Consider the following 230,686-nt stretch of genomic DNA (forward strand, 5'->3'; position numbering starts at 1 on the left):
TCCACTCGGCTGGCGGCTGGTGAAGGCATCCGCGTGAATAGAGACAAACAGATCCGCGCGCTGCTTTTGCGCTTTTGCCACGCGGACCTTCAGCGGGATAAAGACATCTTCGTTACGCGTCATGTAGGCGCGCATATTGCCCTCTTTGTCGATCAAGGCCTTCAGACGACGGGCAATTTGCAGCACCACATCTTTTTCGCGGGTGCGATATTTCCCGACGGCGCCGGAATCTTCTCCGCCGTGGCCAGGATCGAGCATGATCACAATCGGGCGATCGCGCCCCGCCTTGCCCGGCTGTGGGCCACTTTGCGCTGGCGGAACCTGGCTGTCGAGATCGCCTTTGTTGTAATCCTCAAGTAATGCCAGGAGCGGATCCTGAATATCCGTCGCATTCGCCGGATAGAGATCCATCACCAGACGCTCCTTAAAGGCGGCTACAGGCGCAAGGGCAAAGAGCTGAGGTTTCACGTTCTGCTTCAGCTCAAACACCATGCGCACGGTTTGCGGATCGAACTGCCCGACGCGCGCCGATTTAATAAACGGATCGTCGCCACGGATCTGAGCTGCCATGCCTTTAAGCACGGAGTTGAGGTTCACACCTTCGAGATCAACCACCACACGTTCAGGATTGCTGAGGGCAAATTGCTTGTATTTCAGCACGCGATTGGACTCGACCGTCACGCGCGTATAGGTCGACGACGGCCAGACGCGCACCGCGACTACCTGGCTTGTGGCGGCAAGACCCACCTGGCTGACGCTAAGCAACCACATCGCCCCGGCCCCTTTTAACAGGCGGCGGCGGCTTATTGCTGAATTGGATCCCGACATGCTTCTCCCGAGCAAGAAATCTGATTGATGAACAAAACGCCCAAATTGACCGAAAACTTTAACGAATGACGCATAAACTGTCATCTATAAAAGGGTAAACAATCATACGTTAACGCACGGATTACTTATTATTTTCTGTGGGTCGCAGAAAATTTAGGCTTGCACACGCGGCCACAATCGAATAAAAATACAGAAATTACGAATAAACATTCACTAAGGGTTGTGTCATGGTTAAGGAACGTAGAACCGAACTGGTCCAGGGATTCCGCCATTCTGTTCCCTATATCAACACCCATCGGGGAAAAACGTTTGTCACCATGCTTGGCGGCGAAGCCATTGAGCATGAAAACTTTTCCAGCATCGTCAATGATATCGGCCTGCTGCACAGCCTCGGCATCCGTCTGGTGGTGGTGTATGGCGCACGTCCGCAAATTGAAGCCAACCTGGCCGCCCATCACCATGAGCCGATCTACCACAAACACACGCGCGTGACGGATGCGAAAACCCTCGAGCTGGTCAAACAGGCGGCGGGTCTGTTGCAGCTCGATATCACCGCCCGCCTGTCGATGAGTCTGAACAATACGCCGTTGCAGGGCGCGCACATCAACGTGGTGAGCGGCAACTTTATCATCGCTCAGCCGCTCGGCGTGGACGATGGCGTGGACTACTGCCACAGCGGCCGCATCCGCCGTATTGATGAAGAAGCCATTCACCGCCAGTTAGACAATGGCGCGATCGTTCTGATGGGCCCTGTTGCCGTCTCCGTAACGGGTGAAAGTTTTAATCTGACCTCAGAAGAGATTGCCACCCAGCTGGCCATCAAGCTGAAAGCGGAAAAAATGATCGGCTTTTGCTCCTCACAGGGTGTCGTGAACGATGAGGGCGTGATTGTGCCAGAACTTTTTCCGAATGAAGCCCAGGCGCGCGTCGAAGCGCTGGAAGCAGAAGGCGATTACTATTCCGGTACCGTGCGTTTTCTGCGCGGCGCCGTTAAAGCGTGCCGTAGCGGGGTGCGCCGCAGCCACCTGATCAGCTATCAGGAAGACGGCGCGCTGTTGCAGGAGCTGTTCTCCCGGGACGGGATCGGTACGCAGATCGTCATGGAGAGCGCCGAGCAGATCCGCCGTGCCACCATCAACGATATCGGCGGCATTCTGGAGCTGATCCGTCCGCTGGAACAACAGGGCATTCTGGTTCGCCGCTCCCGCGAACAGCTGGAGATGGAGATCGACAAGTTCACCATCATTCAGCGCGATAACCTGACCATAGCCTGTGCGGCGCTTTATCCGTTCCCGGAAGAGCAGATTGGCGAAATGGCGTGCGTCGCCGTGCATCCTGATTACCGTAGCTCCTCACGGGGGGAACTGCTGCTTGAACGCGTGGCGGCACAGGCGCGCCAGATGGGTCTGAGCAAGCTGTTCGTGCTTACCACGCGCAGCATTCACTGGTTCCAGGAGCGCGGCTTCACGCCGGTGGATATTGATTCCCTGCCGGAAAGTAAGAAAGAGATGTACAACTACCAGCGCCGCTCGAAGGTGTTAATGGCGGACCTGGGATAACAATCACCCTCTCCTGCTGGAGAGGGCGTTCACTCAGACAGATTCAAAAATCGCGCTTAATCCGCTTCTGCGCTCGGTACGGGTGGCAATCGCCTGACCCAGCACGCGCTCATCCGCATACAGCGACAGACGCTGGCGCGCACGGGTAATGGCGGTGTAGACCAGCTCGCGGGTCACTACCGGCGACAGCTGTGTCGGCAGGATCAGCGCCGCATGGTTGAACTCGGAGCCCTGAGATTTATGTACCGTCATCGCCCATGCCGTTTCATGCTCTGGCAGGCGGCTGGGCTGGACGGACTTCACGCTACCGTCCGGTAGCTGGAACCAGACGCGCAGACCGTTGCCGCGATCGAGCGCAATGCCGATATCCCCGTTGAACAGCCCCAGCGCACTGTCGTTGCGGGAGATCATCACTGGCCGGCCCTCATACCATCGCGAATGCAGCTGACGGTTAATTTTGCGCTTCTGCACCAGCAACTGCTCCAGCCTGTCGTTCAGGCCCGCGACGCCAAACGGCCCTTCCCGCAATGCGCACAGAAGCTGGTATTCGCCAAATGCGGCGATGACCTGCCCGGGCTGACTGCGCTGCTGCACGCAGCTCAGAAAATGCTGGTATCCCTGGAGAGCCTCCTCAAGCATAGCCTGATACTCTTCCCCGCTTTGCAGCGATTTCTTTTCAATGTCAGTGAAGGAACCGTCAAACACCGTGCGCGTGGCGTGCCTGTCGCCACGGTTGACCGCCGCAGCCAGCTGGCCGATGCCGGAGTCGCTACCGAAACGGTAGCTTCTTTGCAGCAGGCACAGGCTGTCACGCAGTGCGCCCGCGATCGGCGTGTGATCGGGTTCAAGCGAGCAACCGGTCAGACGGGCGAGCTCCTGCGCCCGCGCGGCGGTATAACCGTAACTGGCGTAGGTACAGATATCTCCCAGCACCGCCCCGGCTTCTACAGAGGCGAGCTGATCGCGATCGCCCAGGAAAACCACGCGCGCATGGGGTGGTAGCGCATCGATCAGGCGCGACATCATGGTCAGGTCGATCATGGAGGCTTCATCCACCACCAGCACGTCCAGATGCAGCGGATTGCCCGCATGGTAGCGCAGCCGCTGGCTACCCGGCTGCGCGCCGAGCAGACGGTGCAGAGTACTTGCTTCACCCGGGAAAAGCGCAAGCTGCTCCTGGGTGAGCGGCAGCCGTTGCATCGCCCCGCCCAGTGATTCGGTCAGACGCGCCGCGGCCTTCCCGGTGGGCGCCGCCAGACGAATACGGCATCGCTGCTCGCCTGAAAGCTCTATCAGAGCTGCCAGCAGCTTTGCGACGGTCGTTGTTTTCCCGGTTCCCGGGCCGCCGGATATCACCGAGATCCGCCGCGTCAGGGCGACGGCTGCCGCCACTTTCTGCCAGTCTGTGGCCTCACCGGAGTCAAACAGCCTGTCCAGCGTCTGGCGAAGCTGTGCTTCGTCGCAGGGAAGCGGCGCATTGGTCTCACTAAAGAAACGCGCTACCGTCAGTTCGTTTCGCCACAGGCGGTTCAGGTATAAGCGCTCCCCCGTCAGGATCAGCGGTGCCTGGTTGTCTCCCGGCCCGACGGCTGACGATTCACGCAAGATTTTCTGCCAGTCCACCTTATCTCCCAGCAGCGCAAAGCAGGACTGGAGGACAGGCGGCATTTTCTCGTCAACCACCAGACGCGAGAGCGGCAGACACACATGCCCCTCTCCGGCATCTTTACTCAACAGGGCAGCGGCAAGCATCACGGCGGGCTGGTCAGCGGCAATCATCATGGCAAACTGAACGTCCAGCTGACGCAGCATGCGTTGCTCTACCGCATCCAGCAATAAGTCCTGCATCGTCATGCCATCTCCTCCGTGTTTGCTGCAAACAGGTTATCCATTTTATTAATCAATTCCGCATCCGGACGAGTGCTGAAGATCCCGGAGCGCGGATCGGCAGCATCAACCCCGCGCAGGAACAGATAGATGACACCGCCAAAATGATCGTCGTAGCGATAATCCGCAATACGGTGGCGCAAATAGCGGTGCAGCGCCAGGGTATAGAGCTGATATTGCAGATCGTAGCGATGCATTTGCATGGCTGCCGCCATCGCCTGCTGGGTATAGGCTTCGCTGTTCTCGCCCAGCCAGTTCGATTTGTAATCCAGCAGGTAGTACCGTCCTTCGTGACGGAAGACCAGGTCGATAAACCCTTTCAGCATGCCCTGCACCTGACGGAAGTTCAGCGGCGGGCAACCGGCTGACAGCGGATCGTACTGACGGATGAGCGCATCGAGCGCGTCGGCCTTAAGCGGGCCTGCGACGGGCAGATAAAACTCCATCTCAACCTGCTTATTTTTGGCCGTTAACTGGCGAAGAGAGAAGCCCTGCGTCGTCAGCGGCGCCTGCAAAATGGCGTTGATCCAGTCAGTGAGAACGGGCTGCCAGTGCGCGTCATAGCCTCCGCTCTGCAACATCTTCAGCACCCACTCCTCACTGACAGGCTGGGTGAAATCAAGCTCTTCAAAGAGGCTGTGCAAAAAGGTGCCCGGCGACGCGCCGCGTGGGAACTGATGTGGAGTTAACGTCGGTTCAACCGGAACATCGCCCACCCCTGCGGCATCCACGTCCAGCTTCGGCATGAGATCCTGCGCAATACTTTGCCCGTGCTGTTGCAGGCCAGAATAGCTGGTGACGCGCCAGTCGTCGGCAAGCACCCGTGTGATCTGGCGCGCGTTAAGATCGGTCGCGGGCTCTTGCGCCATTTCCCAGCGGCTGTTGTCTGGCAGAGAAGGGATATGGAGGGCGATATCGTCTCCGCAAAGCGACTCAATACAGAGGCGCAACCCCGCCGCATCTTTCGGCTCACCACGCTGAACAAGCCGCCCTAAGGCGCTTAAATGGAAATCGCTCTCCCCTGTTTTCTCCCCGCGACGGCGGAAAACCGGCGCGACGCCCAGGCTGCAATGCCAGACAGAACGGGTCAGCGCCACGTAAAGCAGGCGCAAATCCTCCGCCAGACGCTCCGCTTCCGCCAGCTCAACGCTGGTTTCCGCCTTGCTGAGATCGAGCACCGCATCGAAAGTCTCGCGGTCATGATAATAGGCCTGATCCTGAACGCGGTAGTTCGCGATAAAGGGCAGCCAGACCAGCGGATACTCAAGACCTTTCGATTTGTGAATGGTGACGATTTGCACCAGATGCTTATCGCTCTCAAGACGCATCTGCTGGCTTGAGGCGTTACTGTTTGGATCCGCGATTTGCTGCGCCAGCCAGCGCACGAGGGCATGTTCACTTTCAAGCTGGGTGCCGGCTTCCTGCAACAGTTCGCTGATGTGTAAAATATCGGTAATACGCCTTTCACCGCCGGATGACGCCAGCATATTTTCGGCAATCTGACGCCGCGTCATCAATTCGCGCAGCATCGCCATGACGCCGCGTTTTTGCCAGCGTTCACGGTAATGGACAAACTCTTCCACCACTGTATCCCATGCGTTTTCGTCATGGTTGAGCTCATCAATATCGCGCGCGTTCAACCCCAGCATAGAGCTGGCCAGCGCGCTTCGAAGCGTATTTTCGCGCTCCGGGGCCAGCACCGCCTGAAGCAGCCAGAGCATTTCCTGGGCTTCCAGCGTGTCGAACACGCTGTCGCGGTTAGAAAGATACACTGACGGAATATCCAGCAACGTTAGCGCATCGCGGATTAACGCCGCTTCCTGACGACTGCGCACCAGCACGGTAATATCAGAGGCTTTAACAGGATTCGCCTGTTCCCCCTTCCACAGCAGCGCCTCGCCGCGCGCGCCTGCGCTCAGCCAGTCACGGATTTGCGCGGCGCAGTGCTGCGCCATCGCCGCCTGATAGTCGGCAACCCCATAGCCTTCCCCTTCCAGCAGCCAGAAGGTCATGGCGGGTTGCACCGCGCCACTGACTTCGAAGCGCAGGGATGCGTTTTTTGGGGCGGATTTCACTGGCAGGAAAGGGATTTCATTGAACATGAACGCCGTCTCCATACGGCTGAACAGCGCATTGACGCTCTCAACCATCCCCGGCGCGGAACGCCAGTTAGTGTCTAACGTGTAATGCGCGACAACCTCACTACGGGCTTTCATATAGGTGAAGATATCTGCCCCACGGAAGGCGTAAATCGCCTGTTTAGGGTCGCCAATCAACAACAGAGCAGTGTCGGGCTGCTGTCGCCAGATGCGGCGAAAAATGCGGTACTGCTGAGGGTCGGTGTCCTGAAATTCGTCAATCATCGCCACCGGAAAACGGGTACGGATCGCGCTGGCGAGCGCTTCACCATTCTCGCTGGACAGCGCCTCGTCCAGGCGGCTCAGCATGTCATCAAACCCCAGCTCACCCCGGCGACGTTTTTCGCGCGCGACGGCCTGGCGGATCTCCGTCATGGCGCGGGTGATCATCAGGTCATTGAGCGTTAATGGCTCCGCAAGCAGCGCATCAATCGCCACAAACAGGGGATGCTCAGGCACAATACCGTCGGCTTTGGTTCGCTCGGTCAAAAAGCGCTGCGAAAACTTTTCCAGTGCGTCCGGAAGCTGGTAGCCCCGCGTCTCCTCCTGGGCCCAGGCGCTGATCTTTTCGATCCACTTCCCCTGGTTCCCACGGTTGAACTTGCGTCTGTCGATGCCTGAGTTTTCGATGATTGCATCAATTTCACCGACCGACTCATTCCACTTCTGCTTAAGCGCCGCAATTTTGGCGACGATCTTTTCATGGCGCGAGGCCAGCGTTTCATCGGCAGGCGGCGGAGATTTAATGACCGGCGCTTCGCCTTGCAGGTAACGGTCGATGGCGCGAAGAAGCTCTTCCGGACCTTTCCACAGGGCGTGAACCGCTTCGGCAATGTCGCGCTGCAATGGATAACAGTGACGACGCCAGAAATCCGCACAGGCCTGATAGCGAAGCTCGGATTCATCTTCAATAAGCTGCTGCTCAAAGAGCATGCCGGATTCAAACGCATTCAGGCTCAGCATGCGCTGACAAAAACCGTGAATGGTGAAGACGGACGCTTCATCCATTTGCCGCTCGGCCAGCAGCAGCCATTGCGCAGCCTGTTGCTTATCCGCAATCTCGTCCAGCAGGCTCGCGTAGAGGGGGTTATCCGTCGTCTGACGCAAACAGGCGATGCGCAGCTCATGAATGTTGCTGCGAATACGGCCACGCAGCTCGGCAGTGGCCGCTTCGGTGAAGGTTACCACCAGCAGCTCTTCCACGCTTAACGGGCGCGAAAAAGCGGCGTTGCCGCCGAGCCCCAACAGCAAACGCAGATAGAGCGCGGCGATGGTATAGGTTTTTCCCGTTCCCGCTGAGGCTTCAATCAGTCGCTCACCCTGTAGAGGTAAACTTAGGGGATCAAGCGGCTCAGCGGTATGGGTCATTCTTTCTTACTCCAGGGCATAGTTTGTTGCAGCGCGCTGACGCTCTTCCAGACGGTCCACTCTTTTGATTTTACGTAGTCCGTTTTCCCGTTCTGGCTGCCAGAAACCTGAGACAGGATGGCCATACCCTGCGGTTTTACTACCGCCTGATGGAAGAAATCGGCAACCTTTTGTGGCGTCAGCTGTTTTATTTCGGCCACTATTTTATCACGCGAATCAAATTTCATATTACCGCGATCAAAATCTTTGCTCAGCTGCGAGGCCTCTTCACCCAGCGTCTGCGGCGGCTGCATCACCTGGGCGATAACCGCCTGCTGGATTTGGGCAAACTCTTCCGGCTTCATGGCGCGCAGTTTTGCTTCCGCCTGCGGGAAGAACGCCTGATAACGCTGCCACAGGTAAGCGGGTTGCTTGTCGCTGCTTTGCAGAAGGAAGCCCAGCCCCCACTGACGGCCCACATTCATAGAGAAAGCGAATACCGCATAGCCCAGCTGCTCTTCGGTGCGCAGCTGGTTGTAAAACCACGGCTGAATAATTTGACCGAGAACCGCACTCTGGGCAGAGCTGGTAAATTCGTCATAACCGACAGGGACAAACACCGCGGCCAGCGCGGAATCCGTGCTGCTTCCCGCTTTTTCGAAGATCACGTTCTGCTTTTTCTCTACCAGCACATCCTGGTTACGGCACCACTCATCGCCTTTTGAACCCAGTTGCGCACGGACGTTTTGCGCCAGCGTTTTAGCCTGATCTTCGCTCATATTCCCTACAACCAGGAACTCCGGACGGGTATTGGTTTTCAGCGCATCACGGTAAGCCAGCACCTCTTTTAAGGTGACTGAGGGCAATAACGCGCGGCGATCTTCGCGCTGGAAGTACGGAATTTGCGACAGCATCTGTGCTGGCATAATCGCCTGATCGTAGGCTTTACCCTTCTCGGCAGAATCCATCATCTGGGCATACCAGGACTTAGCCTGCTCGAGCTGTTCTTCCGTAGGCGTATAGCTGAAATAACCGTCCAGCAGCGCCTGGAACAGCTGCGGCAAACGCTGGGTATAGCCGTTGGCATTCACCATCAGGCCGTTATTGGCATTGGTGGAGAAACTGATACCACCAACGGCAGCCTGGTTGCTGAGCTGATCGAGAGCAATACCGGCCAGATAATCGTTAAGCGCAAACAGCACCTGGTTTCTGGCGCTGTCCATTGCTTTGGGGTTACGCAGCACCACGCTAACATCCGCTTTTGGCTCGTCGGCGAAATAGCGGCTTGGGGTGTAGACCACGCGCAGCGTCGGCTCATCAACAATCAGCTCCGGGTGCGGATACGCCTTTGCGGGTTTGATCAGCGAGAAATCGTCCGGGATGTAGGGGTTAAGCTCCGGTAACTTCAGCGCAATTTCCCCCGCCTTTTTCTGCCAGCCCGCGAAGGTCTGTTCGCTGATTTTTTCAACCTGATACGGGGCATCAACGAAATAGGCCATTTTGTTATGCGGTTCGTTCGGGCTGATATACCAGACGCGGGCATTCTGCGGAGTCATCATCGCCAGACGCGCTTTGAGCGCTCCAGCGTCATACTGGTCGGCAATATTTACCGCATCCAGCGTATGTTCCACCGGCACGCGGATCATGGTATCTGCCAGCCACTCAACGTAGTCCATATCACGCGTGATAGAGGGATAGCGGAAATCGAGATCCAGCACGTGCGCCAGCTCGTCAAAGTAGCGTTTATCGACCCCTTTGTCGCGCAGCAGAGAGAGGTAACTGAAAATGGCCGCAACGACGTCGTCCCGGTGAGCCAGCCCTTTATCGGTCAGCGTCGCGGAGATGGCCAGCACGCCGCTATTCCCATTTACAACGGGATCGGAGTCAGCGCGAATACCTTCCACCAGCCCCTGCTTTTGCAGCCAGTCGGAGAGGGTACCCGGGCTGCGGTTGCCGATAAGATACGTCACCAGCTCGTCGGTTTTGCTGCGGAACTGCGCCGTGTTGTTATCAATACGGAATTCAACGCGTAACACCTTGCGCGGCAAGGCCGGCACATAGTGAATAACAATGCCTTTTTGCGCGTCCGTGACAACCGGCACGTTAATCTGCGGCAGATCGATATTTTTATTTGGCACCCTGCCGTAGGTCTGCGCGGCCATGTTTGCCAGCGTCGGCAACGGTTTATTGCTGTAGATAACCGCTTTCATCAGATTGGCGGAATAGTATTTTTCACGAAACGCATGCAGCGCATCGAGCACCGGGCTACCGGGCTTGTCGCTCAGCGTTTCAAGGTTGCCGCCTGAGAAGCGCGAACCCGGGTGCGCCGGATTGATGGTTTCAGCGCTAACCTGCGCCATGCGCATACCGTCTCGCGTGCGCGCCATCGTCAGTTCGGCGTTCACGGCATTACGTTCACGGTCAGCGTATTTTTTATCCAGCAGCGGTGCGGCGATGGCATCCGCCAGACGGTCCACCGCCCCATCAAGCGCATCATTTTCCACTTCCAGGTAAAACGCGGTGCGATACGGCGCGGTACTGGCGTTGTGGCTGCCGCCATGCATTTTCAGAAATTCGGACAGGCTGTCAGGCTGTGGGTATTTTTTAGAGCCCATTAGCGTCATGTGCTCAAGGTAGTGAGCCAGTCCAGGATGGGCGTCAGGATCTTCCAGCGAACCCACCGGCACAACCAGCGCGGAGAGCGATTTCACCGCCTGAGGATCGGAAACCAGCAGCACGGTCATCCCGTTATCAAGACGAATCGCCTGATACTCACGGGTGTCCTTATCGCTCTTACGAATTGTTTCCTTGACAGGTTGCCAACCGGAATCGGCCTGAGTGACGGGAGCCCAAAGGGCGATAAACAAAACAAACGCTTTGAACAAGGTGCTGCCTGGCATTACGACCTCTTTATCACGGCTACATCATTAACAACGTGCGTGCTGGACACGCCAGCATCTCTTTCTTTGGGTACATCAGTCCGTGATAAGTGGTGCATCATAAATGAACACCTCATACTGCGCAATTTTTATACAGCACTCAGGACTGATTAAATTTGAACAACGGTAACAGGTAGCGTTGCGCCTCCTGGGTGATAATGTCGAAATATTCTGGCTCCAGCGTTCGCCATAAACGTTGATACCAGACATCGTCACCTTCGCCACGTACCATCATGTTCCCTTCGTAGGCCTGCAAAAACTTGCTGCGCGCTTTCTGGAGCGAAGCCTCATCCGTTAACATGGCATCATTCTGCGCGTCGTAACAGGCTTTTATCCACGCCCCCCCACTTTCAGGCAGCAAAAGCAGAGGTTTGTTCATGCCCTGACGGTAACCTTCAATATAAAGCGACAGATACGTCAACGCCTGCTCAGGCTCCATCGGCGGGAAACGCCATTCGCCGTCCTTACGTACAAACAACCGGCTTTCACCTTCGTGACCACTCGCACTGTAGACAAGATGTTCGAGCCAGAGTTGCAGGCCATGTGAAACGCTGAGCATGGATGGCCGCCAGCGCAGCAGCCCGTCAGACTGCACGTGCGTGAGCCAGCCGCTGAGGTGCATACCGTTACAATCGAGATCGATTTCAATGCTGCTCGCCGGCTGCCGACACGCGATAACGCGGTCAGCAAGCGCTCGCATCTCCTCGCACTGGGCATCCCAGACGATTTCGCCGAATGCACCATACGGAAGTAATCCCGACGCCCTGTAACGTCGGAACAGTTTACTGGCGTCTTCTTCGTCAACCAGCGCATTCAGAAGCTGGGAATTAAGCTTAAAACGCTCCAGCCCATCAAGAATAAACGGTTCCGCATCGGGGATTTCGCTCTCTTCAGAGCGGAAATTCACCTGCAAGCGTTGCTGGAAAAAAGCCCGGACCGGGTGCGCCCAAAAACGCTGTAGCTGCTCAAACGAGAGGGTATCTATGACGCGCGGCTCGAGCGTCTGAATAAAATCGGTTTGCGGCGTCCCCGCTTTCTTCGCGGCGGGAAGCCACTCGCGGGCGTAGCTTTGCAGTTCATCAGGAACGTAATTGACAGGATCAAACGGCATACGGCTATGGTGACAGGTGATATGCGCTATCACCCGACGTTCGCTTTCGTCGCAGTTGCAGGCTTCATCGCCCGGCAGATAGTGACTCTGTCCGATGTAATCCACCAGCTCCTGCACCAGCACAGACGGGAAACGCTCGCTGTTGTCCTGAATTGAACGACCGATATAGCTGATATACAGCCTGCTTTGCGCAGACATCAGCGCCTCAAGAAAGAGATAACGGTCATCATCGCGGCGGCTGCGGTCGCCCCGCTTCGGTTGTGCGCTCATGAGATCAAAACCCAGAGGTGGAAGCGCACGCGGATAAATACCGTCGTTCATGCCAAGCAGACAGACCACTTTGAACGGGATTGAACGCATTGGCATCAGGGTACAAATATTCACCGGCCCCGCAAGGAAGCGCTGGCTGATGCGCTCCTGATCGAGACGTTGCGTCAGCTCATCACGCAGAAGCGAAAGGGGAACGGCCTCGTGATAGTGCGAATCAACCCCCTCATCAACGATGGCCTGCCACTGCTTCTCAATAAGCGCCATAGCGGCTTCAGTTTCGCTATCCGGCAGGAAGAAATCATTCAGCATTTCACGGCAAACTGGCAGCCACTCTTCGAGCGGGCGGGGCTGCATCAACGCACGGCGCCAGCGGTTGAGCTGCATCAGCAACGAGGCTAAGTGACCAACCAGTTCTGCGATTAACCCACTGGACTCATCGTACGGCAGCACGTCATTCCATTCGCCGTGGATGCTCTCCATCGCATACCCCAGCAGCATACGCGTCAGGCCAAACTGCCAGGTATGCTGCCCGGTTGCAGGCAGTTCGAACTCCTGGACGTTATCATCGTCGATACCCCAGCGGACACCAGATTCGTTGACCCACTGGCGCAGATAGCGCAACCCCTCTTCGTTAATGTTGAAACGTGCGGCCAGAACAGGCACATCCAGCAGTGCCAGCACATCCTCAGAGATAAACCGGCTATCAGGCAGCGAAAGCAGGCTGATAAAGGCCTGTAGCGCCGGGTGTGACTGACGAGCGCGACGGTCAGAGATTGCGTAGGGCAGATAGCGGTCGCCCGTTGCGCTGCCAAATACCGCCTGAATAAACGGGCTGTAGCTGTCGATATCCGCCACCATCACCACGATATCGCGTGGTGTCAGGGTTGGATCGTCCTGTAACATGGCCAGCAGGCGGTCATGAAGAATTTCAACTTCACGCTGTGGGCTGTGGCAAACGTGGATCGCGATACTGCGATCGTCAGGATCCAGTTTTCGCTTCTTATCGCTTCGCGCAAACTCTTCGGCAGTGATCCCGGCAACGGCACGGTTTTCTAAATCCAGAATATCAAGCTGAATATTGTGCAGCAGGCTGTCCGGCGTAATATCCGCAAATGCATCCACATCCCCTTCTCCCGAAGAGGTGATATCTGAAAGCAGATAAATATAGTCGCGTCCGAGCTTGCCCCACGAGGCAAGCAGCGGGTTCGGCAGGTTCTGAATCCCCTCTTCATCAAAAAGCTGCGCCGCGTTTTCACTGTCTTTAAACAGCGGCACGGCGCGCTCTTCAAAGAGGCGTTTTCTCTGACGGGTAACCAGCCGTGAAAGCCAGCGCGGATCCTGAATATCCCCCCAATAGTGCCGACACGGGTTGGTAAAGAGGATATGGATATCAGTGTGCTTACCGAGCGCTTTTAGCGCGTTCAGGTAGACAGGCGGCAACGCGGAGATACCGCAAATGAACACGCGTGACGGCAAACGGGCTGGCCGTTCTGCGCTGTTCTCGAGTATTGAGATAAAGCGATCGTACAAGTTAGCACGGTGCCACTTAGGCTGACCGAGTTTTCCGGTATGCTCGACCAGCGCTTTCCAGAGCGGCGCCTGCCAGATTTGCGCTTCCGGTAACCCATCGACTAATTCTCCCGCTTCCCAGCGAATCAGCCATTCTGCACGGTAAACCAGATACTGGTCATAGAGGTCGGCAGTACGTGAGGCCAGCTGGAAAAGTTTACGCTTGTCGGTGTCGTCATTCAGATAGTGCCGCAGCATGGCAAACTCATCATGCGCCAGCATGTCCGGCAGCAGCGTCATCAGTTTCCAGGCCATACTTTGTTTGTTGAAGGCGCTCTGCTCAGGAATATCCGGCAGGACGCGAACAAACATCTCCCAGATAAAGCTCGCGGGCAGCGGAAAATCGATGTTGGCCGCAATGCCAAATTTCTGCGAAAGGGACATTTGCAGCCACTGCGCCATACCGGTGCTCTGCACCAGCACCATTTCTGGCTCAAACGGATCGTCAAGACGCTCTTGCTCAACGATATACTCCATCAGTGCTTCCAGCACATCCAGACGATTTGAGTGGTAAACCCTTAGCATAAACGCTCCCGACTAGCGGCTAACCGGGCAATGCAGACGCGTCAACGCGCCCTGCCGCCCCATAGGAGAAATAAGTGTGACCGTGATGCTGACACATCCGGACTGTGTTGTCTGCCCCCGACTGACCTGCCAGCCCGGCGGGAGCGTTAATGTTGAGATCTGCGACTGATTCCACGCATGATGCCATAGCTGACGATACTGGCTAAGCGCCGCATACCGGGCTGCCAGCGCGCGATGATAGCCGGATAACGCCATCACAACCACAACCAGCAACATCATTGCCAGCAAAACCTCAACCATGCTAAATCCTTTTTGTCTGCTCAGGGTAACTGACATAGCGTACTTTCCTTAAGGGGGCAGAAATCACTCCAGCCGTGGGCGGAAAAGCGTATCTGCCCCTCCGAGATGTCCCCGCCTCGCCATAGCAATAGATTGTCATTGCCGGCAATAAGCAACACACGCGCCCCAAACAGCCTTATACAGACCCGCAAACGTTGTGTCTGTTTGCACTGAACCTCTGGCTGTAAAACCCATTCCTGAACGCGCCCCCACTCCAGTGCAGATTGCACGGCAGCCTGCTGGCGAACAGACAAACTCTCGCCACTCACCAGCGTGCTAAAGGTTTGCAGCTGCTGATTTAATCCGGTGAGGATCAGCGTGCCGAGCACCAGCAACAGCAGGACCAGCGCCAGCGATGACATGCCCCGCTGACGATTCACAGATTAAACCCCGTTACGGTATGGCAAGCCGAAAAGGGTGCGGTCAGTTCACCTTTACGGCGGGCACGCAGCTCGATACTGATGACCGGCGCAAAGCCATCATGATCGGTTTTAGTGACCATAAATTGCTCTATCAGGACCCGATCCGGGTCGGTGAGCTTATCCCATCCCTTACCGTCACAGGATGTGGCGCCCCGTAGCGTTTCAAGCGATCCGGACTCAAGCCGGAATCCCGTACTGTCGTTTTCTGACGCGGTGCTATCCCACTGGCCGTTGCTGTTCGCATCCCATAGCACAATCGCACATCGTCCTTGCCTGCCGATGATCATCCCCTGCCCCTGGCAATGCCCTGCACAATATCCTGCCCTCTGAAACTGTTTACCGATCGCGAACAGACGTTGCCAGACCTCATCCTCCAGCTCCTGCTGTCCGGATTGCAGTAAAACACCCCGCTGTAGCCCCGGTAAAAAACGTGACGTGCTGAGTAACAGAATGCTGCTTATCGTCATCGCAATAAGCACTTCCAGCAGGGAAAACCCTTTTCGATTTACTGGCATGCACCTTCTCCTGCGGCATTACACAGCCTGATACGTCCGCCATTTGAGACAATAACCCACCACCCACCAGCGCGGCTCTGCACGCGGATATGTCCGGCCCATGCGGTATCCCTTAAACCGTAAAATCCCAGCGCAGGAGTTATGTCGCTTATCGTGACCTCGGGCCACATCGGCTTCATCACGAACGGTCCGCCGCTGTCACAACCGGTCACCGCTGAACTGGCCAGACACTCCTTTTCACCGTCGTTATGCAGCGCGATCCTGTGCTCGCTGTTGTGACGGTTGGCGTCATTGCGCAAAAACACCAGGTAATCCCGCACCTGGCAGGCGGTTTGCCAAAGCCGCTGCCGCTGCTGCCAGCGGTCCCAGCCATAGAGCCCTGTGGCGCTGAGGATCACTGTCAGCGAAACGGCGATAAGGGTTTCGATAAGCGTAAAGCCTTGTTCGTTTTTCATGGCAGGAGTGTGGTGGAATAGCAGAAACGGTGCGAGCGTCAAACCAGAACTTTACGAGCCGCTTTCCGGAGATTTTCACCCGTTGCAACGCGTTGCATCATCTCTGGAAACAGGCTCGAAAAACAAAACGGGCGTGAAAAAAAACCGGCGCTAAAGAGCACCGGTTGTGTCAGGATTTGCCGTATCAGATGGCGACAGGAGCTTTAATGCCGGGATGCGGGTCGTAACCCTCAATCTCGAAATCATCAAAACGGTAATCGAAGATCGATTCCGGTTTACGTTTGATCACCAGCTTCGGCAATGCACGCGGTTCGCGCGTCAGCTGGAGATGCGTCTGTTCCATATGATTGCTGTAGAGGTGGGTATCACCGCCCGTCCAGACAAAATCGCCCACTTCAAGATCGCACTGCTGCGCCATCATGTGCACCAACAGCGCGTAGCTGGCGATGTTAAACGGCAGGCCGAGGAATACGTCGCAGGAGCGTTGATAGAGCTGGCAGGAGAGCTTGCCGTCCGCCACGTAGAACTGGAAAAACGCGTGGCAAGGCGCGAGCGCCATTTTATCCAGTTCACCCACGTTCCAGGCAGAAACAATAATACGGCGCGAGTCCGGGTCATTTTTCAGCTGGTTCATGACGGTCGTGATCTGGTCAATATGGCGGCCGTCCGGGGTAGGCCACGCGCGCCATTGCTTGCCGTATACCGGGCCCAGGTCGCCGTTCTCATCTGCCCACTCGTCCCAGATGGAGACATTGTTTTCATGCAGATAAGCAACGTTGGTATCGCCTTGCAGGAACCAGAGCAGTTCATGAATGATCGAGCGCAGATGGCAGCGCTTCGTTGTCACCAGAGGAAAGCCTTCTTGCAGATTGAAGCGCATCTGGTGGCCAAAAATGGAGAGCGTACCGGTGCCGGTGCGGTCGTTTTTCGGCGTGCCCTCGTCGAGCACTTTTTTCATCAATTCAAGATACTGTTTCATGATTCCTCAGGAAAGTTGTTGCTGTGGACGACGACGATACGCCCAAATCATCATAATGGCACCCGCGACAATCATCGGGATGGAGAGGATCTGCCCCATGCTGATGTACTGTACCCATTCCCCGGTAAACTGCGCATCCGGCTGGCGGAAGAACTCGACGATGATACGAAACGCGCCGTAGCCAATCAGGAACAGACCAGAGACAGCCCCCATTGGGCGCGGTTTGCGGATATACAGATTCAGGATGATGAACAGCACCACGCCTTCCAGCGCCAGCTCATAGAGCTGTGACATATGGCGCGGCAGAACGCCGTAGGTATCGAAAATGGACTGCCACTCAGGATGCGAAGGCAGCAGCGCGATATCCTCCGCGCGGGAGCCCGGGAACAGCATGGTAAACGGCACGCTCGGATCGACACGCCCCCACAGTTCACCGTTGATGAAGTTGCCCAGACGCCCTGCGCCCAGCCCAAACGGGATTAACGGCGCAATAAAATCAGCCACCTGGAAGAAGTTCCGTTTGGTCCGTCTGGCGAAGATCACCATGACCAGGATCACACCAATCAACCCGCCGTGGAAAGACATGCCGCCGTCCCAGACGCGGAACAGATAGAGCGGGTCGTTCAGGAATACCGGGAAATTATAGAACAGGACATAACCGATGCGACCGCCCAGGAACACGCCGAGGAAGCCGGCATAAAGCAGGTTTTCCACTTCGTTCTTCGTCCAGCCGCTGCCCGGACGACTGGCGCGACGGCCAGCAAGCCACATGGCAAAGACGAAGCCCACCAGGTACATCAGACCGTACCAGTGCAGCGCTACAGGTCCTATTGAGAAAATAACCGGATCGAATTCCGGAAAATGCAGATAACCACTGTTCATCTGTCACCACAAGATGTTGTTATTCCGCTGAAAGTGGACAGCGGGTGAATTGCATTCCCGCCGTTGGCAGGTGCTCCAAAGTTGCGAATCATAGCATAAGGCAGGCGCGGAGGATGCGCCTGAGATGTAAAAGATGTGTATAGGGTTTCATGCGCGCTGTTCCCCCTCGCCCCATCCCTGTCCCTCAAGGGAGAGGGGGTCGTCGGAGCCGTCATTATTTTGTGGGGATCAGCGGCCGCCGCGGATCAAACCGCCCATGCCGCGTCGCTCCATAAACGCAGCCACCTGATGGCGCACTTCGGCTGCCAGCTGTGCTTCCAGGCTACGCGCGGCCAGTTCGCGCGCCTCATCTTGTTCGATGTGACGTAACAGGTATTTCACACGCGCAACGGAACGTCCGTTCATTGACAGGTGACGGAAACCGAGACCAATCAGGATCGCCACGCACATCGGATCGCCGGCCATTTCACCGCACAGGCGCAGGTCGATATTATGCTGCTCGGCTTCGCGGGCGATCATCGCCAGGGCACGAAGCATCGCCGGATGCAGGCTATCGTAGATGCTGGCAACGCGCGTATTGTTGCGATCGACCGCCAGAATGTATTGCGTTAAGTCGTTGGTGCCAACGGAGATAAAATCAACGCGGGTCGCCAGCTGCGGCAACATAAAGACCATCGAAGGCACTTCAAGCATCACGCCAATACGGGGTTTAGGGATCGCATAGCCGATCATCTCTTCCACTTCGCGCCCTGCACGTTCTATCAACCGCCGCGCTTCGTCGATCTCGTCAATACTGGTGACCATCGGCAGCAAAATGCTGAGATTCCCCGTGGCCGCGTTGGCACGCAGCATCGCACGAACCTGGATAAGGAAGATTTCCGGCTGATCGAGGGTTATGCGGATCCCACGCCAGCCGAGGCAGGGATTCTCTTCACTGATAGGCATATAGGGCAGTTGCTTATCCGCGCCGACGTCCAGGGTGCGCAACGTGACGGGTTTGTCGTTAAACATCTGCAACATGCCCTGATACTGCGCCACCTGCTCCTCTTCTGACGGGAAGCCGCTTTGCAGCATAAACGGTATTTCGGTGCGGTAGAGGCCGATGCCATCGATGCGGCTGCCGAGCTTCTCTTCATGCTCGGGGCTTAAGCCAGCATTGAGCATCACCTTCACCCGCTCACCGCTCTTGAGCTGCGCGGGCAGGTTGACGTCATCTTCCGCCAGCTTGCTTAATTCATTCTCTTCGCTGATAAGACGCTGGTACTCCTGAAGGAGAACCGGCTCAGGATCCACCAGCAACTCACCGCGATATCCGTCCACCACCAGCGTACGGCGATGCAGTACGGAGGGCTGAATATCCGCCCCCATCACGGTCGGAATACCGAGCGCGCGCACCATAATGGCGGCATGGGAGTTAGCTGCGCCATCGCGCACCACCACGCCCGCCAGCCTGTCCTGCGGTAATTCCGCCAGCGTCGTCGCCGAGAGTTCATCGGCCACCAGCACAAACCGGCTCGGCCAGGCATTCGCCCCCTGAATAGTATCATCAAGGTGGAACAGCAGACGTTGCCCAAGCGCGCGTAAATCGCCGGCGCGCTCTTTCAGATAACCGTCAGTCAGCACCGCAAACTGCTCGGCAAATTTTTCAATGACCTTTTTAACCGCCCACTCTGCCACCGAACCTTTATCGACCTCGGCAAATAACTCACGACGCAAACGCGCATCGGAAAGCAGGTGTGAGTAGAGATCGAAAATAGCCGCCGTCTCTTTTTGCGCGCCAGCGGCAAAGCGTTTGCTGTAGCGACGAAACTCATTCGCCGCTTCTTCCAGCGCAGCGGTAAGCCGTTCGCGCTCAAGCGCTTCATCCAGCGTAGAAGCTTCGTAGACCTGCTCCATCAGGGGGAGCGTGGCATCCATCCAGCCTTCGGCAATCGCGACGCCCGGCGAGGCCGGAAGCGCGCGGATGCGGGTATGACGATACTGCCCAAAAAGGGCTGCCAGCTGAGACTGGGAGAGGATCGCAGCCATCTGCGTTGCCAGCGTGACGAGGAAAGACTCCTCGCTTTCGTCGTACTGCCGCAACTCTCGTTGCTGGACAACAAGCACGCCAAGCAGTTGACGGCGCTGAATAATCGGCACGCCAAGGAAAGCGCGGAACCGCTCCTCTTTGACGGAAGGGATATATTTGAAGCTGGGGTGTTTTTGCGCGTCGGCAAGGTTGATTGGCTCCGCCAGTCGCCCGACCAGGCCAACAATACCTTCATCAAACGCGAGCGTGACGGTGCGTCCCCGTGGTTTTTTTAAACCGCGGGTTGCCATCAGGTAGTAGCAACGTCGGTCATGGTCGGCCAGGTAGACCGAACAGACCTCGGTTTCCATCGCAAGACAGATGTCCGTCACCAGAATATTCAGCGCCTCGTTGAGGCGAGGCGCACTGGCAACCTTTTCAACTATTTCTCGCAAGCGGGTGAGCATGATTTGCGTAGCTTAACCTCTTTTACGTCGCCAGGCAGGTGCGCTCTGTGGCTTCGGAGGCGTCTCCTGAAGCTGCATCACGACACTTGCGAACTCTTTCATCACCCTACGATATACATCGCGCTTAAATGACACGACCTGACGAACCGGATACCAGTAGCTTACCCAGCGCCAGCCATCAAACTCTGGCGTGCTGCTGGTTTGCATATTGATATCTGAATCGTTGCCCACCAACTGCAAAAGAAACCACTTCTGTTTCTGGCCGATACAAACCGGCTTTGTGTCCCAACGCACCAAACGTTTCGGTAACTTGTAACGCAACCAGTTGCGGGTCGAAGCCAGGATGCGAACATCTTTTCGGCTTAAACCAACCTCTTCAAACAGCTCCCGGTACATCGCTTGTTCTGGGGACTCTCCGGGATTGATCCCGCCTTGCGGGAACTGCCAGGAGTGCTGACCATATCGCCGGGCCCACATCACCTGGCCCTGACGATTACAAATTACTATTCCTACGTTTGGGCGGTAGCCATCGTCATCAATCACCGGACTACCCCAAACTAAATCTGATATATGAATGATTGTTTCACACTACAGGGAGGCGGTAAACCACTCTCTTACAGGCCTGCAACCTAATAACATTTGAATAACTCACAATTTAGGGAGGAGTTATAAACAGATACGGGCAACAGAGACCGTTTTTATTCACCTTTTCTGTGGATATAGTTGTGAAGAAGTGCGGAATTACCGATGAACAACCTTGTAACCCGACGAGTCGCCAAGTTACCCCGCTTAGAATAAATCATTTAAATTCATATGATTATATTGAAATTAAGGGTATCCAGGGCGATAAACGTGACGATCGTCACATCAAAGATCCTCCTGCTGATGAAAGATCGAACAGCGTCGGTTTTATCCACAGTTTGTGCCAATAAGTTAGGCACAATTTGTGTGAAAATTCGATTTTCATCGCACGTCAAGGCTGTAAATTGAAACAGTAGTGGCAGTTATTCCCAGTTATCCCATTTTTCTGTGGATAACATGGTGTAAGATCCTGTTTATTGTCAGTGACCAGAATTGCACAACCTGTTTTACAGCCGCCGCGCGACGGATTATATTCTAAAAAAGATGATATAAATCATCAACATGGAATAGGCACGCAGAAAAAGGTAAACTCTGTCCACAAGGGATAAAATATCAGCTCATTTTTTAATCAAAAGGTCGTTAGCATGCATTCTCTCGCCCCACTGCTCTCTCCTCCCGTCAGTGAAGCCCAGTTGCTCCAGCAGGCACAACGTCTGGCAGGCTATTCACTGGGCGAGCTGGCCGTGATGGCGGGGTTGACGATACCCAACGATCTGAAGCGTGATAAAGGCTGGATCGGCGTGTTGCTGGAGCGCTGGCTGGGCGCAAGCGCGGGCAGTAAACCCGAGCAAGATTTTGCGGCGCTGGGGGTGGAACTGAAGACGATCCCCATCGATAGCCAGGGGCGGCCGCTGGAAACCACCTTTGTCTGCGTTGCGCCGCTCACGGGTAACAGCGGAGTGACCTGGGAAACCAGCCATGTCAGGCATAAGCTGAAGCGGGTTTTGTGGGTACCCGTTGAGGGCGACAGGCAGATCCCGCTGGCTGAGCGTCGCGTTGGCGCCCCGCTGCTCTGGAGCCCGAATGATGAAGAGGAGAGACAGCTTTCCCAGGACTGGGAAGAGCTGATGGACATGATTGTGCTGGGACAGGTTGAGCGGATCACCGCCCGGCATGGCGAAGTGCTGCAACTTCGTCCCAAAGCCGCCAACAGCAAAGCGCTCACTGAAGCGGTAGGTGCGCAGGGCGAACCGATCCTGACGCTGCCGCGCGGTTTCTATCTTAAAAAGAATTTCACCGGGGCGCTGCTGGCACGCCACTTCCTGTTGAAAACATAGTTTTTTACCAATTTTGCGCTCCGGCTAACATATTCTCCTCCTTTTTAAGATTTCCCCCCTTTCACCTGTCGTAATATCAGGTTATTACTACACTATGATTTGATACGAGCCAGGTGAGGATGAGAACGATGAAAAAATGGGCAGTAATTATCTCAGCAGTCGGTTTAGCGTTTGCGGTATCGGGTTGCAGCAGCGACTATGTCATGTCAACGAAAGATGGTCGTATGATCCTGACCGATGGCAAACCCGAAGTCGACGACGATACCGGTCTGGTGAGTTACCGCGATCGCGAAGGCAATCAAATGCAGATTAATCGCGACGAAGTCTCCCAGATCATCGAGCGTTAAACAGATAAAGGTCAGTAGCTTGCTGGCCTTTTTGATTTTTTCCTTCCCCTTTTGCCTTCCCTCTGCCATGTTTATATTCCTTTGTCGGGAGGTTCCTGACGCAGTCTGTATGTCAAAAAAAGGAAACCGGCTATGCATTATCACCGTATCCCCCACAGCGCTCTGGAGATCAGCCAACTGGGGTTGGGCACCATGACATTTGGTGAACAAAACAGCGAAGCCGATGCCCATGCACAACTCGATTACGCCGTCAGCCAGGGCATTAACCTGATTGACGTTGCGGAGATGTACCCCGTTCCTCCCCGCCCGGAAACACAAGGTCTTACTGAAACGTATGTCGGCAACTGGCTGGCGAAACGCGGCAATCGCGAAAAGCTGGTCATCGCCTCCAAAGTCAGCGGCCCTTCCCGTAATAACGATGCCGGGATCCGCCCTAACCAGATCCTCGATCGCAAGAATATCCGTGCCGCGCTGGATGCCAGCCTTAAGCGCCTGCAAACCGACTATCTCGATCTTTATCAGGTGCACTGGCCGCAGCGTCCGACGAACTGCTTCGGTAAGCTTGGCTACACCTGGAACGAAAGTGCTCCGGCCGTTACCCTGCTGGAAACGCTGGAAGCGCTCACGGAGTGCCAGCGGGCGGGTAAGATCCGCTACATCGGCGTTTCCAACGAGACGGCGTTTGGCGTGATGCGCTATCTGCATCTGGCTGATAAACACGACCTGCCGCGCATAGTGACCATTCAGAACCCGTACAGCCTGCTGAACCGCAGTTATGAAGTAGGTCTGGCGGAGGTGACGCAGTACGAAGAGGTGGAGCTGCTCGCCTACTCTTGCCTGGGCTTCGGTACCCTGACGGGCAAATACCTGAACGGCGCGAAACCGGCTGGCGCGCGTAACACCCTTTTCAGCCGCTTCACCCGCTATAGCGGCGAGCAGACGCAAAAAGCCGTTGCGGCCTACGTGGATATCGCGAAACGCCACGGACTCGATCCGGCGCAGATGGCGCTGGCCTTCGTGCGTCGTCAGCCGTTTGTGGCGAGTACCCTGCTCGGCGCAACGACGATGGATCAGTTGAAAACCAATATTGAGAGTTTCCATCTGAACCTGAGTGAAGAGGTATTAGCGGAGATTGAAGCGGTGCATCAGGTTTATACCTACCCGGCACCGTAATAAAAGCAAAACGGCAACGTGCGTTGCCGTTTTTAGGGTTTTCACCCTCTCCCCGTGGGAGAGGGCCGGGGTGAGGGCATCAGGCCGCACAATTCAACGACGACGCTGCCAGACCCACAGCCCGCTAATCGCCAGCGCGAACAGCGCGCCGAATCCCACCCCGATTGCCACGACCGGCGCACCTGCTTTTACCGCCAGCGAGTAAATCCCCAGCATCAGTAACATCGCCATGTTTTCACCAAGATTTTGCACCGCAATGGCGTTACCCGCCCCAACGGTCTGCTTGCCGCGCTCCTGCAACAGCGCGTTTAGCGGCACCACAAAGAAACCGCCTAACATGCCGATCAGCAACAGCAGGGCATAGGCAGGCAATATGGCATATTGCAGGGAGAAGAACAGAACGCCGACGCCAATCAGGATCCCCGCAGGCATGCAGCGTGCGACGGTTTCCAGCGTCACCAGTTTTGCCGCAGCCCCGGCCCCGACAACAATCCCGACGGCGACCATTGCATTCAGGTAAGTCGGCGTGGCGTTGTCAGTAATACCCAGCGCCACCGGCACCCACAGCACCAGCAGGAAACGCAGCGTAACGCCGGCCCCCCAGAACATGCTGGTGCCCATCAGCGAGAAGCGTGTTTCACCGTTACGCCACAGTACGCGGCAGGCGTTGAAGAAGCTGCCGGTCATTGGCCCGAAGCGCCAGGATTGCCCCGGACGCGCCACGGCCAGTTTGGGGATAAACAGGTTGGCGATCACCGCGCCACCGTACATCAGGGCGCAGATGCCAAGCGCGGCGAGCACATGCCAGTCTGCCAGTACGCCACCCGCCACCGAACCCAGCAGAATAGCCGCAATGGTGGAGGACTCCATCAGGCCGTTGGCCTTCACCAGCTTATCACCGGTGGTGAGCTCACCCAGAATACCGTACTTCGCCGGGGAGTAGGCTGCCGCACCAATGCCCACCAGCGTGTAGCCGACAAACGGGTTGATACCAAAGCAGATACTTGCCGCGCCCAGAAGCTTAAGGCTGTTGGCAAACATCATGACCCGACCTTTCGGGAAGCTGTCCGCCACCTGGCCGACAAACGGCGCAAATACGATGTAAGCACCCACAAACACCATCTGTAGGATCGGCTGGCTCCAGTCGGGATAAAACTCAGCTTTCAGCAATGCCAGCGTGGCAAACAGCAACGCGTTATCGCCGAACGCGGAAAGAAACTGGGCGGCGATAACCGCCATCATGCCTTTCGACCAGATTGAAGTGTTAGTGTGCACTGACTCACGCATTTTGCTGTTCTGCCTCTTCAACCATGCCCTTCAGGGTCACGAAATCGGGTTTACCGCTGCCCAGCACCGGTAACTGTTTGAGGTAACGAATATCGCGGGGGACCGCCAGCTCAGGGATACCGTGTTCGCGTGCATACCTGAGCAGCGCGTCACGCTTCAGTTCACCGTCTGTCGTGAAGAGCACCAGCGCCTCGCCTTTACTGGCATCACTTTTCACCACGGTCGCATGCATTTTCTCCGCCGAGACGGCGGTCGCCAGCGTTTCGACCATTTCAAGAGAGACCATTTCCCCGGCGATTTTGGCGAAGCGTTTTGCACGTCCCTGGATCTGCACGAAGCCCTGATCGTCGAAGCGCACGATATCGCCCGTGTCGTACCAGCCCGTTTCAACCTCGCCATTGACGTTCTCGGCCGTCGGCGCCTCAAGCACGCCCGGGTTTTCCACACGCAGATAGCCGTTCATGACGTTCGGCCCTTTCAGCTGAAGACGTCCGCCGTCTTCAATACCCGGCACCGCCAGCAGACGTGCGTCCAGCCCCGGCAGAATGCGGCCAACCGTTCCCGGTTTTGCCGCCATCGGAACGTTGATGGAGACCACCGGCGCGCACTCCGTCACGCCATAGCCTTCCAGAATGCGCAGGCCAAACTTGTCCTGCCAGATCTGGCGCGTGCTGTCCTGGAGTTTTTCCGCGCCCGCCACCACGTAGCGTACGCGGAAGAAATCATACGGGTTGGCGAAGCGCGCGTAGTTACCGAGGAAGGTGGACGTCCCGAACAGCACCGTGCAGTTACGGTCATAAACCAGTTCCGGCACAATGCGGTAGTGCAGCGGGCTTGGGTAGAGGAACACCTCGGCACCGGTCAGCAGCGGCGTAAAGAGACCCACGGTCAGACCAAATGAGTGGAACAGCGGCAGCGCTGACATAAAGCGATCGTTGGCGGTAAAGTCAGCAATAGTTTTAATCTGTTCGACGTTCGCCAGAATGCTTTTGTGGCTGTGAACCACACCTTTCGGGTTACCTTCAGAGCCAGAGGTAAAGAGGATAATGGCATCATCCTCCGGCTGCTGCTTAACCTGCGCCAGACGCGGCATCAACAGGTGCGCGAAAATCCACAGCTTGTCGGCGGTCGTGACGTCTGCTTTCAGATCTTCCAGGAACACCCAGCGCACCTGCGTCAGCTGTTCCGGCAGGTGCCACAGCTTGCCTTTATCCAGGAACTGGCGGGAGGTAAAGATGGTGTTGATTTGTGCTGCGGTAATCGCGCTGGAGAGCCCTTTCACGCCCGCCGTGTAGTTCATCATCGCCGGAATGCGGCCCCGGGAGACGGCACCAAAGATTACCGCCGCGCTGATACCCGCGTTTGGCAGCATCAGGCCGATCTTTTCGCCCTGTTTGCTGTACTTTTCCAGAATACGCCCGACAAACAGCGTTTTGGTCAACAGCTTACGGTAGGTATCCGGCGTAAAATTGATGTCTTCGATGCAGTTTTTCTTCGCACCGTAGCGATACTGCGCCGACAGCAACGATTCATACAGCGTTTCGCGCGGGCGAACGGCCATGCGCGCTTCCATCATAATCTGGTGCAGCATTTCCCCGGCGATTTTTCGGCGGTCGCGCGCACGCGGCGCCTCGGGCATCGGCAGTGACGTCGGCGGTAATATATGCAGCGTAATTTTCGGGAACAGACGCTGCTTCACCAGCCCTTTCAGACGGCTGAAAAAGGTCAGCTCAGCCCCGTCGATGCGTAGCGGCACGACGGTGGCCTGAGACTTCGCCGCGACAAAACCGGCCCCGTCGTAAATTTTCATCAGGGAGCCCGTCACTGAAATACGCCCTTCCGGGAAGATAACCACCGGGCGCCCCTGCCCAACCAGACGCACCAGATGCTTAATCATCATCGGTTTGGTTGGGTCGAGCGGGACAAAATCAATCAGCGGTTTGAGCCAGCGCATGTACCATTTTTCACTGATGGAGCTGTACACCGCGAAGACGGGCCGCACGGGCAAAAACAGCGCCAGCAATACGCCATCAAGAAAAGAGACGTGATTCGGTGTGATAAGCACACGCTCGCCATAGAGTGCCTGCGTATCGCCAGTCACGCGGATGCGAAACAGGACACGAAACAGTGTGCGGAAGAACCCAAAAAGCATTTCAACTCCCTTTGCCAGCCAGTGTGAAAGGTATAAATGGTGGCAGATTACACGAGAAGTAGTGAGGGAGCGATAGCAAAAACAGAGGCGAAAAAAAACCTGCGCATCCGCGCAGGTTGGTGCAAGAGAAGAGTACGAAAACGTACCAGGAATTCTCACCAATCAATACCTCTGGGATCTTGATTGTGGCCTCCGGCGACAGGCTTCGCCAGCGGGAAAACGCAAGGGAATGAGCCGAAGTGCAACCAAGTGTGAATATTCTCTTTTGCTGTTACAGGTTGAACTTACAGGCAAAAAAAACCTGCGTAAAACGCAGGTTGGTGTAAATCGTGTTAATCAACCGAAGTTGATTCCACCTATCAATACCTCTGGGATCTCGACTCTAGCAATTCACAACGCATCGTTGCTAACGGACAATCGCAACAGCCTGAGGCAAAGTGTAACTAAAGGTTCAGATTGACATTATTCAGACATGACTGGCCGTGTAACGATTACACCGCGAGGGATGTTCTGCTTCACGTTTGCAGTGGACGCTCACCCGCTCCCCTTGAATGCGCGCCGCTTTTCCGCAACACTAGTTAGTGTGTAAACGCTTACCCCTATAAGAAGGTATTGAATGGCGACAATTAAGGATGTGGCTCGTCTGGCCGGTGTTTCCGTCGCGACCGTCTCCCGCGTGATCAACAACTCCCCTAAAGCGAGTGATGCATCGCGCCAGGCCGTGCAGGACGCCATGGAAAACCTGAATTATCACCCTAACGCCAACGCGCGCGCCCTTGCCCAGCAGTCGACAGAAACCATCGGGCTGGTGGTCGGGGATGTATCCGATCCGTTTTTCGGTGCAATGGTCAAAGCCGTAGAACAAGTCTCTTATCACACCGGAAATTTCCTGCTGATTGGTAATGGCTACCACAATGAACAGAAAGAGCGCCAGGCCATTGAGCAGCTGATCCGTCATCGCTGTGCGGCGCTGGTGGTCCATGCAAAAATGATCCCCGACGCCGAGCTGATCCATCTGATGAAACAGATGCCGGGGATGGTGATTATCAACCGTATTATTCCCGGTTTTGAAACCCGCTGCGTGGCGCTCGACGACCGTTACGGCGCATGGCTCGCAACCCGTCATCTGATCCAGCAGGGCCATACCCGAATTGGTTATCTGTGCTCCAACCACCCAATTTCCGATGCGGAAGATCGCCTTCAGGGCTATTACGACGCGCTGCGCGAAGCCGGTCTGCCGTGCAACGATCGTCTTGTGGCGTACGGAGAACCGGATGAGAGTGGCGGCGAGCAGGCGATGACGGAGCTGCTGGGCCGCGGGCGGAATTTCACCGCCGTGGCCAGCTATAACGACTCCATGGCCGCCGGCGCAATGGGCGTGCTGAATGATAACGGGATTGACGTCCCGGCAGAAATTTCGCTGATTGGCTTTGATGATGTGCTGGTGTCGCGCTACGTGCGCCCTCGCCTGACCACCGTGCGCTACCCGATTGTGACCATGGCAACGCAGGCGGCAGAACTGGCGTTAGCGCTGGCCGAGCATCGCCCGCCACCGGAAATTACCCACCTGTTCAGCCCAACCTTAGTGCGCCGTCACTCGGTGGTATCGCCCGCGGAAGCCGTGAGCGAACAGCGATAGAGATGGACGGTTTTATCCGGGTATTCCAGCGCATCGCCGATGTAGTGCCAGCCGTAACGTTCGTAGAAGTCGCGGCAGGCAGACCAGAGATGAAGCTCGTGATACCCGGCGCGTCGCGCGTAGCCGATAACATGCTGCTGAAGTTTTCCCGCCAGCCCGTTTCCCCGGGCGGCTTCATCGACATACAGCGCAGCCAGCCAGGGGTGGAGATCCTGCCGGGAAATTAAATCGCAACGCCACAACCCAACGGTGCCCAGCAGCTGGTCATCCTCAACGGCAATAAAGGTGAGCGGTAACTCGCCCGGCGTCAGGCTGTGCTCAACAATGCTCTGGAAAAAGGCTCGCGGCATACCTTCACCAAACGCGTTCCAGATCCAGTCGATCACCCGCGGTGTAAACTGCGGCGCAGCGTAAAGCGGCAGTATATTCACACCAGCTTCCCCTGGAAAAGGGGGACCGATTCAAAGAGATAGCCGTCAAAATCGGGCGCGTCTTCGTCTGACAGCTCAAGCAGGCTCTTTTTGACGTTTTCAAGATGCTGGAACATTGCCTGCCACGCCCCCATCACGTCGCGGCGGCGGAGCGCAGCGAGAATGGTTTGCCTGTCGCCGAGCCATTTCAGCCGCCAGGCGCGGCTGGCGATGTGGCCATTAAACTGCTGCCACAGCGGGCTGCTGTCCATGTGATGCCAGACGCTTTCAACGGTCGCCAGCAGCATCTGGTTTTGTGTGGCCCCCGCCAGCACCAGGTGAAACATTTTGTTGTTGTCCTGGCTGCGATCGTCGGCGGCAATCGCCCGTTGCTCCTGCTCGATGATGCGGCGCAGGTTGTCGATATCCGCCCGCGTCGCCATTTTTGCGGCAAAGGCGGCAATGTTGCTTTCAAGCAGCTGACGCGCCTGAAGAATTTCAAACGGACCCACGTCACTGTTCAGAAAACGCTCTTCCTCGTTTTCATGCTCCTCCGGAATGCGCATCACGTACACGCCAGACCCCTGGCGAATATCCACCGTCCCCTGTAGCTCAAGCATCAGCAGCGCCTCGCGCACGATAGTGCGGCTCACGCCATACGTCTCGGCGATGTTGCGCTCCGGCGGCAGACGCGATCCCACGGGATAATGCCCCTGGATAATCTGCGCCCGTAAATCCTCGCCAATCTCCTGGTACTGTTTTTTTTCCGGCAGGATGACAGCCTTATCCACGTTTTCACCTGTGTTTTTCAGTTAATGCGCGGGCCGGACGTCCTCCCGGCCAGTTTGTGCGCTATTTTACCAGAAGGCTTACTTCCATTCATCGTCAACGCTGAGGGTTAGCACGCGCTCGTCGCGCAGCTGGCGAAACCAGGATGCCGATTTCTTTGCCCGCCGTGCGCGATGGTTTTCAAGGTCGATCTCAATAAGCCCGTAGCGGTTTTTAAACGCGTTCATCGGGGAGACGTTGTCGGTGAAGGCCCACAGCATATAGCCGTGGCAGTTAGCCCCCGCCTCCCGCGCCAGCAGCGTGTAATAAAGATGTTCGCTGAGAAACGCAATGCGGTATGCGTCATCGATAATGCCGTCGCGATTGCGAAACTGCGCTTCGTTCTCCACGCCCATCCCGCTTTCCGCTACAAACCAGTCAATGTTGCGATAGTCGTTTTTAATCCGCATCGCCATGTCGTAAATAATGCGCGGGAAGATCTCCCAGCCGCGGGAGGTGTTCATCCTCCGCCCCGGCAGCTCGAACGGCTCGTAGTAGTACGCCGGGTGGAACGGCGTCTCCGGGTGCCAGGCGCGGGACGGGGCTTTGACGCGATGCGGGTAATAGAGGTTAATGCCCAGCTCGTCGACGGTGTTGTCGGCAATCAGCGCCAGCTCGTCAGCCGTGTAATCCCACTGCACCTGATGCTTCGCCAGTAGGGTAAAAAGCGCCTGCGGATAGCGCCCGTGCACCAGCGGGTCAAGAAAGACGCGGTTATAGAACAGATCGTACATCTCTGCCGCCCGCACGTCATGCGGCGCGCGCGAGCGCGGATAGGTCACTTCCGGGTTAAGAATACAGCCCACCGAGCCGTCATACCCTTTCTCGCGAAACAGCTTCACCACTTTCGCCGTCGCCAGCACCTTATGGTGGTTCCACTGCATCCAGGTGCTGGTGTTCTGCTCATAGGGCCAGCGCAGCGCGTCGAGGTAGACGCGCGTCTGGACCACAATCGGCTCGTTGAAGGTAAACCAGCGGGTGACTTTGCCGTGAAAGCGCTCAAACACCTTTTCCGCATAGCGAACGAACAGCTCGACGACGTGCTTCGACGCCCAGCCGCCGTAGGTCTCCAGCAGCACGCCCGGCAATTCGTAGTGTTCCAGGCAGATCATCGGCTCAATGCCCTGACGGTGCATTTCATCGAACAGCGCGTCGTAATAGGCGGCGTACTCTTCATCTACGGTGGCGTTTTCATAGTCGGTCAAAAAGCGCGACCAGTTGATCGAGGTGCGATAGTGCGTCAGTCCCGCCTGCTTCATCAGCGCCACGTCTTCGCGAAAGCGATTGATAAAGTCGGTTGCCACCGCCGGGCCGTAGCCGTTGTGCCAGACGTGACGATCGTTCTTGTACCAGAGATCGATCCACGAATCCTGCCCCGGCTTTTTGCCGCTCCAGCCCTCGGTCTGCCAGGCCGATGCCGCCGCGCCCAGCATAAAATCTGGCGGTATGGTTATCTGTTTTATGCTCATCCTGTCCTCATGCGTTATCGGTGGCTTGTTGCAGTGCGGCCTGATCTGCGCGGCGTGAGGCAATTTTCACAAACGGCAGATAGATAATCACCGCGGTCACGATGCAGATAAACTGGGTGATCACCGCCCCCATGGAGCCCGCGGTTGACAGCCAGGCGTTGATCAGCGGCGGCGTGGTCCAGGGCACCATCACCACGGCTTTCCCGGCAAATCCGGTCACGGTGGCAAAGTAGCCAATCGAGCCCGTCACCAGCGGCGTGATGATGAACGGGATAGCCAGGATCGGGTTGAGCATGACTGGCATCCCGAAGATCACCGGCTCGTTGATGTTAAAAATACCCGGGCCGATGGAGAGCTTAGCGATCTCCTTCATCTCTTTACGTTTGGTGGCAATCATGACGGCTATCAGCAGGCCGATGGTCAGGCCGGAGCCGCCGATGCTCATATAGACGTCCCAGAACGGCATGGTGATGATGTTTGGCACCTCTTTGCCCTGCTCGAACGCGCTCATGTTGACAGTGATCGCCCCCAGCAGCAGCGGCTCGCGGATCGGCTTGATCATCTGGTTGCCGTGAATACCAATCACCCAGAACAGCTGGGCGACAAACATCAGCAGCAGGATCCCCGGCAGGCTTTGCACCACGCGCTCCAGCGGCTGTTGCACCACCTGGTAAACCGCGTCGTAGAGATACATTCCGGTAACCCGATGAAACACGAAGCCAAAGGTGGCGATGGCGGTGGTGGTGATAATGGCCGGGATCAGCGCAGAGAACGACGCGGCGACGTTCGGCGGCACCGTGTCCGGCATCCTGATTTTCAGCCCCTTGCGGTTTTCCAGCCAGCAGTAAATCTCCACTGACAGGATGGCGATAAACATGCCGAGGAACAGGCTGCGGGTATCCGAGAACTGGCGCAGCAGCACGTCTTTCACCACGTGCATCTCGCCGTCCACCAGCATTTCCACCGTGGTCGGCGTCACGCAGATAAAGCAGATCACCGCCAGCAGGCCGGGGAACAGGGACTTAATGCCGTTAATACGCCCCAGCTCAATGCCGATTAAAAACACCGCGCCGATGTTGAGAAAGTTGAGCGTGGCATAGTTGAGCGCGCTGGTGATCGGCTTTAACGCCGCCAGAAACGACAGCGACTGAAAGCTCGCCAGGCCGTTTTTCGGATCCAGCACCATATTGGAGATCAGTACCGAGAACGCCCCCACAATGATGACCGGCATTAAGGTAATAAACGCAGACTTAATCGCCTGGATATAGCGATAGCTGTTGAAGGTGGTGGCAAAACTGCCCAGAGCGTCGATCAGTTTTTCCTGAAATGCCATAGGGTAATACCTCAGTAAAAGGGCTTTTATTGAATAAGATGGACAGCCGGATACTATTGGTATGCCAAAAATAGCGTCCACAGGCGCTTTGTTCTGTGATTAAGCTCTCAATGAGGTAAGAGGTATTCCAGATTGCGATTTATCACCATTTTGGCATGCCAATGACAGGCATTTATCCCGCGGGCGAGGATCGTTACCGAAAAGCGTGATCGTTATGGGGTTTTGCCCTTCCCACGTCGCTTATGCGCCGGATGGTCTGTGTTAAACTGCAAACCATTACGTGGAAACAGGAATTTCGAATGGCAACAATGCTGGATGTCTCACTGCGTGCGGGCGTGTCGAAGGCCACCGTTTCGCGCGTGCTGAACGGCACAGGTCAGGTTAAAGAGAGCACGCGTCAGCAGGTATTTCGCGCGATGGAGGAGCTGGGCTATCGTCCGAACTTTCTCGCGCGTTCGCTGGCTAACCAGACCAGCAACAGCATTGGTCTGGTCGTCTCGACGTTCGACGGTTTTTACTTTGGTCGTTTGCTACAGCAGGCGTCACGGCAGACCGAAAAGCACGGAAAACAGCTGATTGTTACCGACGGTCACGACGCCCCTGAGCAGGAAGAACAGGCGGTCCAGATGCTCGCCGATCGCAAGTGCGACGCCATCGTGCTGTATACGCGTTACATGAGCGAAAAGACGATCCTGAAGCTGATCAACAGCGTGCAGACGCCGCTGGTGATCATTAACCGTGAAGTGAGCCAGGCGGCGGATCGCTGCGTCTTCTTTGAACAGCAGGACGCAGCCTTCAAAGCGGTGGATTACCTGATAAGCCAGGGCCACCGGGAGATCGCCTGTATCACCGTCCCGATCCACACGCCAACGGGTAAAGCGCGACTGATGGGCTACCGTAAGGCGCTGGAGAAGCACGGTATTCGTCTCGACGAGCGGCGGATTAAATACGGCGATGCAGGCATGACGCGGGGTTACGAGCTGTGCAAGGAGCTGATTGCGGAAAAGACATCGTTCAGCGCCCTGTTTGCCTGTAACGATGATATGGCCCTGGGCGCCTCCAAAGCATTACACCAGGCCGGGCTGAAGATCCCGCAGGATATTTCGCTGTTTGGTTTTGACGATGCCCCCAGCGCAAAGTGGCTGGAGCCTGCCCTGTCGTCGGTGTATCTGCCGATCGACAACATGATCGTCACGGCGATCGACCAGGCGATCCGGCTGGCAAAAAACCAGCCGGTTGAAGCGATCCCGCCGTTCACCGGCACCCTGGTGTTACGCGATTCGGTGACAACAGGGCCCTGGTTTAATCAGACCAGCTCTAACGCCAGCAGCTCCTGAATGGTCTGGCGACGGCGAATCAGCCGCGCCACGCCGTTATCAAACAATACTTCCGGCAGCAGCGGGCGGCTATTGTAGTTGGAAGACATAGACGCCCCGTACGCACCGGTATCATGCAGCACCAGATAATCTCCCGGTTTTACCTCTGGCAGCGAACGGGTTTCGACTTTCCCGCCTTCCTGCTGAGTAAAGACGTCACCGGATTCACACAGCGGGCCGGCAACAACGGTCTCGATGCGCGGGGCGTTAACCAGATCGCGGCCATCGGCGGCAAGTGCGGTGATGTGATGATAGCTGCCGTACATGGACGGGCGCATCAGATCGTTGAAGCCAGCATCAATCAGCACAAAGTGACGGCTTCCCATCTCCTTCACGCTCCGCACCTGCGCCACCAGCACGCCGGCCTCGGCAACCAGGAAACGACCCGGCTCAATCTCCAGCTTCACCGCATGGCCCAGATGGGCGGAGATGCTGTCACGCGCGGCGCTCCACAGGCCGTAATAGTGATCCGTGTCGATCGCCTCTTCCCCTTCGCGGTAAGGAATCGAAAGCCCTCCCCCGGCGGAGATCGCCTCCAGATCCTGACCAAAATCGATAACCTGACGCACCATGGCGCCACAGACCTGCTCAAGATGGCCGTAATCCACGCCGGACCCGATATGCATGTGAATGCCCAGCAGCTTGAGGTTGTAGCGTTGTAAAACCTCCAGCGCCGCAGGCATATCGGCATACCAGATCCCGTGCTTGCTGTTTTCGCCCCCGGTGTTGGTTTTCTGACTGTGACCGTGACCAAAGCCCGGGTTGATGCGCAGCCAGACGCGATGGCCAGGAGAGACCTGCCCAAGCTGTTCCAGCATATCCACCGAACCGGCATTGACCGGGATTTGCAGCTCGTGCACGCGCGCCAGCGTGGCGTCGTCAATCAGGTCAGCGGTGAAGACGATCGCGTCGCTGTCGGCTTTCGGATCAAACCCGGCCGCCAGCGCACGTTCGATTTCACCCAGCGATACGGAGTCAACCTTCACGCCCTGCTCGCGCATCAGGCGCAGAATATGAATATTGGAGCAGGCCTTCTGCGCAAAACGCACCACGTCAAACTGATGCAGCGCGGCGATCTTCTCGCGGACAATCTGCGCATCGTAGACCCACACCGGGCAGCCGAATTCGGCAGGCAAGCGCAGCAGGTTATCGGCGTTTAAATCGGTCTCAGTCTGGTTGAGTGGGCGTGGCATGGTCGTCTCCGGAAATCTGTTTTTTATCATTACGCCATAGCCTGGAGAGAATAAAAAATATCGTTTTATCGTGAGTCTATGCAAAAATGATATGGACTACGCTCAGCCATCAGGTGCCCTATGCCCGCCGTTAACCTACGCCATATCGAGATTTTTCATGCGGTAATGACCACCGGCAATCTCACTGAAGCCGCGCACATGCTGCACACCTCGCAGCCGACGGTCAGCCGCGAGCTGGCGCGTTTTGAGAAAGTGCTGGGGCTGAAGCTGTTTGAACGCGCCCGCGGCAGGCTGCATCCAACGGTGCAGGGTTTACGCCTGTTTGAGGAGGTTCAGCGCTCCTGGTACGGGCTGGACAGGATCGTGAGCGCGGCAGAGAGCCTGAGGGAGTTCCGCCAGGGCGAGCTGTCCATCGTCTGCCTGCCGGTCTTTTCCCAGTCATTCCTGCCGGTACTGTTACAGCCGTTTCTGGCCCGCTATCCGGAGGTCAGCCTGACCATCGTGCCGCAGGAGTCGCCGCTGCTGGAGGAGTGGCTTTCGGCCCAGCGCCACGATCTGGGTCTGACCGAAACCCTCGTCACGCCAGCGGGAACGGAACGCACGGAGCTGCTGTCGCTGGATGAGGTCTGCGTGCTACCTGCCAGCCACCCGCTTGCCCCCAAAGCGGAGCTGACGCCGGCGGATTTTCACGGTGAGAACTATATCAGCCTGTCGCAGACCGACAGCTACCGGCAGCTTCTGGATGGCCTGTTTGCCGAACATCAGGTGAAGCGGCGGATGGTGATGGAAACGCACAGTGCGGCGTCTATTTGCGCGATGGTGCGCGCGGGCGTGGGTATTTCGGTGGTGAACCCGCTCACGGCCATGGACTACGCCAGCAGCGGCGTGGTTCTGCGCCGTTTTAGCGTTTCCGTTCCCTTTACCGTGAGCCTGATCCGCCCGCTGCACCGGCCCGCCTCAGCGCTGGTTGATGCCTTTAGTGAACACCTGATTGCGCACGCGCGTCAGGTGGCGCTTCGCTTACCTGACCTGCAAAAACCACTATGACAGCATGAACTCCACCGCATCCGCGGCATGGATGGCGGCGGTATCGAAGACCGTTATCGGGCTTTGGTCTGCCGGCACCAGCAGGCCAATTTCGGTACAGCCGAAGATAACCCCTTCCGCCCCCTGCTGCGCCAGTTTCTCAATCACGCTGACGTACCATGCGCGCGACGTTTCGCTGAAGGTGCCCAGACACAGCTCATCAAAAATAATCTGGTTAATGCGCGCCCGGTCAGCCTCTTCAGGGATCAGGCTTTCAATCCCGAACTGGCTGTTCAGCCGCCCGCGGTAAAAATCCTGCTCCATGGTGTAGCGCGTCCCCAGCAGCGCCACGCGCGTCATGCCGGCGGCACGTATGGCACGCCCGGTGGCATCCGCGATATGTAAGAACGGCAGCGAACAGCGGTCTTCAATGTGCGACGCCACCTTATGCATGGTGTTGGTACACAGCAGAATACCCTGCGCGCCCGCACGCTCCAGCCCGAGCGCGGCGTCCGCCAGCATCTGCCCGGCTTTGTCCCACTCCCCGCTCGACTGGCAGGCTTCTATTTCATGGAAATCCACGCTGTGCAGCAGCAGGCTGGCCGAATGCAGACCGCCCAGACGCTGTTTGACACCTTCATTAATCAGGCGGTAGTACGGGATCGTTGATTCCCAGCTCATGCCCCCTAACAGACCGATCGTTTTCATCTTTCCTCCTGTGCGTTTCACCCAGTGAAGCAAACTTGTGATCGCCTTTCCAGTTATTTGGCTAAACGTTTCCTTTTCGCCGCGGGTGAGATAAATTAATTGAAACAATGTTTCATTACATAACAGGGCGAAAATATGTTTATTTTCCATAAAGAGACCACGCTTGAGGATCTGGGCAACGGCGTGACGCGTCGTATTCTGGCGCACGACGGCAGGATGATGGCGGTGGAAGTGAATTTCGAGCAAGGCGCGATTGGCCCGATGCATAACCATCCGCATGAGCAGCTCACCTACGTTCTCTCGGGGGAATTTGAGTTCACCATTGGCGAGGAGAAGCATGTGGTGATGGCGGGCGACACCCTCTATAAAGCGCCGCACGTGATGCACGGCTGCGTTTGCCTGAAACCCGGCACCCTGCTGGATACCTTTACGCCGGTTCGCGAAGATTTCCTGAAATAAAAAAAGGCGCTCAGTTGAGCACCTTTTTTGATGTTATTCCGTAACCGGCTCAGGAAGTTGTTCCGGCAGCGGGTTGCGGGTGCTCATTGCCTCGCGCAGCAGCACGCTGCCACAGGCGAACAGTCCACCCAGAATACACGCCAGCAGCACGATCAGGGCTTTGCCCGGGCCATCTTTTTTCACCGGCATAGAAGGTGAAAGCTGGTATTTGAACGGCTCCAGGCTCACATCTTCGAAGGAAAGTTTTTGCAGCTGTGCCAGATAGTATTCGCGGTTCTGGAAATCGGCGTTCAGCTCAGAAACGTCCTTCAGATTTTTTTCAATCTGCAATTTCTGCGCAATCCCGTCCGCACCGAGGGCGACGGAATAATCCGGATCGTCTTTCACCGCCTGTCCATTGCTGTAGACCGGCTTTTTGATCCCTGCCGCGTTCGCCACTTCCAGCGAGTAGTTCAGGCGTTGCAGGTTGGTATTATGGATATTTGTCAGACGGACCCGATCCAGCTCCAGCTGCTGCTGAACCGTTTTGGTTCTCAGGATCAGCTGATCGCGAATGTTTTGCATGGTCTCCTGCTCGACGATGCGGGAGATGTACTGAATGTAACCATTCAACACTTTCTGCGCGTCCTCTGCCGTTGGGGCAGTGAAGCTTAACGTCCAGGAGAGGTACGGTGCTTTATCGGCATTTTTTTCCTGCGTGTTATCAACGGCTTTCATCTTTTCGGCAATATTGACCACCGCGCGGTGCAGCTCCAGCGGGTCAACCTGAGCGCCATCGAGCTGAGCCATCACGTAAGGTGAGCTCTTCATGTACTCTTCAAGCAGAGACTGGGACTGAAACTTTTTGATAAACAGATTAAACACATCCGCACGGGTAATTTTCACGTCGACATCAAGCACCTGGAGCGCCACCATCATCTGGCGTAGCGAACTCCACTGCGTCTGTTCCGCGGGCGTAATGACCGCTTTACTGGTCCATTTTTGCGGTATCAGAAAGGCGATTGCCAGGCCGACCAGTGCAAATGCAAAGACAATAGTGATGATGCGTTTTTTTGCTGCCAGCAGGACGTCCAGCAGACCCAGAAGATCTATTTCTTTAGCGCTGACCGCCGGGGGAGCATAGTGAGGAAAGTTGAGATCCGTATGTTTTTTGAAATCCATCGCTGACATAACTGTTCTTCTTTTAAGGATGCAGTGAAATTCTGCCTGACTGGTTCCGGTGTAACAAATCATACAAGAATGTAAGAATTATCTGAATGACGAATTGGTACATCTGTAGACCTGCTATCAGATCTGGTAGTTAGCCACGCTGCGTGACTATTCTTATTCCCGCTCCCTTTTTGCTTCGTTATCTCTTCCTCATGGCCGGCGGCAAAGCTTCGTGAAAAGTCAAAAATGCCACCTCCCTCACTATATTGAAACAGCGTTTCGACGCCGATCACATTTCCACCATTAAGCGAATGACGCAGAAATAAATCGCAATAATATAAAATAAAACGATGTTTTAGTATCCAAGAACGCCGGTTCAGCTCTTTTGAAACCAGAAGCGCTTACAGCACAAAGAAAGACAAAAAAGCGTTAAAAAACAAACGTAGATTTCGCCGTTGCCAGACGTTGCACCCTGAATTTCAGCTCTCATGCCGCGCATCGCAGGCCTGGGAAAATGTAACAAAGCAGATTTCGTATTAAACCATTGATTGCCAGGTAGGTATGTATGAATGAAAACAAGCTGCTGGGGCTCGCATGGATATCACCCTACATCATCGGGCTGATACTCTTTACGGCATTCCCCTTCGTCTCATCGTTTTTCCTCAGCTTTACGGATTACGATTTGATGAGTCCGCCGGTGTTTAACGGCATTGAAAACTATCGCTACATGTTTACCGAAGACACGCTCTTCTGGAAATCCATGGGCGTAACCTTTGCCTATGTATTTTTAACCATCCCGTTAAAGCTCGCCTTTGCATTAGGAATTGCCTTTGTCCTGAACTTTAAATTACGCGGCATCGGCTTTTTCCGAACGGCCTACTATATTCCGTCGATCCTCGGCAGCTCCGTCGCCATTGCCGTATTGTGGCGCGCCTTATTTGCCATTGATGGTCTGCTGAACAGCTTTATCGGTGTATTTGGCTTTGATTCGGTGAACTGGCTGGGCGAGCCGTCGCTGGCGCTGATGTCCGTTACCCTGCTGCGCGTCTGGCAGTTCGGTTCCGCGATGGTCATCTTCCTGGCCGCGCTGCAAAACGTACCGCAGTCCCAGTATGAAGCGGCAATGATCGATGGCGCATCGAAATGGCAGATGTTCATGAAGGTGACCGTGCCGCTGATTACGCCGGTGATCTTCTTCAACTTCATCATGCAGACCACGCAGGCGTTCCAGGAATTTACCGGGCCGTACGTCATTACCGGCGGCGGGCCAACCTATTCGACCTATCTGTTCTCGCTCTACATCTACGACACCGCGTTTAAGTATTTCGATATGGGCTATGGCGCGGCGCTGGCGTGGATCCTGTTCCTGGTGGTGGCCGTCTTCGCCGGTATCGCCTTTAAGTCGTCGAAATACTGGGTGTTTTACTCAGCCGATAAAGGAGGCAAAAATGGCTGATATTCAACAACTCTCCACGGCAAGAAGCGTCGCCGAACGCGAAGTGGCCCGCACGCTGCGCAGAGAGAAAATCAACGCCTCCGTTCGCTATGTGATCCTGCTGGTTGTCGGCCTGCTGATGCTTTACCCGCTGGTGTGGATGTTCTCCGCGTCGTTCAAACCGAACCACGAGATCTTCACCACCCTGAGCCTGTGGCCAGCCCACGCCACCTGGGATGGTTTCGTGAACGGCTGGAAAACCGGCACCGAGTACAACTTCGGCCATTACATGCTGAATACCTTTAAGTATGTGATCCCGAAAGTGATCCTGACCATTATCTCCTCCACCATCGTGGCGTACGGCTTTGCCCGCTTCGAGATCCCGTGGAAGAAGTTCTGGTTCGCCACGCTCATCACTACCATGCTGCTGCCCAGCACCGTGCTGCTGATCCCGCAGTACCTCATGTTCCGTGAAATGGGCATGCTCAACAGCTATATGCCGCTGTACCTGCCGCTGGCCTTCGCCACTCAGGGGTTCTTCGTCTTCATGCTGATCCAGTTCCTGCGCGGCGTCCCGCGAGACATGGAAGAGGCGGCGCAGATTGACGGCTGTAACTCCTTCCAGGTGCTGTGGTACGTGGTGGTACCGATCCTGAAACCGGCCATTATCTCCGTCGCCCTGTTCCAGTTCATGTGGTCCATGAACGACTTTATCGGGCCGCTGATTTACGTCTACAGCGTGGATAAATACCCCATCGCACTGGCGCTGAAAATGTCCATCGACGTCACCGAAGGCGCGCCGTGGAACGAAATTCTGGCAATGGCGAGCATCTCCATTCTGCCATCCATCATTGTCTTCTTCCTGGCACAGCGCTACTTCGTACAGGGCGTCACCAGCAGCGGAATTAAAGGTTAAGAGGGAAATACCATGGCTGAAGTTATTTTCAACAAGCTGGAAAAGGTCTACTCCAACGGCTTTAAAGCGGTACACGCTATCGATCTTAAAATTGCTGAAGGGGAATTCATGGTGATTGTCGGGCCGTCCGGCTGCGCCAAATCCACGACCCTGCGCATGCTGGCGGGGCTGGAAACCATCAGCGGCGGCGAGGTGCGCATCGGCGACAAGATCGTGAACAACCTCGCGCCGAAGGAGCGCGGTATTGCAATGGTGTTCCAGAACTACGCCCTCTATCCGCACATGACGGTGCGCGAGAATCTGGCCTTTGGTCTCAAGCTGAGCAAACTGCCGAAAGATCAGATTGAGTCTCAGGTGAATGAAGCCGCCAAAATTCTTGAGCTGGAAGAGCTGCTCGACCGCCTGCCGCGCCAGCTTTCCGGCGGCCAGGCGCAGCGCGTGGCGGTAGGCCGTGCGATTGTGAAAAAACCGGATGTGTTCCTGTTCGATGAGCCGCTTTCAAACCTCGACGCCAAACTGCGCGCTTCGATGCGTATCCGTATTTCTGACCTGCACAAGCAGCTGAAGAAGTCAGGAAAACCGGCGACCACCGTTTACGTGACCCACGACCAGACCGAAGCGATGACCATGGGCGACCGCATCTGCGTGATGAGGCTCGGCCATATCATGCAGGTGGACACGCCGGACAACCTCTACCACAAGCCGAAGAACATGTTCGTGGCGGGCTTTATCGGCGCGCCGGAGATGAATATACGCAAAAGCGTGCTGGTCGAAAAAGCGGGCCAGCTGCACATCGCCATTGGCGATGAAACCATGCCGCTGAACGCGGAGAAGCAGGAGAAAGTCGCGGCTTACGCGGGTCAGGAGATCTTCTACGGCGTGCGCCCGGAATTTGTGTCGCTCTCTGATGAGCCCTTCCCGAATGGCGGCTGTAGCGGGGAGATGGTGCGCGTGGAGAACATGGGCCACGAATTCTTTGTGTACCTGAAGGTCGCGGACTACGAACTGACCGCCCGAATCCCGTCCGATGAAGCTAAGCCAATGATTGATAAAGGGCTTCATCGTAAGGTGTATTTCACGTTTGAGATGAACAAGTGTCATATTTTTGACGCAAAAACTGAACAGAACCTCTCTCTCTGATGGAGTGATAAAAATGAAAAAAGTGCTTTTAAGTGCAGCAATCTCCGCGACCCTGGGCCTTACCGCTTTGCCATCGATGGCGCAGAATGTGGATTTACGGATGTCCTGGTGGGGCGGCAATGGCCGTCACCAGGTCACTCTGAAAGCGCTGGAAGAGTTCCATAAGCAGAACCCGGACATCAACGTAAAAGCGGAATACACCGGCTGGGACGGTCACCTCTCCCGTCTGACCACCCAGATTGCGGGCGGCACCGAGCCGGACGTGATGCAGACCAACTGGAACTGGCTGCCGATCTTCTCCAAAACCGGTGACGGCTTCTACGATCTGAACAAGATGAAGGACGTGATCGACCTGTCGCAGTTCGATCCCAAAGAGCTGCAAACCACCACCGTGGACGGCAAGCTGAACGGCATTCCGATCTCGGTGACGGCGCGCGTGTTCTACTTCAATGACGAAACCTGGAAAAAAGCGGGTATTGCGTACCCGAAAACCTGGGACGAGCTGATGGCGGCCGGTAAAACCTTCGAGAGCAAGCTCGGCAAGCAATACTATCCGGTGATCCTGGAGCACCAGGATACGCTGGCGCTGCTGAATTCGTACATGATCCAGAAGTACAACATTCCTGCGGTGGATGAGAAAACCAAAAAGTTCAGCTACACAAAGGAACAGTGGGTGGAGTTTTTCCAGACCTACAAAAAGCTGATCGACAGCCACGTCATGCCGGACACCAAATACTATGCCTCGTTCGGTAAGAGCAACATGTATGAGATGAAGCCGTGGATCCAGGGTGAATGGGGCGGCACCTACATGTGGAACTCCACCATCAACAAATATTCCGACAACCTGAAGCCACCGGCGAAACTGGAGCTGGGCAGCTACCCAATGCTGCCGGGCGCCACCGACGCGGGTCTGTTCTTCAAACCGGCGCAGATGCTGTCGATTGGTAAGACGACCAAAAACCCGGAAGCGGCAGCGAAGCTGATTAACTTCCTGCTCAACAGCAAAGAAGGGGTCGATACGCTGGGTCTTGAGCGCGGCGTGCCGTTGAGCAAAGTGGCGGTGCAGTATCTGACCGAAGACGGCACCATTAAAGAGGACGATCCATCCGTGGCGGGCCTGCGCCTGGCGCAGTCGCTGCCGGCGAAACTCACCGTCTCGCCATACTTTGACGACCCACAGATTGTGGCGCAGTTCGGTACCTCTTTGCAGTATATCGACTACGGGCAGAAAACCGTGGAAGAGACGGCCGCTGACTTCCAGCGTCAGGCGGAGCGTATTTTGAGACGTGCGATGCGGTAAACACAAAGCCGGGTGGCGGCTACGCCTTACCCGGCCTACAGGCTATCGTAGGCCCGGTAAGCGAAGCGCCACCGGGCAATGACATTACACGCCGATATTACGTAGTTTCTCCCCTCTCATCAGCTTGCGTTCAATATGCTCCAGGGTCACGCCTTTGGTTTCCGGAATCAGCCAGAAGGTCACGCCGATAAACGCCACGTTCAGCACCGTATAGAGCCAGAAGGTGCCTGCCGCGCCAATCGCATCCAGCAGCGTCAGGAAGGTCGCGCCAATAATCATGTTCGACACCCAGTTGGTGGTGGTGGAACAGGTGATACCAAAGTCACGGCATTTCAGCGGCTGAATTTCAGAGCACAGGATCCACACCACCGGCGCGGCACTCATCGCGTAACCGGCGATGCACATCATGGTCATGCCGACGGAGAGCCAGGAGAGGCCGCTTGACGCCGTGCCGTTATCGAACTGCATCAGGCAGTAGCCGAGTATTAAGGTGCCGAGCGCCATCACGCTAAAGCCAATTTTCAGGGCCGGTTTACGTCCGGCCTTATCAACGGTGAAGACCGCGATAAAGGTGGCGAACATAAAGGTCAGCCCCACCACCAGCGTGGCGATCATCTGCTGTTCGGTGGTGGTAAAACCGGCCATTTTAAAGATGCGTGGGGCGTAATACATGATGATGTTCATCCCCGTGAACTGCTGCATTGCCTGTAACAGCATGCCGAGGAACACCGCGCGGCGCACGTTGCGGTTCGCCTTAAACAGGGACCAGCCGCCCTGCTTCAGCTTCAGGCTTTCGCGGATTTCGTTCAGCTCTTCACGCGCTTTTTCAGACGTGTCGCGCAGCATGCGCAGCACCTCTTCCGCCTCCACGTGACGCCCTTTTTGCGCCAGCCAGCGCGGGCTGTTCGGCAGGAAAATGACTAACACAATCAGCAGCACCGCAGGCAGCGCCAGCACGCCAAGCATTGCCCGCCAGTTGCCGCTGTAGCTGAAGTATGTATCCGACAGGAACGCCAGCACGATACCGAGCGTCACCATCAGCTGGTACATGCTGATCATCTTCCCGCGCACGTTTTCGCTCGCCATTTCGGAGAGGTAAAGCGGCGCGGTGTAGGACGCGATACCCACCGCCACGCCCAGCAGCACGCGGGAGAGCAGCAGCACTTCAACGTTGGTGGCAAACGCCGAGCCAAGGGAACCGGCAACAAACAGGATCGCCCCGACCATCAGGCTGTATTTGCGCCCGAGACGGAACGACAGCCAGCCGTTAAACAGTGCGCCGATGGCCGCACCCAGCATCATGCTGCTCACCACCCACTCTTGCAGGCGGTTGCTTAACGTAAAGTGGTCGGTAATAAAGGGCAGTGCGCCAGCGATAACGCCGATATCCAGACCAAACAGCAAACCGGCCACGGCTGCCGCAATAGAGACGAACTGATTCATGCGTCGGGTATCGCGCAACGCGGCGGGCATCAGGGTAGAGTCATTTATAGATGTCATATTTTTCCTGCCTCAACAGCAAAATTCGTTAAGTGAAATTACGAGATACCGGAAGAAAGTGTCAGGCCGGAACTGGTGAAGATATGGATTATTTCGCTACGACATACCGATCTGTGATGGACATTACAATTTCAAATCAGGGTGGTTTAACCTTATTTTTTATTAATTATTTAATATTTAAGCAATAAATGTGTGATACCTGTCATTCATTCCTTTTCAGTATGGATTTTTCATCTTTAAGGATATGGATAAAGCCAATTTTGGCGCAAAAAAAACCTCCACCCGAGGGCAGAGGTTCTTTATTCGGGGTGAATTATCGTGCCAGCCAGCCGCCGTCAACGGCAACGGTGTAGCCGTTAATATAATCCGAAGCCGGGGACGCCAGGAACACAACCGGGCCCATCAGATCGCTCGGCAGACCCCAGCGACCCGCTGGAATACGCTCCAGGATTGCCGCGCTGCGCTCTTCATCCGCACGCAGCTGCTGGGTATTGTTGGTGGCCATGTAGCCCGGCGCAATCGCGTTGACGTTGATGTTGTGCTGCGCCCACTCGTTCGCCAGCAGACGGGTCACGCCCATCACGGCACTCTTCGATGCGGTGTAAGACGGCACGCGGATGCCGCCCTGGAAAGAGAGCATGGAGGCAATATTGATGATCTTGCCCCCTTTCCCCTGGGCGATGAAGTGCTTCGCAGCCGCCTGGGACATAAAGAACACGCTCTTGATGTTCAGGTTCATCACGTCGTCCCAGTCCGTTTCGCTGAAGTTAATCGCGTCTTCACGACGGATGAGGCCGGCGTTGTTGACCAGAATATCGATATGCCCAAACTCCGCCACCGCGCGATCCAGCAGCTCAGGGATCGCATCGATTTTGCGCAGGTCCGCGGTCAGGCTCAGGAAACGGCGGCCCAGTGCGGTAACGCGCTCGATGGTTTCCGTTGGCTCAACGATGTTAATCCCGACGATATCGCAGCCCGCTTCAGCCAGACCTAACGCCATACCCTGCCCCAGCCCGGTGTCACAACCGGAAACCACAGCCACTTTACCTTGCAGAGAAAATGCATCCAGAATCATGTTTATTCCTTAATCGTTCAGCGCCTGTCAGCAACAGGCAGATATATACTTAACTGCCTGCGACTAGCGCAGATCCTTAACAGCGACGTGGTCCATGTCATCGAAGACCTGGTTTTCACCGACCATACCCCAGATAAAGGTATAGGCTTTCGTTCCCACACCAGAGTGGATGGACCAGCTCGGCGAAATGACCGCCTGCTCATTGTGCATAACGATATGGCGCGTCTCCTGCGGCTGCCCCATCATGTGGAACACGCAGGCGTCTTCATCCATGTTGAAATAGAAGTAGACCTCCATGCGGCGCTCGTGGGTATGGCACGGCATGGTGTTCCAAAGGTTGCCTGGCGCAAGCTCGGTCAGCCCCATGCTGAGCTGACAGGTTTCCAGCACATCCGGCACAAAGTACTTGTTGATAGTGCGACGGTTGCTGGTGAGGTTATCGCCAAGGGTCACCGGGGCAACATCCGCTGGCGTGACTTTTTTGGTGGGGTAAGTCGTATGAGCCGGGGCGCAGTTGTAGTAAAACTTCGCCGGTTTGCTGCCATCAATGCTGGCGAACACCACTTCTTTCGCCCCTTTGCCGACGTACAGCGCGTCGCGGTGACCAATTTCGTAGCACTGGCCATCAACGGTAATGGTGCCCGGCCCGCCGATGTTAATCACGCCCAGTTCACGGCGTTCGAGGAAGTAGCTCACGCCCAGCTGTTTGCCCACTTCACCGCCCACGGAGACGGTTTTCGCCACCGGCATAATCCCGCCCACAATAATGCGGTCAATATGGCTGTAGACCATGGTGTACTTGTCGGCTTCGAACACTTGCTCAACTAAAAACTCACTGCGCAGCCCCTGAGTATCCAGCGTTTTAGCGTGCGCACTGTGGATGCTTTGTCTGACGTCCACGTAAACCTCCAGAATTGATCGTGCCCGAAGGCAAAGATAATTAACGAAACAACGTTCCGTTTTCGTGATGAACACATATTATCCCCTGACCACGGGGTTTTCAATTGCATTTAAAACAACGTTTCATTTTTTCTGCTTGTTTATGCCAGAAATGGTGTTTCGATCACGATAAATCTTTTAGACCCTCATTCTGGTTAATGAAACTGAGAAAGTGCGCTGTCAATCACACATAATGAAACAACGTTTTGATAATTTATCACCTAGTTTTCAACCTACATTACGCGTTCAAAGGAGTGCATTATGGCTAAAGGTATGCGGGTCAAGCTGAACTATGAGGTCAGCCGCGATCCGGATACAGGCGTGGAAGTCACCCGCCTGACCCCACCGGAAGTAACCTGTCATCGCAACTACTTTTACCAGAAGTGCTTCTTTAACGATGGCAGCCACCTGCTGTTCGCCGGGGAGTTCGACGGTCACTGGAACTATTACCTGTTGGATCTGAAAAACGCCGAAGCGGTACAGTTGACCGAAGGCGCGGGCGATAACACCTTTGGCGGGTTCCTCTCTCCGGACGATAAATCCCTCTACTATGTGAAGAACGATCGCACCCTGCTGGAGGTGGATTTACAGACGCTGGCAGAGCGCGAAGTGTACCGCGTCCCGGAAGAGTGGGTCGGCTACGGCACCTGGGTCGCGAACAGCGACTGCACCAAACTGGTGGGTATTGAGATTGCCAGACGCGACTGGACGCCACTCAACGACTGGAAAATTTTCCACGACTTCTTCCACAAAGGGCCGCACTGCCGCCTGCTGCGCGTTGATCTGAAAACGGGTGAAAGCACCACCATTCATGACGAGAAGATCTGGCTGGGACATCCGATATATCGCCCGTTCGATGACAATACCGTGGCCTTCTGTCATGAAGGGCCGCACGACCTGGTCGACGCCCGCATGTGGCTGGTGAACGAAGATGGCAGCAACGTGCGGAAAGTGAAAACGCACGCGGAAGGTGAAAGCTGTACACATGAATTTTGGGTGCCGGACGGGTCCGCGCTGATCTACGTTTCTTACCTGAAAGGTCAGCAAGGGCGCACCATCTCCCGCTTCAACCCGGACACCGGCGTGAATGAAGCGGTAATGAACATGCCCGCCTGTTCGCACCTGATGAGCAACGTCGACGGCACCCTGCTGGTTGGCGACGGCTCCGGTACGCCTGTCGATGTGAAAGACACCGGCGGCTACACCATTGATAACGATCCTTATCTGTATGCCTTTGACGTGGCGAAGAAAGCCTGTTACCGCATCGCCCGTCATGACACCTCATGGGCTACGGTGGCGAACAGCCGCCAGGTAACCCACCCGCATCCGTCCTTCACGCCGGACGAAAAAGCGGTGCTGTACAGTTCCGATAAAGACGGCAAACCGGCCCTCTATATCGCGAAACTCCCTGAGCAACCTGAAATGTTGCATGCCTGACTTGAGTTAGTGTTTCTGTAACTGGCCTTGCCCTCCGATTCGGAGGGCTTTTTTTTGGGTGATTGCGCGACATACGAAACGACGGAGTGGAAGGAAGGTGTAGGCCGGGTAAGCGAAGCACCACCCGGCAGTTTTAGCGAAGAAGATAAATTATCAGAAGGAGTACGCCACGCCTAAACGGAAACGGGTCTGGCGTTCGTCCGTGTCTTTAACCCCCACGTTGCCCACCTCCACATATGGCGCCCAGTTTTTATCCCATTTGTAGGCCAGCTTGGCGTTATATTCGTTGGAATAATCTTTATTGTTATTTCGGGCCACGCCTTCAGAACTTTTCGCGTAAACATAGTTCAGCTCGGTACGCCAGTCACCTAATACCCAACCGACCCACGCATCGCCACGGTTAACTTTATCGTCGTCCTTATTTGAGCTTGACGGGTAGCGGGTATATTCGTAACGGTAACGCGCAGCCACGTAGAAGCCATTATCGAAGCTATATTGCACATGCAGATTCGGTTTATAAATGGTGCGACTGTCTGTGCTTTCAATCGTAAACGCAGGGGTCAGGGCGATATTGTCTGTCGCTTTCCAGCGCCAGCTAATCTGATCTTCGTGACCGTTCCCCACTACATCCGCGAATGGCTGATCTGCCTTGTCCCCGCCTGATTTCCACTTCGCCTCGACTGAAAAACCAAAGCCATTATCAAAGCGGTGCGAGACGGCAACACGGTCGGCATTCGAGCCGCTGTCAATATATTCGTGACGCAGATCGACGGTAACGGCGCTAGCCGCAAAAGAGGCACTAATAAGGGAAGCAAGGAGCAGAGATTTCTTAAACATGAAAAAACCCTCAATTAAAATAACGTTTCGTTTTTATGAAACTTGAGTTTATTTTTTATGCACCGTTATTTTAGTGACAAGGATCGAAATTATTTGTTTCATTTTTTTTGGCAAAGATTGACGTGAACCCCATCAACAAAAAAAGGGTATTAACCGTAAATTTCAGGCGTGAGATCACATTAAGCACTTCACAAAGCAAATAATTAACCGCGCAATAATTATTGCGGGCTTCAGAAAGAACGCATAAGTGTTAAAAAAGGATTCTGCGGACACAAAAAAACCTCCCGTGGGAGGTTTTCTGTGCGCAGAGGGAGAAATTACCGTTCGATAGCCAGGGCCACCCCCTGCCCCCCGCCAATACAGAGCGTTGCGATCCCTTTTCGGGCGTTACGCTTTTTCATTTCGTGGACCAGCGACACCAGAATGCGGCAGCCGGAGGCGCCAATGGGATGGCCCAGCGCGATGGCTCCGCCGTTGACGTTGACCCGCAGCGGATCCCATTCCAGCATTTTCCCGACCGAGATCGCCTGTGCAGCAAAAGCTTCGTTGACCTCAATCAGATCCACATCGTTCAGCTCCCAGCCCGCCCGCTCCAGGCAGCGGCGCGTGGCATAGACCGGGGCGATCCCCATTAACGCGGGATCAACGCCCACGCTGGCAAACGCTTTGATCCGCGCCAGCACCGGCAGCGCCAGCTCCTGGGCTTTGCTTTCACTCATCATCATCACCGCCGCCGCACCGTCGTTAATGGATGAGGCGTTGCCTGCCGTTACGGAACCGAGCATTTCAAAGGCCGGATCGAGTTTTGCCAGCCCTTCTGCGCTGGCATCGGTGCGCGGCTGCTCGTCGGTATCGACGATGAGCGCTTCACCGTTCTGGCGCTGGGTACTGACCGGGACAATTTCATCGCGAAAACGCCCGGAGTCGATCGCTGCACGCGCTTTTTGCTGTGAGCTGAGGGCATATGCATCCTGAAGCTCGCGGCTGATACCGTATTCCCGCGCCAGGTTTTCCGCCGTTACGCCCATATGGTAGTCGTTGAAGGCGTCCCACAGCCCGTCGTGAACCAGGCTGTCAAGCAGCTGACTGTTCCCGAGCTGCGCGCCGGTCCGGCTGTCGGTCAGGACATGCGGGGCGCGGCTCATATTCTCCTGCCCGCCGGCAATGACCACATCCGCTTCACCACACTGGATGGCCTGCGTTGCAAGATGGAGCGCTTTCAAACCTGAACCACAGACGTCGTTAATGGTAATTGCCGAAACGGTATTAGGCAGTCCGCCCTTCAGCGCCGCCTGACGCGCAGGGTTTTGTCCCGCGCCAGCGGTCAGCACCTGGCCCAGGATCACCTCATCAATTTCATGTGCGGCAATCCCGCTGCGTTCCACCAGCGCTCTTACCACCACGCTGCCAAGATCAACCGCAGAGTGACGCGCAAGCGCTCCCTGAAAACAGCCGATAGCCGTACGTAACGCACCCACTATAACGACATCTTTCATCACGACCTCTGTGCAAAATGACATGACGATAGTAGAGGATTGTTATCAACAATTGACGCAAATGTTTAAAATTAGTGAGTTTAGTCACAGGATTATCGTGCGTCCTGCAAGTACTGGCGCAGCCAGCTTCCGGCGACGCCGGGCGGGGTTCGTTTGTTCCATACCAGATCGATGGCAATCGACCTCGGCCAGCCCGGCACGTTCAGCTGCACCAGCGATTTCGACGCGGCAAATTCGTCGACCAGCGCGCAGGGTAACGCGCACCAGCCAAAGCCCTGTACCGCCATGCTCAGCAGTAACAGATAATTCGGCGCAGACCAGACCGGCCCGCGCGAAAGGGGCGCTTCCCGTTCAAGATAGGTGCTCAACCGCAGCTCGCGCCAGCCATGCAGCTCGTCCGCCTGCGTCTCATGTTGCCCTGCCAGAGGATGTCCGGCAGAAACGTAGATGGCCATCCGCGTCTGCATAGGCAGACGGGTCGCGCCAATATCGGTCGGGTAGCTGTCGCGCGCTTCCGTCAGGCCAATTTGCGCCCGCTCCTTTTGCAGCAGATCGATCACGTCCTCCTCTTCTCCAATCAGGCACTCAAATTCCGTGTGCGGAAAACGCTGGTCGAACTGGCTCATCATCTCTTCCAGCACGGCCGGGTTAAGCGTATCGGAGAGAACAAAGGTAAAACGCGCCTCCGTTTGCGCGGTTAAAGATACGGCCAGCTCATCCAGGCGCGCGCTGGCGGCGAGTATCGACTGGACATAGCCCAGCACCTGTTCACCCTGGGCGGTTAATACCGGATGACGCGCCGAGCGATCGAACAGCTCAAAGCCAAGGTCAGCTTCAAGGTTGGCAATGGAGGTGCTGATGGTGGACTGGCTTTTACGCAGCCGCCGTGCCGCAGCAGAAAACGAACCTGCGGCGACAGTTTCAACAAACGCGGTCAGTGCTTCGGGAGAGTAACGCATGATGTATCTACTTTATCGATGGATACCATCTTTTATATATCACCTTAAACGATAAGAATAGGCGGCATCAACGCCCATACTGGCGTCTATATGAGGTAAATATGCAACATCAGGATGCACTTCAACGTAAATTGCCGGAGCGGATCTTCCATGCCGTCTGTTTTGAAGGCATTGCCACGGCGATCCTCGCCCCGACGGCCGCGTGGCTAATGCAGCGCTCGGTGGTTGAAATGGGGGGTCTTACCATTATTCTGGCGACCACGGCAATGCTCTGGAACATTATCTATAACTTTGGCTTCGACCGTTTCTGGCCCGTCCAGCGGGTGAAGCGCACGGCGAAAGTGCGCGCCCTGCATGCCCTGGGTTTTGAATGCGGCTTTATTGTGATTGGCGTAACCATCGTTGCCGCCGTGCTGGGCGTGACGCTGCTCCAGGCTTTTACCCTGGAAATTGGTTTCTTTCTGTTCTTCCTGCCGTACACCATGCTCTACAACTGGGCGTACGACACCCTGCGGGAGAAAATCATCAAGCGCCGCCAGCAACGACGCGCCCTGGCAAGCGAATAACCTTCCGGCCGGAGACCTGCTCCGGCCCGCCCCCTGCGAAGCAACGGCGACCTCAACGCATAATTATGGTAAATTGCACTCCTTTTTGTTCGTTTTATAGTTGATACGTTGCTCTAATGTCGAAAATTTGGTCAAAAGAAGAGACTCTCTGGAGTTTCGCCCTCTACGGCACTGCCGTGGGCGCAGGAACCCTGTTCTTGCCCATTCAGCTCGGCTCTGCTGGCGCGATTGTCCTGCTGATCACCGCCCTTGTGGCGTATCCCTTAACCTACTGGCCGCATAAAGCGCTGGCGCAATTTATTCTGTCGTCGAAGACGAAAGGCAACGAAGGGATCACCGGTGCCGTTTCCCATTACTACGGCAAAAAGATCGGCAACCTGATCACCACGCTCTATTTTGTGGCCTTCTTTGTGGTAGTTCTGATTTACGCGGTGGCGATAACCAACTCACTCACTGAACAGCTGGCGAAACGGATGACGGTGGATACCGGCATGCGGATGCTGGTGAGCTTTGGCGTGGTGCTGATTTTGAATCTGATCTTCCTGATGGGCCGGCACATCACCATTAAGGTGATGGGTTTCCTTGTCTTTCCGCTGATCGCCTATTTTCTGTTTGTCTCGCTGTATCTGACGGGCAGCTGGCAGCCGTCGCTGCTGACCAGCCAGATGGCCTTCGACCAGCATACGCTGCACCAGGTATGGATTTCGATCCCGGTAATGGTTTTCGCTTTTAGCCATACTCCGATCATCTCGACCTTCGCCGTAGACCGTCGCGAGAAATACGGTGAAGAGGCGATGGGTAAATGCAAAAAAATCATGAAAGTGGCGTACCTGATCATCTGCCTCAGCGTGCTGTTCTTTGTGTTCAGTTGCCTGCTTTCGATTCCACCGTCGTATATCGTGGCGGCAAAAGAGGAAGGGGTGACGATCCTGTCCGCGCTGTCGATGATGCCTTCCTCCCCGGCATGGCTGGGCATTTCCGGCATTATCGTGGCGATTATTGCGATGTCGAAATCGTTCCTCGGCACCTATTTTGGCGTGATTGAAGGGGCAACGGAAATTGTGAAATCGTCGCTGAATCAGGTGGGTGTGAAGAAAAGCCGCGCCTTTAACCGCGCGATTTCGATTCTCGGCGTGTCGCTGATTACCTTTGCGGTCTGCTGCATCAACCCGAATGCGATCTCAATGATTTATGCCATCAGCGGTCCGCTTATCGCCATGATCCTGTTCATCATGCCGACGCTGTCGACGTATCTGATCCCGTCATTAAAACCGTACCGCTCCATCGGTAACCTGCTGACGCTGATTGTGGGTGTGCTGTGTGTGTCGGTGATGTTTGTGGGTTGAGTATGCTGCCCGGCGCAATGCCGGGCATCTGTTTTACGCCCGAATATCGTCATACTCCCGCGTATTATCAAACTCATGCTTCGCAAATGGACACAGCGGGATAATTTTACGATTCTCACCGCGCATCTTCTCTACCACCTTCGCCACCAGCTGTTTACCCACACCCTGCCCTTTCAGGCTCGGATCCACATCGGTGTGCTCAATGATGCTCAGATGCTCGCCGGTCGGGACAAAGACGATCTCCGCTACCTGATTGCCTTCGGCGTCGTTGACGTAAAACTTGTTATGGCCTTCAAGAATTTCCATGGTTCCTCACTTATTTTTGGCGGTACTTCAGCGCGCCGCTCGGGCAGGTATCAATTACGCGCATAGCCGTTTCTGCATCTACTTCATCCGGCGCGATCCACGGTTTACGCTTCAGATCGAACAGCTTCGCGCTGCCGCGCACGCAGTTGCCCGAGTGTTTGCAGATCCCGGTGTTGAAGTAGACATCGATTTTCTCACCGGTATAGGCCCGGTACCCCGCATCCAGTAGCTCCTGATCCATGACATTGCCTCTGTAATTATTGTGGTGACAAAAGAAGCATACCCTCACCCGATCCACCTGACCACGTCAAAAACGAGGTTTAGCCACACTCTTTTCAGCGCATGACTTCGTCACGTTCATAGGATTATTCCGAATACAAGAAGACCCGTTGCGAAGATATATTTTTGCGCTGTGTCAATTCTTGTAATAATTCCCGCCACGTTCACATTAGGATTATTAGCTAAGCGCAATCTTAACCTCCGGTTTTATTTTCATCTAACTGATGGATTTCCCATTCGTTTTTAAAACTCGTAACGAAGCGGTATTTCTTCATTCCCTGCAAAATTACCGTAAAACAACCCAGACAAGAAATTTGACTCTTCTCACATAACGACTAATGTTAATTTCTGAACGACAACTGATACGAATTACTTATCGTATCTCCTGACATAAACGCAACATGAGGGTTGATATATGGCAGAGCAACATCGTGGTGGTTCCGGTAATTTCGCTGAAGACCGTGAAAAGGCATCAGAAGCTGGACGTAAAGGCGGCCAGCACAGCGGCGGTAATTTCAAAAACGATCCGCAACGCGCATCTGAAGCGGGTAAGAAAGGGGGACAGAGCAGTCACGGCGGAGGCCGTAAATCTGATAACTCCTGATCTTATTTAAAGCTCTTATAAATATACCGAGAGTATGCTGCGGGCCCGTCGGCTCGCAGTACCTTCCCTTTATTTCACTGGAGCGAAAATATGAATATGAAAACTGTTGAAGATGTATTTATTCACCTGTTATCCGACACCTACAGCGCTGAGAAGCAGCTGACCCGCGCGCTAAGCAAATTAGCTCGCGCCGCATCCAGCGAGAAGCTGAGTGCCGCGTTCACGGCTCACCTCGAAGAGACGCAGGGACAGATCGAACGTATCGATCAGATTATTGAGCAGGAATCCGGCCTCAAACTGAAGCGCATGAAATGCGTTGCGATGGAAGGCTTAATTGAAGAAGCCAACGAAGTTATTGAGAGCACTGAGAAAAATGAAGTGCGTGACGCTGCATTAATTGCCGCAGCTCAGAAAGTTGAACATTACGAAATTGCCAGCTACGGCACCCTGGCCACCCTGGCTGAACAATTAGGCTATAAAAAAGCCGTTAAACTTCTTGCCGAAACGCTGGAAGAAGAAAAAGAAACCGATCTCAAATTAACCGATCTGGCTGTCGGTAATATTAATCAAAAAGCCCAGAAAGGATAATTAATATCTGATGAGCATCAGCACCAAAAATTAACCAGAAAATAAATCACAGGAGTTAATTATGAATCATGTAGAACACTACCATGATTGGCTACGCGATGCCCATGCGATGGAAAAGCAAGCCGAATCCATGCTGGAATCAATGGCCAGCCGTATTGATAATTATCCCGACTTACGTGCACGAATTGAACAACACGTTAATGAAACTAAACACCAAATTACCGTGCTGGAAGAAATTCTCGACCGCAATGATATTTCCCGTTCGGTCATAAAAGATTCCATGAGCAAAATGGCGGCGCTCGGCCAGTCCATTGGCGGCATGTTCCCTTCCGACGAAATTGTTAAAGGCTCCATCAGCGGCTACGTTTTTGAGCAGTTTGAAATTGCCTGCTACACCTCTCTGCTGGCTGCGGCCAAACAAGCAGGCGATACCGCCTCCATTCCAGCCCTTGAATCCATTCTGGAAGAAGAGCGCCAGATGGCAGACTGGCTGCTCCAGCATATTCCACAAACGACGGAACAGTTCCTGCTGCGCTCCGACGCGGACGGCGTTGAAGCGAAAAAATAACGAAATAGGGAGAATGTATGTTTCGACACGTAAAACAGCTGCAATACACGGTACGCGTAGCCGAACCGAATCCGGGCCTGGCCAATCTTCTGCTTGAGCAGTTTGGCGGGCCACAGGGCGAACTTGCCGCGGCATGTCGTTACTTTACGCAAGGATTAAGCGACGACGATCCCGGTCGTAAAGATATGCTGATGGATATCGCGACCGAGGAGTTAAGTCACCTGGAAATTATCGGCACCCTGGTGGGTATGCTCAATAAGGGTGCGAAAGGCGAACTGGCGGAAGGCGTTGAAAATGAAGCGGAACTGTACCGCTCCATGTCCGAGAACGGCAACGACAGTCATATCACCTCCCTGCTCTACGGCGGCGGTACTCCGCTTACTAACTCCGCAGGCGTACCGTGGACGGCGGCGTACGTGGATACCATTGGCGAACCGACCGCGGATCTGCGCTCTAACATAGCGGCCGAGGCGCGCGCCAAAATTATCTACGAACGGCTTATTAACGTAACGGACGATCCGGGTGTTAAAGATGCGCTGGCGTTTTTAATGACGCGTGAGGCAGCACACCAGCTCTCGTTTGAGAAGGCGCTCCAGTCGATTCGTAACAATTTCCCACCGGGTAAATTGCCGCCAATCGAAGAGTACACCAACAAGTACTACAATATGTCTGAGGGGGGAGAAGTTCGCGGCAGCTGGAACAGCGATAAGCACTTCGACTACGTGGAATCTCCTCAGCCAGCGGTCGATGGCGGCGACGGCGGCGCAAGCGTAACGCTCACTACAGAGCAGGAAACGCTGGTCAAAGCGATGTGCGCACGCACGAAATCCGACCCCAATGCCGATCCGCTTACCGGTGCCGAGCTTGGTGCAGGTAAGAAAAAACCGTAACCGGTTTTGCCAGGCAGCCTGAGGCTGTCTGGCAATGCCTTGTGCGCTATCAGTTCCAGAGGTACGGAGCATGTTCGAGCTTGATGCGTTTCATCTGGCCAGGATACAGTTCGCCTTTACCGTCTCTTTTCATATTCTCTTCCCGGCGATCACCATCGGGCTTGCGAGCTATCTGGTGGTTCTCGAAGGCATGTGGCTTCGCACCAAAAATGATGTCTGGCGCTCGCTATACCATTTCTGGCTGAAAATTTTCGCCGTCAACTTTGGTATGGGCGTGGTTTCCGGGCTGGTCATGGCTTACCAGTTTGGGACTAACTGGAGCGGCTTTTCCCAGTTCGCAGGCAGCATAACCGGCCCTCTGCTCACCTATGAAGTACTAACCGCCTTCTTCCTGGAAGCTGGTTTCTTAGGCGTGATGCTGTTCGGCTGGAACAAGGTCGGCCCCGGCCTGCACTTCTTTGCCACCTGCATGGTGGCGCTGGGCACGCTGATGTCCACCTTCTGGATCCTCGCCTCCAACAGCTGGATGCACACCCCGCAGGGCTTCAGTATTCAGAACGGTCAGGTCATTCCCGAAGACTGGCTGGCCATTATCTTTAACCCCTCATTCCCTTACCGCCTGATCCATATGTCCATCGCCGCCTTCCTGTGCAGCGCCTTGTTTGTGGGCGCATCCGGGGCATGGCATCTGCTGCGCGGTAACGATACGCCCGCTATTCGCACAATGTTCTCCATGGCCATGTGGATGGCGCTGCTGGTCGCGCCCATTCAGGCCGTGGTTGGGGATATGCACGGCCTGAATACGCTTGAGCACCAGCCTGCCAAAATCGCCGCGATTGAAGGCCACTGGGAAAACCCGCCCGGCGAGGCCACCCCGCTGCTGCTGTTTGGCGTACCGGATATGGAAGAGGAGCGCACCAAATACGGGCTTGAAATTCCCGCGCTCGGCAGCCTGATCCTGACGCACAGCCTGGATAAACAGGTCCCGGCGCTGAAGGATTTCCCGAAAGAGGACCGCCCTAACTCGCTCATCGTCTTCTGGTCCTTCCGCATTATGGTCGGCATGGGGCTGCTGATGGTTACCCTTGGCGTGCTGAGCGTCTGGCTGCGCTATCGCCGTCGACTCTATCACTCGCGGCCATTCCACTGGTTTGCCCTCTGTATGGGGCCTGCCGGACTGCTCGCGCTGCTCGCCGGGTGGGTCACCACCGAAGTGGGCCGCCAGCCGTGGGTCGTTTACGGCTATCTGCGCACGATAGATGCGGTGTCTCTGCACAGCACGTTGCAGATGAGCATCAGCCTGCTGGCCTTTATCGTGGTCTACTGTTCGGTGTTTGGCGTGGGTTATGTGTATCTCGCCCGGTTGATTAAGAAAGGACCGCAGCCTGTGGGCACGCTAACGTCTAATACCTCGGGCACCCCTGCCCGTCCGCTGTCCGCCGCCGAGTCCGTTCCGGAAGAGGAGAAGATCTGATGGGCGTCGATATCCCGGTCATCTGGTTTGCCATTATTGTCTTCGCCACGCTGATGTACATCATCATGGACGGTTTCGATCTCGGTATCGGCATGCTGTTCAGCTTTGTGGGCGATGCCAAAGAGCGCGACGTGATGGTGAACAGCGTCGCCCCGGTCTGGGACGGAAATGAAACCTGGCTGGTTCTCGGCGGTGCAGGGTTGTTCGGCGCGTTTCCGCTGGCCTACGCAGTGATTATCGATGCCCTGACCATCCCGCTGACGGCCATGCTGATCGGGCTTATTTTCCGCGGGGTGGCGTTTGAGTTTCGCTTTAAGGCGACCCCTTCACACCGCATATTCTGGGACTACTCCTTTGCCGGCGGTTCCCTGCTGGCAACCTTCAGCCAGGGGATCGTGGTTGGCGCGATGATCAACGGCTTTGACGTGGAAGGGCGTCGCTTTGTGGGCTCCTCGCTGGACTGGTTCACCCCGTTTAATCTGTTCTGCGGGCTGGGCTTAATTGTCGCCTATACCCTGCTGGCTACCACGTGGCTGATCATGAAAAGTGAAGGCGCGCTGCAAAACCGGATGCGCGAGCTGACCCGCCACGTGCTGCTGGCGCTGATTGCCGTTATTGCGGTGGTAAGTATCTGGACCCCGCTCGGCTGGCAGTTTGTCGCCGAGCGCTGGTTTACTCTGCCTAACTTCTTCTGGTTCCTGCCAGTTCCGGTTCTGGTCGCGGTATTCAGCCTGTGGATCTGGCGGCTGACGCGCAATCCTGACAGCCATGCCCGTCCGTTCCTGTTAACGCTGGGCCTGATCTTCCTCGGCTTTAGCGGCCTGGGCATCAGCCTGTGGCCACACATTATTCCGCCGCACATCACCCTGTGGGAAGCCGCCGCGCCGCCTGCCAGCCAGCTGTTTATGCTGATTGGTACGCTGTTAATCATCCCGGTGATCCTGGTTTATACCGCCTGGAGCTATTACGTCTTCCGGGGCAAAGTGTCTGATACCGAAGGTTATCATTAAGGATTGCTATGGCAGGCTGGCATACACGCGCCATTATTTACCAGATTGATACCGCCCTGTTCTACGATCTTAACGGCGATGGCTGTGGCGACATCGCCGGAATCACCGCGAAGCTGCGCTACATCCGCCGGATGGGCGCGACGGTTATCTGGATCACCCCGTTTTACCTCACGCCTTTTCTCGATGAAGGCTATGACGTGAGCGACCATTTGCAGGTCGATCCCCGCTTCGGCAAGCTCAACGATATTATCGCCTTTATTGAACAGGCGCGGGAGCTGGGGATGCAGGTCATTATTGAGCTGCTGATCCAGCATACCTCGGATGCGCATCCCTGGTTTCAACAGGCCCGCCGCAACCCTCAGTCACCCTACCGGGACTATTACCTGTGGTCCGACACCGACGACGACGATACGCCGCCGATGTTCCCCGGCGTGGAGAAGAGCGTCTGGACATGGGACGACGAGGCGGGGCAATACTACCGGCATATGTTTTATCACCACGAGCCGGATCTCAATCTGGCCTCCCCTGCGGTGCTAAAGGAGATTGAGAACATCATCATCTTCTGGCTAAAGCTCGGGGTGTCGGGCTTTCGCCTGGATGCGGCATCGCACCTGACAAAACAGGCCGGACGTGGGGATGAAAAACGCGGCCTGTGGATCCTGGAGCATCTGCGCCGTCTTATCGGGCAGCGTAACCCGGACGCGATCCTGCTCGGCGAAGTCGACGTGGAGGTCGAGGCCTACAAAGATTATTTTGGTCAGAACGACCGGCTCAACCTGGTGCTGAATTTCTGGCTCAATAAGTACTTTTACGTCAGCCTGGCAGAGAAGAGCGCACGACCGCTGCGCAACGCGGTGAAGAAGATGATTGTGCCGCCGGACTCCTGCTGCTTCGCCAACTGGCTGCGCAATCATGATGAGCTGGATCTGGAAGGGATAGGTAAAAAAGCGAAGCAGACCGTCATCGATACCTTTGCCCCTGACGAAGAGATGAGTGTGTATCAGCGAGGTATCCGCCGCCGTCTGGCGCCGATGCTTAATGGCGATCGAAAGCGGCTGGCCTTTTGCCATGCGGTCTTGTTTTCGCTGCCGGGCGTACCGGTCATGCGCTACGGGGATGAGATTGGCATGGGGGATGATTTGGATCTGGAGGAGCGTTACGCCGTACGCACCCCGATGCAGTGGGCCGGATCGCAAGGCGGCGGTTTCTCAGATGCCGACCCGGAAACTTTTGTCGCCCCGATGATTGACCACGGCCCGTACCGCTATCAAAAAATCAACGTGGCGGATTCGCTGTTGCACCGCAACTCACTCCTGCACTGCATTATCGATATCGCCAATACGCGCTCGGAGTTCCCTGAGATCGGCGTCGCACCGTTTCGTCTTATTAATATCGACAGCGATGCGGTGCTGGGGATCTATTACGAAACCGACACGCGCAGCATTCTGACCTTCGTTAACTTCAGCGATAAGCCCGTTAATTTTACCGCCAGAGGGATCCGGCATGCGACCTGGACCGCCTGCCTGGCGGACAAACGTTACGACGACGCGCTGGTGTGCGGCAAAACCGTCGCGCTTAACCTCAGCGGCTATGGCTACCGCTGGTTCTGGACCGATCGTACCGCACTGCGCTGATTATCGTCTCCGCGAGAGCAGCAGACGGGCCACGATCGCGCCCGTGACGGCAAGGGAGCCGAGCAGCACTTTCCCCGGCATGCCGGAGGTGACGCTGATAGCGCGCTCTTTTGCTTCGTCGGTGAAGTGCCCGTGGATTTTATGCAGGTCGTTAACCGGCTGATCCAGATAGTCCTGACGGTCATCCGCATTTAACGTATCGGTCATCTGCCCTTCCCAGGCCTTTTTAACCATCAGCCGATCCAGAAAGCCGGGGAAAAGAAATTGCCCGACAATCGACTGGACGGTGCTGCTGCCCACCCACAGTTCCCGCACCGGTTTCTGCGCCACCTTAAAAATAGCGCTGGCAGCTACTTCCGGCTGAAAAACGGGAGGAACCGGGCGCATGCCCAGGCAAATTTATTCCTCGCCCACTCGAACTGCGGCGTATTGAGGCCCGGCATCTGTACCATTGCGATCTGCACCCGGCTGTTTTCATGCATCAGTTCGGTGCGCACGGCATCGGTAAATCCGCGGATCGCGGCTTTCGCCCCGCAGTAGGCTGACTGCAAGGGAATGGAACGGTAGGCCAGCGCGGAGCCAACCTGAATAATCGTTCCGCGATCGCGTGGGGTCATTAACTCCAGCGCGGCGCGGGTGCCGTTAACATAGCCCAGATAGGTCACCTCGGTGACGCGGCGAAACTCGTCAGGCGACATGGTGCGAAACGGCGCCAGCATCCCGCCCATGGCGTTATTCACCCACACATCGATGGCCCCAAGCCGGTATTCAATCTCGTTAGCAGCCTCGGTCACCGCCTTGCTGTCGGCCACGTCGGCCTGAACGGCACGGGCGTTGATCCCAAAACGGCGCAACTCCTCTTCTGTGGAGCGCAGGCTCTGCTCGTCGCGGGCAATGATGCCCACATCGTAGCCCGCTTTGGCAAAGTGCAGCGCCGTGGCTTTCCCCACGCCCGCCGTACCGCCGGTAATAACGATCACAGCCATAGCCTTTCCCCTTGTTTCAGACGTTATCCCAGCCGGAGAGTATTTCGATCAGTTCAGACAGGGAATAACGCACCGCTTTATCCACCACATCCTGACATTCACCGGAAAACAGCACGGTGCGGGTTTCCGTCTTTCCGCGAATATTCCAGCCGAAGCAGACCGTACCGGCTGCGGTGCCATCGTCTCCGCCTTCCGGTCCCGCATAGCCGCTGATGGCAAGGCCGATATCCGCCTCGGCAATTTCGCGAATTTTAGCGGCCATCTCGGTCACCGTTTGTTCACTGACGGCGGTGAAGCGCTCAATGGTTTCGTGCCGCACGCCGAGGATCCTCTCCTTCGCCGCATCGCTGAACACCACCATGCCAACGTCATAAAATTCCGCCGTGTTCTCTTCGGCACAAAGCGCAACCGCGAGATTGCCACCGGTACAGGACTCTGCGGTGGTTAACCGCAAACCTCTGTCCGTAAGCTGAGTGGCGAGCTTTTTCGTCAGCTCGCTGATGGTGCTGTTGCTGTCGTGAATAAGGTTGCTCATCGCGTTGCCCTTAATTTTCGTCAGGAATAATAGAAATATGACCATTACGCTCAAGAATAGCGTATTTAATCTCCTTCAATTCTGTAATACCGTGATTCTGGCGGGCTGATACCAATATATCATCACAGGATACATCGACCTTTTTCAGTTTATCGGCAAGGGGAACACCGTTCTCCACCAATATCACCGGCGTGCCATCAAGAATATTCTCAACAGTGGAAAAATATTTTTTCAGCAGGCCAAAAATAATATCCACAACCACCAGCGTCGTTATTGTAATCATTGCTCCGGTGACGGAGAAATCTTCGCCAAGCAGCGCCTGTTGTGTCGCCTCACTGATAATTAAGAGCAAAATAAGGTCAAAACTGGTCATTTGTAGCAGAGCGCGTCGCCCGGCAACTTTAAACACAATGACCAGAAACAGGTAAATTGCCAGGGCACGAAAAACCATGTCCATATTTGACTCCTAGGGGTAAATAAACTGCCAGAAACGGATATCTGGCTCGTTGTTTACGCGGATGCTGTTTGTCCACTTCCCTGCTTTTGACGGCGTGATGAATAACAAAACGGTAAATTTATCGGTCTGTTGTAAACGATCGTAGACGAGAAACAGGGTATTCCCCCGGCTGTACATGCTGTCCGGCTGTGGCCAGACGCTGCCGGGCTCATATGCGTCGCTGCTTTCGCTGGTCATGCTGAGGGTATATTTCCCCTCAGACGTCACCGGAAACGTCAGTGCCATCCGCGATTCGGTCTGGCGGCGACCGAAGCGCTCATAGCTCAGGGTCAGGGATTTTGCTTCGTTTGTTTTCTCCACGTCGCTGACCGCGCCGCTGGAAAACAGGCCGGCTATCGCGGCCACGATAATAGCTAACAGCACAATAAAACCCACCTGGCGAAATGCATACTCAAACGTCAGTAAACGGCTACTCTCTTTTATCCCAGGCACTTTTTCATTTTTTGGTTCCATGGCTGTGGTCACCGTTTCGCTTAATTGCCGAAATTTATGATTTTCCTGTGCAAATGCTTTTAAGACTTATCACATTTGCCACATAAAGGAATAGCAACAATACTTAATAAGTCAAGACATCCAAAATGAAGGATATCAGATGAAATTATCAGTGATTTCAGCCTTGTTTATATTAATTATCCCTACTGCATGGGCAGATAATAACGGCGGGTTACAAAAGGGTGATGCGCCGCCACCGCCGCATGCGCTGGACAGCGGTTATCGTGGTACCGATGATGCGCGCATTATGACCATTACTCAGGCGAAAGAGATGCATGATGGCGCCTCTATTTCACTGCGCGGCAATCTTATTGATGGCAATGGCGATAAATACCTATTCCAGGATAAAACCGGTAAAATCGACGTTATTGTCCCGAAAGCCGTATTTGACGGCAGAACCGTGGAACCTGACAACATGATCAGTATTAGCGGCTCGCTCGATAAAAAATCATCCCCACCCGTAGTGCGGGTCAGCCACTTGCAAAAATAATTCAGCGAAGCGTTAACGCTGTAACTATCCATCAAATCTCACCCTTAACAAGGAGTTAGCTATGAGTGATAATGAACAACGTACGAACGCTTACCCAACGCCACCTTTCCCGGAGCAGCCTCAGACGCCACCGGGCCTGGCCTCTGAGATGGAACCCGTACCCGACCACGGTGAGAAGAGCTACAAAGGGCATGGTCGTCTTGCCGGTAAGAAGGCGCTAATTACCGGGGGCGATTCCGGCATAGGACGCGCGGTAGCCATTGCCTATGCCCGCGAAGGGGCAGATGTCGCGATTAACTATTTGCCGGAAGAGGAAGAAGACGCAGCGGAAGTCATCGCCCTGATTAAAGCGGAAGGACGAAATGCCGTCGCGCTTCCGGGCGATGTGCGGGACGAAACTTTTTGTCAGAACCTGGTGGAGCAGGCCGTCTCAAAACTGGGCGGGCTGGATATCCTGGTGAATAATGCAGGCCGCCAGCAGTACCGTGAGTCGCTGGAAGAACTGACCACGGAAGATTTTGACGCGACCTTTAAGACCAACGTCTATGCGCCTTTCTGGATCACAAAGGCGGCGTTGCGCCATATGAAAGCCCCTGCTTCCATCATTAACACCTCCTCCGTTCAGGCGGTTAAACCGAGCGCCGTACTGCTTGACTATGCGCAGACCAAAGCCTGTCTCGCGGTGTTCACCAAAGCGCTGGCGAAACAGCTGGGACCGAAGGGGATCCGCGTGAACGCGGTAGCGCCGGGACCTTACTGGACCGTGCTTCAGCCCAGCGGTGGGCAGCCACAGGAAAAAGTGAAACATTTTGGCGAGAGTACCCCTCTGGGACGCCCGGGACAGCCCGTGGAGATCGCACCGCTGTATGTCACCCTGGCCTCGGATGAGTGTTCATACACCTCCGGGCAGGTGTGGTGTTCAGACGGCGGGGATGGCGTCATCTAACAAAAAGGCTGCGAAAGCAGCCTTTTTTAGATTTAAGGAGCAATAACAGTAAATCTTAAACAGCACACCATTCCCCATGCCACCCGCTTTACTCGCCAACTCCATCATTTAGTCGTTAATATAGAACCAGATATCACGAAGGCTTTTCTTGTACCTAAAGAAATAACGTTTATAAATAAGTTTAACCTTTGATCGCTGCGGCCTTAAGGGATAATGCTGATTCCAGTTATTTCCCCGGAGTGATTCGATGAAGAGCCTGCCGTTCTTTTTCGCTGTATTAACCCTAGCACATTAACAGCCTGTAGTTCTCCTCAACCAGACAATGTTGAAAAAATTAATCATCTGCAAATTCCACTGGTGTTGCCGGGGGAAAAAGCGCCGCAGGTACAGATATCGCATATCGCGTCTCTTTATCAGGAAAATAAACAGCAGGTCGAGACCTTAACGCGCAGCGTAAAATCACAGTATCTACAGGGCACCTCCGCAAAAGAAATTTTTGTTGCGGACAGTGCCGTTCAACGCGTCTATGCCTCACTGACCAAACTGGAACAGTTAGATATGGTTAATCAGCAATACCTGAAAGATAATAATGTCACGGGTCTGCAAAATATTCATATCATTCTTGAACCGTTATTCACCAGCTGAAAATAAAAAACCCGGCAACATAAGCAGCCGGGTTTTTATTAATGGGCATATTACGGGCATCAGTCGTACTGACCAAAGCGATAGCTAAGCCCTGCGGTGACGGAACTCAGGTCGCTGCTCACGCCGATCTGGTTAACATTGCCCACGTTGCTTACCCACTGATACTCCAGGCGGCCCGCCCAGTTTTTATTGAAAGCGTATTCAGTACCCACGGTTGCAAGCGGGCGCACACCTGTTTCAAAGCGATTGTGACCACTTACATCGGATTCAGCACAAGCCGACACGGCCGTAAATATCCCAGTCATTGGTCAGGGCATAACTGGCCTTCAGAGACATTTGCAGGCCCTGCGTCTTCATTTGCGCCCCGGCGCCATGCTGACCTTTAATCTGCATGTTGCCTAAAAAATCATAACCGCCTTCTACCGCAAGCCATGGGGTAATCTGGTAACCCTTATAAACACCCCCGCCGACATTATCATGGTCAAAATCGAAGTGATCGGAATGCGTGTTCTCAAACGCTTTTGCACCCCCTATTGGTATCAAAATAGTGAGACCAGCCGAATTTCGCCCCGCTATACCAGGTGCCCGCATCAGCGGTGGCGAACGCGGAAGTGGCGGTAAATGCATTAGCCATAATCAATGCGATAACTGTCTTTTTCATAAATATACCGTTTACTTGATAAAGTTAAATCTGAGAAAGCAAACGATATAGAAATTTAACGGCAGCGTTAATTCCATTTCTGTTTAACTTTAAACTTCCGCTAGAATGATTCGGGTAAATATCTGACGTCAAGCGCGGTATCTTCAGTGCCGGCTTCATAAAAACAGAGGGCGCTGGCATGGGCGCTGGAGGCGGCAAATAATCCCGCGCACAGGAGGAGTCGTGTTTTCATCTGCGATCCGGGAAATAAAAAATTTGCCGACAGATATAACAGGGGGAATGGCTTGCATAAAAAGAAAGCGGGTTTAATTTTAAATTATGCGCGGTTCAGCCCCTCTTAATATCTATGACAATTCTGCGACGTCAGGAATAAGGCGCCGCTACGTCCTGCACCTGTAATACGCTCAGGTACAGGACGATAAAATCCAGCAACTTTTGTTCAGGTTTATCCGCCCTTACTTATAATTCTCCAGATTGGTTTCCGGGCCCGTTCTGGCAATTTCCTGAGCTTTGCCGAAACTTTCAATCAGGCATTTATATTCCGGACAGACATGCTCTGCCAGGATCTCGGCAAAGCGAGAACCTTCCGCGCGGTTCCAGGTTCTCATTAATTCAGCGACAATGGCAAACGTATCGGTAGGGATCGCCCCCGCCTGAGCCACGCGCGCGATGGTGGTATCGGTCGCGATTTTGGACCAGTTCCCCGAGGCATCCACAACACAGTAAACCTTATACCCCTCCTGGACAGCGCTAACCGCAGGGAACGCCATGCAGACGCTGGTGAGCGTGCCGGCAATAATCAGGGTCTTTCTGCCCGTCTTTTCCACTTCCTTCACAAACGCCGGATTATCCCAGGTATTAATCTGCCCGGTACGCGGAACATACACGGCATGGGGTGCATATTTGTGAATTTCCGGGATGAGCGGGCCATTGGGACCGTCAGGAACAGAGGCCGTGGTGATCACCGGGATATTTAAAAGCGTGGCAACCCTGGCAATCGCTGTCACATAGTTACGAAGGTCTGGTACAGGCACATCACGTACCGTGTTGAATAAGCCACTCTGATGGTCGATGAGTAAAATTACAGCGTCATCAGTATCAATCATACCGTTTGTAGCAGCCATATTTCTTTCCTCATGATTTCTTTTACATTGCCGTCAACTCTCCCGGCTCCGCGATTTTACATGCACCTGGTCAGGGTATAATGCATTGATAAATCATAATGAATAGTAGTCCGATCCGGTCTGAATACCGCATCATTTCAGGACAATTTCTGGCACGGTACGCTGAGCCATCGACGCTGACGGAAAGTCCTCGTGAGGAGAAGAGATCTTTACAATGCCGTTATGCGGCCATTCGTATTCGTTTGGCTGAAGGCAAGCGTTACTCCTCACAGGGATCCCCCTTGTCCTCCCGCATAGATTCAATAAACTCCCGTTGCTCCTCTGTGAGTTCAAGCTCATCCAGCAAGCGATCTAACTCTTCTTCAGGTGATTCCTTTTGGTTCTTTCTCTTCCCGGTAGCCATACTCACCCTTGAGTTATTAGGATTAATCTCAGGGTATCCAGGGTACAGGAAATGTGCAACTTAGCGTGTTATGCCATGGGTGATTCGTTGTTTAGCAGAGGAGGAGCGGACGCAGAACGGAAAAACACTTTGCACGTATCAACCTGCTCACCTGGTAACCAGCGTTCAGCGTTATCCCTATGCGAAAACATTCGATACAGAGGATTCATCGGAAAAACTAGTTGATTGAGGTATTCAACCGTAAAGAAGCCAGGCCCCACATTACCTGAAACCATAATTAATCAGCAGTATTGGCTTATTTATTTTGCACCAATTCACAACGATCCCATTGTTCAGTGCTTCTTGCGATGCGGTCACTAATTGCAAAGTTCTTCAGCGACGGATCATAAGCATAAACTTTGCTTTTATCATCTGCCATCATCAATATCCCCTTAGTTTTCAGCTTTGGCGTGAGCAGGTATGTACCGTCCAGACGGTTTGCTTTGAAGCTATCAACATACAACGTTACCTCAGCCTTACCCAGCACACGCAATGCGCCTATTCTCCCATTCTGTACCGCAGCAATAGCATACTGACAGAGATAAGTTTTCGCAGTTGACGCCGTGTTTTTTCCGCCCCCCTTAGCTGATGGGGAATGTGAAGAAGATTTCGTGGTTGAACTATGAAAAGAAGATGACGGGTAAGAGTAGGAATAATTTTTATATGTAGATGCGGAGCTTGATCCAATCCGGCACGTTTTTCCAACCGCAATGCATGAATTACCGCATGGAATCCCTTTCTTACAGTTCTTTGCGTATGCAGAAGACGACAATCCAGCTAACAGAAATATGCCAATGGTTATCCTAACCAACGAAGACCAGCCCATAAACCACCCTTCTTTTAAGATTTTCCTCCCATGATACCATACTCAAATCAAGGCAATTGAGACCAATAAGCCCGTTGGTGGTAAGACAACGTGCGGAGCCGTTAGGCGACTTCAGCAGGGGTTATGTCAGACAGTGAAGTTTATCAGGATGACCATGTATCCGAAGGAGCGAGGCCGAACCGCTGGCAGAGCCTGCATATCGTTTTTAGGTACGAACACCGCCATAAAACCTGTTTATTCCCTGCAATGTCATCTCGACGTGTGGCATGTGGGAGCATCGGCAAAAAATGCGCTTCACTGTAAGGTTATGAGAATCAATGCCCGGATCAGGCTTTGCGTTCACGTTATGCTATCGCGGTGTGAGGTTGGAACTGCCGCCGTCGAATAGTTATACTCTTACTTCCATAGTAACTATCCGTGACAACTAACAGTGTACCTATTGTTGGTACTTTGTCGTTCAATGATAGAACGATCACGACAACTTATGTTATGTAACTTGTTGAAAGAAAAGCGAGATTTATCGAAGTTTTGCCACAAGGGGAGAAGTCTGGAGCGGGCGAAGGGAATCGAACCCTCGTATAGAGCTTGGGAAGCTCTCGTTCTACCATTGAACTACGCCCGCTTTGAGGTGCGTAAGGCATTATAGACCTTACGCCTCTTCATACAAGCCTTTACCCCACTAAGTGGCGATTAAATAATCACTTAGCACTTCGGCTTACTGCCCTGCGCCGGAAGATAACGCTGCGGATCGATGGCCGTGGCCTTATAGCGGATCTGGAAGTGCAGCTTCACCGTATCCGTCCCGGTACTGCCCATGGTCGCAATCTTCTGCCCCGCCTTCACGTTCTGCCCGTTATTGACCAACATCGTGTCGTTATGCGCATACGCCGTAATGTAGTCCTCACCATGCTTAATCATGATCAGGTTACCGTATCCACGAAGCTGGTTACCGACATAGACCACCTTCCCGGCCCCTGAAGCGTAAACCGGAGTGCCGCGTGCAGCAGCGATATCAATACCTTTATTGCCACCTTCCGAGAGCGAGTACGGCGCAACCACTTTTCCGCTTGCAGGCCAGATCCAGCAGCGCTGACCAACCGGCGGCCAGGATGATTTAGGCACCTGATAGGATGGTGTGACTTTGGCTGTTTTACGCGTTGAGGACTTTTTCCCTGAGGAGGAACCGCCGTTAACCTTGAGCTTCTGCCCTACCTCAATAGTATACGGTGGAGAGATGTTATTCAGGCGCGCCAGCTCCTTCACGCTGGTTCCCGTGGCGCGTGAGATGCGGTAGAGCGTGTCCCCGCGCTTAACGGTATAGACTGCACCGGAATAACTGCCCATATCCGAAGATTTACTCCCCGAGCATCCTGCTACAAGTAGCGTCAGCGTCAGGCAGAAAACGGCAATGATCGGGTTTCTCGTCAGGCTTCCTGCAAACAAAACAGCTCCTCGGTCAGCGTGAATGGCGCACTATGATAGCAGCCCAAACTGATGCGGGTCATGCCCTTTTCCGCTCTGTGGGCCAAACCGTTCGCATAAGAATGCAGTATAATAATTCCGCTGATGGTGCTGAACCATTAAGCATTTTGGCACTGGAGCATCAATGAGTATTCAAGAACACGTTATTTTGGTAAATGACCAGGGAAAAGTGATTGGCACTCAGGAGAAGTACGCCGCGCACACGTCACACACCCCGCTACACCTGGCCTTCTCTTCATGGCTGTTTAACGCTAACGGAGAATGTCTGATCACCCGGCGCGCCTTAAGTAAAAAAGCCTGGCCCGGCGTATGGACCAACTCCGTTTGCGGTCATCCACAGGCCGACGAAGCGACAGAGCAGGCGATTATCCGCCGCTGCCGCTTTGAAGTCGGCGCCGAAATCACAGACATCACCCCCATTGCCCCGGAGTTCCGCTACCGTGAAGCCGACCCGTCAGGGATCGTTGAAAACGAAATCTGCCCGGTCTATGCCGCCCGCGTAACGAATACCCTCGCCATCAATGACGATGAAGTGATGGAGTATCAGTGGGTGGAGCTGGACGCGCTATTCCGCGCGCTGGACGCCACACCGTGGGCATTTAGCCCGTGGATGGTGCAGGAAGCGAACACCGCGCGTGAAAAACTCAGCGCCTTCGCGGCGCAATAAAAAAGCCCCTGCGATAAACGCACGGGGCTTTTTTACGTCTTAACGGCTTATTTCACCGGACGCATCGCCGGGAACAGGATCACGTCGCGGATGGTGTGGCTGTTGGTGAACAGCATCACCATACGGTCGATACCAATACCCAGGCCAGCCGTCGGCGGCAGGCCGTGCTCCAGCGCGGTCACGTAGTCTTCGTCGAAGAACATCGCTTCGTCGTCGCCTGCCGCTTTCGCGTTAACCTGATCCTGGAAGCGCTGCGCCTGATCTTCTGCATCGTTCAGCTCGCTAAAGCCGTTACCGATCTCGCGGCCACCGATGAAGAATTCGAAGCGGTCAGTGATTTCCGGGTTCTCGTCATTACGACGCGCCAGCGGAGACACTTCCGCCGGGTATTCAGTGATGAAGGTCGGCTGAATCAGGTGCGCTTCGGCCACTTCCTCGAAGATCTCGGTCACGATACGGCCCAGACCCCAGCTCTTCTCAACCTTGATACCGATGCTTTCAGCGATCGCTTTCGCAGAGTCGAAGTTGTCCAGATCCGCCATGTTGGTTTCCGGACGGTATTTCTTGATCGCTTCGCGCATGGTCAGTTTTTCGAACGGCTTGCCGAAGTCGAACACCTCTTCACCGTAAGGCACCTGGGTGGTGCCCAGAATGTCCTGCGCCAGGGTGCGGAACAGGGATTCAGTCAGCTCGATCAGATCTTTGTAATCCGCATACGCCATATAGAGTTCCATCATGGTGAACTCTGGGTTATGACGTACGGAGATACCTTCGTTACGGAAGTTACGGTTGATCTCAAACACACGGTCGAAACCGCCGACCACCAGACGCTTCAGATACAGTTCCGGCGCGATACGCAGGTACATGTCCAGGTCCAGGGCGTTGTGATGGGTGATGAACGGACGGGCAGAGGCACCGCCTGGGATCACCTGCATCATCGGGGTTTCTACTTCCATAAAGTCGCGGTTAACCATGAACTGGCGAATACCGGCCATGATCTGGGAGCGAATTTTGAAGGTCTTACGGGATTCATCGTTAGAGATGAGATCCAGGTAACGCTGACGATAGCGCGCTTCCTGATCCTGCAAACCGTGGAACTTGTCCGGCAGCGGGCGCAGGGCTTTGGTCAGCAGACGCAGTTCGGTGCAGTGGATAGACAGTTCACCGGTCTTGGTTTTGAACAGTTTACCTTTAGCGCCCAGGATATCGCCGAGGTCCCACTTTTTGAACTGCTCGTTGTAGATGCCTTCCGGCAGGTCGTCACGAGAGACGTACAGCTGAATGCGGCCGCCAACGTCCTGTAAGGTCACGAAGGACGCTTTACCCATGATACGACGGGTCATCATGCGGCCCGCCACGGACACTTCAACGTTCAGCGCTTCCAGCTCTTCGTTCTCTTTACCGTCGAAGTCTGCGTGCAGTTGGTCTGAGGTGTGGTCACGACGAAAATCGTTCGGGAACGGCACGCCCTGCTCGCGCAGCGCTGCCAGCTTCTCGCGGCGGGTTTTCAGTTCGTTGTTAAGATCGACTACCGCGTCAGCGCCCTGTGCTTGTTGTTCAGACATGTTGGTTCCTCATAACCCTGCTTTCAAACTTGCTTCGATAAATTGGTCCAGGCTGCCGTCCAGCACCGCCTGCGTGTTGCGGGTTTCAACCCCGGTACGCAGGTCTTTGATGCGGGAGTCATCAAGGACGTAAGAACGGATCTGGCTGCCCCAGCCGATATCGGACTTGTTGTCTTCCATCGCCTGCTTCTCAGCATTTTTCTTCTGCATCTCCAGCTCATAAAGCTTCGCTTTCATCTGCTTCATGGCCTGGTCTTTGTTCTTATGCTGGGAACGGTCGTTCTGGCACTGTGTTACCAGCCCGGTTGGAATGTGGGTAATACGCACCGCAGATTCCGTACGGTTAACATGCTGACCACCCGCGCCGGATGCGCGGTAAACGTCGATACGCAGGTCCGCCGGGTTGATGTCGATATCGATATCTTCATCCACTTCCGGGTAGACAAACGCGGAGCTGAAGGAGGTGTGACGACGGCCGCCGGAATCGAACGGGCTCTTACGCACCAGGCGGTGAACGCCGGTCTCGGTACGCAGCCAGCCGTAAGCGTAATCGCCAATAATCTTGATGGTGACGGATTTGATACCCGCCACTTCACCTTCGGACTCTTCGATAATCTCGGTTTTGAAACCGCGCGCTTCCGCCCAGCGCAGGTACATGCGCATCAGCATGCTCGCCCAGTCCTGCGCTTCGGTACCGCCAGAACCTGCCTGAATATCGAGATAGCAGTCAGCACTATCGTATTCGCCGGAGAACATGCGACGGAATTCCAGCTGCGCCAGCTTCTCTTCCAGCACGTTGAGCTCTGCCACGGCTTCGTTAAAGGTTTCTTCGTCGTCGGCTTCGACAGCCAGCTCCAGCAGCCCAGAAACATCTTCCAGACCCTGCGCCATTTGATCCAGCGTATCTACGATGGCTTCGAGGGAGGAACGCTCTTTACCCAGCGCCTGAGCGCGCTCAGGTTCGTTCCAGACGTCCGGCTGTTCCAGCTCGGCGTTTACTTCTTCGAGACGCTCTTTCTTGGCATCGTAGTCAAAGATACCCCCTAAGAACGTCAGAGCGCTCCGTGAGGTCCTGAATGCGGTTTTTTACCGGATTAATTTCAAACATGGTCTGTTTTCTTTTATGAGCTTGTCAAAATGCGGTGATAAGAGCGGGATTGTACCGAATCCACGCCCTTTTTTATAGAGATTACTGACGCTAAATTGGCCAGATATTGTCGATGATGATCTGAAGGGAGCGGTTACCGCGGAACTCGTTAATATCCAGCTTATAGGCCAGCTCAACCTCGCGCACGCCGTTGTCCGGCCAGATGGAGGTATCAACGTTAAAGGCGATGCCGTCGAGCAGCGGTCCGCCGCCGACCGGTTCCACCATCACTTTGAGATGGCGTTCGCCCACGATGCGCTGTTGCAGCAAACGAAAACGTCCGTCGAAAAGCGGCTCCGGGAACATCTGCCCCCACGGGCCGGCATCGCGCAGCATCTGCGCCACCTCCATGGTCATTTCAGCCGGTGAAAGCTCACCGTCAGAAACCACTTCACCCTGCAACAGAGCCGGATCGATCCACTCGGTGACCAGTTCGCCAAACAGACGCTGGAATTCGTCGAACTTCGCCTCTTCCAGCGACAGGCCTGCCGCCATCGCGTGACCGCCGAACTTAATCATCAGGTTCGGATGCAGCGTATCCAGACGCTCCAGCGCATCGCGCATATGCAGACCCTGAATGGAACGACCGGAGCCTTTCAGCGTGCCGTCCCCGGCGGGGGCGAACGCGATCACCGGGCGGTGGAAACGCTCTTTAATGCGCGACGCCAGAATGCCCACCACGCCCTGGTGCCATTCGGGGTGATACATCGCCAGCCCGCCCGGCAGGGTGTCGCCGCTGCGCTCCAGCTTTTCGCACAGGGTCAGCGCTTCGGCCTGCATGCCCTGCTCAATCTCTTTACGGGTCTGGTTGAGTGCGTCCAGCTCACTGGCCAGCACGCGCGCTTCGCCGATGTTGTCGCACAGCAGCAGCGCAACGCCAACCGACATATCATCCAGCCGCCCCGCCGCGTTCAGGCGCGGGCCGAGGGCAAAGCCTAAATCGCTTGCCGCAAGCTTCAGCGGATCGCGGTTGGCAATTTCCAGCAGCGCCTTAATCCCCGGACGGCATTTACCTGCCCGAATGCGGCTTAAGCCCTGCCAGGTGAGAATACGGTTATTGGTATCGAGCGGCACCACGTCCGCCACGGTTCCCAGCGCCACCAGATCGAGATACTCCGCGAGGTTCGGCACGGCAATCCCGCGCGATTCGAACCAGCCCTTATCTCGCAGCAACGTGCGTAACGCCAGCATCAGATAAAACGCCACCCCTACTCCGGCCAGCGATTTCGACGGGAAATCGCAGTCGCGCAGGTTCGGGTTAATGATGGCTTCGGCGGCAGGCAGGGTTTCTCCTGGCAGGTGGTGATCGGTGACCAGTACCGGGATCCCCAGCGCATGGGCATGATCGACCCCCGCATGAGAAGAGATCCCGTTATCCACGGTCATGATCATCTGTGCGCCACGGGCATGGGCCTGATCGACCACTTCCGGGCTGAGGCCGTAGCCGTCTTCAAACCGGTTCGGCACCAGGTAAGTCACGTTATCGCAGCCCAGCGCACGCAGGCTGAGCACGCTCAGCGCGGTACTGGTTGCGCCGTCGGCATCGAAATCGCCCACCACGACAATCCGCGTGCCTTCCCGGAACGCGTCGTAGAGCATTTCAGTCGCTTTTTCGATGCCACTCAGCGCTTGCCAGGGCAGCATGCCTTTGACGCTGCGCTCAAGATCGCTTGCCGTACGCACGCCACGGCTGGCGTACAGCCGCTTTAACAGCAGCGGAAGCGTGTCTGGTAAATCCGCGGTTTCACCCGCATCGCGGCGGCGCAGTTTTATCGGGGCTTTCACGCGAATTATTTACCACCCATCTGTTTCTGGTGCTCGTCGAGGAACGCTTTCATCTCTTTTGGCCCCTGGTAGCCCGGCACCACGTAGCCGTTGCTCAGCACAATGGCTGGCGTACCGCTCACGCCAAACTGTACGCCCAGCGCGTAGTGGTTAGCGATGTCGATATCGCAGGACGCGGGCTTCACGCCTTTGCCGTTCATCGCGTCATCAAAGGCCTTGTTGCGGTCTTTCGCACACCAGATCGCTTTCATATCCTGCTCAGGCTGGCTCTGCACGCCGGCGCGTGGGAAAGCCAGGTAACGCACGGTAATGCCCAGCGCGTTGTAGTCTTTCATCTCTTCATGCAGCTTGTGGCAGTAGCCGCAGGTGATGTCGGTGAAGACGGTAATAACGTGCTTTTCCTGCGCCGCCTTGTAGACAATCATCTCTTTTTCGAGCGCGTTCAGGTTTTTCATCAGCAGCTGGTTAGTGACGTTCACCGGCTGCGCGCCGCTCACGTCGTACATAGGCCCCTGAATGATGTGTTTGCCGTCTTCGGTCACGTACAGCACGCCGCTGTTGGTCAGCACCGTTTTCATGCCAGCCACCGGCGCTGGCTGGATCTCGCTGCTGGCGACGCCGAGTTTCGTCAGAGACTGTTTAATGGCGGCATCGTCCGCATGGGCAAAACCGGAAACCGAAGCTGCCAGCAGGGTGAACAGCGCTAAAGACTTTTTCATATTTGTTCCTGTAACAATTCGTCGGCACTCACGCGCGAGGGTGGTGCTGTTGGTGTAGCTGCCGCAGGCGTTCCGTCGCGACATGGGTGTATATTTGCGTCGTTGAAAGATCGCTGTGTCCAAGCAACATCTGCACCACGCGTAAATCAGCGCCGTGGTTTAACAGATGCGTCGCGAAGGCGTGACGCAAAACGTGCGGCGACAGCTTCTCACTGTCAATACCCGCCAGTGTGGCGTAATGTTTAATGCGATGCCAGAACGTTTGTCGCGTCATCTGCTGCGCGCGCTGGCTCGGGAACAATACATCTATGGAGACGCCGTTCAGCAGCCACGGGCGCCCGTGTTCCAGATACGTCTCCAGCCAGTAGACCGCCTCTTCACCCAGCGGCACCAGCCGTTCTTTGTTCCCTTTACCGATAACGCGCACCACGCCCTGACGCAGGCTGATATCGCTCATCGTCAGGCCCACCAGCTCGGAAACGCGCAAACCCGTGGCATACAATAGTTCAAGCATGGCTTTATCGCGTAACTCCAGCGGAAGGTCAACTGCGGGCGACTGTAATAATCTCTCAACTTGTGCTTCGCTGAGATCTTTTGGCAGCCGCTGAGGCAGTTTAGGCGATGCCAGCAGTGCGCTGGGGTCATCCGCGCGGATCTTCTCGCGGTACAGGTGCTGGAACAGGCGGCGCATGGCGCTCAGCAGACGTGCGGAGCTGGTGGCTTTGTACCCCCCTTCCATCCGCTCAGCCAGTAACCCTTGCAGGTCATCGCTTTGCGCGCTTTCAAGCGTCAGCCCACGATGCGCCAGCCACTCGACCAGCAGCGTGAGATCCCGACGATAGGCGCTGAGCGTATTTTCAGCGAGGTTTTTCTCCAGCCACAGCGCGTCGAGAAACTGTTCGATGAGTGCGAGATCCTTTTCCACATCAGCCCCTTTGGTTCTGCAATCTGGCCATTATGCCTGAATGCCATCGGTTTCTGGTACACTACGCGCAAAGTCATAGCAAGAATTGAGATAGTTACGCGATGAATATTGGTCTGTTCTATGGTTCCAGCACCTGCTACACCGAAATGGCGGCGGAGAAAATTCGTGACATCATTGGCCCGGAACTGGTGACGCTGCATAACCTGAAAGATGACGCGGTTGCCTTGATGGAGCAGTACGATGTGCTCATTCTGGGTATCCCTACCTGGGACTTTGGTGAGATTCAGGAAGACTGGGAAGCCATCTGGGATCAGCTCGATTCAGTCAATTTTGAAGGCAAAATCATTGCGATGTACGGCATGGGCGACCAGTTGGGCTACGGGGAGTGGTTCCTTGACGCACTCGGCATGCTGCACGACAAACTGGCGCCAAAGGGCGCGACCTTTATCGGCTACTGGCCTACGGAAGGCTATGAGTTCACCAGTCAAAAACCGATTATTGCCGACGGTCAGCTGTTTGTCGGGCTCGCGCTGGATGAAACCAACCAGTACGATCTTAGCGACGAGCGCCTCCAGAGCTGGTGCGAGCAGATTCTGGGTGAGATGGCCGAGCAATTCAGCTGATTTACTCCTGCGTCGGCTGTTGCACGATCAACCGGCGCAGATCTCGCCACTCCGCGGGATCCATACTGTCTGCGGCCAGCCACAGGTGCTGGCGACGGTTATCCTCGACCCGACGCAGCCGTAGCATCATCCCGGTGTTAAGCATCCACGGCGTCCCCATCATCTCCCACTCTTTTCCCTGCCAGCGCAGGCGAGAATCCATCAGCAGCTTAATTTCACCCTGACGGGCGTTGATTCGACGCTGGCTGCGCACGCTGTCAAACACCACAAACGACAGCAATAGCAACCACAGAGGGGTATAGCTAAGCGGCCACGGCACCAATAACACCAGTGCCGCCACCAGCCCGTGGAGCAGTAAGGACATCCACTGTGAGCGCCACGAGACGCGAAGATCAGATTGCCACAGGACCACGTTCCTGATTCCGTGTTTGAATTAATTGCACCATCCGTTGCAACTCGGTGTCGGCGGGCTTGCCGTGATTCATCAGCCAGTTGAATAAATCCGGATCGTCAGACTCAAGCAGACGGACAAACAGGCGCTTATCGTCATCGCTTAAGCTGTCGTACTCATACTCGAAGAAAGGCATGATGGAGATATCAAGTTCACGCATGCCGCGACGGCACGCCCAGTGAATACGGGCCTTGTTGTTAATATCCATGTTCTGTTTCCTGCATTACGTTTGGCACAGTCGGTATCCCGTTTGGTATTCATTATTGCTCTCCGGGAACACCTGCTAGTGTAACGTGTTTTTGACCGTTTCTTTACTGGAATATTGCGAACCTCGAGCAGGCTCCCTGAATAATCCTTATAAAGACAGCGGATTACACTATTTTGCGTAGCGCCACGCATAACCGCGTAATGGCACGAATGGCCTGCTGAAAGCGCTTGCATTGAATACAGTCTCTTTTACCATTAGGTATTATCAAAGCGTTAAGCAATTCAGGACATCACTATGGCATTTACACCATTTTCTCCTCGCCAGCCCGCCGCCTCTGCGCGTCTGCCGCTGACGCTGATTACTCTTGATGACTGGGCACTGGCGACACTGACCGGTGCGGACAGTGAAAAATACCTGCAAGGCCAGGTCACGGCGGACGTGGCGCAGTTGACTGAGCACCAGCATCTGCTGGCCGCGCATTGCGATCCAAAAGGCAAAATGTGGAGCAACCTGCGTCTGTTCCGCCGTCAGGACGGATTCGCCTTTATTGAGCGCCGCAGCCTGCGGGACGCCCAGCTTAAAGAGCTGAAAAAATACGCGGTCTTTTCTAAAGTCACCATCGCCCCGGACGATGAACACGTTCTGCTGGGGGTCGCGGGTTTCCAGGCGCGTGCAGCGCTGAAAAACCTGTTTGCCCAGCTGCCGGATGCGGAAAAACAGCTGGTCAGCGAGGGAGCGACCTCCATTCTGTGGTTCGAACACCCGGCGGAGCGCTTCCTGCTGGTAACCGACGAAGCAACGGCGGAACGCGTCACTGACGCCCTGCGCGGTGAAGCACAGCTCAACAACAGCCAGCAGTGGCTGGCGCTGAACATCGAAGCGGGCCTGCCGGTGATTGACGCGGCAAACAGCGCGCAGTTTATCCCGCAGGCGACAAACATCCAGGCGCTGGGTGGTATCAGCTTTAAGAAGGGCTGCTACACCGGTCAGGAAATGGTGGCGCGTGCGAAATTCCGCGGCGCGAACAAACGCGCCCTGTGGACGCTGGCTGGTCACGCCAGCCGTGTGCCGGAAGCGGGTGAAGATCTTGAGATGAAGATGGGCGAAAACTGGCGCCGTACCGGCACCGTGTTAGCCGCCGTCCAGCTCGATGATGGCCGCCTGCTGGTGCAGGTTGTCATGAATAATGATATGGAGCCCGACAGCGTGTTCCGCGTGCGGGATGATGCAAACACGCTCAGCATTGAGCCGCTGCCGTATTCTCTGGAAGATTGATGCTGTATCGCCCGGTGGCGCTGCGCTTACCGGGCCTACGGTGTTGATATTCTCCCTCTCCCTGTGGGAGAGGGTCGGGGTGAGGGCATCAGACCGCACCTTACAAAAAAACTACACCTGCCCAACATACAGATAAATTGCCAGGAAGTGGCACACGCTGCCGCCCAGCACAAACCCGTGCCAGATGGCATGGTTGTACGGAATACGCTTGCAGACGTAGAAAATCACGCCCAGCGAGTAGACCACCCCGCCCACCGCCAGAAGCGTCACGCCCCCCACCGCCAGCTTAATGGCTAACTGATACACCACAATCAGCGACAGCCAGCCCATTGTCAGATAGGTAACCAGCGACAACACTTTAAACCGGTGCGCAATGGTCAGCTTAAACAGGATCCCCAGCAGCGCCAGGCTCCAGATCACAATCATCAGGCCACGCGACAGCGGTGAGTTGAGCCCCACCAGCAAAAACGGCGTATAGGTACCCGCAATAAGAAGATAGATAGCGCAGTGGTCAAATTTCTTGAGCCATATCTTCGCCCGTTGATGCGGAATAGCGTGATACAGCGTTGAGGCCAGGAAAAGCAGGATCATACTCCCGCCATACAGACTGTAGCTGGTAATGGCCATCGCGCTGGCGTTGGTATCCACTGCCTGTACCAGCAATAACACTAAGCCGACAATCCCAAAAACCAGGCCAATGCCGTGGCTTATACTGTTGGCTACTTCCTCAGCCAGCGAATATCCCTGTGCGATTAATGGTCTGCTCACCATACTTAACTCCGGGAAAACAAAAGATGATTATTCATCGCCAGCCTATGCTAACTGAGAATGATTCCAGTGAACACCTGTTAGCTAAAATAAATCTACATTCAAGATTTATCCTTATAAATCAGCATAATGTAAAAACAATCCACCGCACAGGTGTAAATGATTTCATTAACATCTAAGTAATCAAGGAGATAAATCCGTCTCCCGCCCTTCGTCATCATGGTATGCTTCAGGAATAGTGTCCGACAGCGAGTTTAGCCATTGTGAGTATGTTCAGCCATTCCGCCATTGCCAGCCTCAACAATCTGGAAATGATGGTCTACAACTATGTCATTAAGAACCGCGATAAAGTGATGTACATGACCATCCGCGAGCTGGCGGATGCGGCGGGCGTTTCCACTACCACTATCCTGCGCTTCTGCCGCAAGCTCAACTGCGATGGTTACTCGGAATTTCGGGTGCGCTTTAAACTCTATCTGGAGCAGAACGAGCCGCAGCAGGCGAATTTTGGTGCCAGTGAAATCATCAGCTTCTTTAAAAGCGTAAATAACGAAGAGTTTGATGCGCTATTAGATAACGCGGTCGATATTATTTTATCATCTGAACGAATTATTTTTGTCGGTGCGGGCACCTCCGGATCGCTGGCAAAATATGGCGCACGTTTCTTTTCAAATATCGGGAAATTCAGTAACCATATCGACGATCCTTATTTCCCGGTCACTAACGACATGGCTAAAAATGCGCTGGCTATTGTACTCTCCGTCTCCGGCGAAACCGAGGAGATCCTGCGCTTCGCCAGCCAGTTCAGCCTGCACCACTGCAAGGTGCTCTCAGTCACCAGCCACGAACATTCACGTCTCGCAAAGCTGGCGGACTTTAACCTCTCCTGGCATGTCCCGCAAACTCGCATTGGCGGCGTTTACGATATCACCACGCAAATTCCCGTCATCTATATTCTGGAATCATTAGGCCGGAAACTGGCGAAGAAATTAACAGAATAAAACATCCTGTTTTTTTGATGTGACAAATTACAATTTCCGCAAAATGTTATATCGTGACATTTAATTCCGCTTTGCTAGACTCGAAATCAATAAGTCCTGAATTGAGAATAGCAAAGATGAAAAAACTCACCTTACCGAAAGATTTTTTATGGGGCGGCGCGGTGGCGGCGCACCAGGTTGAAGGCGGCTGGAACAAAGGCGGCAAAGGGCCAAGCATCTGCGACGTGCTCACCGGCGGCGCACACGGCGTTCCGCGAGAAATCACGCAGGAAGTGATTGAAGGCAAATATTACCCGAACCACGAAGCCGTCGACTTCTACGGCCATTACAAAGAAGACATCAGGCTGTTTGCCGAGATGGGCTTCAAATGTTTCCGTACCTCCATCGCCTGGACGCGCATCTTCCCGAAAGGCGACGAAACTCAGCCAAACGAAGAGGGGCTGAAGTTTTACGACGACATGTTCGATGAACTGCTGAAGTACAACATCGAGCCGGTTATCACCCTCTCCCACTTTGAAATGCCGCTGCACCTCGTTCAGGAATATGGCGGATGGACCAACCGTAAAGTGGTCGATTTCTTTGTGCGCTTCTCGGAAGTGGTATTTGAGCGCTACAAAAATAAGGTCAAATACTGGATGACCTTCAACGAAATCAACAATCAGCGCAACTGGCGTGCGCCGCTGTTCGGCTACTGCTGCTCTGGCGTGGTCTATACCGAGCACGACAACCCGGAAGAGACCATGTACCAGGTGCTGCATCACCAGTTCGTGGCCAGCGCGCTGGCGGTGAAAGCCGCACGCCGCATTAACCCGGAAATGAAAGTCGGCTGCATGCTGGCGATGGTGGCGCTCTATCCGTACTCCTGCAAGCCAGAAGATGTCATGTTCGCTCAGGAATCCATGCGCGAGCGCTACGTCTTTACCGACGTACAGCTGCGCGGCTACTACCCGTCTTACGTGCTGAACGAGTGGGAACGCCGTGGCTTCTCCATCAAAATGGAAGCGGGCGACGAGCAGATCCTGCGTGAAGGCACCTGCGATTACTTAGGTTTCAGCTACTACATGACCAACGCGGTTAAAGCGGAAGGCGGTACCGGTGACGCCATTTCCGGCTTCGAGGGCAGCGTGCCGAACCCACACGTCAAGGCGTCCGACTGGGGCTGGCAGATTGATCCGGTAGGCCTGCGCTATTCGCTGTGTGAACTGTACGAACGTTATCAGAAGCCGCTGTTTATCGTGGAAAATGGTTTCGGCGCCTACGACACCGTGGAAGAGGACGGCAGCATCAACGATGACTATCGCATCGACTACCTGCGCGCCCACGTGGAAGAGATGATGAAGGCGGTGACCTGGGATGGCGTGGATCTGATGGGCTACACGCCGTGGGGCTGCATCGACTGCGTCTCCTTCACCACCGGCCAGTACAGTAAGCGCTACGGCTTTATCTATGTCAACAAGCACGACGACGGTACCGGTGACATGTCCCGCTCCCGTAAGAAGAGCTTCGAGTGGTATAAAACCGTCATTGCCAGCAACGGCGAAACGCTGTAATGGCTCGCCCTCTCTGCAAGCGGAGAGGGCAAACCGCTTATCTTCCAGACACTTCTTTACAGCTTTTGCGTTGCCAAAATATGTTCGCCCGATAATATAGGCGTCCTGAATATTTGAGGCGAACATGATTAAGCGACAACGCAACGCTATCCTGCTTGTAGCCCTGGCCTGCCTGGTGGTGCTGATATGCACCGCCCAGCGGATGGCCGGGATGCACGCGCTTGTCATGAACGTCACCGCCACGAGCCAGTCTGTCCAGCAGGGGCAGGAGAGTGCCGACGCACCGGTAACCCCGTGTGAGCTTAGCGCCAAGTCGCTGATGTCGGTCCCGCCTGTTTTGTTTGAAGGTACCCTGATTGCCGTCACCCTGCTGCTGGCGTTGCTGGCAGCCAGTCCACCGCGCCGCGAACGGCAGTGGCCTCCCCGCGTTATCTCCCCGCCCCGGTTAAGGGTGCATCTGCGATTATGCGTCTTCCGTGAATGAGCCTTCGCCTGTTACTTCAGGTTAATTCATCATTTACGGAGAAAATTTATGTTTACTGTATTCAGGCGACTGCTGGTCTGCCTGCTTTGGCTATGGCTGCCCCTCAGCCAGGCTGCCGACAGCGGCTGGCTGCGCGCCGCCGATAATCAGCACGCCAGCGTCAGGCTGCGTGCGCAAACCGAAAGCAACGGCGAAACCCGCCTGCTGCTGGACGTCGCCCTGCAAAAAGGCTGGAAAACCTACTGGCGCTCGCCGGGCGAAGGCGGCGTCGCACCCGCGATTAAATGGCATCAGCCCGTCGAGGCGATCTGGCGCTGGCCTGTGCCGCAGCGTTTCGACGTCGCGGGCATCACCACTCAGGGCTACCACGGCGATGTCAGCTTTCCCATCACCCTGCGGGGCGACGTCCCGAAGATCCTGAGCGGCGTGCTGACGCTCTCCACCTGTAGCAACGTCTGTATTCTTACCGACTACCCGTTTTCGCTGAACATGACCGCATCCGCAGGCGCCGGTTTTGATTACGATTTCAGTCGGGCCATGGGCACCCTTCCGCTCAGCGGCGGGTTAACCTCAACGCTTAACGCCACCTATGCCCCCGGCAAGCTGACCGTAACGGCGCAGCGTGACGCAGGCTGGCAGGCGCCGTCCCTGTTTATCGACGGTATGGATGATGTTGATTTCGGCAAACCGGCCCTCACCGTGCGCGGTGATTCGCTGGTCGCCACCGTGCCCGTGACGGACAGCTGGGGCGAGGCCGCACCTAACCTCAGCGGCAAAACCCTGTCGCTGGTTCTGGCCGATAGCGGGCAGGCGCAGGAGTCCAGCCTGAGCATTCAGCCGGGGAACGCCACGCCGACGCTCTCGTTAGGCTGGGTGCTGCTGATGGCGCTGGCGGGCGGTCTGATCCTTAACGTCATGCCCTGCGTACTGCCCGTGCTGGCCATGAAGCTAGGCACGCTGATGCAAACCGAACGGCAGGCGCGGGGTCAGGTACGCCGACAGTTTCTTGCGTCGGTAGCCGGGATCGTGATCTCGTTCCTCGCGCTGGCGCTGATGATGACGGTTTTACGCTTAGGCAATCAGGCACTCGGCTGGGGGATCCAGTTCCAGAACCCGTGGTTTATTGGTGCGATGGCGCTGGTGATGGTGCTTTTCAGCGCCAGCCTGCTGGGGTTGTTTGAAATCCGTCTCCCTTCCGGCGCCAGCACCTTCCTCGCCACGCGCGGAGGCAACGGGCTTGCGGGTCATTTCTGGCAAGGCGCGTTTGCCACGCTGCTGGCGACGCCCTGCACCGCGCCGTTCCTGGGTACGGCGGTCTCGGTCGCGCTGGCGGCGCCGCTTCCCCTGCTGTGGGGGATCTTCCTGGCGATGGGTATCGGCATGAGCCTGCCGTGGCTGCTGGTGGCGGCCTGGCCGGGGCTGGCCCAGCGGTTGCCGCGTCCGGGACGCTGGATGAACGTCGTACGCGTAGTGCTGGGGATGATGATGCTCGGCTCATCGCTGTGGCTGCTGAGCCTGCTGACGGTGCACATTGGCAGCCTGCCCGTCATCACGCTGGGCGTGCTCCTGATCCTTACGCTGCTGCTGGTCACCGCCTGGCGCTACCGCTGGCAAACGGCACTGCGCGCCGGGGTATTAGCTGTAGTGGTGGCCGGGGCGGTCGCGTTTGTATCCGGTTCCGGCGGCGAGGGTTCCCGCCGCGATCGTATTCACTGGCAGCCGCTCAGCGAGCAGGCCATTGCCCGCGCGCTGGCGGAGAACAAACGGGTGTTCGTCGACGTGACCGCCGACTGGTGCGTGACCTGTAAAGCCAATAAATACAACGTGCTGCTGCGCGACGACGTGCAGGATGCGCTCTCCGCCCCGGACGTTGTCGCCCTGCGCGGCGACTGGAGCCGCCCCTCAGATACCATCAGCCAGTTCTTAACCACGCGCGGCAGCGCCGCCGTGCCGTTTAACCAGATCTACGGACCGGGATTACCGCAGGGCCACGTGCTGCCTGCGTTGTTAAGCCGCGAAGCGGTGCTGAGCAACCTGTCCGATGCAAAAGGAAAATAACATGAGAGCCTTCGTTGCCTTACTTCTGCTGTCGTTATCAACGTTCGGTTTCGCCGCACCTTCTGATGACGCTTCCAGCGACCAGCTGGCAAAACTGCTGTTTAACGACCCTAACAGCCCGCGAACCGGCGCGACATCGCCGAAGCTGACCATCGTCTCCTTCACTGACTACAACTGCCCGTATTGCAAGCAGTTCGACCCAATGCTTGAGAAAATCGTGCAGGAAAATCCCGACGTGCAGCTCATCGTCAAACTGCTGCCGTTCAAGGGACAAAGCTCGGTAAATGCCGCGAAAGCGGCACTCTCAACGTGGCAGCAGGCGCCGGATAAATTCTGGGCGCTGCACCAGCGGCTGATGATGAAAAAGGGCTATCACGATGACGCCAGCATCGCCGCCGCGAAGGCAAAGACCGGAACGGACAGCATTAAAACGGATGATAAAACCATGGACAGCCTAAAGATGAACCTCATCCTGGCGCAGGTGCTGAATATTCAGGGTACCCCGGCGACCATTATCGGCGACCAGATGGTGGCGGGCGCAATTCCGTATGACGACCTGGAGGGGCTGGTCAAAGAACAGCTGGCAAACGCCCGTGGCAAGTAAGCTTCCGCGCCTGCTGCGCGAGCTGGGCGTGTGGCTGCTGATTGGCGTAGCCGTGAGCCTGGCGGTGGACTATTTCCGCCAGCCCGCGCTGCCGCAGAATTTCTCCGCGACGGCACTGCACACCCTCGACGGTCAGCCCGTCGATCTTATCGCCATGAGTAAGGAGCGACCGCTGCTGGTCTACGTCTGGGCGACATGGTGCGGCGTCTGCCGCTACACCACGCCGTCGGTGGCGGCGCTTGCCGCGGACGGGGGTAACGTGATGTCGGTTGCGCTGCGCTCGGGCGATAACGCGACGCTCGAAACCTGGATGAGGAAGAAGAAGGCGACGATGCCCACGGTCAATGACGCCAGCGGAGAACTGGCGCGTGAGTGGGACGTTAAGGTTACGCCAACGCTGGTGGTGATCTCTCACGGTGAAGTGAAGTCGATCACCACCGGCTGGACCAGCGGCTGGGGAATGCGCCTGCGGCTGTGGCTGGCGTCGTAGCGTTACTTCCCGCCAGCCAGCTCCAGGAAGCTACCGGTGACATAGGAGGCTTTGTCGCTCAGCAGCCAGACAATGGCCTGGGCGACCTCCTCCGGCTGACCGCCACGCTGCATCGGTAACATCGACTTCACCCGATCCACACGCCCCGGCTCGCCGCCGGAGGCGTGAATATCGGTATAAATCAGGCCTGGCCGCACGCAGTTAACGCGAATGCCCTGCGCCGCCACCTCCAGCGCGAGGCCGGTGGTCAGGGAATCCACCGCCCCTTTTGAGGCGGCATAATCCACATATTCCCCCGGCGCGCCCAGCCGTGATGCCGCCGAGGAGACATTCACAATCGCGCCGCCCTTGCCGCCGTGTTTATGCGACATGCGCTTAACCGCTTCACGGCAGCAGAGAAAATAGCCGGTGACGTTGGTAGCCAGCACGCGGTTAATACGTTCAGCGGAGAGGTTTTCGATGGTGGATTGTTCAAACAAAATCCCGGCGTTGTTCACCAGCGCGGCGAGCGGCTCACCTTCGCGATCGATGCTGTCGAACATCGCCATCACCTGCGCTTCATCGCTGATGTCCGCGCGTACGGCAAAGGCTTTACCGCCCGCGTCCACGATCTGATTAATGACGTCCGTCGCGGCTTTGATGTTGTGATGAAAATTCACCGCAACGGTGTAGCCTTCGCTTGCCAGCTGTAGCGCGGTGGCTTTACCAATACCCCGGCTGGCGCCGGTGACCAGTGCAATTGCCATTCTTTTCTCCCAATAAAAAAGCCGGGTGGCGGCTTCGCCTTACCCGGCCTACGTTACTACAGGAACAACGTTACTGGTATTCGCTCATCGGCACGCAGGAGCAGAACAGGTTACGGTCGCCGTAAACATCATCAAGACGTTTCACGGTTGGCCAGTATTTGTTTGCCACACCTGCCGGGAAGACAGCCAGCTCGCGGGTATAACCGTGGTTCCACTCTGCCACCAGTTCGTTCTGTTTATGCGGCGCGTTCACCAGCGGGTTATCTTCCAGCGTCCACTCCCCGCCTTTCACGCGGTCGATTTCGCTGCGGATCGCCAGCATGGCGTCGATAAAGCGATCCAGCTCCACCTTGCTTTCAGATTCAGTCGGCTCAACCATCAGCGTACCCGCTACCGGGAACGACATGGTTGGCGCGTGGAAGCCGTAGTCGATCAGACGCTTGGCGATATCCAGCTCGCTGATGCCCGTCTCTTCTTTCAGAGAACGAATATCGAGGATGCATTCGTGCGCCACGCGACCGTCGCGACCGGTATAGAGCACCGGATAGGCGTCCTTCAGACGCGTTGCGATGTAGTTGGCGTTGAGGATCGCCACCTGGCTGGCCTGCTTCAGCCCTTCCGCGCCCATCATGCGGATGTACATCCAGCTGATTGGCAGGATAGAGGCGCTGCCGAACGGTGCCGCGGAGACCGCGCCCTGACGGGTCAGCATGCCTTCAATCTGCACCACGCTGTGGCCCGGCACAAACGGTGCCAGGTGCGCTTTCACGCCGATAGGACCCATCCCCGGGCCGCCACCGCCGTGCGGAATGCAGAACGTTTTATGCAGGTTCAGGTGCGACACATCCGCGCCAATAAAGCCCGGAGAGGTGATGCCCACCTGGGCGTTCATGTTTGCGCCGTCGAGGTAAACCTGGCCGCCGAACTGATGCACCACTTCACACACTTCACGGATAGTTTCTTCGTACACGCCGTGGGTGGACGGGTATGTCACCATGATGCAGGAGAGTTTGTCGCCCGCCTGCTCGGCTTTGGCGCGCAGGTCGGCCAGATCGATGTTGCCGTTTTTGTCGCACGCCACAACCACCACTTCCATTCCTGCCATCTGGGCAGAAGCCGGGTTGGTACCGTGGGCAGAGCTTGGGATCAGGCAGATATCACGGTGGCCTTCATTGCGGCTTTCGTGATAGTGACGGATCGCCAGCAGACCAGCGTATTCACCCTGCGCACCGGAGTTCGGCTGCATGCAGAGCGCGTCGTACCCGGTCAGCTTCACCAGCCAGTCGGAGAGCTGGTTGATCATCATGTGATAACCTTCCGCCTGCTCAGCCGGGCAGAACGGGTGTAGCTCAGAGAATTCAGGCCAAGTAATTGGGATCATCTCAGCCGCGGCGTTCAGCTTCATGGTGCAGGAGCCCAGCGGGATCATCGCCTGGTTCAGCGCCAGATCTTTACGTTCCAGAGAGTGCATGTAACGCATCATCTCGGTTTCGCTGTGATAGCGGTTGAACACCGGGTGAGTCAGGATCGCGTCGTCGCGCAGCATGCTTTCCTGAATGGAGCGGCTGTCGAGCGCAACCTCTTTGTCGAGCGTATCAACGTCCAGACCGTGTGCGTCACCCAGCAATACGTTGAACAGGGTCAGGATATCGTCACGGGTGGTGCTTTCGTCCAGCGTAATGCCGACCGCATTGTGAATGTCGCTGCGCAGGTTGATTTGCGCTGCCTCGGCGCGCGCCAGCACGGCCGCTTTGTCTGCCACCTCGACGCACAGGGTATCGAAATAGTGTTCATGACGCAGTCTGAGACCTTTCTGTTGCAGACCGCAGGCCAGGATATCGGCCAGACGGTGGATGCGGCTGGCAATACGTTTCAGGCCAGCCGGACCGTGGAACACCGCGTACAGGCTGGCAATGTTAGCCAGCAGCACCTGCGAGGTACAGATGTTGGAGTTCGCTTTCTCGCGGCGGATATGCTGCTCGCGGGTCTGCATCGCCATGCGCAGCGCGGTGTTACCGGCGGCATCTTTCGATACGCCGATAATACGGCCTGGCATGGAACGTTTAAATTCATCTTTCGCGCCAAAGAACGCCGCGTGCGGGCCGCCGTAGCCCATCGGCACGCCGAAACGCTGAGCTGAGCCGAAGACAATATCCGCGCCCTGTTTGCCTGGCGCCGTCAGCAGCACCAGCGCCATAAAATCAGCGGCGACGCTAACAATAACCTTACGGGATTTCAGTTCGGCGATCAGTGCGCCGTAGTCGTGCACTTCCCCGGTGGTGCCCACCTGCTGCAACAGCACGCCGAAGACGTCCTGGTGATCCAGCACTTTTTCAGCGTCGTCGACAATCACCTCAAAGCCGAAGGTTTCCGCACGGGTGCGCACCACGTCCAGCGTCTGGGGATGCACGTCCGCCGCCACGAAGAAGCGGTTGGCGTTTTTCAGCTTGCTCACGCGCTTCGCCATCGCCATCGCTTCGGCGGCGGCGGTCGCTTCATCCAGCAGCGAGGCAGAGGCGATATCCATACCGGTCAGATCCAGCGTCACCTGCTGGAAGTTCAGCAGCGCTTCCAGACGGCCCTGGGAGACTTCTGGCTGATACGGGGTGTAAGCGGTGTACCAGCCCGGATTTTCCAGCATATTACGCAGGATCACCGGCGGTAACTGCACGTTGGTGTAGCCCATGCCAATGTAAGACTTATAGCGCTTGTTAAGGCCGGCGATGGCCTTCAGCTCCGCCAGCGCGGCGAACTCCGTCGTGGACTCGCCTACCCGCGGCGGCGTAGCAAGCTGGATGTCTTTTGGCACGATCTGGCCGATCAGTGCGTTTAATGAATCCGCGCCAACTGTCTTCAGCATCTCCTGCTGTTGCTGAGCATCCGGCCCAATGTGACGTTCAATGAAGGCGCCACGGTTTTCAAGCTGGCTTAAAGTCTGTGTCATGAGCGATGGTTCCTGAAACGTGCAGTGAATGTGTTTTCTCCCTCTCCCCAAAGGGGAGAGGGAAATGGCTTATTCGTCTTCCAGTAGTGCTTCGTACGCGGTCGCATCCAGCAGCGCGGCAACCTGCGCTTCGTCGCTGGCTTTGATCTTGAAGATCCAGCCGCCTTCATACGGTTCGCTGTTGACCAGCTCCGGGGAGTCGCTCAGCGCGTCGTTCACTGCAACAATTTCACCGCTCACCGGGGCGTAGATGTCAGAGGCCGCTTTAACGGATTCCGCCACCGCACAGTCGTCGCCTGCGCTCACGGTTGCGCCCACTTCCGGCAGGTCAACAAACACCATGTCGCCCAGCAGCTCCTGCGCGTGCTCGGTGATCCCAACGGTGTAAGTGCCGTCCGCCTCTTTGCGCAGCCACTCGTGTTCTTTGCTGTATTTCAGTTCTGCTGGCACATTGCTCATTGAAGTTCTCCTGATAAAAATAGTTAGGCGACCGGCTTACCGGCGCGAACAAAAATCGGTTTGGTCACGTTGACCGGCATTTCGCGGTTGCGGATCTGCACCACCGCCGTTTCGCCAATCCCCGCCGGCACGCGTGCCAGGGCAATACTGTAGCCGAGCGTCGGGGAGAACGTTCCGCTGGTGATCACGCCTTCGCGATGATTGCCATCGGCATCGGTGAAGCGTACAGGCAGCTCGCCGCGCAGAACGCCTTTTTCTTTCATCACCAGGCCTACCAGCTGTTCAGTGCCCTTCTCGCGCTGCATCTCCAGAGCTTCACGACCAATAAAATCACGGTCAGCCGGTTCCCACGCAATGGTCCAGCCCATGTTGGCCGCCAGCGGAGAGACGCCTTCGTCCATCTCCTGACCGTAGAGGTTCATCCCCGCTTCCAGACGCAGCGTATCGCGCGCGCCCAGGCCCGCAGGCTTCACGCCCGCCTCCACCAGCGCACGCCAGAAATCAGCGGCCTTCTCGTTTGGCATGGCAATTTCGTAGCCCGCTTCACCGGTGTAGCCGGTGGTGGCGATAAACAGATCCCCCGCCTGCACGCCGAAGAATGGCTTCATGCCTTCGGTGGCTTTGCGCTGCTCGTCGCTGAACAGAGAGGCGGCTTTCGCCTGGGCGTTTGGCCCCTGCACCGCAATCAGCGACAGATCGTCACGAACGGTGATGTCTATGGCGTAAGGTTCAGCGTGTTGGGAAATCCAGGAGAGGTCTTTTTCGCGGGTGGCGGAGTTTACAACGAGGCGGAAGAAATCTTCGGTGAAGTAGTAGACGATGAGGTCGTCAATCACGCCGCCAGAGGCATTGAGCATGCCGGTATAGAGCGCTTTGCCCGGCGTCTTCAGTTTGGCGACGTCATTTGCCAGCAGATAACGCAAAAACTCCCGGGTGCGGCTACCGCGCAGGTCGACAATCGTCATATGAGACACGTCGAACATACCGGCATCGGTGCGCACCGCGTGGTGCTCATCAATCTGCGAGCCGTAGTGCAGCGGCATCATCCAGCCGTGGAAGTCCACCATGCGGGCGCCGCACAACACGTGCTGTTCGTACAAAGGAGTCTGTTGAGCCATCTTTTCCTCGTTGAAAAATTCACCGTGAAACCCGGTGTCGGCCTCGCGATCGGGGGCCGACGCAAACGTTCTCTTTTACCTGAACTTACCACCGAAACCGGCGGTTAACCATAAGGTAAAACGGGTCATCACATTAGCTTATGACCAAAAATCGCTGAAAAGCCTACAGAGTTATTCACTGGGAAAATGCGATTAAACCCGCATAAAATTAACAATGATCTAACAGAATTTAGCAGATGGTGATATTTCGTGCGGAAAAACGGGCCGAATTTCCGTAACATAAAAATAGTAAGATTAGATTTTCTAATGCGAAAAATGACGTGAAATTAGATTATTTCAAACGAGGAAATTTCCCCGGCGCGGAGGCCGGGAAAATAAAGTGTGACGGGGATCGAGATTAACGTAACCAGTCGGGAAGATCGTTGAGGCCCATTGCCTGACGAAGAAGCTGCGGTTTTACGCCGGGAAGGGTGTCGGCCAGCTTGAGGCCAATATCGCGCAGCAGTTTTTTCGCAGGATTCGCTCCGGCAAACAGCTCGCGGAAGCCCTGCATACCCGCCAGCATCATCGCCGCACTGTGTTTGCGGCTGCGCTCGTAGCGACGCAGATACAGATGCTGACCAATATCTTTGCCTTCCCGATGCAGGCGACGCAGCTCTTCAACCAGCTCAGCCGCGTCCATAAAGCCGAGGTTCACCCCCTGCCCGGCCAGCGGATGAATGGTATGCGCCGCATCCCCCACCAGCGCCAGACGGTGCGCGGCAAACTGACGCGCGTAGCGACCGGTTAACGGAAACGTCTGGCGTTCGCTTTCAAGCATGCACAGGCCCAGACGGTTATCAAACGCCACGCATAGCGCCTGACTGAAGGCATCCGGCGTCGCCTCCTGCATCTGCTGCGCTTTCTCCGGCTCTAAGGACCAGACGATGGAGCAGAGATGCGGATCGGCAAGCGGCAGGAAGGCCAGAATGCCGTCATTATGGAAAATCTGGCGCGCCACGCCGCCGTGCGGCTCTTCGGTGCGGATTGTGGCCACCAACGCGTGATGGCGGTAATCCCAGAAGGTCAGCGGAATATCCGCTTTGTTACGCAGCCAGGAATTGGCGCCGTCGGCCCCCACCACCAGACGCGCGGTCAGCATGTCGCCACTTTCAAGAGTGATAAACGCGTCGTTTTCGCCCCACGCCACCTGCTGGAGTTTCGCCGGTGCGATCAGCGTGACGTCGCTGCACTGCTGTGCTTTCTGCCACAGCGCGTGGTGGATCACCGCGTTTTCAACGATGTGTCCAAGGTGGCTGTAACCCATGCTTTCATCGTCAAACGCGATATGGCCGAAGCTGTCTTTATCCCACACTTCCATGCCATGGTAACAGCTGGCACGCAGCGCCACGATTTCAGACCAGACGCCAAGGTGCGTCAGTAGCTTTTCGCTGGCGGCATTGATCGCCGAGACGCGCAGCTCCGGCGGTGCATCCTGCGCCACAGGCTGCGGCGCTTTTTGCTCAAGCACGGCCACGCGCAGGCCGCTGCCCTGTAAACCACAGGCCAGCGCCAGTCCTACCATTCCGCCGCCCACAATGGCGACATCAACATTTTGCACGGTCAATACTCCTTAACGCGCGACCCAACCCAGGGTCCGCTGCGCCAGCACGTCACGTGCCGGAATGAACATTTCCATCGCCATCAGCCCAAGGTTGCGACCCGCAACCAGCGGTGCCCAGCGATTGGCAAACAGGTGGACTAAACCGTCGGTGACACCAATGGTCGCCGCTTTGTCCGCCTGGCGTCGTTTCTGGTAATGGCTCAGCACCGAGTATGCGCCACAATCCTGTTGTTCGCTCCACGTCCGGGCCAGGAGCTCTGCCAGGCTTATCACGTCACGGAGGCCAAGGTTGAAGCCTTGCCCGGCGATGGGGTGCAGCGTCTGCGCGGCGTTGCCGACCAGGGCGACGCGATGGGAGACAGTCTGCGATGCGGTCGTCAGCGCGAGCGGATAGGCCACGCGTTTTCCGGCATGGGTGATGCGCCCAAGCCGCCAGCCGAAGGCTTTTTGCAGCTCGGAACAAAAACGTTCGTCGGACCAGGAGAGAACCTCATCGGCCCGATCCTGCGCATGGCACCATACCAGCGAGCAACGCCCGTTCGACATCGGCAGCATGGCCAGCGGGCCGTGTTCCGTGAAGCGCTCAAATGCCCTGCCGTTATGCGCGCCAGCCGTAGAGACGTTAGCGATGACCGCCGCCTGCCCATAGGGTTCAGAGCGCCATTCGACGCCGCACTGCGTGGCGATCGCGGAGCGTGAACCATCTGCCGCCACCAGCAGTTGCCCCTCCAGCGTGGTGCCGTTGTCCAGCGTCACGCTGACGGCCTCGTCACGACGGCTAAAGCTGGCGACGCGCGCCGGACAGTGCAGCGTGACGCCAGGCGCGTCCTGTAACAGACGGAACAGCCGCAGCCCTACGTCATGCAGCTCGACAACCTGCCCCAGCGCCTCGATCCGGTAATCGTGGGCATCCAGCGTCACAAACCCTGCATGCCCGCGATCGCTGACGTGAACGGTGCCGATCGCCGTCGCGCAATCCGCTATCGCCTGCCAGATCCCAATACGCGCAAGCTGCTGACAGGTTCCCTGCGCCAGCGCGATAGCGCGGGCGTCGAAACCGGGATGATCGGCCGCCTGCGGCGCGACCGCCTCAACGAGATGCACCGGAAGCTGGCCCTGGGTTAACTGCGAAATAGCCAGCGCCAGAGTAGCGCCGGTCATGCCTCCGCCAACGATGATTACGCTCATTCGCGTGCCGCCGCCATCAGCGCCTCGATGTCGTCGGCTTTTTTCACCACGGTCGCGGTCAGGTTTTCGTTACCGGTTTCGGTGATGACGATGTCATCTTCAATACGAATGCCGATCCCGCGGTACTGTTCCGGCACGTCGGCATCCGGCGCGATGTACAGCCCCGGCTCAACGGTCAGCACCATGCCTGGCTCCAGCACGCGCGAACGTTCCGGACCGTATGCCCCGACGTCATGCACATCCAGCCCCAGCCAGTGGCTCAGGCCGTGCATAAAGTACGGACGATGGGCGTTTTCGGTTATAAGGGTGTCCACATCGCCTTTCAGAATGCCGAGCTTCACCAGCCCGGTAATCATGATGCGCACCACCTCGCCCGTAACCTCCTGTATGGAGGTGCCAGGGCGGAACAGCGTCAGCGCGGTCTCCAGAGACTCAAGCACGATGTCATAGATTTCACGCTGCGCGGTGGTGAATTTACCGTTCACCGGGAAGGTACGGGTGATGTCGCCCGCGTAACCCTGATATTCACAGCCAGCGTCAATCAGCACCAGATCGCCGTCGCGCAGTTCACTTTCGTTTTCGGTGTAGTGCAGAATGCAGCCATTTTCCCCGCCGCCTACGATGGTGTTATAGGACGGGAAGCGCGCGCCGTGACGGTTAAATTCATGGTGAATTTCCCCTTCAAGCTGGTACTCGAACATACCGGGACGGCACTTTTCCATGGCGCGGGTATGCGCCAGGGCGCTGATTTCGCCCGCGCGGCGCATCACGTTCAGCTCTTCTTCAGACTTGAACAGGCGCATCTCATGCACCATCGGTCGCCAGTCCGTCAGGGTGGCGGGTGCAGACAAATTCTGACGTGAGCCTTTACGCAGCTTATCCAGCGCGGTGAAAACAATGTCATCCGCATACGCGTATTCGCCCTGGGCGTGATAGAGCACGTCCAGACCGTTCAGCAGTTGGTAGAGCTGCTGGTTGATTTCGCTGTAGGCCAGCGCGCGGTCCACGCCCAGTTTTTCTGGCGCCGCCTCCTGCCCTAAGCGGCGACCAAACCAGATTTCCGCGGTCAGATCGCGCACGCGGTTAAAAATCACGCTGTGGTTGTGGGTGTCATTGCTTTTAATCAGCACCAGTACCGCTTCCGGCTCGTTAAACCCGGTGAAGTACCAGAAATCACTGCTCTGGCGATAGGGGTATTCGCTGTCGGCGCTGCGCGTCACTTCCGGCGCGGCGAAAATCAGGGCAGCGCTTCCCGGCTGCATTTTTGCCAGCAGCGCCTGACGACGGCGAGAATACTCTTGACTGGAGATAACCATGACACCCTCCTGTGCGTTATTTTTCTTAGTGTAATGTTGGCTTGCGAACTTCCGGCGCGGTCGGCTGCGAGCGCGTAAAATTGTCGTGGCACAGCAGAGACGCCACGCGCACGTACTCGATAATCTCTTCGAGAGACATCTCCAGCTCTTCCTGGTCTTCGTCTTCATCGTAGCCGAGCTGGGCGATGTTGCGCAGATCGTCGATCGCTTCACCCGCTTCGCCGGTCACTTTATCCAGTTTAGGCTGGGTTACGCCCAGGCCAAGCAGATAGTGGTTTACCCAACCCGCGAGCGCATCAGCGCGATCGAAGACGCTGACATCGTCGCCTTCAGGCAGATAAAGCTGAAAAAGAAAGCCATCGTCTTCCAGGGAATCGCTGGTTGCGGCGTGCATTTTACGCAGCGCTTCCGCCAGTTCGTGGCCAAACGCCAGCCCTTCGTTGGTGAGGTCGTGGATCAGCGGCTGCCATGAGCTGTCGCTGTTTCCGCCGCACAGTATGCCGCTGATCAGACCGTGCATTTCGGCAGGGGTCAGACCGACTCCCTGCTGGTTCAGTAACTGGTTTAAATCCTTGTAACCAGGCATTTCGTTCTGTATAGACATACGCATTCGTCATCAAAGGGAGGATATTCATGATATGCTACCACTTTGGACCCTGGTGATACCAGAAAAGGGCTTGTATCTTCACATCAGGGTAGCTATAGTGTCGCCCCTTCGCAGCCCCCGGGGCAGTATGCGAAGGCAGCGCAGTCAATCAGCAGGAAGGTGGCATGTCTGCACAACCCGTCGATCTCCAGATTTTTGGCCGTTCACTGCGAGTGAATTGTCCGCCTGAACAAAGGGATGCCTTGAATCAGGCTGCGGACGATTTGAATCAGCGGTTGCAAGATCTAAAAGAACGCACTAGAGTCACAAATACTGAGCAGCTGGTTTTCATCGCCGCGTTGAACATCAGCTATGAACTGACTCAGGAAAAAGCGAAGACCCGCGATTACGCGGCAAGCATGGAGCAGCGCATTAAAATGCTCCAGCAGACCATAGAACAGGCATTGCTTGATCAAGGTCGCAGTCCCGAAAGACCGGGACCAAAGTTTGAATAACACTTCTCAGTTGACTATGGTAGAGTAACTGTGAAGACAAAATTTCTCTGAGATGTTCGCAAGCGGGCCAGTCCCCTGAGCCGATATTTCATACCACAAGAATGTGGCGCTCCATGGTTGGTGAGCATGCTCGGTTCGTCCGAGAAGCCTTAAAACTATGACGACACATTCACCTTGAACCAAGGGTTCAAGGGTTACAGCCTGCGGCGGCATCTCGGAGATTCCCTCTCTTTTCTTCTACCGACTACCATGACTCAACTCCCTGAAGTTTCTGCTTCACGCCAGGACATCCGTCAGCTTATTCGCCAGCGTCGTCGCGCCCTAAGCGCCGAGCAACAGGCACAGTTTGCTCAGCAGGCCGCCGCCCGCATGATGGCCTATCCGCCTGTGGTGATGGCAAACACCGTCGCCCTGTTTCTCTCGTTTGATGGTGAGCTGGATACCCAACCGCTTATCGACCAGCTCTGGCGCGCCGGGAAAAAAGTTTACCTGCCGGTGCTGCATCCTTTTAGCCCGGGCAATCTGCTGTTTCTGCACTACCATCCGCACAGCGAGCTGGTGGTAAATCGTCTGAAAATCACCGAACCGAAACTCGACGTGCGCGACGTGCTGCCGCTTTCCGAGCTGGATGTACTGATTACACCGCTGGTGGCATTTGATGAACAGGGCCAGCGTTTAGGCATGGGCGGGGGATTCTATGACAGGACGCTACAAAACTGGCAGCAGTACGGGTTGCAGCCGGTGGGCTATGCGCATGATTGTCAGGGCGTGGAGGCATTACCCGTAGAAAAATGGGATGTGCCGTTACCGGCGGTAGTGACGCCCAGTAAAACCTGGACCTGGTAGAACAAAGCCGGGTGGCGGCTACGCCTTACCCGGCCTACATAAATCCTCGAACATCGTAGGTCGGATAAGCGTAAGCGCCACCCGACACCACAAACCGCACGAACATTGTAGGTCGGGTAAGGCGCAGCCGCCACCCGACGCCACAGACCGCACGAACATTGTAGGTCGGGTAAGCGTAAGCGCCACCCGACACGCAGACCGCACGAACATTGTAGGTCGGGTAAGCGTAGCGCCACCCGACGCCACAAACTGCACCATCAGTACAACAGGCGCGCGCGAATCGTCCCCGGAATGGCCTTCATGCTCTGCAATGCTTTCTCGGCGATGTCTTCATCCGCTTCGATATCAATCACCACATAACCCATCTGCGAGTTAGTTTGCAGATACTGCGCGGCAATGTTAACACCCTGCTCAGCAAAGATCTGGTTGATGGCGGTCAGCACGCCAGGACGGTTTTCGTGGATGTGCAGCAGACGACGCCCACCGTGCAGCGGCAGAGACACCTCCGGGAAGTTCACCGCAGAGAGCGTTGAACCGTTGTCGGAATATTTGCTCAGCTTACCCGCCACTTCCAGGCCGATATTCTCCTGCGCTTCCTGAGTAGAACCGCCGATGTGCGGCGTCAGGATCACGTTGTCGAACTCGCACAGCGGAGAGGTGAACGGATCGCTGTTGGTGGCCGGTTCCGTCGGGAATACGTCAATCGCCGCACCCGCCAGATGTTTACGCTTCAGCGCGTCGCACAGCGCAGGAATGTCAACCACCGTACCGCGCGCGGCGTTGATCAGCAGAGAGCCCGGCTTCATCAGCGCCAGCTCTTCCGCCCCCATCATGTTTTTGGTGGACGCATTTTCCGGCACGTGCAGGCTGACCACGTCGCTCATGTTCAGCAGATCAGAGAGATGCTGCACCTGCGTCGCGTTACCCAGCGGCAGCTTGCTTTCGATATCGTAGAAAAACACGTGCATGCCGAGGGATTCCGCCAGAATACCGAGCTGCGTACCAATGTGGCCGTAACCGATAATCCCGAGCTTTTTACCACGCGCTTCGTAGGAGCCCGCGGCCAGCTTATTCCACACGCCGCGGTGCGCTTTAGCGTTAGCTTCCGGAATGCCGCGAAGGAGCAGCAGCAGCTCGCCAATCACCAGCTCCGCCACGGAACGGGTGTTAGAGAACGGCGCGTTAAAGACCGGGATACCGCGTTTTGCGGCGGCATTCAGATCAACCTGGTTGGTGCCGATGCAGAAACAGCCAATCGCCACCAGCTTTTCCGCCGCAGCAATAACGTCTTCAGTCAGTTGGGTACGGGATCGCAGGCCAATGAAATGGGCATCACGGATGGACGCTTTCAGCTCTTCAGTGTCCAGCGCGCCTTTGTGAAATTCGATGTTGGTGTAGCCTGCTGCGCGAAGGCTATCGAGCGCTTTCTGGTGCACGCCTTCAACCAGCAGGAATTTAATCTTGTCTTTCTCCAGTGATACCTTTGCCATTTACCCGACCCTGTTTTTATCTGAACTGATGTTGTGCTGGATATAAATCCCGTGCAGCCAACATATCAAAAAAAACTATTGCAGCAATATGAACGTTTGCGTCGGCACTCTGAAGAAAAGTCATACAGAGCAAAATGGCAGAGGAAAATGCTGCGGAAAATTACGAACGTGGCAGGATCGGCAAAAGAGGCGGAAAAACGTGACACAAGTCACCGAATTTAGCTTTTCAAAAATTTTTTAGCGGGGGGAGCGCTCCCCCCGTCAGATCATTTTACGATGGTTTTTACACCGTCAGCCGTGCCGATCAGCGCCACGTCCGCGCCACGGTTGGCAAATAACCCTACGGTAACGACGCCTGGAATGCCGTTGATCGCATTTTCCAGCGCAATGGCATCGAGGATCTCAAGGCCGTGAACGTCGAGGATCACGTTGCCGTTGTCGGTCACCACACCCTGACGGTATTCCGGACGACCACCCAGCTTCACCAGTTGACGTGCCACGGCGCTGCGCGCCATCGGGATCACTTCGACCGGCAGCGGGAAATTCCCCAGAATGTCGACCTGCTTGGAGGCGTCCGCGATGCAGATGAACTTATCCGCCACGGAAGCGATGATCTTCTCGCGGGTCAGCGCCGCGCCACCGCCTTTGATCATCTGCATATGGCCGTTGATTTCATCCGCGCCATCAACGTAAATGCCCAGACGGTCCACTTCGTTGAGGTCGAAAACGGTGATGCCGAGGCTTTTCAGCTTTTCCGTGGAAGCATCGGAGCTGGAAACCGCGCCCTCGATCTGCCCCTTCATCGTGCCCAGCGCATCGATAAAGTGCGCCGCCGTCGACCCCGTACCAACACCGACAATGGTACCCGGCTGTACGTACTGGAGAGCGGCCCATCCTACTGCTTTTTTCAGTTCATCCTGCGTCATGATCGTTTTGCCTGTGGTGTGAAAACTCAGGGCGCATTATAGAACACGTCGAATGGATTTCGTCTGCCACGAAGGGAAAATTGTGTCATAGTGCAGATTAAGCAAAATTAAGGAGTCAGCCAGAGCAATGAAACGTCCGGACTACAGAACACTACAGGCACTTGATGCAGTTATTCGTGAACGCGGTTTTGAGCGCGCGGCGCAAAAGCTGTGCATCACCCAGTCCGCCGTATCACAGCGTATCAAACAGCTTGAAAACATGTTCGGGCAGCCGCTGCTGGTGCGTACCGTACCGCCGCGTCCGACGGAGCAAGGACAAAAGCTCCTCGCCCTGCTGCGGCAAGTTGAACTGCTGGAAGATGAGTGGCTGGGCGATGAACAGACCGGCTCCACGCCGCTGCTGCTGTCGCTGGCGGTGAACGCCGACAGTCTGGCGACCTGGCTGCTGCCGGCCCTTGCGCCGGTGCTGGCCGACTCCCCTATCCGCCTGAATCTCCAGGTTGAAGACGAAACCCGCACCCAGGAGCGCCTGCGTCGCGGCGAAGTGGTTGGTGCGGTCAGTATTCAGCCTCAGGCGTTGCCAAGCTGTCTGGTGGATCAGCTGGGCGCGCTGGATTACCTGTTTGTCGGTTCAAAAGCCTTTGCCGAGCGCTACTTCCCGAACGGTGTGACCCGCGCCGCGCTGCTGAAAGCGCCTGCCGTCGCGTTCGACCATCTGGACGATATGCATCAGGCCTTCCTGCAACAAAACTTCGATCTGCCGCCGGGCAGCGTGCCGTGTCATATCGTTAACTCGTCCGAGGCCTTTGTGCAGCTCGCGCGTCAGGGAACCACCTGCTGCATGATCCCGCATTTGCAGATTGAGAAAGAGTTGAAAAGCGGTGAGCTGATTGATTTAACCCCGGGGCTGTATCAGCGCCGGATGCTGTACTGGCACCGTTTTGCGCCGGAAAGCCGCATGATGCGCAACGTCACTGACGCGCTGCTGGCATTTGGGCATAAGGTTTTGAGGCAGGATTAAAAAGAAAAGCCGGGTGGCGGTTACGCCTTACCCGGCCTACGGGTTACTGAGCTGGCTTTTCAGTCGGTTCCAGCTGGAACACCACATCAACCTGATCGTCGAACTGAATGGTTGGCTGCTCGTAGGTTTCCTGAGCAGAAACCGGCGCGGCGTCCGCCTTCATCATCCGAACCATCGGGCTTGGCTGGTAGTTTGAAACGTGGTAGCGCACGCTGTAAACCGGACCGAGCTTGCTCTTAAAGCCGGATGCCAGCTGCTGCGCCTGATGAATGGCATCATCAATCGCCGCTTTACGCGCTTCGTCTTTATATTTCTCCGGTTGCGCAACGCCCAGCGAGACGGAACGAATTTCGTTCAGCCCAGCCTTCAGCGCACCATCCAGCAATCCGTTGAGCTTATCAAGCTGGCGTACAGTCACTTCCACAGTACGCACGGCGCGATAGCCTTTCAGGATGCTTTTGCCGTTCTGGTAGTCGTAATCCGGTTGGGTACGCAGGTTCGCAGAGCTGATGTCTTTTTTCGCGACACCGTTCTGTTCCAGGAAAGAGAGGTATTGCGCAACACGATCGTCTGCCTGTTTCTTGGCGGAAGCAGCATCTTTCGCCGCCACGTTCACTTCAATTGCCAGGGTTGCAACATCCGGTACCGCATCCACGCTTGCCGTGCCTGAAGTGACAATGTGCGGGCCGTTTGGCAGTTCATTCGCCTGCACCGACACCGCACCTAAACTTACTAATGCCGCCAGGGCCATCACCTTAAACTTCACTGTCATTCCTCCATGTTGCGAAGAGTGCCCCATCAACAGGGCTCATGCCAGCAAGCTTAGCGGGTCTTGTTCAGATGTCCATAAGACAACGCTTAGTTGAACAATCCCTGTACGTGATGAATCCCCTCTTTCGCCAGCTGGAAGGCAATAAACCACATCACTAGTCCCACCAGCGTGTTAATGATGCGCTGCGCTCTGGCAGTCCGCAGCCGTGGTGCCAGCCACGCCGCCAGGATCGCAAGACCGAAGAACCAGAGGAAGGAGGCGCTGACCGTACCGAGCGCAAACCAGCGTTTCGGCTCAACGTCCAGCTGTCCGCCCAGGCTGCCCAGCACCACGAACGTATCAAGATAAACGTGCGGGTTAAGCCACGTCACGGCGAGCATGGTGACGATAATCTTCCAGCGCCCCTGCCTCATCACTTCGGCGCTTGCCAGCTCAAGATTGCTGCTCATGGCCGTTTTCAGGGCGCCAAACCCGTACCACAGCAGAAACGATACGCCGCCCCAGGTAACCAGCGCCAGCAGCCACGGCGACTGCATCAGCAAGGCGCTGCCGCCAAAAATCCCGGCGCAAATCAGTAGCAAATCGCTCACCGCGCACAGCAGGGCAATCATCAGATGATACTGGCGGCGAATGCCCTGGTTCATCACGAACGCATTTTGTGGACCAAGGGGAAGGATCATGGCCGCACCTAATGCAAGCCCTTGAAAATAGTAAGTTAACATTGATAACTCTCAGGCAGTTTTCTCTACGTGCAGACTATACTGCGTGACCACCATTAGATAAAATTTAAAATTTTAATGATTGATTAGAATCACTAATAAAACCCTGCTGTATACAATATTAAGATTTTATAAAACCTGCCCTCTCGCGACCCGGCGTATGCTGTATTGCCCCAGGCCGAAAAATTCTCACAGGAAATCATATGAAACATCAAGGCGTTGCAATGGTCATCTCCGCCATATTTGCGCTCTTAACGGCATTTCCGGCCATAGCGAGTGCAGAAAAGATACTTCGCTACACGGACCACGAACCGTACGGCAATATGCGTACGCAATTTATCAAAAACGTTTTCTTTAGTGAGATTGAAAAAGAATCGCAAGGCCGCCTGAAAATTGAAGCCCACTGGAAAGGTGATATATCAAGTAGTTACAATGCGCTAAGTACGCTTGGCCAGGGCACCAGAGCTGATATTGGCATCGTTGTCCCTGAATATACGACGGAGCAACTGCCGCTTCATCAAATATTCAAAAGCTTTCCCCTGGGGCCTGCAAACGGCGAGGCCCAGGTGCGCTTCTTTCATCGCGTGTTCCAGCAATACCCACAGTTTGCCCGCGAGCTTGGGCAGAATAACCTGGTGAATTTGCAGTTCTTCCTGGGTTATCCGGTCGGGTTCTTTACCCGTCAGCCAGACGTTAAGCTGAAGCAGCTAGAGGGAACAAAATGGCGAACCGCCAGCTTCTGGCACCAGTCATTTTTGCGCAATGCTGGCGGAGCTACCCTGGCAATGCCCTGGAATGACAAGATTACCGACGCGTTGCGCACGGGACAGTTGAATGGCCTTATGGTGAATCTCGACAGCGGAGATGACATACATGCGCAGCGCGCGGCGCCCTACATTCATTATTCTCCTGCGCTCTGGCTGGGGCATGTCTACCTTCTGGTTATAAATAAGGACACCTTAAACGCACTGGACGAGCGGGATCGTCTTGCTATTCGTCGTGCAGCCGAAACCACGGAGAAACAACTCGGTGCGGCGTTGGACAGCGGGCTGGCTTCTCTCACCACGCGTCTGGAAAACGAAGGCGCTAAGCTTCATCTTCTGAGCCGTGATGAGCAATTGGAATGGCAGAAAGCAACGCGATATCAAGAGGTTCAGGAGGAATGGGTACGGCAACAGGAAAGTAAGGGTAATACGGACGCAGGCAAATTGATGCATGAGCTACGTTTATTGCTGGAGGCTAACGCCCGGCAAAAGCGATAGGCTCAACGCCCGCATACAATGCGGGCGTTGTCTGAACTGACGGGCGTTAGTCAGCTTCTTTCACTTTTTTGAAGTTCACATCCATCTGCGGATAAGGGAAGCTGATACCGTTGGCGTCAAAGTCACGCTTGATGCGTTCCAGCACGTCCCAGTAAACGTTTTGCAGATCGCCACTTTTACTCCAGATGCGCACCACAAAATTAATGGATGACGCGCCCAGCTCGTTCAGGCGAACGGTCATTTCACGATCTTTAAGAATGCGGTCATCTGATTCGATGATATCGGTAATCAGCTTTTTCACCAGCTCAGTATCTGAATCATAGCCAACCCCGATAATGAGTTCATTACGGCGAACCGGCTCACGAGAGAAGTTAGTAATGTTGCCATCAATCACTTTCTTGTTTGGCACAATGACGATTTTGCCGTCTGCCGAACGCAGCGTGGTGGAGAAAATCTGCACGTTCAGCACGGTGCCCGCAGTGCCACCGAGATCAACATACTCTCCGGCACGGAAAGGACGGAACGTCACTAACAGTACGCCAGCCGCAAGGTTAGCCAGCGAGCCCTGAAGAGCGAGACCTACGGCCAGACCAGCGGCACCAAGTACAGCAATGACCGAAGCGGTCTGTACACCGACCCGCCCCATTGCCGCAATGAGGGTAAACGCAATAATCCCGTAACGCACCAGCGCAGAAAGGAAATCAGCAACGGTTGCATCGATATGACGGGATAGCATTACGCGATTAACGCCCCTGGAAACCGTACGGGCAATAATCATCCCCACGACAATGATGGCAATTGCTGCCGCAATATTCACAGCGTAACTAATCAGGAGCGCCTGGTTGCGCACCAGCCAGGAGCCAGCGTTATTGATGCTATCTACAACACCGAGATCTTCCATTTATCTTTCCTTATGCTCATAAAAACCACAAAATCTATCCCACACGGAGACAGGCAGGTCAGTAAAGGGTAAACAAAAAGCCATGATATTGCCAAACAGATCACAAAAACAGAGGCATCAGGCTATTGAAAAGGCATAAAAAAAGGCCCGCGTTTGCGGACCTTTCTGAGGCGTTTAGCAGCTCAAATTACAGAACGTCAACCGCGTTCAGTTCTTTGAATGCCTGCTCCAGACGAGTAATCATAGAAGTCTGGGCAGCGCGCAGCCATACGCGTGGATCGTAGTATTTCTTATTCGGCTGGTCTTCGCCTTTCGGGTTGCCCAGCTGACCTTGCAGGTAAGCTTCGTTGGTTTTGTAGTATTGCAGGATACCGTCCCAGGTTGCCCATTGGGTGTCGGTATCGATGTTCATTTTCACTACGCCATAGCTTACGGAGTCTTTGATTTCCTGAGCAGAAGAACCGGAACCGCCGTGGAAGACGAAGTTCAGGCTGTTGTGCGGCAGGTTGTGTTTTTTGGACACATATTCCTGAGAATCACGCAGGATGGTCGGGGTCAGAACCACGTTACCTGGTTTGTATACGCCGTGTACGTTACCGAAGGACGCTGCGATGGTGAAGCGTGGGCTGATTTTGCTCAGCTCGGTGTAAGCGTAATCAACGTCTTCTGGCTGAGTGTACAGAGCAGAAGCGTCCATGTGGCTGTTGTCCACACCGTCTTCTTCACCGCCGGTGCAACCCAGTTCGATTTCCAGGGTCATGCCCATTTTGGACATACGCGCCAGGTACTTAGAGCAGATCTCGATGTTTTCTTCCAGAGACTCTTCGGACAGGTCGATCATGTGAGAAGAGAACAGTGGCTTACCGGTTGCTGCGAAGTGTTTTTCACCTGCGTCCAGCAGACCGTCGATCCACGGCAGCAGTTTTTTCGCGCAGTGGTCAGTGTGCAGGATAACCGGAACACCGTAGTGCTCAGCCATCTGGTGAACGTGATGTGCGCCAGAGATAGCACCCAGGATAGCAGCGCCCTGAGGAACGTCAGTTTTCACGCCTTTACCTGCGATGAACGCAGCGCCGCCGTTAGAGAACTGAACGATAACCGGTGCTTTAACTTTTGCAGCGGTTTCCAGTACGGCGTTGATGGAGTCGGTACCTACGCAGTTAACTGCTGGCAGAGCGAAGTTGTTTTCTTTAGCTACCTGGAACACTTTCTGTACGTCATCACCAGTGATAACGCCAGGTTTTACGAAATCAAAAATTTTAGACATGTTGCTTAGTCCTGTATCTTCGGCCGTTAGAAAAGGTGCGAGCTCTGATAAGCGCGCTGAAAATTGGGCAGGTTTCCCTGCCCCTGAATGGCTTACTTCTTAGCGCGCTCTTCGAGCATTGCTACTGCTGGCAGGACTTTACCTTCCACGAATTCGAGGAATGCGCCGCCACCAGTGGAGATGTAGGAGATCTTGTCAGCGATACCGAACAGATCGATAGCTGCCAGGGTGTCACCACCGCCTGCGATAGAGAACGCTTCGCTGTCTGCGATAGCATTAGCCACGATCTCAGTCCCTTTGCGGAAGTTCGGGAATTCGAACACGCCGACAGGACCGTTCCACAGGATAGTTTTTGCGTTTTTCAGGATTTCAGCCAGTTTCTGTGCAGAAACGTCGCCCAGGTCCAGAATTTGCTCTTCATCTTTGATGTCGTTAACAGACTTCAGGGTTGCAGTAGCAGTTTCGGAGAACTCGGTAGCTACACGAACGTCAGTTGGAACCGGGATATCACAGGTGCTCAGCAGACGTTTGGCTTCGTCAACCAGATCCGCTTCGTACAGGGATTTACCCACGTTATGGCCTTGCGCAGCAACGAAGGTATTCGCGATACCACCACCAACGATCAGCTGGTCAGCGATTTTGGACAGGGAATCCAGTACGGTCAGTTTGGTAGACACTTTAGAACCACCAACGATAGCGACCATTGGACGAGCAGGTTCTTTCAGAGCTTTACCCAGCGCTTCCAGTTCGTCAGCCAGCAGCGGACCTGCACAGGCGACGTCTGCGAATTTACCGATACCGTGGGTAGATGCCTGCGCACGGTGAGCCGTACCGAATGCATCCATCACGAATACGTCGCACAGCGCAGCGTATTTTTTGGACAGGGTTTCGTCGTCTTTCTTTTCGCCTTTGTTGAAGCGAACGTTTTCCAGAACAACCAGCTCACCTTCGGCAATTTCCACGCCGTCCAGGTAATCTTTCACCAGGCGAACCGGGCTGGACAGTTTGTCTTTCAGGTAATTAACAACCGGCAGCAGAGAGAACTCTTCGTTGTACTCGCCTTCAGTTGGACGGCCCAGGTGGGAGGTGACCATCACTTTAGCGCCCTGCTTCAGAGCCAGTTCAATGGTTGGCAGAGATGCACGGATACGCGCGTCGCTGGTCACTTTGCCATCTTTAACCGGTACGTTCAGATCGGCACGGATGAAAACGCGTTTACCTGCCAGATCCAGATCGGTCATCTTAATTACAGACATGGTGAATCCTCTCGTTGATTCTTAAAGTTTTGCAAGCGCAAGGTGCGCTCTACCTGAAACCTTTTGCGGCCATGGCTAACGTGGTGTCGAGCATTCGGTTAGCAAAGCCCCATTCGTTATCACACCAGACCAGCGTCTTGATAAGGTGCGCACCACTGACTCGCGTCTGCGTGCCATCCACGATGGCGCTGTGCGGGTCGTGGTTAAAATCTACTGAGACCAACGGTAATTCCGTATAGTCAACTATACCATGAAATGCTCCCTGTGCCGCTTTTTGCAGCAACAGGTTGACTTCACAGGCTTTTACCGGTTTTTTCACCGTCACGCTAAGATCGATTGCGGTGACGTTTATCGTCGGCACGCGCACGGCAATCGCTTCGAAACGGTCGTTAAACTGCGGGAAAATACGGGTGATCCCGGCGGCCAGTTTCGTATCAACCGGAATGATGGACTGGCTCGCCGCGCGAGTGCGTCGTAAATCCGGATGGTAGGCGTCGATTACCTGCTGATCGTGCATGGCGGAATGAATCGTGGTCACGGTGCCGGATTCAATGCCATACGCATCGTCTAACAGTTTAATGACCGGAATAATGCAGTTGGTGGTGCAGGAGGCGTTTGAGACAATGCGGTGTTCAGCTTGCAGCTCATGCTGGTTGACGCCAAACACGACGGTGGCGTCGAGGTCGTGACTGCCGGGATGGGAGAACAGCACTTTTTTCGCGCCAGCATTCAGATGCGCTTCGCCATGTTCACGGTTACCGTACACGCCGGTACAGTCCAGCACCACATCCACACCCAGTTCGCGCCAGGGCAGCCCTTCAATACTGTTCTCATGCAGCACGCGGATGGCATCGTCACCGACGAACAGCTGTTCCCTTTCCTGGCGAACGTCCCAGGCAAAGCGACCGTGGCTGGTGTCATATTTCAACAAATGCGCCATGCCCGCAGCATCCGCCAGTTCATTGATTGCCACCACGATGATTTCCGCACGACGCCCGGATTCATATAAAGCACGAACCACGTTGCGTCCGATGCGACCGAAGCCATTAATCGCTACGCGTACGGTCATAGATCTCCTGCAAAGCTATCCCTGAGTTTGAGGTGGCTGAAAGAGTAATCCAGCGACGCCCGAAGGGGAATCCTTGCTGTCACAAACTGCGATTGATTGGTCAATTGTCGAACATTTAATCGACTGAAACGCTTCAGCAAGAATAAGCGAATCGGGGAATAAAAGGAATCTCTGTCCAGATTAAGAGCGATTTTATCTGATCTCCATCACATTTTTCCGGAATAATCCCTTTTCATCCCGCCACGTAAAAACGCGGCGGGTCGACCGGAGCCCCCGCTGAAAGCCGCTGAGGATCAGACGAGTCGGTATTCGCCATTTGCCGACATCATCAGTTCCACATTGGCAGGACGGCTGTGACGCAAAACACGCTCCACGTTTGGCCCGTCGGTGCGGGCATAAAACGCGTCGGCATCGGCCTGAGAGAGCCCCCCGGCCAGCTTACGTCCCACCAGGCGCGTGCGTAACGCTTCAGCAGGCGCGCGAATAAACAATGAAAAATCACAGTATTCCACCAGCGCTCGCCATCGTTCATCATCGAGCAGTAACCAGTTACCCTCAACAATCACGATGGGTGCCGTTACCACGATCGCCCCTTCGACAGGGTCGTGCGTTTGCCGGTCATACTGCGGCCAGGTACCGTCGCCCTCTTTTATCTGCCGCAGATGTTGCGCCAGCCTGTCGACATCAAAGGTCTCCGGGGCGCCTTTGTACGCGCGCAGGTTATGCGCTTCCAGCCAGACGTTGTAGTGATGAAATCCATCCATCGGCAACGTCTGAATCGGAGCGAGCCCCTCCGTCTGACGAGAGAGATATTCCCAGAAGGCGGTCAGCGTGGACTTGCCCGTACCGGGCGGGGCGCTGAGAAAAACAATCGTACGTCTGCTGGCGCTGGCGAAATGCCGTTTCGCCAGTTGCCGCAGCAAAGGCTTATGAACATTTTCAATTTCGTCGTCAGGATAATGTGCTTCTACATATAGCCCATTGACCGTTAGCCCAATTTTCACGGCGTAAGTTCCTTTAAAATTGTCGTTACCGCCAGGGTGAGCGCCGTCTTGATCATTGCGGTAAAGCGAACCTCAGACCATGCGGCAAAGTCAGCAAATTTCATCGACTCCAGCGCGCTGAATAACGTCGCGTTACGGGTGATGCAATTAACGTTGCTGATAAAATCCCAGGTGATGTCATCGGCGAAGCCAGGGATCGTATCCTGCTCGTTCAGATACTGATAAAACTGCGAAAAATGCGTTATGTCGGCGTAGAGCCATTTTTCCATTTTCCCCAGCGCATAGATCAGGCGTAACGCCACATCGATGTCATCAAGCGGCCCACTCCGGGCGAGTAACGGCTTCACTGCATATTCCACGATCTCTTCATCGTTATCGACAAACAGCGACGGCAGAAAACATTTAATGCCCTGGAGTAAAAAAGACTGTGCCGTCGTCATAAATGCGAGGAGGTTATTCTGAGCATCCAGTTGCTCAAGCACATCGTCTTCTGTCAGTGTCGTCATTTGTATCTCGATAAATCACCGTGAATGCAGAGAGTCTATTATATTACACGTTCGATCTGCGCCGCCGATCAGTAAAGTTTGCGTGCGCACACCCTTCGCAACCTGTTGAATACCTTTAACCAGTTCGCCGCCCGTCACGCCCGTCGCGCTGAACAGGATGTCATTGCCCTTTACCAGTTCGCTAAGGGTATAGATACGATTGACTTCCACCTTCATCTCCGCACAGCGACGGTGCTCCTGCACGGCGACCCGACGGTTCTCAGGACTCTCCCCTTTCGCTTCACAAAAATCGATCAGCTCCGCCTGCATATCGCCACCCAGCGCTTTCACCGCGCAGGCGGAGATCACCCCTTCCGGCGCGCCGCCTGTGGTGTACATCAGATCATAGGGATTATCCTGTAAGCAGGTCAGAACGCTGGCAGCGACGTCGCCATCGGGCAGCGCAAACACTTTCACGCCCAGCCGCGTCGCCTCAGCAATTGCATTTTGCAGGCGCGGTTTGTCCAGCGTCACCATCCGCAGATGCTCCAGCGGCTTGCCCAGCGCCCGGGCAACGTTGCGAAGATTCTCTGCCAGCGGGAGAGCGAGGCTGATTGCCCCGGCTGCCGCTGCGTTAACCACCAGTTTTTTCATGTACATATCAGGGGCATGAAACAGGCTGCCCTCAGGCGCAAACGCCATCACAGCCAGCGCATTGCTTTGCCCCATCGCCACCATGCGGGTTCCCTCGATGGGATCGACGGCAATATCCACCGCCGGGCCGACGCCGCTGCCGATCTCCTCGCCAATCCACAGCATTGGCGCATGGTCAATCTCACCTTCGCCGATAACGATACGCCCGCGAATCGCTATCGCGTTTAGCGCCTCACGCATGGCGGTTACCGCCAGCCCGTCGATTCGGTTTTTATCGCCGCACCCGGTTTGCGGCCAGGCGGCCAGCGCCGCCTGTTCGGTCACGCGAAAGAGCGGCCACGCCAGAGACATCATGCCTCAGCCTCCCCAATATCCACCCCAAACTGCGCCAGAAGATAGCGCTCTGCTTTTTCATTCCAGATGCCTTGAGTCTCTTCCACAAGCCTTGCCAGCTCCCGGAAAAGCGGGTCGGTTTTACCCTTTTCGGCAAAATCGGCAATGGCCGTTAACGGCATGGTGACACCGTTATAGATAAGCTTCTTGCCACCAGGAATGTCCGGCAGATTGAGCACCGTATGCGGCACCGCATCAAGGCCGCCGATGTGGGTCACCATAAACGACGGCTGGAGCTGACCCGTTGCACTCAGCGCAATCGCCTCTTTCATGTCTTCCGTCGAACCGCCGGAGGTGCCCACCACGTGGGTACTGTTGTAATGGACGTTGTAAAAATTAAATGGCACCTTGAAATTGCTGTCCGTTGGTCCGGCGAAGAAATTCAGGCACCCGTCCTCGGCGAGAAGATCGTCTGCCAGTTCAATGACCGCCGGAACCGCGGCATAGACAAACACGTCGTCAAAGCCTGCATTGTCAGTTAATGCGCGTAACGTAGCGGCAGGGTTCTCCAGTTCGGAGGTATTGACATAGATAAGCTCAATACCCTTTTGTGCCACCAGCGCAACCGGCAGTAATTTTTTTGCCTGCGCGAGGCGGGCCTCATCAATATCCACCACCACAACGCGCGACGGCTGAATCCCGCCGTTAATCGCATAATCAATAGCGCCAATTCCCATCGGCCCGGCGCAGGCCAGAAGCGCAATATTACCTCCCGGCTTCACACCCATCCGGTGCTCATAGACATATTGCGTCGTATGATAATTGGCGTTATACGCGCCGATAATGCAGCACATGGGTTCCGCCAGCGAAGCCGCCGCAAAATAGGAGCCGTGATAAGGTAAAACGCACCCCAGTTTAATCGCGACTTCTGGAATAATCATATACGTCGCATTGCCGCCAAAATATTCATAGCTGTAGCCAGCAGAATAACCGGTCGGTAATCCCATTGCCGGTTGTAAAACAAAGCGCTGACCTTTTTTATATTTTCCGGTCAGATTTTTCCCGACCTCAACAATCACCCCGGCGCATTCATGTCCGGTGATGACCGGATGTTTTTCCAGATCGTCCGGCACACGTTTATGTTCACTGCCTAATTTCGCTGCCTTCCAGGTTGATAAACAAACGCTGTCAGAAATTACGCTCACCAGCAGTTCATTGTCGCTTATTTCGGGCAGTTCAAATTCACGGATACGAACATCCTGCTTGCCATAAATGGCAGCCACTTTCGTTTTCATAATGACTCCAGGAACCAGATAGATTAATTCGCCGTTAAATGCTTAAAGAGATCGTCAAGCTGCGGATCGCCGAGATAGTTTTTTATCAGCACTAACGGTTTGTCACTGACCCGTTTAGCGCGCCCTTCCAGGCTGGCATGGGTAACAATAATGTCCGCATCGTCAGGCACATTTTCGATGGCGTAATGTTTTACGTCGATATCTCGCCCGGCCTTTTCCAGACGTTTCCGGAATGTCGTCGCGCCCATGGCGCTGGAGCCCATTCCGGCATCGCAGACAAAAGCGATGCGCTTAATATCCCGATAAGAAAACTTGCCTTCCTGCTTCATGGCTTTTACGGCTTTGGCAGAATCATTGAAAGTATCTTCCGTTTCAGCTTCATGACTTTTATCCATTTTTAAGATCAGGGAGGTGACTGCAAAAGAGACCAGCGTGCCTGCCGTTACGCCAGCAATCGTTGCGAGAAAAGCACCCTTAGGCGTTAACGCGAGATAGGCGAAAATCGAACCCGGACTTGGGCCAGCCACCAGACCACCGCCCAACATATTAAATATCCACGTTCCGCTCATGCCGCCAGCGATCATCGCAATCAGCGTCAGCGGTTTCATCAGTACGTAAGGGAAATAGAGCTCGTGAATGCCGCCCAGGAAGTGAATAATCATCGCGCCAGGGGCTGATTTCTTTGCCATCCCTTTGCCAAAAAAAGTAAAAGCCAGCAGCAGACCTAATCCCGGCCCGGGGTTGGAGGCCACCATAAAGAAGATGGATTTACCCGTTTCGGAAGCCTGCTGCATTCCCAGCGGATAATAAACACCCTGATCGATAGCGTTATTTAAAAACAGGATTTTTGCCGGTTCGTTAATCAGCGACAGCAGCGGCAAATAGCCCGCATGCACCAGTGCTTCAATACATTCTTTGATAAAGTTATTGGCAATTAACACCGCAGGGCCGATCACTTCAAATCCCAGCAGGCAGAGGAGCATGCCCGCAATACCCAGCGAGAAGTTGTTGATGACCATCTCAAAACCAGCGGGAATGCGTTTATCCAGCAGCCGATCGATGTGCTTAATCACCAGACCGCCAAGTGGCCCCATGATCATTGAGCCGAGGAACATAGGAATATCCGCGCCGATAATCACGCCGATAGTGCCGATCCCCCCCATCACCGCCCCACGTTTGCCGCCAACCAGGTGTCCACCGGTAGAGCCAATCATCACCGGCAATAAATAGGTGATCATCGGACCGACAATTTTGGCAAAATGCTTATTTGGCATCCAGCCGGTTGGAATAAATAATGCGGTAATAAATCCCCAGGCAATAAAAGCGCCAATATTCGGGATGACCATTGCAGTCAAAAAGCCCCCAAAAGCCTGGACCTTTGCACGAGCAGACTTGTGTTCCATAATAATGTCCTGTAAAGGAGAGAATAATTATGCGCGAGCGATAATATCCGCCAACTGCTTTTCTGACTTAGCGGTTAACAACGCCGACAGTTTATTTTCTTCACATAATAATTCGCTTAATGCCTGGATAGCGCCGATATGTGAATCCGCATCCGCCGCCGATAAACCAATGAGTAATTTCACGGGCTCATCGTCGTCGGCAAACTGCACTTCCTGTTTAAGAAGCGTTAATGACATACCTGTTTTTAAGGCACCGCACTCCGGACGGGCATGAGGCATCGCTACACCCGGAGCGAGAATGTAATAAGGACCATTAGTAAGCGTCGAGGTTTTAATTGCTTCAATATAACCAGCGTCAATATAATGATTTTGCAGCAAAGACGACATGGACAAATCAATGGCTTCCTGCCAGTCCTTTGCTGCGGATTTTATTGATATTGAGGATTCAGGGAAATAATCAATTAACCGCATATATCATCCTTATTTTATTTTTAGGGTACAACGTATCGCTAAAAACAAAATACGCCTGCGGTAAAATGAAATCAAACGGGGAGAAAATAGCGAGAGTGTCAGACTGTATTTTAATAAAACGAACAAAAACAAATCGTTAAAAACGAAAAATAAAAAAGCAAGTCTATATATGTGATACCCATTGCAAATTACACACATCACGACTTTACGTATTCGTGATATAAATCACCAAATATGTATTGTTATAACCAAAAAAAATACCAAAGAAATAAAAAACGGGCCGCCTGAGCGACCCGTTCTGCCTCATTGAGAGGTTTACAGCAGTTCTTTCGCCTTAGCGACAACGTTCTCAACGGTGAAGCCAAACTCTTCAAACAGCTGTTCAGCCGGCGCAGACTCACCGAACGTGGTCATACCGACGATAGCACCGTTCAGGCCAACGTATTTGTACCAGTAGTCAGCAATACCCGCCTCCACTGCCACGCGAGCGGAGACCGCTTTAGGCAGTACGGATTCGCGGTACGCGGCATCCTGCTTGTCGAACGCATCGGTAGACGGCATGGAGACCACGCGCGCTTTCACGCCTTCGGCAGTCAGTTTTTCCCATGCGGCAACGGCCAGTTCAACTTCAGAACCGGTAGCGATGAAGATCAGCTCAGGCTGGCCTGCGCAATCTTTCAGCACGTAACCACCGCGCGCGATGTTTGCCAGCTGCTCTGGGGTACGCTCCTGCTGCGCCAGGTTCTGACGGGAGAGGATCAGCGCGGTCGGGCCATCATGACGCTCAACGCCGTATTTCCACGCCACCGCAGATTCAACCTGGTCACATGGACGCCATGTGCTCATGTTCGGGGTCACGCGCAGAGAAGCCACCTGCTCTACTGGCTGGTGGGTAGGACCGTCTTCGCCCAGACCGATGGAGTCGTGGGTGTAGACCATCACCTGACGCTGTTTCATCAGCGCAGCCATACGCACGGCGTTACGTGCATATTCCACAAACATCAGGAAGGTAGAGGTGTACGGCAGGAAGCCACCGTGCAGAGCGATACCGTTGGCAATCGCGGTCATCCCGAATTCACGTACACCGTAATGGATGTAGTTACCGGCAGTATCTTCGTTGATTGGCTTAGATCCGGACCACAGGGTCAGGTTTGATGGCGCCAGGTCAGCGGAGCCGCCGAGGAACTCTGGAAGCAGAGGGCCAAACGCTTCGATCGCATTCTGAGATGCTTTACGGCTGGCGATCTTGGCTGGGTTCGCCTGCAACTTCGCGATGAACTCGTTCGCTTTCGCGTCGAAGTCAGACGGCATGTCGCCTTTCATACGACGGGTGAATTCAGCCGCTTCCTGAGGGAAGGCTTTCGCGTATGCCGCGAACTTCTCGTTCCAGGCCGCTTCTTTCGCCTGGCCCACTTCTTTCGCATCCCACTGAGCGTAGATTTCAGACGGGATTTCGAAGGCAGGGTGTTTCCAGCCAAGCGCTTCACGGGTCAGTGCAATTTCCGCGTCGCCCAGCGGTGCGCCGTGGGAGTCGTGAGTGCCCGCTTTGTTCGGAGAACCGAAGCCGATGATGGTTTTGCACATCAGCAGGGACGGTTTGTCGGTCACGGCGCGCGCTTCTTCTACGGCACGTTTAATCGAGTCAGCATCGTGGCCATCAACGCCGCGCACAACGTGCCAGCCGTAGGCTTCGAAACGTGCGGCGGTGTCGTCAGTGAACCAGCCTTCAACATGACCGTCGATGGAGATGCCGTTGTCGTCGTAGAACGCAACCAGTTTACCCAGCTTCAGGGTGCCTGCCAGGGAGCACACTTCGTGAGAAATGCCCTCCATCATGCAGCCGTCGCCCAGGAAGGCGTAGGTGAAGTGGTCAACGATGTCGTGGCCAGGACGGTTAAACTGCGCCGCCAGGGTCTTCTCTGCAATCGCCATCCCTACGGCGTTAGCGATGCCCTGACCTAGCGGACCGGTAGTGGTTTCAACGCCAGCGGTGTAGCCCACTTCCGGGTGACCTGGAGTTTTGGAGTGCAGCTGACGGAAGTTTTTCAGCTCTTCGATTGGCAGATCGTAGCCAGTGAGGTGCAGCAGGCTGTAGATCAGCATAGAGCCGTGGCCGTTAGACAGCACGAAACGGTCGCGGTCTGCCCATGCCGGGTTCTGCGGGTTGTGGTTAAGGAAATCACGCCACAGGACTTCGGCGATGTCAGCCATGCCCATAGGGGCGCCCGGGTGGCCGGATTTGGCTTTCTGTACTGCGTCCATGCTCAGCGCACGAATAGCATTAGCAAGCTCTTTACGTGAGGACATTTTAACTCCAGATCGGACTGTTAAAGGCCATGCCCTTGACGACAGCGCGTTTTGGGCTACGCCGGAAAAAAGTGCCAACAATGTAACCCAAGCCGCAAGTCATGTACATGGAGCATTCTTTTGCGTGTTAAGAAATCTCTGGATCATGCTCGCATGTTGCGCAATCTGCTCGCCCGCCCCTGTCGATATTCCTTATACTTAGCCTCACCGGCTTCGCTGACGGTGCACTTTTCGGATTTTATTCAGATTAACGAGTACGGAAGCAACATAATGAAAATGCGTGCAATAGTGCTGGCCCTGGGTACAACGCTCCTGCTGAGCGGCTGCCAAAATATGGATTCTAACGGTCTGATGTCGTCAGGGGCCGAGGCCTTCCAGGCGTATTCCCTGAGCGATGAGCAGGTTAAAACGCTGAGCGACCAGGCCTGTAAAGATATGGATGCAAAAGCCACCCTCGCCCCGGCTAACAGTACCTATACGCAGCGTCTGAATAAGATTGCTTCCGCCCTGGGCGACAACATCAACGGCCAGCCGGTGAACTACAAAGTCTACGTGGCGAAAGACGTGAACGCCTTCGCGATGGCAAACGGCTGTATCCGCGTATACAGCGGGCTGATGGACATGATGACCGACAACGAAGTCGAAGCGGTGATCGGCCACGAAATGGGCCACGTTGCACTGGGTCACGTGAAGAAAGGCATGCAGGTTGCGCTGGGTACTAACGCCGTTCGTGCGGCGGCGGCCTCCGCGGGCGGCATCGTCGGCAGCCTGTCTCAGTCTCAGATTGGCGACATGGGCGAGAAGCTGGTCAACTCGCAGTTCTCCCAGCGCCAGGAGTCCGAGGCGGACGACTACTCCTACGATCTGTTGCGCAAACGCGGCATCAATCCATCAGGTTTAGCCACCAGCTTCGAAAAACTGGCCAAGCTGGAAGAGGGCCGTCAAAGCTCCATGTTTGACGATCACCCGGCCTCGGTTGAGCGCGCGCAGCATATTCGCGACCGTATGGCGGCAGACGGAATTAAATAATTTCAGAAGGAGGCAGTTTTGCCTCCTTTTTATTTCGCATGAATTGTTAACTTAAAAGCACGTATCGATAAAACCCCTGAAAGCCCCGCCAACTCTGCCCTGTCACACTGAAATGTCTGGTCACATAATTATTGCAAAGGTAATTTTTTCCGGTAATTATCTCTTTCGCAGTTATTTAAATTAATATATCCAGACAGAGACGTTCCCTCCGTGAAAAAAGAATTATCATTAATTGCTTTAAGTTTATTTGCCGCATTACCTGCCGCCGCAAGCCAGCAATCCGACAGCAAGGGTTTTATTGACGACAGCCATCTGGATCTGTTTTTACGCAATGCGTATATCAGCCGCGACTACCACCAGGGCCAGCAGGACAAAGCCGAATGGGGTCAGGGGATCATCGCCACGTTTGCATCCGGCTATACCGAAGGGCTCGTGGGCTTTGGTGTGGACGGTATTGCTCAATACGGCGTGCGCCTGGACGGCGGCCGTGGAAAAAGCGGCGCAGGCGGCATCGACTTCTTTAAACAGGAAGATGATGGCCGGGCAAAATCCGATCTGGCAAAGTTTGGCGCAACCGCCAAAATGCGCATCTCGAATACCGTACTGAGCTACGGGAATCAGCGCCCTGAGCTGCCCATCGTGAATGCCGACAGCTCCCGCCTGCTGTTTGAAAGCTACACCGGCGCCATGCTGACCTCGAAAGAGATTGACGGTCTGGAAGTCAACGCCGGTTACTTCACCGACGAGCAGCGTAAAAGCGATGACCGCCACGACAGCGGACTGAAGAGCCTCTCCTTCGGCGGTGCGAGCTATCAGTTTAACGACCAGTTCAGCGGCGCGCTGTACGCCTCTCATAACGAAGAGGTGATGAACAAGCAGTACCTGGGCATGAACTTCAAACAGCCGTTCAGTACCGGGCAGCAGCTGGTGCTCGACTTCAACGGCTATAACTCCCGTCTCGACCAGGATTACGCGGACAGCCTCGACACGGGCCGCAGCAACACCATCTGGAGCCTGGCGGCGAGCTATATCTGGGACATTCACACGTTCAAAGTGGCGTACCAGCAGAGCAGCGGCAGTACCGGCTACAACTACGGCGGCTATCGCGACAAAGGCGGCGTGGGTGACGGCGGTAACACCATCTGGCTGGCGAACTCCTACTGGTCTGATTTCAACGGCGAAGATGAACGTTCCTGGCAGGCATCCTACGGTCTGGACTTTGGCGGCCTTGGCTTACCGGGCCTGAGCTGGACCACCGCCTACGTGCGCGGCGATAACATCAAAACCTCTGAAACCAGCAATGGCAAAGAGCACGAGTGGTTTAACCAGATCCAGTACCAGGTGCAGGATGGCCCGGCGAAAGATCTGAAGCTGAAGCTGCGCTACTCCGTACTGCGCGTCTCCAGCAACGCCAGCGAGTACAACGTGGGCGGGGACGAGATCCGCGCCTACGTGGAATACCCGTTTAACGTGTTCTGATGAAAAAAGCCGGGTGGCGGCTTCGCCTTACCCGGCCTACCGTTTTCTCCCTCTCCCTGTGGGAGAGGGTTGGGATCAGGGGAAACAGCTAGTAAAGCGTCTTCTGCGGCGGCCCCGCAAACTTAAGGGCGCCAATCTGCCCCATCCGCACTTCCACAACCGACGGCCCCGGCATCGCCAGCGCTTCCGTCATCACCGCATCAAAATCCTCTGCCCGCTCAACGCTCCAGGCCTGTAGGCCAATCGCCTGCGCCAGCAGGGTAAAGTCCGGCGTATGCAGCGCGTTATAATACTGACGCCCGCCAAAATATTTATCCTGAATACCGCGCATCACCCCGTAGCCCCCGTCGTTCATGACCAGCAGCGTCACGTTGGCTTTCTCCTGCGCCAGCGTCGCCAGCTCGCCTAAATTCAGACTCAGGCCGCCGTCGCCCACCAGCCCCACCACCTTGCGCTGCGGGTTGGCAATCGCGGTGCCGATAGCCATCGGCAGGCCCATGCCAATCGCCCCGGCGAGAGAGTGAATGTTCATTAGCGGACCGTTGGCGCGGAACAGGCGGCTACCCCACAGGCTGCCGGACACGGTGATATCGCGCACCAGCAGGCCATCTCTCGGCAGGGCTTTTTCTATGGCGTCGTTAAGCTTCGCATAGGCGCCGCACTGCTCGCGCAACCCCTGCTCAGCTTGCCCGACCGCCTGCTGCACCTGCATATCCCACTGGGGACTGCCCCACTCGCGGCCCTGCACTTTTGCAGCCAGCGCGCCAAGCACCGCTGAACAATCGGCTACCAGCGTGTTATCCATCAGATAGTTACGGCTTGCTGCCGCCGGGTCGATATCGATCTGCACCCGCGGGGAAGGCAGCTCAAGCGTCCAGGATCGGGTTTCGTTGCTGCGCAGGCGAGAACCGGCCACCAGCGTAAAATCACACTGCGCAATCAGCGCCTCAACCGACGGCGAGTTGTGGAACGCGCGAAGGCTGGCGCGGTGGCTGTCCGGCAGCACGCCGCGCGCGTGGGTGCTGGAAATCACGGTGATGCCCGCATCCGCCAGCGTGTTAACCGCCTCAGCGCTGCCCAGCGCCCCGCCCCCCAGCCACAGCAGCGGCTGTTTCGCCTGTTTGAGCTGCGCCCACAGCGCGTCAACCATTCCGGTATCCACGGCTGGAACCGATGCCGGTTTAACCGGTTTAGTCACCAGCGACAGCGGAATTTTGGCGCCCTGAATATCAATCGGGATTTCCACCGAGACCGGTCCGCACGGCGGGGTCTGCGCGTCCTGGATAGCTTTATGCAGAATCGCTATCGCCTGATTCGCATTGCTGATGCGGTACGCCCGTTTTGAGCTGGCCTTCAGGAAGGTCAGCTGGTCACGGGTTTCATGGATAAACCCGGTGTCGGCGTCCAGCCAGGCTTTCTCAACCTGCCCGGTTAAATGCAGCAGCGGCGTGCAGGCATTCATGGCTTCCACCAGCGCGCCTACCGCATTACCCGCCCCCGCGCCGGTGCTGGTCAGCGCCACGCCGAGGCCGGAAAAGCGCCCGTGGGCATCGGCCATGGTGACGGAACCGGCTTCACCGCGCGCAGGCACAAAGCGGATATTGCCCCGCTGCCCAACCGCATCCGCGATCGGCAGGTTGTGAATAGAGATGACGCCGTAGATGGCCTCAACCTGATACTGCTCCAGCGTTCTGGCGATGGCGTCGCCGACGGTTATCATTTCGCTCATTGCTCACCCTTTCTCAGTCGCACCAGTGGTTGACGCTGTTACCCGTCGCCAGATAAATGCTCTTTTGTTGCATCCAGGCTTTCAGCCCCTGGATACCCTTCTCGCGGCCCAGACCGCTCTCTTTAAAGCCCCCGAACGGGGTCGAAATCGCAAAGACTTTGTAGGTGTTGATCCACACCGTGCCTGCCTCCAGCTGCTCGCTGAGACGCAGGGCGCGCCCGGTATCGCGCGTCCAGATCCCCGCCGCCAGGCCGTAAACCGAGTCGTTCGCCTCGCGGATAAGCGTGGCTTCATCGCCAAACGACATCGCCACCAGCACCGGGCCGAAGATCTCTTCCTGACAGGCGCGGGCGCTGTTGCTCAGCCCTTCGATAATCGTGGGCAGGAAAAAGCTGCCGTTTGCCAGAGCGGGATCGGCGGGTATCTCACCGCCGCACAGCACGCGGCCCCCTTCACGCTTCGCCAGCTCGACGTACTCGATCACGCTCTGGCGATGTTTTTCGCCGATCAGCGGTCCTACATGGACGCCGTCGGTAAACGGATGTCCGACGCGCAGCCCGCGAGTTAATTCCAGCAGCCTCGCCATCAGCGGGGCGTAAATGCTCTCGTGGATAAACAGCCGCGACCCGGCGATACACGCCTGCCCCGCCGAGCTGAAAATGCCATAGCAGATCCCGCGTGCGGCCTGTTCGATATCAGCATCCTCCAGCACGATGGTCGGCGATTTGCCGCCCAGCTCCAGCGAGGCCGGGATCAGTTTTTCCGCCGCCACGTGCGCCAGATGACGGCCCGTGGTGGTTCCACCGGTAAAGGAAATTTTGCGCACGCGAGGATGGCGCGCCAGCGCATCGCCAATCACCGACCCTTTGCCCGGCAACACGCTCAGCAGCCCGGCGGGCAGCCCGGCCTGTTCAAAAATCCGCGCCAGCTCCAGCGCCATCAGCAGCGTGGCTTCGGCGGGCTTGAGGATCACCGCGTTCCCGGCGGCAATCGCCGGTGCGACCTTCTGCATTTCGCTGGCAATCGGCGAGTTCCACGGCGTGATGGCCGCCACCACGCCAAGGGGCTCATAGCGGCTCAGCGTCAGCAGATCCGGCTGGCGCGGCGTCGGAAGTTCCCCTTCCAGCAGCTCGCAGGCGGCGGCAAAGTAGCGCGCCGTTCCCGCCGCGCTCATCACCAGCCCGCGCGCTTCCGCCAGCGGCTTGCCGTTATCACGGCTCTGCATCTGCGCCAGCGCATCGACGCGGGATTCAATGAGATTGGCAACCTTATGCAGGATCTTCGCGCGCATATGCGGCAGGCTGTTACGCCATGCGGGATCGCGCCAGGCGCGCTCTCCGGCGTCTACCGCCTCCTCCAGGTCATCCAGACTGGCGGCGTTCAGCGTCGCGTTGATCGACCCGTCTGCCGGGAAGTGGCTCTGCATCGGGTTGCCGCCGCCGTGTCGCCACTGGCCGCCGATAAAAATCTTCAGATCGTCCATCGTCTCTCCTCAGCTCAGGGCCAGCTCGCGGCAGGCGCGCACCGCGCTCAGTGCCGCCAGGGTGGAGGTTTTAGGATTAGAAGCCAGCGGCAGTCCGCTCAGCTCCAGATGAAACTCGCCGAACAATCCTTCCACATGGAGCGTGTGGATGTTACGTTTCGTTGCCGGGTCAACCATCAGCTGCACGCGGGTGTCGTCCATCCCGACGCCGCCGAGCGCCACGGTCGCCGCCACGTTGGCGTTCGCCGGGAACAGCCGCGCCGCCTCGCGGGCGCTGCCTTCAAAAAAGACCTTTTCCTCTGACACCGCATTCAGATCGATAAGCTGCTCGGCATAGCTGCCGCGCCAGCTGGCCGGGCTTTTGCGCGACTGATAGGTAACGCGCTCAAGGCCGCCCTCTTTCGCCGCCGCCAGCCCGTCGATACCGGCCACCGCACCGGAAAGCAGGGTGAGTTTTCCGCCCGCAGCGAGCAGACGCTGCTCCAGCGCGCTGTCCGCCAGCGCGCCGGTGGAAATGACGGCCAGATGCCAGCCGCGACGCAGGATCTCTTCCCCGTACTGGGCCACCGCCTGCTGGCTGGCGCATTCCAGCACCAGATCCGGCGTTTGTGCGCACGCCATCGGCGACGTCAGCGCCTCAACCGCATCGCCAAACTGGTCGTGAATGGCGGCATGGTGAGACGCGCGCGCCACGATCCAGCCGATAGCCACGCCGGCGGGCAGGCGCTCAATCACCGCCTGCGCCATGGCGCCAAAACCAATCAACATTACCTTTTTCATGATGTGTCCTTACAGATGGCGGCAGAAGCCGCCGGAAACGTCCAGCGCCGCGCCGGTGGTAAACGAGGCCAGCGGCGAAGCGAGGAACAGCAGCGCCTGCGCGGGCTCCTGCGGCTTGCCGAGGCGCGCCATCGGAATGCCGCGCTTGCGCGCGATATCCGCCGTCCACTCCGGCCAGCTCTGGCTTTTGTCCGCCCGGTGTTCAAAGCGGCGCTGCCACTGGCCGGATTCCACCATGCCGAGCAGAATGGAATTGACGCGAATACCTTTGCCCACCAGCTCTTTCGACAGCGTCAGCGTCATGTTCAGCAGCGCGGCACGAGCGGCAGAGGTGGCGATCATGTGCTCCTCCGGCTGTAGCGCCAGCAGGGAGTTCACGCAGGTAACAGAGGCAATGTCGGACTGCTCCAGCAGAGGCTGAAACGCCTGCACCGGGTTAATCACCCCGAACAGTTTGAGTTCGGCTTCGTGCAGCCACGCCTCGCGCGGGGTGTCATGGAAGTGCGCCACGTAGCCCTGCCCGGCGTTGTTAATCAGCATATCCGCCGCGCCAAAGCGCGCCTGCACCGCATCCGCGAAGGCCTGAACTTCGTCGGCGTTCAGCACGTCGCAGCGGTAAGCAAAAATCTCCCCGTGAGGAAATTCGTTTTGCAGCGTCGCATGGGCGCTGGCGAGCCGGTCCGGGTCACGGCCGCAGAAGGCGACTTTCGCCCCTTCACCCAGCAGCAGGCGCAGCGTTTCAAAGCCAATGCCGGAAGAACCGCCGGTAACGACCGCTACGCGCCCGTCAATTTGTGCATTCATCGCGCACCTCTTCGTTAATGCGTAAAAGCTGTTGGTTGAAAAACGCGTCGTTATCGAGATAGCTGGCGTGCCCGGCCTGCGGAATGGCGATAAACGGCATGCCGTAGCGCAGCGCCAGACCCTGAACCAGTTCCGGCTGGGTGATGGCATCCTGCTCGCCGCACCAGACTTCAAACGTGCCGGAGTAGCGTTTAAGCCAGCCGTGAATGTCGTCATGTGCCAGCATCCATGCGGCAGCGAGGTAGCCTTCCGGGCGCAGCGCCCGCATGCCCGCCGCGACGACGGCGATATCTTCCGCGCGCGCGCCGGGGCGCAGCAGCTTCGCGGCGCGGGTCTGGGCGAGGATGTCGCCGCCGAGCGCTATCTGCTGCTCGCGGCTGCGCCAGACCTGCTCGCGCTGCTCCGGCGCGGCATTGCCGTACCCCTGCGCGGCGTCGGCCAGCACCAGATGAATGACGCGATCCGGGAACTTTGCCGCAAAGGCGCTGGCCACCAGCGCCCCCAGGGAATGGCCGACCAGCACTGCCTGCCAGACACCGGCGCGATCCAGCATCGCCGCCAGCGCGTCGGCGTAATCCCCCGCGTTTGCCCGCGCTACGGCCAGCATCGGGCTTTCGCCGTAACCGGGCATGTCCCACGCCAGCACGCGAAAGCCGTTCAGCGCCATCTGCTTGTGCCAGGAGGCTGCGCCGGAGCTGATCCCGTGCAGCAGCATCAGCGGGATGCCGCTTCCCTGTTCACGAAAACCCGTCATCATGCCCCCCTTAGTTCCGCTTCACTTTGGAAAGCGGATGATCGGCGGGGTAGGTCGGGATTTCCGGCTTGTTGGTCCCCAGCATGACGCACATCAGCGCTTCTTCTTCGCCGTGGTTAAACAGGCCGCGATAGATGCCCGGCGGAACGGAGATCAGGTCACGCTCACGCAGCACGGTTTCTGTGTAGTTGTCGCCGTCCTGGATCATCAGCGTGATCTGCCCCTTGAGCATGAAGAACACCTCTTCCACGTCGTCGTGCAGGTGCAGCGGTCCTTCGCACTTCGACGGCAGCACCATGGTGGAGAAGGTAAAATGGTCCGCCTGCACGGTGTTGGTGTCGTTCGCGACGCCCGTTGCGCCGGTGCCGATGTAGCGCATCTGCGCCCGGCGGTATTTCTGGTCAAAATCGGCCTGGAACTTCAGCGCGTTCCAGTCGTATTTACGGCCTTCGAAGCGCGCGATGCGCGACTCGACCCACTCTTCCATCGTCAGATGGTCAGGTTTGATGCCCGTTTTGTTGGTTACGGTTGAATCAGTCATGACACTCTCCTCAGTAACGTCTCAGCAGCGGCAGTAACAGGACGCAGCCCACCGCCGCCATCACCGCCAGAAAAATCAGCCCGGAATCCATGCTGTGGGTGAAGGCGATAAGCGCGCCCATCACCGCCGGCGACAGCGCGCCCGCAAAGTTTCCCAGCCCGTTGAAGATACCGCCCGCCGTGGCGCTCACCCGGGGATGGGTGGCCTTCGCCAGCAGGGCGAAAATGTTGGGTGCGCCGGTGCCCCACATAAAGGTGCTAAAGCTCATCGCCGCGATGATGGTCAGCGGGGTGTCGAGATGCATCACCGCCGTCAGCCCAACGGCCGCCCCCGCCATGGAGATAAAGCAGGCCGCCGCGCGCTTATCGACCCTGTCCGAGAGCCACGCGCCAATGACCTCGCCCGCCAGCATGGCGATGAACGGCATCGACGACAGCCAGCCTGCATGCTCCAGATGAATGCCTTTGCCCTTAATCAGGTAGCCCGGCAGCCAGCCGTTGATGCCCCACAGGTAGGTCAGGAAAGCGATATTAAAGATGCAGATGATCCAGAAGTGCGGGCTGACGAACAGCTCACGCCGCGCCGCGCGCCGCTCGTCCCGGGACGCCTGCGAGGTGCCGGGTTTTGCCTCCAGGCGGATCCCGCGCAGACCAATGCGCACAAAGATAAGCACCGGCACGGTAAGCATGGCCATCACAAAGAAAGTGCTCTGCCAGCCAAAGGTGTTCAGCAGCCAGAGGGAAAGCGGGAAACCAATCGCCGCGCCCACCGGGGTCCCCAGCAGCCACAGCATGGTGGCGCGTGCCTGTAAATGCTGCGGGAAGTTGTGACGTACGATGGCGAAGGCCAGCGGGAACAGCGGTCCTTCCGCCACGCCCAGCAGAATACGCAGGACGATCATCAGCGTGTAGTTATGGGTAAAGCCCATCGCCACCATCAGCACGCACCACACCGCCATCATCCCGGTGAGCAGTCGCAGCGGCGCGATTTTGTCGCCTAAACCGCTCAAAAACACCGATGAGAAGCCGTAGCTCAGCAGGAAGGCGCTCATCAAAATGCCGAGGCGCGTGGTGTCGAAATCAATGCCCATCGCCTGCTGGAAATGGGTATCAGAAAAGAGCGCCGCGATGCTGATTTTGTCGAAAAACGCCAGCAGCACGCAGGCCAGCAGCGACAGCGGGATGGCCCAGCGCACCGCTTTTTCAGGCGTGCGGGTTCCCTCACCGCTTGCCTCAACGGGCGCGGTGTTGGTCTCTAATGTGGTCATCTCTCCCCCTACGGGTGCGGTTTAGCTATCGCAGTGACATCAGTGAAAAGGTCGGGTCGGCGAGCGGGACGTCGGACAGATCCCGCCCCGCCGCCATCCAGCGCTTCGCCAGCTTGACGGTACGCGCATCGTCGAACGCCACCAGCTGCGTCAGCCGCCCGTTGTCGTCCAGCGAGAAGTACAGCGCCTCTTCACGCACGACCGTTCTGCTGCCTGGCTGCGGAATGCCGAGGATCTGAATGTTGTGCTGGTATTGATCCGACCACAGCCACGGCGCGTCGTCGTAGCCTGGCGCATCGGGGTTGAGCATCGCTTTCGCCGTCGCCACCGCCTGATTCTGGGCGAAGGCCCAGGACTGGATGCACAAGCCGTAGTGATGGTGCTGGGCGACATCTCCTGCGGCAAAGATGAATGGATCCGAGGTGCGTCCCTGGGCATCCACCACGATCCCATGCCCGGTTTTCAGCCCCGCATCAAGCGCCAGCTCCAGATTGAGATCGACGCCGATCCCCACCACGACCGCATCAAAGGTTTCACGCTGGCCGTCGCAGTGGATGACCGGCAGGCCGCCGTCGTCCTCCAGCTCCAGCGCGCCGCAGCCGGTACGGATCTCCACCCCCTGCTCGCGGTGGATGGCCTCCAGGCGCTGCGACACCTCGCCGCTCACCGAGCGCATGCACAGCGCAGGCTGCTGCTCGAACAGGGTGACCGCCACGCCGCTTTTACGCGCCGAGGCAGCAATCTCCATTCCGATCCAGCCGCCGCCGACAATCGCCAGTTTTTTACTTTCCGCCAGACGACTTTTCAGCCGCTGCGCGTCCTGCCAGTGGCGCAGGGTATAGACCTGCGGATGGCTGGCCCACGCCTGCGAAGGCAGGCGCGCCCGACCGCCAGTAGCGATTAAAAGGATGTTGTAACTAAGCTGCTCGCCGTTGCTAAGAACGACTTTTTTCTCATCGCGATCGACAGATTCAGCGCGCAGCGGCCGGTACCAGGTCAGGTTCAGCGCCTGCTGCACCTCGTCGCTAAACAGCCTTGGGAGCCCCGCGTCCGGCTCCAGCAAAGACGCTTTCGACAGCGGCGGGCGCTCGTAGAAATCCCACTCTTCTTCCGCTACCACGCAAATCTCGCCGTCGAAACCCTCATCGCGCAGGGTTTTCGCCGCCCAGCCGCCCGCCTGGCCGCCGCCGATAATGACAATGCGCGACGTCATACCGCCTCCGGCTTTTTCTGCTGACGGCGCGTGTCGTGGTCAATCCCGCCTTCCACCGCCCACTCGGTAAAGGAGACCAGCGAATGCTCCAGCTCACGCGGCTGCCAGTTTTCCGTCAGATAATCATCGTTGGTGTAATACTCAAACGCCCCGCCGGTCGGGCTGTTGACGTACCAGAAGTACGCCGACGACACCGGATGACGGCCCGGCCCGATAAAGGTGCTCCAGTCATGTTTATTCATCGCGATACCGCCGCCGATCACCTCGTGGATGTCGCGCACGGTGAAGGCCACGTGGTTGAGGCCGCGCTTGCGGTTCGGCAGTTGCAGCAGGAACAGGTTGTGATGGCCGCCGCGCACGCCGCAGCGCAGGAACACGGCGCGGTTGATATAGCGGTCCGAGACCTGGAAGCCGAGCACCTCGCGGTAGAATTTCTCCACTGCCGCCAGCTCTTCCACGAAGAACACCACATGCCCCACGTTGATCGGCTGGGCGCGATCGTAAACCGGGCTGGGGGTGTCGATACGGCGGGCATCGCCCCACTGGTTAATCGGCTCGACGTTCAGCTCCACGTCAGTTTGCTGGGTCACCTGCACGCGCAGCGTCATGCCGTTCGGGTCCAGGCACTCCAGCGCGTCGCCCACTTCACGAAAACCTGGCTGTTGCGCCAGCTTCGGGCGCAGCGCGTCCAGATCAGACTGGCTGGCAACCGCCCAGGTCATGCGGCGCAGGGTGTTGCCCGCTTCAAACGCGGGCGGCAGGTCGGGGCTGTCGATCGGGTTAAGCTCCACGCGCGCGCCGCTCAGGGTGGTGAAACGCTGGCCGCTGGCATCGCCCGTCAGGCCAAAATCACGCATAAATTTGGCGCAGTGCGTCAGGTCTTCCACACCAAATTCCAGCTTTTCAATTCCGGTTACACTCATCGTTCGTTGCCTCATCTGGCCCAGATTGGGCGTAAAACATGCCCGACGCAGTCAAGCGCCTGACGTTAACTCACTGATTTAACTGGCCTGTGACAAATACCCTAAGAAGCCAGAAATTTTATCCGCCGCGAGGCGAACCTCGTTTTGCAGGCGCTCGCGGTCGCTCTGCGGGATCTCCTCCGACGGCACCAGAATGCTGACCACCGCCGCCACGCGGCCGCTTCGGTCATACACCGGGTAGACGATGGAGGAGATGCCGTGGCGGAAGAAGGATTCGCCGATGACATACCCGCGGGCTTTGTCCTGCTGCACCATCTGCCACAGGGCTTCGCGGTCGTGAAGCTGCCCCGGCGTGTTGCCCGGCAGACGCTCATGCGGGAACAGCTGTTCGAAATCAGCGCGGGAAATATCGGTCAACAGCATGCGGCCGAGCGAGGTGCAGTGCACCGGCAGGCGGGTACCAATGCTGACCTGGTTGATGCGCGACCCGGCGGCGCTGACGCGGGCGATGTAGATAATGTCGCGCCCGTCGCGGATCGCCAGGTGGCTGCTGCACTGGCTCACGTCGCGCAGTTGCTCGATCACCGGCTGACCGACCTGCGCCACGTCAAGCGAGGCGATGTACTCAAAGCCCAGGCGCAGCACGTTCATGCCCAGCGAGAAGGTATTGGTGCGCGCGTTGCGCTCCAGAAAGCCCATGTACTCCAGCGTCTGTACCACGCGATAGGCGGTGGCCTTCGGCATATCCACCAGCCGGTGCAGTTCGGCAAAGGTCAGATCGCGATGCTGCTCGCCAAAGGCCAACAGCAGCTGTAAACCGCGCTCCAGCCCCGGCACCAGATACTTCACTTCCCGATCGTTTGCCATCATCGCCCTACCTCAATTAAAGACAAAACCGCCGTTGACCGGGATCAGCTGTCCGGTGATGAACCGCGACAGATCGCTTAACAGCCAGACCACGCTGCCGGTGACGTCTTCCGGCTGCTGCGCCCCCGCGAGCGCGCGGCCGTTTTCGTAGAGCTGATGCCGCTCGGCCGGCACATATTCGGTTGCCTCGACGCGGGTCAGGCCCGGCGCGATGGCGTTGATTCGTATGCGCTTTTCACCCAGCTCGCGCGCCATTGAACGCGTCATGGCAATGACGGCCCCCTTGCTGGCGACGTAGGCCATCAGGCGCGGCGCGCCCCACAGCGCGGTGTCGGACGCGACGTTCACAATGCCTGCCCCTTCGCGCAGCAGCGGCACGGCGGCGCGCGTCACCAGCCAGGTGCCTTTGACATTGACGCTCATCACCCGATCCCAGAGATCCGGATCGTAATCGAGCATGTTTTTGCCGCCCACACCCGTCGCCATCGCCGCGTTGTTCACCAGGCCGTCAATCTGCCCTTGCTCGCCAATGGCGCTGAACACCTGGTCGATAGAGTGCTGATCGGCCAGATCGATAACGTGCGATTCGATCGCATAGCCCTGCTCGAGTAGCCGGTGGGCGCTCTCGGCCAGCTCGCCTTTGAGGATGTCGCACATCACCACCGCCGCGCCCTGCTCCGCGCAGGCTTTGGCAAAGTGGTAGCCCAGCCCGCGCGCGGCGCCGGTCACCACGATGCGCTTTCCGCTCAGCAGCCCGTTCATCAGGCGGCTCCCTGCTGTGCTTCACGCATCGCCAGTTGCTCTTTGGCGGCCTTTTGCATCATGCGGCGCAGGCGCGAGAGGCCAACGTCGTGCTGATACAGGTACTCATGATCGCGCGCGTTTGGCGCCAGGCTCTCCAGCACCACGCGGTCCTGCTCCAGCACTTCCCAGTGCAGTTTTTCCAGACGGTTGCGGTACATGAAGCGCCACATATCGCGCTGCCAGCCCTGCACGCGGCGGATGCGCCAGAAGAAGACGCGGCAGTTGTCGTTATCTTCCGGCACCACCATGCCGACGATAAAGAAGTGGCCGCCCGGTCCGAAGCGCTTCTTGTACGGAATGGAGAGGCGCATCCAGCAGGTGCCGCTGTTGCCCAGCTCCACCCAGTCAAAATTGACGCCGCTCTGCCCTTTTTTCTCGAAAATAAAGCCGGTTTTGGTCGGCTGGAGCACCATGTCGGCCTTGCGATCCCCTTCCGCCATCGAGTGCGACGAGGAGTGCAGATAGGTGCCGTGCATCGGGTCCATCACGTTTTCCAGCGCGTACTGGTAATTGCATTTCCACGCGGCGGTGCAGAGGAAGTTGCTGAAGTTTTCCGTGTCGGCGAGTTCATCCGGGAAGGTCAGTTCGTCCGGCCGCTGGTCCGCGGTGACGCCAAACCACAGGAAGATGGCGCCGTGCGCCTCCTGCACGTTATAGCTGCGCACGCACTGCTGGCCGACCAGCGGACATTTATCCACGGCGGGCACGTCTTTCACTTCGCCGTTGCCCGCCACCTCAACGCCGTGATACCAGCAGGCAATGCGGTCCCCGAGGTTCCAGCCCATCGACAGGCGCGCGCCGCGATGCGGACAGCGGTCCTCCAGCGCCTGAACCTGGCCATCTTTATTGCGCCAGACCACAATCTGCTCGCCCAGGCGGGTGATGCCCACCGGCGCAGACTGCACTTCCCAGCTCGCCAGCACCGGATACCAGAGGCCGCGCAGGCCTTTATCAAGATAGTTTTGTACGGTCGTCATCGCGTTGCCCTCAGTAGCCGTTAACCTGTAAGAATGCCTGGAAGCTGGCGTCGCTCCACGGCTCGCCCTGCTGGTCGTGCATACGCACCGCGTTCAGCCCGCTTACCAGCTCCGGCAAGGTTTCAACGCCCTGCTCGAAGAGATCTTCCAGCGTCGCAATCAGCTTCACTTCCCAGCTTTCCGGCTCGCGGCTGCGGGTTTGCCAGATCAGGTTGGTGTAATCGCCTGGCTTATGAATGGCACCGTTACCGCCCTCTGCCGGTGGGGTAAACTGGCGGCTTTCCGGCAGCGCCGGGTTGTAGTTCAGGGTGTCGCTCATGCCACGGTCTCCTCGACGAAGGTAATCTGGATTTGATTTTCAAAGACCCGAACCGGGTAGCGGTTGAGGTTGCGACCACCGGGGCCGTGCAGGCACTGGCCAGTTTTGACGTCGAACACCGCCTCGTGCAGCGGGCATTCCACCTTGCCGTCTTCCACGAAGCCCTGACTCAGCAGGGCATAGGCGTGCGGGCATACGTCCTCCAGCGCGTAATATTCACCGTCGATCAGGTAAACGCCGATCTCTTTACCGTCGACGTTGCCGCTAAAAGGGAAATCTTCCTGTACTTGCTCTGCGTCACATACGCCTATCCAGCTCATCACGATCCTCCAGGCTTTTGTTTCATATATGAAACTCTGTTTCTTATTTAATACGGTCAATATAAAAGCGATGAATGTTTCGTCAAGCGACAATGTGACGAATTTGTTAATTGATCGGCGATTAATTAACTAAGTGTGCAAGGGATCACGAAAAAATGCAGCGATATGAAATTTTCATTATTGCAGCGTGAGAAATAGGTTTTTTTAATGGTCTCTTATTTTCAATAAAACAGATTGACTTCTTTTCTTTTTGCTCTCTAAAAATAAATGAACGTTACCTCTATCGCGTTTCACCTGTGAAACTTATTTTTTATTTATCTTTATTAAACAAAGAGTTTCACAGGTGAATCATTTTAGCTCCGTGACAATCACATTGATGAAAAATATAAGTTACAAAAAACGTAAGGCGGACATGATGACGGCAAGATGGCAAGGCACGATTGCGCTTTTATTACTCATTATTATTTCCTACGTCGATCGGGTAAATATCTCGGTAATGATTTTAAACCCGGAATTTGCCGAACATTTTCAGTTAAATGAAAACAGAATGTTACAGGGCCTGCTCATGACCTGCTTTCTTCTGGGTTATGGGTTTTCCGCTTTATTATTAACGCCAGTTATTGAAAGCAAACTTCATTATCGGCAGGGATTATTAAGCAGCATTGCGATTTGGGCCGCGGTCTGCGCGGCTTCACCTTTGCTCGGCTCGCTGACGGGAATGCTCTTCGCCCGCGTGATTCTGGGGATCGCGGAGGGACCGCTTTTTTCACTGAAAACGCGCTTTATCAGCGATAACTTTAGCGCGCAAGAGATCGGCAAACCCAACGCCGTGACCGCGCTGGGCGTCTCGCTCGGGCTGGCCGTGGGCTTTCCGCTGGTGACCTGGCTGATGTCGCATCTGGGCTGGGCCGGGTCGTTTTATGCACTGGCGGCAATCAACCTTCTCCTCGGCGGCGGCTTAATCTGGCGTTTTCTGCCCGCGCCGCGCAAGCTCCCGACCACGAAAAAGCCGGGGTTTGTCCACACCTTCACGCTGGCCTGGCAGACGCCGCTGCTGGGCTGGATCCTGCTGGTTGAAATCGCCACCCTGAGCTATCTCTGGGGGAGCAGCGCCTGGTTACCCGCATGGCTGCGTGACGAGCACCACTTCTCGCTGCATGCCACGGGCTGGCTTGCGGCGATCCCCTTCCTGCTCAGCCTGGGGTCAAAGTTTCTGGGTGGCGTGCTGCTCGACAAAATGCGGCCGGAACAGGCGCCGGTACTGTTTGTGGTGGGCGGTACGTTGACGGCGCTGTCCGTGGTCGCGCTGATGCTCAGCCATCAGCCTGCCTGGCTGGCGCTGTTTATGCTTTCGGCTAACGTCTTCTGGGGGCTACAGGGGGCGGCTATTCCGGCGGTGATCCAGCATCACGCCGCGCGGGAAGCGGTGGGCAGCGCTTACGGCATAATCAATGGGATCGGCAATATCTGCGCGGCGTTTATTCCGCTGCTGATGGGGATGGTGATGAGATCGGTGGGGTCGGTCAGTTCAGGCTTTTCGGTGCTGGTCGTCTCGCAGGTTGTCACCCTGCTTGCCGGGGGAATTTTGCTGCTGCGCATGCGGCGCGCAGCAGCAATCAGCGCGTAAGGCTTATTCGCCTTTTTTCGCCGCCTGGATGTAGAGCATTTCCAGCGCCAGGGTCGCCGCGGCCAGCGCGGTGATCTCGGACTGGTCATAGGCCGGAGCTACTTCCACCACGTCCATCCCGACGATGTTCAGATCCTTCAGGCCGCGCACCAGCTTGATGGCGCGGTCTGATGTCAGGCCGCCGATCACCGGCGTACCGGTACCCGGTGCGAATGCCGGATCCAGGCAGTCGATATCGAAGGTCAGATAGACAGGCATGTCGCCGACGATCTGCTTAACCTGAGCCAGAATATCGTCCACGCCGCGATCGTTCACCTGGCCCGCGTCGAGTACGGTGAAGCCGTTGTCTTTGTCGAACTCGGTGCGGATGCCGATCTGCACGGAGTGGTTCGGATCGATCAGGCCTTCTTTCGGCGCGGTATAGAACATGGTGCCGTGGTCGAATTCACAGCCGTTCGCGTAGGTGTCGGTGTGCGCATCGAAGTGCACCAGCGCCATTTTACCGAAGTGCTTCGCGTGGGCGCGCAGCAGCGGCAGGGTCACGAAGTGGTCACCGCCGAAGGAGAGCATGCGTTTACCGGCCGCCAGCAGTTTCTCGGCGTGCGCCTGCAATTTTTCGCTCATCTCACGCGCGTCGCCGAAGGCGTACACCAGATCGCCGCAGTCCACCACGTTCAGGCGCTCGCGCATGTCGAAGTTCCACGGGAAGCGGTTGTGCTCCCAGGCCAGGTTAGTGGAAACCTGACGGATCGCCGCCGGGCCATGACGTCCACCCGCGCGACCGGACGTTGCCATGTCGAACGGTACGCCGGTGATCACCCAGTCCGCATCGCTGTCGTACGGCTGGAAGTTCATCGGAAGGCGTAAAAAACCAAACGCGTTAGATACCAGAGAGTTATCGTACTGATGACCTAAAGTGCTCATGTCCTGACCTCTTATAAAGTCGATACATTAAAAACAGATGAAAAAAAATCCCCTCCGCGTCGTTAAACCCGACGAGGAAGGGATTGATTCGTAAATCGCATATTGGGGCGAATTATCGCCGTTAATTCATACGGGTTCAAGTGAGTATAGCATTCTGCCGGATGGCGGCTTCGCCTTCTCCGGCCTACATTCGTAGGCCCGGTAAGTGCAGCGCCACCGGGCATCGGCGGCACAGCGGCCTGCCCTCACCCCGACCCTCTCCCTCAAGGGAGAGGGAGGTTTTCTTACTCGTCTTCCAGGTAGGTGTACCCGTACAGACCCGCTTCAAACTCTTCCAGGAACTGCTGCTGCAAGGCATCGTCCAGACCGGTGTTTTTCACCTGATCGCGGAACTGGGTGAGCAGTTTTTTCGGATCGAGCTGAACGTATTCGAGCATGTCCGCCACTGTGTCCCCTTCGTCGGACAGCTCAACCTCCACGCTGCCGTCAGGGAAGACAAACACGTCAACCGCTTCGGTATCACCGAACAGGTTGTGCATGTTGCCGAGGATCTCCTGATACGCACCCACCATAAAGAAGCCCAGCATTGGCGGGTTCTCCGGATCGTACTCCGGCATTGGCATCGTCGTTGCGATACCGTCGCCGTCGACGTAGTGGTCAATTGCGCCGTCGGAGTCACAGGTGATGTCCAGCAGCACGGCGCGGCGTTCCGGGGCGTGGTTCAGCCCTTCCAGCGGCAGAACCGGGAACAGCTGGTCGATACCCCAGGCATCCGGCATCGACTGGAACAGGGAGAAGTTGACGTACATTTTGTCCGCCATACGCTCCTGCAACTCGTCGATAATTGGACGGTGCGCGCGGTTGCTCGGGTCGAGCTGTTTCTGCACTTCGTGGCACATATTCAGGTAGAGCTGCTCGGCCCACGCGCGCTCTTGCAGGCTGAAGGTGCCTGACGAGTAGCCGACGTGAATATCGTGCAGGTCCATCTGGCTGTCGTGCAGCCATTCGCGCAGGGAACGACGCGTGCCCGGCTCGTGCATCTCCTGCCAGGTTTCCCACATGCTTTGCAGGGAACGTGGGGCATCGTCTGCCGGAGGCGTGGCTTCGGTGATTTCGCTACGCTCAACGCCGATGATGTTAGAGACCAGCACCGTATGGTGCGCGGTGACCGCGCGGCCGGATTCGGTGATCACCGTCGGGTGCGGCAGGCCGTGCTCTTCGCAGGCATCGCCAATCGCCCATATGATGTTGTTGGCATATTCGTTCAGGCCATAGTTTACCGAGCAGTCAGACTGCGAGCGGGTCCCTTCGTAGTCCACGCCCAGGCCGCCGCCCACGTCAAAGCACTGAATATTCACGCCGAGCTTATGCAGCTCAACGTAGAAACGCGCGGATTCACGCACACCAGTGGCGATGTCGCGAATATTGGCCATCTGCGAGCCGAGGTGGAAGTGCAGCAGCTGAATGCTGTCCAGACGACCGCGCTCGCGCAGAATTTCCACCAGCTGAAGCACCTGGTTCGCCGCGAGGCCGAACTTGGATTTTTCACCGCCGGAAGACTGCCATTTACCGGAACCCTGCGACGCCAGTCGCGCACGCACGCCAAGGCGTGGGATCACGTTCAGACGCTCGGCCTCTTCCAGCACGATCGCGATTTCGGTCATCTTCTCGATCACCAGATAGACCTTGTGGCCCATCTTCTCGCCAATCAGCGCCAGACGAATGTATTCGCGGTCTTTATAGCCGTTACAGACGATCACCGACCGGGTCATGCCCGCGTGCGCCAGAACCGCCATCAGCTCCGCTTTAGAGCCTGCTTCCAGGCCCAGCGGCTCGCCGGAGTGGATCAGGGACTCAATCACGCGACGGTGCTGATTGACCTTGATCGGGTAAACGAGGAAATAGTCGCCGTTATAACCATACGATTCCCGCGCGCGTTTGAACGCGGCATTAATAGAACGCAGGCGATGTTGCAGGATCTGCGGGAAGCAGAACAGTGCAGGCAAGCGCTGACCCTGCGCTTCACGGGTTTTCACCAGTTTAGCGAGATCCACGCGCGCTTCCGGGACGTCCGGATCCGGGCAGACACTGATGTGGCCCAGCTCGTTAACGTCGTAGTAGTTATTGCCCCACCAGGCAATATTGTAAGTGCGCAGCATCTTGCTGGCTTCCTGGGAGCTCATCGCAACCTCCTGCATAGAACGTAGTACACCCTGTTCGCCTGCTGACGAAGGCGAAAGCGAAGACATGTCGTCAGACATAGCGAACCTCAACTCTTTGTATTAAGTGTAAAACAGTTGACTACTATCGCAGCGTTATACGGCGATAACAACCCATTAACGGCTCCATTTCCCAGCAGAGTATGCTGAAATCCAGACCGTGCGACCGGTTTCTTATTCATATCATTGTAAAACACGTATCCGAACTCTGTATGACAAGGTTCGGCGAAACCACGAGAAAACTCCTGTATTAACAAGAGCGCCCTTGTTCAGTTTTCACAAAGCGTGACCGGCTCTGGAATCCTGAGAAGCACCGAGATGGGTATAACATCGGCAGGTGTTTAGACCAGAAGTGCGGGTGGGAATCAAATGCGCGCCAGAACGGCTGCGCTGAATGAGCGGAAAACGATGGTTCATTATCTCGTATCACCTCCACGGCCGCCTCTGCTGAAACGGACCACAAGCCAAAGCTAAAAGTTCACTGCTTAACCCGGCTGGAAGTGGCGACACGATGTATTCATCGAGCGCTTATTTTATATGAGCCGCGCGCCGCGTTTTATACCGAGAAGGTCGCTAAAAAGCAAAACAAAAATGCGCAGGTTGCCAGCGTCGTCAGGAAAAATTTCCAGCCGTGTTTTCAACGCAGTGAGAGGTGAGTCAAAAAAAACTGGAAATCGGGTGAAGAAGTGACCTAAAATAGACGTCCAGATGTTAATCCATCCATACCGATTAACACTCAGACTGCCAGTGTCAAAATCCTGTAGGCCTTGGTAGAATTATCTCCTATGGCTATTCCACACAGCAGCTTGAGCTAACCAAATTCCTCTTAGGTGAAATAAAACATGGCAAAACACCTGTTTACGTCCGAGTCCGTATCAGAAGGACATCCTGATAAAATTGCTGACCAAATCTCCGATGCGGTGCTGGATGCGATCCTCGCGCAGGACCCAAAGGCGCGCGTAGCGTGTGAAACCTATGTCAAAACCGGCATGGTTCTGGTTGGCGGTGAGATCACCACCAGCGCATGGGTTGATATCGAAGAGATCACCCGTAACACGGTGCGTGAGATTGGCTATGTACATTCTGATATGGGCTTTGATGCCAACTCCTGCGCCGTACTGAGCGCGATTGGCAAACAGTCTCCGGATATCAACCAGGGCGTTGACCGTGCCGATCCGCTGGAACAGGGCGCGGGTGACCAGGGCCTGATGTTCGGCTACGCAACCAACGAAACCGACGTGCTGATGCCAGCGCCGGTAACCTACGCCCATCGTCTGGTGCAGCGTCAGGCTGAAGTGCGTAAAAACGGCACCCTGCCGTGGCTGCGTCCGGATGCGAAAAGCCAGGTGACCTTCCAGTATGACGACGGGAAAATCGTCGGTATCGATGCAGTGGTTCTTTCCACGCAGCATGCTGAAGAGATTGACCAGAAATCCCTGCAAGAAGCGGTGATGGAAGAGATCATCAAGCCGGTTCTGCCAACTGAATGGCTGAGCTCTGCGACCAAATTCTTCATCAACCCAACCGGACGCTTTGTTATCGGCGGCCCAATGGGTGACTGCGGTCTGACCGGTCGTAAAATCATCGTAGATACCTACGGCGGCATGGCACGTCACGGCGGCGGCGCATTCTCCGGTAAAGATCCGTCTAAAGTTGACCGTTCTGCGGCGTACGCTGCACGTTATGTGGCGAAAAACATCGTTGCTGCCGGTCTGGCTGACCGCTGTGAAATTCAGGTTTCCTACGCCATCGGCGTGGCTGAGCCAACCTCCATCATGGTGGAAACCTTCGGTACTGAAAAAGTGCCTTCTGAACAGCTGACCCTGCTGGTGCGTGAGTTCTTCGACCTGCGTCCATACGGTCTGATTCAGATGCTGGATCTGCTGCACCCAATCTACCAGGAAACCGCAGCGTACGGTCACTTTGGTCGCGAACATTTCCCATGGGAAAAAACCGACAAAGCTGCCCTGCTGCGTGATGCTGCCGGTCTGAAATAATCGACTGCCAGCAGCTTAAACAGGCCAGCCTTTGTGCTGGCCTTTTTTATGTCGGATGGCGGCTATGCCTTACCCGACCTACGGGTAGTGAGTTTTTGTAGGCCGGGTAAGGCGCAGCCGCCACCCGGCAATGTTTGGAACCGTTTACACCTCACTCTCTATACCCCGCTTTCAGAATATTCTCTTTGCATGATCGCATTTCTTCTGCTGTTACATTCCCTTTCAGTTAAGTCTGAAATTTGTGCAAACGCGATGCACATCAATTAATTTACCTCTATATTTTCAAAGCTTTAATTATTTTTACGGTTACAAGCTAGTGTAACCGATTACACCGTTGTGATTTGACTCACATATTTTTATGAGCCGCTCACCTACTCTTAATATCGTAAAAACTGATAACCCAACTGGAGGGCATAATGCCTGACAATAATAAACAGGGGCGTACGTCCAATAAGGCAATGACGTTCTTCGTCTGCTTCCTCGCCGCTCTGGCAGGATTACTCTTTGGCCTGGATATTGGCGTAATTGCCGGTGCATTACCTTTCATCACCGATGAGTTCCAGATTAGCGCACACACTCAGGAATGGGTGGTTAGCTCCATGATGTTCGGTGCCGCCGTCGGCGCGGTCGGTAGCGGCTGGCTCTCCTTTAAGCTCGGGCGTAAAAAGAGCCTGATGATCGGCGCGATCCTGTTCGTTGCCGGCTCACTGTTCTCTGCCGCTGCGCCTAACGTTGAAGTGCTGATCATCTCCCGCGTGCTGCTCGGTCTGGCAGTGGGCGTGGCGTCTTATACTGCCCCGCTGTACCTGTCTGAAATCGCTCCGGAAAAAATCCGCGGCAGCATGATTTCCATGTATCAGCTGATGATCACCATCGGTATTCTGGGGGCTTATCTCTCGGATACCGCATTCAGCTACAGCGGCGCATGGCGCTGGATGCTGGGGGTAATCATCATTCCAGCCATCCTGCTGCTGATTGGCGTCTTCTTCCTGCCGGACAGTCCGCGCTGGTTCGCCGCCAAACGCCGCTTCCATGATGCCGAACGCGTGCTCTTACGCCTGCGTGATACCAGCGCCGAAGCCAAAAACGAGCTCGAAGAGATCCGCGAAAGCCTGAAGGTCAAACAGTCCGGCTGGGCGCTGTTCAAAGAGAACAGCAACTTCCGCCGCGCGGTGTTCCTCGGTGTGCTGTTACAGATCATGCAACAGTTCACCGGGATGAACGTCATCATGTATTACGCGCCGAAAATCTTCGAACTGGCGGGCTACACCAACACCACCGAGCAGATGTGGGGCACCGTGATCGTCGGCCTGACCAACGTGCTGGCGACCTTTATCGCTATCGGTCTGGTGGACCGCTGGGGACGTAAGCCAACCCTGACGCTGGGCTTCCTGGTGATGGCCGTCGGGATGGGCGTGCTGGGTACCATGATGCACATGGGCATTCATTCCCCAACGGCACAGTACTTCGCCGTGGCGATGCTGCTGATGTTTATCATTGGGTTTGCGATGAGCGCCGGTCCGCTGATTTGGGTGCTGTGCTCTGAGATCCAGCCGTTGAAAGGGCGTGATTTTGGCATCACCTGCTCTACCGCAACCAACTGGATTGCCAACATGATCGTCGGCGCAACGTTCCTGACCATGCTCAATACCCTGGGTAACGCCAATACCTTCTGGGTCTACGCCGGTCTGAACCTGTTCTTTATCGTTCTCACTATCTGGCTGGTTCCTGAAACCAAACATGTTTCACTGGAACACATTGAACGTAACCTGATGAAAGGTCGTCCTCTGCGCGAAATCGGCGCACACGACTGATCCTCCTGCGGGAGGCGCCTCTTGCGCCTCCCCGCTTCCCGCTTTATGCTCTGCCCCTATGAAAGCTCCCCGTCTCCCCATCGCCATTCAGCAAGCCGTCATGCGCAGCCTGCGGGAAAAACTCGCCCAGGCCAACCTGAAGCTCGGCCGCAATTATCCTGAACCGAAGCTGGTCTATCAGCAGCGTGGCACCGCGGCAGGCACAGCCTGGCTGGAGTCGTATGAGATCCGCCTGAATCCGGTGCTGATGATGGAAAACCAGCAGGCGTTTATCGACGAAGTCGTCCCGCACGAGCTGGCGCACCTGCTGGTGTGGAAACACTTTGGCCGCGTCGCGCCGCACGGCAAAGAGTGGAAGTGGATGATGGAGGCGGTGCTCGGGGTTCCGGCCCGCCGCACCCATCAGTTCGAGCTGGAATCGGTACGCCGCAATACCTTCCCCTACCGCTGCCAGTGTCAGCAGCACCAGCTTACCGTCCGCCGTCACAACCGTGTGGTGCGCGGCGAGGCGACCTATCGCTGCGTTAAATGCGGCGAACCTCTGGTTGCGGAATAATCACTCGAACTTTCAGGAACTTTCCTGATCTGACTGATTGCATACGGGAACAACATTCGTTACGTTGCGGGCTCGTTTTGACACGGAGTGTAAGATGTCCCGTAATGTTTCTCTCGCGGTCGCTTTTCTGGCGACAGCGCTCTCCGGCCATGCTCTGGCCGACGGTATTCACAGTTTCTCTCAGGCAAAAACCGCGGGCGTAAAGATTAACGCCGACGTACCGGGTGATTTCTACTGCGGCTGTAAAATTAACTGGCAGGGTAAGAAAGGGGTCGTGGATCTGGGATCCTGCGGCTATAAGGTGCGCAAGAACGAGAATCGCGCCAGCCGAATCGAATGGGAACACGTTGTTCCGGCCTGGCAGTTTGGCCACCAGCGCCAGTGCTGGCAGGACGGTGGACGTAAAAATTGCGCAAAAGATCCGGTCTACCGCCAGATGGAAAGCGATATGCACAACCTGCAACCCGCCGTGGGTGAGGTCAATGGCGACCGCGGAAACTTCATGTACAGCCAGTGGAACGGTGGCGAAGGCCAGTACGGTCAGTGCGCCATGAAGGTCGATTTCAAAGAGAAAGTCGCCGAACCACCTGCCCGCGCACGCGGCAGCATCGCCCGCACTTATTTCTATATGCGCGACCGCTACGATCTCAATCTTTCCCGCCAGCAGACGCAGCTCTTCAATGCCTGGGACAAGCTCTACCCGGTGACGGACTGGGAATGCCAGCGCGACGAACGTATCGCCAAAGTCCAGGGGAATCACAACCCTTACGTCCAGCGGGCTTGCCAGGCGCAAAAGAGCTAACCTACACTACGGCAATTCGCTTATATCGCATGACACATGGAATTTCTGACTATGCGCATCCCTCGCATCTATCACCCTGAACTGATTACCCCAGGCGGCGAAATCGCCCTGTCTGATGATGCCGCAAACCATGTAGGTCGCGTGCTGCGCATGGGGGCAGGCCAGGCGATTCAGCTCTTTGACGGCTCTAATCAGGTTTTCGACGCTGAAATTACGCGCGCCGATAAAAAAAGCGTGCACGTGAAGGTGCTGCGTGGCGACGTGGACGACCGGGAATCCCCGCTGCACATTCACCTGGGCCAGGTGATGTCACGTGGGGAAAAGATGGAGTTCACCATTCAGAAATCCATTGAACTGGGTGTAAGCCTCATTACGCCACTTTTTTCTGAGCGCTGCGGCGTTAAACTGGATGCGGAACGTCTGAACAAAAAGATCCAGCAGTGGCAAAAAATTGCCATTGCGGCCTGCGAACAGAGCGGCCGCAACCGTATCCCGGAGATCCGCCCGGCGATGGATCTGGAGGACTGGTGTGCAGAAGAGGAAAGCGGGCTTAAGCTCAATCTTCATCCGCGCGCCAGCGCCAGCATCAATACGCTGCCGCTGCCCGTTGAGCGTGTACGCCTGCTCATTGGCCCGGAAGGCGGCCTGTCGGCTGACGAAATTGCCATGACGGCGCGTTACCAGTTTACTGATATTCTGTTGGGACCTCGCGTTCTGCGCACTGAGACAACGGCACTCACCGCCATTACCGCGCTACAGGTGCGATTTGGCGATCTGGGTTGAAGCAAAGCCTGACCCATAACCGGAGAAGAAGATGATTAAGCTCGGCATCGTGATGGACCCCATCGCAAACATTAACATCAAGAAAGACTCCAGCTTCGCTATGCTGCTGGAAGCGCAGCGTCGCGGCTATGAACTCCACTATATGGAGATGAACGATCTTTACCTGATCAACGGTGAAGCCCGCGCACGCACCCGCATCGTTAACGTCGAGCAGAACTACGAAAAATGGTACGAATTCGGCACCGAACAGGATATTGCCCTGGCCGACCTTAACGTGATCCTGATGCGTAAAGATCCGCCGTTCGACACCGAATACATTTATGCCACCTATATCCTTGAGCGTGCCGAAGAGAAAGGAACGCTGATCGTCAACAAGCCGCAGAGCCTGCGCGACTGCAACGAGAAGCTCTATACCGCATGGTTCTCTGACCTGACGCCGGAAACGCTCGTCACCCGCAGCAAAACGCAGCTGAAAGAATTCTGGCAGAAGCACGGCGACATCATCATGAAGCCGCTGGACGGCATGGGCGGCGCGTCGATCTTCCGCGTGAAAGAGGGCGACCCGAACATTGGCGTGATTGCCGAAACGCTGACCGAGCTGGGAACCCGCTACTGCATGGCGCAGAACTATCTGCCGGCCATTAAAGACGGCGACAAGCGTGTGCTGGTCGTAGACGGCGAGCCGGTGCCTTACTGCCTGGCGCGTATCCCGCAGGGAGGGGAAACCCGTGGCAACCTGGCGGCCGGCGGCCGTGGCGAACCGCGTCCGTTAAGCGAAAGCGACTGGGAAATTGCCCGCCGCGTCGGCCCTACGCTAAAAGCCAAAGGCCTGATCTTCGTCGGCCTCGATATCATCGGCGATCGCCTGACCGAAGTGAACGTCACCAGCCCGACCTGCATTCGTGAAATCGAAGCGGAATTCCCGATCTCGATCTCCGGAATGCTGATGGACGCTATCGAAAAACGTTTACAGAAATAACCTGTGACAGCGCCTGTGTTTATCCCCATACTGGGCGCTGTCGCTTTTTAAACCAGGAAACAGTACCTCTGACAATGAATTTACAGCATCACTTTCTTATTGCCATGCCTGCTCTCCAGGATCCGATTTTCCGCCGCTCCGTGGTCTATATTTGCGAATACAACGAAGACGGCGCGATGGGGATTATCATCAATAAGCCGCTGGAAAACCTCCAGGTGGAAGGCATTCTGGACAAGCTGAAAATCCCTGCTGAAGCGCGGCTACCGGAAATCCGTCTCGATAAACCGGTGATGCTCGGCGGCCCGCTTGCAGAAGATCGTGGCTTTATCCTGCATACCCCGCCGGTTTTCTCGTCCAGCATTCGTATCTCCGATAACACCGTCGTCACCACCTCTCGCGACGTGCTTGAAACGCTGGGCACTTCCAGTCAGCCTTCTGAGGTGCTGGTTGCGCTCGGCTACGCCTCCTGGGAAAAAGGGCAGCTGGAACAAGAAATTCTGGACAACGCCTGGCTGACAGCCCCTGCGGATATGAATATCCTGTTTAAAACCCCTATTGCCGATCGCTGGCGTGACGCGGCAAAACTGATTGGCATTGATATTCTGACCATGCCTGGCGTTGCGGGGCACGCGTAATGAGCGGCACCCTTCTCGCCTTCGACTTCGGCACCAAAAGCATCGGCGTCGCTGTGGGTCAACGGATCACCGGCACCGCTCGCCCGCTCACGGCGCTGAAAGCTAACGACGGCACGCCGGACTGGAACCTTATTGAGCGCTTGCTCAAAGAGTGGCAGCCGGACGACGTGATTGTCGGCCTGCCGCTAAACATGGACGGCACCGAGCAACCGCTTACCGCCCGCGCGCGCAAGTTCGCGAACAAAATCCATGGCCGCTTTGGCGTCTCCGTTAAGCTGCACGATGAACGTTTGAGCACCGTCGAGGCACGCGCTGGCCTGTTCGAACACGGTGGCTTCCGGGCGCTGAACAAAGGCAGCGTGGATTCAGCTTCAGCCGTCATTATCCTCGAAAGCTATTTCGAACAGGGTTACTGAGCGCCGGGGCTACAGCCGCCCCTGCGCCCGTCGCTCCGCCAGACTCTGCTCAAAGTTCTGCATTCCCGCCTGCTGCCCCGTTTGAATAATGCCCGGCAGTTGCCAGGTTTTGCCTTCGCGGATCAGATTTGCCGCCGCCGAGGTATTCACCAGTAGCTCATACAGCGCCACGCGCCCACCCTGGACATCCTGACGTAGCTTCTGCGCCAGGACCGCACGCAGGCTTCCCGCCAGCTGATTACGCACCGGATCTTTCTCCTGCGCCGGAAAGGTGTCGACCAGGCGCTCGATCGCCTGCGCCGCACCGCGCGTGTGCAGCGTGGCCAACACCAGATGGCCGGTTTCCGCCGCCGTCAGCGCCAGGCGTATCGTCTCGCTGTCACGCAGCTCACCAAGCAGAATCACATCCGGATCTTCACGCAGCGCGCTGCGCAGCGCCTCGGAAAAGGACGGGCTGTGCTGGCCTATCTCCCGCTGCTGGATCAGGCAACGTTCGCTCTGGAACATAAACTCCACCGGATCTTCCAGGGTCAGAATATGCCCGTCCGTCTGGTGATTGAGGAAATCGACCATCGCGGCCAGGGTGGTCGATTTCCCGCTGCCGGTGGCGCCGGTGACCAGAATCAGGCCATTGTCATTGGACAGCAGCTCCGGGATCGCTCGCGGCACACCTAACGCAGAGAGCTGCGGGCACGTCAGCGGCAACAGCCGCAGCGCAATCGAAACGCCGAGCATATGCTTAAACGCACTGCCGCGCAGCCGCTGACGGCCTGCGAGGGTAACGGCAAAATCCACCTGCCCGTTTGCCCACCATGCGCCCTGCTGTTCGTCGTTGAGCCACGCTTTTAATAACGCCTCCACATCCGGGGGCGGAAACGGCGCAGGTTCAAGACGGCCTGACCTGCGCCAGCGCGGTGGCGAATCACTGCACAGGTGTAGATCGGAGACGTTATGCTTTACACTAAGGGCCACAATTTCTTCCACATCCATAGACTACTCCTCGGAAAATGAACGACATTGCGCATAACCTGGCACAGGTCCGGGACAAAATCTCAGCCGCGGCAACGCGTTGCGGCCGTGCTCCAGAAGAAATTACGTTGCTTGCAGTCAGCAAAACTAAGCCTGCGAGCGCCATCGCAGAAGCGATAGCCGCCGGTCATCGTGCCTTTGGTGAAAACTATGTGCAGGAAGGCGTGGATAAAATTCGCGCTTTCCGGGAACGGGGAAATACAGACCTGCAATGGCACTTTATCGGTCCGCTACAGTCGAACAAAAGCCGTCTGGTAGCAGAGCACTTTGACTGGTGCCACACCATCGATCGTCTGCGCATCGCTACCCGTCTGAGCGACCAGCGCCCTATGGAGATGCCAGCGCTTAACGTGCTGATTCAAATCAACATCAGCGATGAAAACAGCAAGTCCGGCATTACGCTGGGCGAACTGGATGCACTGGCGGCGGACGTGGCGGCGCTGCCGCGCATAACCCTGCGCGGGCTGATGGCTATCCCGGCGCCAGAGTCAAGTTATGAAAGGCAGTTTGCCGTGGCACAGCAAATGGCTGTAGCATTTGAGGCGCTTAAGGCGCGCTATGACACGGTAGACACGCTTTCTCTGGGCATGTCGGACGATATGGAAGCCGCCATCGCGGCAGGCAGCACCATGGTGCGCATCGGCACAGCAATTTTCGGTGCGCGCGATTACCCCCAATAATAAGGAAACCTGAGGAACGCCATGAAGACGTTGACTTTCCTGCTTTCAACGGTCATTGAACTGTATACGATGGCGCTGCTGTTGCGCGTCTGGATGCAGTGGGCCCGTTGTGATTTTTACAATCCATTCTCACAATTTATCGTGAAAATCACGCAGCCCGTTGTGGGGCCGCTTCGCCGCGTCATTCCGGCAATGGGGCCAATTGACAGTTCATCTCTGCTGATGGCGTTTATTCTGAGCGTTATCAAAGCGATCGTGCTGTTTATGGTCATCACTTTCCAGCCGATTATCTGGATTTCAGCCGTTCTGATCCTGGTTAAAACCGTCGGCTCGCTGATCTTCTGGGTCCTGCTGGTGATGGCGATCATGAGCTGGGTAAGCCGGGGCCGTAGCCCGGTGGAGTACGCGTTGATTCAGCTGACTGAACCGTTGCTGCGTCCGATTCGTAGCCTGCTGCCTGCAATGGGCGGAATCGACTTCTCCCCGATGCTTCTCGTTCTGCTGCTGTACGTGCTGAATATGGGTATCGCGGAACTGTTACAGGCGACGGGTAATATGCTGCTGCCGGGGCTGTGGATGGCGTTATGAGTGCAGTTAGCTCCTGCGCCGACGGGCTGGTTTTACGGCTGTACATTCAGCCGAAAGCCAGCCGCGACAGTATTGTTGGGCTGCATGGCGACGAGCTAAAAGTCGCCATCACTGCCCCGCCGGTTGACGGCCAGGCGAATGCGCATCTGACCAAATATCTGGCTAAACAGTTTCGCGTCGCTAAAAGCCAGGTCATCATTGAGAAAGGTGAACTTGGCCGGCATAAACAGGTAAAAATCCTTAACCCGCAATCTATCCCGACGGAAGTCGCGGCTCTGAAAGAACAGGACTAAACCATGCAGAAAGTTGTTCTCGCCACCGGTAACGCCGGTAAAGTGCGCGAGCTGGCCTCGCTATTAAATGATTTTGGGCTGGACGTGGTGGCTCAGACCGAGCTGGGCGTGGACTCCGCCGAAGAGACCGGCCTGACGTTTATCGAAAACGCCATTCTAAAAGCGCGCCATGCGGCGCAGATCACCGGACTGCCCGCGATAGCCGATGACTCCGGTCTGGCCGTGGATTTTCTGGGCGGTGCGCCGGGGATTTACTCCGCCCGCTATTCCGGGGTGGACGCCACCGACCAGCAGAATCTGGAAAAGCTGCTTGTGGCCCTGAAAGACGTCCCTGACGAACAGCGTACCGCGCAGTTCCACTGCGTGCTGGTCTACATGCGTCACGCGGAAGATCCCACGCCGATTGTCTGTCACGGCAGCTGGCCGGGCGTGATCACCCGTGAAGCGGCGGGCAACGGCGGCTTTGGTTACGACCCGATTTTCTTTGTCCCGACCGAGGGAAAAACCGCTGCGGAACTCACCCGCGAAGAGAAAAGCGCGATCTCCCACCGTGGACGCGCCCTGAAACTGTTACTGGAAGCACTGCGTAATGGCTAATTTGCCGCCTCTGAGTCTTTATATTCACATCCCATGGTGCGTGCAGAAATGCCCGTACTGCGATTTCAACTCGCACGCGCTGAAGGGCGAAGTGCCGCACGATGATTACGTCGCGCATCTGCTGGCCGATCTGGATGCCGATGTACCGTACGCGCAGGGACGTGAAGTGAAGACCATTTTTATTGGTGGCGGTACGCCAAGCCTTCTTTCAGGCCCGGCGATGCAGACGCTGCTGGATGGCGTGCGCGCACGCCTGAACCTGGCAGTGGATGCTGAAATTACGATGGAAGCCAACCCCGGTACCGTTGAGGCCGACCGTTTTGTCGAGTATCAGCGTGCGGGCGTGAACCGTATCTCTATCGGCGTGCAGAGCTTTAGCGAGCCAAAGCTGAAGCGTCTGGGGCGTATCCACGGCCCGGAAGAGGCAAAGCGCGCGGCAAACCTGGCAACGGGGCTTGGGCTGCGCAGCTTTAACCTCGACCTGATGCACGGCCTGCCGGATCAGTCGCTCGAAGAAGCGCTGGACGATTTGCGTCAGGCGATTGAACTGAATCCGCCGCATCTGTCGTGGTATCAGCTGACCATTGAGCCGAACACCCTGTTTGGTTCCCGTCCTCCGGTGCTGCCGGACGATGACGCGCTGTGGGATATCTTCGAGCAGGGCCACCAGCTTTTGACCGCGGCGGGGTATCAGCAATACGAAACGTCGGCGTATGCGAAGCCGGGCTATCAGTGTCAGCACAATCTGAACTACTGGCGTTTTGGTGATTATCTGGGAATTGGCTGCGGCGCACATGGCAAAGTGACCTTCCCGGACGGACGCATTCTGCGTACCGCCAAAACGCGTCACCCGCGCGGGTATATGGAAGGCCGCTACCTGGAGCGTCAGCACGACGTCGAGGCGGCGGATAAGCCGTTTGAGTTCTTTATGAACCGCTTCCGTCTGCTGGAAGCCGCACCGCGCGCGGAATTTACGCGTTATACCGGGCTGCCGGAGTCAGTGATTCGTCCGCAGATTGACGAGGCGCTGGCGCAGGGGTATCTGACCGAGTGTGATGAGTCCTGGCAGATCACCGAGCACGGCAAGCTGTTCTTAAACTCCCTTCTTGAGCTGTTCCTCGCTGAAAATCCTGAAGGCTGATTCAGAATTTTACATCCCGTTCTGCTGGCTGAGGGAAAGGCTGGCAGAGTGTGGGGATGGAAAAATCAAAACAACTCCGCAAACAAATGACACCCGAAGAAGTACGCCTCTGGTATTTGCTCAGAGGTCGTCGTTTCTTCGGGTATAAGTTTCGTCGTCAGATGCCGGTTGGGCCGTATATCGTGGATTTTGCCTGCTTTAAGGCGAAGCTGATTATTGAGCTGGACGGTGGGCAACATCAGGATGAGGAGAACTATGATTCACGTCGTACCGCGTTTTTGAATACGAACGGATGGGAAGTCGTACGGTTCTGGAATAATGAATTCAGGACTAATGAGGAGCAGGTGCTGATGGCTATTTTGCAACGATTGCAATGCCTGATGCCCTCACCCTAACCCTCTCCCACAGGGAGAGGGAACTGGTTACTCCCTCTCCCTGTGGGAGAGGGCCGGGGTGAGGGGTCCTGCGCGCAGAGGAGTTACTTCAGCGTCCCCACCAGCGCCTTCCGGCTGTCTTCCAGAGACACCACGCGTTTACACACGTCTTTGCCGAACTGCTGGAAATCGGCTTCCTGATTCTTCCACTCGTTCTGAATCGAGGTTTGCAGTCCGCCCAGGCTACCCAGTACACCCTGCAACGGATTACCGCCACCCTTCAGCACCGCTTTGGCGCCCATCTCGTTGATGCTGTCCTGGAGAATGCCGCCCATCGCCTGGTTCACCAGCTGCTGACCGTCGGCACGCACCTGATCGATCGCCTTATAGTGGAACGTCAGGCCATCAGAGCGCGTCTCGATAATACGGTTCATCTGCTCTTTCAGCTGTTTATCCAGCTTCGTCAGGCGGGTGCGCATATTGCTGCTCTCCCCCACCTCTTTGGTGATGATTTTATCCAGCGCCACGCGGCTTTTCTCGACGCGGGTCAGCGCGCCATCGTTGATCCAGGGCAGCGCGGTACGCAACTCGGCCTGGTAGTCCATCGCCTGCTCGCGCTGGGCGGCCGTCAGGTTTTGCGGTTTGCCGTTAAAGGTCACGTTGCCATCCGGCGTAATCACCAGATTGCCATTCTCGCCCTTAACCTGCACGGTTTGCGGACTCAGCACCACGTCATCACGCGGGGTGACGCTACATTTATACTCCGCATGGGCGGTGGATCCGATTGCCAGTAAAGCAACAGCCAGCAACGTTTTGCGCATCTTTAACACTCCCTCAGACAAAATGGGCCAGCTAATGCTGGCCCCGTTCTTGCTTTATTAGTCCCACCAAACGTCGAAAAGTTCGCTGACGCGGACATCTTCCATTTTGTGGTCTTCAAGCCATTTGCGTACCAGCGCCTGATGCTCTTCGGTGCATTTCCCCACTTCCTGGGTGCAAATCAGACCTTCCCACGCCAGATAGCCGCTACCGTCGAAGGCCAGCTTGTTTGGCTCGATCACCTCGTTGATGAACGCATCAACGTCCTGGTCGATCTGTTCGACGCTGGTGCCTTCCGGGAAGCGCCAGGCAACGGAGAAACCCACTTCCTGGAATTCTTCGATGTGCATCTTTTTACGCAGACGACGGCTACGATTCTTTGCCATTATTTCACCCTCTCGAACATTAAGTCCCATACGCCGTGACCAAGACGATGGCCACGCTGTTCAAATTTTGTCACCGGACGTGAATCCGGACGCGGTACGTAGTCGTTGCTTTCAGACTGATTTTTATACCCGTCCAGGGACGACATCACTTCAAGCATATGTTCCGCATAAGGTTCCCAGTCGGTCGCCATGTGGAAAACGCCGCCCAGCTTGAGCTTACTTTTCACCAGCTCGGCAAACGGCGCCTGAACGATACGGCGTTTATTATGACGCGCTTTGTGCCATGGGTCAGGGAAAAAGAGCTGAACCATGTTCAAAGAATTGTCAGGAATCATTTTGTGCAGCACTTCCACCGCGTCGTGACACATGACGCGCAGGTTCTCAACGCCCTCTTCGTGGGCCGTTGCCAGGCACGCGCCGACGCCCGGCGAGTGTACTTCGATACCGAGGAAGTTCTGCTCCGGGCGCGCTTTCGCCATAGTCACCAGCGAGGTGCCCATGCCAAAACCAATCTCCAGCGTCACTGGCGCGTCGCGGCCAAACAGGTCGGTGAAGTCGAGCGGTTGCTCGCTGAACTCAACGCCCATCACCGGCCAGTAGTTGTCCAGCGCGTGTTGCTGCCCTTTTGTCAGGCGCCCCTGACGGCGGACAAAGCTGCGAATACGGCGCAGCGGGCGACCGTTTTCATCAAATTCCGGTGAAATGACGTCGTTTTTCATAAAAGAGTTGTCTGCTTGTGAGAATGTTCGGGAAACGGGCATTATCCAAAGTTAAGGCTTCTATGCAAGCATGGGAAAGATCCGGTTTACAGCAGATTGACGCTGTGCTGCAATCTGCGTCCCTGATTAAGCGAATCGATGACCATGCAAGCCTCTCAATTTTCAGCCCAGGTGCTGGACTGGTACGACAAATACGGGCGTAAAACCCTGCCCTGGCAAATTGAAAAAACGCCGTACAAAGTATGGCTCTCCGAGGTGATGTTGCAACAAACGCAGGTCGCGACGGTCATTCCTTACTTCGAGCGTTTTATGGCGCGCTTCCCGACAATCACCGATCTGGCCAACGCGCCGCTGGACGAGGTACTGCACCTGTGGACAGGCCTGGGCTATTACGCCCGCGCGCGCAATCTGCACAAAGCCGCACAGCAGGTCGCCACCCGCCACAACGGTAAATTCCCGGAGACCTTTGACGAGGTGGCGGATTTGCCCGGCGTCGGGCGTTCAACCGCAGGCGCAATCCTCTCCCTCTCTTTAGGCAAACATTTCCCTATTCTCGACGGCAACGTCAAGCGCGTGCTCGCACGCTGCTACGCCATAGATGGCTGGCCGGGCAAGAAAGAGGTTGAGAAACGCCTGTGGGAGATCAGTGAAGCGGTCACTCCGGCGAAAGGGGTGGAGCGTTTTAACCAGGCGATGATGGATCTGGGCGCGATGGTCTGCACCCGTTCAAAACCGAAGTGCGAACTTTGCCCGGTAAACAACCTCTGCGTGGCGTATGCGAACCACACCTGGGCGCAGTATCCGGGGAAAAAACCGAAGCAGACGCTGCCTGAACGCACCGGGTACATGCTGCTGATGCAGCATGGCGACGAGGTGTTTCTCGCTCAGCGCCCGCCGAGTGGCCTGTGGGGTGGTCTATACTGCTTCCCACAGTTTGAGGATGAAGCCTCGCTTCGGGCATGGCTTGAACAGCGCGGCATTGCGGCCGATACCCTGACGCAACTCAACGCGTTCCGTCATACCTTCAGCCATTTCCATCTGGATATTGTGCCGATGTGGCTTCCCGTGTCCTCATTCACGTCGTGCATGGATGAAGGCAACGCTCTCTGGTATAACTTAGCGCAACCGCCATCAGTCGGGCTGGCGGCTCCCGTGGAGCGCCTGTTACAGCAATTACGTGTCGGTGCAATGGTTTAGCATCGGCAAGACAAAGAGGAATGAGTATGGCCAGAACCATTTTTTGTACTTTCCTACAGCGCGACGCTGAAGGCCAGGATTTCCAGCTCTACCCGGGCGACCTGGGTAAGCGCATTTACAACGAGATCTCCAAAGAAGCCTGGGGACAGTGGCAGAAGAAGCAGACCATGCTGATCAACGAGAAAAAGCTCAGCATGATGAACCCGGAACATCGCAAACTGCTGGAGCAGGAGATGGTGAACTTCCTGTTCGAGGGTAAAGACGTCCACATCGAAGGCTATACACCACCGGAAAAATAATAACGCGCAGCTGCTGCCCGGCGGCGCTGCGCTTGCACGGGCCTACGGTTTTGTAGGCCGGGTAAGCGCAGCGCCACCCGGCAACAGCAACCCCAAAGCAAACACAACACGCACTCCCGGAATGATGAAAAAACTTTTAGCGCTAGCCCTTGTTGCGCCGTTGCTTGTGTCTTGTTCTTCCAAAAAAGGCGATGAATACAACGAAGCCTGGGTCAAGGACACCAACGGTTTTGACATTTTGATGGGGCAGTTTGCCCACAACATCGAGAACATATGGGGATTTAACGAAGTTCTTATTGCCGGACCGAAGGACTACGTTAAGTACACCGACGCCTATCAGACCCGTAGCCACATCAACTTCGATGACGGTACGATTACGGTTGAAACCATCGCAGGGACTGAACCTGCGGCGCATTTACGTCAGGCCATCATCAAAACCCTGCTGATGGGCGACGATCCGGGGTCTATCGACCTCTACTCTGATGCCGATGACATCACCATCTCCAAAGAGCCGTTTCTGTATGGCCAGGTCGTTGACCAGACCGGTCAGCCGATCCGCTGGGAAGGCCGCGCCACGAAATTTGCCGACTACCTGCTGCAAACGCGCCTGAAAAGCCGCACCAACGGCCTGAAAGTGATCTACAGCGTCACCATCAACCTGGTGCCGAACCACCTCGACAAGCGTGCGCATAAGTATCTGGGCATGGTGCGTCAGGCGTCGCGTAAGTATGGCGTGGATGAGTCGCTGATCCTGGCGATTATGCAGACCGAGTCCTCGTTCAACCCCTACGCGGTAAGCCGTTCCGACGCGCTGGGGCTGATGCAGGTTGTACAGCACAGCGCCGGTAAAGACGTGTTCCGCGCACAGGGGAAATCCGGCACGCCGAGCCGCAGCTACCTGTTCGATCCGCAAAGCAACATTGATACCGGTACGGCCTACCTGGCGATGCTGAACAATGTCTACCTGGGCGGGATTGATAACCCAACCTCACGCCGCTATGCGGTGATCACCGCCTATAACGGTGGCGCGGGCAGCGTGCTGCGCGTCTTCTCAAATGACAAAGTGCAGGCCGCGAACATCATCAACAGCATGGCGCCGGGGGATGTCTACTCAACCCTCACCACCCGCCACCCGTCTGCGGAATCACGCCGCTATCTGTATAAGGTGAATACGGCGCAGAAGAACTACCGTCGCCGCTAAAAAGCTACCCCTCACCCTGCCCTCTCCCAGAGGGAGAGGGTATTCAAGTTCCCTCTCCCTCTGGGAGAGGGTTAGGGTGAGGGGACATCAGACCGCACCCATCTCATCCCACCCATACGAAAATGCTATTTGCATCACAATCCAGACTGCAAATTAATGTGGATTGCATTTTTTTGCGGGAGGTAACAAAACATATCGTTGCCAACTGATAGAATTGCATCAAATAACAACCCTGAATGTTCCCAAAACAACATATCTCCCGCTCACTTGTGAGGAAAGTAACATGAACCTTAAGCTGCAGCTTAAAATCTTGTCGTTTCTGCAGTTCTGCCTGTGGGGTAGCTGGCTGACTACACTCGGCTCCTATATGTTTGTGACGCTCAAGTTCGATGGTGCGTCGATCGGTGCCGTTTACAGCTCGCTGGGTATTGCGGCTGTCTTCATGCCAACGCTGCTCGGTATCGTGGCGGATAAATGGCTAAGCGCGAAATGGCTGTATATGCTTTGCCACCTGGTGGGTGCGGGGACGCTGTTTATGGCGGCCGAAGTGACCACGCCGGGGGCGATGTTCATGGTGATCCTGCTTAACTCGCTGGCCTATATGCCAACGCTTGGCCTGATCAACACCATCTCCTACTATCGCCTGAAATCTGCCGGTCTGGATATCGTCACCGACTTCCCGCCAATCCGTATCTGGGGCACCATCGGCTTTATCATGGCGATGTGGGGCGTGAGCTTCGCGGGCTTCGAGCTGAGCCATATGCAGCTCTACATCGGCGCGGCGCTCTCCGTACTGCTGGCGCTGTTCACCCTGACACTGCCCACTATTCCGGTATCTAATCAGCAGAAAAACCAGAGCTGGAGCACCATGCTTGGCCTGGACGCCTTCGCACTGTTTAAAAACAAACGCATGGCGATCTTCTTTATCTTCTCCATGCTGCTGGGCGCGGAACTGCAAATCACCAACATGTTCGGTAATACCTTCCTGCACAGCTTCGATAACGATCCGCTGTTTGCAGGGAGCTTTATCGTCGAACACGCGTCGGTGATGATGTCCATCTCGCAGATCTCCGAGACGCTGTTCATCCTGACCATCCCGTTCTTCCTGAGCCGCTACGGTATCAAGAACGTCATGCTGATCAGTATCGCCGCCTGGATGTTGCGCTTCGGTCTGTTCGCCTATGGCGACCCGAGCGCGTTCGGCACCGTGCTGCTGGTTCTGTCGATGATTGTTTATGGCTGTGCCTTCGACTTCTTCAACATCTCCGGCTCGGTGTTTGTGGAAAAAGAGGTGAAGCCTGAAATCCGCGCCAGTGCGCAGGGCATGTTCCTGATGATGACCAACGGCTTCGGCTGTATTCTGGGCGGCGTGGTGAGCGGCAAAGTGGTTGAGATGTATACCACTAACGGCATCACCAACTGGCAACCAGTGTGGCTGATCTTCGCCGGGTACTCGCTGGTGCTGTTCTTCGCGTTCATCGCGCTGTTCAAGTACAAGCACGTGCGCGAGCCGCACGGTGCGCAGCCGATCGCGCATTGATTGTTGTGCCCGGTGGCGCTGCGCTTACCGGGCCTACAAAACCAGACCGTAGGCCGGGTAAGGCGTAGCCGCCACCCGGCTATTTTATTCCAGAAAGCACCCACCCCACCGACAGCAAATCCGCGCTGCCGCCCGGGCTCAGATTGCGTTCAATCAATGCCTTATCCATCTTCAGCAACGCCTCGCAGTCCCAGCCGTTAGCCAGTAATTCCCGCGCGTAGCCCTGAACGTAGCGCAGCCCCTCAATGCCGCCGCGCGAAACGAGATTGCTGTCCTGATTTACCGCCATCAGGCGCAACAGCAGGCCGTGAAGCGACTGACCATTCCACGCATCCAAAGCCTTACGCACCGTGGCAAAGCCGCTTTCTGCCTCGCCACGCGCGCCGGTTAAACCGTACAGCTGAAACTGCCGCTCCCCCGCCGTTGCCTGCCCGCTGCGTCCGGCCAGCTCCCTCGCCACCAGCCCGCGACAGATGTTACTTACCTCACAACAGAGGCTATCCGCAGAGATATTTTTCACCCGCCCGGCGGTGAAGCAGAGCAAACCGAGGGCAAAAATACCGCCCTTGTGGGTATTTACCCCGCCCGTGGCGGCGTACATTGCCTGCTCGCAGGCCATTCCCATCGGACGAAGAATCCGCAACTGCCGATCGGCAGGTTTGGCCGCATGTACTTCACCCAGTTCCGTAAACCGGGCAAACCACGGCGTAATCGCCATAATGCTGCGGACAAACAAGGCATGATCCATATCGCGATGGGAGCCGTTATTGAGCCTGTCCACCAGCCCCGGTTTTGGCGTCAGCTCCAGCTCCTGCCACAGCGCATCTGCGGCAAGCGCAGGGAGATCAACCGGGCGCGGTTCAGTCGCGAGCAAACCAGTCATCGATCATCTTCTCCACGCGGGAAACCACCTGCTCAGCGGGGTGATTGCGCGAACGGGAACAGGCATGAGCGGGCTCGTCACAGATCAGGCAGCGTCTGAGATTCGCCCCCAGCGACTGACGCCCGACGTGGCCGTTTTCAGGGCAGATCACATCCAGATCCCACAGCCTGCCGAGTGGGTGCGTCTGCTCCAGTTCTGCACAGTGCGCCTTAATTTCCGCCGCCGGATGCGCGATGCACCACAAGGCTTCAGGTCCGGTGGGTAGCCACAGCACCTTACGGTCCAGCACCTGCCAGCGGTTTTCCCACAGCAGCTGGTCGCACATTTGCAGCGCCACGCCCATGGTGTTGCGATAGCGAAGGCTGTCTTTGATTTCCCCGGGCGTAACCAGCGTGAGGGAGATCACCGGTTGTTGATAGTGCGCAAGCATGTCAGCCTGGCGCGCTGCGCGGCGCTCTTTCGCCGCCAGCAGTTCGTCCAGGCTGACACCCGTCCGCACGGGTGTCGCAATAGTCACACTTCCTCCTTTACCTGTCGAACGGTGTCGATCACGCTGCCGTCGCGGTAGCGGATCACCCCGACGATTTTGTCGGTGAACTCAATCGGTTTCGGTACGCCTGTCAACGAAATCGCTCGCTCATACAGCGCGTTGATATCTACAACCTTCAGCCCTGCTTCCATAAGTCGTTCGCGGATCTCCGGGCGCGCCGGGTTGACCGCAATACCGTGGTCGGTGACCAGCACGTCAATGCTCTCCCCCGGTGTGAGGCGGGTGGTAACGCGCTTCACGACAGTCGGGATGCGGCTTCGCAGCAGCGGCGCGACCACAATGGTCAGGTTGGCTGCCGCCGCCACGTCGCAGTGTCCGCCGGATGCGCCACGCATCACGCCATCGGAGCCGGTGATGACATTGACGTTAAAGTCGACGTCGATTTCCAGGGCGCTGAGGATCACCACGTCGAGCTGGTCGCAGCTTGCCGCCTTGCTGCCGGGGTTGGCGTAGACGTTGGTGGAGATCTCCACGTGGTTCGGGTTGCGCGCCAGCGAGGCCGCTGCCTGGCCGTCAAAGCACTGGGTGTCGAGCAGCTTTTCGATGAGCCCCTTCTCGTGCAGATCCACCAGGCTGCCGGTGATGCCGCCAAGGGCGAAGCGCGCCTTCACGCCGCCGCGCTCCATCTTCTCTTCCATAAAACGGGTGCAGGCGGTGGCCGCTGCGCCGGAGCCGGTCTGCATCGAGAAGCCTGGTTTGAAATAGCCAGAGTGTTCAATCACGTCCGCCGCGTAGCGGGCGATCATCAGCTCGCGCGGGTTGCTGGTGACGCGCGCCGCGCCGACGCTGATTTTCGCCGGGTCGCCCACGCTCTCCACCTGCACGATGTAGTCCACCTGATCCTGCACCAGGCTGGCGGGCATATTGGGGAATGGCACCAGCGCTTCGGTCAGCAGCACCACCTTACGGGCAAAGTGCGCGTCCACCATGGCGTAGCCCAGCGAACCGCAGCACGATTTTCCGTGCGTGCCGTTGGCGTTGCCAAACTCATCGCTGCACGGCACGCCAAGAAATGCCACGTCGATGCTCAGTTCGCCGTCCTGGAGCAGCTTCACGCGCCCGCCGTGGGAGTGAATTTGTACCGGCTCGTCCATTAGCCCGTGGGAGATGGCATCCGCCAGCCTGCCGCGCATGCCGGAGGTGTAAATCCGGGTGATGACGCCACTCTCGATATGCTCGATCAGCGCGTCATTGCAGGTCATCAGCGAGCTGGAAGCCAGGGTCAGATTTTTGAAGCCCATCCGCGCCAGCAGCGCCACGATGGTGTTGATCACCCGGTCGCCTTCGCGAAAGGCATGGTGGAAGGAGATGGTCATCCCGTCCTGCAAGCCGCTGCGCTTAACCGCCTCTTCAATTGAGGCACAGAGCTTGCGGCTGTGCTTCGCCTCGCTGTCCGCCAGCCACGGCGTCGCGCTGTGGGCGGTATCAAAGGGTTTCAGATCCCGCAGATGGGGGAAATTTACATGGAGAAGTTCTGTCTGATTCATTATGTCATCCTTACCGACGCACGCCAGAGGCCGCCGCGCGCTCCAGCACCACCTGCGCGTGGTTAATAATCGGTGCATCCACCATTTTGCCGTTGAGCGACACCACGCCCAGGCCGTTACGCTCGCCCTCTTCTGCCGCCTCAATCACCCTTTTGGCGTGATCCACCTCTTCCTGAGTCGGGGCGTAGGCGTTGTGCAGCAGGTCTATCTGGCGCGGGTTAATCAGCGATTTGCCGTTGAAGCCCATCTTGCGGATCAGGTCGACCTCGCGCAGGAACCCGGCTTCGTCGTTAACGTCGGACCACACCACGTCGAAGGCGTCGATACCGGCGGCGCGTGCGGCGTGCAGCACGGCGCAGCGGGCATAGAACAGCTCGGTGCCGTCGCCGCGCTCGGTCTGCATGTCCATCACGTAGTCAAAGGCGGCCAGCGCGATGCCGATCAGGCGCGGGGAGCTGCGGGCAATCGCCACGGCGTTGATGACGCCAATGGCCGATTCAATCGCCGCCATCACGCGGGTGGAACCCACCTCACGCCCGCACTCCTGCTCGATACGCTCGAGGTGGCCTTCCAGCTCGTAAATATCGTCCGGGGTGTCGGTTTTCGGCAGGCGAATCACGTCCACGCCCGCGCGCACGGCGGCCTCCAGATCCAGCAGGCCAAACGGCGTGCTCAGCGGGTTAATGCGCACCACGGTTTCGATATCCTGATACATCGGGTGCTGCAACGCGTGGAACACCAGCATGCGTGCGGTGTCTTTCTCGCGCAGGGCCACGGCGTCCTCAAGGTCAAACATGATGGAGTCGGGGCGGTAGATAAAGGCGGTAGAGAGCATGGCGGCATTGGCGCCTGGCAGGAACAGCATACTGCGGCGGAGTTTGCTCATTTCAGCGCCCCCCAGTTGATGGCCTGTTCATCGGCGGCACGCAGAAGCGCGCTTTGCAGGCGAGCGCGGATCACACAGTCCAGCGCCCCTTTATCTTCAATAATGATTAATCCCTGGTGCACGTTCATGGCGCGCAATGTGTCGTTGACCACCTGGCGTATCTGCTCGCCAAACTGCTTAATCACTTCACTGTGGATGACAATCTCCAGCTCACCGTGAGCGGGGGCGATTTTCACCATCAGGTCGCTGGACTCCTGCGTTCCGGCCAGCGCCTCCCTTACAATATTCATGATAAATTCCTGATAGTTATGCGACTTCCGCACTCGCACGATAATGTGCTTCGAGGTGCGCGAAGGTGGAGTCCGGGACAATCTCCCGGATCCGGGAAAACTGCTGTGTCTTGAGTAAACGGCGCACTTCCGAGGCCGAAATGGCGTTGCCGGTGGCTTTGATGCGCGGCATCTCCACCACGTCGATGTGTGAGGCCAGCAGGTCGTGCAGCGTCTGGTTATACTGCCGGGTGATGTCGCAGAACGGCTCCGAGCCGATGAAGCGGTGCGTGATGCCCAGCGCCGGGGCGATATAGTCCCGGAAGATCAGCACGTCGATCTCGCTCCACGCCTGCTGCACTTTGCCGGTCTCCTTCAGGAAGTAGGCCGGGAAGGTGGCGCGGGAGATGATGTACTGCGAGCCTTCATGCACCACCACGTTCGGCAGATGCGCCACGCCCGCACGCACCATCTCAATGCGCGCGCTGAACGGGAAGAACGAGGCGTCTTCACGCACCACAAACAGATGCAGGGCATCGCACTGCGCCGCCGCCTGCTCCACCAGATGACGATGGCCGAGGGTGAACGGATTGGCGTTCATCACGATCGCGCCAGTTTTCTCCCCGTCCTTTCGCATCCGGCTTAAGGTACGGCAGTAGCGCGCAATCCCCTGCGGGGTGTTCTCCATCAGCACCGCGTTGTTCCCGCTCTGGGCAATCGGCCAAAAACCGCTGCGGCCAAAGCGCTCCTTATTGCACGGACGGGTGCAGAGGAAGAGGTGAAAATGGCCGCGCTCCAGCGCCGCGTTTTCCACCTCTGCAAGCAGACGCGCGCTGAGGTTTTCCCCACGAAGCTGCTCGTTGACCGCCACGCATTTGATGACGTTGGCAGCCAGCCCGGCGCAACCCACCAGCTGCGCGCCGGACCAGGCTTCGACAAACAGCGTGATGTCGTTGTCCAGGCCAAGGCCGCTGTCTGCCAGCAGGTAGCGGATCTGGCTTAAGCGTTCCGGGTGTTTCGCCACAACGGTATGCCGAAAATCAATGGGTTGCGATTGCATGCTGCCGCCTTACTCAGTGCGCTGCCGCGAGCCCGACGGCTGGCGCTTCCACGATCACGTTGCTCAGATGACCGATATGCTCGATCTCCACCTCAATGCGATCCCCCTCCTTCATAAACAGCGGCGGGTTGCGCTTTTTACCCACGCCGCCAGGCGAGCCGGTGATGATCACGTCGCCCGGGCTGAGACGGGTGAAGGTGCTGATGTACTCGATCAGCTCCGCCACCTTGTGGATCATGCTGCTGGTGTTGTCTTCCTGCACCATGCGGCCGTTCAGCCAGGTGCGGATCGCCAGGCTGTGCGGGTCCGGGATCTCATCCGCCGTCGCCATCCACGGGCCGAACGCCCCGGTCTGGCGCCAGTTTTTCCCGGCGGTGAACCAGGTGTGCTGCCAGTCGCGGGCGGAGCCGTCCATGTAACAGCTGTAGCCCGCCACGTGGCGCAGGGCGTCGTCGCGGCTGATGTTCTCCCCGCCTTTGCCGATGATCACCGCCAGCTCGCCTTCGTAGTCGAACTCGCTGGAGTGGCGCGGCTTCAGCACCGGCTCGTTGTGGCCGGTCTGTGAATCCGGGAAGCGCACAAACAGCGTCGGGGCCGGGTTGTGCTGGTCAAACTCCTTGCGCTTGTCGGCATAGTTCATGCCCACGCAGAGGATTTTTTCCGGCTGGACAATCACCGGTAAGAAGGTGATGGCATTCAGCGGTACATCCACCGCGTCGTTCAGAAAACGGGTGGCCTGCGCCAGCCCGTTCCCCTGCAACAGCGCTTTAAGGTCGCCATAGCGGTCGCCCAGGCGGCGGCCCAAATCAATCACGCCTTCGGCCTGTACGATGCCGTAGCTGCGTTTTCCCTGGTATAAAAAGCTTGCGAGTTTCATTGTTCTTTCCTGAAAACTTAAACGAGGAAGTTGCCCAGAATCAGCAGTGAGACAGACACGTTAATCGCGCCGCCGATACGGGTAGCAATCTGGGCGAATGGCATCAGGCTCATGCGGTTGCCTGCGGTCAGGATCGCCACGTCACCGGTGCCGCCCTGCCCGCTCTGACAGCAGGAGACGATGGCGACATCAATCGGGTGCATACCAATCTTTTTGCCAACGAAGAATCCGGTCGCCACCAGCGCGGAAACGGTGCTGACAATCACCAGCAGGTTGCTGACGGTGAACGCCGCCACCAGTTCATGCCATGGGGTAATCGCCACGCCGACAGCGAAGAGGATTGGGTAGGTCACGGAGGTCTGGAAGAATTTGTACACCACCTGGGAACCCTCCAGCAGACGCGGAGAGGCGCCGTTGCAGAGCTTCACCAGCACTGCCATAAACAACATGCCCACCGGCGCTGGCAGACCAATCAGCTTGTGGCCGAGCATGCCCAGCATGTACAGCAGCACCGCCAGCAGCGCGCCCGAGGCGATGGTCGTCACGTCCGCTTTGCCGGAGAACGCAGGTTGGGAAACAGTGGCATCAGCGTTGGCGCGATTCGGCATCAGCTGGCCTTCACCGGTCAGGTGCGGGTAGCGTTTCCCGAGCTGGTTGAGGCAGCCGGAGATAATGATCGCCGTCAGGCCGCCGAGCATCACCATCGGCAGCACGCGGCCGAGCGCCACGCCCTGATCCATATGCAGCAGGGTGGCATAGCCGATAGAGAGCGGGATCGCCCCTTCCCCGACGCCGCCCGCCATGATCGGCAGAATGATAAAGAAGAAGATCTGGAACGGCTCGAGGCCCAGCGCCAGCCCAACACCCATGCCGACAATCATGCCGACGATTTCACCGCACAGCATCGGGAAGAAGATGCGCAGGAAGCCCTGGATCAGCACGGTGCTGTTCATACTCATGATGCTGCCGACGATAATGCAGCAGATATAGAGGTAGAGAATATTGGTGGATTTATAGAATTTGGTCGTGGACTCAACCACCACGTCCGGCAGCAGGCCGTAATAGACCAGCGCGGAAGGGATAAAGGTGGCGCAAATTGCCGCCGCACCGAGCTTGCCGACAATCGGCAGGCGTTTGCCGAATTCACCGCAGGCAAAGCCGAAGAAGGCCAGCGTGGCCACCATGACCACAATGTCGCTCGGCAGTTTTCCGCCCAGGCAATCAATCGCAATCAGCGCGCCCGCCAGAACGAACAGCGGCAGAGGAATAATGCCGATTTTCCAGGTATCCATAATATGCCACCAGCGCTCTTTGAGCGATGGCCGCTGAATATCAATCGGGTCGTGGGTAACAGAGAATGAATCGTCAGTTGTGCTCATAATAAGCCCCTTAGTTATTTTGTGCGTTCAGCTTAGAGTCACAAAGGCTTACTTTATGTGAGGGATGGCATATTAAAAGCGAAGTTTTAATGGACGCTATGGTTTTAATGGTTTCTTTTATTTAATGTGATTTACGCCTTATTTATTGCCGTGGTTTTTATGGTTTCTTTTCTTAACTGAACAAAGAAATAACATTTATTCATTTAACCTTAAGAGGATGAGACTTTCGGAAAAATCTTTTACAGGCTGCGCTGTGCAAGGGATCACAAGTTTTCGGCAAAGCGGGCATCCTGGCCTTAAAAGATGATATATTCAGCCGACCTGTTGATATCTCGCGTGATAGTTATGAAAGTATCGTTTCAGATCAAGCTGTTTATTTCGCTGGTCGCCTTTTTCTCAGTGCTGTTCGCATTACTGGGCGGATATTATTATGTCGATGTCGGCAGGCAGCTTTATCAGGAAATGAGCGCGCGCGCAAAAATACAGGCCGAAGAAATTGCGCTTATTCCTACCCTGCGAAAAGAAGTCGAACAAAAGGATATCCTGGGTATCCATGACTTTATGCAGAAAATAGCCGCCCGCAGCGACGCCAGTTTTATTGTGATTGGTGACAATAAGGGGCTGCATCTTTTCCACTCCGTGTTTGCCGACCGGGTAGGCAAAACGCTGGTTGGCGGAGATAACGACGAGGTATTACACGGTAAAAGCACCATCACCATCCGCAAGGGCGGGTTAGGCATTTCGCTGCGCAGCAAAGCGCCCATTTTTAATGATGCCGGGCAGGTGGTGGGGATTGTTTCGGTAGGCTATCTCACGAGCTATCTGGACACCATCACCGTCAACAAGGTGGTTAATATCCTGATTGCCGCCGTGCTGCTGCTTATCGCCCTGTTTATTTTCTCCTGGTTCTTCACCCGCAGCATCAAGAAGCAGATATTCTCTCTGGAGCCGCGCGAAATCGGCCTGCTGGTGCGCCAGCAAAAGGCGATGATGGAATCCATTTATGAAGGGGTGATTGCCATCGACGACGATCTCCGCATTGAGGTGATCAACCAGGCGGCGCGTAAATTATTAGGCTTACGCCAGCCCGCCCGCGAACTGCGAGGTCAACTCATCAGCCAGGTGATCGCGCCCGTCCCGTTCTTCAACGCGCAAACCATGCTTGCGAAAGACACCCACGATGAGATCTGTCGCTTTAACGATCTCACGGTCATTGCCAGCCGGGTGCGGATCATGCTGGAAGATGCGTTGCAGGGCTGGGTGATCACCTTTCGCGATCGCAACGAGATCGACTCGCTCAGCGCCCAGCTCAGCCAGGTGAAGCGCTATGTTGATAACCTGCGCATCATGCGCCATGAACAGCTGAACCGCATGACTACGCTGTCCGGCCTGCTGCATATGGGCCGTTATGACGAAGCGATTCGCTACATACAGGCGCAGTCGGAACACGCTCAGGAGCTGCTGGACTTTATCTCGTCCCGTTTTAGCTCTCCGACGCTGTGTGGTTTGCTGCTTGGAAAGGCCGCCCGCGCGCGTGAAAAAGGCGTTGAGCTGAGTTTCGACCCGGCCTGCCGGGTGGATAAACCGTTCCTGCCGCTGCTCGAATCGGAACTTATCTCGATCATCGGGAACTTGCTGGATAACGCCATTGAAGCGACCCAGCGTGCACCGCTCCCGCATGCCCCGGTGGACGTGCTGATTAAGCTGAACGAGCAGGAACTGATTATTGAAGTCGCCGACCAGGGCGTCGGCATCACACCGGAGATCCGCGACCGGATCTTTGAGCGCGGCATCACCACCAAAACGCGCGGCGATCATGGTATTGGCCTGTATCTGATTGAAAGCTATGTCACACAGGCTGGCGGTGCAATTGAAGTTGCCGATAACACCCCACGCGGTGCCATTTTCTCACTGTTTATTCCCGCCACGGGAACGGCCCGGCACCCCGTACAGGAACTGGAAGATACCGACTATGCAACATGAACTTATCGACGTACTGATTGTTGAAGACGAGAACGAACTGGCGCAACTGCACGCGGAGCTTATCGGTAAACATCCGCGCCTGAGGCTGGTGGGGATTGCCGCGTCGCTGGCCGACGCGCAGGTACAACTGGAGAGCAAACAGCCGAAGCTGATGCTGCTGGATAACTACCTGCCGGACGGCAAAGGCATCACCCTTATCAGCAACCCGATGCTCACCCGCGCCAACTGCTCGGTGATTTTCATCACCGCCGCCAGCGATATGGACACCTGTAGCCAGGCAATTCGTAACGGCGCGTTCGACTACATCCTCAAGCCGGTTTCCTGGAAGCGCCTGAGCCAGTCGCTGGAACGTTTTGTGCAGTTTGCCGAACAGCAGCGCGTCTGGAAGATTGTCGACCAGCAGAACGTGGATTCACTCTATCAATTGCAGGCGAAAAACTATCGCCTGGACAACGGCAGCAAAGGGATAGAGGAGAACACGCTGGCGCGGGTGCAAATGCTGTTTAACAACAAGGCGGCGCACTGTTTTACGGTGGATGAGGTGGTGAGCGAGACGGGCCTGAGTAAAACCACCACCCGGCGCTATCTGGAACACTGCGTGGAGGTGGGCTTTCTGACAGTGGAGATGCTGTACGGGAAGATTGGGCATCCGAGAAGGATGTACCGCCGCGCAGATGCCTGACGCAGTATTGTAGGCCCGGTAAGCTTGCGCCACCGGGCAACTCGCCGGGTGGCGCTAAGGCTTACCCGGCCTACGTTCAGACATTCAATACGTATCCATACAGCCGCTTAATCCCGTCCGCATCTTTCTCGCTGTAAACGCCCTGCAACTCTGGCGAGAAACCCGGCAGCATATTAATGCCCTCTTCCAGCGCCAGGAAATAGCGCTGTACTGCTCCACCCCAGACTTCCCCGGGCACCACACACAGCACGCCCGGCGGGTATGGCAGCGCACCTTCGGCGGCAATGCGTCCTTCGGCGTCACGAATACGCACCAGTTCGACGTTCCCGCGAATGTACTCCTGGTTGGCATCCTGCGGGTTCATCACCACGGCAGGCAGGCTCTCCTGACGGAACATCGCCTTCTGTAAATCCTTCACGTTAAAGCTGACGTAGAGGTCGTGCATCTCCTGGCACAGCTGACGGATCGTGTAGTCGCGGTAACGCACCGGGTATTTCTGATAGATAGTCGGAAGCACATCCGCGAGCGGCGTGTCGTCTTCAATATGCTGTTCAAACTGCCCCAGCATCGCCACCAGCTGCATTAGCTTCTCCGCGCTCTCGGCTGGCGTCAGCAGGAACAGGATGGAGTTGAGATCGCACTTCTCCGGCACAATGCCGTTCTCGCGCAGGTAGTGGGCGAGAATGGTCGCAGGAATGCCGAAATCGGTATAGTGACCTGTTTCAGCATCAATGCCCGGCGTGGTCAGCAGCAGCTTGCACGGATCGACGAAATACTGCTCGCGGGCATAGCCTTCAAAACCGTGCCATTTTGCACCCGGTTCAAAACTAAAGAAGCGACGCTCGCTGGCGATAGCCTGTGTGGGGTGATCCTGCCATGGCCGCCCCGCCACCACCGGCGGGATAAACGGTTTGATCATATTGCAGTTGGCGATGATGGCCTTGCGTGCTTCAATGCCCAGCTCGACGCACTCCGCCCACAGCCTGCGTCCGCTCTCGCCCTCGTGGATCTTGGCGTTCACGTCCAGCGCAGCAAACAGCGGGTAAAACGGGCTGGTGGAGGCATGCAGCATGAACGCATTGTTCAACCGCTTGTGCGGGCAGAAGCGCGACTGACCGCGAATATGGTTATCCTTTTTATGGATCTGCGACGTTTGCGAGAACCCGGCCTGCTGCTTGTGGACCGACTGGGTCACGAAAATTCCCGGATCGTTCTCGTTCAGTTCCAGCAGAAGCGGAGACGTTTCCGCCATCATCGGGATAAATTGCTCGTAGCCGACCCAGGCGGAGTCAAAGAGGATGTAGTCGCAAAGGTGGCCGATCTTGTCGATCACCTGACGGGCGTTGTAGATTGTGCCATCGTAGGTGCCGAGCTGAATGATCGCCAGACGGAACGGGCGCGCCTCGGCGGCTTTCTGCGGCGCGACGTCACGGATCAGCTCCCGCAGCCAGGCCTCATCAAAGCAGTGTTCATCAATCCCGCCGATAAAACCAAACGGATTACGGGCTGCCTCGAGATAGACAGGCGTTGCCCCGGCCTGGATCAGCGCTCCATGATGGTTGGACTTGTGGTTGTTACGATCGAACAGCACCAGATCGCCACGGGTCAGCAGCGCATTGGTCACCACTTTATTGGCCGCCGACGTGCCGTTCAGCACGAAGTAGGTTTTATCCGCGTTGAACACTTTCGCCGCGAACTTTTGCGCGTGCTTGGCGGAGCCTTCGTGGATCAGCAGATCGCCCAGCTTAACGTCGGCGTTGCACATGTCGGCGCGAAAAACGTTCTCACCGAAGAAATCATAGAACTGCCGCCCCGCCGGGTGTTTTTTGAAAAAGGCACCGTGCTGGTGACCCGGACAGGCAAAGGTGCTGTTTCCCATCGCCACATACTGGCTCAGGGTGTCAAAAAAGGGTGGCAGCAGGTTCTCTTCATACCGGCAGGCGGCAGATTCCAGTTCCAGCAATTCCTGTGCTTTACCCGAGATGATCGCCGTGACACCCTCTGGTACCTCTCCTGGCTCTGTTGAGAACAAAAATACCGGTAACTGAAAGCCCGTACGCTTCAGCAACGCGAGAATGCCGCTGTAGCTTTCAACAACCGTAATGACGACTGCCGCCACATCGGTAAAATCGGTGTTATCCAGCATAACTTTTTCGCGATGCGTAGAAACTTTGGATACCAGCTCACGGCTGACGGCAATTTTCATGGTTTTCATAAGCGCAAATACCCTCACCGAACGGTGAGACAGGAAGGAGAAAATTCGCGCAATCATGTCACCTTTTATTTTCAGGTGCAAGAAGGAATCAGTATGCGTTACGCCTCCCAAAGCTAAGCGTAATCAGGGACAAACGTGCCATAATCATGCAATGCCAGTGCTTAAATAACAGGAGTTAAACGTGGTAATTGGACCCTTTATCAATGCGGGAGCCGTATTGCTGGGCGGCGTGCTTGGGGCAGTATTAAGTCAGCGCTTGCCGGAGCGTATCCGCGTCTCCATGCCCTCTATTTTTGGCCTGGCGTCGTTAGGGATTGGTATCCTTTTAGTGGTAAAATGCGCCAACCTGCCGGTGATGGTACTGGCGACGCTGCTCGGCGCGCTCATCGGCGAGTTTTGCTATCTGGAAAAAGGCATTAATCACGCGGTAGGCAAAGCCAAAAATCTGATTGCCCGACCGGGCAAGGCAAAGCACGGCACGCACGAGTCGTTTATTCAGAACTACGTTGCGATCATTATTCTGTTCTGCGCCAGCGGCACGGGGATATTCGGTTCAATGCAGGAAGGGATGACCGGCGATCCCAGCATATTGATTGCGAAAGCGTTTCTGGATTTCTTTACTGCCACCATTTTTGCCACCACCCTCGGCATCGCCGTCGCCGCGATTTGTGTGCCGATGTTGCTTATTCAGCTGGCGCTGGCCACCTGCGCCACGCTGATCCTGCCGCTGACAACGCCAGCGATGATGGCAGACTTTACCGCCGTCGGCGGCCTGTTGCTGCTGGCGACAGGGCTGCGCATCTGTGGCATTAAGATGTTTGCAGTGGTGAATATGCTCCCCGCCCTGCTGCTTGCGATGCCGCTTTCCGCGCTCTGGACGCGCTTTTTCGCTTAAGTTTGCGACGAAATGGTGAGAGAGTGTGCAGTCTGCACCGAAAGCAACAAATTTCGTTGACGCCGGAAGGAGGATCGGGTTTAATGCGCCCCGTTGCCCGGATAGCTCAGTCGGTAGAGCAGGGGATTGAAAATCCCCGTGTCCTTGGTTCGATTCCGAGTCCGGGCACCACCTTTCCTTTTTTTATGCTTACTTATAAATCCCCATGTGTTTGTAATCCAATGAGTTAGCGTAAAATCTTTCCTGATCCGTTTTGGTGTATCCCTGTGTATCCGGAAAATTGTGGGTCAGATTGAGGGTTCATTCAGTTCGATGAACGGAGAGACCCTCATGTTGACTAACAGTAAATCCGCGCTGCGAACCCCCTCGAAAAGTCTTATAAACTCACCGATACACAAGGTCTGTACCTGACGGTATCTGCCAGCGGCTCTAAGCTGTGGTATTTGCGCTACCGTTTTGACGGTAAAGAAAACCGCCTGGCCTTCGTCCCCTATCCGCAGGTTACGCTGGCGGAAGCCCGCGAAAAGCGAGATGCGGCGCGTAAGCTGCTGGTATCGGGCGTTTGCCTCTCCCTGCCCCGCAAGGCGAGAACTGACCCGTCTGGCGCTGGAGCTGAATCTGCACGTCTTTTTGCGCTCCAGCGAGCTACGTCTCGCCCGCTGGGATGAGTTCAATCTGAAGCCCGTATCTGGACGGTGCCTGCACAGCGGGAAGCGGTTAAGGGAGTGAGATTTTCATCGCGTGGCGCGTTCCATGAACAAGCTGATGAGTGAAAACACCATCAAAAAGGCGCTGTGGGTAGTTGGCTACGACACCAAAACCGAGGCTTGCGGTCACGGTTTCAGAACAGTGGGCCTGTAGCGCCCTGAACGAGTCCGCATGGTCAAAGGATGCCATTGATTAACCACAAGGAGCGCAACGGCGTGCGGGCGGCGTACGAGCATAAGGCGGAGCATCTGGAGGCGCGTATGGAGATGATGCAGTGGTGGTCGGATTATCTGGACGTGAACCGCGAGAGATACATTGCCCCGTATATTTATGCGGGGCGGCATAAGGCAGCCTGAGCCTGCCGGATGACGGCGTATCTGTCGCTGAGTACCCGGTACTGCTGCCTGCCCGCATTCAGCCATCATCTGCCATCCCACCGACTGATAACCCCGTCACCCTCCATCTCCCGGCGACTGCCGTATCGACTACCTTCCCACACGACTTGCTGACGTTCTCCATGCGCTTAAACATGCTGACGCCTGAACGCCTCTTCCTCTTCCGCCAGTCCGTTGATATGCGCTGCGGCATTGATGTATTTTGGGTGTCACGAAGGATGGGGTACATATCAACATTCTCCATTAGCTGTGAAAATATCTCAATATCTGATAATCCAGATCCCTGGTTATTTCGTGTTATATAACTTTCCGTGCTTACTTAATGTGCTTGTTATATGTATTCCTGGAAATGTTGCCGCTATTTAATTACCTTCGCGAAAGGTATTTCATGACTTAATAAACTTTATGCAGGCCAGAACTTAAATAATAACGTTGATTTGAACAGGTCATAAATAATCTTCATTAACATATATTTTAGCCTGCGAGTGGTCTTTATAAATCATTACCCAAAAGTTTGTCTGGTTTGATTATACTGTTTTATTTATTGTAACTATATTACCAACTAAATCATTCATGGGGGTGATTGAATTTATTTTTTAATATTGTAGGGAAATAAAGGTATAATGACTGTCCAATTTGGTAGTTTCGATACTATATAATATGACGATAGGGACTCACTGATGAATATGAAGCCACTGCCAGGTATAATTTGTATCCTTTTACTGGCCGGATGCACAAAATTATCATCTATTGATGGCAGGAAAACCGGAGCGGCTACACCACGCATGGATGCGATTTCCACTCCCATATCACAGCTTACTGACCGGGATGTTTTTGGTGATGAGCTGACGCTGGATATTACGGAAGAAGATATTGAGAATGCGGTGGAGGAAGCCTCGAATGGGTTTGAGATCCCGCAAAATTCTGCCATTATTCTGGTGGAATCGGGATCACGTGCACCTGATGTTATCATGCAGAAAGAAATGCAGCGATATTACCGGGTTTCCACTTTCTCCGGTATTCCTGTCGCCAGGAAAAAAAGGGCGGTTAAACCAGCAACGCCTGCAAAGGAAACAGACAGCGACACGGAAAATTTTTCAGACAGCAAAAACGGCGTGATCAATGCCAATTATATGCAGGCGCTGCGATACATCGGTGCAAAAGGAAGGCAAAAAAACATTGTGGTTTACTGGAGCGAACTTGAAGCCGGGAAATATAATGCGGCCATAAAAGAGGTGGTCTGGAAAAAGTATACAGGCGGGAATGTTTCCGGATCATCGCTGCGCTATCTGATCCGGTTTGCTCTGGTGGATGTTGCGACCGGGGAGTGGGCAACGTACTCGCCGGCTAATACAGAATTGATGGCTGTTCCGTTGACCGGAAAAACAGACAATAAAAAAGATATGACAGAACAGCAAATTGCAGATCTGAAAGAGAAAACCTGCAAAATGGTGGTTGAGGATCTGGTCAATCGGTACAGCAATAAAATCTGACGGATACGGCCTGTGTCGTTCAGGAATATCTGCCGCCGATGATTTGCGGTGGCAGGCAGCGGTATGAATATTTTCTCGTATCCGGCTTAACTTTTTTCCCTGAACAGAAACCGTGCCAGTGGCCACGCCGCAGACGAGCGCGAACGCGGTAAAGTTGCCTGCATCCAACTTGCGAATCTGCATACGTATCGATAACCCGCACGAACGCGGGAGAACATCTGTTTCCAGAAACTCTAAAACTTCATAATTCCAGTCGGTATGATGGTTCCGGGCCAAACCGCTGACTTGATATTTTTTTAGAGGGTTCAAGACCTAAAATATCAGGCACAGAGACAAAAAAGTCTGGCATTGCGGGCAGTGCATAACGGGTTCTTTATAGCAGTTAAGCAATCAGTAGCCGTAATAATAAAATGCTTCAGCCGAACGTTCACAGCATGAGCATTTCCCCTGAACTTTTTCTGGTGACGGCATATAAGGGATAACTATACCGGTTAATGATTTATAAACAAGCTCAATAGAATTGATTATCACAACCACCTTTGTTTTCAATTAATAAATAAAATCACACAACACCCACATCAGTAAAAATATAATTCCCCCAATAAAAAACATCATCTCAATACATACAAACCAGTTTCATCTTACGAGCAGAACTGATGGCTTTGTGAAACACGCCATATATAAACAATAAAAAAAAGAATCACAAAACCAATCATATCACCGAGCAGTTAGCTTATGATTAGCTGGAGATTTAATTCGGTCTGATAAGCATATTATTATCTTTGTTGGGCTGGTAAAAATAACCAGAGCCAGAAAATAAAAACATCCGATAATAATTACCACCTGAGTCAACGGACATATATATATCTTTTCTTATACATTTTGATTCTGATTTTATATCAGGGAAACAATAAAATTCATCCTCAGCATCATAGGGTGATAATTTTTGATAACCATCACCAAAATTCCATATGTATACAGAAAAACCATTTTCAGGGAGATTGTATTTTTCCAGGATTTTCCTTTCATTTTCTCTCCACCAATTCAGTTTCCCTCTGTCTGTAATAGGGAAGTGTCTGGCGAGAATGTTAAGTTGTTCACCCGGTTCGTAATGGATGTCCACGATCTCTACTGGCCTACCTGACCATAAGTATATAACAATAGAAGAAAATAATATGACGGCAGTCACAATATGAATGGATTTTTTAGTTATTATCCATGACACAATCACATTCCTCATGCAGAATATCGGACTAACTATATTAAAAAAATATCTCACAAGCAGTATATGTACTGTCAGGAATAATACCCTCTAATACCTGATATTTTTACGGTAGCATTTATCTCTGTAATAAATGGTTTAAAAGCATAGTTCTCTTTCTCATAATGTTGAAGTACAAACCAAATTTTAAAGACATCCCAATGGCTATAAAGCCAATGAGTGATATCATTACTGTCAAGACCAAAGTGATCCTGCATCCTGTAATGTATGGTTGCTTCGTAGGTATTCTTAACCACCTTCAGCGATGTTAACGTAATGTGGGTAGCATACATATCGTGGACAGATAATCCCAGCCCATTTATTTTATCCTGGTTCCTGTCAAACTTAGGCAACACTTTATTTTTAATACCGCTTGTCAATTTTGACCTATGGGATTCAGGATATCCTCCAGCATCAAAATCAATATTTTGATCCAGTACACTCTTTATTGACAGATAGGTACTGTTTACTGATTTATCATTCTCAATTTGTTCTTTAGCAGCCAGATCCAGATCTTTACTTGTAAAGACTCCCGAAGTTCTGTTCTGTAGATGATCAACCATTGCAAGGAATACACTGCGATACCCCATGAATGTAAGTTTCGCACTCTCCAGTCTGAAATCGCTGAACAAATTACTGACGACTTCAGCATCAGAAAGAGGTTGAGGAAATTGTGTTACTCCAGGTATAAAAAATTGATTCCGCCAGGGATCAATGGTATCTGATACCTGCTCCAGATGATAATCATTGCGCAATTGCTGTTCTGTTAAATCACCATATTTCATATCCTCAGCCGATTCATCATCCATAAGATGTTTGGTTTTAAATATCATAGTGGGGAACTTCAGTAATGGAACTTTCATAGTATTGCCTTTTTATCCTAAAACGCATCTTCTGTTAAATAAATATCTTCCATGAATAATCTATTAAATTATCTACAGTACACAGTGAGTGGACCGAAGGTCCCCCCTTCACCTCCAGGCTCCGCGCCCCCTTCACCAGGCTTATATGGTCCCCCGTCGTGCTCTGCTCCTGCCTGCCCTCCACAGTCACCTTTCCGTCATGGTTGCTGTCCATAGCGTCCATCAGTTCCCGGTAAAAGGGCGGTACATCATGTCGCCGCTGCGGTTTCCTCCAGCGGCTGAAAACCCAGCTTCTGAAAATCGTACTATCCGGCCTCTGCCAAATTCTTCTCCGGCAGCCAGCCGCGCCCGTGATGTTAAACCACCACTGCCTTAATTCATCCGTCACCGACAAGGTGGTTTCCCGCGAGAGGACGCACTGAGCACCCAGAGTGGCTGACGTGGCGGTAAAAGTCTCCTGCCCATCTGACGTCAGACGGGTGTATAATATTTTTCCTTTCGGGGACAGAACCATCCGTTTTTCTCCCGTCTGTACTGAGTTAAAAACACCTTTCACTTTCGCCTTCAACATCGATGCGGGCATCAGCACCTGTATTTCACCGTACTGCTCATCTTTCATTTTTCCGCCTTTCAGCAGATACACCAGCCCGAACGTTGTCAGATATCATTTACTAACAACCTAGTGCATTATTTGTGTCACATTCAAGCTTCTTTGCCAAATCAGAAAGCCTATCCACTTTATAATCCTTGCAATCATATACATATTCTTTTTTTGTTCTCATATCAATCACGCTAACCCCGCGCGCACTATTACCATTGTCGTAATTACTAAAAACCGCATATTTATATCCACTCTGAACGAAGCTGATACTCAGATAATCAGTTTGAAACCTAGAGTAATGGTTATATAAAAATTCTGAATGTATGGATTCTTCTGAAATATATTGAAACTTATTGCCATGATGACTATTCATTTCATAAATCAATCGTTCACCAACAGCAGTTAATGACGCAGTACCTTTTGACGTATTACATGAAAAATAGCTATCCGTTGCCCAAAGGATAGAGGGTGACCATAATAATGTTATTAAAATTAGTGCCTTATCTATATATCTCATAATTAACCCTCATTCTTTCGTCATATCCATCCTGATTTGGTCCATTATAAATTAAGGCAAAGTTAAGCCAATCCTTATTTCTAATGGCGCGTAACAATTTAGAATTAGATTTAATGAAGTTGACAAATGCCACCAGATGATTCTTCTCTGACTCTGAAATCGACCTCACAAACTCCTCGGGTGAAGAATACCCGGCAGCCTCATAATTTGAAGCCAGTATCTGAAATTTTCCCCAGGATGCTGACTTAAGGGCTGCTTGCTTATCTAAAGCATATGCTCGAAGTAATTTGGGATATTGTTCCGATATCCTTCCATAACCACCAGAGCGTCTGTTAGAAATATCAGAGTGAGAATCATATACCCCATTTGTAATTTTATGAAAATGATGTCTTTCAAAAAGAATCGCTGGAACATAATCGTCTTTTTGTTCAAATTTAAAATAACTTCCTGAATTACCGGTTTCAGTTTTTGCGACAGCCTTGATTGCTGCTACTTCGCATTCTAAGATCTTAGCAGCATTTTCGAAGTCTGCGTCATCAATGATTTCGCCGTTATAAAACCGCAAAAAGACTAATGGAGCGAGTTCATTATCTACGGGAGTTTTTGGGTAGTTGCTATCATTAATCCCATCCAAAAAGACAACCGGATGAAAATGCCACACCGGCTCATCATTACTGAAGGGCGACACCCCGCTCATCCACTCCAGATCGGTCTGCCACTTCTCACAGTATGCCACTTCCTCTGCGTCCAGATCCTTATAAAATCCTTCCCACCGCCCCGTCGTGCGGCCGCCGTACCACTCGCTGTGGTGTCTGACCACCAGCCGGTTCACCACATTCCTCACCAGTGGGTCCCGCACCACCAGTGCCTGGCGGATTTCCTCTTCCGTCACCTTTCCGTCATGGTTGACGTCCATTTTCGCTATCAGCTCCCGGTAAAAGGGCGGCACCTGTTCGTACCATTCATCTCCCTGCTCCGCTGCACGACTAACTGAATCAAAGGCTTCCGGCACCCACCCTTCATAAGGGCTTTTCGTCATATCGCCGCTGCTGCTTTCCTCCAGCGGCTGAAAACCCAGCTTCAGAAAATCGTACTGTCCGGCCTCTGCCAAATTCTTCTCCGGCAGCCAGCCGCTGCCCGTGATGTTAAACCACCACTGCTTCGTTTCATCCGTCACCGGCGTTGTGGCCTCTCGCGGGAGAACGCGCTGAGCATCCAGAATGGCCGGCGTGGCGGCAAATGTCGCCTGCCCGTCTGTCGTCCGGCGGGTGTACAGTACTTTGCCTTTCGGGGCCAGCACCGTTCGTTTATCGCCCTTCACCCCTGCCGGATTGCCTAAAAATGCCGGCATCTTCGGGTCCGCACTTAGTACCTCAAGATGGACAAACCACTCGCGCTCAACCTGACCACCCTCACTGCCGGGATATTCCTCACGTCCCATAAATCCTGCTGGCGTTCCGGCGCTGACCTTCCATTCTTCCGTTTCCCCTCCCATCTGCACCGAGTCAAAAATGCCATTTTTCTTCGCATTCTGCATCCACGTAGGCATCAGCGCCTGTATTTCGCCATCCGGCTCCATCAGTTCCGGGTCCAGCGTTACCCAGTACTCTTCATCTCCCATCTTTTCGCCGGTCAACAGGCGAACCAGGCCGAATGTCATCAGAGTCGACTGCCTCCCTTTCGTCACGTAAAAACGTCCGGTACGCGATGACACAAAGCGATCTCCCGCTTTCAGACTTTTACGGGTCTTTGGCGGTGCCTGATACGTTACAGGATCGCCACTCTCCTGGCCGTCCGGAAGGCCATTTATCCCGTCGGCGTATGTACGCAGCAGTATCCCGCTGTGTCCGACCCTGACTTTATAGCAGGGGGAGGCCGGATAATCTTTCACCGGTGCCAGATGCATATACAAGCTGTAGAATTCCAGCCAGCTTTTTTCTTTTTGCGGGTCTGGCTGACACAGTGATTTCACCAGAACAAACGTGCTGCTGTAACGCAGTTCCTGCCCTTTATAGGGGCCTTTCAGGTAGTCATTGTTTATCCGGTATGCCGCAATGGTGCCATCAGCCATAAACTGAAGGGGAACCGGTTTGCCGGAGCTGAGCGTAGCCGGAGTCAGGGCAGAATAAGGATTAGACACGTCACTGATATGTACTGCGCCGTGCCACAGCCCGTTTCCTCCCAGCAGCCAGGTGCCGTGTGCCTCCCCGTCAACCAGCCGCATTATTTCCGCCAGGGAACGAAACTCTTTTCCGTCTTTATCCCTGACGGGGTAACTGATTTTCATGGTATATCCTTATCGGGAAAATATTCTCTGCCAGCAATGACGGCAGGCAGAAAAATTAATCAGGAAATAATTTTGTCACAACCCGAGAACCCAGCTCTTCTTTAGTGAAGGAGATTTCGGTTTCACCACCGTCAAACTGTTGCGTAACAACAAGATTATCTGGCCCATTCCATTTGTAGATAACACTAATGCATCCACCGTCGCATTGAACAGAAAAATCCTTATTTGAGACAATTTTTTCCTGGAGATATTTAGCACTATCATCCGCTAATTCTTCCCTATACTCTCGATAAGTATTTATGAGGTTCATATGTTTATAAAAGCACTCACGAGAAGTATTATAATTATCAGGATCATGTTCAGTTTGCTTACAAACCTTCGACGATCCTGTTGTTTTTTTACCTACAATGATGCTTTTTTCAACTTTTTTCTTTTCATGAAATTTTAATGCTTCCTGATTATTAAAATAAAATATAGCAAGATCGTTATAAAAAAATACCATCTCATCGTCTAAGACTACAAACTCAGAAAATGGAAAATCGCACTTTTCGGCTGGGTTTACCGGAGTGATATCTAAAAATTCATTCGGTATCTTAATGTTATAGCCAGCGAAAAAAACCTCATAAAAACTTACTGTTTTAGAATTCATCCAGAATGATAAAGGTGTATTTCGTTGCGGCGCGTATTTGTATGTAAAAGATCAGTTCCCGTCGTCTCTGCAAAAAACAGAGAAATCGCACATACATCATAAGATGTTCACATCACGCCTGTTTCATATTATCCGGATATACTAATCACGGCAGATAGTGGTCAGCATTTGGATCACTACCAACATCGACTTCACATTTGCCAGAAAATAATTTTATGAAAGTATTTGCTTTAAAATTATATGCCGTATTAGCGCATCTACTTTCATTCACCTTTCCATTTTCTGGAATATTTTGCCCTCTAACCCATAGCATACTACTTTTACCATAAAACTCTATATCAAATAAATCAGGAGAAGGTGTTCCATTATCAATGGTGGAATAATATTTTGTACTCCCATTGAAATATGGCAACTCTGAGACCACTTCTCCATTTAGTTTATCAATAACCCACCCACATACCCATCCATCGTTACCGCATTCTTCAGGCAATTCTCCTTTTTTGCTAATATAAATGACATAGTGACCAGAAAAATTAACTGGTCTCAAAAGTGCGTTTTGAATTACCCCCTTCCATTTCGAAGAATAGTTTTCCTGCTGATTAGAAAGGTTTATTTTTTTCGTAAAAGAGTCAAAAAATAGATTTACTGGATAGTCTGAAAATTGAGGCGTATTATTCTCGGCAGCAAATATCGGAAAAACAAAAATAGAAAAAACAGATGACATTGTTTTATTTACCTTCATTTTTTGACTCCTCCAACACTTTAACCATATCATCCGGAGTAATATGCGATCTATTTATTCCATCACCTGAATAATAAGACATTCCTTCAATAGTAGCATATCTTCTTTTATGTATTCTGTTTCCATTAGTATCTGTTTTAACAGAACCATCAGGGTTTGTCTCAAACTCCGTTTTTGATCGACTAATTTCTTTACCTTGACGAACTCCCGCTGAGGCAAATTCTTTCGCCCAATCATAGATGGCATCTTCAACATTACCACCTCCTTCAAGGTAATTAATTATCGCTGGTCGCTTTATTTTAATTAAATATTCTTCGAATATTTTATCTTGTATTTCCTCATTATAAAGAACATTAACATCTAGGCCAAGTACTCTTACAGCTTCCTTTAGAGTTACTGGCACAATCTGAAATCGCCCAGTAGCAAATAAGCCATTCGAGGTAAGATCCGCTTGAGAAGTCATAACATCCTGAATAGTCATACTGGTTAAATTAGTATTGAAATGTGCTCTATACGTCACATGCACATTAAAAGCCGTATAATCATTTTGGGATTCTACGCTACCAAGTAAATCAGCAAATGAGCTATGCGCCCAACCACGATACTTAGTATATATTGCATCCAAAAACACAACCGGATGAAAATGCCACACCGGCTCACCATTATTAAAGGGCGATACCTCACTCATCCACTCCAGATCGGTCTGCCACTTCTCACAGTATGCCACTTCCTCTGCGTCCAGCTCCTTATAGAAGCCTTCCCACCGCCCCGTTGTGCGCCCGCCGTACCACTCGCTGTGGTGTCTGACCACCAGCCGGTTCACCACATTCCTCACCAGCGGGTCCCGCACCACCAGTGCCTGGCGGATCTCCTCTTCCGTCACCTTTCCGTCATGGTTGACGTCCATTTCCGCTATCAGGTCACGGTAAAAGGGCGGCACCTGTTCATACCATTCATCGCCCTGCTCTGCCGCAAGGCTTACTGCTCCAAACGCTTCCGGCACCCACCCTTCATATGGACTCTTTGTCATATCGCCGCTGCTGTTTTCCTCCAGCGGCTGAAAACCCAGCTTCAGAAAATCGTACTGTCCGGCCTCTGCCAAATCCTTCTCCGGCAGCCAGCCGCTGCCCGTGATGTTAAACCACCACTGCTTCGCTTCATCCGTCACCGGCGTTGTGGCCTCCCGCGGGAGAACGCGCTGAGCATCCAGGATGGCCGGCGTGGCGGTAAATGTCGCCTGCCCGTCTGTCGTCCGGCGGGTGTACAGTACTTTGCCTTTCGGGGCCAGAACCGTCCGTTTTTCGCCCTTCACCCCTGCCGGATTGCCTAAAAACGCCGGCATCTTCGGGTCCGTACTCAGTACCTCAAGATGGACAAACCATTCGCGCTCAGCCTGACCACCCTCACTGCCGGGGTAGTCCTCACACCCCATAAAGCCGACCGGCGTTCCGGCGCTGACCTTCCATTCTTCGGTTTCCCCTCCCGGCTGCACCTGGTCAAAAAGCCCCTTCGCTTTCACCTTCTGCATCCAGGCGGGCATCAGCGCCTGTATTTCGCCATCCGGCTCCATCAGCTCCGGGTCCAGCGTCACCCAGTACTGCTCATTTCCTGCCGCTTCTCCTTTCAGCAGACGCACCAGCCCGAACGTGGTCAGGATTGCCTCATGGTTTTTTATCACATAAAAACGCCCGGTGCGCGATAACACAACGCGGTCTCCTGCGCCGAGACTTTTACCGGCCGCCGGGGGAGCCTGGTACACCCGGGTATCCCCGCTCTCCTGACCGTCCGGAAGTCCATATTCCTCCTCCCTGTACTGGCGCAGCCGTATCCCGCTGTGTCCGGCCCTGACCTTATAGCAGGGGGAGACCGGATAATCCATCACCGGGGCCAGATGCATATACAGACTGTAAAATTCCAGCCAGCTTTCCTGTTTTTGCGGGTCCGGCTGACACAGTGATTTCACCAGCACAAACGTGCTGCTGTAACGCAGTTCCTGCCCTTTCCAGTGAGCTTTCAGGTAGTCATTGTTTATCCGGTATGCCGCAATGGTGCCGTCAGCCATAAACTGAAGGGGAACCGGTTTGCCGGAGCTGAGCGTAGCCGGAGTCAGGGCAGAAAAAGGATTAGACACGTCACTGATATGTACTGCACCGTGCCACAGTCCGTTTCCTCCCAGTAGCCAGGTGCCGTGTGCCTCCCCGTCAACCAGCCGCATTATTTCCGCCAGGGAACGAAACTCTTTTCCGTCTTTATCCCTGACGGGGTAACAGATATTCATTTTTCCACCAACTACACTGGTACTCTGCGATCCGTCACCAAGGGCATTTTTATGTCGATAAAAAACACATGCAGGCTTTGCTTTTCGGTAATCGCCACCAGGGTAATAACCATTATTTTGTTTAAAATCTTACACCCATTGCTGCCCATTAAACATGGCCATATGTCCATAAGGGTGATCTCTTGTTATTTCGCCTTCTGGAAAATCATCTTTCCTAATCCCTTGAATAATTACCACATCACCCGAAATAAAACTACTCTCAAACGAGATAACCTGAAATCCTCTATGCAGCAATGCATCGCCATAATCTTTTGCACCCTCTATTGAAGGCCATGGGTTGATATCTCCCCCGGCACTGATTGCGTTTTTAACATACCTCGCGCAATATCCAACAGATCCCTGTTCTGCATGACTATTTAAATGTTCGATGGCCTTATTCACGTCCCACATGATATACCCTCACACCCAAAATTTTTTAGCTAACTGGCTGTACAGAATTAATCTTCCAGCAAGACTCATGATTAAGTTCTATTTTGTATTTATTCAATAATTCTTTCTCACCTAAAGAAAGCTGTACTTCAGATTGATTAAGTGTCTGCTTAATTACTTTGGCATTAATATGCGTAAGCCACGATTCAAAAAAATCCTGTGCATGAGTAAAATAGTCATAATCAATTTCACCATGCAATTGCTTTTTTTTCAGTTCACTGAGTAAAGATGAACTAACCCACTTGTTTATTCTGGCATTATCGCCGTTATAATTTTGTGTTAGAGGGTACTTCTCATCCTTAATTTCATTGAGATACCATCTATAAAAGTAGAGAACTGTTTCCTGCGGTGATGAGCATTCAATCTCCCCTGCTATGACTTTACTCAGAGGAATAAATAGCAATAAAACCATCAATAAAAAAAATTTCAGGCTAATCTTTCTCATAAATGTCCCCTGACAATTGAGTCTTATCCTGGATCCAATATATTTTCCCATCAATAAGCCATATTATCTCACCCAGAGAGCTGAACTTGTTTCCGCCTTTAACCCTGAAGGGTAACTAATTCTCATAATCAGTCCTTATCGTGAAAATATTCTCCGGAGTTGCGGCGGTACCGGAATGCTCGACTGGCTCAACACCCGTACCGGCAATATCCTGCGCCAGCAACTGTCATTCTCTGATACAGATCTGCCGTTACTGTACCGCGCAGAGCGGGCGTTACAGCTTATCTGCGACAAACTTCAGCAGGTAGATTTGAAACAGCCGCCACGCGTGGAAAACCTGCTTTATTTTGTGCAGAACACGCGAAAACGGCTGGAGCCGCCGCAGAAAAGCAGCGTGAATACGCCGTCACAAACCACGGTCAGAACACTGGTTTATGCGCCGGAAAGCGCACTGCCCGCGACGCCAGAGGCTCTCCTGCCCGTACCTGATTTACCGGAAATGAAGGTCAGGGTTCAGCACGGTGCCAGCCCTGAAACAAAGCCTATTACGGGCCGCAATGTAAAATCATTTCTGGCGGGTGTTGCCTGTACCGCCGCCGTCGCAGCCGTTCTCTGGTGGTGGCGGGTATACCCGATGCAGCAGCAACTGGCGCAGGTAACAGATACCGCGCAAGGCGCGGCAACGGCCTGGCTGGCCTCCCCTGATCTGGGTAGCTACGGGCAACGGCTGTTACCGCTTCCTGATGTTCCGCCATTGCAACTGCTGGAGACGGGTATGCAGATGATGCGAACAGCAGACAGTCGCTGGCCCGAGAGTCTGCAACAGCAGCAGGCAACGGCTCGGTGGAACGCTGTTCTGCACACGCGGGCGCAGAACAGCCCGAATATGAAAGGCTGGAAACAGGCGCGGGAAAATTTACGGGATTTCGCCGACCTGATGCTGAAAAAAGAAACTGAAAAGCAAGGTTTTACCCTCTCATATATCAAAACAGTGACATGGCAGGCGGAGCGGTTATTGAATCAGGCAACGCCGCTGGAATATCTGCTGACGCAGTACCAGGATGCCCGCGCCCGCAAGCAAAACACTGAAGCTCTGGAAAAAGAGATCAATGAACGGCTGGACGGCGTGTTAAGCCGTTGGCTGCTGCTGCACCTCACAACGCCGGATTCGGCAATGGATAGTGAAGCCGGGCAACCGGTATCCACTAATAATTAAGGTACAAGGAGAACAACAATGGCCAATCTCGTTTATCTGACACTAAACGGAGACATACAGGGAATGATTTCAGCTGGGTGCTCGTCAATGCAGTCCATTGGCAACAAAGCCCAGCTCGCGCATCTGGATGAGATCATGGTCACATCGTTAAGCCACGGTCTGAGCCGCGATCAAAACGTCAATCATCAGATGCTGACCATCATTAAACCCGTGGATAAATCCTCGCCTCTGCTGGGTAAGGCGATTTCGGATAATGAGTGTCTGACCTGTGTTTTTACTTTTTACCGTACCAACCGTTTTGGCATAAATGAACTGTACTACAAGCTCAAACTGACTAATGCCCGAATATCGAATATCAGTCTGAACGTTCCCCATACCATTACCGACAGTGGAGGGCAGCCAGAAGAGTCAATCTCGTTTAGCTATGAAAGCATTAACTGGGAACACTGTATCGCTGGCACCAGCGCTTACAGTCTGTGGAGTGAACGGCTTTTTTAAAGAAGAGATATACGGGGGATGAGCGTTCTGACTTCCAGTCTGTTGTCTATCGCAGATACTTTTTGCAAAAAATATCCACAGCCCTGGAAAAAATTGAATATGTCCGATTAACGAAAGGTTATAGGCTGCCCCGGAAGTTTCCTGACTGGTTGTAATGATGTTTTCTGCCACAAACCTGCTGGGTGGTATTATTTATGGACAAACGACATCGCTCATTCATACCTGGTTTGTACCGGGCTATCCAGCGATTTTCTTTCCTGGCGACCTGACGTTACAGCAAAGGGATTTAAACCCCTCATCCGGCGCTCCTGCGAGCGTTGATGGAAACACCTGTATCTGACACCCTTACCGTAGATGTTCTGCTGCATTTGCCGGGGTGGTATGTTTATGATGCGCAACGATTTACGTGATTCGTTAACACGGCGAATTAAATCTGGTTAAGCCTGTATGTTGTGGGTTCCAGAAAATCAAAACCAGCAGACAGGAGTACCGCACTCAAGTCCCTACAGTGCGCTTAATTCCGTACACCTGTCCTGATTGATGTTGTGTACAAGAGGCTGGTTCAACGACTTTTATCCCTTCGCTATCAGATAGTGGCAAGAACCAAACCCACATCTGACGAAGTACAAAATAGCTGGCAAATAATGTGAATTGCCTGCAATGCTGTAAGGGATCGTTTCGTGGTGGTCTGCCTGGTGGTCTTGAAAATAGCCAAAGATAGTTTTATTATTTAAAACAGTTCATTAGCTCAAAAGACTGCGCCGAGTCCGGCACCAAATTTCATATTAACGGACCTCCACGGAGGTCCGTTTTTGCATTCTGAGCCCGCCAGAATCAACACTTCTGCATTCCCTTAACGACACCCTGACCGCTGCGTCAGCAGCGCATAAAGTTTAGCCGGCTCCAGAGGCTTGCGAAGCACCAGGTACCCCTTCTGCTCCGCCTCCAGCAGAACCGGTGAATTAAATTCGCCGCTGACTATCGCGCCGCTCATATCTGCGTCAACTCTGTTAACGCCAATCTGCGCTGGTCGTTCTGAATTATTTCCATTAAAAGAACCCGCCCTCGTGGCGGGTTTCTGCTTTTGGCTTCTGACGAAGCTAGGGATCGTTCCCAACCGCGTCCAGCAGTTTGTTTTTAAAGATAAACAAACACGCCTCGTTGAAGTTCCCTGCCCCTAACCGCTCCGACAGCACCGTTCGCTTGCGATAGAGGCTTTTAACCGACATATTCAGCTTATCTGCAATCTCTTCCATTGACCTCCCTGCCTTCAGCAACCGGATCATTATCGCTTCGTGTCGACTCAGCCGTAAGTTAAGCAGCCATTTGGTTGTCAGACGCCTGCCTTTCATATCAAGCACCAGATTGAATAACGACGCCATATCCGGAGCCGTAAGCGACGTGTTCATAAACAGCTTCATACTGAGAAGATCCTCCTCTCGAGGACGCATATCCAGCATAACGCAGCAGATCGTTTTTCTCGTTCTGGCCGGATGGCGTATCAGGTAATCATATAAACGGAGCGGCGTACGGCTATCAATCAGTACAGTATATTCATTTGCGTCGGTATCAAATATGTTTCTGTCTATCGAACTGAGGCAAATTATATCCGGGAAAAATAGCCGCATCCCCCTGACAAGGAAACAATCCTGAGTCACTAACACTATTGAAGTCGCCACTAACCATCCCTTTTAGATTAAAGCAAGCCCGCCTCTTAAGAAACAAGAACGCTTTCGTTTATAGCGTTTTACATTAACGGCAAATGTTTTCTGGCTTTGATCATCCCTCAATATGACATTGGTGAGCTAGACTTTTTGTAGACTATCACTCAATGCCTGGCGTTAATTATAAATAAAAAAGAATTTCAGAAAAGTCACTTCTCTGAACATTAAGAATTTTTGTCATGAAACTTCCCAAACATGCACCAGAAAGTACTTTAATTAACTCAGCAGAACTTCATTTCTAATATAAAAAAACAGGAAGCAGCAAAAGAAAAAACATTTAATATCAATCAGTTAAAAAGAGAAATCCTGCACTGAATTATCTAAAAAACTTACTTCTTCCAGAATTATCTCAAAACCTCCCAGCCGCTTTTCAACTTATTTATCCCCCAACATATCGGGTGTACATTAAGCCCAATCAGACCACTGAGATGAGGGCTCATAATTACCTTTAAGTAAGTACCCCATAACGTAGCATCATTCAGATTTAATGTTCTCCTTTATGCCCTTTAACACAGAGTTAAAAGGCGGCCGTGTTATGCAATGGATTCACGATAAACAAATGGCAAATAGATATGGAAAGATCGCTTAGCTTCACTACGTTATTCTTTTATCGCACCACAATATTATTGCTCCTGCTTTTACTCTTTCCTGTTCTGGTTCAGGCTGATGAATCCGTTTATGAGCATCAGATACAACAGGCACGTAACGGTAATTACGCTCTGTTTCTTGATTACCTACAGCGCTATGAGCAACAGCATGCTTTAACACCCGGACAGGTTGCGGACTGGTTACAGGTAGCCTCCTGGGCAGGACGCGATGATGAGGTTATCCGGGTCTGGCAGCGTTATGGTATTTGTATGCCGCTGCCCGCTCGCGCCATCGCTGCTGTCGCCCAGTCCAGAAGAAACCAAAAAGCCTGGCCATCCGCCTTATCGCTGTGGAAAGAGGCGCTCAGCCTTGCGCCAGATAACGACGATTACCGCATCGGCTATGTTAAGACCCTGGCCGATGCCCGCAGAGATCGCCTCGCGCTTTCGGAAGCCCGGCGGCTGGTTAAGGACAGTCCTTCTCCCGCGCACCTTGAGACGCTCTCCTATGTCTGGATGCGCCAGGGTAAAAACGGGGACCGGCTGCTGGCGGACATGCGCGCACTGAACGCCGCACCCGGGAATAATGCCCTTCTTCGCGAGACGATCGATGCGTTAACGGAAAACCGGGTGAGCACGCCCGCACTCTGGCTGTCGCAAAGCGCGGCGATGTCTCCCGCGGAGCGCCGCCGCCTTGAGCGTAACGCCGCGGCTGAAAGGGTACGCCTGGCGGATGTGCCTGGCAGAACGGAGAAAGAGCGCCTGCGGCTGGCACAAAACGCGTTAGATCGCTATCACGCCCTGCTTTCCCGCTGGCAAAACGAACCGCAGGCGGCTGAAGACGTCGTCCTTGCACGTATCGATCGGCTTGGCGCCCTGTATGCGCAGGGTAATTACCGGCAGGTCATTAGCGAATATGAGGCGCTGACGGCCGAACAGCATCCGGTACCGGACTGGGCCATCGGCTGGGTGATCTCGGCATATTTGCAGGAGAAAAATGCCGTCGCCGCCTTCTCGCTTGTGCAACGCTATCCACACTACGCCTCCGATCCGCAGGATGAGGAGCATGCGCTTTTCTACGCCTGGCTGGATACGGGGCAGTATCAGACCGCCCGCCGCTACGTTGAGCGCGAGACCCGCAGCGTTCCCTGGACCCGCTACGATTTCGGATCCCCGACCGCTCAGCCGAACGATCGGTGGCTCACCGGACAGTCTCTCAAACTTAACTATTTGCTGGCGACCAACGCCCTGCCGGAGGCCGAAAAGCTGTCGTATCGTCTGGCATCAACGGCGCCGGGAAATCAGGGGTTACAGATTGATTATGCCGCCCTGCTTCAGGCCAGAGGCCTGCCGCGCGCGGCCGAGCAAAAGCTTAAACGAGCAGAGGCGCTTGAACCCGCGAATCTGGAGCTTGAAAAACAGCAGGCTTACGTCGCAATGGACCTTCAGGAGTGGCGCCAGATGGATTTACTGGCTGCTGACGTGATTGCTCGCGCCCCCGCCGATCGCAGCGCCCGTCGCCTGGACAGGCTCAGAGCGGTCCACCACATGTCTGAGCTGCGTCTGAACGCGGGTAAAGGATTGCACTCAGATAACCCCGTCAGCGGTAGCCACGATATGAGCTGGGACTCCACGCTCTATGGCCCGCCCGTGGCGGATAACTGGCGGCTGTTTGCCGGCGCCCGCTATGCCCAGGGGAATTTCGACGAAGGTAAAGGCATCAGCCGCCACCTGCTGGGCGGCGTTGAGTGGTGCCCCCGAGACCTCACGCTCGAAGCCGAGCTCTCCAGCAACCGCTATCACGGTACAAACAGGCCGGGCGCACGGCTCTCAACAACCTACAGCCTGAGTGATCACTGGCAGGTCAGCGGTAACCTCGAACGCTTGTCACGCGCCACACCCTTACGGGCATTACGCAATGGGATCAGCGCCAACCGGGGTGAAGGGGGGGTGCGCTGGTATCAAAACGAGCGACGTGAATACCAGTTCAACGCCGCCGTCAGCCGCTTCTCAGACCACAACCGCCGTCAGGAATACACCCTCTCTGGGAAAGAGCGTCTCTGGCAGACCCCGACCCTGACGCTGGATCTCGAACCGGGGATCGCCGCCAGTAAAAACAGCCTGCGGAATACGCTCTATTACAACCCGGCACGGGATCTGTCCGTGACGGCTGCCCTGTCCGTTGACCATGAGATGTACCGCCACTACGACACCCTCTGGAGCCAGCAGTTCGTGGCAGGAGGGGGCAGCTACTGGCAGAAAAATCAGTCCGCGGGTGCCGTTACCCTGCTGGGTTACGGGCAACGCATCCAGTGGAACAACGTTGTCGATACTGGCGTGATGCTGAACTGGGATAAGCGCCCTTACGACGGCAAACGCGAGAGCAATCTCTCCGTCACGTTAGATGCGACTTTACGCTTTTAAGGATGAATATGCTGAACACACGTTTTTCTGTAAGCCTGATCGTCATCGGCTGGCTCTGCCTCAGCGCGAGCCTCTGCGCGCAGCCGCTCTCCTTTATGGCCCCTGAAGAGAGGCCGCAGCTGGAGGCCAGCAAACCGTGGCCGGAGAATCAGTTTCTGGTCCTGGCCTACCACGACGTCGAAGATGATGCCGCCGATCAGCGCTACCTCTCCGTTCGCACCAGCGCGTTAAACGAGCAGATAAGCTGGCTTTTGCACAACGGCTATCACGCCATCAGCGTGCAGGACATTCTGGATGCGCATGAAGGGAAAAAAGCGCTGCCGCCGAAAGCCGTTTTGCTCAGCTTTGACGACGGCTACAGCAGCTTTTACACCCGGGTCTGGCCTCTGCTTCAGGCCTGGAACGTTCCTGCGCTGTGGGCGCCGGTGGGCAGTTGGGTGGATACGCCGGCAAATCAAAAAGTTAACTTCGGCGGTCTGATGACGCCCCGCGATCGCTTTGCCACCTGGGATATGGTACGAGAGCTCAGCCAGTCCCCGCTGATTGAGATTGGCTCGCATACCTGGGCCTCGCATTACGGCATTCCGGCCAACCCGCAGGGAAGCCGTGAACCCGCCATCGCCAACCGTTTTTTCGATAACGCGACGGGGCATTACGAAACCGATGAACACTTCAACCAGCGGATCGCCGCAGACGTACGGAAAGTCACCGATAAAATCACCCAGGTGACGGGAAAAGCGCCGCGTGCCTGGGTGTGGCCCTATGGGGCTGCCAACGGTACGTCGCTCGCTATCGCCCAAAAACAGGGCTATCAGTTGGCCTTTACCCTGGAAGACGGGCTGGGAAACGTGCGCGACCTCGGCAACATCCCGCGCCTGCTGATCGCCGGAAATCCGTCGATAAAAACCTTTGCCAACACGGTTAGCCGCGTTCAGGAGTTTGACCCGGTGCGCGTCATGCATGTCGATCTCGATTACGTCTACGATCCCGATCCGGCCCAGCAGACGAAAAACATCAACAAACTCGTCCAGCGGGTCTACGACATGAAAATCAGCCATGTGTTTCTCCAGGCGTTTTCGGATCCGCGGGGCGACGGCAGGATCGATGCGCTCTATTTCCCCAACCGTCGGCTCCCGGTCCGGGCCGATCTCTTTAATTTTGTCGCCTGGCAGCTACAAACCCGCGCGGGAGTGAAAGTCTTCGCGTGGATGCCGGTTCTCTCTTTCGATCTCAGTCCAGCCTTGCCGCGCGTGCAGCGCCGGGATCGTCAAACGGGAGAGTTGACCGTGGCCGCCGAGCCCTATATCAGGCTCTCCCCCTGGAGTCCGCAGGTTCGCCAGCAGGTGACGGAGATCTATGAAGATCTGGCCCGCTATGCCAGCTTCAATGGCATCTTATTTCATGATGACGCGGTGCTGACGGACGTTGACGATGCCGGACAGGACACGACCCGACAGAAGAGTCAGCGACTTATCGGCTTTACCCGCACCCTGAGCCAGGCGGTGAAAAACATCCGTGGCCCACAGATCAAAACCGCGCGGAACATGTTCGCGCTGCCCATTATCGAGCCGGAAAGCGAGGCATGGTTTGCGCAAAATATCGATGATTTTCTGGCGGCCTACGACTGGACGGTGCCGATGGCAATGCCGCTGATGGAGTCCGTCCCGGCAGAAGAGAGCAATGCCTGGCTGACGCGTTTAGTCAAAGCCGTCGCCGCACGCCCCGGCGCGCTGAATAAAACGATTTTTGAGCTACAGGCCAGGGACTGGGCACAGAAACCGCAGCGTGCCGTAGCCGATGAACGTCTGATGGAGTGGATGCGGGTGCTCCAGCTGAACGGCATCAAAAATTACGGTTATTACCCCGACGACTTCCTCAACAACCAACCTGATATCTCACGTATCAGACCTGAATTTTCTTCGTACTGGTATCCTGACAATGACTGATCGCATTATCGCCTTCTCTATTTTGTGTCTGGTATTCGGGTTGCCGTTAGGCGTAGCCGCGCTGTTTACCGGCGAACTGATTCTGGACTTTGTCTTTTTCTGGCCGCTGTTTATGTCCGTGCTCTGGGTAACCGGCGGCCTCTATTTCTGGTTTCAGCTTGAACGGCACTGGTCGTGGGATAACGCAACACCCGCCCCCGCCTTAGCCGGTGAGCCGTTAATCTCGATTCTTATTCCCTGCTTCAATGAGGAACGCAACGCACGGGAGACCATTAGCGCCGCGCTGGGTCAGCGGTACTGGAATGTGGAAGTTATCGCCATCAACGACGGTTCTTCTGATAACACGGCGGAGGTACTGCAACAGCTGGCGCGAGAGCAACCGCGCCTGCGGGTGATTAATCTCGCGGAGAACCAGGGGAAAGCCGTGGCGCTCAAGGCCGGCGCTGCGGCGGCCCGGGGCGATTTGCTGGTCTGCATTGACGGCGACGCCCTGCTCGACCGCGACACCGCGGCGTATCTGGTGGCACCGCTGATTCAGTATCCCCACGTTGGGGCCGTCACCGGGAATCCGCGTATTCGCACGCGCTCAACGCTGATTGGCCGTATTCAGGTGGGCGAGTTTTCTTCCATTATTGGCCTCATCAAGCGAACGCAGCGGATCTATGGCCGGGTCTTTACCGTCTCCGGCGTCATCGCCGCCTTTCGCCGACAGGCGCTGGCGGATGTCGGGTACTGGAGCCCGGACATGATCACAGAGGATATCGACATAAGCTGGAAGCTTCAGCTTCGCCACTGGGATATCTTTTTTGAGCCGCGGGCACTGTGCTGGATCCTGATGCCGGAGACGCTAAAGGGGCTGTGGAAACAGCGTCTGCGCTGGGCGCAGGGGGGTGCAGAGGTGTTTCTGGTTAACCTGCGCAAGATGGCCCGCTGGGAGCATCATCGCATGTGGCCCCTGTTTCTTGAGTACGCGCTATCAACGCTGTGGGCGTTTGCCTATGGGGCGACCGTAGTGTTGTTCATTCTCAGCCATATTATCCCTCTTCCCGCGAACCTGGCCGTTGCGAGCCTGTTTCCCCCGGCGTTTACCGGGCTGCTGCTGGGCGTGATGTGCCTGCTGCAATTCCTCGTCAGTTTGTATATCGAGCGGCGCTACGAGCGGAAAGTGGCAGGCTCGCTGTTCTGGGTAATCTGGTTCCCGATGGTGTACTGGATGATTGGCCTGTTTACCACCCTCGTGGCATTTCCGAAAGTCATGCTTAAACGCAAACGCGCCCGCGCGCGCTGGATCAGTCCGGACCGGGGTAAAGGGAGCATTCAATGAACGAGAATACGTTAATTTTGACTGAACATCGGCTGGCACCGCGTCTTTTCGATGCCGCATTAACGCTGATAGCCTGGGGAGGATTCCTGTTTTTTCTGTACGCCAGGCTGTGGATGCAGTTAACCGAGGAGGGCGATCACCGCTGGAGCGTGATTATCGCCTCTTTTAATACGGTGCTGGTCTATCTGCTGATTGCCGCGTTCAACGGCTGGCTGCTGATCCTGTGGTATCAGTACAATCGCCGCCGCGCGCATGTGAGGCGGCGTCATCCGGAAATGTTGCGCCATGACGAGCTTGCCCAAAGTTTTAACGTCACGCCGCAAATTATGTCCGAGATGAGCCAGTACAACCTGCTGACGGTTTACCATGACCAGATTGGCCGGATCATTGATTTGAAGATCAGCGAGCAGCAGGAAGAGGAAGAGCAGTAATGAAACGCCCCCGCAACATGCCCTGCGGGGGCGTTTTTATAACAGGGAGACGTTATTTATCTTTCACCACAATCAGCGGTTCAATATCGCTCTCTTTCTTCACCACCAGCGAGTCATCCCCGCGCAGACAGGTTCCGCCATAGTTCCCGCCCACGGTAAAAGTGCAGACCTGAATGTATCTGCCGTCAACTTTCGGCAGGCACCATAGCTGCTGGTAGATATTTTTACGGTCGGCAAACTTGCCGCTGGACTGGTCCAGCAGTTCGTCCTGGGCGCCGATCAGATCGATATTGCTCCCGCAGCGTCCGGCGATCGGTTTAACGGCATAACCGGTCCGTTTGAGCAGATCGTTGACCTCAAAATCGGTATCCAGCAGGTAACGGTGGTTCGGGAACAGCTGCCACAGCACCGGCAGGATCGCCTTGTTACCTGGGATCACCGTCCACAGCGGTTCAAAGACCAGCACTTCCGGGCGCAGCAGGACGTCAATCAGGCGCACTTCACCTTGCGGGTGACCGGTGCGGATAGGCACGGCGGCGTACTCGGTTTCGCTCACCTCGCGGATCTGCTCAATCGCCGTTTCCCACGCCCAGGTTTTCCATACGCAGTTGACGTGACGGCCTTCATCATCAATCAGTTGCCCGGCGGCATCCCAGCTCAGCGCCCCCAGTCCATGCAGGATTTTGGTTTCAAACCCGGCCTGGATCAGCGAGCGCTGAATAAAGAGCGCGTGGTAATCCTCTTCGATATCGTTGTCCTGCATGATATGGACGAACGGCCGCGCGTGGCTGTGCTTCCATGCGCCGGTCAGCTCCTCCAGCAAGCCTTCCGCCGGATTGTGGCCGGTGCCGCGATAGCCGTTTTTCACCCACTCTTCAAGAATGAGCCCGCCCTCGGTATGGCAGGAGGCGGAATCCGCGTTGTACTCGTAAACCTTGATGCCGCGTTCATCCATGCAGAAATCCATACGACCGGTGATCATATGGTGACGACGCCACTGCCAGGAGAGGCGCAGACGCGGCCAGAGAATTTTCGGGATGTCGAAAAGCGCTAGTAAGCTGTCGTCTTTCAGCACCTTGTCGGTGGCATGAAGGTACATCAGATGCAGTTCGTTGGTGGCTTTGATCAGCTCCTGCTCGGCGCTTTCGGTAATGGTAAAGTACTGGCAGGGATCGTTGTTAATAACGTGGCCGTTGGCGCGAACGTACGCCTGTTGCAGGGCGTCGTTTTCATTGAGCCATTTTCCGTCGAACTGACGGTTGTTCTTCAACCGCGCGCCGCTGATTTTCAGCAGCTTACCGTCGATCTCCGGCTGAGGAATACTGTGTTCCGTCTCCTCCGTCTGGATCATCCAGCCGAGGATCTCGGTATCGTTGAACGTGTCATGAAGCGTATAGCAACCATCCTCCACGCTCAGACGAAGCTCGCGCGTCCACTGCTGCCCCATCGGCAGCGGGGAGTGAATAACGTTCTGCTCGGCAATGCGCACTCTGTCATCCAGCAGCTGGGTAATGACGGCGACGTGGCCGGTCTCATGAAACTCACCGCCCTTTTGCCAGATGAGCAGCGCACCGGCCTGCGGCGCGCGTTTTGAGCCATTAGCAAAGGCCTGTAGCGGCAAAATATTGTCGTTTACCACCTGGCGCAAAAAACGCAGGGAGAAGATCTCCCACGCCATCCCGACGTCGGTAAAAACAAACCCGTGATTGAGAAACAGGAAACGGCGCGCAAACTCAACGCACTGCCATTTATGGCCCATGTATTCGTTGCCGATATAGCTGCGGAATTCCGCGTCTTCCGGATAGTGACGCGGATCGAGACTGCCGTAATTTGAAGAGTAAATCGCCACGCCACCCGGCGCATAACCTAATAACGTCCCGAAGGGTGCGTCACTGCTTAACGTTCCTTTACGCATGTGTCCAACCTAAAACAGGCAGGCGGCAATTTTTTTGTGGGGTTGTCGTCGTCTGCACGTTGTAATTAACTGACAGAGGTGGCGTTATCATACACCCGCCCTGCCCATTACGCTCGCATCGTTAAACGGTTCCTGCATCTCCTGCTACACTGCCTCAACACAACACCAAAAAGGCAGGCCAACATGTCAGATAACACCTATCAGCCACCGAAAGTGTGGGAATGGAAACAGAATAACGGCGGCGCGTTCGCCAATATCAACCGTCCCGTCTCGGGCGCGACGCACGAGAAAGAGCTACCTGTGGGCGCGCACCCGCTCCAGCTGTACTCTCTCGGTACGCCGAATGGACAGAAAGTTACCATCATGCTGGAAGAGCTGCTGGCGCTGGGCGTGACGGGCGCGGAATACGACGCATGGTTGATCCGCATTGGTGAGGGCGATCAGTTCTCCAGCGGTTTTGTCGACGTGAACCCGAACTCGAAGATCCCGGCCCTGCGTGACCACTCCACCACCCCGCCGACGCGCGTCTTTGAATCCGGCAATATCCTGCTCTACCTGGCCGAGAAATTTGGTCACTTCCTGCCAAAAGATCCGGCAGGACGAACGGAAACCCTGAACTGGCTGTTCTGGTTACAGGGCGCGGCCCCGTTCCTCGGCGGCGGTTTTGGCCACTTCTATAACTACGCACCAGTGAAGATTGAGTACGCTATCGATCGCTTCACCATGGAAGCTAAACGCCTGTTCGACGTGCTGGACAAACAGTTGGCGCGCGGTCGTTACGTAGCGGGTGAGGAATATACCATTGCGGATATGGCAGTCTGGCCATGGTTTGGCTGCGTGGCGCTGGGCAGCGTGTATAACGCCGCCGAGTTCCTGGATGCCGGGAAGTACACCAACGTGCAGCGCTGGGCAAAAGATGTGGCGAATCGTCCGGCTGTTAAACGCGGGCGCATTGTTAACCGTACCAACGGCGAGCTGAACGAGCAGTTACATGAGCGTCATTCAGCAAGCGACTTCGATACCCAGACGGAAGATAAACGTCAGGGTTGATCCATGACCGGGCGGTTCGCCGCCCTTCTTCCGCGATGAGAAAAATGCGTCAGCACGCGTGCGCAAGGAGCCTCGTATGTCAGACCAGACGCTAAAAGCGACCCGACAGCAGAGTCTTATCACCTTGCTGAGTAAAAGCGACTGGCTGACTACCGATGTGCTGGCTGAAAAGCTCTCCGTCAGCAAAGAGACCATCCGCCGGGATCTGAAGTCGTTGCAGCAGCAGGGGAAGCTTCTGCGCCAGCACGGGCGCGCGCGTCTGATTCATCCGGACAGCCGCGACAGCGGTGAACCCTTTGGCGCACGCCTGAAAAGCCATTATGCCGACAAAGCCGATATTGCCCGCCACGCGCTGGGCTGGATCAGCGAAGGGATGACCATCGCCCTCGACGCCAGCTCAACCTGCTTTCATCTGGCGCGCCAGTTGCCGGACATCGACCTCACCGTATTTACCAACAGTCTGCCTATCTGCCACGAGATGGCAAAGCGCGAGCGGATCACGCTTATCTGCTCCGGCGGAACGCTTGAGCGTAAGTATCGCTGCTATGTTAACCCGGCGCTGGTGACGCAGCTAAAAGGGCTGGAGATCGATCTGTTCATCTTCTCGTGTGAAGGGGTCGATGAGCATGGCGTCCTTTGGGATCCGTCCGAGCACAACGCGGGCTTTAAGGCGCTGCTGTTAAACCGCGCCAGCCAGTCGCTGCTGCTGATCGACAAAAGTAAATTTATGCGGGCAAGTGAAGTGAAAATTGGTCAGCTGTCGCAGGTGACACAGATTATTCAGAGCGATAAACGTCAGGCCGCCAGAGACGGCCTGACACGAGAGGTTACGCGGTGAGACGGAATTTCTGCACTGAGCGCTGGAGTTCTTCGGTCTGCCGTTCAAGTGCGGCGGCGGCGGCGGAAACCTGCTCCACCAGCGAGGCGTTCTGCTGGGTCACGCCGTCCATCTGCGTGATGGCAACGCCGACCTGAGAAATACCTTTGCTCTGCTCCTCTGACGCGGTGGCGATCTGCTTCATAATGACGGTCACTTCCGTCACGTCGCGCAGGATCGCTTCCATCGTGGTACCGGTATCGTTCACCAGCTGCGCCCCCTGCTCCACGCGGGCAACGGAATCTGCAATCAGCCCTTCGATCTCTTTTGCCGCATTCGCGCTGCGGCTGGCCAGATTACGCACCTCACCCGCCACGACCGCAAAGCCCCGCCCCTGCTCCCCGGCCCGGGCCGCTTCCACCGCGGCGTTCAGCGCCAGAATATTGGTCTGGAAGGCGATGCTGTTGATGACGGTAGTGATTTCAGCGATTTTTTTCGAGCTGTCCGAAATGCCGCTCATGGTTGTGACCACATCTTCCACCAGCGAGCCGCCGCGGCTGGCCGTACTGGAGGCGACATCCGCAAGCTGGCTGGCCTGGCGCGCGCTTTCGGCGTTCAGCTTCACCGTTGCGGTTAGCTGCTCCATGCTGGCCGCGGTCTCTTCCAGCGCGGCGGCCTGCTCTTCGGTACGCGAAGAGAGATCGTTATTCCCGCTGGAGATCTCCGTTGCCCCGCGCCAGATATTCTCGCTGCCGGAACGAATCGTGCTGACCGCTTCCCGCAGGCTGTCCTGCATGGCGCTCAGCAGCGGCACCAGTTGCCCCACGCAGTTGCGGCCAAAGGATTCAATCGGCTGGCTGAGATCGCCCTGCGCAATCTGGCGGAACTGCTGACGGATACGATCCAGCGGTTTTACCAGTATCGCCACCAGGTAGCGGTCGGTGAACAGCAGGATCAACAGACCCACGATCGTGGCGGTGATAATCACCGTCCGGGTCATGCTGGTGAGGCCGTCGACCACCACGCGCGTGCTGTCGAGCGCCTTCGACGCGGTGTTGTTAAAGTTCTCAGCCGCTGCCCCGAATGCACGGCTTAGCGGCGGCGTGACGTTGTTGGCATGCTGACGATAGCCTTCGAGCGTCGCCTGCTTCGCCTGCGCCATCTGCGGCGTCACGCCACGATCGAGCAGCGCCTGCCAGGTGGAAATCACCTGCGCAGACACCTTTTCATCCATCGGGCCCGGAGAGATAGCTTTCATCTCTGCCAGCTTTTTACTCATGTTATCCAGCGCCTGCTGAGCAGGAGCCAGGTCCGGCGTGCCGCCCGCCGCTTTAACTTCCATCGCCCGGCTCAGGCGGGTGACGAAACGGAAATACTGATCGTTGCCCTGGCTCAGCACCGTCATTTGCCGGACCAGCTGGCGGTCAACATCATTACCATCAGAAACACGAGACAGAGACCAGGTGCTGTAAAGCCCCACGCCTGCCCACATGACACAAAAGATCCCCAGTATCGTCAGCATGACGAAACGGATGGTGAAATTACGAAGCATCTTCATTGAGTATTCCTTGCCGTGAGGGTGAATTCGCCCAGAGGCGAGTACTACCCTCTTTATCGGCAGATACCGCAGAAAATATACTTTTTTGTTATCGAGTCGGCATAGAATGAAAACGTTGTTTCGAAAATTCACCGACAAGAAAGGAGACATCATGTCCTGGCACCCTTACACCGGCCGATACGAAAACATGCAGTACCGATACTGCGGCAAAAGCGGCCTGCGCTTACCGGCACTGTCGCTGGGCCTGTGGCACAGCTTCGGTCACGTTCAGCCGCTCGATTCCCAGCGCGCGCTGCTGCGTAAGGCCTTCGATCTCGGTATTACCCACTTTGACCTTGCCAACAACTACGGCCCCCCACCAGGCAGCGCTGAAGAGAATTTTGGCCGTCTGCTGCGGGAGGATTTTGCCGGGTATCGTGACGAGCTGATCATCTCCACCAAAGCGGGCTACGACATGTGGCCAGGGCCGTATGGTTCGGGCGGTTCACGTAAATACCTGCTCGCCAGCCTCGACCAGAGCCTGAAACGCATGGGTGTGGAGTATGTGGATATTTTCTATTCTCACCGCGTAGACGAAAACACGCCGATGGAAGAGACCGCCTCCGCGCTGGCGCACGCGGTGCAGAGCGGAAAAGCGCTGTACGTCGGCATTTCGTCCTACTCCACGGAACGCACGGCGGTAATGGCCGAATTGCTGCGCGAGTGGAAGATCCCGCTTTTGATCCACCAGCCGTCTTACAACCTGCTTAACCGCTGGGTCGACAAGACCGGCCTGCTGGACGCGCTGGAGAAAAACGGAACGGGCTGTATCGCCTTTACCCCGCTGGCACAGGGCCTGCTCACCGGAAAATACCTGAACGGTATTCCGGACGGTTCACGTATGCAACGCGAAGGGAAAAAAGTGCGCGGCCTGACGGAGAAAATGCTGACGGAAGCCAACCTGAGCAGCCTTCGTTTGCTGAACGAGATGGCGCACGCGCGCGGGCAGACGATGGCGCAGATGGCGCTAAGCTGGCTGTTGAAAGATGAGCGTGTAACGTCGGTGCTGATTGGCGCGAGCCGCCCGGAGCAGCTGGAAGAGAACGTTCAGGCGCTGAATAACCTGCGCTTTAGCGAAGATGAACTGACGCGGATTGACCAGCACGTTGCGGATGGTGAGCTGAATTTGTGGCAGGCGTCGTCGGATAAATAAATAGTGCGGTCCGATGCTTTCGCCCCTCACCCTAACCCTCTCCCCTCTGGGGAGAGGGCAGGGTGAGGGGCATGGTGAATTTATTTCTTACTGATCTTATCCAGATACCCCATCACAAACGCCGACAGCACAAACGTCAGGTGGATAATCACATACCACATCAGCTTATTATCCGGGACGTTTTTCGCGTCCATAAAGACGCGTAACAGGTGTATAGACGAAATCGCCACAATCGACGCCGCGACTTTATTCTTCAGCGATGAGGCATCCATTTTCCCCAGCCAGTTGAGCTTTTCTTTGTGCTCGGCGATATCAAGCTGAGAGACGAAATTCTCATAACCGGAGAACATCACCATCACCAGTAATCCCCCCACCAGCGTCATATCCACCAGCGACAGCAGAACCAGAATCAAATCGGCTTCTGCCACGGAGAAAATGTTTGGCAGGACATGAAATATCTCCTGGAAGAACTTGATCGTCAGGGCGACCAGCGCCAGGGAGAGACCAAAATAGACGGGTGCGAGCAGCCAGCGAGAGGCATACATTGCGTTTTCAAAGAAGCGTTCCATAAAATCCTGTCTGCAAACGAAACCAGCGCTCAGTATATCCCAACTATACCTCGTTGGGATCCACATCCGGACGCGCATACTCCGGCCAGACCAGCGCGACCAGTTCCGGGTAGGCTTCCAGGCTAAACTCGCGAAAACACTGGCGCAGATTTAATACGTCTAAATCGGAGTACGACACCTTCTCGCCATTCAGACAGCGCTTTTTGATATTGTCGTAATATTTATAAACCGCCGAATTAAGGTCGCTACAACGGCGCTGCGCGTCGAACAGGCCGGGCGTATCATTAATTTCAACCATTTTCATTCGCTTAATTGTCGCATGGAGAAAATCGATATATTCGTGATTTACCCGCCAGTACCAGACCGGCGTCACGGCGTTCATCAATACGGAGAAATGATCTTCCCCCTCCTCTTTCGACATCAATTCAGGCTGCGGCGGTTCACTGACGTCTTTTGACGCTTTCGGTTTATTTAACTCTTGCATCAATAAAAGCACGCCAGCGGTCAGTAATAGTAACGTTATGACCGTAAAGAAAATGCTGTTCATGGGTAGGCTCCATTTTTTTTGATTTTAAAATTGCCTCATGTTATTGTCAACGAATCTCACCCTTTTTCCACCCCCACCTTTTTTGAAATTAAAGGAAATTAAAATGCTGCCCGACAATCTTGTCCCGGCAAAGTACCACATTACGCCTGTGGAACAGCCTTCGACGGAAGCAGATAAAGAGGCGAATTTCACTCAAGGAAAAAGAAAACTCTCCGACTATGAAGCCGACATATTAATTGGTGTTTCACGCACCGGCAAATCCCGTAATATGGTGCTGGAAGAGCACGATCGCCATTTAAAAGAGCGTTTATTTCGCGCCATCAAGATTGAAGCCTTAGTTCATCTACTAAATGATTTACAGGCCGAAGGGGAAATAGACGCCCAGACGCTAAGTCAAATAATGACCGAGAAAACGCAGCAAATAAATGAGGCCGGCAATGAAATTTGGCTTAATTTAATTACGCGTGAAAAAAACAATCCCATTTTTTATAACCTGGGGGAAGATTAACGTGAATGGTGACAGCGGTAATAACGTTTATTTGACTTTAGATGATAAGAAAAGCGATGAATTTATCTTAAAGCAGAATCTCGACGCCCTGAAAAAGATAAAAAATGACGAGATGACGCGAATTACGCAGGATTTGGTTTCGATTCCGGCCACGCTGGTGCGCCTGAAATGGCAGAATCGTCGGGAGATTTACGCCTTGCAGGCCAAGGAGGAGATTTACGGCGCGGTGATGAACGCCATTATTGAACAGCGCCCTGAGCTTAAAGAGAAGATCCTCGGGCGACTGGAGGCGAACTATCAGTACCTGCTGGCACGCGAGACAGCCACCCTGCGCCTGACCCGTAAACTCTCGGAAGGTCATTACCGAACTTCAAACGTGACCTGTGTAGCGCTTGATGAAGAGGCGCCGACGGCGCCTTCAGTGTGAGTCAACAATGATTGTTGCGGAATGCAGGCCGGGTAAGGCGACGCCGCCACCCGGCAGGGAAGGCTGCAAAAGCTTTCGTTTTACTTCGCGGCCGCTTTCTCTTCGCCGACCAGACCAATCTTCAGGTATCCCGCCTGATGCAGCGTGTCCATTACCTTCATCATGGTTTCATAATCGACGGTTTTATCCGCGCGGAAGAAGACGGTGGTGTCTTTCTTGCCGCCGGTAAGCTGGTCCAGCGCCGGAATAACCGAGGCATCCGTTACCGGATCGTTGCCCAGGAACATGGACTTATCGGCCTTCACGGACAGGTAAATAGGCTTTTCCGGACGCGGCTGCGGCTGGCTGGAGGACGCAGGCAGATTCACCTTCACGTCCACCGTCGCCAGCGGTGCGGCAACCATAAAGATAATCAGCAGAACCAGCATGACGTCGATAAACGGCGTCACGTTGATCTCATGCATTTCACCGTTATCGTCCAGATTTTCATTAAGACGCATTGCCATACAATCAACCTACGCGCAGTTTGGACGCCGCATGTACCGGTTTAACGGCGCTGGCGTTCAGGTCCAGATCGCGGCTTTGCAGCAGCAGAACCTGCGCGGCAACGTCACCCAGTGTGGCTTTGTAACTGCCAATCATGCGCGCGAAGATGTTATAGATAACAACCGCCGGGATAGCGGCAACCAGACCGATAGCCGTGGCCAGCAGCGCTTCTGCGATACCCGGCGCCACGACCGCAAGGTTAGTGGTCTGCGTCTGGGCGATACCGATAAAGCTGTTCATGATGCCCCAGACGGTACCGAACAGGCCGACGAACGGGGAGATGGCGCCGATAGTCGCCAGGTAGCCGTTACCGCGGCCCATATGACGACCCACGGCCGCAACGCGACGCTCCAGACGGAAGCCGGTACGCTCTTTAATGCCTTCGTTATCTTCACTGCCTGCGGAGAGTTCCAGCTCGTTCTGCGCTTCGTTCACTAACAGGGTAGTCAGGCTTTTCGCATGGAAGGATGAGGTGATATCAGAAGCCTGATCCAGAGAGCGGGCTTCCGCCAGCTGCTTCTGCTCACGCTTGAGGCGGCGTTTTTGTGAAAGAAGCTCGGCGCTCTTGCTGAAGAAGATAGCCCAGGTGATCACGGACGCCAGAATCAGGCCGATCATCACAATCTTAACTACGATGTCAGCATGTTGATACATGCCCCAAACGGAGAGATCCGTCTGCATCAAATTATTACCCACTCTGTATCTCCAGGACGCAAATCACAAAATCTGAACGTAATAATATCAAAACGTCGTCGAATTGATAGTAGTTCTCATTAGTATTTACATAGTGCCGTAATTTTCGCTCACTTTCCTTGCGCTTACGCAGTAAAAATTTCTTATGCGAATTTTTGATAATATTTTCTGCTTATTCGATAAGCATCCGGATGCACATTCTGACAATCGTGGTAGTCTGGACGTCCAGACGTATAAAAATAGGGTTAGCGAACATGACTAAAAAGCAGCTTGAGACCACGCTGGTGCAGGCAGGACGCAGTAAAAAATACACTCAGGGCTCGGTCAACAGCGTGATCCAGCGCGCCTCCTCGCTGGTGTTTGATACCGTTGAAGATAAAAAAATCGCTACGCGTAATCGCGCGAAGGGTGGGCTGTTTTACGGTCGTCGTGGCACGTTAACCCATTTCTCGTTGCAGGAAGCCATGTGCGAACTGGAGGGCGGCGCGGGCTGCGCGCTGTTCCCGTGCGGCGCGGCGGCGGTCGCCAATACCATTCTGGCGTTTGTGGAACAGGGTGACCATGTCCTGATGACCAATACCGCCTACGAGCCAAGCCAGGACTTCTGCACCAAAATACTCAGCAAGCTCGGCGTCACCACCAGCTGGTTCGATCCGCTGATTGGGGCCGGTATTGCCGCGCTTATTCAGCCCAACACGCGCGTTGTGTTCCTGGAATCTCCCGGCTCCATCACCATGGAAGTGCATGACGTCCCGGCCATCGTGAAGGCGGTGCGCAGCATAGCGCCGGAAGCGATCATCATGATCGACAACACCTGGGCGGCAGGTGTGCTGTTTAAAGCCCTGGAATTTGACATCGATATCTCCATTCAGGCGGCGACCAAATACCTGATTGGCCATTCCGACGGCATGATCGGTACGGCGGTGTCTAACGCCCGCTGCTGGGATCAATTGCGTGAAAACGCCTACCTGATGGGCCAGATGGTGGATGCCGATACCGCCTACATGACCAGCCGGGGCATCCGTACGCTCGGCGTGCGTCTGCGTCAGCATCACGAAAGCAGCCTGCAAATTGCACAGTGGCTGGCGCTGCATCCGCAGGTGGAGCGCGTTAACCATCCGGCGCTGCCGGGCAGCAAGGGCCACGAATACTGGCAACGTGACTTTACGGGCAGCAGCGGGTTGTTCTCATTTGTTCTTAAAAAGCGCCTGAATGACGCCGAACTGGCAAGCTATCTGGATAACTTTACCCTCTTCAGCATGGCCTATTCATGGGGTGGGTTTGAATCGCTGATCCTGCCCAACCAGCCGGAGCAGATTGCGGCCCTGCGCCCGGGCGGCGAGGTGGACTTCGAGGGGACCTTAATCCGCCTGCATATCGGGCTGGAAAATGTGGACGATTTAATTGCGGATTTATCGGCAGGATTTGAGCGCATCGTGTAAAGTGCTGGCTGAAATGTACTCCCCGGACGCTATTCTGAACATCGCAAGCAGAAAAGTCTGTATGAGATGCGCCTGCGATCAACCCCGACAGGCAAAATTGGGAGTACAATAGCGTTATATCTGCTGTTCCACAGGAAAGTCCATGGCTGTTATTCAAAATATCATCACGGCGCTCTGGCAACACGATTTTGCCGCGCTGGCGGACCCGCATGTCGTCGGGATTGTCTATTTCGTGATGTTCGCGACGCTGTTTCTGGAAAATGGATTACTGCCAGCCTCATTTTTACCCGGTGACAGCCTGCTCCTGCTCGCAGGGGCGTTAATCGGCAAGGGCGTGATGGACTTCGCACCGACAATGGTGATCCTCACCTCTGCGGCCAGTCTCGGCTGTTGGCTGAGCTACCTGCAAGGGCGCTGGCTTGGAAACACTCGCGTGGTGAAAGGCTGGCTGGCGCAGCTGCCGCATAAATATCACCAGCGCGCGACCTGCATGTTTGACCGTCACGGCCTGCTGGCGTTACTTGCCGGGCGTTTTCTGGCGTTTGTTCGTACCCTGTTGCCTACCATGGCGGGTATTTCAGGCCTCTCTAACCGCCGCTTCCAGTTCTTCAACTGGCTGAGCGCCCTGCTCTGGGTAGGCGTGGTCACCACGCTCGGCTACGCGCTGAATATGATCCCCTTTGTTAAGCGCCATGAAGACCAGGTGATGACCTTCCTGATGATCCTGCCGATTTTCCTGCTGGTTGCAGGGCTGGTGGGTACCATTGCGGTGGTGATTAAGAAAAAGTATTGCAGCGCATAAATAAAAGCCGGGTGGCGCTACCGCTTACCCGGCCTCCATTTCCCCTCAGGCTCCCTGCATGGTTCTTATACGTGACGCATCTTCCCCCGGCGTGACGCCGAAGTAGCGCTTAAACTCCCGACTAAACTGCGACGCGCTTTCATACCCGACCCGCATCGCCGCGGCGCTGGCCTTCATGCCATCGTGGATCATCAGCATCCGCGCCTTATGCAGACGGTAGGTTTTAAGGTACTGCAACGGCGACGTGCTGGTGACAGATTTAAAGTTATGGTGAAACGCCGAGACGCTCATATTGGCTTCCGCCGCCAGCTGGTCAACGCTGAGGTTTTCCGTGTACTGGCTCTCGATGCGCTTCAGCACGCGGCTAATCAGGCTGAAGTGCGTTTGCCGGCTTACCAGCGCCAGCAGTGCCCCGCCGCCCGGTCCCAGCAGCACATGGTAAAGAATTTCGCGGATAATCTGCTTTCCGAGAATACGCGCATCCAGCGGCCTTTCCATCACGTCTAACAGGCGTTCAATCGCGCAGAGAATTTCCTCCGACAGGGTCGCGGAGTTGATACCGCTTGCCGCCATTGACGGCCGGAAAAGTTCGTCCTCCCCAATCTCCATCAGCAGCTCCTGCAACTGGAGGATGTCGACGTTGACGCGGATCCCGGCCAGCGGTACCTCCTCTGTCGCGAAAGTTTCACATTCGAAGGGTAAAGGTACTGTCAGAAGCAGATATTCATTGGTGTCGTAACGGAACACGCGCTCATTGATATAGCCAATCTTATGGCCAGAAAAGAGAAACACGATGCCGGGCTGATACATCACCGGGGTGCGCGTCCCGGGCTGGGTACCGTAGAGCAATCGGATATCCGGCAGCAGCTCAGCCGAATCATTTCCGTTATCTATCAGTCTTTTAATCTGCGACGTTAGCTGGCGGCAGATGGCATCACGGTTCATTTTCAGTTACTCCGGGTACGGTTTCCGACGCTGACAGTGTGCGCATTTTCTTACCGTTTCTCCAGCACGCTGTAGAAATGGGCAAGACATCGGCAGGAATGTGCATTGAGAGGATAGCGCCTGCCCGCCACAATGAGCAGCATCAGGTTGCCTTCTGCGCCACCACGATTTTTTACCCACTACAGGGAACAAGCCATGAACAACTTTAATCTTCATACCCCAACCCGCATTCTGTTTGGTAAAAACGCTATCGCTGACCTGCGCGCGCAAATCCCGACGGACGCCCGCGTCCTGATTACCTACGGCGGCGGCAGCGTGAAAAAAACCGGCGTACTGGATCAGGTGTACAGCGCTCTGGAAGGTCTGGACGTGCGCGAGTTCGGCGGTATCGAGCCTAACCCGTCTTATGAAACGCTGATGAACGCGGTAAAAATCGCCCGTGAGGAGCAAATCACCTTCCTGCTGGCTGTGGGCGGCGGTTCCGTGCTGGACGGCACCAAATTCATCGCGGCGGCGGCCCATTACGCTGACGGCATCGACCCGTGGCATATTCTGGAAACGGGCGGCAGCGACATCAGCAGTGCGATCCCGATGGGCTCCGTGCTGACGCTGCCGGCCACCGGATCAGAGTCCAACAAAGGCGCGGTCATCTCTCGTAAAACCACCGGTGACAAGCAGGCCTTTATGAACGAACACGTTCAGCCCGTGTTCGCGATCCTCGATCCGGTTTACACCTATACCCTGCCTGCGCGTCAGGTGGCGAACGGCGTGGTCGACGCCTTTGTTCACACCGTTGAGCAGTACGTTACTTACCCGGTAAACGCCAAAATTCAGGATCGTTTCGCGGAAGGCATTCTGCTGACGCTGATTGAAGAAGGTCCAAAAGCGCTGAAAGAGCCTGAAAATTACGACGTGCGTGCCAACGTGATGTGGGCTGCCACCCAGGCGCTGAACGGCCTGATCGGCGCAGGCGTGCCGCAGGACTGGGCTACTCATATGCTCGGTCACGAGCTAACGGCGATGCACGGCCTGGATCACGCCCAGACGCTGGCGGTGGTTCTGCCTGCGCTGTGGAACGAAAAACGTGACGCTAAACGCGCCAAACTGCTCCAGTACGCCGAACGCGTGTGGAACATCACCGACGGTTCCGACGATGCGCGTATCGATGCCGCGATTGAAGCCACCCGTCACTTCTTTGAAAGCCTGGGCGTGCCAACGCGTCTCTCTGGCTACGGCCTGGACGGCAGCTCCATCCCTGCCCTGCTGGCGAAACTGGAAGCACACGGTATGACGCAGATCGGCGAGCATGGCGACATCACCCTGGACGTCAGCCGTCGTATTTACGAAGCGGCACGCTAAGCGTTTTTAGGATCCTGACTTTCGTTTTTTGACATTTCGTCCAGACTTAATGCACATCACATCGTCGGAGGTTCCCTCCGGCGATGAGCACCTGAAGGAGGAAAAATGGCAAACCAAACCGTAATCAAGCTACAGGACGGCAACGTGATGCCCCAGCTGGGGCTAGGTGTATGGAAAGCCGGTAACGACGAGGTCGTCTCCGCCATTCATAAAGCCCTGGAAGTCGGCTATCGGTCCATCGATACCGCCGCCGCCTATAAAAACGAGGACGGCGTGGGAAAAGCGCTTGCCAGCGCCGGCGTTCCCCGGGATGAGCTTTTCATCACCACCAAGCTGTGGAACGACGATCAAAAGCGTCCCCGCGAAGCGTTGCAGGAGAGTCTGGAGAAACTCCAGCTCGATTTCGTCGATCTTTATCTCATGCACTGGCCGGTGCCGGCTATCGACCATTATGTTGATGCCTGGAAGGGGATGATTGAACTGCAAAAAGAGGGGCTGATAAAAAGCATCGGCGTCTGTAATTTCCAGGTTCATCATCTGCAACGCCTGATTGATGAAACGGGCGTCGCGCCGGTAATTAACCAGATTGAGCTGCACCCGCTGATGCAGCAGCGCCAGCTTCATTCATGGAACGCCACGCACAAGATCCAGACCGAATCCTGGAGCCCATTGGCCCAGGGCGGCGAAGGGGTGTTTGACCAGAAAATCATCCGTGAACTGGCGGATAAGTACGGTAAAACCCCGGCGCAGATCGTCATTCGCTGGCATCTGGATAGCGGTCTGGTGGTGATCCCGAAATCGGTCACGCCATCGCGTATCGCCGAGAACTTCGACGTCTGGGATTTCCGCCTGGATAAAGACGAGCTGGGTGAAATTGCGAAGCTGGATCAGGGCAAACGGCTTGGGCCGGACCCGGATCAGTTTGGCGGGTGATCCCCTCACCCTGCCCTCTCCCCGGAGGGGAGAGGGTTAGACCTGTAGGCCCGGTAAGCGCAGCGCCATCGGGCATTGTTACAGGTTTAACCGGTCTTACGTTTTACGTTCTTCTTCGTTCCCGCAACACCGTTCGAACGCTGATGCGCAATAGGCGTGTGCTTGGTCAGCGCCGGGCGCGTGTTGCGGTTCTGGCGGCGCGCTTCGCGCATCTCTTCCAGCGTTGGCGCAGGCACCAGGCAATCACGACGCGAGCCGATCAGGTGCTTTTTCCCCATCTCTTCCAGCGCCTGACGGATCAGCGGCCAGTTTTTCGGATCGTGATAGCGCAGCAGCGCTTTATGCAGACGGCGCTGTTTATCCCCTTTCGGCACCACCACGTCTTCGCTCTTATAACCAATCTTACTCAGCGGGTTTTTGCCGGTGTAATACATGGTCGTCGAGTTGGCGAGCGGCGACGGGTAGAAGTTCTGCACCTGATCCAGACGGAATCGACGCTGCTTCAGCCACAGCGCCAGATTCACCATGTCTTCAGCACGGGTGCCGGGGTGTGCGGAGATGAAGTATGGGATCAGATACTGCTCTTTCCCCGCCTGTTTTGAATAGGTATCAAACAGCTGTTTAAAGCGGTCATAGCTGCCCATGCCTGGCTTCATCATTTTGGACAGCGGGCCTTCTTCGGTGTGCTCCGGGGCGATCTTCAGATAACCGCCAACGTGGTGCGTCGCCAGCTCTTTGATGTAGCGCGGATCTTCCACCGCAATGTCGTAACGCACGCCGGAGGCGATCAGGATCTTCTTGATGCCTTTCAGGTCACGGGCGCGACGGTAAAGATTGATAGTCGGCTCGTGGTTGGTGTCCATATGCTCGCAAATGCTCGGATAGACGCAGGAGAGACGACGGCAGGTCTGCTCGGCGCGCGGCGATTTACAGCGCAGCATGTACATGTTGGCCGTTGGACCACCCAGATCGGAGATCACGCCGGTAAAGCCCGGCACCGTGTCGCGAATCGCTTCGATCTCGTTAACAATCGACTCTTCGGAACGGCTCTGAATAATACGGCCTTCATGTTCGGTGATCGAACAGAAGGAGCACCCGCCGAAGCAGCCGCGCATGATGTTGACCGAGAAACGAATCATCTCGTACGCCGGAATACGGCTGTTGCCATATGACGGATGCGGCACACGCTTGTACGGCAGAGCAAAGACGCTGTCCATCTCTTCGGTAGAGAGCGGGATCGCTGGCGGGTTAACCCAGATATAGCGCTCGCCGTGCTTTTGCATCAGCGCTCGCGCGCAGCCGGGGTTGGTTTCATGGTGTAAGATGCGCGACGCGTGGGCGTAGAGTACTTTATCGCTTTTTACTTTTTCGTAAGACGGCAGCAGCACATAGGTTTTTTCCCACGGCTTCGGACGCGGCGGCTGCACCACCACGGCCTTTGCTTCCGCTTTCTTCGGCTCAACCGGTTTGTTATCCGCGCACGGTAGATCGTCACCGTACGGATGTGGGATAGGGTCGATTTTGCCCGGCATATCGATAATGCGGGAATCCACCCCACTCCAGCCCGGCAGCGCCTCTTTCACCATGATCGCGGTGTTGCGTACGTCGCGGATCTCGCTGACCGCTTCACCCTGCGCCAGGCGATGCGCCACTTCCACCAGCGGACGCTCGCCGTTGCCGAAGATCAGCATGTCGGCTTTCGAATCCACCAGCACCGAACGGCGCACGGTATCAGACCAGTAGTCGTAGTGTGCGGTGCGGCGCAGGCTCGCCTCGATGCCGCCCAGGATCACCGGCACGTCTTTCCATGCTTCTTTGCATCGCTGGGTGTAGACGAGGGTCGCGCGATCGGGACGTTTACCCGCCACGTTGTCAGCCGTGTAAGCGTCGTCATGGCGCAGCTTACGGTCGGCGGTATAGCGGTTGATCATCGAGTCCATGTTGCCCGCGGTCACGCCGAAAAACAGGTTAGGCTTGCCCAGACGCATAAAGTCGTCTTTGCTGTTCCAGTCAGGCTGGGAGATGATCCCCACGCGGAAGCCCTGGGCTTCAAGCATACGGCCACAGATCGCCATGCCAAAGCTCGGGTGATCGACATACGCATCGCCCGTTACCAGAATGATATCGCAGCTGTCCCAGCCCAGTTGATCCATCTCTTCCCGGGACATCGGCAGGAACGGCGCCGGTCCAAAGCAGGCTGCCCAGTACTGGGGCCAGGAGAAGAGGTCGCGATCCGGCTGGATCAGGGAAATAGCGCTCATAATGCTTCCGAATAAAAAATAGACAAAAGGAGCGGGATTATACGCTGGTTTACCGGGGGAAATGAAGGGGTATTGTGCGGGCTGTTGCCCTCACCCCAACCCTCTCCCACAGGGAGAGGGAGAAAGCGTTTTATGGTGCCGGATTCACCAGCATCTGCCCTACCGATCCCCTGTCCATCATCTCCAGCGTCTGGCTGTGGAACAGGAACGGGAAGTGCGGCCAGGAAGGCTGGCCGTAGTAGACGAGCAGTTCGACCTGGCCATCCACCCAGACGGTATCTTTCCAGCCCCTGTCTTCCGGGAACGGCATCGCCCCGTTGACGTTGCGGATCAGGAATGACACCCCTTCAATATGGAACGACTGCGGCATCTCCGAGCGGACGGTCCAGCGCTCCCATGTTCCCTGTTGGGCGGTGATATCAATGCGGTTTACGTCCCACAGCGCACCGTTGATGCCCGGATCGTCGCCAAGGCTGATATCGCGACTGCGTACTGCCGGGCCGGTCACAATCTCCTGCGGCAGCAGGCGCATCGGCAGACTGTCGGTCACCAGCGGCAACAGGCCGGTCGGGCGCAGCGTGAGCACCAGCGTGGAGACCAGCACGCTCGACGGTTCAAAGAAGCCACGAATACGGTCAACAATACTTGCCGCTTCGCCGCAGGTCACGGACACTTCATCCCCGTTGGTCATATCCACGAGGATCTCACGACGTTCGCCCGGTGCGAGCGCCAGCTGTTTTACCGACACCGGCGCAGGTAATAACCCCTGATCGCCTGAAATCACGTGCAGCGCGCGGCCGTCGCTCATCTGCAACTGGTAGCGGCGCGAGTTAGAGGCATTCAGCAGACGCAGGCGCACCCAGCCACGAGACACTTCAACATACGGGCTTTGCGCGCCGTTAACCAGCAGCGTATCGCCGACAAAACCACCGCTGCCCGGCTCGCTGTACTCCGGCGTGCCGAAGTTATCCAGCCGCTTGTCCTGAATAATGATCGGGAAATCATCAACGCCGTAGTGATTCGGGATCGGCAGCGTTTTGCTGACCTCATCTTCAATCAGCCACATTCCGGCCAGGCCGTTGTAGACCTGCTGGGCGGTGCGGTTCGGGGTGTTGGCGTGATACCACAATGTCGCCGCGCTCTGACGAATCGGGAGGACGGGCGCCCAGTCGGCATTCGGCGACATCATGCGTGCCGCGCCGCCAATCAGCGGCCCCGGCACCTGCAAACCACTGACGGTCATCGCGACATTTTCCGTCGTACGGTTACTGTAGATGAGCTTAACGTCATCGCCATTCCACACGCGAATGGTCGGCCCGAGGTAGCGTCCGTTAATGCCCCATACCTGCGCGCGCGTTCCCTGGGTAAAGGACCAGTGGCTACGCTGAAGCGTGAGGAATAGCGGCTGCCCGCGACGGGATTCAATCAACGGCGGAATAGGCAGCGGCTGTTGCTGCCCGGCGGCGCTGGCTGTCCGCGGCATCGCACCCGCACAAAGGGCGATACCCGAAGCCTGAATAAACTGACGCCGACTGAGTGACATATAAGCTCCATCTGAAACGACTAACAACGCGGGAATTCGTTTTCCCTTACACGACACCGGGTCAAATCTTACCGGCGGCTTCTCGCTCTGCAACTTCTTTATCGAGCTGCGCAATATGCTGAGCCATCAGCTCGCGGCAGTGCGTGGCCAGCTCGCGCACCTGGTCTTTACCGTATTTTGAGGTATCTACCGGCGGCAGCATTTCGACAATGACCAGTCCGTTATTCAGACGGTTAAGATTAATCTTATTCGATGTATTGGAAACACACACGGGAATAATTGGAACGCCTGCCGCAATTGCAGCATGAAACGCGCCGGTCTTGAACGGCAGCAGGCCGCGACCACGGCTGCGCGTCCCTTCCGGGAACATCCAGATGGAAATCCGGCGCTTTTTAAACTGATCCACCACTTCCGCAATGGTGCCATGCGCTTTGGCGCGGTTGTTACGGTCAATCAGTAAGTTACCGGTGAGCCAGTACAGCTGACCGAAAAACGGGATCCACAGCAGGCTTTTTTTACCCACGGTTACGGTCGGCGGAAGAACAATATTTGAGGCCGTCACCATATCGTAGTTGTTCTGATGGTTAGCGATATAGATGGCGTTACCGAAATTCTCCGCCCCTTCAGGCAGACGCTTTTCAACCTTCAGGCCAAACAGCGGCGCAAGACGACCAAACATGTGGCCAAACGTCGCGACATGCTTTGGGTTACGCGGGCTGAACAGGCAATAAATCGATCCGAAAATACAGACCAGAATGCAATAAATAACGGTAAGAATGAGACGAACAATGTATAGCATAGCGACCTCTGAAGCCCTGACAGCTGACAATTATACTTCACCTGTGGCCAGGTAAGGACTTTATTACGAGCGCGTATTGTTAATCGCAACGCACGAATTAACAACGTTTTTACGGGAAATTTTATGGTAATTCCCCCTCCGGAAAGAGGGGGGATGAAACAGGTTACTCTTCGCTGTCGTCCGCTTTGCTGCGCGCCGGCGAGTCGATCTCCACGCGGTCGATTCGCTGGAGGCCGCGCATCAGTGAGCCGCGACGTCCACGCTCACCCACCACCTTCTGCAACTCTTCCGGACGCAGTTTGATTTTACGCTTGCCGACATGAATGGTCAGCGTGCTCTGCGGCGGCAGCAGGAAGAGATGCGCGAGGCCATCGACGCCTTTTGCCGCTTCCGCTGACGGGATACTGATGATCTTGTTGCCCTTCCCTTTCGACAGCTCCGGCAGATCGCTGACCGGGAACATCAGCATGCGTCCGGCAGCGGTGATCGCCAGCAGCATGTCGCTTTCGTTCTCGATGATCAGCGGCGGCATGACGTGTGCGTTATCCGGCAGGCTAATCAGCGCCTTACCAGCACGGTTACGCGACACCAGATCGTTGAAGGTACAGATAAAGCCGTAGCCCGCATCAGACGCCATCAGCAGTTTTTGATCGTCGGCCTCCATCAGCATATGGTCCACCGTGGCGCCCGGCGGCAGCGTCAGCTTGCCGGTTAGCGGTTCGCCCTGGCCGCGCGCAGACGGCAGCGTGATCGGGTCGATGGCGTAGCTGCGGCCCGTGGAGTCGATGAACGCCACCGGCTGGTTACTCTTGCCCTTCACCGCCGCCTTGAAGCTGTCACCGGATTTGTAGCTCAGACCCGGCGCGTCGATATCGTGGCCTTTGGCGCTACGTACCCAGCCGCTCTGGGAAAGCACGATGGTCACCGGCTCGGAAGGCAGCATGTCGTGCTCGTTCATCGCCTTCGCCTCTTCGCGCTCGTGCAGCGGAGAACGACGGTCGTCGCCAAAGGCGTCGGCATCGGCCTGCAACTCTTTCTTCAGCAGGGTGTTCATCTTGCGCTCGGACGCCAGAATCGCCTGAAGCTGATCGCGCTCTTTTTCCAGCTCGTTCTGCTCGCCGCGGATCTTCATCTCTTCCAGTCTGGCGAGATGGCGCAATTTCAGTTCGAGGATCGCTTCGGCCTGGGTTTCGCTGATGCCAAAGCGCGACATCAGGGCAGGCTTAGGTTCGTCCTCGGTACGAATGATCTCGATCACTTCGTCAATGTTGAGGAACGCCACCAGTAAACCTTCGAGGATATGCAGGCGCTTAAGCACTTTTTCCAGACGATGGTTCAGACGACGGCGCACCGTATCGCGGCGGAAGGCCAGCCATTCGGTGAGGATCTCCAGCAGGTTTTTCACCGCCGGACGACCGTCCAGACCAATCATGTTCAGGTTGATGCGGTAGCTTTTTTCCAGATCGGTAGTGGCGAACAGGTGGTTCATCACCTGCTCCATGTCCACGCGGTTAGAGCGCGGCACGATCACCAGACGGGTCGGGTTTTCGTGGTCCGATTCGTCGCGCAGGTCGTCCACCATCGGCAGCTTTTTATTGCGCATCTGGGAGGCGATCTGCTCCAGCACCTTCGCACCGGACACCTGGTGCGGCAGCGCGGTGATCACCACGGCCCCGTCTTCTTTGGTCCACACCGCGCGCATGCGCACGGAGCCACGGCCGTTCTGGTAAATTTTGCGGATTTCCGCACGCGAGGTGATGATCTCGGCTTCGGTCGGATAGTCCGGCCCCTGCACAATATCCAGCAGATCGTCCAGCGAGGTTTTCGGCTGCTCAATCAGGGTGATGGCGGCTTTTGCCACTTCACGCAGGTTGTGCGGCGGAATGTCCGTCGCCATGCCCACGGCGATACCGGTCGTGCCGTTCAGCAGGATGTTCGGCAGACGCGCAGGCAGCATCTTCGGCTCCTGCATCGTACCGTCGAAGTTTGGCACCCAGTCGACCGTCCCCTGCCCCAGCTCGCCCAACAGCACTTCGGCATATTTAGACAGGCGGGATTCGGTATAACGCATTGCCGCGAAGGATTTCGGATCGTCCGGCGCCCCCCAGTTCCCCTGGCCATCCACCAGCGGATAGCGATAAGAGAACGGCTGGGCCATCAGCACCATCGCTTCATAGCAGGCGCTGTCGCCGTGCGGATGGTATTTACCCAGCACGTCGCCGACGGTACGGGCGGATTTCTTAAACTTGGCGGTAGCATTCAGCCCCAGTTCGGACATCGCATAGACGATGCGGCGCTGAACGGGCTTAAGGCCATCCCCGATAAACGGCAACGCCCTGTCCATGATGACGTACATGGAGTAGTTCAGGTAGGCGTTTTCCGTGAATTCATGTAGCGCGAGGCGCTCTGCCATATCGCTCATTACGTGTGATTCCTCAACTCAGAAACCGATGGGTTTCAGGCAATATTGCCGCAGATACTACCTCATCTGGCGAGTTGAGTCACAAAGAAAAAGGGCCGCATAAGCGGCCCTTTCCGGGTTATTTGTTCAGCTTGATAACCTGCTTCACGTCGATTTCAAACTCGTTCCAGTCTTTATCGATTTTACCCTGGAGTTCGACTTTATCCTGGGGCGTCACCGTCACGCCGTTCCAGCGCTTGTGGTCGATCTCCACCACCACCGTGCCGCTCTCATCGCGGAAGGTGTAACGGTCATCGGACAGGCGCTCGGTAATGTTCCCGCGCAGCTTCACCCAGGCATCGTCCTTCAGGTCTTTCACTTTAGCCGCGGTGGTGAGGTTGGCGTTGTTATCGACAAAGCCACCCTGCTGGGTTTGCGTCTGGTTCTGTGTCGCAGATGGGCCAGAGAAGCCACCCTGTGCAGCAAAGACAGGGGCCGTGGTCATCATCATGATGGCAGCAATTGCAGCGAATTTTTTCATCTTTATCTCTCCCTTTAATGTCGTTTCACAATCCATTAAACAGGGTAAACCTTAACAACTTCTTAAGGGGAAAATTTATTTATTTTTACTGTACAGCAGGCGCTTGCAGAAGGTTTACTGACGGCATCAAGGAGGAAATATGCGCATTTTACTGGTAGAAGACGACAGGCTCATCGGCGACGGCATCAAAGCGGGCTTAAGCAAAATGGGCTTTAACGTGGACTGGTTTACCGACGGTAAAACCGGGCAGTCGGCCCTGTACACCGCGCCGTATGATGCCGTGGTGCTGGACCTGACGCTGCCAGAAATCGACGGGCTTGAGATCCTGCGCGCCTGGCGCGAAAGCGGTAAGAGCGAACCGGTGCTGATCCTGACCGCGCGGGATGCGCTGAATCAGCGCGTCGAAGGGTTACGCCTGGGGGCGGATGATTACCTGTGTAAGCCGTTCGCGCTGATTGAAGTGGCGGCCCGCCTTGAAGCGCTGGTGCGCCGCAGTCACGGGCAGGCGCGCAGCGAGCTGCGTCACGGCAAGGTCACGCTCGATCCGGCAAGCCTTGTCGCCACGCTGGAGGGCGAAACGCTGGTGCTCAAACCCAAAGAGTTCGCCCTGCTGGAGCTGCTGATGCGCAACGCGGGCCGCGTGCTGCCGCGCAAGACCATCGAGGAGAAACTCTACAACTGGGATGATGACGTCTCCAGCAACGCCGTCGAAGTCCACGTTCATCATTTACGCCGCAAGCTCGGCAGCGAATTTATCCGCACCGTGCACGGCATCGGTTATACCCTGGGTGACGCATGAAACTGACCCAACGCCTGAGCCTGAAGCTGCGCCTGACGCTCCTCTTTTTGCTGCTGTCCCTGGCGGCCTGGTTTGCCGCAAGCGTGGTGGCCTGGCACCAGACGACCGACAAGCTCGATAAGCTGTTCGATACCCAGCAGATGCTGTTTGCCAAACGGCTGCTGACGATGGACGTGGACGAACTTCGCGCCCCGGAACGCATGCGCGAGGTACCGAAAAAAGCCAAACACGGCCATCTGGACGACGATGCGCTGGCCTTCGCAATCTTCACCGCCGACGGCAGCATGGTGCTTAACGACGGCGAAAACGGGCGCGACATACCTTACCTCTACCGCCGGGACGGGTTTGATGACGGTCGGTTGCAGGATGACAACGACGAATGGCGTTTCCTGTGGCTGACTTCTCCGGACGGGAAATACCGCGTGGTGGTTGGCCAGGAGTGGGAGTACCGACAGGATATGGCGCTGGACGTGGTCAGCTCGCAGCTGACGCCGTGGCTGGTGGCGCTGCCCGTCATGCTTTTGTTGCTGATTGTTCTGCTGAGCCGGGAACTGAAACCGCTGAAAAATCTGGCGCGGACCCTGCGCTCGCGCTCGCCGGATGCGACCGATACGCTGCCCACCCACGGCGTGCCGACGGAGGTTCGCCCGCTGCTTGATGCGCTTAACCATCTTTTCGCCCGTACGCAGGAGATGATGGCCCGCGAGCGCCGCTTCACCTCGGATGCCGCCCATGAGTTGCGCAGCCCGCTGGCCGCGCTGAAGGTGCAAACCGACGTGGCGCAGCTTTCCCTTGACGATCCCGGGGCGCAGTCTAAAGCGCTGGGGCAGCTGCATGCGGGCATCGACCGCGCCTCCCGGCTGGTGGACCAGCTTCTCACCCTGTCGCGCCTGGATTCACTGGATAATCTTGATGACGTCGAACCCGTGATGATGGCCGATTTGCTGCAATCCGCGGTGCTGGATATCTGGCATCCGGCGCAGCAGGCGGGCATTGATATTCGGCTCAACGTCAACGCGCCCGAGGTGATGCGTCACGGACAGCCGCTACTGCTGAGCCTTCTGGCGCGTAACCTGCTGGACAACGCCGTTCGTTACAGCCCGCGCGGCAGCGTGGTGGACGTGACGCTGCATACCCAAAGCTTTACCGTGCGCGACAACGGCCCGGGCATTTCTTCCGATGCGCTGGCGCGTCTCGGCGAGCGCTTTTATCGTCCACCGGGCCAGGACGCCACCGGCAGCGGTCTGGGGTTGTCTATCGTCAAGCGTATCGCGACGTTACATGGGATGAGCGTCTCGCTGGGCAATGCGCCGGAAGGGGGCTTTGAGGTGACCGTCAGCTGGTAGCCATTATTGCGCTGAGCGCAAAAGACTTTGCACATTTTGCTTATTTTTCCGCTCCGTCCTCGCGCGTAGAATACCCGGCATACTCTCAGCATCGAGGACAAATAATGAGCAATATTCTGATTATCAACGGCGCGAAAGAATTTGCGCACTCTAAAGGCCAGCTCAATGACACCCTGACCGAGGTCGCGGATGGTTTCCTGCGCGACGCCGGACATGATGTTAAGGTCGTGCGCGCGGACAGCGATTACGACGTGAAGGCCGAAGTGCAGAACTTCCTGTGGGCCGACGTGGTTATCTGGCAGATGCCGGGCTGGTGGATGGGCGCACCGTGGACCGTGAAAAAATACATGGACGATGTGTTTACCGAAGGTCACGGTTCGCTGTATGCCAGCGACGGCCGCACCCGCTCAGACGCGTCTAAAAAATACGGTTCCGGCGGCCTGATTCAGGGCAAGAAATACATGCTCTCCCTGACCTGGAATGCCCCGCTAGAAGCGTTCACTGAGCAAGATCAGTTCTTCGAAGGCGTGGGCGTAGACGGCGCGTATCTGCCGTTCCACAAGGCGAATCAGTTCCTGGGTATGGAGCCGCTGCCGACCTTTATCGTCAACGACGTGATTAAAATGCCGGACGTCCCGCGCTATATCGCAGAATATCGCAAGCATCTCGCGGAAATTTTTGCTTAACTGGTAGCCTGGAATTAGAAGGAGTTAATTATGCTTACCGTTATTGCTGAAATCCGTACGCGTCCTGGCCAACATCACCGCCAGGCGGTACTGGATGAGTTCGCGAAGATCATCCCGACCGTACTGAAAGAAGAAGGCTGCCACGGCTACGCGCCGATGGTGGACGCCGCCACCAGCGCAAGCTTCCAGGCGACCGCGCCAGACTCAATCATCATGGTTGAGCAGTGGGAAACCGTCGCGCACCTTGAAGCGCATTTGCAGACTCCGCACATGAAAGCGTGGAGTGAGGCGGTAAAAGGTGACGTGCTGGATACCCATATCCGAATTCTGGAACAAGGGGTTTAAGGTTCGTGGAATTTGCCGGGTGGCACTGCGTTTACCCGGCCTACAAAACCTGACTCGTAGGCCCGGTAAGCGCTAGCGCCACCGGGCTTTTTGTATCATCTTAATACTCAACTGCTATGCTTATTCTGACTTCATTGTTAACAGGAGGATGGAATGGGACTTTTTAACTTCGTAAAAGAAGCAGGCGAAAAGCTGTGGGATAACCTGACCGATCATAAAGGTCAGGGCGACAAAATCACCGAGCACCTGAAAAAGCTGAATATTCCTGGCGCGGATAACGTCCAGGTCACCGTTACCGACGGCAAGGCCAGCGTGACGGGCGACGGGCTGACGCAGGAGCAGAAAGAAAAAATCCAGGTCGCCGTCGGCAACATCGCGGGCGTCAGCGAAGTGGAGAACAATATCACCGCGACAGATGCCAAAGATGAAGCCACCTACTATACGGTGAAATCCGGCGATACCCTGAGCGCAATCTCTAAAACCGTGTACGGCGATGCCAACCAGTACAATAAGATTTTTGAGGCTAACCGCCCAATGCTCTCCAGCCCGGATAAGATCTATCCCGGTCAGACGCTGCGTATTCCGAAAGCGTGATCGATAAGTCGGGGGTTACCCCCCGACTGTTTTTACCAGTACAGTTTCCAGCTCTGCGTAAAACGCACCAGTGCCTCAACGTAGAAGTAATCGCCCCAGCTCGCGCACTCATCCACGCCTTTATTGCTCGCCAGGTGATACACCGAGTGCTTAAGCAGCCCGTTGCCCTTCTCTTCTTTGCCCATCAGATAGTGCTTTGTTAGCGAGGACATAATCCCTTTCGCCCATTCGAGGTAACGTTCGCGATCCGGATCTGTGACCGGCAGATGTTTCACCAGCTCCAGCAGTCCACACACCGCAATTGCCGCCGAGGAAGAATCACGCAGTGCGTCGGTGCCCACCAGCGCCAGATCCCAGTGGCAGACGTAGTCTTCCGGCAGGCGATTGAGGAAGTAGTTCGCCAGCCGTTTTGACAGGGCGATCATCGTTTCGTCGCCGGTATAGATATAGCTCAGCAGGAAACCGTAAATGCCCCAAGCCTGCCCGCGCGACCAGCAGGAGTCGTCGGCGTAGCCCTGCTGGGTGTTGCCGTAGCGCGGTGCGCCGGTTGCCACATCCATATAGTAGGTGTGGAAGGTGGAGGCATCGTCACGAATGAGGTATGTCGCGGCCTGCATGACGTGCGCTTTTGCGGCGTCGGCAAAGCGCGGATCGCCCGTCTGCTCCGTTGCCCAGTAGAGCAGCGGCAGGTTCATGTTGCAGTCGATGATCATCCGCCCGGCCTGCTCCGGATCGGAGAGATCGCCCCACGCCTGGATGATTTTCGCCTTCTCGTGGAAGCGTTCCAGCAGGGCTTCCGCCGCCAGCAGCGAGAAGCCGCGCGCCTCGCGGTTTCCGGTCAGCCGCCACGCGGCTACGCAGGAGAGCGTGTAGAGGAAGCCTAAATCGTGGGTGTTGGTGTCGTTGCGCCCGGCGATGCGCAGGCCAAACGAGCGCACGTGTTTTTCCGCCATCGCGCGGAATTTTTCCTCGCCGCTCATCTCCCATGCCAGCCACAGCTGCCCGGTCCAGAAGCTGGTGGTCCACTCCACGTTGTCAGTCAGCGGATAAAAACCGTTCTGGCAGGTTTCCGCCGGGAATTTGTCGCCGAACTCCGTTAAATGACGGCTAATCAGGTCAAGAACGTGGCTGCGCGCCGAATTCAGTTCATCGCTGAATGCGCGGGAGTCAACGGGCGCAGCGATAACAGGCAGACGTTCTTCTTTGATACGACTTAACATATTTCGGTTCCTTCTTTGACGGCGTAATTTATCGAGTTGACGTTTCTGCTACGTTCAGCGCACGAGCCCCGCGCCATTTGCTCTGACAGGCGGATAACGTAAAAGCAGAAATAAGGGTAAAGGTCAGCGCCGTTGCGCCCATGATGATATAGGTGTGCTCAAAGCCAATACGGTCATACATATAGCCGGCAGGGGAAGAGACCACCACGTTGCCAACGTAGAGCATCGCCTGATAGCCGAGTAAATACATGGTGGCATTGACGCGCTTGTCGAAATGCTCGGCGATATATTTAAATACCGACACCAGCAGGAGACAAATTTCCAGACCGTACAGCGGCTTAAGCACTGAAATTAACAGGTGTGAATCACACATGCCGGAAATAATCAGACGCGCCCCAACCACCAGCCCGACAATTAACAGCCCGCGTTTGGCGCCAATAAAGTTCACAAACAGCGGGACCACCATATACATGACAAATTCCATGCCCGACTGTACGGTCCCGAGATAGCCGAATACGGCGTTGCCCTCATGAATATCATCGAAGAAGGTGACGAAATAGCGCGAGAATTGCTGCTCGGCGATAAACATCATCCACGCCACGCCCGCCACGTACAGGCAGAAGGCCCAGAATTTGCGGTTACGCAGCAGGGCGTAAACGTCAGACGGGGCTATTTTCTCTTTCGTCAGCACCTCGCCTGCGTGAGCGGAGTTAGTGTTCACTTTCAGGCTCAGCAGGACAATCAGCATCACCACCGACGCCACGCTGCCGAGAATAAAGTTATACGCCGGTGAGAGGTTGAACAGCAGGCCGGAGAAAGATGACGCCACCGCCCAGCCGAGCGATCCCCACATACGGATCTGCCCGAACTCCATGCCATTCAAACGGCTAAAGCGGTCGGAATAGGATTCACACGCCGCCACGCCCGCGTACCAGGCAAAGCTTAAATAGAGCGCGCCGATAATAATCCCCAGCAGGGTATTAGACATTAACAGCGGCTGGTAAACATAAATAAAGAATGGCGCCATCAGGGCCGACATGATCACCACAAAATAGAGCAGATATTTGCTCATGCCGATCTTATCGAGAATATAGCCGTAGATCGGCTTGAGAATAACGGAGAATATCCCGTTCACCGCAAAGACGGTTCCTATCACCGATCCGCTCAGGTTGGCTTTCTGACCGAGCCAGATTGCCAGCAGACCAATACTGGCAGACCAGGTAAAGAAATAGAGAAAGATAAAGCTGCTGATTTTGTAATATTCAGTTCTGTTGGTTGTCGATGTGCTTTTCATATCATCCTCGCCGGGGTGTAGGGCCAGATTTTTATAATGTGAACGACAGCTTACGTTCGCTTCCGGGTTCGCTAATCACGACCTGGTTGTGGGTTATATTCAGCTGCGGCGTCGCCGCAGCGGGCTGTTTTCCGCCAGCCAGAACGGCGCAACAGAGCCAGCTTTCCCCTTGCGGGAGGTCAGCTTTTAACAGCGGAATGGAGGCGCACTCCGCAAACATAATGCTGCTGTTCGGCGGCGTGACGATGCTGTCTGGCTGGCGCTGAATGATCGGCGAAAGATCGACAATGACGCTGCTGCCGTTTTCAGCCGACAGATAACAACCGCGTTCGCGCACCTGGTGGGCGGTTTTCATCACCGCAAAGCCGCCCTCGACGGTTTGCAGAGTGCGCGCGCTGTTGATACGGTGCAGGCGCAGGTGCCACTCCCCGAACGGGATCTGCCAGGTCGCAATCTGCACGTCGCGCCACGGCGACCAGCGCGAGAAAATGTAATTTTCATCCACCCGAACCTCGTCGCACTCGCGACGACCGCGGAAATAGTCATCTCCGTCCGCCAGCAGCAGCATGGAATCGCAGGCGGCATGCTTCAGGCCAAAACGCCCGCGCTCAAGGGTGAATCCGAAGCGGCTGGAGTAGGCAAATTTGGTGTATTTCGCTTCGGTGTTGACGTAGTTGTTCAGCTCCAGCTGACCGGCGGTGAGCATGACGACGTGCTGCGAATCTTTCGAATGCATCAGGATCTGCTGCGCATGCGGAATCACATGTTTTTCAGCAAGCGCGGGCAGCGGTTGTTCTTCCGCCTGCCAGAACGGGTGTGCTTCCGGCAGCGCCAGGATCAGATAGGTTTTCAGCGCCCAGTACGGTGAACCGGGGGAGTTGTAATCCTCGCACATCGCCAGGTTCGGATACGCAAACCCCAGGGTAAGAATACCGTCGCGATCGACAATCGACTGCTGCTGCCACCAGCGCAGATGCCGCAGCACAATGCCCTTCATGATGCCCGGGGTGAAGACGTCCAGCTGAGAAAAGGCCACCGCGCTCCAGAAGGCAACCATGGCAAAGCGGTAGGTCAGGCTGCGGCCAAACGGCACCGAGGCGCCATCGGCGGCGGACCAGTAGATAAAGTCTTTCGCGAACAGACGCGAGCGCTCGCGCAGCACCTTCGCCCTCGCCTCGTCGTCACTCAGCGTGGCGTAAATCAGGCCGTAGAAATGGAAAGCCATGGAGATGTAGTAATCTTTCGGGCGGCCGGGACCGTCGGAATACCAGCCGTCGCCGAGGTAGTAGGCGTCCATCAGCGCAAAGCGGTGGTCAATGGCAGCCCGATCGTACGGCAGGCCGGCGCGCTTAAAGCCGAGCTGGACCATAATGGCAAAATAGTTCCAGTTGCTGTCCGGCATCTGCGCGTCGGTGATTTGGTTGAGCCACGCGTGCAGGTTCATCACCTCGCGCCCGGTAAAGTGCGCGGTGAGTTTATCCCCCAGCAGAGCGAGCCCCAGACCGTAGGCCGCCATCTCCACCAGACGCTGATCGTACGGGCCGGTTTCACCCCAGTAGCCGCTGCTTTGCGGGTCGGTACCAAGCTTAATGGCAGTAAGGTACTTCTCGCTGAACGGCGTGCTTTCGCCGGACGCCATCAGCGGAAACAGCCCCCAAAGCGCGCGAGAAAGTCCCTCCATCTGCGCAATATCCGCTGTGTAATGGGCGCAGGTGTCGCCCAGCGGGAATCGTGAACGGTTCGCCGGAAATTGCGTGTCCAGCGCCTGTAAAAGTGCATTCAACGACGCCACTACCTCCTGGCGTGAAGACAACGGATTTGATTTTTCTTTGTTTGCCGCCCACATCGGTTCGCCCTCGTAATCAACTGCGGCAAAGCATAGTGAATCCGCAAGGGGCAGAAATGTTAGCCATGTCACAGGCATGAACGATGAATAAACCTCCAGTTGAGAAAATTTAAAAAGGTGGTTTATAAAGACGATCAGACGGGAAAAAGTTGAGTTTTATTGCACTATGCGCGACACGCCGACATCCGACCTTCTGGAACTGATCGCCCTGAATGATACCGTGGCCTCGTTCAGCCGCCTGTTTGCCAATACGGTGCGCTACCATCACTGGCATCAGTGTCTGGAGATCCTCTATGTTGAAGAGGGCTTTGGCGTGGCGATTGTCGATAATCGTCACTACACCATGCGCCCCGGACGACTGTTTTTCTTCCCGCCTTTTACGCTGCACAAGGTCATGGTGGACGAACAGGCGGAGGCAATTTACCGCCGCACCATTATTCATCTCGACCAGCACGCGGTGCTGAAGATCCTGCGGGATTTTCCCCAGACCCGGCAGCGCCTGGAGCGGCTGTCACGCCGTGGCGGCGAAGCGTGGGTCGCCGATTTAGCCCACTGTCACCACCATATCGACCATCTGTTTAGCTGCTATAAACCGCCGATGAACGGCGAGAGCATCGCCAGCCTGCTGATCGGCCTGTTCGCGATGCTCCCCGACGATCGCGACGGTGAGCCGGGCAACAGCCAAGGGATCGCCAGCCAGGTAATGTTCTGGCTCGACGAGCATTATCAGGAGAAATTTCGTCTGGACGCGCTGGCCGAAGAGCTGGGTAAATCACGCAGTTACGTATCGCGAAGATTCCATGCGGAAACGGGCGAAAAAATTCACGACTACCTGAACACGCTAAGGTTGCGTAAGGCGTGCGAGTGTTTACTCCACACGGATTCGAGCGTGCGTGACATTGCCACACAGGCGGGATTTTCCGACGTGACGTGGTTTATCAGCGCGTTTAAAAAGGGGATTGGCGAGACGCCGTTGCAGTACAGGAAGAACCATCGTGCGGTTTGACGCCCTCACCCCAGCCCTCTTCCACGGGGAGAGGGGGAAGATCAACCGCTCTTTTTCCCCGGCTTTAATCCGCGGTGTAACTCGTTGATGCGCTTCATCGACTTGATGGTGCGCTGCGGCTCGGTGGAGGCGACGGACAGAATAATCATCTCCAGGCACAGCAGTACCGTGCCGTGCAGCGGGATTTTGCCCTTCTCGCCGCCGCGCGGGACGTGGATCACTACGCTTGCCTCTTTGCTAAAGCGCGAGTCCGTGGCGTTGGTCAGCAAAATGGTGGGAATACCCAGGCGCTTCGCTTCGCGCAGCGTGGTCTGCCCCTCCCGGTGCGCGGATTTTTGCGCCATCATTACCAGCACGTCACCGCGCTGTAGGGCAATCAGCTGTTCGGCGAGGCCAATACCGGTGCGGTTGAGCGGGATCGCAGGCAGGCCTATACGGCTAAACAGTCGCGAGGTGTACTCAGCCAGAATGCCGGATGCGCCAATGCCAAAAATAGCGACCTGTCTCGCCTGCGCCAGCAGTGACACGGCCTGCGCCATCGCGTAGCGGTTGCCCGGTTCGGACAACACCGCGCAGGTGTGCTGATGGCCTTCCAGCACAAAATCGATGCTCGCGTCGACGTCGCTGGTAAGCGTGTTTACCGTGGTGGACATCTTCTCGCTGGAGGTGACCACCGGGCCAAACCACTGCTCCAGGGTCTGCTTGAGATCCCGCAGCCCACCAAACCCAAGCGCCTGAATGGCACGCACCACGGTGGCGTCCGAGGTGTGTAGCACAGCGGCAATCTCCATTGCCGTCTGCTCCATAACCGCTTCACGATTTTCATTGATATAGCTCGCCACCTGCAGCAGACGCGGCGTCAGCTGGTGCGCCCGCGAGCGGAGGCGGTCGCCGTAGACATCAATTTTTCGGATCATCGTGCGGCCTCCGGCAGCGGACGGCCCGCTATCTGCGACTGCACCTGCGCGGCCATCAGCCCCAGCGAGGCAAATGAATTTGAGATCGCTTCCTCGCGGGAGATGAGCACGTAATGCCCGGTTCGGCAGGCGTTGAGAAACTGGCACCAGCCCGGCATCACCGCATCCATCGCCGCCAGCTCGTCCTGCGGTTTCCCGCCGGTGTCCCCGCGCCAGGTGGCAAAGACAAAATCAGCATCCAGCTCCGGCAGGCGCTCGGCGCTGACGTCGATGCGCCCGCCCTCAGGGATGCTCTCAATCAGCGGCGGGAACCTGAACCCTGCGTCGCGCAGCACGCGCCCAAGCGAGTGGTAGCTGTGCATGGCGTTGATTTTTCCCTGATTGGCCTGAATCACCGAGACGGTCAGCTTGCTCGTATCGATGGTCGCCTTTAGCGCCTCGATCTGCTCCTGATAGCGACGCTCCAGAATCTTCAGCCGCGCCTTTGTCCCGGTAAGCTGCGCCAGCTTGCGGTAGATCTCCGGCGCGCCGCCGTCGAGGTGATCGATACTCACCGTCGGGGCAATTTTTTCCAGCTGTTCGACCGGCGTGTTGCGGGTCGGCTCGGTGATGATAAGATCCGGCTTCGCCGCGGCGATGGCTTCAATATCGATATCCGCGGTGCCGATGAATTTGATGTCGGAATTATCAAAATCGATGCCCGTCAGCATGCCGCTGGAGCGCAGAAAATGGCTGCCGTCCGGTCGGGTGCGGCCATGGCTGGCGATCGGCGGCACGCCAAGCTCAATCAGCGGAATGGTGATATCCAGATCGTGCAGAGAGACGATCCGCTTCGGGTTAACCGGCACCACCACGTTGCGGTTCAGGTCGTCAGTAAACGTCTGCGTCGGCTCTGCCGCCCCTACGGCAAAACCCACCAGCACCAGCATTGCAAAAAATACGCGCATTTCTATCCCCTAAAATCGATCCCGACGCTGCCAGAGCAGCAGCAGGAAAAACGGTCCGCCAATCAGTGAAATGACAATTCCCGCCGGCAGCTGCAACGGGAGAAATGCCAGCCGCCCGACGTTATCCGCCAGCAGCACCAGCAGCGCGCCCAGTACGGCACTTCCCGTCAGCAGTGCCGTTTGCCCTCCGCGCAGCAGCAGGCGCGCCATGTGCGGGGCAATCAGCCCGACAAAGCCGATACTCCCCACGCAGGAGACGCAGGCCGCGGTGAGCACCATGGGGGCAAACACGCGCAGCAGCGCGAGGCGTGAAGTCCGCACGCCCAGCCCCGTCGCAGTGTGGTTGCCGAGCAAGGCTACGTCTGCGGCGCGTGCGGTAAAGAGCAGCAGCGCAAACGCTGGCACTGTCCAGGCAGCAGCGATGCTGACCAGCGTCCAGCTTGCTGCATGCAGGCTCCCCGCCAGCCACAGCATCGCCGTCTGGACGTCGCGCACGTCGGCGGTCGTCATAAAGACCCCCATCGCGGCGGCAAACGCCCATGACACGCCGATGCCGATCAGGATGAATCGCGGGCGCGAGATATCACGCGCCAGCGCCACTACCAGCAGCGCGGTCAGCAGCCCACCGGCCATGCCGATAAGTGGACGCCAGTACGGCCCCAATCCCGGAAACTGAAAAATCAGCAGCAGCACCGCCGCGCTACAGCCCTCTTTCACGCCGATAAGACCGGGGTCAGCAAGGCCGTTGCGGGTAATGGACTGCATGGCCGCCCCCGCCATGCCGAGCATCGCGCCGCACAGCACCGCCATCAGCAGGCGCGGCAGGCGGATATCCATCACAATGTAATGCGCATCCGCCGTCAGACGTTCAGGATAAAACAGCGCACGTCCGATGGCGGAAGCAGGAATGGGCAGCGAACCGTGCGTCAGGCCAAAACTTAGCAGCAGGAGAGCGGCAAGCGATAATACGGCCAGATACAGCAGCGCTCTCGGGCGAACCAGCGCCGAGAAGGAGAAAAATCGTACTGCCCTCAATCCAGCCCGGTTCATTTGAACATCCTTGACGCCATAAGGATAAAGACCGGCGCGCCGACTAGCGCAGTCATCACGCCGGTTGCCAGCTCATACGGCGTAAACAGCGTACGGGCGGCGATATCCGCCATCAGCAGAACCAGCGCCCCGCAGAGGGCTGAAAGCGGCACCATCACGCGCAGGTCCACCGATACCAGACGGCGAATCAGCTGCGGCACCACGAGTCCGATAAACCCGATCGGTCCGGCAACTGAAACCGCCGCGCCGCACAGCAGGGCGATGGCCAGCAGCGCGAGCAGGCGCGTTTTCAGCAGCGACACGCCAAGCCCCTGCGCCATTCTCTCGCCCAGCGCCAGCATGTTCAGCGACGGCGACAGCCAGAACGCCAGCGCAAAACCCACGGCAGCGGCCCCCGCGGCGCTAGCGATCGTCTCGCCGATGACTCCCGCCACATCCCCCGTAAGCCAGGTCCGCATGGCCAGCAGCGTCTGTTCATCCAGAATCAACACCGTAGCGGTTATCGATGAGGCAAATGCCGACATTGCCACGCCGCACAGCGTGACCTTCATCGGCGTGAGACCGGTACGCCCGGATGAGGAGAACGTTAGCACCAGCAAAAAGAGCGCGGCGGCGCCAGCTGCGGCTATCAGAGGGCGGCCAAACGGCAGCGACAGCCCGAGGGCACTCGTCAGCACCACCGCCAGCGCCGCCCCTGCATTCAGCCCCAGGATATGCGGCTCGCCGAGCGGGTTGCGGATCACTGATTGCAGCAGCACGCCCGCGACGCCGAGCGCCGCGCCCGCCACCAGGGCGGCGCACAGCCGCATCAAGCGCAGCCTGACGATCACGCTATGCTCAAAATTGCGCGGGTCGAAGTGGAAAAATGCGTCTACTACCGTCCGGGGGGCGATAACGCGCGCCCCGATGCTCAGGTGCGCAATCGCGCCTGCCAGAAGCAGCAGCGTAAAGAGAATAAAGGCCACAGATGTGCGCATCATGGTTTGTCGTCAGCCTGACGGAACGGCATAAAGAACGGCTTGCCGGTCAGCGGGTTAACCGACATATGCACGTCGACGTCAAACACCGCTTTGATCAGCTCCGGCGTGCAGGCGTCGCCCTCATGCAGTACCCCCTCAACCTTTCCCTGACGTAAAAAGACCAGCGAATCACCGTAATTCACGGCGAAGTTGAGATCGTGCAGAACCACCACCACGGTGCGCCCGTGCCGGCGCGTCAGCGTGTGCAGCAGTTCGAGGATCTCCACCTGGTAGCGAAGATCGAGGTACGTCGTGGGTTCATCCAGCAGGATATAGGGCGTTTGCTGCGCCAGCACCATGGCGATCCAGCAGCGCTGGCGCTGGCCGCCGGACAGGCTTTCAACCAGATGATGGGCAAACTCTGCCGTTCCGGTCAGGCGTAACGCCTCTTCCACGGCCCGCTCGTCTTCCTCGCTCCACTGGCGCATCACGTTCTGCCAGGGGAAACGTCCGCGCGAGACCAGCTCAAATACGGTTAACCCTTCTGGAAGCAGCGGAGACTGCGGCAGGATCCCGAGCTGGCGGGCGACCGCTTTGGTTGGCTGCGAGTGGATGGCTTTGCCGTCCAGCACCGCGCTGCCGCCGAGCGGCTGAAGCAGCCGTGCGAGGGTACTTAACAGCGTCGATTTTCCGCAGCCGTTTGCGCCCACCAGAACAGTCATTTTCTGCTGGGGGATCGCAAGGGAGATATCATCAACGATGATTTTTTTCTGGTAACCCGCGGAGAGGTTCTCAAGAACCAGTCCCGGCTTTTTGATGTAGTGAGCCACGTGAACGCCAACGTAAGAAAAAAAACCAACAAATAAAAATAAAACTCATTCTCTTTTGTGAGTTTGCCGCCGCTCCATGTAGTAGTCAAGCGAAGATATACCCTGTAAATCCCAGGGATAATTGAGCGTCACCGCACAAATTAAAATTCATTTTTATTAATTATTTTCAATATTTTAAAGAAGAAAGCGAAGCGTGTTAGCCAGAGAGAAACATCTGTAGCGAAATTTTTATTTATTCCATTTACTACTACATGCCCTCATGTTTGAATGATTCTCAATTACAAGTCCGATGCCGTAGAGGCTAACGGACAGAGCGTAAGGGCAATGACTCACACATTCTTCCGCGAGCATTTCATCGCAGGATATTTTGGGAAAACAGATGTAATGGCTAAGTTCACACCTTCATTCGCCGAGGTAAAAGGGCGCGCGCTCTTTTCACTCCTGTTCATGGCGCCTCTGGTGCACGCAGCAGCAAAAGACGGTGAGACGCTTACCGTCACTGCCGATCCTTCCGCTTCCACCGACGCCACCAGCGGCTATCAGCCCCTGAACACCTCCACCGCCACGCTGACCAACATGCCGATGCTGGACATCCCGCAGGTGGTCAATACCGTCAGCGATAAAGTGCTGGAAGACCAAAACGCGACCACGCTAGACGAGGCGCTGTATAACGTCAGCAACGTGGTGCAGACCAACACCCTGGGCGGCACGCAGGATGCCTTCGTGCGCCGTGGCTTCGGCGCAAACCGCGATGGCTCGATCATGACCAACGGCCTGCGCACCGTGCTGCCGCGCAGCTTCAATGCCGCAACCGAGCGCGTGGAGGTGCTAAAAGGCCCGGCCTCGACCCTTTACGGTATTCTCGACCCCGGCGGCCTGATTAACGTGGTGACCAAACGCCCGGAGAAAACCTTCGGCGGCTCGATTTCTGCCACATCAACCAGCTTTGGCGGCGGTAGCGGACAGTTTGACATCACCGGTCCAATTGAAGGTACGCGTCTGGCCTATCGCCTGACGGGGGAGTATCAGGACGAGGATTACTGGCGTAATTTCGGCACCGAACGCAGCACCTTTATCGCCCCGTCTTTGACCTGGTTCGGCGATGATGCCACCGTGACCGTGCTCTATTCGCATCGCGACTATAAAACGCCGTTCGATCGCGGAACGATCTTCGATCTCAACACCAAAAAGGCCGTCGACGTCGATCGCAAAACCCGCTTTGATGAGCCGTTTAACGTGACCGACGGCCAGTCCGACCTCGCTCAGCTTAACGCGGAGTATCGGCTCAACAGCCAGTGGACCGCGAAGTTCGACTACAGCTACAGCCAGGATAAGTACAGCGATAACCAGGCTCGCGTGATGGCCTACGATTCAAAAACCGGCAACCTGACCCGCCGCGTGGATGCGACCCAGGGTTCGACCCAGCGTATGCACACAACGCGGGCAGATTTGCAGGGGAACGTGGACATCGCGGGCTTTTACAATGAGATCCTGACCGGCGTGTCGTATGAGAATTACGATCTGCTGCGTACGGACATGATCCGTTGTAAGAACGTTAAGGATTTCAATATTTACAACCCGAGCTACGGCAGCCTCGGCAAGTGCACCACCGTCTCGGCAGCCGACAGCGATCAAACCATCAAGCAGGAGAGCTACTCCGCCTACGCGCAGGACGCGCTGTACCTGACCGATAAGTGGATCGCCGTTGCCGGACTGCGCTACCAGTATTACACCCAGTACGCGGGCAAAGGCCGTCCGTTTAACGTCAACACCGACAGCCGCGACGACCAGTGGACGCCGAAGCTGGGCCTGGTTTACAAGCTCACGCCGGCAGTCTCCCTGTTTGCCAACTATTCCCAGACGTTTATGCCGCAGTCGTCCATTGCGAGCTACATCGGCGACCTGCCGCCGGAAACGTCGAACGCGTATGAAATAGGCGCTAAATTCGACCTGTTCGACGGCATTACCGCCAACATCGCGCTGTTTGATATCCACAAGCGCAACGTGCTGTACACCGAGAGCATCGGTGATGAAACCGTCGCCAAAACCGCGGGCCGCGTGCGCTCGCAGGGTGTCGAAGTGGATCTCGCCGGATCGCTGACCGAGAACACCAACATTATCGCCAGCTACGGCTATACCGATGCGAAGGTGCTGGAAGACCCGGACTACGCGGGCAAACCGCTGCCGAACGTACCGCGCCATACCGGCTCCCTGTTCCTGACGTACGATATTCACAATGCGTTTGCCGGGAATACGCTGACAATTGGCGGCGGCGGGCACGGCGTGAGCCGCCGCTCAGCGACTAACGGTGCGGATTATTATCTGCCGGGCTATTTCGTGGCGGATGCATTTGCGGCGTACAAAATGAAGCTGCAATATCCGGTGACGCTACAGGTGAACGTGAAGAATCTGTTCGATAAGACCTACTACACGTCGTCGATTGCGACCAACAACCTGGGCAACCAGATTGGCGACCCGCGTGAAGTGCAGTTTACGGTGAAGATGGAGTTTTGACGTAAAAAAGCCCGGTGGCGCTAACGCTTACCGGGCCTACGATCCTAACCCCCTCCCTGTGGGAGAGGGTTAGGGTGAGGGGACATCAGGCCTCAATATCCGCCATAT

The 230,686-nt window shown here is 55.7% G+C and carries 214 protein-coding genes, 2 tRNA genes, 1 other RNA gene and 4 pseudogenes (2 of these 221 only partly in view); 88 read left to right on the forward strand and 133 right to left on the reverse strand.

Annotation, left to right across the window (positions count from 1 at the left end; genetic code table 11):
• Nucleotides 1–828, reverse strand: the 5' portion of a protein-coding gene (amiC, locus tag RS584_RS18670) for an N-acetylmuramoyl-L-alanine amidase AmiC (protein ID WP_017382840.1). 426 nt of this gene lie to the left of the window's left edge; the window shows 828 of its 1,254 coding nt (coding positions 1–828); the start codon lies at nt 826–828; the stop codon falls past the left edge of the window.
• A 227-nt stretch (nt 829–1,055) separates the two neighbouring features.
• On the opposite strand from amiC, the gene argA reads away from it, so the two are divergent.
• Entirely contained in the window at nt 1,056–2,387 is a 1,332-nt protein-coding gene (gene argA / locus RS584_RS18675; protein ID WP_315748438.1) for an amino-acid N-acetyltransferase, read from the forward strand.
• Between the two features lie 33 nt (nt 2,388–2,420).
• Here the strand turns inward: argA and recD are convergent, their stop codons facing one another.
• From recD to rppH, 12 genes are all read right to left on the reverse strand, one after another.
• Entirely contained in the window at nt 2,421–4,241 is a 1,821-nt protein-coding gene (gene recD, locus RS584_RS18680; protein ID WP_315748439.1) for an exodeoxyribonuclease V subunit alpha, read from the reverse strand.
• Nucleotides 4,238–7,780, reverse strand: a complete 3,543-nt coding sequence (gene recB / locus RS584_RS18685) for an exodeoxyribonuclease V subunit beta (protein WP_315748440.1) — start codon at nt 7,778–7,780, stop codon at nt 4,238–4,240. Before recB ends, recD begins: the two co-directional genes overlap by 4 nt.
• Nucleotides 7,777–10,659, reverse strand: a complete 2,883-nt coding sequence (gene ptrA / locus RS584_RS18690) for a pitrilysin (RefSeq protein ID WP_023304348.1) — start codon at nt 10,657–10,659, stop codon at nt 7,777–7,779. The genes recB and ptrA overlap by 4 nt, the downstream gene beginning before the upstream one ends.
• 139 nt (nt 10,660–10,798) lie before the next feature.
• Nucleotides 10,799–14,173: an exodeoxyribonuclease V subunit gamma gene (gene recC, locus RS584_RS18695; protein ID WP_315748441.1), complete on the reverse strand. Its 3,375-nt coding sequence runs from the start codon at nt 14,171–14,173 to the stop codon at nt 10,799–10,801.
• Nucleotides 14,174–14,185: 12 nt separating this feature from the next.
• Nucleotides 14,186–14,509 carry a prepilin-type N-terminal cleavage/methylation domain-containing protein gene (locus RS584_RS18700; protein ID WP_023295356.1) on the reverse strand — a complete coding sequence of 108 codons (324 nt, stop codon included), beginning with the start codon at nt 14,507–14,509 and terminating at the stop codon, nt 14,186–14,188.
• On the reverse strand, nt 14,494–14,892 hold the full coding sequence (locus tag RS584_RS18705) for a DUF2509 family protein (protein WP_033487600.1): 399 nt from the start codon (nt 14,890–14,892) through the stop codon (nt 14,494–14,496). The genes RS584_RS18700 and RS584_RS18705 overlap by 16 nt, the downstream gene beginning before the upstream one ends.
• The gene (locus tag RS584_RS18710; protein ID WP_315748442.1) at nt 14,889–15,449 is read right to left on the reverse strand and encodes a prepilin peptidase-dependent protein; all 561 of its coding nucleotides are present in this window, start codon (nt 15,447–15,449) and stop codon (nt 14,889–14,891) included. The genes RS584_RS18705 and RS584_RS18710 overlap by 4 nt, the downstream gene beginning before the upstream one ends.
• Entirely contained in the window at nt 15,440–15,904 is a 465-nt protein-coding gene (locus RS584_RS18715) for a prepilin peptidase-dependent protein (RefSeq protein ID WP_315748443.1), read from the reverse strand. Before RS584_RS18715 ends, RS584_RS18710 begins: the two co-directional genes overlap by 10 nt.
• A gap of 184 nt (nt 15,905–16,088) precedes the next feature.
• Nucleotides 16,089–16,883 (reverse strand): thymidylate synthase, encoded by a 795-nt coding sequence (thyA, locus tag RS584_RS18720; protein ID WP_015571751.1) that lies wholly within the window; start codon nt 16,881–16,883, stop codon nt 16,089–16,091.
• 6 nt (nt 16,884–16,889) lie between these two features.
• On the reverse strand, nt 16,890–17,765 hold the full coding sequence (gene lgt / locus RS584_RS18725; RefSeq protein WP_003862787.1) for a prolipoprotein diacylglyceryl transferase: 876 nt from the start codon (nt 17,763–17,765) through the stop codon (nt 16,890–16,892).
• A 228-nt stretch (nt 17,766–17,993) separates the two neighbouring features.
• Nucleotides 17,994–20,240, reverse strand: coding sequence for a phosphoenolpyruvate--protein phosphotransferase (gene ptsP / locus RS584_RS18730; RefSeq protein ID WP_015571752.1), 2,247 nt, complete (start codon nt 20,238–20,240; stop codon nt 17,994–17,996).
• Between the two features lie 12 nt (nt 20,241–20,252).
• Nucleotides 20,253–20,783: an RNA pyrophosphohydrolase gene (gene rppH / locus RS584_RS18735; protein ID WP_003862791.1), complete on the reverse strand. Its 531-nt coding sequence runs from the start codon at nt 20,781–20,783 to the stop codon at nt 20,253–20,255.
• A 683-nt stretch (nt 20,784–21,466) separates the two neighbouring features.
• Here rppH and mutH point away from each other — a divergent pair.
• From mutH to RS584_RS18750, 3 genes are all read left to right on the forward strand, one after another.
• Nucleotides 21,467–22,159 (forward strand): DNA mismatch repair endonuclease MutH, encoded by a 693-nt coding sequence (mutH, locus tag RS584_RS18740; protein ID WP_315748444.1) that lies wholly within the window; start codon nt 21,467–21,469, stop codon nt 22,157–22,159.
• A 128-nt stretch (nt 22,160–22,287) separates the two neighbouring features.
• A complete protein-coding gene (locus RS584_RS18745) occupies nt 22,288–22,506 on the forward strand; it encodes a YgdI/YgdR family lipoprotein (protein WP_003862794.1) in 219 nt (72 codons plus the stop codon).
• A gap of 132 nt (nt 22,507–22,638) precedes the next feature.
• Entirely contained in the window at nt 22,639–23,679 is a 1,041-nt protein-coding gene (locus tag RS584_RS18750) for an NADP(H)-dependent aldo-keto reductase (RefSeq protein WP_015571754.1), read from the forward strand.
• A 93-nt stretch (nt 23,680–23,772) separates the two neighbouring features.
• Here the strand turns inward: RS584_RS18750 and lplT are convergent, their stop codons facing one another.
• Nucleotides 23,773–24,966 carry a lysophospholipid transporter LplT gene (gene lplT / locus RS584_RS18755; RefSeq protein WP_315748445.1) on the reverse strand — a complete coding sequence of 398 codons (1,194 nt, stop codon included), beginning with the start codon at nt 24,964–24,966 and terminating at the stop codon, nt 23,773–23,775.
• Nucleotides 24,959–27,118: a bifunctional acyl-ACP--phospholipid O-acyltransferase/long-chain-fatty-acid--ACP ligase gene (gene aas / locus RS584_RS18760; RefSeq protein ID WP_032102920.1), complete on the reverse strand. Its 2,160-nt coding sequence runs from the start codon at nt 27,116–27,118 to the stop codon at nt 24,959–24,961. The genes lplT and aas overlap by 8 nt, the downstream gene beginning before the upstream one ends.
• A 616-nt stretch (nt 27,119–27,734) precedes the next feature.
• Here aas and galR point away from each other — a divergent pair.
• Nucleotides 27,735–28,757: an HTH-type transcriptional regulator GalR gene (gene galR / locus RS584_RS18765; RefSeq protein WP_003862806.1), complete on the forward strand. Its 1,023-nt coding sequence runs from the start codon at nt 27,735–27,737 to the stop codon at nt 28,755–28,757.
• Here the strand turns inward: galR and RS584_RS18770 are convergent.
• The 4 genes from RS584_RS18770 to RS584_RS18785 all read right to left on the reverse strand — a co-directional run bounded on the left by RS584_RS18770 (nt 28,712) and on the right by RS584_RS18785 (nt 32,797).
• Entirely contained in the window at nt 28,712–29,188 is a 477-nt protein-coding gene (locus RS584_RS18770; RefSeq protein ID WP_315748446.1) for a GNAT family N-acetyltransferase, read from the reverse strand. The genes galR and RS584_RS18770 overlap by 46 nt on opposite strands.
• Entirely contained in the window at nt 29,185–29,958 is a 774-nt protein-coding gene (locus tag RS584_RS18775; RefSeq protein ID WP_003862809.1) for a GntR family transcriptional regulator, read from the reverse strand. The genes RS584_RS18770 and RS584_RS18775 overlap by 4 nt, the downstream gene beginning before the upstream one ends.
• A 78-nt stretch (nt 29,959–30,036) precedes the next feature.
• Nucleotides 30,037–31,464 carry a glycoside hydrolase family 1 protein gene (locus RS584_RS18780; RefSeq protein WP_315748447.1) on the reverse strand — a complete coding sequence of 476 codons (1,428 nt, stop codon included), beginning with the start codon at nt 31,462–31,464 and terminating at the stop codon, nt 30,037–30,039.
• 7 nt (nt 31,465–31,471) lie between these two features.
• Nucleotides 31,472–32,797, reverse strand: coding sequence for a PTS sugar transporter subunit IIC (locus tag RS584_RS18785; protein ID WP_032649375.1), 1,326 nt, complete (start codon nt 32,795–32,797; stop codon nt 31,472–31,474).
• Nucleotides 32,798–33,096: 299 nt separating this feature from the next.
• Here RS584_RS18785 and RS584_RS18790 point away from each other — a divergent pair, with 299 nt between their 5' ends.
• Nucleotides 33,097–34,134, forward strand: a complete 1,038-nt coding sequence (locus RS584_RS18790) for a LacI family DNA-binding transcriptional regulator (RefSeq protein ID WP_003862814.1) — start codon at nt 33,097–33,099, stop codon at nt 34,132–34,134.
• On the opposite strand, the gene lysA is transcribed toward RS584_RS18790, so the two are convergent.
• Complete coding sequence (gene lysA / locus RS584_RS18795) at nt 34,104–35,366, reverse strand: diaminopimelate decarboxylase (RefSeq protein ID WP_315748448.1); 1,263 nt, start codon at nt 35,364–35,366, stop codon at nt 34,104–34,106. The genes RS584_RS18790 and lysA overlap by 31 nt on opposite strands.
• Nucleotides 35,367–35,486: 120 nt before the next feature.
• Between lysA and RS584_RS18800 the strand changes: the two genes are divergently transcribed.
• On the forward strand, nt 35,487–36,413 hold the full coding sequence (locus tag RS584_RS18800; RefSeq protein WP_032649379.1) for a LysR family transcriptional regulator: 927 nt from the start codon (nt 35,487–35,489) through the stop codon (nt 36,411–36,413).
• On the opposite strand, the gene RS584_RS18805 is transcribed toward RS584_RS18800, so the two are convergent.
• The gene (locus tag RS584_RS18805) at nt 36,408–37,100 is read right to left on the reverse strand and encodes an aspartate/glutamate racemase (RefSeq protein ID WP_015571762.1); all 693 of its coding nucleotides are present in this window, start codon (nt 37,098–37,100) and stop codon (nt 36,408–36,410) included. The genes RS584_RS18800 and RS584_RS18805 overlap by 6 nt on opposite strands.
• A gap of 135 nt (nt 37,101–37,235) precedes the next feature.
• Here RS584_RS18805 and RS584_RS18810 point away from each other — a divergent pair, with 135 nt between their 5' ends.
• On the forward strand, nt 37,236–37,559 hold the full coding sequence (locus RS584_RS18810; protein ID WP_015571763.1) for a cupin domain-containing protein: 324 nt from the start codon (nt 37,236–37,238) through the stop codon (nt 37,557–37,559).
• Nucleotides 37,560–37,592: 33 nt separating this feature from the next.
• Here RS584_RS18810 and wzz(fepE) read toward each other — a convergent pair whose 3' ends face one another.
• On the reverse strand, nt 37,593–38,729 hold the full coding sequence (gene wzz(fepE), locus RS584_RS18815; protein WP_017382859.1) for an LPS O-antigen length regulator Wzz(fepE): 1,137 nt from the start codon (nt 38,727–38,729) through the stop codon (nt 37,593–37,595).
• Between the two features lie 544 nt (nt 38,730–39,273).
• Between wzz(fepE) and RS584_RS18820 the strand changes: the two genes are divergently transcribed.
• The 4 genes from RS584_RS18820 to RS584_RS18835 are packed head-to-tail and all read left to right on the forward strand — an operon-like array spanning nt 39,274 to nt 43,499.
• Complete coding sequence (locus RS584_RS18820; RefSeq protein ID WP_193041468.1) at nt 39,274–40,164, forward strand: ABC transporter permease subunit; 891 nt, start codon at nt 39,274–39,276, stop codon at nt 40,162–40,164.
• A complete protein-coding gene (locus RS584_RS18825; protein WP_017692724.1) occupies nt 40,157–41,059 on the forward strand; it encodes a carbohydrate ABC transporter permease in 903 nt (300 codons plus the stop codon). The genes RS584_RS18820 and RS584_RS18825 overlap by 8 nt, the downstream gene beginning before the upstream one ends.
• 12 nt (nt 41,060–41,071) lie before the next feature.
• Nucleotides 41,072–42,199, forward strand: a complete 1,128-nt coding sequence (locus RS584_RS18830; RefSeq protein WP_315748449.1) for an ABC transporter ATP-binding protein — start codon at nt 41,072–41,074, stop codon at nt 42,197–42,199.
• Between the two features lie 13 nt (nt 42,200–42,212).
• A complete protein-coding gene (locus RS584_RS18835; protein WP_017382862.1) occupies nt 42,213–43,499 on the forward strand; it encodes an ABC transporter substrate-binding protein in 1,287 nt (428 codons plus the stop codon).
• A gap of 84 nt (nt 43,500–43,583) precedes the next feature.
• On the opposite strand, the gene RS584_RS18840 is transcribed toward RS584_RS18835, so the two are convergent.
• From RS584_RS18840 to kduI, 3 genes are all read right to left on the reverse strand, one after another.
• Nucleotides 43,584–44,999, reverse strand: coding sequence for a sugar porter family MFS transporter (locus RS584_RS18840; protein WP_315748450.1), 1,416 nt, complete (start codon nt 44,997–44,999; stop codon nt 43,584–43,586).
• Nucleotides 45,000–45,312: 313 nt separating this feature from the next.
• Entirely contained in the window at nt 45,313–46,074 is a 762-nt protein-coding gene (kduD, locus tag RS584_RS18845; RefSeq protein ID WP_003862835.1) for a 2-dehydro-3-deoxy-D-gluconate 5-dehydrogenase KduD, read from the reverse strand.
• A gap of 63 nt (nt 46,075–46,137) precedes the next feature.
• Nucleotides 46,138–46,974 carry a 5-dehydro-4-deoxy-D-glucuronate isomerase gene (gene kduI, locus RS584_RS18850; protein ID WP_017382863.1) on the reverse strand — a complete coding sequence of 279 codons (837 nt, stop codon included), beginning with the start codon at nt 46,972–46,974 and terminating at the stop codon, nt 46,138–46,140.
• Between the two features lie 300 nt (nt 46,975–47,274).
• Between kduI and RS584_RS18855 the strand changes: the two genes are divergently transcribed.
• Nucleotides 47,275–48,450 (forward strand): oligogalacturonate lyase family protein, encoded by a 1,176-nt coding sequence (locus RS584_RS18855; RefSeq protein WP_033487612.1) that lies wholly within the window; start codon nt 47,275–47,277, stop codon nt 48,448–48,450.
• A gap of 153 nt (nt 48,451–48,603) precedes the next feature.
• On the opposite strand, the gene RS584_RS18860 is transcribed toward RS584_RS18855, so the two are convergent.
• The 3 genes from RS584_RS18860 to RS584_RS18870 form a co-directional block, all read right to left on the reverse strand.
• Complete coding sequence (locus RS584_RS18860; protein ID WP_003862842.1) at nt 48,604–49,287, reverse strand: oligogalacturonate-specific porin KdgM family protein; 684 nt, start codon at nt 49,285–49,287, stop codon at nt 48,604–48,606.
• A gap of 317 nt (nt 49,288–49,604) precedes the next feature.
• The gene (locus tag RS584_RS18865) at nt 49,605–50,783 is read right to left on the reverse strand and encodes an acetyl-CoA C-acetyltransferase (RefSeq protein ID WP_315748451.1); all 1,179 of its coding nucleotides are present in this window, start codon (nt 50,781–50,783) and stop codon (nt 49,605–49,607) included.
• Between the two features lie 92 nt (nt 50,784–50,875).
• Nucleotides 50,876–51,742: a LysR family transcriptional regulator gene (locus RS584_RS18870; protein ID WP_015571771.1), complete on the reverse strand. Its 867-nt coding sequence runs from the start codon at nt 51,740–51,742 to the stop codon at nt 50,876–50,878.
• A 101-nt stretch (nt 51,743–51,843) separates the two neighbouring features.
• Here RS584_RS18870 and RS584_RS18875 point away from each other — a divergent pair, with 101 nt between their 5' ends.
• On the forward strand, nt 51,844–52,308 hold the full coding sequence (locus RS584_RS18875; protein ID WP_022651793.1) for a multidrug/biocide efflux PACE transporter: 465 nt from the start codon (nt 51,844–51,846) through the stop codon (nt 52,306–52,308).
• A gap of 116 nt (nt 52,309–52,424) precedes the next feature.
• Nucleotides 52,425–53,654 (forward strand): amino acid permease, encoded by a 1,230-nt coding sequence (locus RS584_RS18880; RefSeq protein ID WP_015571773.1) that lies wholly within the window; start codon nt 52,425–52,427, stop codon nt 53,652–53,654.
• Between the two features lie 33 nt (nt 53,655–53,687).
• Here RS584_RS18880 and RS584_RS18885 read toward each other — a convergent pair whose 3' ends face one another.
• Together RS584_RS18885 and yjdI are read right to left on the reverse strand one after the other, a co-directional pair.
• Complete coding sequence (locus RS584_RS18885) at nt 53,688–53,960, reverse strand: GNAT family N-acetyltransferase (RefSeq protein ID WP_003862848.1); 273 nt, start codon at nt 53,958–53,960, stop codon at nt 53,688–53,690.
• A gap of 10 nt (nt 53,961–53,970) precedes the next feature.
• A complete protein-coding gene (gene yjdI, locus RS584_RS18890) occupies nt 53,971–54,201 on the reverse strand; it encodes a 4Fe-4S mono-cluster protein YjdI (RefSeq protein WP_033487615.1) in 231 nt (76 codons plus the stop codon).
• Nucleotides 54,202–54,654: 453 nt separating this feature from the next.
• Between yjdI and RS584_RS18895 the strand changes: the two genes are divergently transcribed.
• The 7 genes from RS584_RS18895 (at nt 54,655) to RS584_RS18925 (ending at nt 61,007) form a co-directional block, all read left to right on the forward strand.
• Nucleotides 54,655–54,843, forward strand: a complete 189-nt coding sequence (locus RS584_RS18895; protein ID WP_015571775.1) for a general stress protein — start codon at nt 54,655–54,657, stop codon at nt 54,841–54,843.
• Between the two features lie 90 nt (nt 54,844–54,933).
• Nucleotides 54,934–55,431, forward strand: coding sequence for a ferritin-like domain-containing protein (locus RS584_RS18900; RefSeq protein ID WP_003862851.1), 498 nt, complete (start codon nt 54,934–54,936; stop codon nt 55,429–55,431).
• Between the two features lie 61 nt (nt 55,432–55,492).
• Nucleotides 55,493–55,999: a ferritin-like domain-containing protein gene (locus tag RS584_RS18905; RefSeq protein ID WP_017382870.1), complete on the forward strand. Its 507-nt coding sequence runs from the start codon at nt 55,493–55,495 to the stop codon at nt 55,997–55,999.
• A 17-nt stretch (nt 56,000–56,016) separates the two neighbouring features.
• Complete coding sequence (locus RS584_RS18910) at nt 56,017–56,889, forward strand: manganese catalase family protein (protein WP_315748454.1); 873 nt, start codon at nt 56,017–56,019, stop codon at nt 56,887–56,889.
• A 70-nt stretch (nt 56,890–56,959) separates the two neighbouring features.
• Nucleotides 56,960–58,363, forward strand: coding sequence for a cytochrome ubiquinol oxidase subunit I (locus RS584_RS18915; RefSeq protein WP_315748455.1), 1,404 nt, complete (start codon nt 56,960–56,962; stop codon nt 58,361–58,363).
• Nucleotides 58,363–59,373 carry a cytochrome d ubiquinol oxidase subunit II gene (gene cydB, locus RS584_RS18920; protein WP_315748456.1) on the forward strand — a complete coding sequence of 337 codons (1,011 nt, stop codon included), beginning with the start codon at nt 58,363–58,365 and terminating at the stop codon, nt 59,371–59,373. Before RS584_RS18915 ends, cydB begins: the two co-directional genes overlap by 1 nt.
• Nucleotides 59,374–59,381: 8 nt before the next feature.
• The gene (locus RS584_RS18925) at nt 59,382–61,007 is read left to right on the forward strand and encodes an alpha-amylase family protein (protein WP_315748457.1); all 1,626 of its coding nucleotides are present in this window, start codon (nt 59,382–59,384) and stop codon (nt 61,005–61,007) included.
• On the opposite strand, the pseudogene RS584_RS18930 reads toward RS584_RS18925, so the two are convergent.
• The 4 genes and pseudogenes from RS584_RS18930 to RS584_RS18945 all read right to left on the reverse strand — a co-directional run bounded on the left by RS584_RS18930 (nt 61,008) and on the right by RS584_RS18945 (nt 63,498).
• Nucleotides 61,008–61,993: pseudogene (locus RS584_RS18930) on the reverse strand (SDR family oxidoreductase).
• Nucleotides 61,994–62,009: 16 nt separating this feature from the next.
• Nucleotides 62,010–62,528, reverse strand: a complete 519-nt coding sequence (locus tag RS584_RS18935) for a 2-oxo-tetronate isomerase (RefSeq protein WP_017382875.1) — start codon at nt 62,526–62,528, stop codon at nt 62,010–62,012.
• A gap of 10 nt (nt 62,529–62,538) precedes the next feature.
• Nucleotides 62,539–62,985, reverse strand: a complete 447-nt coding sequence (locus tag RS584_RS18940; RefSeq protein ID WP_006811854.1) for a DUF421 domain-containing protein — start codon at nt 62,983–62,985, stop codon at nt 62,539–62,541.
• A 9-nt stretch (nt 62,986–62,994) separates the two neighbouring features.
• The gene (locus RS584_RS18945; protein ID WP_045141952.1) at nt 62,995–63,498 is read right to left on the reverse strand and encodes a hypothetical protein; all 504 of its coding nucleotides are present in this window, start codon (nt 63,496–63,498) and stop codon (nt 62,995–62,997) included.
• Nucleotides 63,499–63,637: 139 nt separating this feature from the next.
• Between RS584_RS18945 and RS584_RS18950 the strand changes: the two genes are divergently transcribed.
• The 3 genes from RS584_RS18950 (at nt 63,638) to RS584_RS18960 (ending at nt 65,618) form a co-directional block, all read left to right on the forward strand.
• A complete protein-coding gene (locus RS584_RS18950) occupies nt 63,638–64,027 on the forward strand; it encodes a YdeI family stress tolerance OB fold protein (RefSeq protein ID WP_315748458.1) in 390 nt (129 codons plus the stop codon).
• Nucleotides 64,028–64,088: 61 nt separating this feature from the next.
• Nucleotides 64,089–64,973 carry an SDR family oxidoreductase gene (locus tag RS584_RS18955; RefSeq protein WP_032649406.1) on the forward strand — a complete coding sequence of 295 codons (885 nt, stop codon included), beginning with the start codon at nt 64,089–64,091 and terminating at the stop codon, nt 64,971–64,973.
• A gap of 357 nt (nt 64,974–65,330) precedes the next feature.
• Nucleotides 65,331–65,618, forward strand: a complete 288-nt coding sequence (locus RS584_RS18960) for a hypothetical protein (protein WP_315748459.1) — start codon at nt 65,331–65,333, stop codon at nt 65,616–65,618.
• Between the two features lie 59 nt (nt 65,619–65,677).
• On the opposite strand, the pseudogene RS584_RS18965 reads toward RS584_RS18960, so the two are convergent.
• The 6 genes and pseudogenes from RS584_RS18965 to actS all read right to left on the reverse strand — a co-directional run bounded on the left by RS584_RS18965 (nt 65,678) and on the right by actS (nt 70,114).
• A pseudogene (locus tag RS584_RS18965) lies at nt 65,678–66,279 on the reverse strand (outer membrane beta-barrel protein).
• Nucleotides 66,280–66,379: 100 nt separating this feature from the next.
• Complete coding sequence (locus tag RS584_RS18970; RefSeq protein WP_315748460.1) at nt 66,380–66,511, reverse strand: hypothetical protein; 132 nt, start codon at nt 66,509–66,511, stop codon at nt 66,380–66,382.
• 223 nt (nt 66,512–66,734) lie between these two features.
• Nucleotides 66,735–67,403 (reverse strand): isochorismatase family protein, encoded by a 669-nt coding sequence (locus RS584_RS18975; protein WP_315748461.1) that lies wholly within the window; start codon nt 67,401–67,403, stop codon nt 66,735–66,737.
• A gap of 698 nt (nt 67,404–68,101) precedes the next feature.
• Nucleotides 68,102–68,671: a hypothetical protein gene (locus tag RS584_RS18980; RefSeq protein ID WP_080340097.1), complete on the reverse strand. Its 570-nt coding sequence runs from the start codon at nt 68,669–68,671 to the stop codon at nt 68,102–68,104.
• A gap of 548 nt (nt 68,672–69,219) precedes the next feature.
• A tRNA-Gly gene (locus RS584_RS18985) sits at nt 69,220–69,293 on the reverse strand.
• Nucleotides 69,294–69,373: 80 nt separating this feature from the next.
• Nucleotides 69,374–70,114: an amidase activator ActS gene (gene actS, locus RS584_RS18990; protein ID WP_022651807.1), complete on the reverse strand. Its 741-nt coding sequence runs from the start codon at nt 70,112–70,114 to the stop codon at nt 69,374–69,376.
• A 163-nt stretch (nt 70,115–70,277) separates the two neighbouring features.
• On the opposite strand from actS, the gene idi reads away from it, so the two are divergent.
• On the forward strand, nt 70,278–70,820 hold the full coding sequence (gene idi, locus RS584_RS18995; protein WP_003863454.1) for an isopentenyl-diphosphate Delta-isomerase: 543 nt from the start codon (nt 70,278–70,280) through the stop codon (nt 70,818–70,820).
• Nucleotides 70,821–70,867: 47 nt separating this feature from the next.
• On the opposite strand, the gene lysS is transcribed toward idi, so the two are convergent.
• From lysS to xerD, 5 genes are all read right to left on the reverse strand, one after another.
• Complete coding sequence (gene lysS, locus RS584_RS19000; RefSeq protein WP_003863452.1) at nt 70,868–72,385, reverse strand: lysine--tRNA ligase; 1,518 nt, start codon at nt 72,383–72,385, stop codon at nt 70,868–70,870.
• A 9-nt stretch (nt 72,386–72,394) separates the two neighbouring features.
• Nucleotides 72,395–73,493 (reverse strand): peptide chain release factor 2 gene (prfB, locus tag RS584_RS19005; RefSeq protein WP_115438011.1). Its coding sequence is split into 2 segments (ribosomal slippage): nt 72,395–73,417 and nt 73,419–73,493, totalling 1,098 coding nucleotides; the frame shifts between segments, so codons are not numbered across the junction.
• A gap of 90 nt (nt 73,494–73,583) precedes the next feature.
• A complete protein-coding gene (recJ, locus tag RS584_RS19010) occupies nt 73,584–75,317 on the reverse strand; it encodes a single-stranded-DNA-specific exonuclease RecJ (RefSeq protein WP_017382886.1) in 1,734 nt (577 codons plus the stop codon).
• 5 nt (nt 75,318–75,322) lie between these two features.
• The gene (dsbC, locus tag RS584_RS19015; RefSeq protein WP_003863443.1) at nt 75,323–76,036 is read right to left on the reverse strand and encodes a bifunctional protein-disulfide isomerase/oxidoreductase DsbC; all 714 of its coding nucleotides are present in this window, start codon (nt 76,034–76,036) and stop codon (nt 75,323–75,325) included.
• A 28-nt stretch (nt 76,037–76,064) separates the two neighbouring features.
• The gene (gene xerD / locus RS584_RS19020) at nt 76,065–76,961 is read right to left on the reverse strand and encodes a site-specific tyrosine recombinase XerD (RefSeq protein ID WP_003863442.1); all 897 of its coding nucleotides are present in this window, start codon (nt 76,959–76,961) and stop codon (nt 76,065–76,067) included.
• Between the two features lie 101 nt (nt 76,962–77,062).
• Here xerD and fldB point away from each other — a divergent pair, with 101 nt between their 5' ends.
• A complete protein-coding gene (gene fldB, locus RS584_RS19025) occupies nt 77,063–77,584 on the forward strand; it encodes a flavodoxin FldB (protein WP_015571793.1) in 522 nt (173 codons plus the stop codon).
• 1 nt (nt 77,585) lies between these two features.
• Here fldB and RS584_RS19030 read toward each other — a convergent pair whose 3' ends face one another.
• Nucleotides 77,586–77,996, reverse strand: a complete 411-nt coding sequence (locus tag RS584_RS19030; RefSeq protein WP_017382887.1) for a protein YgfX — start codon at nt 77,994–77,996, stop codon at nt 77,586–77,588.
• Nucleotides 77,977–78,243, reverse strand: a complete 267-nt coding sequence (sdhE, locus tag RS584_RS19035) for an FAD assembly factor SdhE (RefSeq protein ID WP_003863437.1) — start codon at nt 78,241–78,243, stop codon at nt 77,977–77,979. Before sdhE ends, RS584_RS19030 begins: the two co-directional genes overlap by 20 nt.
• Before the next feature lie 294 nt (nt 78,244–78,537).
• On the opposite strand from sdhE, the gene ygfZ reads away from it, so the two are divergent.
• Nucleotides 78,538–79,518 carry a tRNA-modifying protein YgfZ gene (gene ygfZ, locus RS584_RS19040; protein WP_017382888.1) on the forward strand — a complete coding sequence of 327 codons (981 nt, stop codon included), beginning with the start codon at nt 78,538–78,540 and terminating at the stop codon, nt 79,516–79,518.
• Nucleotides 79,519–79,629: 111 nt separating this feature from the next.
• Here ygfZ and trhA read toward each other — a convergent pair whose 3' ends face one another.
• On the reverse strand, nt 79,630–80,289 hold the full coding sequence (gene trhA, locus RS584_RS19045; RefSeq protein ID WP_003863433.1) for a PAQR family membrane homeostasis protein TrhA: 660 nt from the start codon (nt 80,287–80,289) through the stop codon (nt 79,630–79,632).
• Between the two features lie 266 nt (nt 80,290–80,555).
• Here trhA and RS584_RS19050 point away from each other — a divergent pair, with 266 nt between their 5' ends.
• From RS584_RS19050 to RS584_RS19075, 6 genes are all read left to right on the forward strand, one after another.
• Nucleotides 80,556–81,287 carry a MurR/RpiR family transcriptional regulator gene (locus RS584_RS19050; RefSeq protein WP_015571796.1) on the forward strand — a complete coding sequence of 244 codons (732 nt, stop codon included), beginning with the start codon at nt 80,556–80,558 and terminating at the stop codon, nt 81,285–81,287.
• Nucleotides 81,288–81,403: 116 nt separating this feature from the next.
• Nucleotides 81,404–82,837, forward strand: a complete 1,434-nt coding sequence (gene bglA / locus RS584_RS19055) for a 6-phospho-beta-glucosidase BglA (protein ID WP_017382891.1) — start codon at nt 81,404–81,406, stop codon at nt 82,835–82,837.
• A 124-nt stretch (nt 82,838–82,961) separates the two neighbouring features.
• On the forward strand, nt 82,962–83,321 hold the full coding sequence (locus RS584_RS19060) for a copper resistance protein (protein WP_315748464.1): 360 nt from the start codon (nt 82,962–82,964) through the stop codon (nt 83,319–83,321).
• Nucleotides 83,322–83,369: 48 nt separating this feature from the next.
• Nucleotides 83,370–85,379 (forward strand): protein-disulfide reductase DsbD family protein, encoded by a 2,010-nt coding sequence (locus RS584_RS19065; protein WP_315748465.1) that lies wholly within the window; start codon nt 83,370–83,372, stop codon nt 85,377–85,379.
• 1 nt (nt 85,380) lies between these two features.
• Nucleotides 85,381–85,983: a DsbA family protein gene (locus tag RS584_RS19070; RefSeq protein ID WP_017692711.1), complete on the forward strand. Its 603-nt coding sequence runs from the start codon at nt 85,381–85,383 to the stop codon at nt 85,981–85,983.
• Complete coding sequence (locus tag RS584_RS19075) at nt 85,973–86,473, forward strand: protein disulfide oxidoreductase (RefSeq protein WP_017382895.1); 501 nt, start codon at nt 85,973–85,975, stop codon at nt 86,471–86,473. Before RS584_RS19070 ends, RS584_RS19075 begins: the two co-directional genes overlap by 11 nt.
• 2 nt (nt 86,474–86,475) lie before the next feature.
• On the opposite strand, the gene RS584_RS19080 is transcribed toward RS584_RS19075, so the two are convergent.
• The 8 genes from RS584_RS19080 to RS584_RS19115 form a co-directional block, all read right to left on the reverse strand.
• Nucleotides 86,476–87,219 (reverse strand): SDR family oxidoreductase, encoded by a 744-nt coding sequence (locus RS584_RS19080; protein ID WP_017382896.1) that lies wholly within the window; start codon nt 87,217–87,219, stop codon nt 86,476–86,478.
• A gap of 70 nt (nt 87,220–87,289) precedes the next feature.
• Nucleotides 87,290–90,163: an aminomethyl-transferring glycine dehydrogenase gene (gene gcvP / locus RS584_RS19085; RefSeq protein ID WP_315748466.1), complete on the reverse strand. Its 2,874-nt coding sequence runs from the start codon at nt 90,161–90,163 to the stop codon at nt 87,290–87,292.
• Nucleotides 90,164–90,232: 69 nt separating this feature from the next.
• Complete coding sequence (gcvH, locus tag RS584_RS19090) at nt 90,233–90,622, reverse strand: glycine cleavage system protein GcvH (protein WP_006811885.1); 390 nt, start codon at nt 90,620–90,622, stop codon at nt 90,233–90,235.
• Between the two features lie 23 nt (nt 90,623–90,645).
• Nucleotides 90,646–91,740 carry a glycine cleavage system aminomethyltransferase GcvT gene (gcvT, locus tag RS584_RS19095; protein WP_003860107.1) on the reverse strand — a complete coding sequence of 365 codons (1,095 nt, stop codon included), beginning with the start codon at nt 91,738–91,740 and terminating at the stop codon, nt 90,646–90,648.
• Between the two features lie 397 nt (nt 91,741–92,137).
• Nucleotides 92,138–93,340 (reverse strand): FAD-dependent 2-octaprenylphenol hydroxylase, encoded by a 1,203-nt coding sequence (gene ubiI / locus RS584_RS19100; RefSeq protein WP_023295388.1) that lies wholly within the window; start codon nt 93,338–93,340, stop codon nt 92,138–92,140.
• Nucleotides 93,341–93,352: 12 nt separating this feature from the next.
• Entirely contained in the window at nt 93,353–94,531 is a 1,179-nt protein-coding gene (gene ubiH, locus RS584_RS19105) for a 2-octaprenyl-6-methoxyphenyl hydroxylase (protein WP_236315472.1), read from the reverse strand.
• A complete protein-coding gene (gene pepP, locus RS584_RS19110) occupies nt 94,528–95,841 on the reverse strand; it encodes a Xaa-Pro aminopeptidase (RefSeq protein WP_026094261.1) in 1,314 nt (437 codons plus the stop codon). Before pepP ends, ubiH begins: the two co-directional genes overlap by 4 nt.
• A gap of 31 nt (nt 95,842–95,872) precedes the next feature.
• Entirely contained in the window at nt 95,873–96,451 is a 579-nt protein-coding gene (locus tag RS584_RS19115) for a YecA family protein (RefSeq protein ID WP_003860099.1), read from the reverse strand.
• A gap of 167 nt (nt 96,452–96,618) precedes the next feature.
• Between RS584_RS19115 and zapA the strand changes: the two genes are divergently transcribed.
• From zapA to RS584_RS19130, 3 genes are all read left to right on the forward strand, one after another.
• Nucleotides 96,619–96,948 (forward strand): cell division protein ZapA, encoded by a 330-nt coding sequence (gene zapA / locus RS584_RS19120; protein WP_003860096.1) that lies wholly within the window; start codon nt 96,619–96,621, stop codon nt 96,946–96,948.
• Between the two features lie 41 nt (nt 96,949–96,989).
• Nucleotides 96,990–97,173: non-coding RNA, 6S RNA (gene ssrS, locus RS584_RS19125), on the forward strand.
• A gap of 24 nt (nt 97,174–97,197) precedes the next feature.
• The gene (locus tag RS584_RS19130; RefSeq protein ID WP_063138575.1) at nt 97,198–97,794 is read left to right on the forward strand and encodes a 5-formyltetrahydrofolate cyclo-ligase; all 597 of its coding nucleotides are present in this window, start codon (nt 97,198–97,200) and stop codon (nt 97,792–97,794) included.
• 257 nt (nt 97,795–98,051) lie between these two features.
• Here the strand turns inward: RS584_RS19130 and serA are convergent, their stop codons facing one another.
• Complete coding sequence (gene serA / locus RS584_RS19135; RefSeq protein ID WP_017692705.1) at nt 98,052–99,284, reverse strand: phosphoglycerate dehydrogenase; 1,233 nt, start codon at nt 99,282–99,284, stop codon at nt 98,052–98,054.
• A 266-nt stretch (nt 99,285–99,550) separates the two neighbouring features.
• Nucleotides 99,551–100,210: a ribose-5-phosphate isomerase RpiA gene (rpiA, locus tag RS584_RS19140; RefSeq protein ID WP_003860091.1), complete on the reverse strand. Its 660-nt coding sequence runs from the start codon at nt 100,208–100,210 to the stop codon at nt 99,551–99,553.
• Between the two features lie 127 nt (nt 100,211–100,337).
• Here rpiA and argP point away from each other — a divergent pair, with 127 nt between their 5' ends.
• Entirely contained in the window at nt 100,338–101,231 is an 894-nt protein-coding gene (gene argP, locus RS584_RS19145; RefSeq protein WP_003860089.1) for a DNA-binding transcriptional regulator ArgP, read from the forward strand.
• A 43-nt stretch (nt 101,232–101,274) separates the two neighbouring features.
• On the opposite strand, the gene RS584_RS19150 is transcribed toward argP, so the two are convergent.
• On the reverse strand, nt 101,275–101,997 hold the full coding sequence (locus tag RS584_RS19150; RefSeq protein WP_022649323.1) for an oxidative stress defense protein: 723 nt from the start codon (nt 101,995–101,997) through the stop codon (nt 101,275–101,277).
• A gap of 92 nt (nt 101,998–102,089) precedes the next feature.
• Nucleotides 102,090–102,725, reverse strand: coding sequence for an arginine exporter ArgO (gene argO / locus RS584_RS19155; RefSeq protein ID WP_315748467.1), 636 nt, complete (start codon nt 102,723–102,725; stop codon nt 102,090–102,092).
• Between the two features lie 200 nt (nt 102,726–102,925).
• On the opposite strand from argO, the gene RS584_RS19160 reads away from it, so the two are divergent.
• Nucleotides 102,926–103,984, forward strand: a complete 1,059-nt coding sequence (locus RS584_RS19160) for an ABC transporter substrate-binding protein (protein ID WP_315748468.1) — start codon at nt 102,926–102,928, stop codon at nt 103,982–103,984.
• A 46-nt stretch (nt 103,985–104,030) separates the two neighbouring features.
• Here RS584_RS19160 and mscS read toward each other — a convergent pair whose 3' ends face one another.
• The 11 genes from mscS to tkt form a co-directional block, all read right to left on the reverse strand.
• Entirely contained in the window at nt 104,031–104,885 is an 855-nt protein-coding gene (gene mscS, locus RS584_RS19165) for a small-conductance mechanosensitive channel MscS (protein WP_040118073.1), read from the reverse strand.
• Between the two features lie 187 nt (nt 104,886–105,072).
• On the reverse strand, nt 105,073–106,152 hold the full coding sequence (fbaA, locus tag RS584_RS19170) for a class II fructose-bisphosphate aldolase (RefSeq protein WP_017692704.1): 1,080 nt from the start codon (nt 106,150–106,152) through the stop codon (nt 105,073–105,075).
• Nucleotides 106,153–106,244: 92 nt separating this feature from the next.
• Complete coding sequence (gene pgk / locus RS584_RS19175; RefSeq protein WP_144427991.1) at nt 106,245–107,408, reverse strand: phosphoglycerate kinase; 1,164 nt, start codon at nt 107,406–107,408, stop codon at nt 106,245–106,247.
• A gap of 49 nt (nt 107,409–107,457) precedes the next feature.
• Complete coding sequence (gene epd, locus RS584_RS19180) at nt 107,458–108,477, reverse strand: erythrose-4-phosphate dehydrogenase (protein ID WP_315748469.1); 1,020 nt, start codon at nt 108,475–108,477, stop codon at nt 107,458–107,460.
• A gap of 293 nt (nt 108,478–108,770) precedes the next feature.
• Complete coding sequence (locus RS584_RS19185; RefSeq protein ID WP_315748470.1) at nt 108,771–109,481, reverse strand: nucleoside/nucleotide kinase family protein; 711 nt, start codon at nt 109,479–109,481, stop codon at nt 108,771–108,773.
• Entirely contained in the window at nt 109,478–109,987 is a 510-nt protein-coding gene (locus tag RS584_RS19190) for an MltR family transcriptional regulator (RefSeq protein WP_015571811.1), read from the reverse strand. Before RS584_RS19190 ends, RS584_RS19185 begins: the two co-directional genes overlap by 4 nt.
• A 15-nt stretch (nt 109,988–110,002) precedes the next feature.
• A complete protein-coding gene (gene glpX, locus RS584_RS19195; RefSeq protein WP_315748471.1) occupies nt 110,003–110,974 on the reverse strand; it encodes a class II fructose-bisphosphatase in 972 nt (323 codons plus the stop codon).
• Nucleotides 110,971–112,248 carry a zinc-binding dehydrogenase gene (locus tag RS584_RS19200; protein WP_315748472.1) on the reverse strand — a complete coding sequence of 426 codons (1,278 nt, stop codon included), beginning with the start codon at nt 112,246–112,248 and terminating at the stop codon, nt 110,971–110,973. The genes glpX and RS584_RS19200 overlap by 4 nt, the downstream gene beginning before the upstream one ends.
• Nucleotides 112,249–112,271: 23 nt before the next feature.
• Nucleotides 112,272–113,651: a PTS mannitol transporter subunit IICB gene (locus RS584_RS19205; RefSeq protein WP_315748473.1), complete on the reverse strand. Its 1,380-nt coding sequence runs from the start codon at nt 113,649–113,651 to the stop codon at nt 112,272–112,274.
• 27 nt (nt 113,652–113,678) lie between these two features.
• Entirely contained in the window at nt 113,679–114,122 is a 444-nt protein-coding gene (gene cmtB, locus RS584_RS19210; protein ID WP_315748474.1) for a PTS mannitol transporter subunit IIA, read from the reverse strand.
• Nucleotides 114,123–114,437: 315 nt separating this feature from the next.
• Nucleotides 114,438–116,429 (reverse strand): transketolase, encoded by a 1,992-nt coding sequence (gene tkt, locus RS584_RS19215; RefSeq protein ID WP_015571818.1) that lies wholly within the window; start codon nt 116,427–116,429, stop codon nt 114,438–114,440.
• Nucleotides 116,430–116,699: 270 nt separating this feature from the next.
• Here tkt and RS584_RS19220 point away from each other — a divergent pair, with 270 nt between their 5' ends.
• Nucleotides 116,700–117,458: a M48 family metallopeptidase gene (locus RS584_RS19220; RefSeq protein WP_119936175.1), complete on the forward strand. Its 759-nt coding sequence runs from the start codon at nt 116,700–116,702 to the stop codon at nt 117,456–117,458.
• Nucleotides 117,459–117,668: 210 nt separating this feature from the next.
• Nucleotides 117,669–118,937: an OprD family outer membrane porin gene (locus RS584_RS19225; RefSeq protein ID WP_126498780.1), complete on the forward strand. Its 1,269-nt coding sequence runs from the start codon at nt 117,669–117,671 to the stop codon at nt 118,935–118,937.
• Between the two features lie 88 nt (nt 118,938–119,025).
• On the opposite strand, the gene RS584_RS19230 is transcribed toward RS584_RS19225, so the two are convergent.
• The 14 genes from RS584_RS19230 to RS584_RS19295 form a co-directional block, all read right to left on the reverse strand.
• The gene (locus RS584_RS19230) at nt 119,026–120,666 is read right to left on the reverse strand and encodes a thiamine pyrophosphate-binding protein (RefSeq protein ID WP_315748475.1); all 1,641 of its coding nucleotides are present in this window, start codon (nt 120,664–120,666) and stop codon (nt 119,026–119,028) included.
• A gap of 13 nt (nt 120,667–120,679) precedes the next feature.
• On the reverse strand, nt 120,680–122,149 hold the full coding sequence (locus tag RS584_RS19235; RefSeq protein ID WP_315748476.1) for an aldehyde dehydrogenase: 1,470 nt from the start codon (nt 122,147–122,149) through the stop codon (nt 120,680–120,682).
• Between the two features lie 9 nt (nt 122,150–122,158).
• Nucleotides 122,159–122,929, reverse strand: coding sequence for an aspartate dehydrogenase (locus RS584_RS19240; protein ID WP_017382913.1), 771 nt, complete (start codon nt 122,927–122,929; stop codon nt 122,159–122,161).
• 9 nt (nt 122,930–122,938) lie between these two features.
• Entirely contained in the window at nt 122,939–123,733 is a 795-nt protein-coding gene (locus RS584_RS19245) for an SDR family oxidoreductase (RefSeq protein ID WP_032649463.1), read from the reverse strand.
• On the reverse strand, nt 123,717–124,487 hold the full coding sequence (locus RS584_RS19250; RefSeq protein ID WP_315750014.1) for an alpha/beta hydrolase: 771 nt from the start codon (nt 124,485–124,487) through the stop codon (nt 123,717–123,719). The genes RS584_RS19245 and RS584_RS19250 overlap by 17 nt, the downstream gene beginning before the upstream one ends.
• A gap of 10 nt (nt 124,488–124,497) precedes the next feature.
• A complete protein-coding gene (locus RS584_RS19255) occupies nt 124,498–125,028 on the reverse strand; it encodes a cupin domain-containing protein (protein ID WP_059355444.1) in 531 nt (176 codons plus the stop codon).
• Between the two features lie 10 nt (nt 125,029–125,038).
• Complete coding sequence (locus RS584_RS19260; RefSeq protein ID WP_102990567.1) at nt 125,039–126,295, reverse strand: MFS transporter; 1,257 nt, start codon at nt 126,293–126,295, stop codon at nt 125,039–125,041.
• A gap of 25 nt (nt 126,296–126,320) precedes the next feature.
• Nucleotides 126,321–127,508, reverse strand: coding sequence for an NAD(P)/FAD-dependent oxidoreductase (locus RS584_RS19265; protein ID WP_315748477.1), 1,188 nt, complete (start codon nt 127,506–127,508; stop codon nt 126,321–126,323).
• Entirely contained in the window at nt 127,505–128,431 is a 927-nt protein-coding gene (locus tag RS584_RS19270) for a VOC family protein (RefSeq protein ID WP_015571827.1), read from the reverse strand. The genes RS584_RS19265 and RS584_RS19270 overlap by 4 nt, the downstream gene beginning before the upstream one ends.
• 78 nt (nt 128,432–128,509) lie before the next feature.
• Nucleotides 128,510–129,298, reverse strand: a complete 789-nt coding sequence (locus RS584_RS19275) for an IclR family transcriptional regulator (RefSeq protein WP_230239543.1) — start codon at nt 129,296–129,298, stop codon at nt 128,510–128,512.
• 12 nt (nt 129,299–129,310) lie between these two features.
• Nucleotides 129,311–130,060: an SDR family oxidoreductase gene (locus RS584_RS19280; protein WP_193042160.1), complete on the reverse strand. Its 750-nt coding sequence runs from the start codon at nt 130,058–130,060 to the stop codon at nt 129,311–129,313.
• Nucleotides 130,060–131,079 (reverse strand): aromatic ring-hydroxylating dioxygenase subunit alpha, encoded by a 1,020-nt coding sequence (locus RS584_RS19285; protein WP_315748478.1) that lies wholly within the window; start codon nt 131,077–131,079, stop codon nt 130,060–130,062. Before RS584_RS19285 ends, RS584_RS19280 begins: the two co-directional genes overlap by 1 nt.
• Before the next feature lie 10 nt (nt 131,080–131,089).
• Nucleotides 131,090–131,398 carry a recombinase-like helix-turn-helix domain-containing protein gene (locus tag RS584_RS19290; RefSeq protein WP_017382919.1) on the reverse strand — a complete coding sequence of 103 codons (309 nt, stop codon included), beginning with the start codon at nt 131,396–131,398 and terminating at the stop codon, nt 131,090–131,092.
• Nucleotides 131,395–131,718 (reverse strand): Rieske (2Fe-2S) protein, encoded by a 324-nt coding sequence (locus RS584_RS19295; RefSeq protein WP_003860044.1) that lies wholly within the window; start codon nt 131,716–131,718, stop codon nt 131,395–131,397. The genes RS584_RS19290 and RS584_RS19295 overlap by 4 nt, the downstream gene beginning before the upstream one ends.
• A gap of 415 nt (nt 131,719–132,133) precedes the next feature.
• Between RS584_RS19295 and RS584_RS19300 the strand changes: the two genes are divergently transcribed.
• Nucleotides 132,134–133,345: an MFS transporter gene (locus RS584_RS19300; RefSeq protein ID WP_315750018.1), complete on the forward strand. Its 1,212-nt coding sequence runs from the start codon at nt 132,134–132,136 to the stop codon at nt 133,343–133,345.
• A 3-nt stretch (nt 133,346–133,348) separates the two neighbouring features.
• On the opposite strand, the gene speB is transcribed toward RS584_RS19300, so the two are convergent.
• The 3 genes from speB to yqgB form a co-directional block, all read right to left on the reverse strand.
• Nucleotides 133,349–134,269 (reverse strand): agmatinase, encoded by a 921-nt coding sequence (gene speB / locus RS584_RS19305; protein ID WP_017382921.1) that lies wholly within the window; start codon nt 134,267–134,269, stop codon nt 133,349–133,351.
• 284 nt (nt 134,270–134,553) lie between these two features.
• A complete protein-coding gene (gene speA, locus RS584_RS19310) occupies nt 134,554–136,530 on the reverse strand; it encodes a biosynthetic arginine decarboxylase (RefSeq protein ID WP_017382922.1) in 1,977 nt (658 codons plus the stop codon).
• Nucleotides 136,531–136,538: 8 nt separating this feature from the next.
• On the reverse strand, nt 136,539–136,670 hold the full coding sequence (gene yqgB, locus RS584_RS19315; RefSeq protein WP_057979949.1) for an acid stress response protein YqgB: 132 nt from the start codon (nt 136,668–136,670) through the stop codon (nt 136,539–136,541).
• Between the two features lie 660 nt (nt 136,671–137,330).
• Here yqgB and metK point away from each other — a divergent pair.
• The 8 genes from metK to ruvX all read left to right on the forward strand — a co-directional run bounded on the left by metK (nt 137,331) and on the right by ruvX (nt 144,470).
• Nucleotides 137,331–138,485, forward strand: a complete 1,155-nt coding sequence (metK, locus tag RS584_RS19320; RefSeq protein ID WP_003860037.1) for a methionine adenosyltransferase — start codon at nt 137,331–137,333, stop codon at nt 138,483–138,485.
• A 416-nt stretch (nt 138,486–138,901) separates the two neighbouring features.
• Nucleotides 138,902–140,299 (forward strand): galactose/proton symporter, encoded by a 1,398-nt coding sequence (gene galP, locus RS584_RS19325; protein WP_015571832.1) that lies wholly within the window; start codon nt 138,902–138,904, stop codon nt 140,297–140,299.
• 58 nt (nt 140,300–140,357) lie between these two features.
• The gene (locus RS584_RS19330; RefSeq protein ID WP_015571833.1) at nt 140,358–140,855 is read left to right on the forward strand and encodes a SprT family zinc-dependent metalloprotease; all 498 of its coding nucleotides are present in this window, start codon (nt 140,358–140,360) and stop codon (nt 140,853–140,855) included.
• A 94-nt stretch (nt 140,856–140,949) separates the two neighbouring features.
• Nucleotides 140,950–141,657 carry a deoxyribonuclease I gene (endA, locus tag RS584_RS19335; protein WP_003860034.1) on the forward strand — a complete coding sequence of 236 codons (708 nt, stop codon included), beginning with the start codon at nt 140,950–140,952 and terminating at the stop codon, nt 141,655–141,657.
• Nucleotides 141,658–141,708: 51 nt separating this feature from the next.
• Nucleotides 141,709–142,440, forward strand: coding sequence for a 16S rRNA (uracil(1498)-N(3))-methyltransferase (gene rsmE / locus RS584_RS19340; RefSeq protein ID WP_017382923.1), 732 nt, complete (start codon nt 141,709–141,711; stop codon nt 142,438–142,440).
• A gap of 31 nt (nt 142,441–142,471) precedes the next feature.
• Nucleotides 142,472–143,419 (forward strand): glutathione synthase, encoded by a 948-nt coding sequence (gene gshB, locus RS584_RS19345; protein WP_315748479.1) that lies wholly within the window; start codon nt 142,472–142,474, stop codon nt 143,417–143,419.
• A gap of 74 nt (nt 143,420–143,493) precedes the next feature.
• Complete coding sequence (locus tag RS584_RS19350) at nt 143,494–144,054, forward strand: YqgE/AlgH family protein (RefSeq protein WP_315748480.1); 561 nt, start codon at nt 143,494–143,496, stop codon at nt 144,052–144,054.
• Nucleotides 144,054–144,470 carry a Holliday junction resolvase RuvX gene (gene ruvX, locus RS584_RS19355; RefSeq protein WP_006811925.1) on the forward strand — a complete coding sequence of 139 codons (417 nt, stop codon included), beginning with the start codon at nt 144,054–144,056 and terminating at the stop codon, nt 144,468–144,470. The genes RS584_RS19350 and ruvX overlap by 1 nt, the downstream gene beginning before the upstream one ends.
• A gap of 9 nt (nt 144,471–144,479) precedes the next feature.
• Here ruvX and RS584_RS19360 read toward each other — a convergent pair whose 3' ends face one another.
• Nucleotides 144,480–145,460 (reverse strand): type IV pilus twitching motility protein PilT, encoded by a 981-nt coding sequence (locus RS584_RS19360; protein WP_077580089.1) that lies wholly within the window; start codon nt 145,458–145,460, stop codon nt 144,480–144,482.
• Nucleotides 145,461–145,477: 17 nt separating this feature from the next.
• Here RS584_RS19360 and RS584_RS19365 point away from each other — a divergent pair, with 17 nt between their 5' ends.
• Genes RS584_RS19365 through RS584_RS19390 form a run of 6 tightly spaced genes read left to right on the forward strand, consistent with a single transcriptional unit; the run spans nt 145,478 to nt 149,193 of the window.
• Entirely contained in the window at nt 145,478–146,179 is a 702-nt protein-coding gene (locus RS584_RS19365; protein WP_062938543.1) for a YggS family pyridoxal phosphate-dependent enzyme, read from the forward strand.
• A 21-nt stretch (nt 146,180–146,200) separates the two neighbouring features.
• Nucleotides 146,201–146,767, forward strand: coding sequence for a YggT family protein (locus tag RS584_RS19370; protein ID WP_015571838.1), 567 nt, complete (start codon nt 146,201–146,203; stop codon nt 146,765–146,767).
• Nucleotides 146,764–147,060, forward strand: a complete 297-nt coding sequence (gene yggU, locus RS584_RS19375; protein ID WP_032654984.1) for a DUF167 family protein YggU — start codon at nt 146,764–146,766, stop codon at nt 147,058–147,060. Before RS584_RS19370 ends, yggU begins: the two co-directional genes overlap by 4 nt.
• A 3-nt stretch (nt 147,061–147,063) precedes the next feature.
• On the forward strand, nt 147,064–147,657 hold the full coding sequence (locus tag RS584_RS19380) for an XTP/dITP diphosphatase (RefSeq protein ID WP_015571839.1): 594 nt from the start codon (nt 147,064–147,066) through the stop codon (nt 147,655–147,657).
• Nucleotides 147,650–148,798 carry a radical SAM family heme chaperone HemW gene (gene hemW / locus RS584_RS19385; RefSeq protein WP_045343978.1) on the forward strand — a complete coding sequence of 383 codons (1,149 nt, stop codon included), beginning with the start codon at nt 147,650–147,652 and terminating at the stop codon, nt 148,796–148,798. Before RS584_RS19380 ends, hemW begins: the two co-directional genes overlap by 8 nt.
• Nucleotides 148,799–148,854: 56 nt before the next feature.
• Nucleotides 148,855–149,193 carry an endonuclease domain-containing protein gene (locus RS584_RS19390; protein ID WP_017382927.1) on the forward strand — a complete coding sequence of 113 codons (339 nt, stop codon included), beginning with the start codon at nt 148,855–148,857 and terminating at the stop codon, nt 149,191–149,193.
• An 83-nt stretch (nt 149,194–149,276) separates the two neighbouring features.
• On the opposite strand, the gene RS584_RS19395 is transcribed toward RS584_RS19390, so the two are convergent.
• Genes RS584_RS19395 through trmB form a run of 3 tightly spaced genes read right to left on the reverse strand, consistent with a single transcriptional unit; the run spans nt 149,277 to nt 151,096 of the window.
• Entirely contained in the window at nt 149,277–149,993 is a 717-nt protein-coding gene (locus RS584_RS19395; protein ID WP_003862419.1) for a DUF2884 domain-containing protein, read from the reverse strand.
• 57 nt (nt 149,994–150,050) lie between these two features.
• Nucleotides 150,051–150,377, reverse strand: a complete 327-nt coding sequence (locus tag RS584_RS19400) for a YggL family protein (RefSeq protein ID WP_006178455.1) — start codon at nt 150,375–150,377, stop codon at nt 150,051–150,053.
• Nucleotides 150,377–151,096 carry a tRNA (guanosine(46)-N7)-methyltransferase TrmB gene (gene trmB, locus RS584_RS19405; RefSeq protein ID WP_015571843.1) on the reverse strand — a complete coding sequence of 240 codons (720 nt, stop codon included), beginning with the start codon at nt 151,094–151,096 and terminating at the stop codon, nt 150,377–150,379. Before trmB ends, RS584_RS19400 begins: the two co-directional genes overlap by 1 nt.
• A 144-nt stretch (nt 151,097–151,240) precedes the next feature.
• Here trmB and mutY point away from each other — a divergent pair, with 144 nt between their 5' ends.
• From mutY to RS584_RS19425, 4 genes are all read left to right on the forward strand, one after another.
• Nucleotides 151,241–152,293 (forward strand): A/G-specific adenine glycosylase, encoded by a 1,053-nt coding sequence (gene mutY, locus RS584_RS19410; protein ID WP_169802915.1) that lies wholly within the window; start codon nt 151,241–151,243, stop codon nt 152,291–152,293.
• A 26-nt stretch (nt 152,294–152,319) separates the two neighbouring features.
• Nucleotides 152,320–152,592 carry an oxidative damage protection protein gene (locus tag RS584_RS19415; protein WP_003862425.1) on the forward strand — a complete coding sequence of 91 codons (273 nt, stop codon included), beginning with the start codon at nt 152,320–152,322 and terminating at the stop codon, nt 152,590–152,592.
• A gap of 124 nt (nt 152,593–152,716) precedes the next feature.
• Nucleotides 152,717–153,793 carry a membrane-bound lytic murein transglycosylase MltC gene (gene mltC / locus RS584_RS19420; protein ID WP_017382930.1) on the forward strand — a complete coding sequence of 359 codons (1,077 nt, stop codon included), beginning with the start codon at nt 152,717–152,719 and terminating at the stop codon, nt 153,791–153,793.
• 283 nt (nt 153,794–154,076) lie between these two features.
• Entirely contained in the window at nt 154,077–155,333 is a 1,257-nt protein-coding gene (locus RS584_RS19425; protein ID WP_015571846.1) for a nucleoside permease, read from the forward strand.
• A gap of 79 nt (nt 155,334–155,412) precedes the next feature.
• Here RS584_RS19425 and citG read toward each other — a convergent pair whose 3' ends face one another.
• From citG to RS584_RS19465, 8 genes are read right to left on the reverse strand one after another with little or no spacing between them, the layout of a single operon-like run.
• Nucleotides 155,413–156,216, reverse strand: coding sequence for a triphosphoribosyl-dephospho-CoA synthase CitG (gene citG, locus RS584_RS19430; RefSeq protein ID WP_315748482.1), 804 nt, complete (start codon nt 156,214–156,216; stop codon nt 155,413–155,415).
• Nucleotides 156,194–156,733, reverse strand: a complete 540-nt coding sequence (gene citX, locus RS584_RS19435; protein ID WP_022651835.1) for a citrate lyase holo-[acyl-carrier protein] synthase — start codon at nt 156,731–156,733, stop codon at nt 156,194–156,196. The genes citG and citX overlap by 23 nt, the downstream gene beginning before the upstream one ends.
• On the reverse strand, nt 156,730–158,253 hold the full coding sequence (citF, locus tag RS584_RS19440; RefSeq protein WP_315748483.1) for a citrate lyase subunit alpha: 1,524 nt from the start codon (nt 158,251–158,253) through the stop codon (nt 156,730–156,732). The genes citX and citF overlap by 4 nt, the downstream gene beginning before the upstream one ends.
• 10 nt (nt 158,254–158,263) lie before the next feature.
• The gene (gene citE, locus RS584_RS19445) at nt 158,264–159,139 is read right to left on the reverse strand and encodes a citrate (pro-3S)-lyase subunit beta (protein ID WP_023306921.1); all 876 of its coding nucleotides are present in this window, start codon (nt 159,137–159,139) and stop codon (nt 158,264–158,266) included.
• Entirely contained in the window at nt 159,136–159,429 is a 294-nt protein-coding gene (gene citD, locus RS584_RS19450) for a citrate lyase acyl carrier protein (RefSeq protein ID WP_017382935.1), read from the reverse strand. The genes citE and citD overlap by 4 nt, the downstream gene beginning before the upstream one ends.
• A 16-nt stretch (nt 159,430–159,445) precedes the next feature.
• Nucleotides 159,446–160,468: a [citrate (pro-3S)-lyase] ligase gene (citC, locus tag RS584_RS19455; RefSeq protein ID WP_315748484.1), complete on the reverse strand. Its 1,023-nt coding sequence runs from the start codon at nt 160,466–160,468 to the stop codon at nt 159,446–159,448.
• 13 nt (nt 160,469–160,481) lie between these two features.
• Nucleotides 160,482–161,345: a fumarylacetoacetate hydrolase family protein gene (locus RS584_RS19460; RefSeq protein WP_015571851.1), complete on the reverse strand. Its 864-nt coding sequence runs from the start codon at nt 161,343–161,345 to the stop codon at nt 160,482–160,484.
• 17 nt (nt 161,346–161,362) lie between these two features.
• Entirely contained in the window at nt 161,363–162,724 is a 1,362-nt protein-coding gene (locus RS584_RS19465; RefSeq protein ID WP_315748485.1) for a 2-hydroxycarboxylate transporter family protein, read from the reverse strand.
• A gap of 345 nt (nt 162,725–163,069) precedes the next feature.
• On the opposite strand from RS584_RS19465, the gene RS584_RS19470 reads away from it, so the two are divergent.
• Complete coding sequence (locus tag RS584_RS19470; RefSeq protein ID WP_017382937.1) at nt 163,070–164,707, forward strand: sensor histidine kinase; 1,638 nt, start codon at nt 163,070–163,072, stop codon at nt 164,705–164,707.
• A complete protein-coding gene (locus RS584_RS19475; RefSeq protein ID WP_252011006.1) occupies nt 164,697–165,389 on the forward strand; it encodes a response regulator in 693 nt (230 codons plus the stop codon). The genes RS584_RS19470 and RS584_RS19475 overlap by 11 nt, the downstream gene beginning before the upstream one ends.
• A gap of 76 nt (nt 165,390–165,465) precedes the next feature.
• Here the strand turns inward: RS584_RS19475 and RS584_RS19480 are convergent, their stop codons facing one another.
• Nucleotides 165,466–167,604: an ornithine decarboxylase gene (locus RS584_RS19480; RefSeq protein ID WP_058687341.1), complete on the reverse strand. Its 2,139-nt coding sequence runs from the start codon at nt 167,602–167,604 to the stop codon at nt 165,466–165,468.
• Nucleotides 167,605–167,785: 181 nt separating this feature from the next.
• Here RS584_RS19480 and RS584_RS19485 point away from each other — a divergent pair, with 181 nt between their 5' ends.
• The 4 genes and pseudogenes from RS584_RS19485 to RS584_RS19500 all read left to right on the forward strand — a co-directional run bounded on the left by RS584_RS19485 (nt 167,786) and on the right by RS584_RS19500 (nt 171,095).
• Nucleotides 167,786–168,499 (forward strand): DUF554 domain-containing protein, encoded by a 714-nt coding sequence (locus RS584_RS19485; RefSeq protein ID WP_017692680.1) that lies wholly within the window; start codon nt 167,786–167,788, stop codon nt 168,497–168,499.
• A gap of 95 nt (nt 168,500–168,594) precedes the next feature.
• Nucleotides 168,595–168,670 (forward strand) — tRNA-Phe (locus tag RS584_RS19490).
• A 159-nt stretch (nt 168,671–168,829) separates the two neighbouring features.
• Nucleotides 168,830–169,563: pseudogene (locus RS584_RS19495) on the forward strand (tyrosine-type recombinase/integrase).
• Between the two features lie 719 nt (nt 169,564–170,282).
• Nucleotides 170,283–171,095: a hypothetical protein gene (locus RS584_RS19500; protein WP_315748487.1), complete on the forward strand. Its 813-nt coding sequence runs from the start codon at nt 170,283–170,285 to the stop codon at nt 171,093–171,095.
• Nucleotides 171,096–171,846: 751 nt separating this feature from the next.
• On the opposite strand, the gene RS584_RS19505 is transcribed toward RS584_RS19500, so the two are convergent.
• The 10 genes from RS584_RS19505 to RS584_RS19550 all read right to left on the reverse strand — a co-directional run bounded on the left by RS584_RS19505 (nt 171,847) and on the right by RS584_RS19550 (nt 181,227).
• Nucleotides 171,847–172,320, reverse strand: a complete 474-nt coding sequence (locus RS584_RS19505) for a DUF943 family protein (RefSeq protein ID WP_315748488.1) — start codon at nt 172,318–172,320, stop codon at nt 171,847–171,849.
• 71 nt (nt 172,321–172,391) lie between these two features.
• Nucleotides 172,392–173,219, reverse strand: coding sequence for a DUF3289 family protein (locus tag RS584_RS19510; protein WP_047738284.1), 828 nt, complete (start codon nt 173,217–173,219; stop codon nt 172,392–172,394).
• Between the two features lie 34 nt (nt 173,220–173,253).
• The gene (locus RS584_RS19515) at nt 173,254–173,838 is read right to left on the reverse strand and encodes a hypothetical protein (protein ID WP_315748489.1); all 585 of its coding nucleotides are present in this window, start codon (nt 173,836–173,838) and stop codon (nt 173,254–173,256) included.
• Nucleotides 173,839–173,890: 52 nt separating this feature from the next.
• On the reverse strand, nt 173,891–174,337 hold the full coding sequence (locus tag RS584_RS19520; protein ID WP_315748490.1) for a hypothetical protein: 447 nt from the start codon (nt 174,335–174,337) through the stop codon (nt 173,891–173,893).
• A complete protein-coding gene (locus RS584_RS19525; RefSeq protein WP_315748491.1) occupies nt 174,321–176,624 on the reverse strand; it encodes an N-acetylmuramidase domain-containing protein in 2,304 nt (767 codons plus the stop codon). The genes RS584_RS19520 and RS584_RS19525 overlap by 17 nt, the downstream gene beginning before the upstream one ends.
• A gap of 55 nt (nt 176,625–176,679) precedes the next feature.
• Nucleotides 176,680–177,273: a hypothetical protein gene (locus RS584_RS19530; protein ID WP_062938044.1), complete on the reverse strand. Its 594-nt coding sequence runs from the start codon at nt 177,271–177,273 to the stop codon at nt 176,680–176,682.
• A gap of 145 nt (nt 177,274–177,418) precedes the next feature.
• Entirely contained in the window at nt 177,419–178,015 is a 597-nt protein-coding gene (locus RS584_RS19535) for a hypothetical protein (RefSeq protein ID WP_128771905.1), read from the reverse strand.
• On the reverse strand, nt 178,002–180,293 hold the full coding sequence (locus RS584_RS19540; RefSeq protein WP_315748492.1) for an EF-hand domain-containing protein: 2,292 nt from the start codon (nt 180,291–180,293) through the stop codon (nt 178,002–178,004). Before RS584_RS19540 ends, RS584_RS19535 begins: the two co-directional genes overlap by 14 nt.
• Before the next feature lie 129 nt (nt 180,294–180,422).
• A complete protein-coding gene (locus RS584_RS19545; RefSeq protein WP_315748493.1) occupies nt 180,423–180,743 on the reverse strand; it encodes a hypothetical protein in 321 nt (106 codons plus the stop codon).
• A 25-nt stretch (nt 180,744–180,768) separates the two neighbouring features.
• Entirely contained in the window at nt 180,769–181,227 is a 459-nt protein-coding gene (locus tag RS584_RS19550) for a DUF3828 domain-containing protein (protein ID WP_315748494.1), read from the reverse strand.
• Between the two features lie 169 nt (nt 181,228–181,396).
• Here RS584_RS19550 and RS584_RS19555 point away from each other — a divergent pair.
• Both RS584_RS19555 and RS584_RS19560 read left to right on the forward strand, forming a co-directional pair.
• Nucleotides 181,397–182,443 (forward strand): annotated as a pseudogene (locus tag RS584_RS19555) (VasL domain-containing protein); the annotation flags it as partial.
• A gap of 18 nt (nt 182,444–182,461) precedes the next feature.
• Nucleotides 182,462–182,941, forward strand: a complete 480-nt coding sequence (locus tag RS584_RS19560; RefSeq protein ID WP_045349740.1) for an Hcp family type VI secretion system effector — start codon at nt 182,462–182,464, stop codon at nt 182,939–182,941.
• Nucleotides 182,942–184,041: 1,100 nt separating this feature from the next.
• On the opposite strand, the gene RS584_RS19565 is transcribed toward RS584_RS19560, so the two are convergent.
• Nucleotides 184,042–184,569, reverse strand: coding sequence for a helix-turn-helix transcriptional regulator (locus RS584_RS19565; protein WP_003862459.1), 528 nt, complete (start codon nt 184,567–184,569; stop codon nt 184,042–184,044).
• Nucleotides 184,570–185,237: 668 nt separating this feature from the next.
• Between RS584_RS19565 and pgaA the strand changes: the two genes are divergently transcribed.
• Genes pgaA through pgaD form a run of 4 tightly spaced genes read left to right on the forward strand, consistent with a single transcriptional unit; the run spans nt 185,238 to nt 191,377 of the window.
• Complete coding sequence (gene pgaA, locus RS584_RS19570) at nt 185,238–187,676, forward strand: poly-beta-1,6 N-acetyl-D-glucosamine export porin PgaA (RefSeq protein WP_315748496.1); 2,439 nt, start codon at nt 185,238–185,240, stop codon at nt 187,674–187,676.
• An 8-nt stretch (nt 187,677–187,684) separates the two neighbouring features.
• The gene (gene pgaB, locus RS584_RS19575) at nt 187,685–189,622 is read left to right on the forward strand and encodes a poly-beta-1,6-N-acetyl-D-glucosamine N-deacetylase PgaB (RefSeq protein WP_196348086.1); all 1,938 of its coding nucleotides are present in this window, start codon (nt 187,685–187,687) and stop codon (nt 189,620–189,622) included.
• Nucleotides 189,615–190,946 (forward strand): poly-beta-1,6-N-acetyl-D-glucosamine synthase, encoded by a 1,332-nt coding sequence (pgaC, locus tag RS584_RS19580; protein ID WP_015571860.1) that lies wholly within the window; start codon nt 189,615–189,617, stop codon nt 190,944–190,946. Before pgaB ends, pgaC begins: the two co-directional genes overlap by 8 nt.
• The gene (gene pgaD / locus RS584_RS19585) at nt 190,943–191,377 is read left to right on the forward strand and encodes a poly-beta-1,6-N-acetyl-D-glucosamine biosynthesis protein PgaD (protein WP_015571861.1); all 435 of its coding nucleotides are present in this window, start codon (nt 190,943–190,945) and stop codon (nt 191,375–191,377) included. Before pgaC ends, pgaD begins: the two co-directional genes overlap by 4 nt.
• A 52-nt stretch (nt 191,378–191,429) precedes the next feature.
• Here pgaD and gss read toward each other — a convergent pair whose 3' ends face one another.
• Complete coding sequence (gss, locus tag RS584_RS19590; RefSeq protein WP_315748498.1) at nt 191,430–193,292, reverse strand: bifunctional glutathionylspermidine amidase/synthase; 1,863 nt, start codon at nt 193,290–193,292, stop codon at nt 191,430–191,432.
• 183 nt (nt 193,293–193,475) lie between these two features.
• Between gss and yghU the strand changes: the two genes are divergently transcribed.
• Both yghU and fucR read left to right on the forward strand, forming a co-directional pair.
• Nucleotides 193,476–194,342 (forward strand): glutathione-dependent disulfide-bond oxidoreductase, encoded by an 867-nt coding sequence (gene yghU / locus RS584_RS19595; protein WP_003862465.1) that lies wholly within the window; start codon nt 193,476–193,478, stop codon nt 194,340–194,342.
• 76 nt (nt 194,343–194,418) lie between these two features.
• Complete coding sequence (gene fucR / locus RS584_RS19600; RefSeq protein WP_015571863.1) at nt 194,419–195,180, forward strand: L-fucose operon activator; 762 nt, start codon at nt 194,419–194,421, stop codon at nt 195,178–195,180.
• On the opposite strand, the gene RS584_RS19605 is transcribed toward fucR, so the two are convergent.
• Nucleotides 195,170–196,717 carry a methyl-accepting chemotaxis protein gene (locus RS584_RS19605; RefSeq protein WP_110293060.1) on the reverse strand — a complete coding sequence of 516 codons (1,548 nt, stop codon included), beginning with the start codon at nt 196,715–196,717 and terminating at the stop codon, nt 195,170–195,172. The two genes, fucR and RS584_RS19605, sit on opposite strands and share 11 nt — an antisense overlap.
• 151 nt (nt 196,718–196,868) lie before the next feature.
• On the opposite strand from RS584_RS19605, the gene RS584_RS19610 reads away from it, so the two are divergent.
• The gene (locus tag RS584_RS19610) at nt 196,869–197,909 is read left to right on the forward strand and encodes an aldo/keto reductase (RefSeq protein ID WP_032649519.1); all 1,041 of its coding nucleotides are present in this window, start codon (nt 196,869–196,871) and stop codon (nt 197,907–197,909) included.
• A gap of 80 nt (nt 197,910–197,989) precedes the next feature.
• On the opposite strand, the gene RS584_RS19615 is transcribed toward RS584_RS19610, so the two are convergent.
• Together RS584_RS19615 and RS584_RS19620 are read right to left on the reverse strand one after the other, a co-directional pair.
• Nucleotides 197,990–198,478, reverse strand: coding sequence for a TIGR00645 family protein (locus RS584_RS19615; protein WP_006811956.1), 489 nt, complete (start codon nt 198,476–198,478; stop codon nt 197,990–197,992).
• Nucleotides 198,479–198,521: 43 nt separating this feature from the next.
• Nucleotides 198,522–199,025, reverse strand: a complete 504-nt coding sequence (locus RS584_RS19620) for an ESA_00282 family adhesion-associated protein (RefSeq protein WP_315748499.1) — start codon at nt 199,023–199,025, stop codon at nt 198,522–198,524.
• Between the two features lie 103 nt (nt 199,026–199,128).
• On the opposite strand from RS584_RS19620, the gene RS584_RS19625 reads away from it, so the two are divergent.
• Both RS584_RS19625 and RS584_RS19630 read left to right on the forward strand, forming a co-directional pair.
• Nucleotides 199,129–199,533, forward strand: coding sequence for a hypothetical protein (locus RS584_RS19625; RefSeq protein ID WP_032649523.1), 405 nt, complete (start codon nt 199,129–199,131; stop codon nt 199,531–199,533).
• 1 nt (nt 199,534) lies between these two features.
• The gene (locus tag RS584_RS19630) at nt 199,535–199,960 is read left to right on the forward strand and encodes a cytoplasmic protein (protein ID WP_315748500.1); all 426 of its coding nucleotides are present in this window, start codon (nt 199,535–199,537) and stop codon (nt 199,958–199,960) included.
• An 80-nt stretch (nt 199,961–200,040) separates the two neighbouring features.
• Here RS584_RS19630 and exbD read toward each other — a convergent pair whose 3' ends face one another.
• Together exbD and exbB are read right to left on the reverse strand one after the other, a co-directional pair.
• Nucleotides 200,041–200,466: a TonB system transport protein ExbD gene (gene exbD, locus RS584_RS19635; RefSeq protein WP_001251472.1), complete on the reverse strand. Its 426-nt coding sequence runs from the start codon at nt 200,464–200,466 to the stop codon at nt 200,041–200,043.
• 4 nt (nt 200,467–200,470) lie between these two features.
• The gene (gene exbB, locus RS584_RS19640; protein ID WP_003862482.1) at nt 200,471–201,202 is read right to left on the reverse strand and encodes a tol-pal system-associated acyl-CoA thioesterase; all 732 of its coding nucleotides are present in this window, start codon (nt 201,200–201,202) and stop codon (nt 200,471–200,473) included.
• A 251-nt stretch (nt 201,203–201,453) separates the two neighbouring features.
• Here exbB and metC point away from each other — a divergent pair, with 251 nt between their 5' ends.
• Together metC and yghB are read left to right on the forward strand one after the other, a co-directional pair.
• Complete coding sequence (metC, locus tag RS584_RS19645) at nt 201,454–202,641, forward strand: cystathionine beta-lyase (RefSeq protein ID WP_015571868.1); 1,188 nt, start codon at nt 201,454–201,456, stop codon at nt 202,639–202,641.
• A 142-nt stretch (nt 202,642–202,783) separates the two neighbouring features.
• Nucleotides 202,784–203,443 carry a DedA family general envelope maintenance protein YghB gene (gene yghB, locus RS584_RS19650; protein WP_015571869.1) on the forward strand — a complete coding sequence of 220 codons (660 nt, stop codon included), beginning with the start codon at nt 202,784–202,786 and terminating at the stop codon, nt 203,441–203,443.
• A 45-nt stretch (nt 203,444–203,488) separates the two neighbouring features.
• On the opposite strand, the gene RS584_RS19655 is transcribed toward yghB, so the two are convergent.
• The gene (locus RS584_RS19655; protein WP_017382749.1) at nt 203,489–204,388 is read right to left on the reverse strand and encodes an AraC family transcriptional regulator; all 900 of its coding nucleotides are present in this window, start codon (nt 204,386–204,388) and stop codon (nt 203,489–203,491) included.
• 195 nt (nt 204,389–204,583) lie between these two features.
• Here RS584_RS19655 and yqhD point away from each other — a divergent pair, with 195 nt between their 5' ends.
• Together yqhD and dkgA are read left to right on the forward strand one after the other, a co-directional pair.
• On the forward strand, nt 204,584–205,747 hold the full coding sequence (yqhD, locus tag RS584_RS19660) for an alcohol dehydrogenase (protein WP_003862492.1): 1,164 nt from the start codon (nt 204,584–204,586) through the stop codon (nt 205,745–205,747).
• Between the two features lie 105 nt (nt 205,748–205,852).
• Nucleotides 205,853–206,680, forward strand: coding sequence for a 2,5-didehydrogluconate reductase DkgA (dkgA, locus tag RS584_RS19665; protein ID WP_003862493.1), 828 nt, complete (start codon nt 205,853–205,855; stop codon nt 206,678–206,680).
• An 86-nt stretch (nt 206,681–206,766) separates the two neighbouring features.
• On the opposite strand, the gene RS584_RS19670 is transcribed toward dkgA, so the two are convergent.
• From RS584_RS19670 to RS584_RS19690, 5 genes are all read right to left on the reverse strand, one after another.
• Complete coding sequence (locus RS584_RS19670) at nt 206,767–208,941, reverse strand: YgiQ family radical SAM protein (protein ID WP_315748501.1); 2,175 nt, start codon at nt 208,939–208,941, stop codon at nt 206,767–206,769.
• A 130-nt stretch (nt 208,942–209,071) separates the two neighbouring features.
• On the reverse strand, nt 209,072–210,484 hold the full coding sequence (gene ftsP / locus RS584_RS19675) for a cell division protein FtsP (protein ID WP_017384056.1): 1,413 nt from the start codon (nt 210,482–210,484) through the stop codon (nt 209,072–209,074).
• Nucleotides 210,485–210,545: 61 nt separating this feature from the next.
• On the reverse strand, nt 210,546–211,283 hold the full coding sequence (plsC, locus tag RS584_RS19680) for a 1-acylglycerol-3-phosphate O-acyltransferase (protein ID WP_003862497.1): 738 nt from the start codon (nt 211,281–211,283) through the stop codon (nt 210,546–210,548).
• Nucleotides 211,284–211,446: 163 nt separating this feature from the next.
• A complete protein-coding gene (parC, locus tag RS584_RS19685) occupies nt 211,447–213,705 on the reverse strand; it encodes a DNA topoisomerase IV subunit A (RefSeq protein WP_015571873.1) in 2,259 nt (752 codons plus the stop codon).
• A 118-nt stretch (nt 213,706–213,823) separates the two neighbouring features.
• Entirely contained in the window at nt 213,824–214,225 is a 402-nt protein-coding gene (locus tag RS584_RS19690; protein ID WP_003862501.1) for a YgiW/YdeI family stress tolerance OB fold protein, read from the reverse strand.
• A gap of 139 nt (nt 214,226–214,364) precedes the next feature.
• Between RS584_RS19690 and qseB the strand changes: the two genes are divergently transcribed.
• The 5 genes from qseB (at nt 214,365) to lysM (ending at nt 217,995) form a co-directional block, all read left to right on the forward strand.
• Nucleotides 214,365–215,024, forward strand: a complete 660-nt coding sequence (gene qseB / locus RS584_RS19695; protein ID WP_032103342.1) for a quorum sensing response regulator transcription factor QseB — start codon at nt 214,365–214,367, stop codon at nt 215,022–215,024.
• Nucleotides 215,021–216,370 carry a quorum sensing histidine kinase QseC gene (gene qseC / locus RS584_RS19700; protein ID WP_254309391.1) on the forward strand — a complete coding sequence of 450 codons (1,350 nt, stop codon included), beginning with the start codon at nt 215,021–215,023 and terminating at the stop codon, nt 216,368–216,370. Before qseB ends, qseC begins: the two co-directional genes overlap by 4 nt.
• 104 nt (nt 216,371–216,474) lie before the next feature.
• Nucleotides 216,475–217,056 (forward strand): NAD(P)H-dependent oxidoreductase, encoded by a 582-nt coding sequence (locus RS584_RS19705; RefSeq protein ID WP_015571876.1) that lies wholly within the window; start codon nt 216,475–216,477, stop codon nt 217,054–217,056.
• Between the two features lie 30 nt (nt 217,057–217,086).
• Nucleotides 217,087–217,401, forward strand: coding sequence for a putative quinol monooxygenase (locus RS584_RS19710; RefSeq protein ID WP_015571877.1), 315 nt, complete (start codon nt 217,087–217,089; stop codon nt 217,399–217,401).
• A gap of 153 nt (nt 217,402–217,554) precedes the next feature.
• Nucleotides 217,555–217,995 (forward strand): peptidoglycan-binding protein LysM, encoded by a 441-nt coding sequence (lysM, locus tag RS584_RS19715; protein WP_315748502.1) that lies wholly within the window; start codon nt 217,555–217,557, stop codon nt 217,993–217,995.
• A gap of 32 nt (nt 217,996–218,027) precedes the next feature.
• On the opposite strand, the gene RS584_RS19720 is transcribed toward lysM, so the two are convergent.
• From RS584_RS19720 to RS584_RS19730, 3 genes are read right to left on the reverse strand one after another with little or no spacing between them, the layout of a single operon-like run.
• On the reverse strand, nt 218,028–219,215 hold the full coding sequence (locus RS584_RS19720; RefSeq protein ID WP_032103344.1) for a glycoside hydrolase family 88 protein: 1,188 nt from the start codon (nt 219,213–219,215) through the stop codon (nt 218,028–218,030).
• A gap of 28 nt (nt 219,216–219,243) precedes the next feature.
• Complete coding sequence (locus tag RS584_RS19725; RefSeq protein WP_015571880.1) at nt 219,244–220,509, reverse strand: oligosaccharide MFS transporter; 1,266 nt, start codon at nt 220,507–220,509, stop codon at nt 219,244–219,246.
• Nucleotides 220,510–220,540: 31 nt separating this feature from the next.
• Nucleotides 220,541–222,355, reverse strand: coding sequence for a DUF2264 domain-containing protein (locus RS584_RS19730; RefSeq protein ID WP_315748503.1), 1,815 nt, complete (start codon nt 222,353–222,355; stop codon nt 220,541–220,543).
• Between the two features lie 166 nt (nt 222,356–222,521).
• Between RS584_RS19730 and RS584_RS19735 the strand changes: the two genes are divergently transcribed.
• The gene (locus tag RS584_RS19735; RefSeq protein ID WP_315748504.1) at nt 222,522–223,361 is read left to right on the forward strand and encodes an AraC family transcriptional regulator; all 840 of its coding nucleotides are present in this window, start codon (nt 222,522–222,524) and stop codon (nt 223,359–223,361) included.
• Between the two features lie 41 nt (nt 223,362–223,402).
• Here the strand turns inward: RS584_RS19735 and RS584_RS19740 are convergent, their stop codons facing one another.
• From RS584_RS19740 to RS584_RS19760, 5 genes are read right to left on the reverse strand one after another with little or no spacing between them, the layout of a single operon-like run.
• Nucleotides 223,403–224,278, reverse strand: coding sequence for a MurR/RpiR family transcriptional regulator (locus RS584_RS19740; protein WP_015571883.1), 876 nt, complete (start codon nt 224,276–224,278; stop codon nt 223,403–223,405).
• Complete coding sequence (locus RS584_RS19745) at nt 224,275–225,225, reverse strand: iron-siderophore ABC transporter substrate-binding protein (RefSeq protein ID WP_125914783.1); 951 nt, start codon at nt 225,223–225,225, stop codon at nt 224,275–224,277. Before RS584_RS19745 ends, RS584_RS19740 begins: the two co-directional genes overlap by 4 nt.
• A 9-nt stretch (nt 225,226–225,234) precedes the next feature.
• The gene (locus RS584_RS19750; protein ID WP_315748507.1) at nt 225,235–226,275 is read right to left on the reverse strand and encodes an iron ABC transporter permease; all 1,041 of its coding nucleotides are present in this window, start codon (nt 226,273–226,275) and stop codon (nt 225,235–225,237) included.
• Nucleotides 226,272–227,255, reverse strand: coding sequence for an iron ABC transporter permease (locus RS584_RS19755; RefSeq protein ID WP_315748508.1), 984 nt, complete (start codon nt 227,253–227,255; stop codon nt 226,272–226,274). The genes RS584_RS19750 and RS584_RS19755 overlap by 4 nt, the downstream gene beginning before the upstream one ends.
• Complete coding sequence (locus tag RS584_RS19760) at nt 227,252–228,064, reverse strand: ABC transporter ATP-binding protein (RefSeq protein ID WP_017384046.1); 813 nt, start codon at nt 228,062–228,064, stop codon at nt 227,252–227,254. The genes RS584_RS19755 and RS584_RS19760 overlap by 4 nt, the downstream gene beginning before the upstream one ends.
• 384 nt (nt 228,065–228,448) lie before the next feature.
• Between RS584_RS19760 and RS584_RS19765 the strand changes: the two genes are divergently transcribed.
• Nucleotides 228,449–230,578 carry a TonB-dependent siderophore receptor gene (locus RS584_RS19765; protein ID WP_315748509.1) on the forward strand — a complete coding sequence of 710 codons (2,130 nt, stop codon included), beginning with the start codon at nt 228,449–228,451 and terminating at the stop codon, nt 230,576–230,578.
• 85 nt (nt 230,579–230,663) lie between these two features.
• Here RS584_RS19765 and parE read toward each other — a convergent pair whose 3' ends face one another.
• Nucleotides 230,664–230,686 carry the 3' end of a DNA topoisomerase IV subunit B gene (parE, locus tag RS584_RS19770; RefSeq protein WP_017384044.1) on the reverse strand. The gene runs 1,870 nt beyond the window's last position, so the window shows 23 of its 1,893 coding nt (coding positions 1,871–1,893); the start codon falls outside the window, past its right edge; the stop codon is at nt 230,664–230,666.

The sequence above is a fragment of the Enterobacter sp. DTU_2021_1002640_1_SI_PRY_ASU_LCPMC_013 genome, from assembly GCF_032389435.1.
Taxonomy (GTDB): Bacteria; Pseudomonadota; Gammaproteobacteria; order Enterobacterales; family Enterobacteriaceae; genus Enterobacter; species Enterobacter hormaechei_C.

Coding starts and splice junctions, on each gene's coding strand:
- argA (WP_315748438.1), top strand. CDS start 1,056: ATGGTTAAGGAACGTAGAACCGAACTGGTCCAGGGATTCCGCCATTCT.
- recD (WP_315748439.1), bottom strand. CDS start 4,241: ATGACGATGCAGGACTTATTGCTGGATGCGGTAGAGCAACGCATGCTG.
- recB (WP_315748440.1), bottom strand. CDS start 7,780: ATGACCCATACCGCTGAGCCGCTTGATCCCCTAAGTTTACCTCTACAG.
- ptrA (WP_023304348.1), bottom strand. CDS start 10,659: ATGCCAGGCAGCACCTTGTTCAAAGCGTTTGTTTTGTTTATCGCCCTT.
- recC (WP_315748441.1), bottom strand. CDS start 14,173: ATGCTAAGGGTTTACCACTCAAATCGTCTGGATGTGCTGGAAGCACTG.
- RS584_RS18700 (WP_023295356.1), bottom strand. CDS start 14,509: ATGTCAGTTACCCTGAGCAGACAAAAAGGATTTAGCATGGTTGAGGTT.
- RS584_RS18710 (WP_315748442.1), bottom strand. CDS start 15,449: ATGCCAGTAAATCGAAAAGGGTTTTCCCTGCTGGAAGTGCTTATTGCG.
- RS584_RS18715 (WP_315748443.1), bottom strand. CDS start 15,904: ATGAAAAACGAACAAGGCTTTACGCTTATCGAAACCCTTATCGCCGTT.
- thyA (WP_015571751.1), bottom strand. CDS start 16,883: ATGAAACAGTATCTTGAATTGATGAAAAAAGTGCTCGACGAGGGCACG.
- lgt (WP_003862787.1), bottom strand. CDS start 17,765: ATGAACAGTGGTTATCTGCATTTTCCGGAATTCGATCCGGTTATTTTC.
- ptsP (WP_015571752.1), bottom strand. CDS start 20,240: ATGCTCACCCGCTTGCGAGAAATAGTTGAAAAGGTTGCCAGTGCGCCT.
- mutH (WP_315748444.1), top strand. CDS start 21,467: ATGCATTCTCTCGCCCCACTGCTCTCTCCTCCCGTCAGTGAAGCCCAG.
- RS584_RS18745 (WP_003862794.1), top strand. CDS start 22,288: ATGAAAAAATGGGCAGTAATTATCTCAGCAGTCGGTTTAGCGTTTGCG.
- RS584_RS18750 (WP_015571754.1), top strand. CDS start 22,639: ATGCATTATCACCGTATCCCCCACAGCGCTCTGGAGATCAGCCAACTG.
- lplT (WP_315748445.1), bottom strand. CDS start 24,966: ATGCGTGAGTCAGTGCACACTAACACTTCAATCTGGTCGAAAGGCATG.
- aas (WP_032102920.1), bottom strand. CDS start 27,118: ATGCTTTTTGGGTTCTTCCGCACACTGTTTCGTGTCCTGTTTCGCATC.
- galR (WP_003862806.1), top strand. CDS start 27,735: ATGGCGACAATTAAGGATGTGGCTCGTCTGGCCGGTGTTTCCGTCGCG.
- RS584_RS18780 (WP_315748447.1), bottom strand. CDS start 31,464: ATGAGCATAAAACAGATAACCATACCGCCAGATTTTATGCTGGGCGCG.
- RS584_RS18785 (WP_032649375.1), bottom strand. CDS start 32,797: ATGGCATTTCAGGAAAAACTGATCGACGCTCTGGGCAGTTTTGCCACC.
- RS584_RS18790 (WP_003862814.1), top strand. CDS start 33,097: ATGGCAACAATGCTGGATGTCTCACTGCGTGCGGGCGTGTCGAAGGCC.
- lysA (WP_315748448.1), bottom strand. CDS start 35,366: ATGCCACGCCCACTCAACCAGACTGAGACCGATTTAAACGCCGATAAC.
- RS584_RS18800 (WP_032649379.1), top strand. CDS start 35,487: ATGCCCGCCGTTAACCTACGCCATATCGAGATTTTTCATGCGGTAATG.
- RS584_RS18805 (WP_015571762.1), bottom strand. CDS start 37,100: ATGAAAACGATCGGTCTGTTAGGGGGCATGAGCTGGGAATCAACGATC.
- RS584_RS18810 (WP_015571763.1), top strand. CDS start 37,236: ATGTTTATTTTCCATAAAGAGACCACGCTTGAGGATCTGGGCAACGGC.
- RS584_RS18820 (WP_193041468.1), top strand. CDS start 39,274: ATGAATGAAAACAAGCTGCTGGGGCTCGCATGGATATCACCCTACATC.
- RS584_RS18825 (WP_017692724.1), top strand. CDS start 40,157: ATGGCTGATATTCAACAACTCTCCACGGCAAGAAGCGTCGCCGAACGC.
- RS584_RS18830 (WP_315748449.1), top strand. CDS start 41,072: ATGGCTGAAGTTATTTTCAACAAGCTGGAAAAGGTCTACTCCAACGGC.
- RS584_RS18835 (WP_017382862.1), top strand. CDS start 42,213: ATGAAAAAAGTGCTTTTAAGTGCAGCAATCTCCGCGACCCTGGGCCTT.
- RS584_RS18840 (WP_315748450.1), bottom strand. CDS start 44,999: ATGACATCTATAAATGACTCTACCCTGATGCCCGCCGCGTTGCGCGAT.
- kduD (WP_003862835.1), bottom strand. CDS start 46,074: ATGATTCTGGATGCATTTTCTCTGCAAGGTAAAGTGGCTGTGGTTTCC.
- RS584_RS18855 (WP_033487612.1), top strand. CDS start 47,275: ATGGCTAAAGGTATGCGGGTCAAGCTGAACTATGAGGTCAGCCGCGAT.
- RS584_RS18860 (WP_003862842.1), bottom strand. CDS start 49,287: ATGTTTAAGAAATCTCTGCTCCTTGCTTCCCTTATTAGTGCCTCTTTT.
- RS584_RS18865 (WP_315748451.1), bottom strand. CDS start 50,783: ATGAAAGATGTCGTTATAGTGGGTGCGTTACGTACGGCTATCGGCTGT.
- RS584_RS18870 (WP_015571771.1), bottom strand. CDS start 51,742: ATGCGTTACTCTCCCGAAGCACTGACCGCGTTTGTTGAAACTGTCGCC.
- RS584_RS18875 (WP_022651793.1), top strand. CDS start 51,844: ATGCAACATCAGGATGCACTTCAACGTAAATTGCCGGAGCGGATCTTC.
- RS584_RS18880 (WP_015571773.1), top strand. CDS start 52,425: ATGTCGAAAATTTGGTCAAAAGAAGAGACTCTCTGGAGTTTCGCCCTC.
- RS584_RS18885 (WP_003862848.1), bottom strand. CDS start 53,960: ATGGAAATTCTTGAAGGCCATAACAAGTTTTACGTCAACGACGCCGAA.
- yjdI (WP_033487615.1), bottom strand. CDS start 54,201: ATGGATCAGGAGCTACTGGATGCGGGGTACCGGGCCTATACCGGTGAG.
- RS584_RS18895 (WP_015571775.1), top strand. CDS start 54,655: ATGGCAGAGCAACATCGTGGTGGTTCCGGTAATTTCGCTGAAGACCGT.
- RS584_RS18900 (WP_003862851.1), top strand. CDS start 54,934: ATGAATATGAAAACTGTTGAAGATGTATTTATTCACCTGTTATCCGAC.
- RS584_RS18905 (WP_017382870.1), top strand. CDS start 55,493: ATGAATCATGTAGAACACTACCATGATTGGCTACGCGATGCCCATGCG.
- RS584_RS18910 (WP_315748454.1), top strand. CDS start 56,017: ATGTTTCGACACGTAAAACAGCTGCAATACACGGTACGCGTAGCCGAA.
- RS584_RS18915 (WP_315748455.1), top strand. CDS start 56,960: ATGTTCGAGCTTGATGCGTTTCATCTGGCCAGGATACAGTTCGCCTTT.
- cydB (WP_315748456.1), top strand. CDS start 58,363: ATGGGCGTCGATATCCCGGTCATCTGGTTTGCCATTATTGTCTTCGCC.
- RS584_RS18925 (WP_315748457.1), top strand. CDS start 59,382: ATGGCAGGCTGGCATACACGCGCCATTATTTACCAGATTGATACCGCC.
- RS584_RS18935 (WP_017382875.1), bottom strand. CDS start 62,528: ATGAGCAACCTTATTCACGACAGCAACAGCACCATCAGCGAGCTGACG.
- RS584_RS18940 (WP_006811854.1), bottom strand. CDS start 62,985: ATGGACATGGTTTTTCGTGCCCTGGCAATTTACCTGTTTCTGGTCATT.
- RS584_RS18945 (WP_045141952.1), bottom strand. CDS start 63,498: ATGGAACCAAAAAATGAAAAAGTGCCTGGGATAAAAGAGAGTAGCCGT.
- RS584_RS18950 (WP_315748458.1), top strand. CDS start 63,638: ATGAAATTATCAGTGATTTCAGCCTTGTTTATATTAATTATCCCTACT.
- RS584_RS18955 (WP_032649406.1), top strand. CDS start 64,089: ATGAGTGATAATGAACAACGTACGAACGCTTACCCAACGCCACCTTTC.
- RS584_RS18970 (WP_315748460.1), bottom strand. CDS start 66,511: ATGAAAACACGACTCCTCCTGTGCGCGGGATTATTTGCCGCCTCCAGC.
- RS584_RS18975 (WP_315748461.1), bottom strand. CDS start 67,403: ATGGCTGCTACAAACGGTATGATTGATACTGATGACGCTGTAATTTTA.
- RS584_RS18980 (WP_080340097.1), bottom strand. CDS start 68,671: ATGGGCTGGTCTTCGTTGGTTAGGATAACCATTGGCATATTTCTGTTA.
- idi (WP_003863454.1), top strand. CDS start 70,278: ATGAGTATTCAAGAACACGTTATTTTGGTAAATGACCAGGGAAAAGTG.
- lysS (WP_003863452.1), bottom strand. CDS start 72,385: ATGTCTGAACAACAAGCACAGGGCGCTGACGCGGTAGTCGATCTTAAC.
- dsbC (WP_003863443.1), bottom strand. CDS start 76,036: ATGAAAAAGTCTTTAGCGCTGTTCACCCTGCTGGCAGCTTCGGTTTCC.
- fldB (WP_015571793.1), top strand. CDS start 77,063: ATGAATATTGGTCTGTTCTATGGTTCCAGCACCTGCTACACCGAAATG.
- sdhE (WP_003863437.1), bottom strand. CDS start 78,243: ATGGATATTAACAACAAGGCCCGTATTCACTGGGCGTGCCGTCGCGGC.
- ygfZ (WP_017382888.1), top strand. CDS start 78,538: ATGGCATTTACACCATTTTCTCCTCGCCAGCCCGCCGCCTCTGCGCGT.
- trhA (WP_003863433.1), bottom strand. CDS start 80,289: ATGGTGAGCAGACCATTAATCGCACAGGGATATTCGCTGGCTGAGGAA.
- RS584_RS19050 (WP_015571796.1), top strand. CDS start 80,556: ATGTTCAGCCATTCCGCCATTGCCAGCCTCAACAATCTGGAAATGATG.
- bglA (WP_017382891.1), top strand. CDS start 81,404: ATGAAAAAACTCACCTTACCGAAAGATTTTTTATGGGGCGGCGCGGTG.
- RS584_RS19060 (WP_315748464.1), top strand. CDS start 82,962: ATGATTAAGCGACAACGCAACGCTATCCTGCTTGTAGCCCTGGCCTGC.
- RS584_RS19065 (WP_315748465.1), top strand. CDS start 83,370: ATGTTTACTGTATTCAGGCGACTGCTGGTCTGCCTGCTTTGGCTATGG.
- RS584_RS19070 (WP_017692711.1), top strand. CDS start 85,381: ATGAGAGCCTTCGTTGCCTTACTTCTGCTGTCGTTATCAACGTTCGGT.
- RS584_RS19080 (WP_017382896.1), bottom strand. CDS start 87,219: ATGGCAATTGCACTGGTCACCGGCGCCAGCCGGGGTATTGGTAAAGCC.
- gcvP (WP_315748466.1), bottom strand. CDS start 90,163: ATGACACAGACTTTAAGCCAGCTTGAAAACCGTGGCGCCTTCATTGAA.
- gcvH (WP_006811885.1), bottom strand. CDS start 90,622: ATGAGCAATGTGCCAGCAGAACTGAAATACAGCAAAGAACACGAGTGG.
- gcvT (WP_003860107.1), bottom strand. CDS start 91,740: ATGGCTCAACAGACTCCTTTGTACGAACAGCACGTGTTGTGCGGCGCC.
- ubiH (WP_236315472.1), bottom strand. CDS start 94,531: ATGAGCGTAATCATCGTTGGCGGAGGCATGACCGGCGCTACTCTGGCG.
- RS584_RS19115 (WP_003860099.1), bottom strand. CDS start 96,451: ATGTCTATACAGAACGAAATGCCTGGTTACAAGGATTTAAACCAGTTA.
- zapA (WP_003860096.1), top strand. CDS start 96,619: ATGTCTGCACAACCCGTCGATCTCCAGATTTTTGGCCGTTCACTGCGA.
- RS584_RS19130 (WP_063138575.1), top strand. CDS start 97,198: ATGACTCAACTCCCTGAAGTTTCTGCTTCACGCCAGGACATCCGTCAG.
- serA (WP_017692705.1), bottom strand. CDS start 99,284: ATGGCAAAGGTATCACTGGAGAAAGACAAGATTAAATTCCTGCTGGTT.
- rpiA (WP_003860091.1), bottom strand. CDS start 100,210: ATGACGCAGGATGAACTGAAAAAAGCAGTAGGATGGGCCGCTCTCCAG.
- argP (WP_003860089.1), top strand. CDS start 100,338: ATGAAACGTCCGGACTACAGAACACTACAGGCACTTGATGCAGTTATT.
- argO (WP_315748467.1), bottom strand. CDS start 102,725: ATGTTAACTTACTATTTTCAAGGGCTTGCATTAGGTGCGGCCATGATC.
- RS584_RS19160 (WP_315748468.1), top strand. CDS start 102,926: ATGAAACATCAAGGCGTTGCAATGGTCATCTCCGCCATATTTGCGCTC.
- mscS (WP_040118073.1), bottom strand. CDS start 104,885: ATGGAAGATCTCGGTGTTGTAGATAGCATCAATAACGCTGGCTCCTGG.
- fbaA (WP_017692704.1), bottom strand. CDS start 106,152: ATGTCTAAAATTTTTGATTTCGTAAAACCTGGCGTTATCACTGGTGAT.
- pgk (WP_144427991.1), bottom strand. CDS start 107,408: ATGTCTGTAATTAAGATGACCGATCTGGATCTGGCAGGTAAACGCGTT.
- epd (WP_315748469.1), bottom strand. CDS start 108,477: ATGACCGTACGCGTAGCGATTAATGGCTTCGGTCGCATCGGACGCAAC.
- RS584_RS19190 (WP_015571811.1), bottom strand. CDS start 109,987: ATGACGACACTGACAGAAGACGATGTGCTTGAGCAACTGGATGCTCAG.
- glpX (WP_315748471.1), bottom strand. CDS start 110,974: ATGATGTCTCTGGCGTGGCCGCTCTTTCGCGTGACCGAACAGGCGGCG.
- RS584_RS19200 (WP_315748472.1), bottom strand. CDS start 112,248: ATGAAAACGAAAGTGGCTGCCATTTATGGCAAGCAGGATGTTCGTATC.
- RS584_RS19205 (WP_315748473.1), bottom strand. CDS start 113,651: ATGGAACACAAGTCTGCTCGTGCAAAGGTCCAGGCTTTTGGGGGCTTT.
- cmtB (WP_315748474.1), bottom strand. CDS start 114,122: ATGCGGTTAATTGATTATTTCCCTGAATCCTCAATATCAATAAAATCC.
- tkt (WP_015571818.1), bottom strand. CDS start 116,429: ATGTCCTCACGTAAAGAGCTTGCTAATGCTATTCGTGCGCTGAGCATG.
- RS584_RS19220 (WP_119936175.1), top strand. CDS start 116,700: ATGAAAATGCGTGCAATAGTGCTGGCCCTGGGTACAACGCTCCTGCTG.
- RS584_RS19230 (WP_315748475.1), bottom strand. CDS start 120,666: ATGAGCGAAATGATAACCGTCGGCGACGCCATCGCCAGAACGCTGGAG.
- RS584_RS19235 (WP_315748476.1), bottom strand. CDS start 122,149: ATGGACGATCTGAAGATTTTTATCGGCGGCCAGTGGCGACACGGCGGC.
- RS584_RS19240 (WP_017382913.1), bottom strand. CDS start 122,929: ATGAAAAAGGTAATGTTGATTGGTTTTGGCGCCATGGCGCAGGCGGTG.
- RS584_RS19245 (WP_032649463.1), bottom strand. CDS start 123,733: ATGAATGCACAAATTGACGGGCGCGTAGCGGTCGTTACCGGCGGTTCT.
- RS584_RS19250 (WP_315750014.1), bottom strand. CDS start 124,487: ATGACGGGTTTTCGTGAACAGGGAAGCGGCATCCCGCTGATGCTGCTG.
- RS584_RS19255 (WP_059355444.1), bottom strand. CDS start 125,028: ATGACTGATTCAACCGTAACCAACAAAACGGGCATCAAACCTGACCAT.
- RS584_RS19260 (WP_102990567.1), bottom strand. CDS start 126,295: ATGACCACATTAGAGACCAACACCGCGCCCGTTGAGGCAAGCGGTGAG.
- RS584_RS19265 (WP_315748477.1), bottom strand. CDS start 127,508: ATGACGTCGCGCATTGTCATTATCGGCGGCGGCCAGGCGGGCGGCTGG.
- RS584_RS19270 (WP_015571827.1), bottom strand. CDS start 128,431: ATGAGTGTAACCGGAATTGAAAAGCTGGAATTTGGTGTGGAAGACCTG.
- RS584_RS19275 (WP_230239543.1), bottom strand. CDS start 129,298: ATGGCAAACGATCGGGAAGTGAAGTATCTGGTGCCGGGGCTGGAGCGC.
- RS584_RS19280 (WP_193042160.1), bottom strand. CDS start 130,060: ATGAACGGGCTGCTGAGCGGAAAGCGCATCGTGGTGACCGGCGCCGCG.
- RS584_RS19285 (WP_315748478.1), bottom strand. CDS start 131,079: ATGACGACCGTACAAAACTATCTTGATAAAGGCCTGCGCGGCCTCTGG.
- RS584_RS19290 (WP_017382919.1), bottom strand. CDS start 131,398: ATGAGCGACACCCTGAACTACAACCCGGCGCTGCCGGAAAGCCGCCAG.
- RS584_RS19295 (WP_003860044.1), bottom strand. CDS start 131,718: ATGAGCTGGATAGGCGTATGTGACGCAGAGCAAGTACAGGAAGATTTC.
- RS584_RS19300 (WP_315750018.1), top strand. CDS start 132,134: ATGACGGCAAGATGGCAAGGCACGATTGCGCTTTTATTACTCATTATT.
- speB (WP_017382921.1), bottom strand. CDS start 134,269: ATGAGCACTTTAGGTCATCAGTACGATAACTCTCTGGTATCTAACGCG.
- speA (WP_017382922.1), bottom strand. CDS start 136,530: ATGTCTGACGACATGTCTTCGCTTTCGCCTTCGTCAGCAGGCGAACAG.
- yqgB (WP_057979949.1), bottom strand. CDS start 136,670: ATGAATAAGAAACCGGTCGCACGGTCTGGATTTCAGCATACTCTGCTG.
- metK (WP_003860037.1), top strand. CDS start 137,331: ATGGCAAAACACCTGTTTACGTCCGAGTCCGTATCAGAAGGACATCCT.
- galP (WP_015571832.1), top strand. CDS start 138,902: ATGCCTGACAATAATAAACAGGGGCGTACGTCCAATAAGGCAATGACG.
- RS584_RS19330 (WP_015571833.1), top strand. CDS start 140,358: ATGAAAGCTCCCCGTCTCCCCATCGCCATTCAGCAAGCCGTCATGCGC.
- endA (WP_003860034.1), top strand. CDS start 140,950: ATGTCCCGTAATGTTTCTCTCGCGGTCGCTTTTCTGGCGACAGCGCTC.
- rsmE (WP_017382923.1), top strand. CDS start 141,709: ATGCGCATCCCTCGCATCTATCACCCTGAACTGATTACCCCAGGCGGC.
- gshB (WP_315748479.1), top strand. CDS start 142,472: ATGATTAAGCTCGGCATCGTGATGGACCCCATCGCAAACATTAACATC.
- RS584_RS19350 (WP_315748480.1), top strand. CDS start 143,494: ATGAATTTACAGCATCACTTTCTTATTGCCATGCCTGCTCTCCAGGAT.
- ruvX (WP_006811925.1), top strand. CDS start 144,054: ATGAGCGGCACCCTTCTCGCCTTCGACTTCGGCACCAAAAGCATCGGC.
- RS584_RS19360 (WP_077580089.1), bottom strand. CDS start 145,460: ATGGATGTGGAAGAAATTGTGGCCCTTAGTGTAAAGCATAACGTCTCC.
- RS584_RS19365 (WP_062938543.1), top strand. CDS start 145,478: ATGAACGACATTGCGCATAACCTGGCACAGGTCCGGGACAAAATCTCA.
- RS584_RS19370 (WP_015571838.1), top strand. CDS start 146,201: ATGAAGACGTTGACTTTCCTGCTTTCAACGGTCATTGAACTGTATACG.
- yggU (WP_032654984.1), top strand. CDS start 146,764: ATGAGTGCAGTTAGCTCCTGCGCCGACGGGCTGGTTTTACGGCTGTAC.
- RS584_RS19380 (WP_015571839.1), top strand. CDS start 147,064: ATGCAGAAAGTTGTTCTCGCCACCGGTAACGCCGGTAAAGTGCGCGAG.
- hemW (WP_045343978.1), top strand. CDS start 147,650: ATGGCTAATTTGCCGCCTCTGAGTCTTTATATTCACATCCCATGGTGC.
- RS584_RS19390 (WP_017382927.1), top strand. CDS start 148,855: ATGGAAAAATCAAAACAACTCCGCAAACAAATGACACCCGAAGAAGTA.
- RS584_RS19395 (WP_003862419.1), bottom strand. CDS start 149,993: ATGCGCAAAACGTTGCTGGCTGTTGCTTTACTGGCAATCGGATCCACC.
- RS584_RS19400 (WP_006178455.1), bottom strand. CDS start 150,377: ATGGCAAAGAATCGTAGCCGTCGTCTGCGTAAAAAGATGCACATCGAA.
- trmB (WP_015571843.1), bottom strand. CDS start 151,096: ATGAAAAACGACGTCATTTCACCGGAATTTGATGAAAACGGTCGCCCG.
- mutY (WP_169802915.1), top strand. CDS start 151,241: ATGCAAGCCTCTCAATTTTCAGCCCAGGTGCTGGACTGGTACGACAAA.
- RS584_RS19415 (WP_003862425.1), top strand. CDS start 152,320: ATGGCCAGAACCATTTTTTGTACTTTCCTACAGCGCGACGCTGAAGGC.
- mltC (WP_017382930.1), top strand. CDS start 152,717: ATGAAAAAACTTTTAGCGCTAGCCCTTGTTGCGCCGTTGCTTGTGTCT.
- RS584_RS19425 (WP_015571846.1), top strand. CDS start 154,077: ATGAACCTTAAGCTGCAGCTTAAAATCTTGTCGTTTCTGCAGTTCTGC.
- citG (WP_315748482.1), bottom strand. CDS start 156,216: ATGACTGGTTTGCTCGCGACTGAACCGCGCCCGGTTGATCTCCCTGCG.
- citF (WP_315748483.1), bottom strand. CDS start 158,253: ATGAATCAGACAGAACTTCTCCATGTAAATTTCCCCCATCTGCGGGAT.
- citE (WP_023306921.1), bottom strand. CDS start 159,139: ATGAGCAAACTCCGCCGCAGTATGCTGTTCCTGCCAGGCGCCAATGCC.
- citD (WP_017382935.1), bottom strand. CDS start 159,429: ATGAATATTGTAAGGGAGGCGCTGGCCGGAACGCAGGAGTCCAGCGAC.
- citC (WP_315748484.1), bottom strand. CDS start 160,468: ATGCAATCGCAACCCATTGATTTTCGGCATACCGTTGTGGCGAAACAC.
- RS584_RS19460 (WP_015571851.1), bottom strand. CDS start 161,345: ATGAAACTCGCAAGCTTTTTATACCAGGGAAAACGCAGCTACGGCATC.
- RS584_RS19465 (WP_315748485.1), bottom strand. CDS start 162,724: ATGAGCACAACTGACGATTCATTCTCTGTTACCCACGACCCGATTGAT.
- RS584_RS19470 (WP_017382937.1), top strand. CDS start 163,070: ATGAAAGTATCGTTTCAGATCAAGCTGTTTATTTCGCTGGTCGCCTTT.
- RS584_RS19475 (WP_252011006.1), top strand. CDS start 164,697: ATGCAACATGAACTTATCGACGTACTGATTGTTGAAGACGAGAACGAA.
- RS584_RS19480 (WP_058687341.1), bottom strand. CDS start 167,604: ATGAAAACCATGAAAATTGCCGTCAGCCGTGAGCTGGTATCCAAAGTT.
- RS584_RS19500 (WP_315748487.1), top strand. CDS start 170,283: ATGAATATGAAGCCACTGCCAGGTATAATTTGTATCCTTTTACTGGCC.
- RS584_RS19510 (WP_047738284.1), bottom strand. CDS start 173,219: ATGAAAGTTCCATTACTGAAGTTCCCCACTATGATATTTAAAACCAAA.
- RS584_RS19515 (WP_315748489.1), bottom strand. CDS start 173,838: ATGAAAGATGAGCAGTACGGTGAAATACAGGTGCTGATGCCCGCATCG.
- RS584_RS19520 (WP_315748490.1), bottom strand. CDS start 174,337: ATGAGATATATAGATAAGGCACTAATTTTAATAACATTATTATGGTCA.
- RS584_RS19525 (WP_315748491.1), bottom strand. CDS start 176,624: ATGAAAATCAGTTACCCCGTCAGGGATAAAGACGGAAAAGAGTTTCGT.
- RS584_RS19530 (WP_062938044.1), bottom strand. CDS start 177,273: ATGAATTCTAAAACAGTAAGTTTTTATGAGGTTTTTTTCGCTGGCTAT.
- RS584_RS19535 (WP_128771905.1), bottom strand. CDS start 178,015: ATGAAGGTAAATAAAACAATGTCATCTGTTTTTTCTATTTTTGTTTTT.
- RS584_RS19540 (WP_315748492.1), bottom strand. CDS start 180,293: ATGAATATCTGTTACCCCGTCAGGGATAAAGACGGAAAAGAGTTTCGT.
- RS584_RS19545 (WP_315748493.1), bottom strand. CDS start 180,743: ATGTGGGACGTGAATAAGGCCATCGAACATTTAAATAGTCATGCAGAA.
- RS584_RS19550 (WP_315748494.1), bottom strand. CDS start 181,227: ATGAGAAAGATTAGCCTGAAATTTTTTTTATTGATGGTTTTATTGCTA.
- RS584_RS19560 (WP_045349740.1), top strand. CDS start 182,462: ATGGCCAATCTCGTTTATCTGACACTAAACGGAGACATACAGGGAATG.
- RS584_RS19565 (WP_003862459.1), bottom strand. CDS start 184,569: ATGCGGCTATTTTTCCCGGATATAATTTGCCTCAGTTCGATAGACAGA.
- pgaA (WP_315748496.1), top strand. CDS start 185,238: ATGGAAAGATCGCTTAGCTTCACTACGTTATTCTTTTATCGCACCACA.
- pgaB (WP_196348086.1), top strand. CDS start 187,685: ATGCTGAACACACGTTTTTCTGTAAGCCTGATCGTCATCGGCTGGCTC.
- pgaC (WP_015571860.1), top strand. CDS start 189,615: ATGACTGATCGCATTATCGCCTTCTCTATTTTGTGTCTGGTATTCGGG.
- pgaD (WP_015571861.1), top strand. CDS start 190,943: ATGAACGAGAATACGTTAATTTTGACTGAACATCGGCTGGCACCGCGT.
- gss (WP_315748498.1), bottom strand. CDS start 193,292: ATGCGTAAAGGAACGTTAAGCAGTGACGCACCCTTCGGGACGTTATTA.
- yghU (WP_003862465.1), top strand. CDS start 193,476: ATGTCAGATAACACCTATCAGCCACCGAAAGTGTGGGAATGGAAACAG.
- fucR (WP_015571863.1), top strand. CDS start 194,419: ATGTCAGACCAGACGCTAAAAGCGACCCGACAGCAGAGTCTTATCACC.
- RS584_RS19605 (WP_110293060.1), bottom strand. CDS start 196,717: ATGAAGATGCTTCGTAATTTCACCATCCGTTTCGTCATGCTGACGATA.
- RS584_RS19610 (WP_032649519.1), top strand. CDS start 196,869: ATGTCCTGGCACCCTTACACCGGCCGATACGAAAACATGCAGTACCGA.
- RS584_RS19615 (WP_006811956.1), bottom strand. CDS start 198,478: ATGGAACGCTTCTTTGAAAACGCAATGTATGCCTCTCGCTGGCTGCTC.
- RS584_RS19620 (WP_315748499.1), bottom strand. CDS start 199,025: ATGAACAGCATTTTCTTTACGGTCATAACGTTACTATTACTGACCGCT.
- RS584_RS19625 (WP_032649523.1), top strand. CDS start 199,129: ATGCTGCCCGACAATCTTGTCCCGGCAAAGTACCACATTACGCCTGTG.
- exbD (WP_001251472.1), bottom strand. CDS start 200,466: ATGGCAATGCGTCTTAATGAAAATCTGGACGATAACGGTGAAATGCAT.
- metC (WP_015571868.1), top strand. CDS start 201,454: ATGACTAAAAAGCAGCTTGAGACCACGCTGGTGCAGGCAGGACGCAGT.
- yghB (WP_015571869.1), top strand. CDS start 202,784: ATGGCTGTTATTCAAAATATCATCACGGCGCTCTGGCAACACGATTTT.
- RS584_RS19655 (WP_017382749.1), bottom strand. CDS start 204,388: ATGAACCGTGATGCCATCTGCCGCCAGCTAACGTCGCAGATTAAAAGA.
- yqhD (WP_003862492.1), top strand. CDS start 204,584: ATGAACAACTTTAATCTTCATACCCCAACCCGCATTCTGTTTGGTAAA.
- dkgA (WP_003862493.1), top strand. CDS start 205,853: ATGGCAAACCAAACCGTAATCAAGCTACAGGACGGCAACGTGATGCCC.
- RS584_RS19670 (WP_315748501.1), bottom strand. CDS start 208,941: ATGAGCGCTATTTCCCTGATCCAGCCGGATCGCGACCTCTTCTCCTGG.
- ftsP (WP_017384056.1), bottom strand. CDS start 210,484: ATGTCACTCAGTCGGCGTCAGTTTATTCAGGCTTCGGGTATCGCCCTT.
- plsC (WP_003862497.1), bottom strand. CDS start 211,283: ATGCTATACATTGTTCGTCTCATTCTTACCGTTATTTATTGCATTCTG.
- parC (WP_015571873.1), bottom strand. CDS start 213,705: ATGAGCGATATGGCAGAGCGCCTCGCGCTACATGAATTCACGGAAAAC.
- RS584_RS19690 (WP_003862501.1), bottom strand. CDS start 214,225: ATGAAAAAATTCGCTGCAATTGCTGCCATCATGATGATGACCACGGCC.
- qseB (WP_032103342.1), top strand. CDS start 214,365: ATGCGCATTTTACTGGTAGAAGACGACAGGCTCATCGGCGACGGCATC.
- qseC (WP_254309391.1), top strand. CDS start 215,021: ATGAAACTGACCCAACGCCTGAGCCTGAAGCTGCGCCTGACGCTCCTC.
- RS584_RS19705 (WP_015571876.1), top strand. CDS start 216,475: ATGAGCAATATTCTGATTATCAACGGCGCGAAAGAATTTGCGCACTCT.
- RS584_RS19710 (WP_015571877.1), top strand. CDS start 217,087: ATGCTTACCGTTATTGCTGAAATCCGTACGCGTCCTGGCCAACATCAC.
- lysM (WP_315748502.1), top strand. CDS start 217,555: ATGGGACTTTTTAACTTCGTAAAAGAAGCAGGCGAAAAGCTGTGGGAT.
- RS584_RS19720 (WP_032103344.1), bottom strand. CDS start 219,215: ATGTTAAGTCGTATCAAAGAAGAACGTCTGCCTGTTATCGCTGCGCCC.
- RS584_RS19725 (WP_015571880.1), bottom strand. CDS start 220,509: ATGAAAAGCACATCGACAACCAACAGAACTGAATATTACAAAATCAGC.
- RS584_RS19730 (WP_315748503.1), bottom strand. CDS start 222,355: ATGTGGGCGGCAAACAAAGAAAAATCAAATCCGTTGTCTTCACGCCAG.
- RS584_RS19735 (WP_315748504.1), top strand. CDS start 222,522: ATGCGCGACACGCCGACATCCGACCTTCTGGAACTGATCGCCCTGAAT.
- RS584_RS19740 (WP_015571883.1), bottom strand. CDS start 224,278: ATGATCCGAAAAATTGATGTCTACGGCGACCGCCTCCGCTCGCGGGCG.
- RS584_RS19745 (WP_125914783.1), bottom strand. CDS start 225,225: ATGCGCGTATTTTTTGCAATGCTGGTGCTGGTGGGTTTTGCCGTAGGG.
- RS584_RS19750 (WP_315748507.1), bottom strand. CDS start 226,275: ATGAACCGGGCTGGATTGAGGGCAGTACGATTTTTCTCCTTCTCGGCG.
- RS584_RS19755 (WP_315748508.1), bottom strand. CDS start 227,255: ATGATGCGCACATCTGTGGCCTTTATTCTCTTTACGCTGCTGCTTCTG.
- RS584_RS19765 (WP_315748509.1), top strand. CDS start 228,449: ATGGCTAAGTTCACACCTTCATTCGCCGAGGTAAAAGGGCGCGCGCTC.